Origin of the sequence: Arthrobacter sp. FW305-BF8 (assembly GCF_021789315.1) — a bacterium.
In the GTDB taxonomy this organism is placed as follows: Bacteria; Actinomycetota; Actinomycetes; order Actinomycetales; family Micrococcaceae; genus Arthrobacter.
Window position 1 is genome coordinate 794,500 of record NZ_CP084561.1, and the last position, 230,686, is coordinate 1,025,185.

Annotated in this window: 191 protein-coding genes, 6 tRNA genes, 3 rRNA genes, 5 pseudogenes and 1 riboswitch (2 of these 206 running past the window's edge); of the genes and pseudogenes, 114 read left to right on the top strand and 91 right to left on the bottom strand. The window is 63.9% G+C overall.

All coding sequences use genetic code 11. From position 1 onward, the window contains the following. A protein-coding gene (locus LFT45_RS03645; protein ID WP_236806698.1) for an SRPBCC family protein crosses the window boundary here: on the bottom strand, positions 1-330 show its 5' portion. 252 nt of this gene lie to the left of the window's left edge; the window shows 330 of its 582 coding nt (coding positions 1-330); it begins with the start codon at positions 328-330; its stop codon lies beyond the left edge, outside the window. Between the two features lie 105 nt (positions 331-435). Between LFT45_RS03645 and LFT45_RS03650 the strand changes: the two genes are divergently transcribed. Further along, positions 436-789 (top strand): hypothetical protein, encoded by a 354-nt coding sequence (locus tag LFT45_RS03650; RefSeq protein ID WP_236806700.1) that lies wholly within the window; start codon positions 436-438, stop codon positions 787-789. Positions 790-1,098: 309 nt separating this feature from the next. Continuing rightward, a complete protein-coding gene (locus LFT45_RS03655) occupies positions 1,099-1,620 on the top strand; it encodes a hypothetical protein (protein ID WP_236806703.1) in 522 nt (173 codons plus the stop codon). Positions 1,621-1,720: 100 nt separating this feature from the next. On the opposite strand, the gene LFT45_RS03660 is transcribed toward LFT45_RS03655, so the two are convergent. Both LFT45_RS03660 and LFT45_RS03665 read right to left on the bottom strand, forming a co-directional pair. Next, positions 1,721-2,326 carry a dihydrofolate reductase family protein gene (locus LFT45_RS03660; protein WP_236806705.1) on the bottom strand — a complete coding sequence of 202 codons (606 nt, stop codon included), beginning with the start codon at positions 2,324-2,326 and terminating at the stop codon, positions 1,721-1,723. A 172-nt stretch (positions 2,327-2,498) separates the two neighbouring features. Next, positions 2,499-2,588 (bottom strand) — tRNA-Ser (locus LFT45_RS03665). Between the two features lie 137 nt (positions 2,589-2,725). Here LFT45_RS03665 and LFT45_RS03670 point away from each other — a divergent pair. From LFT45_RS03670 to LFT45_RS03685, 4 genes are read left to right on the top strand one after another with little or no spacing between them, the layout of a single operon-like run. Then, entirely contained in the window at positions 2,726-3,778 is a 1,053-nt protein-coding gene (locus LFT45_RS03670) for a zinc-dependent alcohol dehydrogenase (RefSeq protein WP_236806707.1), read from the top strand. Between the two features lie 3 nt (positions 3,779-3,781). Then, a complete protein-coding gene (locus LFT45_RS03675; RefSeq protein WP_236806708.1) occupies positions 3,782-4,180 on the top strand; it encodes a 6-pyruvoyl trahydropterin synthase family protein in 399 nt (132 codons plus the stop codon). Between the two features lie 7 nt (positions 4,181-4,187). Next, complete coding sequence (locus tag LFT45_RS03680; RefSeq protein ID WP_236806709.1) at positions 4,188-5,357, top strand: glycosyltransferase family 4 protein; 1,170 nt, start codon at positions 4,188-4,190, stop codon at positions 5,355-5,357. 3 nt (positions 5,358-5,360) lie between these two features. After that, complete coding sequence (locus tag LFT45_RS03685; RefSeq protein WP_236806710.1) at positions 5,361-6,584, top strand: DNA glycosylase AlkZ-like family protein; 1,224 nt, start codon at positions 5,361-5,363, stop codon at positions 6,582-6,584. Between the two features lie 27 nt (positions 6,585-6,611). Here LFT45_RS03685 and LFT45_RS03690 read toward each other — a convergent pair whose 3' ends face one another. Continuing rightward, entirely contained in the window at positions 6,612-7,118 is a 507-nt protein-coding gene (locus LFT45_RS03690) for a nucleoside deaminase (RefSeq protein WP_236806711.1), read from the bottom strand. Between the two features lie 60 nt (positions 7,119-7,178). Between LFT45_RS03690 and LFT45_RS03695 the strand changes: the two genes are divergently transcribed. The 4 genes from LFT45_RS03695 (at position 7,179) to LFT45_RS03710 (ending at position 9,854) form a co-directional block, all read left to right on the top strand. Continuing rightward, on the top strand, positions 7,179-8,012 hold the full coding sequence (locus tag LFT45_RS03695) for a phosphatase PAP2 family protein (RefSeq protein WP_236806713.1): 834 nt from the start codon (positions 7,179-7,181) through the stop codon (positions 8,010-8,012). 12 nt (positions 8,013-8,024) lie between these two features. Then, positions 8,025-8,660: a uracil phosphoribosyltransferase gene (gene upp, locus LFT45_RS03700; RefSeq protein WP_236806715.1), complete on the top strand. Its 636-nt coding sequence runs from the start codon at positions 8,025-8,027 to the stop codon at positions 8,658-8,660. Between the two features lie 89 nt (positions 8,661-8,749). Beyond that, positions 8,750-9,127, top strand: coding sequence for a VOC family protein (locus tag LFT45_RS03705; RefSeq protein ID WP_236806717.1), 378 nt, complete (start codon positions 8,750-8,752; stop codon positions 9,125-9,127). A gap of 46 nt (positions 9,128-9,173) precedes the next feature. Next, the gene (locus tag LFT45_RS03710) at positions 9,174-9,854 is read left to right on the top strand and encodes an HAD-IA family hydrolase (RefSeq protein ID WP_236806719.1); all 681 of its coding nucleotides are present in this window, start codon (positions 9,174-9,176) and stop codon (positions 9,852-9,854) included. A 69-nt stretch (positions 9,855-9,923) separates the two neighbouring features. Here LFT45_RS03710 and LFT45_RS23240 read toward each other — a convergent pair whose 3' ends face one another. The 5 genes from LFT45_RS23240 to LFT45_RS03735 form a co-directional block, all read right to left on the bottom strand. Beyond that, positions 9,924-11,978 (bottom strand): ArnT family glycosyltransferase, encoded by a 2,055-nt coding sequence (locus LFT45_RS23240; protein WP_272912740.1) that lies wholly within the window; start codon positions 11,976-11,978, stop codon positions 9,924-9,926. Continuing rightward, positions 11,975-13,438 (bottom strand): glycosyltransferase, encoded by a 1,464-nt coding sequence (locus LFT45_RS03720; protein ID WP_236806721.1) that lies wholly within the window; start codon positions 13,436-13,438, stop codon positions 11,975-11,977. The genes LFT45_RS23240 and LFT45_RS03720 overlap by 4 nt, the downstream gene beginning before the upstream one ends. A gap of 274 nt (positions 13,439-13,712) precedes the next feature. Then, the gene (locus LFT45_RS03725) at positions 13,713-14,582 is read right to left on the bottom strand and encodes a hypothetical protein (protein ID WP_236806724.1); all 870 of its coding nucleotides are present in this window, start codon (positions 14,580-14,582) and stop codon (positions 13,713-13,715) included. A 3-nt stretch (positions 14,583-14,585) separates the two neighbouring features. After that, a riboswitch (cyclic di-AMP (ydaO/yuaA leader) is annotated at positions 14,586-14,741 on the bottom strand. 104 nt (positions 14,742-14,845) lie between these two features. Beyond that, positions 14,846-16,459, bottom strand: coding sequence for a HAMP domain-containing sensor histidine kinase (locus LFT45_RS03730; RefSeq protein WP_236806726.1), 1,614 nt, complete (start codon positions 16,457-16,459; stop codon positions 14,846-14,848). Positions 16,460-16,462: 3 nt separating this feature from the next. Further along, complete coding sequence (locus tag LFT45_RS03735) at positions 16,463-17,203, bottom strand: response regulator transcription factor (RefSeq protein WP_102972689.1); 741 nt, start codon at positions 17,201-17,203, stop codon at positions 16,463-16,465. 312 nt (positions 17,204-17,515) lie between these two features. On the opposite strand from LFT45_RS03735, the gene LFT45_RS03740 reads away from it, so the two are divergent. From LFT45_RS03740 to LFT45_RS03750, 3 genes are all read left to right on the top strand, one after another. After that, positions 17,516-18,250 carry a hypothetical protein gene (locus LFT45_RS03740; protein ID WP_236806728.1) on the top strand — a complete coding sequence of 245 codons (735 nt, stop codon included), beginning with the start codon at positions 17,516-17,518 and terminating at the stop codon, positions 18,248-18,250. A 598-nt stretch (positions 18,251-18,848) separates the two neighbouring features. Next, positions 18,849-19,724, top strand: coding sequence for a winged helix-turn-helix domain-containing protein (locus LFT45_RS03745; RefSeq protein WP_236806730.1), 876 nt, complete (start codon positions 18,849-18,851; stop codon positions 19,722-19,724). 41 nt (positions 19,725-19,765) lie between these two features. Further along, the gene (locus tag LFT45_RS03750) at positions 19,766-20,293 is read left to right on the top strand and encodes a SixA phosphatase family protein (protein ID WP_236806732.1); all 528 of its coding nucleotides are present in this window, start codon (positions 19,766-19,768) and stop codon (positions 20,291-20,293) included. Positions 20,294-20,357: 64 nt separating this feature from the next. Here LFT45_RS03750 and LFT45_RS03755 read toward each other — a convergent pair whose 3' ends face one another. The 5 genes from LFT45_RS03755 to LFT45_RS03775 form a co-directional block, all read right to left on the bottom strand. Next, positions 20,358-21,020, bottom strand: coding sequence for a hypothetical protein (locus tag LFT45_RS03755; RefSeq protein WP_236806740.1), 663 nt, complete (start codon positions 21,018-21,020; stop codon positions 20,358-20,360). An 8-nt stretch (positions 21,021-21,028) separates the two neighbouring features. Further along, positions 21,029-21,679 (bottom strand): TetR/AcrR family transcriptional regulator, encoded by a 651-nt coding sequence (locus LFT45_RS03760; RefSeq protein ID WP_236806742.1) that lies wholly within the window; start codon positions 21,677-21,679, stop codon positions 21,029-21,031. Next, positions 21,676-23,712, bottom strand: a complete 2,037-nt coding sequence (locus tag LFT45_RS03765) for a YhgE/Pip family protein (RefSeq protein WP_236806744.1) — start codon at positions 23,710-23,712, stop codon at positions 21,676-21,678. Before LFT45_RS03765 ends, LFT45_RS03760 begins: the two co-directional genes overlap by 4 nt. Beyond that, positions 23,709-24,455, bottom strand: a complete 747-nt coding sequence (locus tag LFT45_RS03770; RefSeq protein WP_236806746.1) for an ABC transporter ATP-binding protein — start codon at positions 24,453-24,455, stop codon at positions 23,709-23,711. The genes LFT45_RS03765 and LFT45_RS03770 overlap by 4 nt, the downstream gene beginning before the upstream one ends. Positions 24,456-24,522: 67 nt before the next feature. Then, entirely contained in the window at positions 24,523-25,980 is a 1,458-nt protein-coding gene (locus LFT45_RS03775) for a dihydrolipoyl dehydrogenase family protein (RefSeq protein ID WP_236806748.1), read from the bottom strand. Positions 25,981-26,110: 130 nt separating this feature from the next. On the opposite strand from LFT45_RS03775, the gene LFT45_RS03780 reads away from it, so the two are divergent. Continuing rightward, the gene (locus tag LFT45_RS03780) at positions 26,111-26,839 is read left to right on the top strand and encodes a FadR/GntR family transcriptional regulator (RefSeq protein WP_236806750.1); all 729 of its coding nucleotides are present in this window, start codon (positions 26,111-26,113) and stop codon (positions 26,837-26,839) included. Positions 26,840-26,914: 75 nt separating this feature from the next. Here the strand turns inward: LFT45_RS03780 and LFT45_RS03785 are convergent. Further along, positions 26,915-26,988, bottom strand: a tRNA-Arg gene (locus tag LFT45_RS03785). Positions 26,989-27,266: 278 nt separating this feature from the next. Between LFT45_RS03785 and LFT45_RS03790 the strand changes: the two genes are divergently transcribed. Continuing rightward, entirely contained in the window at positions 27,267-29,093 is a 1,827-nt protein-coding gene (locus tag LFT45_RS03790) for a phosphoenolpyruvate carboxykinase (GTP) (RefSeq protein ID WP_236806752.1), read from the top strand. Positions 29,094-29,232: 139 nt separating this feature from the next. Here LFT45_RS03790 and LFT45_RS03795 read toward each other — a convergent pair whose 3' ends face one another. The 4 genes from LFT45_RS03795 to LFT45_RS03810 all read right to left on the bottom strand — a co-directional run bounded on the left by LFT45_RS03795 (position 29,233) and on the right by LFT45_RS03810 (position 33,025). Beyond that, positions 29,233-30,393, bottom strand: coding sequence for a globin domain-containing protein (locus tag LFT45_RS03795; protein ID WP_236806754.1), 1,161 nt, complete (start codon positions 30,391-30,393; stop codon positions 29,233-29,235). A gap of 174 nt (positions 30,394-30,567) precedes the next feature. After that, entirely contained in the window at positions 30,568-31,017 is a 450-nt protein-coding gene (locus tag LFT45_RS03800) for an RrF2 family transcriptional regulator (protein WP_236806756.1), read from the bottom strand. Positions 31,018-31,118: 101 nt separating this feature from the next. Further along, positions 31,119-31,598 (bottom strand): hypothetical protein, encoded by a 480-nt coding sequence (locus LFT45_RS03805; RefSeq protein ID WP_236806758.1) that lies wholly within the window; start codon positions 31,596-31,598, stop codon positions 31,119-31,121. Positions 31,599-31,606: 8 nt separating this feature from the next. Beyond that, entirely contained in the window at positions 31,607-33,025 is a 1,419-nt protein-coding gene (locus LFT45_RS03810) for a phosphomannomutase/phosphoglucomutase (protein WP_236806760.1), read from the bottom strand. A 128-nt stretch (positions 33,026-33,153) separates the two neighbouring features. Here LFT45_RS03810 and LFT45_RS03815 point away from each other — a divergent pair, with 128 nt between their 5' ends. Next, on the top strand, positions 33,154-35,367 hold the full coding sequence (locus LFT45_RS03815) for a RecQ family ATP-dependent DNA helicase (protein ID WP_236806762.1): 2,214 nt from the start codon (positions 33,154-33,156) through the stop codon (positions 35,365-35,367). Here LFT45_RS03815 and LFT45_RS03820 read toward each other — a convergent pair. Next, positions 35,312-36,787: an MFS transporter gene (locus LFT45_RS03820; protein WP_236806764.1), complete on the bottom strand. Its 1,476-nt coding sequence runs from the start codon at positions 36,785-36,787 to the stop codon at positions 35,312-35,314. The genes LFT45_RS03815 and LFT45_RS03820 overlap by 56 nt on opposite strands. A gap of 264 nt (positions 36,788-37,051) precedes the next feature. On the opposite strand from LFT45_RS03820, the gene LFT45_RS03825 reads away from it, so the two are divergent. Continuing rightward, a complete protein-coding gene (locus LFT45_RS03825; RefSeq protein ID WP_236804357.1) occupies positions 37,052-38,230 on the top strand; it encodes an IS481 family transposase in 1,179 nt (392 codons plus the stop codon). Between the two features lie 61 nt (positions 38,231-38,291). Here the strand turns inward: LFT45_RS03825 and LFT45_RS03830 are convergent. Both LFT45_RS03830 and LFT45_RS03835 read right to left on the bottom strand, forming a co-directional pair. Beyond that, positions 38,292-38,379, bottom strand: a tRNA-Ser gene (locus LFT45_RS03830). Between the two features lie 222 nt (positions 38,380-38,601). Beyond that, on the bottom strand, positions 38,602-40,866 hold the full coding sequence (locus LFT45_RS03835) for a prolyl oligopeptidase family serine peptidase (protein ID WP_236806766.1): 2,265 nt from the start codon (positions 40,864-40,866) through the stop codon (positions 38,602-38,604). A 61-nt stretch (positions 40,867-40,927) separates the two neighbouring features. Here LFT45_RS03835 and LFT45_RS03840 point away from each other — a divergent pair, with 61 nt between their 5' ends. After that, on the top strand, positions 40,928-42,919 hold the full coding sequence (locus tag LFT45_RS03840) for an FAD/NAD(P)-binding protein (protein ID WP_236806769.1): 1,992 nt from the start codon (positions 40,928-40,930) through the stop codon (positions 42,917-42,919). A gap of 175 nt (positions 42,920-43,094) precedes the next feature. Here the strand turns inward: LFT45_RS03840 and LFT45_RS03845 are convergent, their stop codons facing one another. From LFT45_RS03845 to LFT45_RS03850, 3 genes are all read right to left on the bottom strand, one after another. After that, entirely contained in the window at positions 43,095-43,916 is an 822-nt protein-coding gene (locus tag LFT45_RS03845; RefSeq protein WP_236806771.1) for a VOC family protein, read from the bottom strand. Positions 43,917-44,031: 115 nt separating this feature from the next. Further along, positions 44,032-44,163: a hypothetical protein gene (locus LFT45_RS23245; protein WP_272912741.1), complete on the bottom strand. Its 132-nt coding sequence runs from the start codon at positions 44,161-44,163 to the stop codon at positions 44,032-44,034. Between the two features lie 303 nt (positions 44,164-44,466). After that, positions 44,467-44,554, bottom strand: a tRNA-Ser gene (locus tag LFT45_RS03850). A 113-nt stretch (positions 44,555-44,667) separates the two neighbouring features. Here LFT45_RS03850 and LFT45_RS03855 point away from each other — a divergent pair. From LFT45_RS03855 to LFT45_RS03900, 10 genes are all read left to right on the top strand, one after another. Next, positions 44,668-45,651: an NAD(P)H-quinone oxidoreductase gene (locus LFT45_RS03855; protein ID WP_236806773.1), complete on the top strand. Its 984-nt coding sequence runs from the start codon at positions 44,668-44,670 to the stop codon at positions 45,649-45,651. 128 nt (positions 45,652-45,779) lie between these two features. After that, entirely contained in the window at positions 45,780-46,394 is a 615-nt protein-coding gene (locus LFT45_RS03860; protein WP_236806775.1) for a PadR family transcriptional regulator, read from the top strand. Further along, entirely contained in the window at positions 46,391-47,125 is a 735-nt protein-coding gene (locus tag LFT45_RS03865; RefSeq protein WP_236806777.1) for an ABC transporter ATP-binding protein, read from the top strand. Before LFT45_RS03860 ends, LFT45_RS03865 begins: the two co-directional genes overlap by 4 nt. 64 nt (positions 47,126-47,189) lie before the next feature. Continuing rightward, entirely contained in the window at positions 47,190-49,994 is a 2,805-nt protein-coding gene (locus LFT45_RS03870; protein WP_236806779.1) for an FtsX-like permease family protein, read from the top strand. A 228-nt stretch (positions 49,995-50,222) separates the two neighbouring features. Beyond that, a complete protein-coding gene (locus tag LFT45_RS03875) occupies positions 50,223-52,523 on the top strand; it encodes a carbon starvation CstA family protein (protein WP_236806782.1) in 2,301 nt (766 codons plus the stop codon). Then, complete coding sequence (locus LFT45_RS03880; protein ID WP_236806783.1) at positions 52,523-52,744, top strand: YbdD/YjiX family protein; 222 nt, start codon at positions 52,523-52,525, stop codon at positions 52,742-52,744. Before LFT45_RS03875 ends, LFT45_RS03880 begins: the two co-directional genes overlap by 1 nt. 2 nt (positions 52,745-52,746) lie before the next feature. Then, entirely contained in the window at positions 52,747-52,938 is a 192-nt protein-coding gene (locus tag LFT45_RS03885) for a hypothetical protein (protein ID WP_236806785.1), read from the top strand. A 38-nt stretch (positions 52,939-52,976) separates the two neighbouring features. After that, positions 52,977-53,627, top strand: a complete 651-nt coding sequence (locus LFT45_RS03890; RefSeq protein ID WP_236806787.1) for a bacterial proteasome activator family protein — start codon at positions 52,977-52,979, stop codon at positions 53,625-53,627. 6 nt (positions 53,628-53,633) lie between these two features. Next, positions 53,634-54,077, top strand: a complete 444-nt coding sequence (locus LFT45_RS03895) for a hypothetical protein (protein WP_236806789.1) — start codon at positions 53,634-53,636, stop codon at positions 54,075-54,077. 133 nt (positions 54,078-54,210) lie between these two features. Then, positions 54,211-55,056 carry an aldo/keto reductase gene (locus tag LFT45_RS03900; RefSeq protein ID WP_236806795.1) on the top strand — a complete coding sequence of 282 codons (846 nt, stop codon included), beginning with the start codon at positions 54,211-54,213 and terminating at the stop codon, positions 55,054-55,056. Between the two features lie 129 nt (positions 55,057-55,185). Here LFT45_RS03900 and LFT45_RS03905 read toward each other — a convergent pair whose 3' ends face one another. From LFT45_RS03905 to LFT45_RS03915, 3 genes are all read right to left on the bottom strand, one after another. Further along, a complete protein-coding gene (locus tag LFT45_RS03905; protein ID WP_236806796.1) occupies positions 55,186-55,365 on the bottom strand; it encodes a hypothetical protein in 180 nt (59 codons plus the stop codon). Between the two features lie 39 nt (positions 55,366-55,404). Then, positions 55,405-56,451, bottom strand: coding sequence for a hypothetical protein (locus LFT45_RS03910; RefSeq protein WP_236806798.1), 1,047 nt, complete (start codon positions 56,449-56,451; stop codon positions 55,405-55,407). A 90-nt stretch (positions 56,452-56,541) separates the two neighbouring features. Then, positions 56,542-56,787: a hypothetical protein gene (locus tag LFT45_RS03915; RefSeq protein WP_236806800.1), complete on the bottom strand. Its 246-nt coding sequence runs from the start codon at positions 56,785-56,787 to the stop codon at positions 56,542-56,544. Positions 56,788-57,221: 434 nt separating this feature from the next. Here LFT45_RS03915 and LFT45_RS03920 point away from each other — a divergent pair, with 434 nt between their 5' ends. Together LFT45_RS03920 and LFT45_RS03925 are read left to right on the top strand one after the other, a co-directional pair. Then, positions 57,222-57,485: a GlsB/YeaQ/YmgE family stress response membrane protein gene (locus LFT45_RS03920; protein WP_003801204.1), complete on the top strand. Its 264-nt coding sequence runs from the start codon at positions 57,222-57,224 to the stop codon at positions 57,483-57,485. 178 nt (positions 57,486-57,663) lie between these two features. Next, complete coding sequence (locus LFT45_RS03925) at positions 57,664-57,858, top strand: hypothetical protein (RefSeq protein ID WP_236806802.1); 195 nt, start codon at positions 57,664-57,666, stop codon at positions 57,856-57,858. A gap of 43 nt (positions 57,859-57,901) precedes the next feature. On the opposite strand, the gene LFT45_RS03930 is transcribed toward LFT45_RS03925, so the two are convergent. Together LFT45_RS03930 and LFT45_RS03935 are read right to left on the bottom strand one after the other, a co-directional pair. After that, positions 57,902-58,222: a hypothetical protein gene (locus LFT45_RS03930; RefSeq protein ID WP_236806804.1), complete on the bottom strand. Its 321-nt coding sequence runs from the start codon at positions 58,220-58,222 to the stop codon at positions 57,902-57,904. A 16-nt stretch (positions 58,223-58,238) separates the two neighbouring features. Further along, complete coding sequence (locus LFT45_RS03935) at positions 58,239-58,631, bottom strand: nuclear transport factor 2 family protein (protein ID WP_236806806.1); 393 nt, start codon at positions 58,629-58,631, stop codon at positions 58,239-58,241. A gap of 248 nt (positions 58,632-58,879) precedes the next feature. Between LFT45_RS03935 and LFT45_RS03940 the strand changes: the two genes are divergently transcribed. The 7 genes from LFT45_RS03940 to LFT45_RS23330 all read left to right on the top strand — a co-directional run bounded on the left by LFT45_RS03940 (position 58,880) and on the right by LFT45_RS23330 (position 63,261). Next, positions 58,880-59,473, top strand: coding sequence for a hypothetical protein (locus tag LFT45_RS03940; protein ID WP_236808942.1), 594 nt, complete (start codon positions 58,880-58,882; stop codon positions 59,471-59,473). Beyond that, positions 59,473-59,712 (top strand): helix-turn-helix domain-containing protein, encoded by a 240-nt coding sequence (locus LFT45_RS03945; protein ID WP_236806808.1) that lies wholly within the window; start codon positions 59,473-59,475, stop codon positions 59,710-59,712. The genes LFT45_RS03940 and LFT45_RS03945 overlap by 1 nt, the downstream gene beginning before the upstream one ends. A gap of 131 nt (positions 59,713-59,843) precedes the next feature. Continuing rightward, positions 59,844-60,317, top strand: coding sequence for an SRPBCC family protein (locus LFT45_RS03950; protein ID WP_236806810.1), 474 nt, complete (start codon positions 59,844-59,846; stop codon positions 60,315-60,317). Between the two features lie 14 nt (positions 60,318-60,331). Beyond that, complete coding sequence (locus LFT45_RS03955; protein WP_236806812.1) at positions 60,332-61,330, top strand: hypothetical protein; 999 nt, start codon at positions 60,332-60,334, stop codon at positions 61,328-61,330. A gap of 417 nt (positions 61,331-61,747) precedes the next feature. Next, positions 61,748-62,167, top strand: coding sequence for a hypothetical protein (locus tag LFT45_RS03960; RefSeq protein WP_236806814.1), 420 nt, complete (start codon positions 61,748-61,750; stop codon positions 62,165-62,167). A gap of 110 nt (positions 62,168-62,277) precedes the next feature. Further along, a complete protein-coding gene (locus LFT45_RS03965; RefSeq protein WP_236806816.1) occupies positions 62,278-62,718 on the top strand; it encodes a hypothetical protein in 441 nt (146 codons plus the stop codon). A 354-nt stretch (positions 62,719-63,072) separates the two neighbouring features. Next, a complete protein-coding gene (locus tag LFT45_RS23330; protein WP_336885601.1) occupies positions 63,073-63,261 on the top strand; it encodes a hypothetical protein in 189 nt (62 codons plus the stop codon). A 230-nt stretch (positions 63,262-63,491) separates the two neighbouring features. Here LFT45_RS23330 and LFT45_RS03975 read toward each other — a convergent pair. After that, a tRNA-Thr gene (locus tag LFT45_RS03975) sits at positions 63,492-63,564 on the bottom strand. A 224-nt stretch (positions 63,565-63,788) separates the two neighbouring features. Between LFT45_RS03975 and LFT45_RS03980 the strand changes: the two genes are divergently transcribed. Continuing rightward, the gene (locus tag LFT45_RS03980) at positions 63,789-64,568 is read left to right on the top strand and encodes an HAD family hydrolase (RefSeq protein ID WP_236806818.1); all 780 of its coding nucleotides are present in this window, start codon (positions 63,789-63,791) and stop codon (positions 64,566-64,568) included. Between the two features lie 8 nt (positions 64,569-64,576). On the opposite strand, the gene LFT45_RS03985 is transcribed toward LFT45_RS03980, so the two are convergent. The 3 genes from LFT45_RS03985 to tmk all read right to left on the bottom strand — a co-directional run bounded on the left by LFT45_RS03985 (position 64,577) and on the right by tmk (position 68,019). After that, positions 64,577-66,151, bottom strand: a complete 1,575-nt coding sequence (locus tag LFT45_RS03985) for an alpha/beta hydrolase (RefSeq protein WP_236808949.1) — start codon at positions 66,149-66,151, stop codon at positions 64,577-64,579. A gap of 63 nt (positions 66,152-66,214) precedes the next feature. Continuing rightward, positions 66,215-67,357, bottom strand: coding sequence for a DNA polymerase III subunit delta' (locus LFT45_RS03990; RefSeq protein ID WP_236806820.1), 1,143 nt, complete (start codon positions 67,355-67,357; stop codon positions 66,215-66,217). Next, complete coding sequence (tmk, locus tag LFT45_RS03995; RefSeq protein WP_236806826.1) at positions 67,354-68,019, bottom strand: dTMP kinase; 666 nt, start codon at positions 68,017-68,019, stop codon at positions 67,354-67,356. The genes LFT45_RS03990 and tmk overlap by 4 nt, the downstream gene beginning before the upstream one ends. Positions 68,020-68,127: 108 nt before the next feature. On the opposite strand from tmk, the gene LFT45_RS04000 reads away from it, so the two are divergent. Continuing rightward, positions 68,128-69,312, top strand: coding sequence for a trans-sulfuration enzyme family protein (locus LFT45_RS04000; RefSeq protein ID WP_236806828.1), 1,185 nt, complete (start codon positions 68,128-68,130; stop codon positions 69,310-69,312). Between the two features lie 9 nt (positions 69,313-69,321). Next, complete coding sequence (locus LFT45_RS04005) at positions 69,322-69,678, top strand: DUF2516 family protein (RefSeq protein ID WP_102972649.1); 357 nt, start codon at positions 69,322-69,324, stop codon at positions 69,676-69,678. 21 nt (positions 69,679-69,699) lie between these two features. On the opposite strand, the gene LFT45_RS04010 is transcribed toward LFT45_RS04005, so the two are convergent. Continuing rightward, on the bottom strand, positions 69,700-70,521 hold the full coding sequence (locus LFT45_RS04010; RefSeq protein WP_236806830.1) for a class I SAM-dependent methyltransferase: 822 nt from the start codon (positions 70,519-70,521) through the stop codon (positions 69,700-69,702). 102 nt (positions 70,522-70,623) lie between these two features. On the opposite strand from LFT45_RS04010, the gene LFT45_RS04015 reads away from it, so the two are divergent. Beyond that, positions 70,624-71,370, top strand: a complete 747-nt coding sequence (locus LFT45_RS04015) for a phosphoglyceromutase (RefSeq protein ID WP_236806831.1) — start codon at positions 70,624-70,626, stop codon at positions 71,368-71,370. 101 nt (positions 71,371-71,471) lie between these two features. Here the strand turns inward: LFT45_RS04015 and phoU are convergent, their stop codons facing one another. Beyond that, positions 71,472-72,134, bottom strand: coding sequence for a phosphate signaling complex protein PhoU (gene phoU, locus LFT45_RS04020; RefSeq protein ID WP_236806833.1), 663 nt, complete (start codon positions 72,132-72,134; stop codon positions 71,472-71,474). 203 nt (positions 72,135-72,337) lie between these two features. On the opposite strand from phoU, the gene LFT45_RS04025 reads away from it, so the two are divergent. Next, the gene (locus LFT45_RS04025; RefSeq protein ID WP_236808951.1) at positions 72,338-73,609 is read left to right on the top strand and encodes an ATP-binding protein; all 1,272 of its coding nucleotides are present in this window, start codon (positions 72,338-72,340) and stop codon (positions 73,607-73,609) included. Then, positions 73,606-74,286: a response regulator transcription factor gene (locus LFT45_RS04030; protein WP_111901965.1), complete on the top strand. Its 681-nt coding sequence runs from the start codon at positions 73,606-73,608 to the stop codon at positions 74,284-74,286. The genes LFT45_RS04025 and LFT45_RS04030 overlap by 4 nt, the downstream gene beginning before the upstream one ends. Positions 74,287-74,459: 173 nt before the next feature. Here LFT45_RS04030 and LFT45_RS04035 read toward each other — a convergent pair whose 3' ends face one another. After that, positions 74,460-75,104, bottom strand: coding sequence for a hypothetical protein (locus LFT45_RS04035; protein WP_440158143.1), 645 nt, complete (start codon positions 75,102-75,104; stop codon positions 74,460-74,462). A gap of 324 nt (positions 75,105-75,428) precedes the next feature. On the opposite strand from LFT45_RS04035, the gene LFT45_RS04040 reads away from it, so the two are divergent. The 6 genes from LFT45_RS04040 to rlmB all read left to right on the top strand — a co-directional run bounded on the left by LFT45_RS04040 (position 75,429) and on the right by rlmB (position 80,408). Further along, positions 75,429-75,911 carry a CarD family transcriptional regulator gene (locus LFT45_RS04040; protein WP_003801164.1) on the top strand — a complete coding sequence of 161 codons (483 nt, stop codon included), beginning with the start codon at positions 75,429-75,431 and terminating at the stop codon, positions 75,909-75,911. 171 nt (positions 75,912-76,082) lie between these two features. Then, positions 76,083-76,865 carry a 2-C-methyl-D-erythritol 4-phosphate cytidylyltransferase gene (ispD, locus tag LFT45_RS04045; RefSeq protein ID WP_236806835.1) on the top strand — a complete coding sequence of 261 codons (783 nt, stop codon included), beginning with the start codon at positions 76,083-76,085 and terminating at the stop codon, positions 76,863-76,865. 23 nt (positions 76,866-76,888) lie between these two features. Then, complete coding sequence (gene ispF / locus LFT45_RS04050; protein WP_236806845.1) at positions 76,889-77,401, top strand: 2-C-methyl-D-erythritol 2,4-cyclodiphosphate synthase; 513 nt, start codon at positions 76,889-76,891, stop codon at positions 77,399-77,401. A 100-nt stretch (positions 77,402-77,501) separates the two neighbouring features. Continuing rightward, positions 77,502-77,828, top strand: a complete 327-nt coding sequence (locus LFT45_RS04055) for a hypothetical protein (protein WP_111901962.1) — start codon at positions 77,502-77,504, stop codon at positions 77,826-77,828. A 32-nt stretch (positions 77,829-77,860) separates the two neighbouring features. After that, entirely contained in the window at positions 77,861-79,315 is a 1,455-nt protein-coding gene (cysS, locus tag LFT45_RS04060; RefSeq protein ID WP_236806847.1) for a cysteine--tRNA ligase, read from the top strand. A 91-nt stretch (positions 79,316-79,406) separates the two neighbouring features. After that, positions 79,407-80,408 carry a 23S rRNA (guanosine(2251)-2'-O)-methyltransferase RlmB gene (rlmB, locus tag LFT45_RS04065; RefSeq protein WP_236806849.1) on the top strand — a complete coding sequence of 334 codons (1,002 nt, stop codon included), beginning with the start codon at positions 79,407-79,409 and terminating at the stop codon, positions 80,406-80,408. Between the two features lie 232 nt (positions 80,409-80,640). Here the strand turns inward: rlmB and LFT45_RS04070 are convergent, their stop codons facing one another. Further along, a complete protein-coding gene (locus LFT45_RS04070; protein WP_236806851.1) occupies positions 80,641-81,450 on the bottom strand; it encodes a carbon-nitrogen hydrolase family protein in 810 nt (269 codons plus the stop codon). Between the two features lie 115 nt (positions 81,451-81,565). Here LFT45_RS04070 and glgX point away from each other — a divergent pair, with 115 nt between their 5' ends. The 3 genes from glgX to LFT45_RS04085 are packed head-to-tail and all read left to right on the top strand — an operon-like array spanning position 81,566 to position 84,582. After that, positions 81,566-83,683, top strand: coding sequence for a glycogen debranching protein GlgX (gene glgX / locus LFT45_RS04075; RefSeq protein WP_236806853.1), 2,118 nt, complete (start codon positions 81,566-81,568; stop codon positions 83,681-83,683). Positions 83,684-83,699: 16 nt separating this feature from the next. After that, the gene (locus LFT45_RS04080; protein WP_236806855.1) at positions 83,700-84,221 is read left to right on the top strand and encodes a ribonuclease domain-containing protein; all 522 of its coding nucleotides are present in this window, start codon (positions 83,700-83,702) and stop codon (positions 84,219-84,221) included. Positions 84,222-84,225: 4 nt separating this feature from the next. Next, the gene (locus LFT45_RS04085; RefSeq protein WP_236806856.1) at positions 84,226-84,582 is read left to right on the top strand and encodes a barstar family protein; all 357 of its coding nucleotides are present in this window, start codon (positions 84,226-84,228) and stop codon (positions 84,580-84,582) included. A gap of 65 nt (positions 84,583-84,647) precedes the next feature. Here LFT45_RS04085 and glgP read toward each other — a convergent pair whose 3' ends face one another. Continuing rightward, positions 84,648-87,266, bottom strand: a complete 2,619-nt coding sequence (gene glgP / locus LFT45_RS04090; RefSeq protein ID WP_236806857.1) for an alpha-glucan family phosphorylase — start codon at positions 87,264-87,266, stop codon at positions 84,648-84,650. A gap of 131 nt (positions 87,267-87,397) precedes the next feature. Here glgP and LFT45_RS04095 point away from each other — a divergent pair, with 131 nt between their 5' ends. From LFT45_RS04095 to LFT45_RS04135, 9 genes are all read left to right on the top strand, one after another. Further along, the gene (locus tag LFT45_RS04095; protein ID WP_272912742.1) at positions 87,398-89,470 is read left to right on the top strand and encodes an alpha-1,4-glucan--maltose-1-phosphate maltosyltransferase; all 2,073 of its coding nucleotides are present in this window, start codon (positions 87,398-87,400) and stop codon (positions 89,468-89,470) included. Positions 89,471-89,476: 6 nt separating this feature from the next. Further along, on the top strand, positions 89,477-91,273 hold the full coding sequence (gene treS, locus LFT45_RS04100; RefSeq protein WP_236806861.1) for a maltose alpha-D-glucosyltransferase: 1,797 nt from the start codon (positions 89,477-89,479) through the stop codon (positions 91,271-91,273). Position 91,274: 1 nt separating this feature from the next. Next, entirely contained in the window at positions 91,275-95,144 is a 3,870-nt protein-coding gene (locus tag LFT45_RS04105) for a 1,4-alpha-glucan branching enzyme (RefSeq protein WP_236806862.1), read from the top strand. 539 nt (positions 95,145-95,683) lie between these two features. After that, positions 95,684-97,208 (top strand): 16S ribosomal RNA (locus LFT45_RS04110). Between the two features lie 550 nt (positions 97,209-97,758). Then, positions 97,759-100,884 (top strand): 23S ribosomal RNA (locus tag LFT45_RS04115). 211 nt (positions 100,885-101,095) lie between these two features. Then, positions 101,096-101,212 (top strand): 5S ribosomal RNA (gene rrf / locus LFT45_RS04120). Together the 16S, 23S and 5S rRNA genes form the textbook arrangement of a ribosomal RNA operon. A 287-nt stretch (positions 101,213-101,499) precedes the next feature. After that, complete coding sequence (locus LFT45_RS04125) at positions 101,500-102,141, top strand: LysE family translocator (RefSeq protein WP_236806863.1); 642 nt, start codon at positions 101,500-101,502, stop codon at positions 102,139-102,141. Between the two features lie 97 nt (positions 102,142-102,238). Beyond that, positions 102,239-103,435: an IS30 family transposase gene (locus LFT45_RS04130; protein WP_442863567.1), complete on the top strand. Its 1,197-nt coding sequence runs from the start codon at positions 102,239-102,241 to the stop codon at positions 103,433-103,435. A 91-nt stretch (positions 103,436-103,526) separates the two neighbouring features. Next, the gene (locus tag LFT45_RS04135) at positions 103,527-104,015 is read left to right on the top strand and encodes a hypothetical protein (protein WP_236806866.1); all 489 of its coding nucleotides are present in this window, start codon (positions 103,527-103,529) and stop codon (positions 104,013-104,015) included. 7 nt (positions 104,016-104,022) lie between these two features. On the opposite strand, the gene LFT45_RS04140 is transcribed toward LFT45_RS04135, so the two are convergent. Together LFT45_RS04140 and LFT45_RS04145 are read right to left on the bottom strand one after the other, a co-directional pair. After that, complete coding sequence (locus LFT45_RS04140) at positions 104,023-105,036, bottom strand: LacI family DNA-binding transcriptional regulator (protein ID WP_236806868.1); 1,014 nt, start codon at positions 105,034-105,036, stop codon at positions 104,023-104,025. 3 nt (positions 105,037-105,039) lie between these two features. Further along, complete coding sequence (locus tag LFT45_RS04145) at positions 105,040-106,791, bottom strand: glycoside hydrolase family 13 protein (protein ID WP_236806870.1); 1,752 nt, start codon at positions 106,789-106,791, stop codon at positions 105,040-105,042. Between the two features lie 222 nt (positions 106,792-107,013). On the opposite strand from LFT45_RS04145, the gene LFT45_RS04150 reads away from it, so the two are divergent. Next, positions 107,014-108,384: an FAD-binding oxidoreductase gene (locus LFT45_RS04150; protein ID WP_236806879.1), complete on the top strand. Its 1,371-nt coding sequence runs from the start codon at positions 107,014-107,016 to the stop codon at positions 108,382-108,384. 28 nt (positions 108,385-108,412) lie between these two features. Here LFT45_RS04150 and LFT45_RS04155 read toward each other — a convergent pair whose 3' ends face one another. From LFT45_RS04155 to LFT45_RS04175, 5 genes are all read right to left on the bottom strand, one after another. Then, positions 108,413-109,624 carry an amidohydrolase gene (locus LFT45_RS04155; RefSeq protein WP_236806880.1) on the bottom strand — a complete coding sequence of 404 codons (1,212 nt, stop codon included), beginning with the start codon at positions 109,622-109,624 and terminating at the stop codon, positions 108,413-108,415. Positions 109,625-109,633: 9 nt separating this feature from the next. Beyond that, positions 109,634-111,052, bottom strand: a complete 1,419-nt coding sequence (locus LFT45_RS04160) for a DUF4032 domain-containing protein (protein ID WP_102973129.1) — start codon at positions 111,050-111,052, stop codon at positions 109,634-109,636. Between the two features lie 169 nt (positions 111,053-111,221). Continuing rightward, on the bottom strand, positions 111,222-112,304 hold the full coding sequence (locus LFT45_RS04165) for an ABC transporter ATP-binding protein (RefSeq protein ID WP_236806882.1): 1,083 nt from the start codon (positions 112,302-112,304) through the stop codon (positions 111,222-111,224). 229 nt (positions 112,305-112,533) lie between these two features. Further along, entirely contained in the window at positions 112,534-113,361 is an 828-nt protein-coding gene (gene otsB, locus LFT45_RS04170; RefSeq protein ID WP_236806884.1) for a trehalose-phosphatase, read from the bottom strand. Further along, positions 113,351-114,763, bottom strand: coding sequence for an alpha,alpha-trehalose-phosphate synthase (UDP-forming) (locus tag LFT45_RS04175; protein WP_236808957.1), 1,413 nt, complete (start codon positions 114,761-114,763; stop codon positions 113,351-113,353). The genes otsB and LFT45_RS04175 overlap by 11 nt, the downstream gene beginning before the upstream one ends. A 293-nt stretch (positions 114,764-115,056) precedes the next feature. On the opposite strand from LFT45_RS04175, the gene LFT45_RS04180 reads away from it, so the two are divergent. Both LFT45_RS04180 and LFT45_RS04185 read left to right on the top strand, forming a co-directional pair. Then, a complete protein-coding gene (locus tag LFT45_RS04180; protein ID WP_236806885.1) occupies positions 115,057-115,947 on the top strand; it encodes a DsbA family protein in 891 nt (296 codons plus the stop codon). A gap of 162 nt (positions 115,948-116,109) precedes the next feature. Next, a tRNA-Thr gene (locus tag LFT45_RS04185) sits at positions 116,110-116,183 on the top strand. An 84-nt stretch (positions 116,184-116,267) separates the two neighbouring features. Here the strand turns inward: LFT45_RS04185 and LFT45_RS04190 are convergent. From LFT45_RS04190 to LFT45_RS23425, 3 genes are read right to left on the bottom strand one after another with little or no spacing between them, the layout of a single operon-like run. After that, positions 116,268-117,497, bottom strand: coding sequence for a site-specific integrase (locus LFT45_RS04190; protein ID WP_236806886.1), 1,230 nt, complete (start codon positions 117,495-117,497; stop codon positions 116,268-116,270). Between the two features lie 16 nt (positions 117,498-117,513). After that, entirely contained in the window at positions 117,514-117,729 is a 216-nt protein-coding gene (locus tag LFT45_RS04195; protein WP_236806887.1) for a helix-turn-helix domain-containing protein, read from the bottom strand. Between the two features lie 44 nt (positions 117,730-117,773). Continuing rightward, on the bottom strand, positions 117,774-118,130 hold the full coding sequence (locus tag LFT45_RS23425; RefSeq protein WP_442863592.1) for a winged helix-turn-helix domain-containing protein: 357 nt from the start codon (positions 118,128-118,130) through the stop codon (positions 117,774-117,776). An 87-nt stretch (positions 118,131-118,217) separates the two neighbouring features. Between LFT45_RS23425 and LFT45_RS04200 the strand changes: the two genes are divergently transcribed. After that, positions 118,218-118,559 carry a hypothetical protein gene (locus LFT45_RS04200; RefSeq protein ID WP_236806888.1) on the top strand — a complete coding sequence of 114 codons (342 nt, stop codon included), beginning with the start codon at positions 118,218-118,220 and terminating at the stop codon, positions 118,557-118,559. Between the two features lie 42 nt (positions 118,560-118,601). Next, complete coding sequence (locus LFT45_RS04205; RefSeq protein ID WP_236806889.1) at positions 118,602-119,105, top strand: hypothetical protein; 504 nt, start codon at positions 118,602-118,604, stop codon at positions 119,103-119,105. Here the strand turns inward: LFT45_RS04205 and LFT45_RS23430 are convergent. Further along, positions 119,059-119,382 carry an ArsR/SmtB family transcription factor gene (locus tag LFT45_RS23430; protein WP_442863593.1) on the bottom strand — a complete coding sequence of 108 codons (324 nt, stop codon included), beginning with the start codon at positions 119,380-119,382 and terminating at the stop codon, positions 119,059-119,061. The two genes, LFT45_RS04205 and LFT45_RS23430, sit on opposite strands and share 47 nt — an antisense overlap. A 1,633-nt stretch (positions 119,383-121,015) precedes the next feature. Here LFT45_RS23430 and LFT45_RS04210 point away from each other — a divergent pair. Continuing rightward, positions 121,016-121,252, top strand: a complete 237-nt coding sequence (locus tag LFT45_RS04210; protein ID WP_236806891.1) for a hypothetical protein — start codon at positions 121,016-121,018, stop codon at positions 121,250-121,252. Next, entirely contained in the window at positions 121,252-122,355 is a 1,104-nt protein-coding gene (locus LFT45_RS04215; protein ID WP_236806893.1) for a C40 family peptidase, read from the top strand. Before LFT45_RS04210 ends, LFT45_RS04215 begins: the two co-directional genes overlap by 1 nt. 318 nt (positions 122,356-122,673) lie before the next feature. On the opposite strand, the gene LFT45_RS04220 is transcribed toward LFT45_RS04215, so the two are convergent. Next, a complete protein-coding gene (locus LFT45_RS04220) occupies positions 122,674-123,000 on the bottom strand; it encodes a histone-like nucleoid-structuring protein Lsr2 (RefSeq protein ID WP_236806895.1) in 327 nt (108 codons plus the stop codon). 823 nt (positions 123,001-123,823) lie between these two features. Between LFT45_RS04220 and LFT45_RS04225 the strand changes: the two genes are divergently transcribed. From LFT45_RS04225 to LFT45_RS04285, 13 genes are all read left to right on the top strand, one after another. Then, positions 123,824-124,111, top strand: a complete 288-nt coding sequence (locus LFT45_RS04225; protein WP_236806896.1) for a hypothetical protein — start codon at positions 123,824-123,826, stop codon at positions 124,109-124,111. 12 nt (positions 124,112-124,123) lie between these two features. Further along, positions 124,124-125,521: a hypothetical protein gene (locus LFT45_RS04230; RefSeq protein WP_236806898.1), complete on the top strand. Its 1,398-nt coding sequence runs from the start codon at positions 124,124-124,126 to the stop codon at positions 125,519-125,521. Continuing rightward, positions 125,514-127,019 (top strand): SCO6880 family protein, encoded by a 1,506-nt coding sequence (locus LFT45_RS04235; RefSeq protein ID WP_236806900.1) that lies wholly within the window; start codon positions 125,514-125,516, stop codon positions 127,017-127,019. Before LFT45_RS04230 ends, LFT45_RS04235 begins: the two co-directional genes overlap by 8 nt. 239 nt (positions 127,020-127,258) lie before the next feature. After that, a complete protein-coding gene (locus tag LFT45_RS04240; RefSeq protein WP_236806902.1) occupies positions 127,259-128,473 on the top strand; it encodes an ATP-binding protein in 1,215 nt (404 codons plus the stop codon). A 9-nt stretch (positions 128,474-128,482) separates the two neighbouring features. Next, on the top strand, positions 128,483-130,291 hold the full coding sequence (locus tag LFT45_RS04245; protein ID WP_236806904.1) for a type IV secretory system conjugative DNA transfer family protein: 1,809 nt from the start codon (positions 128,483-128,485) through the stop codon (positions 130,289-130,291). Continuing rightward, positions 130,281-130,790, top strand: a complete 510-nt coding sequence (locus LFT45_RS04250; RefSeq protein ID WP_236806906.1) for a hypothetical protein — start codon at positions 130,281-130,283, stop codon at positions 130,788-130,790. Before LFT45_RS04245 ends, LFT45_RS04250 begins: the two co-directional genes overlap by 11 nt. Positions 130,791-130,956: 166 nt before the next feature. Further along, entirely contained in the window at positions 130,957-132,036 is a 1,080-nt protein-coding gene (locus LFT45_RS04255; RefSeq protein WP_236806908.1) for an ArdC-like ssDNA-binding domain-containing protein, read from the top strand. A 60-nt stretch (positions 132,037-132,096) separates the two neighbouring features. Beyond that, positions 132,097-132,606 carry a single-stranded DNA-binding protein gene (locus tag LFT45_RS04260; RefSeq protein WP_236806910.1) on the top strand — a complete coding sequence of 170 codons (510 nt, stop codon included), beginning with the start codon at positions 132,097-132,099 and terminating at the stop codon, positions 132,604-132,606. 139 nt (positions 132,607-132,745) lie between these two features. Then, positions 132,746-133,435, top strand: coding sequence for a recombinase family protein (locus LFT45_RS04265; protein WP_236806912.1), 690 nt, complete (start codon positions 132,746-132,748; stop codon positions 133,433-133,435). Positions 133,436-133,554: 119 nt separating this feature from the next. Then, entirely contained in the window at positions 133,555-134,172 is a 618-nt protein-coding gene (locus LFT45_RS04270) for a hypothetical protein (protein WP_236806913.1), read from the top strand. Positions 134,173-134,340: 168 nt separating this feature from the next. Beyond that, positions 134,341-139,104 carry a DEAD/DEAH box helicase gene (locus LFT45_RS04275; RefSeq protein WP_236808959.1) on the top strand — a complete coding sequence of 1,588 codons (4,764 nt, stop codon included), beginning with the start codon at positions 134,341-134,343 and terminating at the stop codon, positions 139,102-139,104. 388 nt (positions 139,105-139,492) lie between these two features. Next, the gene (locus tag LFT45_RS04280) at positions 139,493-139,966 is read left to right on the top strand and encodes an ImmA/IrrE family metallo-endopeptidase (protein ID WP_236806915.1); all 474 of its coding nucleotides are present in this window, start codon (positions 139,493-139,495) and stop codon (positions 139,964-139,966) included. Next, the gene (locus LFT45_RS04285) at positions 139,956-140,387 is read left to right on the top strand and encodes a hypothetical protein (RefSeq protein WP_236806917.1); all 432 of its coding nucleotides are present in this window, start codon (positions 139,956-139,958) and stop codon (positions 140,385-140,387) included. Before LFT45_RS04280 ends, LFT45_RS04285 begins: the two co-directional genes overlap by 11 nt. Positions 140,388-140,990: 603 nt before the next feature. Here the strand turns inward: LFT45_RS04285 and LFT45_RS04290 are convergent. The 17 genes from LFT45_RS04290 to LFT45_RS04360 all read right to left on the bottom strand — a co-directional run bounded on the left by LFT45_RS04290 (position 140,991) and on the right by LFT45_RS04360 (position 160,986). Next, positions 140,991-141,980, bottom strand: a complete 990-nt coding sequence (locus tag LFT45_RS04290) for a hypothetical protein (RefSeq protein ID WP_236806919.1) — start codon at positions 141,978-141,980, stop codon at positions 140,991-140,993. A 43-nt stretch (positions 141,981-142,023) separates the two neighbouring features. After that, positions 142,024-142,785 (bottom strand): hypothetical protein, encoded by a 762-nt coding sequence (locus tag LFT45_RS04295; RefSeq protein ID WP_236806921.1) that lies wholly within the window; start codon positions 142,783-142,785, stop codon positions 142,024-142,026. Between the two features lie 858 nt (positions 142,786-143,643). Beyond that, on the bottom strand, positions 143,644-144,198 hold the full coding sequence (locus LFT45_RS04300; RefSeq protein WP_236806923.1) for a hypothetical protein: 555 nt from the start codon (positions 144,196-144,198) through the stop codon (positions 143,644-143,646). 12 nt (positions 144,199-144,210) lie between these two features. After that, positions 144,211-147,780 (bottom strand): MobF family relaxase, encoded by a 3,570-nt coding sequence (gene mobF, locus LFT45_RS04305; RefSeq protein ID WP_236806925.1) that lies wholly within the window; start codon positions 147,778-147,780, stop codon positions 144,211-144,213. Between the two features lie 1,145 nt (positions 147,781-148,925). After that, positions 148,926-150,254: an RES domain-containing protein gene (locus LFT45_RS04310; protein ID WP_236806927.1), complete on the bottom strand. Its 1,329-nt coding sequence runs from the start codon at positions 150,252-150,254 to the stop codon at positions 148,926-148,928. 124 nt (positions 150,255-150,378) lie between these two features. Beyond that, complete coding sequence (locus tag LFT45_RS04315; protein ID WP_236806935.1) at positions 150,379-151,161, bottom strand: hypothetical protein; 783 nt, start codon at positions 151,159-151,161, stop codon at positions 150,379-150,381. A 177-nt stretch (positions 151,162-151,338) separates the two neighbouring features. Then, a complete protein-coding gene (locus LFT45_RS04320) occupies positions 151,339-152,367 on the bottom strand; it encodes a DUF4192 domain-containing protein (protein WP_236806937.1) in 1,029 nt (342 codons plus the stop codon). 288 nt (positions 152,368-152,655) lie between these two features. Continuing rightward, positions 152,656-153,660 (bottom strand): hypothetical protein, encoded by a 1,005-nt coding sequence (locus LFT45_RS04325; protein ID WP_236806939.1) that lies wholly within the window; start codon positions 153,658-153,660, stop codon positions 152,656-152,658. After that, a complete protein-coding gene (locus tag LFT45_RS04330) occupies positions 153,660-154,142 on the bottom strand; it encodes a hypothetical protein (protein WP_236806940.1) in 483 nt (160 codons plus the stop codon). Before LFT45_RS04330 ends, LFT45_RS04325 begins: the two co-directional genes overlap by 1 nt. Beyond that, positions 154,129-155,022 (bottom strand): oxygenase MpaB family protein, encoded by an 894-nt coding sequence (locus tag LFT45_RS04335; RefSeq protein WP_236806942.1) that lies wholly within the window; start codon positions 155,020-155,022, stop codon positions 154,129-154,131. The genes LFT45_RS04330 and LFT45_RS04335 overlap by 14 nt, the downstream gene beginning before the upstream one ends. A 128-nt stretch (positions 155,023-155,150) precedes the next feature. After that, positions 155,151-155,663: an SRPBCC family protein gene (locus tag LFT45_RS04340; protein ID WP_236806944.1), complete on the bottom strand. Its 513-nt coding sequence runs from the start codon at positions 155,661-155,663 to the stop codon at positions 155,151-155,153. Positions 155,664-155,777: 114 nt separating this feature from the next. Then, positions 155,778-156,239, bottom strand: coding sequence for an AMP-binding enzyme (locus LFT45_RS23435; RefSeq protein ID WP_442863614.1), 462 nt, complete (start codon positions 156,237-156,239; stop codon positions 155,778-155,780). Continuing rightward, the gene (locus LFT45_RS23440; RefSeq protein WP_442863594.1) at positions 156,161-156,427 is read right to left on the bottom strand and encodes an AMP-binding protein; all 267 of its coding nucleotides are present in this window, start codon (positions 156,425-156,427) and stop codon (positions 156,161-156,163) included. The genes LFT45_RS23435 and LFT45_RS23440 overlap by 79 nt, the downstream gene beginning before the upstream one ends. Before the next feature lie 340 nt (positions 156,428-156,767). Then, on the bottom strand, positions 156,768-157,034 hold the full coding sequence (locus tag LFT45_RS04345) for a hypothetical protein (protein ID WP_236806946.1): 267 nt from the start codon (positions 157,032-157,034) through the stop codon (positions 156,768-156,770). A 133-nt stretch (positions 157,035-157,167) separates the two neighbouring features. After that, the gene (pntB, locus tag LFT45_RS04350; protein WP_236806947.1) at positions 157,168-158,562 is read right to left on the bottom strand and encodes a Re/Si-specific NAD(P)(+) transhydrogenase subunit beta; all 1,395 of its coding nucleotides are present in this window, start codon (positions 158,560-158,562) and stop codon (positions 157,168-157,170) included. Beyond that, positions 158,559-160,100, bottom strand: coding sequence for a Re/Si-specific NAD(P)(+) transhydrogenase subunit alpha (locus tag LFT45_RS04355; RefSeq protein WP_236806949.1), 1,542 nt, complete (start codon positions 160,098-160,100; stop codon positions 158,559-158,561). Before LFT45_RS04355 ends, pntB begins: the two co-directional genes overlap by 4 nt. Before the next feature lie 259 nt (positions 160,101-160,359). Next, the gene (locus LFT45_RS04360; RefSeq protein WP_236806951.1) at positions 160,360-160,986 is read right to left on the bottom strand and encodes a VOC family protein; all 627 of its coding nucleotides are present in this window, start codon (positions 160,984-160,986) and stop codon (positions 160,360-160,362) included. A 704-nt stretch (positions 160,987-161,690) separates the two neighbouring features. On the opposite strand from LFT45_RS04360, the gene LFT45_RS04365 reads away from it, so the two are divergent. The 10 genes from LFT45_RS04365 (at position 161,691) to LFT45_RS04410 (ending at position 174,779) form a co-directional block, all read left to right on the top strand. Beyond that, positions 161,691-163,079: an MmgE/PrpD family protein gene (locus LFT45_RS04365; protein ID WP_236806954.1), complete on the top strand. Its 1,389-nt coding sequence runs from the start codon at positions 161,691-161,693 to the stop codon at positions 163,077-163,079. A gap of 46 nt (positions 163,080-163,125) precedes the next feature. Continuing rightward, positions 163,126-164,907, top strand: coding sequence for a thiamine pyrophosphate-binding protein (locus LFT45_RS04370; protein WP_236806956.1), 1,782 nt, complete (start codon positions 163,126-163,128; stop codon positions 164,905-164,907). 3 nt (positions 164,908-164,910) lie between these two features. Next, positions 164,911-166,371: an NAD-dependent succinate-semialdehyde dehydrogenase gene (locus LFT45_RS04375; protein WP_236806958.1), complete on the top strand. Its 1,461-nt coding sequence runs from the start codon at positions 164,911-164,913 to the stop codon at positions 166,369-166,371. A gap of 24 nt (positions 166,372-166,395) precedes the next feature. Beyond that, positions 166,396-167,538, top strand: a complete 1,143-nt coding sequence (locus tag LFT45_RS04380; RefSeq protein ID WP_236806960.1) for a thiolase family protein — start codon at positions 166,396-166,398, stop codon at positions 167,536-167,538. A gap of 20 nt (positions 167,539-167,558) precedes the next feature. After that, on the top strand, positions 167,559-168,326 hold the full coding sequence (locus tag LFT45_RS04385; protein ID WP_236806962.1) for an SDR family NAD(P)-dependent oxidoreductase: 768 nt from the start codon (positions 167,559-167,561) through the stop codon (positions 168,324-168,326). A gap of 54 nt (positions 168,327-168,380) precedes the next feature. Further along, positions 168,381-169,526 carry an acyl-CoA dehydrogenase family protein gene (locus LFT45_RS04390; protein ID WP_236806964.1) on the top strand — a complete coding sequence of 382 codons (1,146 nt, stop codon included), beginning with the start codon at positions 168,381-168,383 and terminating at the stop codon, positions 169,524-169,526. Between the two features lie 38 nt (positions 169,527-169,564). Next, a complete protein-coding gene (locus tag LFT45_RS04395; RefSeq protein WP_236806965.1) occupies positions 169,565-171,670 on the top strand; it encodes an acetate--CoA ligase family protein in 2,106 nt (701 codons plus the stop codon). Positions 171,671-171,715: 45 nt separating this feature from the next. Further along, positions 171,716-172,528 carry an enoyl-CoA hydratase-related protein gene (locus LFT45_RS04400; protein WP_236806967.1) on the top strand — a complete coding sequence of 271 codons (813 nt, stop codon included), beginning with the start codon at positions 171,716-171,718 and terminating at the stop codon, positions 172,526-172,528. 180 nt (positions 172,529-172,708) lie between these two features. After that, the gene (locus LFT45_RS04405) at positions 172,709-173,497 is read left to right on the top strand and encodes a carboxymuconolactone decarboxylase family protein (protein ID WP_236806969.1); all 789 of its coding nucleotides are present in this window, start codon (positions 172,709-172,711) and stop codon (positions 173,495-173,497) included. A gap of 85 nt (positions 173,498-173,582) precedes the next feature. After that, complete coding sequence (locus LFT45_RS04410) at positions 173,583-174,779, top strand: bifunctional 2-methylcitrate synthase/citrate synthase (RefSeq protein ID WP_236806971.1); 1,197 nt, start codon at positions 173,583-173,585, stop codon at positions 174,777-174,779. 710 nt (positions 174,780-175,489) lie between these two features. On the opposite strand, the gene LFT45_RS04415 is transcribed toward LFT45_RS04410, so the two are convergent. From LFT45_RS04415 to LFT45_RS04450, 8 genes and pseudogenes are all read right to left on the bottom strand, one after another. Continuing rightward, complete coding sequence (locus tag LFT45_RS04415; RefSeq protein WP_236806973.1) at positions 175,490-176,605, bottom strand: IS110 family transposase; 1,116 nt, start codon at positions 176,603-176,605, stop codon at positions 175,490-175,492. Positions 176,606-177,885: 1,280 nt separating this feature from the next. Beyond that, positions 177,886-178,512: an IclR family transcriptional regulator gene (locus tag LFT45_RS04420; protein WP_236806975.1), complete on the bottom strand. Its 627-nt coding sequence runs from the start codon at positions 178,510-178,512 to the stop codon at positions 177,886-177,888. 162 nt (positions 178,513-178,674) lie between these two features. Further along, a complete protein-coding gene (locus tag LFT45_RS04425; protein WP_236806977.1) occupies positions 178,675-179,007 on the bottom strand; it encodes a carboxymuconolactone decarboxylase family protein in 333 nt (110 codons plus the stop codon). Between the two features lie 40 nt (positions 179,008-179,047). Next, positions 179,048-179,836, bottom strand: a complete 789-nt coding sequence (locus tag LFT45_RS04430) for a sugar phosphate isomerase/epimerase family protein (protein WP_236806979.1) — start codon at positions 179,834-179,836, stop codon at positions 179,048-179,050. A gap of 16 nt (positions 179,837-179,852) precedes the next feature. Further along, positions 179,853-180,917, bottom strand: coding sequence for an NAD-dependent epimerase/dehydratase family protein (locus tag LFT45_RS04435; protein ID WP_236808961.1), 1,065 nt, complete (start codon positions 180,915-180,917; stop codon positions 179,853-179,855). 147 nt (positions 180,918-181,064) lie between these two features. Beyond that, positions 181,065-181,721: a zinc-binding dehydrogenase gene (locus tag LFT45_RS04440; RefSeq protein ID WP_236806981.1), complete on the bottom strand. Its 657-nt coding sequence runs from the start codon at positions 181,719-181,721 to the stop codon at positions 181,065-181,067. A 21-nt stretch (positions 181,722-181,742) separates the two neighbouring features. Further along, positions 181,743-182,078 (bottom strand): annotated as a pseudogene (locus LFT45_RS23445) (alcohol dehydrogenase catalytic domain-containing protein); the annotation flags it as partial. Positions 182,079-182,247: 169 nt separating this feature from the next. Then, positions 182,248-182,781: a hypothetical protein gene (locus LFT45_RS04450; RefSeq protein WP_236806985.1), complete on the bottom strand. Its 534-nt coding sequence runs from the start codon at positions 182,779-182,781 to the stop codon at positions 182,248-182,250. Between the two features lie 1,507 nt (positions 182,782-184,288). Between LFT45_RS04450 and LFT45_RS04455 the strand changes: the two genes are divergently transcribed. The 4 genes from LFT45_RS04455 to LFT45_RS04470 all read left to right on the top strand — a co-directional run bounded on the left by LFT45_RS04455 (position 184,289) and on the right by LFT45_RS04470 (position 190,278). Beyond that, positions 184,289-185,362 (top strand): ABC transporter permease, encoded by a 1,074-nt coding sequence (locus LFT45_RS04455; protein WP_236806987.1) that lies wholly within the window; start codon positions 184,289-184,291, stop codon positions 185,360-185,362. Between the two features lie 266 nt (positions 185,363-185,628). Continuing rightward, a complete protein-coding gene (locus LFT45_RS04460) occupies positions 185,629-186,720 on the top strand; it encodes a substrate-binding domain-containing protein (protein WP_236806989.1) in 1,092 nt (363 codons plus the stop codon). Between the two features lie 39 nt (positions 186,721-186,759). Next, positions 186,760-189,306 (top strand): ATP-binding cassette domain-containing protein, encoded by a 2,547-nt coding sequence (locus LFT45_RS04465; protein ID WP_236806992.1) that lies wholly within the window; start codon positions 186,760-186,762, stop codon positions 189,304-189,306. 33 nt (positions 189,307-189,339) lie between these two features. Further along, a complete protein-coding gene (locus tag LFT45_RS04470) occupies positions 189,340-190,278 on the top strand; it encodes a zinc-binding dehydrogenase (protein ID WP_236806994.1) in 939 nt (312 codons plus the stop codon). A 507-nt stretch (positions 190,279-190,785) separates the two neighbouring features. Here LFT45_RS04470 and LFT45_RS04475 read toward each other — a convergent pair. Continuing rightward, on the bottom strand, positions 190,786-191,133 hold the full coding sequence (locus tag LFT45_RS04475; protein ID WP_236806995.1) for a hypothetical protein: 348 nt from the start codon (positions 191,131-191,133) through the stop codon (positions 190,786-190,788). A gap of 1,297 nt (positions 191,134-192,430) precedes the next feature. On the opposite strand from LFT45_RS04475, the gene LFT45_RS04480 reads away from it, so the two are divergent. Together LFT45_RS04480 and LFT45_RS04485 are read left to right on the top strand one after the other, a co-directional pair. Then, positions 192,431-193,192, top strand: a complete 762-nt coding sequence (locus LFT45_RS04480) for an SDR family NAD(P)-dependent oxidoreductase (protein WP_236806996.1) — start codon at positions 192,431-192,433, stop codon at positions 193,190-193,192. Between the two features lie 37 nt (positions 193,193-193,229). Continuing rightward, positions 193,230-194,702: an aldehyde dehydrogenase gene (locus LFT45_RS04485; RefSeq protein ID WP_236806999.1), complete on the top strand. Its 1,473-nt coding sequence runs from the start codon at positions 193,230-193,232 to the stop codon at positions 194,700-194,702. A gap of 438 nt (positions 194,703-195,140) precedes the next feature. Here the strand turns inward: LFT45_RS04485 and LFT45_RS04490 are convergent, their stop codons facing one another. Next, positions 195,141-195,392: a hypothetical protein gene (locus LFT45_RS04490; protein WP_236807001.1), complete on the bottom strand. Its 252-nt coding sequence runs from the start codon at positions 195,390-195,392 to the stop codon at positions 195,141-195,143. Positions 195,393-195,826: 434 nt separating this feature from the next. Here LFT45_RS04490 and LFT45_RS04495 point away from each other — a divergent pair, with 434 nt between their 5' ends. The 7 genes from LFT45_RS04495 (at position 195,827) to LFT45_RS04525 (ending at position 204,213) form a co-directional block, all read left to right on the top strand. Then, complete coding sequence (locus LFT45_RS04495; RefSeq protein WP_236807003.1) at positions 195,827-197,173, top strand: MFS transporter; 1,347 nt, start codon at positions 195,827-195,829, stop codon at positions 197,171-197,173. 384 nt (positions 197,174-197,557) lie between these two features. Beyond that, complete coding sequence (locus tag LFT45_RS04500; RefSeq protein WP_236807005.1) at positions 197,558-198,298, top strand: NAD-dependent epimerase/dehydratase family protein; 741 nt, start codon at positions 197,558-197,560, stop codon at positions 198,296-198,298. Between the two features lie 141 nt (positions 198,299-198,439). Further along, the gene (locus LFT45_RS04505; RefSeq protein ID WP_236807006.1) at positions 198,440-198,778 is read left to right on the top strand and encodes a carboxymuconolactone decarboxylase family protein; all 339 of its coding nucleotides are present in this window, start codon (positions 198,440-198,442) and stop codon (positions 198,776-198,778) included. A 219-nt stretch (positions 198,779-198,997) separates the two neighbouring features. Beyond that, positions 198,998-199,669, top strand: a complete 672-nt coding sequence (locus tag LFT45_RS04510) for an IclR family transcriptional regulator (protein WP_236807009.1) — start codon at positions 198,998-199,000, stop codon at positions 199,667-199,669. Positions 199,670-200,866: 1,197 nt separating this feature from the next. Next, complete coding sequence (locus tag LFT45_RS04515; RefSeq protein WP_236807011.1) at positions 200,867-201,643, top strand: electron transfer flavoprotein subunit beta/FixA family protein; 777 nt, start codon at positions 200,867-200,869, stop codon at positions 201,641-201,643. Positions 201,644-201,654: 11 nt separating this feature from the next. Next, positions 201,655-202,644, top strand: a complete 990-nt coding sequence (locus tag LFT45_RS04520) for an electron transfer flavoprotein subunit alpha/FixB family protein (protein ID WP_236808968.1) — start codon at positions 201,655-201,657, stop codon at positions 202,642-202,644. A 3-nt stretch (positions 202,645-202,647) separates the two neighbouring features. Further along, positions 202,648-204,213: a cytochrome b/b6 domain-containing protein gene (locus LFT45_RS04525; RefSeq protein WP_236807013.1), complete on the top strand. Its 1,566-nt coding sequence runs from the start codon at positions 202,648-202,650 to the stop codon at positions 204,211-204,213. 108 nt (positions 204,214-204,321) lie between these two features. Here LFT45_RS04525 and LFT45_RS04530 read toward each other — a convergent pair whose 3' ends face one another. Further along, entirely contained in the window at positions 204,322-204,762 is a 441-nt protein-coding gene (locus LFT45_RS04530; RefSeq protein ID WP_236807015.1) for a hypothetical protein, read from the bottom strand. Positions 204,763-205,852: 1,090 nt separating this feature from the next. Here LFT45_RS04530 and LFT45_RS04535 point away from each other — a divergent pair. From LFT45_RS04535 to LFT45_RS04545, 3 genes are read left to right on the top strand one after another with little or no spacing between them, the layout of a single operon-like run. Continuing rightward, positions 205,853-206,917, top strand: coding sequence for an NAD-dependent epimerase/dehydratase family protein (locus LFT45_RS04535; RefSeq protein WP_236808961.1), 1,065 nt, complete (start codon positions 205,853-205,855; stop codon positions 206,915-206,917). Positions 206,918-206,933: 16 nt separating this feature from the next. Continuing rightward, the gene (locus tag LFT45_RS04540; protein WP_236806979.1) at positions 206,934-207,722 is read left to right on the top strand and encodes a sugar phosphate isomerase/epimerase family protein; all 789 of its coding nucleotides are present in this window, start codon (positions 206,934-206,936) and stop codon (positions 207,720-207,722) included. Between the two features lie 33 nt (positions 207,723-207,755). Beyond that, positions 207,756-208,508 (top strand): IclR family transcriptional regulator, encoded by a 753-nt coding sequence (locus LFT45_RS04545; RefSeq protein WP_236807017.1) that lies wholly within the window; start codon positions 207,756-207,758, stop codon positions 208,506-208,508. A gap of 661 nt (positions 208,509-209,169) precedes the next feature. Here LFT45_RS04545 and LFT45_RS23335 read toward each other — a convergent pair. From LFT45_RS23335 to LFT45_RS04580, 7 genes and pseudogenes are all read right to left on the bottom strand, one after another. Next, complete coding sequence (locus LFT45_RS23335) at positions 209,170-209,283, bottom strand: hypothetical protein (RefSeq protein WP_336885611.1); 114 nt, start codon at positions 209,281-209,283, stop codon at positions 209,170-209,172. A 1,337-nt stretch (positions 209,284-210,620) separates the two neighbouring features. Next, a pseudogene (locus LFT45_RS04560) lies at positions 210,621-211,448 on the bottom strand (citrate/2-methylcitrate synthase). An 82-nt stretch (positions 211,449-211,530) separates the two neighbouring features. Beyond that, a pseudogene (locus LFT45_RS23255) lies at positions 211,531-211,686 on the bottom strand (citrate/2-methylcitrate synthase); the annotation flags it as partial. 176 nt (positions 211,687-211,862) lie between these two features. Next, entirely contained in the window at positions 211,863-212,768 is a 906-nt protein-coding gene (gene prpB / locus LFT45_RS04565) for a methylisocitrate lyase (RefSeq protein ID WP_236807019.1), read from the bottom strand. After that, entirely contained in the window at positions 212,769-214,289 is a 1,521-nt protein-coding gene (locus tag LFT45_RS04570) for an MmgE/PrpD family protein (protein WP_236807020.1), read from the bottom strand. After that, positions 214,282-214,890: pseudogene (locus LFT45_RS04575) on the bottom strand (GntR family transcriptional regulator). The gene LFT45_RS04570 and the pseudogene LFT45_RS04575 overlap by 8 nt, the downstream one beginning before the upstream one ends. After that, a complete protein-coding gene (locus LFT45_RS04580; RefSeq protein ID WP_236807021.1) occupies positions 214,880-216,379 on the bottom strand; it encodes an aldehyde dehydrogenase in 1,500 nt (499 codons plus the stop codon). Before LFT45_RS04580 ends, LFT45_RS04575 begins: the two are co-directional and overlap by 11 nt. A gap of 959 nt (positions 216,380-217,338) precedes the next feature. Between LFT45_RS04580 and LFT45_RS04585 the strand changes: the two genes are divergently transcribed. The 5 genes from LFT45_RS04585 (at position 217,339) to LFT45_RS04605 (ending at position 223,242) form a co-directional block, all read left to right on the top strand. Next, on the top strand, positions 217,339-218,382 hold the full coding sequence (locus tag LFT45_RS04585) for a sugar ABC transporter substrate-binding protein (RefSeq protein WP_236807022.1): 1,044 nt from the start codon (positions 217,339-217,341) through the stop codon (positions 218,380-218,382). Between the two features lie 56 nt (positions 218,383-218,438). Then, positions 218,439-219,962 (top strand): sugar ABC transporter ATP-binding protein, encoded by a 1,524-nt coding sequence (locus LFT45_RS04590; RefSeq protein ID WP_236807023.1) that lies wholly within the window; start codon positions 218,439-218,441, stop codon positions 219,960-219,962. A gap of 14 nt (positions 219,963-219,976) precedes the next feature. Next, positions 219,977-220,993, top strand: a complete 1,017-nt coding sequence (locus LFT45_RS04595) for an ABC transporter permease (protein WP_236807024.1) — start codon at positions 219,977-219,979, stop codon at positions 220,991-220,993. A 340-nt stretch (positions 220,994-221,333) separates the two neighbouring features. Next, positions 221,334-222,167: a mycofactocin-coupled SDR family oxidoreductase gene (locus LFT45_RS04600; RefSeq protein WP_236807026.1), complete on the top strand. Its 834-nt coding sequence runs from the start codon at positions 221,334-221,336 to the stop codon at positions 222,165-222,167. Between the two features lie 49 nt (positions 222,168-222,216). After that, a complete protein-coding gene (locus LFT45_RS04605; RefSeq protein ID WP_236807028.1) occupies positions 222,217-223,242 on the top strand; it encodes an amidohydrolase family protein in 1,026 nt (341 codons plus the stop codon). Positions 223,243-223,801: 559 nt separating this feature from the next. Here the strand turns inward: LFT45_RS04605 and LFT45_RS23260 are convergent. Then, on the bottom strand, positions 223,802-223,924 hold the full coding sequence (locus tag LFT45_RS23260; RefSeq protein WP_272912745.1) for a hypothetical protein: 123 nt from the start codon (positions 223,922-223,924) through the stop codon (positions 223,802-223,804). Positions 223,925-224,306: 382 nt separating this feature from the next. On the opposite strand from LFT45_RS23260, the pseudogene LFT45_RS04610 reads away from it, so the two are divergent. Next, positions 224,307-224,754: pseudogene (locus tag LFT45_RS04610) on the top strand (IS110 family transposase); the annotation flags it as partial. Between the two features lie 897 nt (positions 224,755-225,651). Here the strand turns inward: LFT45_RS04610 and LFT45_RS04615 are convergent. From LFT45_RS04615 to LFT45_RS04620, 3 genes are all read right to left on the bottom strand, one after another. Continuing rightward, positions 225,652-226,083: a nuclear transport factor 2 family protein gene (locus tag LFT45_RS04615; RefSeq protein ID WP_236807029.1), complete on the bottom strand. Its 432-nt coding sequence runs from the start codon at positions 226,081-226,083 to the stop codon at positions 225,652-225,654. A gap of 280 nt (positions 226,084-226,363) precedes the next feature. Continuing rightward, the gene (locus LFT45_RS23450) at positions 226,364-226,522 is read right to left on the bottom strand and encodes a hypothetical protein (RefSeq protein WP_442863595.1); all 159 of its coding nucleotides are present in this window, start codon (positions 226,520-226,522) and stop codon (positions 226,364-226,366) included. Positions 226,523-226,756: 234 nt separating this feature from the next. Further along, positions 226,757-227,956, bottom strand: a complete 1,200-nt coding sequence (locus LFT45_RS04620; protein WP_236807031.1) for an IS110 family transposase — start codon at positions 227,954-227,956, stop codon at positions 226,757-226,759. A 1,143-nt stretch (positions 227,957-229,099) separates the two neighbouring features. Here LFT45_RS04620 and LFT45_RS04625 point away from each other — a divergent pair. Further along, on the top strand, positions 229,100-230,179 hold the full coding sequence (locus tag LFT45_RS04625) for an IS110 family transposase (protein ID WP_236807032.1): 1,080 nt from the start codon (positions 229,100-229,102) through the stop codon (positions 230,177-230,179). A 328-nt stretch (positions 230,180-230,507) separates the two neighbouring features. Here the strand turns inward: LFT45_RS04625 and mftR are convergent, their stop codons facing one another. Beyond that, positions 230,508-230,686: the 3' portion of a mycofactocin system transcriptional regulator gene (gene mftR / locus LFT45_RS04630; protein WP_236807033.1), read on the bottom strand. It continues 412 nt past the right edge of the window; the window shows 179 of its 591 coding nt (coding positions 413-591); its start codon lies beyond the right edge, outside the window; its stop codon occupies positions 230,508-230,510.

Here is a 230,686-nt window from a genome sequence, read left to right on the forward strand (position 1 = left end):
CGGGCCGTCCTGCTCGAACGTCCAGCGCCCGGTCCCGTCCAGGTCGCCCGTTGCGCGGATTGCGAAGCCCTTACTCGTGATGGGTTCTGTGACGGTCAGGGTCCAGCGAAGGGTATAGGGGAGCCAGCCCTTGGTGTGCAGCCTGGCCATCCGCCCCACGCCGTTCGCTTTGCCCGCATGGATGGGGTCCACACTGAGGTACACAGACGGCCACCACCGGGCCAGCCCGGCGGGGTCGCCCAGAACCGCTGCGACCTCCTCAGCCGTCCCGGCCACCCGCCACTCCGTGACGAAGGCGTAGTCCATGCTCCTGGTGCCTTTGGCGTGCATGTCTGCCTCCTGCCAGCGGAAAGACCTGGACACCATTCAAGCGCGTGTGGTCCTTCCGCCATAGACTGCTGGCGTAAGTCACCACGCCCAAATAGAGGAGTAGCGATGAACTACAGCGGAAGCCAGTATGAGAAGGCCGTGACGGCCGGGGAGCTTGACCGCAGCCACATCGGCCAGACGGTGAGCTTTCAGCCGAACGATTTCACCGTGGTGTTCGGCAAGATCGCCGGAATCGCCCGCACCGACGCCCAGGTGTATCTGACCCTGGACGGCGTCGGCGGCGGCACGCACCTGAAGGATGAGTACGACCTGCCCGTGGCGCACCAGGTGTACGTGCAGCTGGATCCGCTGAGCAGCGCCGGGAAGACCATCTCGGACGCGGAGCGGGTCATCAAGGAGAAGCTGGACGAGATCAGGAAGAACCTCCTGGACCGGGAACAGAAATCCGGAACGGAGTAACAGGCCCGGGATAACCGCACCGCTTCTGGCCTACACAGCGAAGAACCCCGCTGCACGAGTGCGGCGGGGTTCTTCTAGGCAACCGCTCCGTGTATGGGGGAACACGGAACGTTCCCGACAAAACTAATGGACAGCCTGCTTAGGTTCCAAATCGTCGCCACTTTTTTCCAACCCGGCGGCGGTAATATCCTGCTACCGTCGCCGTAACGGGTCTCCTGGATCTACGGCTTCGGTAGGCGGCCCGCTCTACGAACCGGGGAATGAGCGGGCCGCCGCCCCTGCGCACTCGGGTTGTGTAACCATCAGTCCATGGCTGAAACCGCAGATTTTCCCGTCGCCGTTCGCGCGACGGCCTTCATCAGACCCTCACGGTGGCTGCACCGCCCGGTGCGCCTGGTCCGCTATGACGCCTACTGGGCGGATGGCCGCCTGGACTTCGGCGTGAATCTTTCGAGGATGATGTACCGGGGCTACCCTGCCGATTTCGCCACGGTCGACGAGAGCGTCCACGCCCAATGCCCTGAAGTAGGAACCGGCCGATGGGTGGACGAAGCCGGCCGCGTCGTTGACGGACCCACGGAGACTGATCCGAACCCGCCAGCCGACCTCAGAGGAACGCCGCGGAAATACGGCGTTTCCAGATACCAGCCGAACCCGAAGGCGAACCGCGCATGGCGTCTCGGCTTTGGAGTAGTCGGTCTTGGCTTTGGCCTCTACCTCGTGACCGGGCCGATCAGTGATGGGTTCGGCGGTTTCGTGGGAGCGCTGTGCTCCATCTTCGGTCTGCCATCACTCGTGGGCTTGGTTCCCAAGAAATACCGATGGTGGTGAATTGTTCTTTTACGGCGACAGGCTGAACCAATGACGTGGGGATGCCCAATCCAGGGCAGAGAGCCAGAGGCCAGCACATTCGACCTCCGCGCCGACGAATCTAGCTGACGCGGCGATAGCGGATGTGGGTGGCCAGCGGTGAGTGAAGCACCTCGGCGGGTTCGAAGCCGAAGGATTCAACCCCGTCGAAGATGCGCTCGCCCGAACCGAGCAGGACCGGTGCGATGTCGAGGGTGAGCTCGTCGATCACACCGGCGATCAGTGCCTGTCGGACGGTCGAGGCCCCACCGGCGATGTCCACGCCTTTGTCCCCGGCGGCCTGGCACGCCGCCGAGTAAGCAGCGTCGAAGCCGTCGGTGACGAAGTGAAAGGTGGTCCCGCCGTCCATCTGGATCGGGTCATGCCTGTGGTGGGTCATCACGAACACCGGCGCGTGGTACGGCGGTTCGGCTCCCCACCACCCGGTCCATTCCTCATCCCAGTCCCCGCGAATCGGGCCGAACATGTTCCGGCCCATCACATACGCGCCCCGCGGGCGCATGAGCCACTCGTTCGCGGCCTTGTCGGCATCATTGGCTCGCGGGTCGCCGATATGCCAGCCGTGCAGCTCCCGCCCCCGTTTGCCCAAGGGGTCCTCGCGGCTCTGGTCCGGCCCGGCGACGAAGCCGTCAAGCGAGATCGACATGTGGCAGGTGGTGTCCGGCATCGCGAACCTCCTGAGTGATTGCGACTGGCATGCGGTCGTGAGGCGATTCTCGGGATCCTAGCACGTGACAGCGTCCTCGCCGAGCCTAGATGAAGGCCTAAAACCGGTGTGCACGGGCAAAGCAAAGGCCCCTGCTTCCCTTGTGCTCAAGGGATGCAGGGGCCTTGCTTATTGGCGGTGACGGTGGGATTTGAACCCACGTTGGCTTTTACACCAAACAACATTTCGAGTGTTGCACCTTCGGCCGCTCGGACACGTCACCAACCTCAATAGGGTACCGGAGCAAGGCCCGCATCCCCAAAACGGCATGTCTTTGCACCGCGGTTCGGGCTACACGAGCGGCCACGCCGGGACGCGTCTTCCCGGAAATCGGGACCGGGCACTAGATTCATAAGCAAGATGACTACTTTCCAGCAGCAGACCGAAGCAACCGCATATTGGACCGTAGGCCCCGGCCAGGGTGAACTCCGCACCGAGGAGCTGCCCGTCCCCGGCCCTGAGGAGGCACTGCTGCGCTCGCTGTACTCCGGCATCAGCAAGGGCACCGAACTCGTGGTCCACCAGGCCGCCGTTCCGCCCTGCGTCGCCGAGGAAATGCGTGCCCCCCACCAGGAGGGCTCCTTCCCGTCGCCGGTGAAATTCGGCTACCTGTCCGTGGGGGTGGTGGAGCAGGGCCCTGCGGACTGGGTGGGGCAAACCGTGTTCTGCCTCCACCCGCACCAGGACCGCTACGTGGTTCCGGTGTCCTCGCTCACCCGCGTTCCCGACGCAGTTCCTCCCCGCCGCGCGGTCCTCACCGGGACGGTGGAAACGGCGGTGAACGCCCTTTGGGAGGCAGGGCCACGGCTGGGCGACCGCGTCGCCGTGATCGGCGCCGGGCTGGTGGGCGGCATGGTGGCCTCGCTGCTGCGCACGTTTCCCCTCGCGCGGCTCCAGCTCGTGGACCTCGACCCCTCCCGCAAGGACCTCGCCGACGCGCTGGGCGTGGACTTCGCCCTTCCGGATGATGCCCTGGCGGACTGCGACATTGTGTTCCACTGCTCCGCTTCCGAAGGCGGGCTGGAACGCAGCCTGAAGCTGGTGGGGGACGAGGGCGACATCATCGAAATGTCCTGGTACGCCGACCGGAAAATCACGCTCCCGCTCGGCGAGGACTTCCACGCCCGCAGGCTGTCCATCCGGGCCAGCCAGGTGGGCGCCGTGGCTCGGGCCCGCCGGCACCGCCGCACCAACGCCGACAGGCTGGAGCTGGCTGTGTCCCTGCTGGTGGACCCGGTGTTCGATGCCTTCCTTACCGGCACCTCGGACTTCACCGGGCTGCCCGGCGTAGTCCAGGACCTGGCCGAGGGCCGGCTCGAAGCGCTGTGCCACGTCATTGCATACCCGACCACTGAAGCGCCCGGCGCCGAAGACCCAGTCCGTAAGACCGCCACCACAGAAAGCGCGAGGTAACCATTGTTCAGCCTGACCGTACGCCGCCACTTCATGATCGCCCACAGCCTTCCCCGGGAGGCGTTCGGGCCTGCCCAGGGCCTGCACGGGGCGACCTTCGTCGCGGAGGTGACCTTCCGCCGTCGTGCCCTCAACGACGACGCCATCGTCCTGGACATCGGCGCGGCCGGCACCATGATCGAGGAGGTGCTGGCCGGGCTCAACTACCGCAACCTGGACGATCACCCGGACTTCGTCGGCAAACTGAGCACCACTGAGGCACTGGCACAGTACATTGCCGAGGCCGTCGCGGCGCGTCTGCGGAAGGACACGGACGGCCGGGAACTCGCAGGCCTGGACGTCACCCTGCGGGAAAACCCCGACGCCTGGGCGAGCTACGCCCTCGAGCTCGGGGGGAGCTGACCCGGCCATGCCGTCCCCGCCGCAAGCCATCCGGCTCCTGGTTCCCGGGAACATCCGCCACAACTCCGGCGGCAACGTCTATAACGCGGCGCTGGCGCAGGGCCTCGAGCAGCTGGGAGCCAAGGTGACCATCCAGCCGGTCGGCGGCGACTGGCCGGTGGGCAGCAAGGAAGAACGACGGCGGCTGGCCGGCTTGCTCATGGCTGGAACCGGTGAGGGGGCACGGGCAGGCGCCCCGGCGGGGGTGCCTGCCAACACCGTCACGATGGTTGACGGCCTGGTGGCCTCCGGCGCCCCCGAAGCGATGGAGGCTGCCGCCGCCGCCGGCCACGCGCCGTGGGTCCTGCTGCACATGCCCCTGGACGAGCACCCGGACCTGGAAGCCCGGGCACTCCGGGCGGCTGCCGGCGTGATCTGCACCAGTGGCTCCGCCGCCGCCGAAATTACCCGGCGGCATGGACTGGTGGGCGTCCGCGCGGCGCTGCCCGGAACAGGGCGCGCCCGGGTGGCGCGCGGATCCGAGCCGCCGCGGCTGCTGGCCGTGGCGGCACTGCTGCCCAACAAGGACCAGCTGACCCTCCTCGGCGCGCTGGCGCGGCTGCAGGATCTGGAGTGGACGGCTGCCCTCGTCGGTTCTGCCACGGCGGACCCCGACTACGCCCGCCAGGTCACGGCGGCAGTAGACCGCTACGGCCTCGGCGGCCGGGTGGAGCTTGCGGGCGAACTGACCGGCGAGACGCTGGAGCAGCAGTGGGACGCCGCCGACCTGAGCCTGCTGGTCTCCAAGGTGGAGGCCTTCGGCATGGCGGTCACCGAGTCCGTCGCCCGCGGGGTGCCGGTCATCGTCCGGGCCGGCACCGGGGCCGTCGAGGCGCTGGGGCTGGGTGCGGAAACTGCCCCAGGGTACCCGGACGGTGCTGGACCCGCGCTGCCCGGCGCCGCCGTCGAACTGGGCAGTGACGGTGATCCTGCCGAGGCGGACCCCGGGCCGCTGGCGGCCCTGGTGCGCAGCTGGCTCACAGACCCCGGGCTGCGCGCCGAATGGCGCCGGCGGGCCCTCGCCGGCAGGGAACTCCTGCCGGGCTGGGACGCCACTGCGCGCCAGGTGCTCGGCTACGTGGCGCCGAAAGCATCGCCGGGCCGCCATTCCTCGCAACCGCCTGCTGATGGAGAATGAGGCATGACCAGCCACGTCCCGTCCGCCGCCACCCTGCCAGCCGTTGAAGCCCTCACCCCGGAGTTGCTCCGCGCCTGGGCCTGGCACCGGCAGGGGCTGGACGGCACACTCGAAGGCCGCACGCCGCAGGAGGTGCTCGCCGCGGCGGGATGGGCGAGGTCCGTGGGCGGTGCCAACCCATACCTGACCCTCTTCGCCCGCGCCGGAATCCGGCGTGAGCAGGTGGACACGGACGTCCGCGAGCTCAGGATCCACGAACTGCCCACCGCCCGCGGCTGCACCTACGTGCTGGGCCGGGAGGACTTCGACTGGGCACTGAGCCTGGGCAAAAGCGCTGAGGAGGCCTTCCGGGTGCTGGCGCGGCTCGGCGTCGACCGCGGCGAAATCACGCTGCTGGAGGAACAGATCGTGCATGTCCTCGGCGAAGCCGGCGGTCCCCTGGACCCCAGGCAGCTCAAGGAGGAGCTGGGGGAGTCGGTGCGGAGCCTGGGCGAGGAAGGCAAGAAAAAGGGCGCCGCCACCACGCTGCCCACGGCGCTGGGGCTGCTGCAGGCAGACGGCCGGATCCGCCGCGTTCCGGTCAACGGCCGCCTGGACCAGCAGCGCTATGCCTACACGCTGTGGGGCCTGCCGCCCAGCCGGCTCGGCCCCGAAGGCGCCCGGGAGGAACTGATCCGCCGCTACCTCGGCTGGACTGGCGGCGCCACCATTAAGCAGTCCCAGTGGTTCTCCGGCTTCACCCTCACCGACAGCAAGGCGGCGCTTGCCGCCGTCGGGGCCGTGGAGGTGCCCACCGCCGCCGGCGACGTGCTCTGGATGCTGCCGGCCGACGTCGAACGCCTCGCGGACTTCAGCCCGCCTGACGGGGAACAGATCCAGCTGCTGGCCGGCACCGATTCGCTGGTGCTGCACCGGCGGAACGCGGCGGACCTGTTTGCGGACGAGGACCGGGGCCGGAAGCTGCTGAACGCCACCCTGGCGCTGCAGGCGGACCTCCCGGACCACCCCATCTTTGACCGCGGCAGGATCATCGGGCTCTGGCAGTACGATCCCGGCAGGGAAAGGATCGCGGCCTGGCTCTTTGCCGGCCGGACGCCCGCTGTGGAGCAGCGCATCGCCGAGGTTGAGGCGTGGATCCGGGAGGACCTGGGCGACTTCCGCTCCTTCAGCCTGGATTCGCCTGCGTCCCGGCAGGAGCGGATTGACGCGCTGGACGCCGCCAGTTAGCCAACCTGTTAACTGGCGGTGCGGTGCTTAACTGGCGGTGCGGTGCGTCGCGAAAAACTCGCGCAGCAGCATGCCGCATTCCTCCTCCTGCACGCCGGCGTAAACCTCCACCCAGTGGTTCAGTCGGCGCTCGCGCAGAATGTCGAACACCGAGCCCGCCGCCCCGGCCTTCTCATCCCAGGCCCCGAACACCACGCGGTGGATCCGGGCCAGGACGATCGCGCCGGCACACATGGCGCACGGTTCCAGGGTCACCACCAGTGTGCAGTCCTCCAGCCGCCAGCCGTCGCCGCTGCCGCCGTCGAGAGCCGCACGTTCCCGCAGCCGCGCTGCGGCCTTCCGGATGGCCACCACCTCGGCGTGCGCAGTGGGGTCCCCGAGTGCCTCGCGCTCGTTGCGCCCGGTCCCCAGCACCGTTCCGTCCGGACCGATCACGACGGCGCCGATGGGCACATCCTCCGTAGCCAGGGCCCGCCGGGCTTCTTCGAGGGCAAGGCCCATCCATTCCAGGTGTTGCAGATCTGCCGGGGCCATGGGTCAATGATAGTTTCGAAGGATACTTAGCATCGGACAACGCAAGCGCCGGGAGTAACCATGAAGTCCCTGACTGAGAGGTACGGCAGGTGGCTCGGGCCTTACGCAGCCCTGTGGATCACCCTGGTCGTCGGCGGCTTCCTGGTGGTGGTCCTGACCCTCCTCAGCGCTGAGGTGTACAACAGCGTCGTGGACCAGGACGGCGTCTCGGGTCTGGACAAACCCGCCCTCCAGCTGGCCAAGGAGTACAGGAGCCCCGGGCTCGACTCGGCCGTTACGGCCTTCACGAACATCGGCGGCGGCATCGGCATGCCCATCCTGGCAAGCATCCTCGTGGCCTGGCTGATCTATGTCAGCCGCAGCTGGCGGCCGCTCATCCTGGTGGGCGGTGCGGCTGCAGTCTCCGTCACCGCCACCAGCGTGGGCAAGACCCTGCTGGGCCGCACCCGTCCCGACCATCTCGACGCCGTTCCGCCGTTCGAGTTCTCGCCGTCGTTTCCGAGCGGGCACACGCTGAACACCACCGTAGTGATCAGCATCGTGGTGTACCTGGTGTGCCTGCAGTTCCGGAAGACCTCGGCACGGACGTGGGTGATCATCGCGGGAGCGGCGTTCATCATCGCCATGGGACTGAGCCGGGTGTTCCTCGGCCACCACTGGCTGACGGATGTGATGGCCGCCTGGCTGATCGGGGCGGCCTGGGTTGCCGTGGTCATCCTGGCCCACCGGCTGTTCCATGTAATCCGCCGGCGGGAGCATGCGGGCCCCGCCCCCACATTCGAGCACCCGGCCCACCTCAAGGACAGCAAAGCCGAGCGGGCCGAGCGCCTCCAGGGGACCCCCGATGCCGGGGAAGCAGCCGGAAACCGGGGCGGGGAGCCAGGCCCCGGGTGATAGTTTTGACCCATGCGCACACTCCTCGTGGACCATCCGCTGGTCGCCCACAAGCTCACCGTCCTGCGGGATAAGAACACCCCCTCGCCGGTCTTCCGCCAGCTCACGGAGGAGCTGGTCACGCTCCTCGCCTACGAGGCAACACGCGACGTCCGCACCCAGCCGGTCACCATCGAAACCCCGGTCGCCACCACGGTTGGCACGGCGTTCACCAAGCCCACTCCGCTGGTGGTTCCCATCCTGCGCGCCGGGCTGGGCATGCTCGAGGGCATGACCAAGCTCGTCCCCACCGCCGAAGTGGGATTCCTGGGCATGGCCCGCGACGAGGAAACCCTGGACATCATCACCTACGCGGAGCGGCTGCCGGATGACCTTTCCGGCCGCCAGATCTTCGTCCTCGACCCCATGCTCGCCACCGGCGGCACCCTGCGCGAGGCCATCAAGTTCCTGTTCAAGCGCGGCGCCGCCGACGTCACCTGCATCTGCCTGCTCGCCGCTCCCGAAGGCCTCGCAAAGCTGGAGGAGGAACTCAAGGACGCCAACGTCACCATCGTCCTCGCCTCCATCGACGAGAAGCTGAACGAGAAGGCCTACATCGTGCCGGGCCTGGGCGACGCCGGCGACCGGCTCTACGGCATCGCCGGGTAAACCCGCCCGCGTGAACCGGCCGGCCCCGAACCCCAGTCCACCGCCGGAGGTCTTCCGGAGCGCAGGGCGCCCCGGCTAGCCTGTGCACCATGGACTGGAAACTTGAACTCGTCTTCGTACCCGTGTCCGATGTCGACCGCGCCAAGGACTTCTACGTACACAAGGTCGGCTTCAACGCGGATTATGACGAACGGCCCATGGACGGGCTCCGCTTCGTCCAGCTGACCCCACCCGGTTCGGGCTGCTCCATTGCCATCGGGGAGGGGCTGAACGATGCTCCTCCGGGCACGGCGCCCAGCCTTCAGCTGGTGGTCAGCGACATCAATGAAGCGCACAGCCAGCTCAAGGCCAACGGCGTGGACGTCAGCGACGTGGACGTCCAGGACTGGGGGCACTTCGTTTACTTCGCCGACCCGGACGGCAACAAATGGGCGGTGCAGTACCTTCCGAACCGGCCGAACGGCTGAGCTTCGAAGGGCGCGTCATCGCACCGGATGAGGCAGGATGGAAGCCATGAGCCTTCCTGCCGAGTCCGCCACCACCACGCTGTCAGCCCGCGCCGTCCTGTTCGACATGGACGGCACCCTGGTAGATTCCACGGCCATCGTGGAGCGGGTGTGGACCGAGTTCGCCGGACGCTACGGCCTTGATATTGCGGAAATCCTCCGCACGTCCCACGGAGTCCAGGCGCTGGATACTGTCCGCCGCTTCGCTCCGGAGGGGTCCGACGTCCATGCCCTGGCGGCCGAGCTGGGACGCATGGAACTGACCGAGACAGCCGGCATCGTCGCCGTGCCGGGTGCGCTGCAGCTGCTCGAGTCCCTGCCGGCCGACGCCGTGGCCCTGGTGACGTCTGCGTCGCGCGACCTCGCCACCGTCCGGATGGCGGCGGCAGGGGTGGAGATGCCGGCAGCGGTTGTCACGTCCGAGGACGTGTCCCGCGGCAAACCGCACCCCGAAGGCTACCTGCTCGGCGCGTCCCTGCTCGGGGCAGACCCCACGGAGGCGGTGGTGTTCGAGGACGCTCCCGCTGGCATCGCGGCGGGAGTCGCCGCCGGTATCCGGACCGTCGCGGTGGGCCCGAACACCGGCGTCCTTCCCGACGGCGTGCTGCACATCCCGGACTACAGCGCCGTTTCCGCCTCGGTGGAAACCGGCCAGGACGGGCGCCCGGCGATCTCCCTGCGGCTGTAGCCTTCGCTTGTCAGGACAGATCATAGACCGTGGCACCGCAGATGTTTCGGGCTGGAAGTTCATGATTGCCTAGTCGGTCAGCTTGTAGACAGTGGAGTTGCCCACGGTCTGGGCCTCAAAGTTGGCGGCAACCCAAGTGGCCACCTCGGAGCTTCCGCCGCGTCCGCCGCCTCCGCCCATTCCGCCGCCGGAGATGAAGTAGCCAATCTCGCCGTTGGCCACCATCTCCTGGAACTGCACAAGCGTGGGGTAGGGGTCGCCGCCGTTCCAGCCGCCCAGGGCAATCACGCTGGTGCCCGTGGCGAGTTCCAGGCTGGCCGCCTGGCTGGCGCCGGAAACAATTCCGGACCATTTGGCGGTGCTGGCCTTGAGCAGCGCGGTGAGTTCGGAGTTCGCCGTGCCGGAACCGTCTGCCAGCCCCGAGCCGTCTGCCAGGCCCGAGCCGGAGCCACCCGGTCCGGCAAAGCCGGCGCGTCCGCCCTGCCCGCCCGGTGCGCCCATCGCAGAGGCGGTGGGACCCGACGTCGGAATTGATCCGGAATGGGGCTGCGCCGTCGTGGCGAAGGTCCACGCAGTACTGCCGAGCCCGCCGGCCAGCAGCGAAACCGCCACGACGGTAGCCGTTGCCGCCTTGCGGAACCGGGCGGGAACAGCCCGGAGCGAATCGAGCCGGAGCAGCAGTGCGACAGCGGCCAGCACGCCGAGGATCACCACGGCCACCCTGATCCAGGGCAGCCAGGTGGCGTCGCGTCCCAGCAGCACCGCGGACCAGACCGACGACGCCAGGACCGTGCCGGCCAGCGTGATCCGTGCCGGCACGTAAGCGCGGCCGCGCCACAGTTCCACGGAGCCGATGCCCACCAGTGTGGCGATCGCCGGGGCCAGCGCAACGGCGTAGTACGGGTGGACAGTTCCGCTCATGAAGCTCAGGATGCCGGCGGTGACCAGCAGCCAGCCGCCCCAGAGGACCAGGGCCGCGCGGGTACGGGATGTGCGTGCTTCACGGCGGGTGAACCACAGGCCCGCAACCAGCAGGATCAGGGCCGAGGGAAGCAGCCAGGACACCTCGCCGCCGAAGCTGGCCCCGAACATCCGGGCGATCCCGGCGGCACCGCCGAAACCGACATTCCCGCCCATGCCGCCGCCACCGCCGACGGGCATGCCGCCACCGCCGCCTTCGACGCCGGTGATGCGGCCCAGGCCGTTGTAGCCGAAGGTCAGTTCCAGGAAGCTGTTGGCTTCGGATCCGGCCATGTAGGGCCTGCCCGTGACCGGCGTCAGCTGGAACAGGGAGATGTAGCTGCCGGCCACCAGCAGGATGCCGCTTGCAGCGGCGAGGAGGTGCAGGAATCGCTTGCCGAGGTTCGTCGGGGCGGCCCAGAGGTAGGCCAGTGCGAGGCCGGGAACGATCAGGAAGCCCTGGAGCATCTTGGTCAGGAACGCCAGGCCGATCACGGCGCCGGCTGCGGCCAGCCACTTCCAGCCTGCCTTTTCAATGGCACGGGTGGTCAGGTAGGCGGCCAGCACCAGGCACAAGGTGAGCATCGCGTCAGGGTTGTTGAACCGGAACATCAGCGCTGCCACCGGAGTCAGCGCCAGCACGCCGCCGGCGAGCAGTCCCGTCGCGGGTCCGGAGATGCGCTTGACCGTCAGGTAAAGGAGCCCGACGGCCGCCACCCCCATGAGTGCCTGCGGCACCAGCATGCTCAGGGGCGAAAAACCAAAGACCCGGCCTACGAGGGCGGGAATCCACAGGGCCGCCGGGGGCTTGTCCACGGTGATCGCATTGCCGGCGTCGAGGGAGCCGAACAGCAGCGCTGTCCAGTCTTTGGTACCAGCCTGGATGGCTGCGGCATAGAAGGAGTTGGCGTATCCCGTGGCTTCGAGGTTCCACAGGTAGAGCACGGCGGTGAATGCCAGCAGCGCTGCCGCGGAGGGCCGGATCCAGCGCGGCTGGTTTCCTACGAGCAGCCGGGATGCCCTGCCGGTCCGGCGGGTTCGTTCCGGGTTGGAACCTGTGCTGGCACGGGGCGGCGCGGGGTCCGCCGTGCTTGCCGATGGATCTGTTGTCGGGTCGATCGTCTGATCTGTCGTCCGATCTGGGGGAGTGACGGTGGTGCTCATGAGTGCGTCATTTCTGTGGTCGGGGCGGATGACTGCGGGAGGGATGGCTCGGAGGCGGCAGGATCTGCTGGAGCGTTGGTGGAAGATGCGGCGAAATCTGCGGGAGCGTTGGTGGGGGCGGGCCGCCGTCGGAAGACCCACCGCCGGAACAGCAGGAACTTCACGGCGGTGGCGGCGAGGTTCGCGGCGGTGACGGTCACCAGCTCAACCCAGCGGTCCGGCGTCGTGCCTCCTGGAAGCGCGCCGCTGTGGACCAGGGCAAGCGCCCCGGCGGTGAGGGCGAGCCCGATCCCAAAAACGAGCAACCCTTCAAAGTGGTGGCGGGCAACATCACTGTTGCCGGCGATGCCGAACGTGAAGCGCCGGTTTGCGGCGGTGTTGGCCACGGCCGTGGTGAGCAAGGCCAGCAGATTGGCCAGCTGCGGGTCCATCAGGTTGCGGCAGAGGTAGAAGAGGACCAGGTAGGCCAGAGTGGAGGCCACGCCGATGGTGCCGAACCGGACCAGCTGGCCGAACAGGCTGCCGCCCGGGCTCTGTTCCTGACCGCGTGAAGCGGCGGGGAGGGGGCCGCGGGCCAGGGCCGCCCGGAGTTCGGTGACGGGGATGCGGCCGGTCACCATGTCCTTGCTGAGCCGGGCCATGCCGCGGACATCCGCGAGCGCAGTCTGGACGATGTCCACGCTGGAGCTGGGGTCGTCGGTCCAGTCCACCGGCACCTCGTGGACCCTGAGGCCGCACCGTTCGGCGAGGACCAGGAGTTCAGTGTCGAAAAACCAGGCGGTGTCCACGGTATGCGGCAGGATCTGCTGGGCGATGTCGGCCCGGATGGCCTTGAAGCCGCACTGCGCATCGCTGAAGTGGGCGCCCATCAGGGACTGCAGCATGAAGTTGTAGCTGCGGGAGATGAATTCACGCTTCTGCCCGCGGACCACCCGGGAGTTGCGGGCCAGCCGCGTGCCGATGGCCAGGTCCGAGTGGCCAGAGAGCAGCGGGGCCAGCAGTGGGCCGAGCGCAGCCAGGTCGGTGGAGAGGTCCACGTCCATGTAAGCCAGAACGGGCGAGGGCGAAGCCAACCAGACTTTCCGCAGGGCGTTGCCGCGGCCCTTTTCCTCAAGGTGCACCACGGTCACCTCCCGGAGTTCCCGGGCCACCCGTTCGGCCGCCTTGAGCGTTCCGTCGGTGCTGGCGTTGTCCGCGACGGTGATGCGGAACGAGTGCGGGAACGTGCCACGCAGGTAGGCGTGGAGCCGGCGCAGGCACTCCTCCAGGTCGCGTTCCTCGTTGTAGACCGGGATGGTCACGTCCAGAACCGGTACCGCGGTGGCGGTGTCGATGGGCGACCGCCGGCTGTGCCCGCCGAGGGAATGCGCGGGCTCGTGCCCCGCGGTGCGGGCATGAGGGTGCGCGGTGCGCAGCGGAGAGTGCGGCGGGGTTCCGGAGGCCTGGTCTGTGATGGTCATGCCTCAACAGTGGCCGCTAGGGTTATGAGGGTTTTAGGGCCGAGCTGTGCGGGGGCTGTGGACGTGACATCGGCGCTCGCCGGCTGCCAGCATCGGCTGTGGTTGCCGCGTTCGCTGCACCGCGCTGCATTTGTGCACCACTTTGCCTGCGGCAGGAAGAGGGGGGACGCAGAAGGGCCCCGAATCCTTGCGGATCCGGGGCCCTTCGCACTCAGGCGTTCAGCCTAAAGCGGTGCAAAAGTGCTCGTCATCGGCTGGCTTGGCCGGGGAACTCTCAGTACCAGTTGTGGGCGAGGTGCCAGTTCAGCGCACCGCACGGGGAGCCGTAGCGCTCCTGGATGTAGTCCAGGCCCCAGTTGATCTGGGTGCGGTAGTTGGTGCGGTAGTCCGCCCCGGCGGTCGCCATCTTCTCGGCGGGCAGGGACTGGACGATGCCGTAGGCGCCGCTGCTCGCGTTGGTGGCCGTCGTGCGCCATTCCGATTCCTTGGTCCAGAGCCGTTTCAGGCACTGCATCTGGTCTGCGGCCCAGCCGTATGACCCCAGCTTGGTGGCCGCGTAGGCCTGTGCGCCGGCCGGATCATTCAGGGCAACAGGCGCAGCGGCCTTCGCCTTGGCAACGGCGGCAGCCTTCGCGGCGGCAGCCTTGGCAGCGGCCGCCTGGGCAGCGTTGGCCTTGGCAACCGCGGCGGCGTTGGCAGCGGCGGCGGTCTTGGCAGCCGCTGCGTTGGCGGCGGCAGTCTTTGCGGCGGCCGCCTTGGCAGCGGCAGCCTTCGCAGTGGCGGCCTTGGCGGCGGCAGCCTGGGACGAGGACTGCGGAGCGATGGACGCCGCGGACGGGGCAGGAAGCGCGGAGATTAGCGTCTTGTCGAAGTTCAGGGTCTGCCCGGCGTCGGCGGTGGCCGCTGCCGTTGGGGCGGCGGAAGGCGCAGCCTGGTCGGCCGCCTGGCCTGCGGCGCCGACGCCAACGAGCACGGCTGCGGCAGTGGTAAGGACGGCTGCCCGGCGCCCGAAGGACGGAAGGCTTCCGGTCAGGCGGCCCCAAGCCGTCGCAGGCCGAACCGGCTCTGCACGGTGACGGGAAATATTGCGGTCGGACTGCTGGGAGGCGCGATCAGGGCGCGCCTGTGCCTTGAATTCAGACATGGTTGATTGCCTCTCAACACCTGCGGAGTTAGCTGTCGGGTTCGGATGAGGTCATCCGGCCGCACGGAAAATTCACGTGTCGGCTTCACCCCAAGGGCTGATGCGGAAAGCCCGGGACTCTGGTTCCCCCGCCTCTGCCTGAACTAGCGGAATCCGGGAAGCGGCAGAGCTGGGCGTCAATCCGGAGATGCGGCTCTAGTGGCGGCCGCACTCTATCGACCGTACAGGAGGCTTCTGATTAAGTCACATTTAGGTAACGGACATCACGACGACGGCGCGGCGCCTTGCATGGGCAGCCGGACGGCAAATTCCGTCCGGCCAGGCCGGGATGTGACCTCCACTGTCCCGCCGTGTGCCTCCACGATGGACTGCACGATGGACAGGCCAAGGCCGCTGGTTCCCTCGGCCGACAGAACCCCGGCTTCCCCCCGCGATTCGGGGGTGCGGAGGGTTGTTTGGGCGCTAGCGGCACCGGCAATGGAACCCGTCGCCGTTGCGGATGCAGGTGCCGGGGGCGCCTGCGCCGGGGTCACACGTGACGCGTCTGCGCGGGCAAAGCGAGCGAAGACCTTGTCCACGAATTCAGGCGGGATGCCGGCGCCGTCGTCCGTGACCGTAATCACAGCGCTGCCGTCAGCCGACCGCATCACGCCGGTGGTCACCGTGGTGCCGGGCGGCGTGTGCTTGCGGGCATTCGAGAGCAGGTTGACCAGCACCTGGTGCAGCTGCGATGCATCGCCCCGAACGGACACAGGTTCTTCGGGAAGGTCGAGGTGCCACGCCCGGTCCGGTGCCATGACCTTTTCGTCGCTGACGGTCTCGATCACGAGCTGTGTGAGGTCCACGTCGCTGAGCTTGAGCGGCTGCCCGTCGTCGAGCCGCGCCAGCAGCAGAAGATCCTCCACCAGGGCGGTCATGCGTTCTGACTGGCTCTGCACGCGTGCCAGGGACCGCTGGCCGTCCGGAGTGAATTTTTCGGTCATGCGCATCAGCTCGGTGTAGCCGCGGATGGCCGTGAGCGGCGTCCGGAGCTCATGGGAGGCGTCTGCCACGAATTGCCGCACCTTCATTTCGCTTTCCTGCCGCGCCTCCAAAGCATTGGACACGTTGTCCAGCATCTGGTTCAGGGCGTGGCCCACGCTGCCCACTTCAGTTCCGGGATGGGCGTTCGACGGCGGGACGCGGACAGCGAGTGCCACCTCACCGGCGTCCAGCGGCAGGCGCGAGACCTGGGTGGCCACCTCGGAGAGCTGCTCCAGCGGTTTCATGGTGCGGCGGATGAGGACCGTCCCGGCCAGGCCGATCAGCACGAGGCCGCCCAGCGAGACGATGGTAATCGTCCACACGAGGGACGTCAGGGTGTTCTGCTTTTCCGCGAGGGGGAGCCCGGTGACGATGACGTCCCCGTACGGCGCCTGCGCGGCGACCAGGCGGTAGGTGCCTGAGGACAGTGTGCGCTCGACGGGCACGCCGTTGCGGCGGAGCTCCAGGAGGACCTGGTTGTCTGAAGGTGACAGCGAGGCGCGGGTGGAGTCGGCGGCTATGAGACCGGCACTGATGACGGCGCCGTTCTCGATTCGCGCCGTGACCGTGCCGACCCTCTGGCCGCGGGCATCCAATGGATCGGGCCTGGTCCCTTGATTGCCGAGCGGCGGACGGCCGAAGTCGCTGGAGCGGTGGGCCGCATCCGAGAGCTGCTTGTCCAATTGCTGGGTCAGATAGGAGTCCATCGAGGCGTAGCTGAACAGGCCGATCGCGCCGCAGATGGCCACGAGGAGAGCCATCGCGACGAGGACCAGGCGTGTGCGGAGGTGCCAGGTGTCCGCCTTTAGCCAGCGTCGGCGCTGAGTGCGCGCGGCTCCGGAAAGTTTTGCCACGGCCTACTCTGCCGGTTTGATGACGTAGCCCGCGCCGCGGACCGTGTGGATCATGGGCGGGTGCACGGCATCCACCTTCTTGCGCAGGTAGGAGATGTACAGTTCGACGATGTTGGCCTGGCCGCCAAAATCGTAGTTCCATACCCGGTCCAGGATCTGGGCCTTGCTGACCACGCGCTTGGGGTTCTCCATGAGGTAGCGCAGCAGCTCGAACTGGGTGGCTGTCAGCTGCAGCTCGTCGCCGGCGCGGGTGACTTCGCGCGTGTCGAGGTTCAGGACGAGGTCGCCCACCACCAGCTCGGCGGAGTCCATGGCGGCGACGCCGGAGCGCTGGACCAGCCGGTGCAGGCGCAGCAGGACTTCCTCCATGCTGAACGGCTTGGTTACATAGTCGTCGCCGCCCGCGGCGAGGCCCACGATCCGGTCCTGTACCGCGTCCTTGGCGGTGAGGAACAGCGCCGGGACCTCCGGCGCGAAGGCGCGGATCCTGCCCAGGAGCTCAACGCCGTCGAATCCGGGAAGCATCACATCAAGCACCAGCACATCCGGGCGGAACTCCTTGGCGAGCTTCACGGCCTCGGGGCCGTCGGCAGCGATGGCCACCGACCAGCCGGCCATGCGCAGGCCCATGCTCATTAGTTCTGAGAGGCTCGGCTCGTCGTCGACCACGAGCGCACGGATGGGGGATCCGTCAGGGTGGGTCAGCTGGGGAAGGTTGTTGGTCATGGAGTGCGAAGTGGCCATGTGACAACTCTCCGTTCTGGTGTTTAGCCGCCGCTTTGGCAATCCTGTGCGCCAGCTGTGAATCCCAGCGTAGCGAGCTGAAAGGCGCCGCGTACGGATTTTTCAGGTCACAGGCATGGCTCTTGCGCCGCACAGGCCAAACACAGGAAGGCTTTCCAGTCTGGAACGGACACTTCCGCAACCCCTAAGGAGATCGCAATGAGCGGACAGCAGCCTGTACCTGTTCCAGAAACCACACCCCTGCCTCCGGCGCCGCAGCCGGATGGGTACCCATACCGGCCAGGCTGGGGAGGGCCGCCGTCGGCAGGAAAAGTGGGAGGTTGGGCGGCCGGCGGCAAGCACTGGACCATGAAGCGCGGGCTGGTCGTGGCCGGTGCGGCCACGGTTCTGGCCGCTGGCGCAGGAGGCGCCGCTTACGGTTTGGGCAGCAACGCTGCCGCTGCCAGTGGAACGGCCGCAGGGGCCCAGGGCGGGTTGGCGCAAGGTGGAACGCAGGGCGGTTTGAGCCAGGGCGGCACGCAGGGAGGGGTGCCGCAGGATGGCGGGTCTTTGGGCGGTCCGGGCATGCAGGCGCCGGGAGGCGGAACGGTGCCGGGCCAGGGAGACGACTTCGCGCCCAACGGCCTGGGCGGCATGGGCAGCGGCGTTTCGGCGGCCGTCCATTCGGAGTACGTCGTCGAGGAGAACGGGGCGTACGTCACCAAGGTGGCGCAGCTCGGCAGCGTTTCCACCGTAGCCTCCGGTTCGGTCACGGTGAAGAGCGCCGACGGGTTCACCCGCACGTACACGCTCAGCGACGACACGGTGGTGAGCAACATGCTGCAGCGGCGCCAGGAGTCGGCAACCGGCGACCTGACAGTGGCCGACATCGTTGCCGGAGCCGCTGTGCGGATTGTGGCCGGCAAAGACGGCTCGGCGTTTCCGGCGGAGAGCGTGCAACTGAGCGGCACCACAGAGTCTGGCGGGAGCACACTGTCTGGCGGGAGCACCGGATCAGGCGGAGCCACGCAGCTAGGAGGAACCAGCGGCACCGGCCAGTCCAGCTGATGCAAGGACGACGGCGCGGCGCCCCGGGCGAACCGGGCGCTGCCGCCGTCGGTATGAGGAACTTGACTACAGCCCCAACCGCACCCGGAGGAAAAATTTTCCTCCGGAGCGCGTCATAGCTGGACAACCGGCTAACGGCGGCTGCGGGTTTTCGGTAACTGAAATGTCATTGAATATTCAGCGACTTCGACTGCAAAAATCGAAGAAGATTCTGTAGACCTGGCTTTCCGACCGTCCGGTCAAGAAAATAAATCGAAAAATCGGTCAACGGCAAAACTGTGAGTTATCACACAATCAGGCGGTTCGTCTCAGCATCCGGACACTTCCGTCCATTGTTACTTGCAAGTTTTCATTGTTACGTTGCACACTTTCAAATGTGAACAAGAACTCAACAGCACCTGCAGCCGCAGAACATTGGCCCAGCACACCAGCTGCTGCCGACATGCGCTGTTGTCGAATGCACGCCTAACTTTCACCACCCCACGAAGTTTTTAGGCATTCGCCCCCAGCCCAGCGTAGGGCGCCCCTCCCCAGAACCATTGCGGGGACCCAAGCATTCGAGCCGCGATGACGGCCATTCACATTGAGGTAAGCAAACATGTCAGTTGCATCCGGATACGTCCACATCTCAGTCCGTAACGCCAACAAGGCAGGCCAGCCATCTGGCCTGCGGCAGGGATTCGGCGCCCGCCCCGCCTTCGCCCCGGGTGGCCAGGCAAACAGTGTTCCCGCCGCTCCGGGTTACGCACCCCAGGGCTATAATCCGAACTCCTACGGCCAGTTGCGCGCCGTCCAGGCAGACGAAGCCGCGCCAATCACCGCGCCCACGCCGCTTGTGGCCCCGGCCGCCGCCGCACCGGTCCGCGCCGTACCCAATGAAAACGTTGCCCGCGGGTTCGTCCTGTACATGGGCATTGACGAGGAAACCGCGGCTGCCGCCGGCACCTCGATCGCCAAGCTTGCCCAGGAGATCCGGGCCTATGCCCAGTCGCTGGTTACCGGAGCCGAGAGCTACGCGGCCGTCGCTGTGGCGCCGTCCAGCGCCCCCGGTTCGGCGCTCGACGTCGTCCGTTCCACCTTCGGCGACCCCACCGTCAACGCCCGGCAGCGCACCGAGACCGCCCGCGTGCAGCCGGCCCAGGATCCCCGCCCGTCGGGTGTCCTGATCGACCTCGCCCGCCGCGAAGTGCACCTCGACGGTGAGTCCCTGAACCTGACGTTCAAGGAATTCGAACTGCTCAACTACCTCGTGGAGAACGGCACCCGCACCGTGGGCCGCGACGAACTGCTCGAGGGCCTGTGGCGGAACGCCGAAGAGGTGCCGAACGAGCGCACCATCGACGTCCACATCCGCCGCCTGCGCTCCAAGCTCGGCCGCCTTGCCAACACGGTGCGTACCGTCCGTGGCCAGGGCTACCGCTTCTACGAGCACCCGGAGGTCGTTGTCTGGGCCGCTCCGGAGTACTCGATCTAGTACCTCCGCCCACCGGCCTCCGCGGCTAGTAGGGTGAGTCCATGAGTGCTCACCACAAGAAGCGGCTGGTCCTTATGCGCCACGCCAAAGCCGACTGGCCGGGCGGGGTGGCGGACCACGAGCGTCCCCTGGAGGAGCGTGGCCACCGCGAGGCCCCCCTCGCGGGCAAATGGCTGCTCAAGCACAACATCGTCCCGGATTTCATCCTGTGCTCCAGCGCTCTGCGAACTCGGCAGACGTGCACGTGGGTGTGCAGCGAACTCGGTGAGAAGGCTCCGACGCCGAAACTTGAGGACGGCCTCTACGGCGCCTCCGCACTGCGCATGCTTGCGGTCATCAACCACGTGCCGGACACGGTGACCACTCTGATGGTGATCTCCCACATGCCCGGCGTGCAGGATCTGGCCATGCACCTCGCCTCGCGGGATTCCAACCACGATGCCTACATGGATGCCGCAACGCGGTTTCCCACGAGCGGGCTGACCGTGCTGGAGACCGAGAAGCCCTGGGCGGAGCTTGATGGCCAGGATGCCAAGATCACGCACTTCAAGGTCCCGCGCGCACACTAGCCTCACGCCCCGGCGCCCGGAACGGGCTTGGATGTGCCGGTCCGGCCCCATGGTTGCCGCTGAATTATCGGCCGGGCGTCCGTCCGCCGGACCGCTGGGCGGGCGTTCTCTGGCCCGGCGTTCGCTGGGCAGGTTTCCGCGGGGCTGCCTGCTGGACAGGTTGAACAGATTTTTGCTGAACCGGTCGCTGCGCGGGCTGCCGGGCACCCGCCGGAAGCCTCGCCGCAGGACGGGCCGGTGCTCCGGCAGCCCGGGCAGAACCCACACCCCGGGCGGGACCCGCACCCCGGGGCCTGGCTGGACCGGTGGGTCGCGTGGGTTCTTTCCGCTGGGGCCGCCTCCGGGGCGGCCAGACCGCCGCGCAGAACAGCACCAGCAGCGTCAGGCATCCCGAGGCTGCCGCCAGATAGAAATAGATGTCCGAATCCCGGGTGGTTACCGCCCGGCCCAGAGCGGCAGCATCCTGGTTGAAGGCGAGTCCCCACGTGCGCATGAAGGCGATGCTGCACCCGATGAACAGGCTGGTTCCCACCCCGCCCGCCAGGAGGGCAAGGTAACGGTGGCGGGCAAAGGCTTCCGCCACGGACGCCACGTACCCCACGGCCACCGCGCCGAGGAATGCAACCAGCGCCGCCTCTTCGAGCGTGATGGACGTCAGCACCAGCAGGCCTGCCGCTGCGGCAAACGCACCGATCGCTGTCTTTCCGCTGTTACCCATGTGACGCATGGGACTAATCATCCCTGAGGATCGGGCCCCTTCAGCACGTAGCCGCGCATGATTGTCATGATGGCTGCAACGCTTTGGTCACGGCTCCGTTCGGGGTTGTATGTCTGGCGGTCCAGCCCCACCACAAAGCAGGCGCCAAACACGGCCGCTTCCAGGCTTCCCCGGGAAATGGTGGCGTCCACCGGGTACTGCGCAGCAACGTTTTCGATTGCCGTGCCGATCACGCGCAGGAGCCTGGTCCGGAGCTCGGCGAAAGTGTCCTGCCATTCGCTCGGAGTGCGCCACTGTTCGCCCACCCACAGCCTCGCGAAGGACGGATACTCGGCCATGAAATCCATGGCCTGGCCGATCATCGCCTCCATGCCGGCCAGGGGGTCCGCCGTTCCGCCGTTGACGCTGAGCAGCCTGGCCTCGAGGATGTCGACGCCGTGCCGCAGGAGCTGGGCGATCAGGTCGGACTTGCTGCCGAAGTTGTAGTAGACGGTCCCCTTGGACACCCCGGCCGCAGCGGCGATCTCATCCACCGTCACACCTGCTGCGCCGCGTTCCCCAATCAGGTCCATGGATGCCTCGAACAGCTTCTGCTTCGTGGCGTTGGTCCGGCCGGGGCGGAGCTTCCTCGGTGCAGCGGGTTCCTGGTCCGCCTCCAGCGTGCTCATACAGCGATCTCCGGTTTCAGGGTCTTAAGGGTCCACAACTTGTTCTTTCTGACGGCCAGTGTCGAAAGTGCCATCCCCAGCAAAGTGTAGCCAAACAGCCCCGCCACCGTGGCCGGGATCAGGGACAGGTCCGCCCCGTAGACCAGGTGCCGCATGCCATCCACCACGTAACCCATGGGCAGGACCCGGTGGACGGCGTGCAGTGGTTCCGGTGTTGTCTGCCACGGGAAAGTGCCACCGGAGGAGACCAGCTGCAGCACGAGCAGGATCAGCACCACCAGCTTTCCCGGCGAACCGAGCAGCGCCACCACGCCCTGGATGATGGCGCTGAACGCCATGGCGGCGGCAAGCAGGAAGAGCCACATCAGCCACGGATGGGCAGGATGCAGCCCAAGGCCGACGTTCACGACGACGGTGAGCAGGCTCGCCTGCACGGCGGACACCGCCAGGAACGGTAGCCAGCCCCCGACGGCGATCTTCCAGGCCGGCGCGTTGGAAGCCAGGGCGCGCTGGGTGATGGGCCGCATGGCCTGGACCAGCATGAAGATGCCGATCCACAGGGCCAGGGTCATGAAGAAGGGAGCCAGGCCAGCACCATAGGAGCCGGCCTTTGCCTGCGAGACGTTGCTGACCGCAACGGGATCGGACATCACGGCCGAGAGGCTGCTCTTCTGCGAGTCATCGGGGTGGGGGACCTTGCCGGCTCCCCGGGACAAACCGTCAGCCAATTTCCCGGCACCGGCCGCGGCGGTGCCCGCTCCGCTTTCCAGTTGCGCCGCACCGTCGTCGAGCTTCCGGGCGCCCGCCGAGAGGGCGGCGGAACCGTCCACGGCCATCTGCTCTCCGGTTGCCAGCGTTGCGGCCCCGGCTGCCAGCCGCTCTGCCCCGTCAGACGCCGTCGAGATGCCGCCGGTCAGCGCTGGGGCGGCGGCGGCCAGGCGCGCCGCGCCGGCACTGACCGCAGCTGATCCCTCGGAAAGCTGCTGGATCTGCGCGGCGTCTGCCTGGATCTTCGCTTTGGCGTCGCTGACCGGGCCGGAGGCAGCTGCGGAATCAACTTCCGCGAGCACCTTTTCTGCCTGTTCCTGGGTCAGGACGCCGGCGGCCACCAGCTTGCTGCTGGACTCCTGCAGCCGGCCGCGGAGGTCATTTTCTGCTGCCCCGAGCTGCCCGACGGCGTCCTGCACCTTGCTGTTGAGCGCTGCGTTTCCTGCCGCAACTTGCGCGGCACCGTCAGCGAGGCGCTGCGCGTCCGCCGGAAGCCCGGCCGTCTTGTCGCGCAGCTCCGCCAGCCCTCCGCTCAGCTGTCCGGCACCGGCCGAGAGTTCGTTGGCCCCGTCACGCAGCCTGACCTGGCCGTTGTAAAGGTCGGCGGCCCCGGTTTCCAGCTTCCCGGTTCCCTCATGCAGAGTCACGGTGCCCTTGTGCACCCGGGTGGCGCCGTCGGCCAGTTGGGTGGCGCCGTCGGCCGCCTTCACCATCTGAGTGTGGATGGTGCCGAACCCTGTGAGGAGCTGGTTGGCTGTCTCCGCGCCGACTTCCTTGGCCACCGACGCATGGACGGCAGTGGTCAGCTTGTCCACGATGGTGCTCAGCAGGTAATTGTTGGCGTCGTTGGTGGTGACGTTGAGCATGGCCTGGGCCGCCGAATCGAAGCTGCCGGGCGAGGCCAGGTTGGCGGAGAAGTCCTTCGGGATCCTGAGGGCGAAGGCGTACTTTCCGTCGCTGACGCCTTGGTCCGCCTCTGCCGCGGACGGGACCGTCTGCCAGTTGAACACGTGCCCGTCGAGGAGGCTGTCCGCCACCTTCCGCCCGGCCTCCAGCCGGGTTCCACTGCCGGTGGCCGCCCCGGTGTCCTCAACCACGAGCGCGGCGTCGATCCGGTCGAGGTTGCCGTACGGATTCCAGTTGGCGTAGAGGTACACCGCGCCGTAGAGCAGCGGCACCAGGGCCAGGGCCAAGATGGTCAGCTTGGGCAGCAGCCCGCCGGTCATGCGCTTGAGTTCGGAGCGCGCCAGCCGCAAGACAGTCACTTGACCGCCCCACCGCTCACGCTGGAGGCGCCGGTCACGCTGGAGTTTTTGTCCACATATTCGGACTTCGGGGGCGTTTTGGGGCCATTATCTGGACAAAAACTCCCTGCGGAAGGATTGGTGGCGGCGTTGCCGATTTCCGCAGTCGGACCGGTCCAGCCGTCCGGGAGGGACATGACGGTTGCGACGACTGCGAGGGGCCGGCCGCCGTCGTACGCCAACTCCGTAAGACGCGGCAGCCAGTGGGCAGAATCGGAACCGTGCCGGTCAGGGGAGTCCACCACCAGGAGGTCCGTCCCGGGGTTGGCGAGGGCCAGCGCCGTGAGGAGCTCGGTGTGGCGCGCCGGCGGCAGCTGCTCCGTCCACAGGCCGGCGACGTCCTCGAAGCGGTTGACCTTCAGCCACGGCTTGCTGAGCAGGGCGCCGCGGTAGCGCCGGGGGATCAGGGCCAGATCCTCCGTCACCAGGTCCGCGACGCTCAGGTGCTGTTCGGGTTCGTTGACGCCGGGGGAGTCCACCAGTGCGCTGGCGCGGCGCAGCGGCCGGACCCCTGCCGAGCCGTCCCAACTGGCGGTGCCGCCGTCGGGCTTCATCCTGCCGCTGAGCACCAGGGCGAGGGCCGTGCGCCGGTCCTGGCGGTCACCGGCAACCAGCAGCAGTTCGCCGCGGGCCACCTGCAGGGACGTCGGCGGCAGGAGGTCGAGCCGCCGGCCTTTGACGGTGAGCTGTCGTGCGCAGAGCAAAGCGAGCCTTTCGCAGAAGTTGTCTGCTTCAAGCCTAACTGAACTGACTAGTCAGTTCAAATAGGAATCAGAGGCCGTACTTTTCCAGCAGCCGCAGCCAGACCTCGCTGATGGTGGGGTAGGCGGGAACCGCGTGCCAGAGTCGGTCCAGCGGAACTTCGCCGACGACGGCGATGGTCGCCGCGTGCAAGAGTTCGGCAACGTCGGGCCCCGCGAACGTTGCGCCGAGGAGCACCTTGCGGTCCTCGTCCACCACCAGCTGCGCCCAGCCCTTGTAGTTCCGGGCGTGCAGGGAGGAGCCGGCGACTTCGATGGGCAACTCCACCGATGATGCGTTGTAGCCGTCCTTGCGGGCCTGCTCCAGCGACCTGCCGACGTTGGCCAGCTCAGGGTCGGTGAACACCACGTTGGGAATGGCATGTTCGTCGGCTGTCTGCGCGTACCGGCTCCACGGCCCAGGCTCCCCGCGCAGCTCGCCCTTGGCCCTGGCGGCAATGGCTGCGCCGGTGGCCCGGGCCTCGTACTTGCCCTGGTGGGTCAGCAGCACCTTGCCTGCTGCATCGCCCACCGCGTACAGCCAGGGAGCATCGTCATTGCCCGATGCTTCCGCTACGAGGCCGGTCGAATCGGTGCTGACGGTCAGCGGCTTGCCGTCGGCGGCGGTCAGCCCCACACTGTCCAGCCCCAGCCCTTCAAGCGCGGGCCGCCGGCCGGTCGACACCAGCAGCCTGTCCACCGAAACGGTGTCGCCGCCGTCGAGCGTGAGCGTCAGGGAACCGTCCGAGTTCCTGCGGACGCTGCGGGTCTTGGTGTCGAGCCGGAGCTCCACGCCGTCGGCCCGCAGGCCGGCGGCCACCAGTTCCGCGGCCTCATTGGGAAAATTGCGCAGCAGCCCGCTGCGCGCCACCAGCGTGACCGTGGACCCGAGGCGGGCAAACGCCTGGGCAAGCTCGGTTCCGGCGACGCCCCCGCCCAACACGCCAAGCCGTCCGGGGACTTCCTTTGCCGAAGTTGCCTCCCGCGTGCCCCAGTACTCAACGTCGGACAGCCCGTCGACGGGCGGCCGGTTGGGCGTGGAGCCGTTGGCAAGCACGACGGCGTGACGCGCCGTGAGTGCGTAATCGTCGCCGTCCAGCCCGGCTACCCCCACTGTCCGCTCGCCGGTGATGCGTGCCCGGCCGCGGATCAGCTCGATGCCTGCGCCCTCCACCCATTCCACCTGGCTGGCATCCTGCCAGTGGGACGTGAAGGAGTCGCGCCGCTTGAGGACCGCGGCCGCGTCAAGGGTTCGTGTCACGGCCTCGCTGGCGCCTGGAACTGACTGGGCCCCGTGCAGTGCGGTGCCCGGGCGCAGCAGTGCCTTGGACGGCATGCACGCCCAGTAGGAGCATTCGCCACCCACCAGCTCGGCTTCCACCAGGACCGCCGTGAGGCCGCCCTGCACCACCCGGTCCGCGGCATTTTCCCCTGCCGCGCCTGCGCCGATCACAATGACATCGAATTCCCGTTCAACAAGACGTGGCATGGCAAAAGCCTACGCCCAGGCCTGCCGCGGACTTCGGCACGCGCTGCCGTAACAATGAACCCCGCCGTTCTGGGGACATGGGACATCCGCTACGGTGAGGAAAAGTACGGACAGTGCAAAGGAGCCTTCCATGCAGCCCTCCAACGTGGTTCCGCCGGCCCGCTTCGGTGCCCAGGCCCGCCTGCGCGCCCTGCAGTCGGACATTATGGAGCTGATCCTCGACCGTGGACTGGAGCCCGGCGACGCCCTTCCCACCGAAAACGAGCTGTGCCTCGCCCTCGGCGTGGGCCGGAACACCCTGCGGGAGTCACTGAAGGTCCTGCAGGCGCTGGGGGTCATCGAGATCCGGCACGGCTTCGGCATGTTCGTTGCACCCAGCAATTTCGAATCCCTCGCCGACGGTCTGATTTTCCGCGGGCGGCTCTCGCTGCGCCACCATGGCCTGGAAGCGCGGCAGCTCGTGGACGTCCGGCACGCGCTGGAGGCGGGGCTCATTGGAAGTGCAATGGATGAGATGACGGCCGAACAGCTGGCCGCCATCGAGGAGTCCGTGATCCGGATGGAGGAGAGCGCGGAAGCGGGGGATGCCTTTGTGGAAGCCGATGCCGAGTTCCACCGCAGGCTCTTTGAACCCCTTAACAATGAACTCCTGCTGAACCTGCTCGGCGTCTTCTGGAAGGTTTACCGCAAGATCTATGCCGAAGTCGGACCCGGAGTGCAGGATCTGCCGGCACTGGCTGCAGTGCACCGGAACATCTATTCGGCAGTGGCTGCCGGGGACAGGGCCCGGGCAGCCCGCGAGCTGACGCACCACTTCGAGGGGTTCCGCCAGCGGATACGTGAGGCGGTTGCCGAATAGGAAGCCCGGTTGCGGACTAACCCATGCTTAAAGCAGAAGGTCCGCACCGGTTTCCCGGTGCGGACCTTCTCTTTGTGCGCCCAAAGGGATTCGAACCCCTGACCTTCTGTTCCGTAGACAGACGCTCTATCCAGCTGAGCTATGGGCGCATCTCCGGTTCCCGGCGAGTTTTTCGCTCGCCCCGAACCTCGAATAACTTTACGCGAGGACGGCCGCAGTTCCAAATCGAGAACCGTGTAATTTACACGACTAGACCGGTCTATGTGACCTTCGTCACTAATTTCGACTTTTCTAAATCGAAATTCCCTGAATTTCCGCGGAAGTTGAGTCGCGGCGGGCAGGACATCCGATGTCTGACCGCTAATTGGTCCAGATCATCAGAAATAGCATTTAGCACACACCACTGAACCCGAGGAAGGGAACTGCAATGGCCCACTTGGCGCGACTGCCGCTGCTTGAGAAAGCACCCACCACCCATGCCGGTCTGCTGGCATGGGTTGAAGAGGTCGCTGGGCTCACCCAGCCTGACCGGATTCACTGGGTCGACGGATCCGAGGAAGAAAACACCCGCCTCACCGGCGAACTCGTCGCGGCCGGCACCCTGAAGCGGCTGAACCAGGACCTGTTCCCCAACTCCTTCGCTGCCTTCTCGGACCCCGCTGACGTGGCCCGCGTCGAAGAGCAGACGTTCATCTGCTCGGAAAAGGAGCACGACGCAGGCTTCACCAACAACTGGATGGCCCCGGCAGAGATGAAGGAGAAGTTGCGCGGGCTGTTCTCCGGCTCCATGCGCGGCCGCACCATGTACGTCATCCCGTTCGTCATGGGCCACCTCGACGCCGAGGACCCCAAGTTCGGCGTCGAGATCACCGACTCCGCCTACGTTGTCGCCTCCATGCGCATCATGGCCCGCATCGGCACGGACGTCCTGAACCGGATCACCGAAACCAACGCCTTCTTCGTTCCGGCCCTGCACTCCCTGGGTGCTCCGCTGGAGGCCGGCCAGGCAGACGTCCCGTGGCCCTGCAACCCTGACAAGTGGATTGTGCACTTCCCCGAAGAGCGCTCCATCTGGTCCTTCGGCTCCGGCTACGGCGGAAACGCGCTGCTCGGCAAGAAGTGCTACGCCCTGCGCATCGCTTCGGTCATGGCCCACGACGAGGGCTGGCTCGCCGAGCACATGCTCATCCTCAAGCTCACCTCGCCGGAACAGAAGACCTACTACGTCTCGGCTGCCTTCCCGTCCGCCTGCGGCAAGACGAACCTTGCTCTCCTGGACCCCACCATCAAGGGCTGGAAGGTCGAGACCCTGGGTGACGACATCACCTGGATGCGGTTCGGCAAGGAAGGCGAGCTCCGGGCCGTTAACCCCGAGGCCGGCCTCTTTGGTGTGGCTCCCGGCACCGGCTGGGGCACAAACCCCAACGCCATGCGCGCCATCGCCAAGGGCAACAGCATCTTCACCAACGTTGCGCTGACCGACGACGGCGGCGTCTGGTGGGAGGGCATGACCGAGGAAACCCCGGCGCACCTTACCGACTGGCAGGGCAACTCCTGGACGCCCGAGTCCGGCAAGCCGGCAGCCCACCCGAACTCGCGCTTCTGCACCCCGATCGACCAGATCGACATGCTGGCCGAGGAGTACCACAGCCCCAACGGTGTGGAACTGTCCGCCATCCTGTTCGGCGGCCGCCGCAAGACCACCATCCCGCTGGTCACCGAGGCCCGCGACTGGACCAACGGCATCTTCATGGGCTCCACCCTGTCGTCCGAAACCACCGCTGCTGCGGCCGGTGCCGTGGGCGTGGTCCGCCGTGACCCCATGGCCATGCTCCCGTTCATCGGCTACGACGCCGGCGACTACCTGAACCACTGGGTCAACCTGTCCGCCAAGGCCAACCCGGAGCGCCTGCCCAAGATCTTCCTGGTCAACTGGTTCCGCCGCACGGCAGACGGTGGCTTCGCCTGGCCCGGCTTCGGGGACAACGCCCGCGTCCTGAAGTGGGCCATCGAGCGGCTCGAAGGCAAGGCCGACGCCGTGGAGACCCCCATCGGCTTCGTCCCGACCGGCGACGCTATCGACCTCGACGGACTCGACATGACCCCCGCCCAGGTGGAGGACGCCGTCCGCGTCGACGCCGACGAATGGAAGACCGAGCTCGCCTCGATCGAGGAGTGGTTCGCCAACTTCGGCGATTCGCTGCCCGCCGCGCTCCAGCAGGAGCTGGAAGGCCTGAAGGCCCGCCTGGCCTAGACCAGTACGACGGCGGCCCCGCACCTTTTTCTTCAAAGGTGCGGGGCCGCCGTCGTCCGTTCTGGAGTTTTTGTCCAGGTATTGGGCGCTACACGCACCTAAAGTCGTCAAGTGGACAAAAACTCCCCGGCCGGAGGGGCTAGGCGGCCAGCCAGATGTCCGGGCCGAAGACCTCGTAGTGGATCCGTGTTGCGGGAATGCCTGCCTCGATGGCCTCGTTGCGGATGTTCTTCATGAACGGCAGCGGGCCGCACAGGTACAGGGAGGCGTTGGCGGGCAGGTCCACCTCGCGCAGGGACATGAAGCCGGACTTCGTGCCCGCCTGCGGTTCCTCCAGCCAGAGCTGGAGGTCGGCGCCGCCGAGCCGCTCGACGTCGTGCGTCATTTGGGAGCGCAGTGCCCAGCTGTCCAGGGTGCTCTCGGCGTGCAGGACCAGCACCTGGCGGTCGGAGCCGGTTTCGGCGAGGGAACGCAGGATCGAGGCGGTGGGCGTGCAGCCAATACCGGCGGAGGCGAGAACCACAGGGCCATCACCGTCCTTCAGGGTGATTTCGCCGTAAGGGTTGGAGATTTCGATGACGTCCCCGACCTCCACGCTGTTGTGGAGCACGGGGGAGACCTCCCCGCCGTCGTCGATCTTGGTGGTGAAGCTGCGGCTGGTGCCGGCATCGCCGGAGAGCGAGTACTGGCGGACCTGGCGGAGACCGTCGGGCAGGGTGACTTTGACGCTGATGTACTGGCCCGGAAGCGCGGCGGTGACCGCTGTGTCATCCGCAGGTGCCAGGGTGAATGTCATCGATCCCGTGCCGGCGGGGGTCTTTTCGACGACGGTCCAGGGCATCCACATCTTCGTGTTCGCCTGGGCCGCGTAGAGGCCCTTCTCCAGCTTGATCAGGGCATCGGCCATGAGCCAATACACCTCGGTCCAGGCTTCGGCGATTTCCGGGGTGATGACCTCGGCCAGGTCCTCGGCGATGGCTGCGAACAGGTGCTCATAGACCACCTGGTACTGCGGCTCGGTGATGCCCAAGGAGGCGTGGCGGTGCGCGATGCGGGACAGCACGGTTTCCGGCACGGTATCCGGGTTGTTGACGAGGTGGGTCGCGAACGCGGCGATGCTTCCGGCCAGGGCCTGCTGCTGGTTGCCGTTGCGCTGGTTGGAGCGGCTGAACAGCCCGTCCAGGAGTTCCGGGTGCGCGGCGAACAGGCGGCTATAGAACTTGGGGGTGATTTCGCCGATTCGCGAGCCCACCAGCGGCAGTGTGGCCTCAATAACGGGACGGGACTTGTCCGAGAGCATCGATACTCCTGAGCTAGTGGTCCGGGGTCTTTGGCCGGACCGGAAACTGTAGATATTGGTATTTGAAATACGAGTTTCTACATGTCTATTTCTACACCCCGTAGAAGTGATTTTCCAAAACGAAGCAGGGAACGCCAGCGAGGCGGGGGCGGGGGGCCTGAAGCGGTGGGGCGGCTAGGCGCCGGGGCGCAGTCCGATGGCCTCGAAGACGGGTGTCATCTGCCGTGAGGTGGGCAGTTCGGCCACCACGACGTCGTCGAGCTCGCGGTAAAAGGCCTCGCGGGCGCGGGCCATGGCGCCGCGGAGACGGCATTCGTTGATGAGCGGGCAGCTGCCGGCCGGGCCAATGCACTCGGCGGCGTCCTCGCGGGTGTCCAGCTGCCGCAGGACCTGGCCCACGGTGACGCGGCGGCCGGCCGCGCTGAGTCGCGAGCCTCCGTTCCGGCCACGCTCCACGTCAATGAGCCCGAGCATGCGCAGCTTCGCCACGGCCTTGCTGACGTGGTTGTAAGGGGTTCCGACGGCGTCCGCGACGTTCTGGGTGGTGAGCAGGCCGCCCTCGGGCGCTGCAGCGAGCACCATGAGGGCGCGCAGGCTGACGTCCGCGAAGGCGTTGATTTTCATGCTTCTAGCCTAAATGACCTGGGCAAATCGACGTTCCGACCGGCGCCTAGCGGGTGGCTGTGCGCACCCGGTGACCGGCGGAATTCGCCGTTGCGCCCGGTCTAGTCCGCCCAAATGACAGGCTCGTTGGAGTCGGCGGCAAGGTCGCCGAACTCCCACTCGCTGCCCTCGGTGGGGGAGTACGGCAGGACGGCCGCGAACACCGCGCCGTCCCGGTGCTCGGTGGCCACGTGGATGGCGTCCGAGTCCTCCTCGACCAGGGTGATGTCGCAGACGATGGCGGCGGCGCGGAATTCGTCCCGGTGCTGGCGCAAAAGTTCCGTGATGTCGCGGATCATCGCGTCGGCGTCGAACTCGCTGTCCCCGTCGGCATCCGGATCTTCCGGTGAAACGGCGACGAGGCGGACGTCGCCGTCGTTCTCCACCACGAGGGCGAACGGCAGGAACCCGCCGCTGCGCTCAAGCTGCTCCTGGGCCGCCGCCATTCCGGTGCCCAGAAGGTTTTCCAGATCCGTGGCCGTGGCCTCCGGCACGGATGCGCGCCACGATGGCTGGGCCGGGGTCGGGTCGGGTGATGCCACGAGGACCCCTAGCTGCGGACCAGGGCCAGCACGCGGTCGCGCACCCGCTCCATCGTGGCCCGGTCCGTGGCTTCGGCGTTCAGCCGCAGGTACGGTTCGGTGTTGGAGGGGCGCAGGTTGAACCAGAAGCTGCCGTCTGCGGCGGTGAAGGTGCTGCCGTCCAGGTGGTCCACGGCCACGTCCTCGGCCTCGAAATCTACCCGGACACGCTCCACGGCGCCGGCCTTGTCCTCGATTTCCGAGTTGATTTCCCCGGAGGACACGTAGGGTTCGTACTCGCGGCCGAGCTCCGACAGCGGGCCGTCCTGTTCGCCGAGGGCGGCCAGCACGTGCATGGCGGCAAGCATGCCGGTGTCCGCGTTCCAGAAGTCACGGAAGTAGAAGTGGGCGGAGTGCTCCCCGCCGAAGATGGCGCCTTCCTCTGCCATGACGGCCTTGATGAAGGAGTGGCCCACCCGGGTGCGAACCGCCCGGCCGCCGTCTTCGGTGACGAGTTCCGGCACCGCGCGGGAGGTCAGGAGGTTGTGGATGATGGTGGGATTGGTCTCGCCCTGCGCCTTGGCGCGGGCGATTTCGCGGCGGGCCACCATGCCGGTGATGGCCGACGGCGAGACCGGCTCACCCTTTTCGTCGATGACGAAGCAGCGGTCGGCGTCGCCGTCGAACGCCAGGCCGATGTCCGCGCCGTGTTCGACGACGGCGGCCTGCAGGTCGCGCAGGTTTTCCGGCTCCAGGGGGTTGGCCGGGTGGTTCGGGAAGGAGCCGTCCAGTTCGAAGTAGAGCGGAACAATGTCGAAGGGCAGCTTCGGCAGCAGAGTGTCCCCCAGGACGGCGGGCGTAGTGAGTCCGGCCATGCCGTTGCCGGCGTCCACCACCACCTTGAGGGGGCGCGAGCCGGAGAGGTCAACCAGCGTGCGCAGGTACTCGGCGTAGTCCTTCAGCACGTCCCGGACACCGATCTGGCCCTGCGTTTCGGCAGCGGGGATGGAACCGGTGTTCAGGTACTGCTCGGCGAGTGCCTGGATCTCCTTGAGGCCGGTTTCGGAGGAGATGGGGACGGCGCCCGCCTTGGCCATCTTGATGCCGTTGTATGCGGCGGGGTTGTGGCTAGCGGTGAACGTGGCGCCTGCGGCGTTCAGGGCTCCGCACGCGTAGTACAGCTCGTCCGTGGAGATCAGGTCCAGCAGCTGGACGTTGGCTCCGCGGGTGGCGGCGCCGCTGGCGAACGCCTTGCTGAACTCGGGGGAGGAGGGGCGCATGTCACCGCCGACCAGGACCGTCTGTCCCTCAAGGCCAAGCACGTCAACGAACGCTGCGCCTACGGCTTCGACGATTTCAGCGGTGATGGATTCGCCCACGATGCCGCGGACGTCATACGCCTTGAACGAGGCCGAAAGGTCAAAAGTACGGGTCTGGTCGCTAGTCACGGCACTTATCTTACGGGCACGCGCGCGGCGGCCCGTGAAGTGGATGTCACAGAAGCGCGGGCCGGCTGTTGTCCACATGGCGGGTGCGCTGGGTTTGGCGTGTCAGAGGCGGCTGGGATACTGAATCAATGGCAAATAACCAGCACGCTCCTGTCCTTGCTTCTGCCCCCGGCCCCTCCGGTACCGGCGCCGGACGGGACCAGGAAGCGGTCACTGGGACCCGGGGCCAGGCCCTGTCCGTGCTGCGCGAGCTGGTCGGCCGGCCGGATGCCGACTTCCACGACGGCCAGTTCGAGGCCATCGAGGCGCTGGTTGACGGCGGCCGCCGGACGCTCGTGGTGCAGCGGACGGGATGGGGAAAGTCCGCCGTTTACTTCGTGGCGTCCCTGCTGCTCCGGCGGCGCGGGGCGGGGCCCACCCTGATCGTCTCGCCGCTGCTGGCCCTGATGCGGGACCAGGTGGCTGCCGCCGCGCGGGCAGGTGTCCGGGCCGTGGCCATCAACTCCGCCAACCAGCTGGAGTGGGATACGGTGCGGGAGCAGCTTGCTGCCGACCAGGTGGATGTCCTGCTGGTGTCCCCCGAGCGGCTCACCAACCCTTCGTTCCGCGAAAACCAGCTGCCCGAACTCATCCGGCGCACGGGGCTGCTGGTTATTGACGAGGCCCACTGCATCTCAGACTGGGGCCACGACTTCCGGCCTGACTATCGTCGCATTGCCGACCTCATCGCCGAGCTGCCGGACACCGTGCCCGTACTGGCCACCACAGCCACCGCCAACTCCAGGGTGGTCCACGACATCGAGGAACAGCTGGGCGACGGCGTGCTGACCATCCGTGGCGCACTGGGCAGGGAGTCGCTGCGGCTCGGGGTCCTGGCCCTGCCCGACTCGCGCGAGCGTCTGGGCTGGCTGCTGACGCACCTGGCCGATCTGCAGGGCAGCGGGATCATTTACACCCTGACGGTTTCCGCCGCCGAGGACACCGCCAGGCTGCTCGCGGAGGCAGGCCACGAGGTGCTGGCCTATACAGGCCGCACCGACCCTGCAGACCGGGAGAGGGCGGAGCAGCTCCTCAAAGACAACCAGGTCAAGGCACTGGTGGCCACCTCCGCGCTGGGGATGGGCTTCGACAAGCCGGACCTCGGTTTCGTGGTGCACCTCGGCGCACCGTCGTCCCCGGTCGCCTACTACCAGCAGGTGGGCAGGGCAGGCCGTGGCGCCGCCAATGCAGACGTCCTGCTCCTGCCAGGGTCCGAGGACCGCGAAATCTGGCAGTACTTTGCCACCGCCTCCATGCCCTCCGAGGAGAAGGCCACGGCTGTGCTGACCGCGCTGGCGGAGGCGGGCTCGGCCGTGTCCACCGTGGCTCTGGAAGCCAGGGTGGACCTGCGCCGCACGCCGCTGGAACTCCTGCTGAAGGTCCTCGCCGTGGACGGTGCCGTGGAACGGGTGGGCGGCGGCTGGCGCTCCACCGGAATGCCCTGGATGTACGACGCCGAGCGGTACCGCCGCATCGCGGAGGCCCGGGTGGACGAGCAGGACTCCATGGTCATCTACCAGGACACCGCCGGCTGCCGGATGGAGTACATCACCTCCGTCCTGGATGACGAGACCGCTGCCGCCTGCGGCCGCTGCGACAACTGCGCAGGGAGGTGGTTCCCCTCGGAGGTGGCGTCCACCGCCACGGAGGCTGCCGGGCAGACCCTCAGCCGTGCGGGCATCGTGCTCGAGTCCCGGCTCCAGTGGCCCAGCGGAATGGACCGCCTCGGGGTTCCGGTGAAGGGGAAGATCAAACCTGACGAGAACGTCGCGGACGGCCGGGTCCTTGCCAGGCTGACGGACCTCGGCTGGGGCGGGGCGCTGCGGGAACTTTTCGCGGCCGGGGCTCCGGACCGCGCCGTCGATCCCGGCATGCTGCAGGCCTGTGTCCAGGTGCTCCGCGAATGGGGCACCGGTGATTCCCGGATCCCGGGCTGGAGCGGCGCAGGCAGGCCCGCGGCGATCGTCAGCATCCCCTCGCGCAGCAGGCCCGAACTCGTGGATTCCCTGGCCCGTGGCATCTCCCAGATTGGCCGCATCCCGTACATCGGCCAGCTGCAGCTCGAGCACGGCGGGCCCACCGGCGGACGCGGCGGCAACAGCGCCTACCGGCTGGCCGGTGTGTGGGACCGCCTCGTGGTGGGGGAGTCGCTGGCGGCAGAGCTCGCTGGCCTCGGCGGCGGCAGCGTGATGCTCGTCGACGACCTCGTGGACAGCCGGTGGACCGTCACCGTCGCGGGACGCGCACTCAGGCGGGCCGGTGCGGGCGCGGTGCTTCCGCTGGCACTGGCCCAGGCCGGCTGACCTCGGCCCCCGCGTGCCGGTGCAGCATAAGGCTGTCGGCGGTGCTGAGGAGCATCAGCACCGCAATCGACAGGAACGCGCCACGGTATGCGGCCACGCCGCTGCCGTCCGGTCCGGCTGACAAGATGGCGCCAAGCCCGGACGAGACCAGGGAGTCCGGCTCGAAGAGGCGCAGCAGCAGGGCGCCTACCGCGATGCCGGCCCCCGTGGCCAGCTGCACAAGCGTCGCCGAGACAGCATTGGCCGACGTCAGCTGCCCCGGCACGATGTCTGCGTACTGGACAGATGCGTACGCGGAGAAGCCGATGGACCGGAACGCCCCGCTAAACACCAGGAGCGCGAACACCAGTGGTTCCGGTGTGGCCGGGGTCAGCAGCGCGCAAAGGGCGAAGGTGGCAGCCGACGCCAGGGAAGCGAACACCAGAACCGGCTTGAACCCGAAGCGCCTGATGAGCGGCGTCGTGGCGGGTTTGATGCCGATGTTCCCGATGAACACGGCGGCCACCATGATGCCCGCGTGCAGGGGGCTCCATCCGAATCCGTTCTGGAACATCAGCGGCAAGAGGAACGGCACGGCACTGATGGTCAGCCGGTAGATGAAGCCGCCCGAGTTGGTGGCCCGGAAGGTGCGGGTGGCGAACACCGTCAGATCAAACAACGGGTGGGCCGCGCGTCGCATCCAGAAGACCGCCGCTGCCAGCGCGAGAACCCCGGCCAGAATGCTGGGCCAGGTCCAAAAGCCGCCGGGGTGGCCGCTGGCCAGTTCAAGGCCCGCCACCAGCGCGCCCACGCCGGCCGTGGTGAGGGCAAGCCCAAGCCAGTCCAGCCGGCGGGTCCGGTCGCCGGCAACGGCGGGAACCAGGCGCAGGGCGGCGAGGAAGGCCGCGGCGCCGAGCGGCAGGTTGATCAGGAAGATCCAGTGCCAGGACAGGTAGGTGGTCAGGGCGCCGCCCACGAGTGGTGCGAGGACCGGCGCCAGCAGCCCCGGCCAGACGAGGTAGGCGGTGGCGCGCAGCAGATCAGATTTCGGCGTTCCGCGAAGCACCAGCAGCGTACCCACCGGCACCATCATCGCCCCGCCCAGGCCCTGCAGGACGCGGCTGACGGTCAGCATCGTAAGGTCCTGGCTGGCGGCGCACAGCAGCGACGCCAGGGTAAAGACAGCGATGGCCAGGCAAAAAATCCGCCGGGCCCCGAGGCGCTCCGCCAACCAGCCGCTCAGCGGGATGCCCATGGCCACCGTCATCAGGTAGGCGGTCATGGTGATGTTCACGCTGGCCGACGGCACCCCGAAGTCCCCGGCGATGCTTGGGATGGCGGTGGTCAGGACCGTCCCGTCGAGGAACTCCATGAAGAACGTGGCCGCCACCAGCAGGGCCAGCCTGGGGCTCCAGGCCTCGCTGGCAGAAAGCTTGTTCATGCAATCATCCTGACACCGGCATGCGGTTTTGTGCCTTGCTGGTCCGGCACTCGGACGGCCGCGGCCGCAGGTCTGGCGGCCACGCGGCAGGGAAGGGGCCCGGAAACGCAAACGGCCCCGGTCCAAGGACCGGGGCCAAACGCGGAGACGGGGGTGTGTAGTTTCACGACATAGTTCTCACATGAGTCGGGACATTGTTCCCAGCTGACGCTTCGCCGGTGAGTCGGGACATAGTTCATACCCGGTACAGGCTGAGCATGATTCATGTCGAAGCAAAAAGTCATCGTCCTCGCCGTCCGGAACCAAGGGCTGAGCGTCGCTGACGCAGCCCGCCGATATGGTGTCAGCCGCCGCTGGGTGCACGAGCTCCTGCGGCGTGAAGCAACAGGAGGCATCGCGGCCGTCGAACCCCGATCAAAACGGCCTCTCAGCAATCCCCGCCGCACTGACGACGTAGTCACAGCACGTATCCTGGCCCTGCGCCAGGAACTGCAGACAGCCGGACTCGACGCCGGTCCAGTCACGATCGCCTGGCACCTCGAACGCGAAAACCTCCCCGCGCCCTCAACGTCCACGATCCGCCGGATCCTCCACGCGGCCCACCTGATCACTCCCGAGCCAAAGAAACGCCCGAGGACCTCCCTGCACCGTTTCGAAGCGCACCAGCCCAACGAGACCTGGCAGTCCGACTTCACCCACTGGCCCCTGGCCGACGGGACCGACACAGAGATCTTGAACTTCCTCGATGACCATTCCCGCTACCTGCTCGCATGCACCGCCTACCGGCCCGTCACCGTCATCGCCGTGGTGACCACGTTCCTCACAGCTGCCGCCGAATACGGCCTTCCGGCCTCGACCCTGACAGACAACGGCATGGTCTACACGACCCGGCTCGCCGGCGGCAAAGGAGGCCGGAACGCTTTTGAACACCAACTCCACACGCTGGGCATCACGCAGAAGAACGGCTCCCCAAGCCACCCGCAGACCCAGGGCAAAATCGAACGGTTCCACCAGACGCTGAAGAAATGGCTTGACGGACAGCCGCGCGCCCACACCCTCGAGGACCTCAACGAACAGCTCGGCAAATTCCGGCACATCTACAACCATGAACGCCCGCACCGCGCCCTGGACCGACGCACGCCGGCCACCGCCTACACCGCCACCCCCAAAGCAGAACCCGTAGGAGCGAGGCAAGGGGACCACTGGCGCCAGCGCATCGACCGCGTGGACCGGTTCGGGAAACTAACCCTCCGCCACGCAGGACGCCTGCACCACATCGGCATCGGCCGCGCCCACGCCGGGAAACACATCCTGATGCTCATCCACGACACCGACGTCATCATCAGCGACACCGCCACCGCCACCGGAGAGATCATCCGGGAACTCACCATCGACCCCGACCGGGATTACCAATCCAGACAAAGAAAAACACCCCGGTCCTAAGACCGGGGTGTTACCGATGACTCGACTCATCCGTGAAGGATGTCCCGACTCACCACAAACGCGGAGACGGGGGGATTTGAACCCCCGGTGGAGTTGTGCCCCACACTTCATTAGCAGTGAAGCCCATTCGGCCGCTCTGGCACGTCTCCAATTGCTATTCCTAGCCCACCAAGGATACGCAGAACCGGCCATCCAGTGCAAAACGGCCGGGGTGGCCCGCCGAAAACGCGCCCGCCCCGGCAAACCACCGGAGTTTTTGTCCAGATAATGCGGGCTGAAGGGCCCCTAACTCGCGATATCTGGACAAAAAATCCAGAAGGTTGGGCGGGAAACTTCAGGTGGGTTGCTGCAAAGTCCCGAAGGAGCCGCGGTCAGGCGGTGCCTTCTGCCAGCGCCTTCCACAGGAAGTGCTGGCTGCGGCCCTGGAGCGCGGCAGCCTGCCGGTTGTCCGAAGCGCCGGCATGCCCGCCCTCCAGCGCTTCGTGGAACCAGACGTTGGGGATGCCCATGGCCAGCATGCGCGCGGCCATCTTCCTGGCCTGCACCGGACCCACCCTGTCGTCGGATGTTGCGGTCCAGATGAAGGTTTCCGGGTACTCCACACCGTCCTTCAGCTGGTGGTACGGGGAGAAGGTCCTGATGAATTCCCAGTGCTCGGGCAGGTCGGGGTCGCCGTACTCGGCAATCCATGAGTGACCCGCCGACAGCTTGGTGTACCGGCGCATGTCCAGCAGCGGCACCCCGCAGGACACTGCGCCGAACAGTTCGGGATACCGTGTCAGCATGTTGCCCACGAGCAGGCCGCCGTTGGAGCCGCCGACGCAGCCGAGACGCTCGCGGCTGGTGACGCCCCGGGAGACCAGGTCCCTGGCTACCGCCGCAAAGTCCTCGTAGGCGCGGTGCCGGTTTTCCTGCAGTGCCGCCCGGTGCCAGGAGGGGCCGTATTCCCCGCCGCCGCGGATGTTGGCCACAACGTACACACCGCCCCGGCTGTGCCCCTCCGCAAGGCCGTCACCCGGAACTGCTGCCGTGCGCCGCTCCAGCCACGCCCGGCCGATGGTGCCGCTGTACGCCGGCGTACGTGAGACCTCGAAGCCGCCGTAGCCGGAGAGCTGGGTGGGGTTCTGCCCGTCCAGGACCAGGCCGCGGGCCGCCACCTGGAAGTACGGTACCTTCGTGCCGTCCGCGGAGACGGCGAAGTGCTGCTCTACCTCGTAGTCGGCTTCGTTGAAGAACGACGGCGACGCCTTCACCTCCGCATGGCTGCTCACCACAACTGCCGCTGGCGTTTCGCCGGAAGTCCTGCCGGGAGCCCCGCCGGCGGCGCTGGTGGGTGTGCCGCGGGTCAGGGTGCCGCGGGTCAGGGTGCTGGGCGTCGTGAAGCCGGTGGCCACGAGCCAGAAGTCGTCCCCGCACCCTGCTCCGTCGGATCCGCCGTCAGCCTCGTCCTCGTCATCCACGGCGAAGGCGTTGACATCGTGCAGCGGCGGGCAGGCGTCGAGCTGCGAGGACCGCCACGAGTCGGCAGGATCGAGAACACGGATTTCCGAGGATACGTCCTTCAGCAGGTTCAGCAGCAGGAAGTTCCGGGTCCAGCTCCAGGACTGCAGGGACGTGTGCGCGTCCGGGGCGAAGAGAACCGTCAGCTCGCGCTCGCCGGCGAGGTACGCCTGGAAATCGGCGGCGATCAGGGAACCGGCCGGGTAGGTGGTGCCGTTCACCGTCCAGTCACGCTGCGGCCTGAACAGCAGCCACTCCCGGTGCACGCCCGTGTTCACGTCGGTGGGCACGTCCACCTGCACCCAGCCACCGTCCTGCAGCACCGAAGTGCGGCGGTTGAAGAAGTCGATCCAGTCCACCGCGAACGTCCGCTCAAAGCCGGGTGTGGAGTCGTGGGCCACGATCGCCATCATGTGGTCCTCGGGGATCTCGAAGATGCGCGGCGCATCGCTCAGGGACTGGCCCCGGCGCAAGCGCACGGCGGTGCGGGCGTACGAGGACGCCGTGCGGGGGAGATCCTCTGCGGTGCTGGCGACCAGCAGCGTGTCCGCATCGAGCCACGAGACGTTCCCCTTCGCCGTCGGGACATCAAAACCGCCGGCGGCGGGATCAACGAAGGCGCGGGTCTCGACGTCGAACTCACGGTAGCGGTTGGCGTCGCCGCCGTCGGGGGAGAGCGCCACCAGGGCACGCCGGTAGGGCTGCCCCGGTTCCGGCCGGAGCAGGTTTGCGCCATGGAAGACCCACTCCACGCCGTCGGCAGCCGCCAAGGCATCCACGTCGAGGAGGACGTCCCACTCCGGCGCGTCGCTGCAGTAGCTGTCCCAGCTGGTCCGGCGCCATAGGCCCTTGGGGTTCTGCCGGTCCTTCCAGAAGTTGTAGTACCACTCGCCGTGCTTGCTCACCATGGCGATCTTGTCCGTCGAATCCAGCACCTCGAGGATCTCGCCCTCGAGCCGGGCGTAGTCGGCATCCTCGAGCAGGTCCTCCGTGCGGGCATTCTGCTCGCGCACCCAGGCCAGCTGTTCCTCGCCGTAGATGTCCTCCAGCCAGATGTTCTCGTCGGTGGGCGCGGGGGCGGTCCCGGTGGGAGCGGCGCCGGACGCGGGGGCAGAATCAGCTGCAGTGGTGGTCATGCGCCCATCCAAACAACATCCCCGCTCAGCTAGCAAGTCACATGCCGATACTCTGGAAGGCGTGGTTATTTCGCAGAGCATCCGGACCGCGCTCATCGGCGCCGGTCCGAGGGGTACCAGCGTGCTGGAGCGGCTGCTCGCCAACTGGTCCGCCGGCCGCCCTGCCGGCGCCCGCCTGCACATCGACGTCATCGATCCGTTTCCGGCCGGCCCGGGGCACGTCTGGCAGCCCGGCCAGTCCCGCCTTTACCTGATGAACACGCAGTCCTTTTACCCCACGCTGGTCCCCGAGGACACGGGGCTGGCCGCGCCCGTGGCCGGCACCACCTTCGACCGCTGGCGGACAGCCCAGCAGCGCAGCCCCCTGCCGGAGCTCACCGACGACGAGCGGGCGGAACTCGCCGTCTTGGGATCCGGCGACTTCCCCAGCCGCGCCATCTACGGCCGCTACCTGCGGTCCACGGTCGAGGAGTTGCTCGCCGCGCTGCCCGACGGCGTCACCATCGAGATGCACCAGGCGACGGCTACCGCTGTGCGCCGGCAGCCGGACGGAAGGTTCGAGGTCGACCTGGACGCCGTTGAAACGAACGACGGCGGACTGGACGGGGGCGCGACGCTGACCGTCGATTCGGTGGTGCTTGCGCTGGGCCACCTCCCGTCCCGCCTCAGCCCCGAACAGCGCGAGCTGCAGTCGGCCGCCGGGCAGTTTGGCCTGCGCTACCTCCCGCCGGCGGTTCCGGCCGACATCGACTGGAGCGTGGTTCCGGCCCAGGAGCCGGTGCTGGTCCGCGGGATGGGCCTGAACTTCTTCGACGTGATGGGCCAGCTCACGGAGGGGCGGGGCGGGAAGTTCGTGGAGGCAGGGGACGCCCTCGAGTACCTGCCCTCGGGCCAGGAGCCGATCATCTTCGCCGCGTCCCGCCGCGGCACGCCGTACCGGACCAAGGCCACCCTCTCGGGCTACTACCCGGCGTCGGTCACGCTCCGCTACTTCACCGGGAAAGCGCTGCAGAGGTTCGCCGCCGCCGGAATTGTTCCGGCATTCGACCACGACCTCTGGCCGCTGCTGCACCGGGACGCGCTCTGGGCCTACTACACAACCCTCGTGCGCTCGCAGCCGGACGCCGTGCAGGACCACGACGCGTTCCTCAAGGAGCTGGACGAGGCCCTGCACCCGCATGCCCACAGCACCGGCCGGTGGGAAGAGGACTTCAACGCCGTCATCGGCCGCCATGTCCATCCGGGCAGCAGGCTGGACCTGCGCGGCCTGGCCGCCCCGCTGTCCGGGCGGAGCTTTGCTTCGCGTGCCGAGCTGGACGCCGCGGTGGTCGAGTACCTCGACGACGATGCCCGGCGCTCAGCGCTCGGCGAGGATGATCCTGTCAAGATGGCCATCGGCGCGCTGCACCACGGACGCGCCGTGCTGAAATCGGTGGTGGCCGACGGCGGCATCACCGATGAGTCGTGGGTCGCCGGCCTGCGGGGCTGGTTTGAGTCGCTGGTGGAAGGGCTGGCCAGCGGTCCTCCGGCGCTGCGCGCCGAGCAGTTGGCGGCTCTGGCGCGCGCCGGAATTGTTAGCTTCGTGGGCCCGGACCCCAAGTTCGGCGTGGCCCGCGGGAAGCGCGCCTTCACCGCTGCCTCGCCGTGGGTGCGAGGTGGTGCCGCCGAAGCACACACGCTGGTGGAGGCACTGGCGCCGGCCAACCGCGTGGCACTCAACGAGTCCCCGCTGCTGGAACAGCTCCTTGCCGACGGGCTGGTCCGGCCGCGAACCATGATGACGGTGGAGGGAATCCCGGTGCAGTCCTCCGGGCTCGACGTCCGCCCGCACCCGTACCGGCCGGTTGCCGCGAACGGCGAGGTTACGGACCGGATGTACGTGCTGGGGCTGCAGCTCTCGGCCACGCAGTGGGGAACCGCCATTGCTGCCGAAGCGGCGCAGCAGGCCGGTCCTGTGTACCCCAGCGGGCAGCGCACGCTCCGCGACGCCGATGAGATCGCCCGTGCCATCCTCGGCCTGGCCCCACACGCTTCCTCAGCTCCTGCCGTTTGACCCCACACGCTTCCTCACCTCCTGCCGCTTGAGCGCGGATGCTTCCTCACCTCCTGCCGTTTGACCCCACACGCTTCCTCAGTGACCGGCGGAGCACCACCCCGGGCGAGCACAAAGAATGCCGGCTGGCAGCTTCCTTCGAAACTGCCAGCCGGCATCCCTTCAACGAACGTGGCTACAGGGCGCCCTGTCCGCCCGTTTCGGCGTCGCCCGCGTTCCCCTGGCCGGTGTCGGCCACGAGCTTGAACCGCGCCCCGGTGGGGTCTGTCAGCGTGGCCAGCCGGCCGTGGGGCGTGTCATCCGGTCCGTCAAGAACTGTCGCACCCAAGCTGACGGCCTTGTCGATCGAAGCGTCAGCGTCCGCCACCGCGAAATAGACGACCCAGTTGGAGGGGACTTCGGCGGGAAGGTCGGCCGACGCGTCATATATCCCTGCTTTTGCCTCCCGGCCGGCGCCCAGGGTTGTGTACCGGAACTCCGGGGTGTCGCTCATGACGTCGGTGTCCCAGCCGAACACGTCCTGATAGAACTTCACCGCGGCGGAGTAGTCCTTGGTGTGAAGCTCGTGCCAGGCCGGGGCGCCCGGCTCGCCAACAAGCTCGTAACCGCGCATCTCCCGCGGCTGCCACACACCTATCGTGGCACCGGAGGCGTCACCAAAGAACGCCATGTGGCCCTGTTCCGGGACGTCCATGGGTTCCATGAACACCTGGCCACCGTTTGCGGCAACCGCCGCGGCTGTGGCGGCGGCGTCGTCGGACCACAGGTAGGTGGACCACATGTCCGGCATGCCCTCCTGGCCCTCCTGCTTCTGCATGATGCCGGCGACGGTCTTGCCGTCCTTCTGGGCTGTGATGTAGCCGCCGTACTTTTCCTGGTCTCCGGTCTGGAAGTCCCAGCCGAACAGTTCGCCATAGAACTGTTTCGCCTGGTTCGCGTCGGTGGTCATGAGGTCGACCCAGCAGGGGGCGCCGGGCGTGGGTTCGGACGTAGGCATGGTCTGCTCCTGGTGTGGTCAGCGAGATGTTCCCGCAGGTCATGGAGGTGCTACGGACAGAACCGAGACTATGCCGGGGGTATCACAGTTTCAATGGGGGTCAGGCGGGGTGCGCTCAGCGCTGGTCCGAGTATGACGTGCCCGGCTCCTGGTCGTCGTCGGCCTCTACCCACTCGGTGAAGTCCTTCAGGGACATGCACCAGTAGTAATCGGAGTAGTGCAGGCTCTGTTTTTCAGCCTTGCCCATGACCTCGACCCCCACATGCAACGGTGGATGCGGAATCCCCTCCCGCGGTCGCGGGATAGAGCGGTGCTGTTACAAGTGAACGCCTTCCGGCGGGGGGCGCGCACCAGTGGCGCGTACTCGAATTCTGCCGGGCAGGTACTCGGACTACCTGTTTTCCTGGCCCCCGTCCGCACCCCTACTTGCTGGTGGAAAGAACCACTACTTGCCCACGCAAAAGGCCGGCCAAACCAACCTCTCGATTGGCCCGGCCGGCCTTCAAAATGGCCGTCATCGCGTGCTTCTTGCACGGTGCCGGCCCCTGCGCGGAAGGTAAGAGATTCGAACTCTTGGTACGGGGTTACCGCACACTGGTTTTCAAGACCAGCTCCTTCGGCCGCTCGGACAACCTTCCCTAACTAGTAGTGTTTCATAGGCAGTTGGCTGCAACAAAAACCGCCGCGTGGCAGTTGTCGCCGCCGCACAGTATTTTTGGGGCAGGAATCAGCTAGAAATCGGGAGTTCGCCATGAAAGCCGTCTTTATCTCGGAGCCCGGCGGGCCGGAAGTGCTGGAAGTCCGCGAGGTGCCGGCTCCCCAGCCGGGCCACGGTGAGGTGCTGATCGATGTTGTGGCGGCCGGCCTGAACCGCGCCGACGTCCAGCAGCGGAGGGGCTACTACCCGCCCCCGCCGGGTGCTTCGGAGATCCCCGGGCTGGAGGTGTCAGGCAGGATTGCGGGCTTCGGACCCGGCGTCACCAAGCCGTTTTCCGTCGGGGACAAGGTAGTGGCGCTGCTGTCCGGCGGGGGCTACGCGCAGCAGGTCGCGGTGCCCTCGGAACAGGTGCTGAGGGTTCCCGACGGTGTGGACCTGGTTACCGCTGCCGCCCTGCCTGAGGTTGCCGCCACCGTCTACTCAAACCTGGTGATGACCGCACAGCTGCAGCCGGGTGAGACGGTCCTGATCCATGGCGCCACGGGGGGGATTGGCACCATGGCCATCCAGCTGGCCAAGGCCCTGGGAGCCACGGTGGCCGCCACCGCGGGAACCGACGAAAAAGTCAGCACCGCAAAGGCGTTCCTTGGCGCCGACATCGCCATCAACTATGCGGAGGAAGACTTCGCCGAGAGCCTGCGTTCCCAAAACGGGGGCAAGGGCGCCGACGTGATCCTGGACGTCGTGGGCGCCAAGTATCTGCAGAAGAACATTGACGCCCTGGCCGATTACGGCCGACTCGTCGTCATTGGGCTGCAGGGAGGTGCCAAGGGGGAACTGGACCTGGGGCAGCTGCTGCGTAAGCGCGCGGCCATCGTGGCCACGGCGCTGCGTCCCCGTCCGACAGCCGAGAAAGGGGTCATCATGACGGCCGTCAGGGACTCCGTGTGGCCCCTCGTCTCTGACGGGCGGATCCACCCGCTGGTGGCAAAGACCTTCCCGCTGGACCAGGCCAGTGCGGCGCACAAATACTTCGACTCGGGCGAGCACGTGGGCAAGGTCCTGCTGGTCATGTAGCGGCAATTCCGGCGCGGTAGATACTCAGTATTGCCATGCTGAAGAACAAAGGCTAGGCTCGGGGAATACGCAGTATGCACGCGTCTTGGGGGCGCGTGCATACTGCCGACTTCCAGCCAAGGAGCCAGATGTCCATCCGCCATAGCCTCCTCGCCCTCTTGCAAGACCAGCCGCGTTACGGCTACCAGCTCAGGGTCGAATTCGAAGACCGCACGGGCTCCACCTGGCCACTGAACATCGGGCAGGTCTACACCACCCTCGACCGGCTGGAACGTGACGGCCTCGTCAGCAACGACGGCGGCGACGGCGAGGGCCACGTCGTGTACAGCATCACCGAAGCCGGCAAGGCGGAGGTCCAGGGCTGGTTTGCGACACCGGTGGAACGCAGCAACCCGCCGCGGAACGAGCTCGCCATCAAGCTGGCACTGGCCGTCACCCTGCCCGGGGTGGACGTCGCGGCGATCATCCAGTCCCAGCGAACCGCTTCCATGCGTGCCCTGCAGGACTATACGAAGTCGCGGCGGGACACCGCGGCCAACCAGCGGGCGGCGGACACGGCCTGGCTGCTGGTGCTGGATTCACTGATCTTCCAGACCGAGGCCGAGATCCGCTGGCTGGATCTGTGCGAGGCCCGGATGCTGCAGCTCGCGCAGGCCTCCGGGTCGCGCAGCCACGCACGCAAACCGTCCAACGGGCGCACTGTGGAAGAGGCTGCCCCGCTCACAGCGGACAACCGCCGGTGAGCGTGCAGGGACCGCAACAGGTCCTCGAACTCGCGAAGGTCAGCAGGACGTTCGGGCAGGGGGCCACGGCCGTTGCCGCGCTCCGGGATGTAGACCTCACCGTCAATGCCGGGGAATTCGTTGCGGTGATGGGGCCGTCCGGCTCCGGAAAATCATCCCTGCTGGCGCTGGCCGGCGGACTGGACCGGCCGACGTCGGGCGGTGTCTTTGTGGAGTCAACACCCCTGGCGGGGCTGGGACTGAACGCGCTGGCGCGGCTCCGGCGCCGTGCGGTGGGCTATGTCTTCCAGGACTTCAACCTGGTCCCGACGCTGTCGGCGGCGGAAAATGTTGCCCTGCCGCTCGAGCTCGACGGCGTGCCGGCCAGGAAAGCGCACCGGCAGGCAGTGGACGCCCTGCGGCAGGTGGGGATCCCGGAGCTGGCGCACCGGTTCATGGATGAAATGTCCGGCGGGCAGCAGCAGCGCGTGGCCATCGCCCGCGCCATCGTGGGAAACCGCCGGCTGATCCTTGCGGACGAACCCACCGGCGCCCTTGACTCCACCACGGGCCACGGGGTGATGGAGGTGCTCCGGTCCCGGGCTGATGCCGGCGCCGCCGTCATGCTGGTCACGCACGAGGCGCGCCATGCCGCGTGGGCGGACCGCGTGGTGTTTATCCGTGACGGCCGGATTGTGGATGAGGCAACGGCCATGCGCGATCCCGCAGTTCTCCTGGCACCGGCCGGCTGAGATGGCCCTGGACGTAGCGCCCGCGCCCCATGGCCGCTGGCACAGTTTTCGTCTTGCCCTCCGGATGGCACGCCGGGACATCAGCAGGCACCGCGACCGCTCCCTGCTGATCATCCTGCTGATCCTGCTGCCGGTGGCCGGCATGACCGGCGCCGCGGCCCTGGCGCAAAGCATGCAGGAAACACCGGCGGAACGGGTGCAGTACCAGCTGGGCAGTACGCAGGCACGGTTCCGCGGCATGCCCGCTTCCAACGCCGAGACCGTGCAGGATCCTGTGTTTGAGACAGCAACCATGACGCGGAATTTCACTGTCGATCCGGACTTCGAACCGCGGAATCCGCGGGACGCGGTCCCCGCCGGCTACGAAGTCCTGACCGAAACGCAGCTGACGCTCACGGTCAGGGCCGGCGCGTCCGACGCCGGTGCGTCCGACGCCGCCGGGTACGACGTCCCCGTGATGGCCAAGGCCGTCGACGTACTGAATCCCGCCTTCACCGGAAAATACACGCTTCTGGAGGGGCGGCCCGCCGCTGCCCCTGACGAAATCCTCGCCTCGCCCGGAGCGCTGAAGCGCTTCGGCATCCGCCTCGGAGACAGGCTGACGACGGCGGACGGCACCTTCGCCGTCGTCGGCACCTTACGGGATGCTACCTCCTCGGACGGCAACCCCATCCTGTTCCTCAAACCGGGCCAGGCAGCCATGGATGGCCCGCCCGCCCGGGGCAACCCGCTCGGCGAAACGATGTACTACCTCGTCGGTTCAAACCCCGTGACGTGGGACCAGATCCGTGACCTGAACAGGTCCGGCATCGCCGTGCTTTCCCGTGCCGTAGCACTTGACCCGCCGGTCCCGTCAGGCGCTGCCGGAGGCCCCGGGACCATGCCCGCCGCTGGCTACGTTGCCGCTGTGCTGATCGCGGCACTTGCCCTGCTCGAAGTGGGACTCCTGGCCGGGGCGGCGTTTGCGGTGGGCGCTAAGCGCCAGGTCCGCGAACTAGCCCTGCTCGCCGCAAGCGGAGCGGAAGCACCTACGGTCCGGGCGGTGGTAACCGCCGCCGGGCTGTGGCTTGGGTCCATCGCAGTGGTTGCGGGTGCCGTGCTGGGGGCAGGCGGGGCTGCCGTGGCGGTGGCGGTTGCCAGGCACTTGGGCTCTGTCCGCTTTCCCGGCTTCCATCTGGACATCCTGCCCACTGTGGCGGCCATGGCCATGGGCCTGCTGGCGTGTTTCCTGGCCGCGGTGGTTCCTGCCCGTCAGGTTGCGCGGCAGGCGGTGCTCGGCGCCTTGAAGTCCGGCCGCGCACCGGCAGTCTCTGGGCCGTGGCCGGCGCGGGCGGGGGGCCTCCTGCTGGTTCTGGCCATCAGCTGCCTCGCGGCGGGGCAAACCCTGGGCCTGACCGGTGACCTGGACGTCGTCGCTGCGCGGACCCCGCTGGTCGCGGCGCTGGTCACCGGCGGCGCAGTCCTGGCGGTGACCGCCCTTGTCCTGCTCACCGGGACGTTCGTGAAAGTCCTGACTGCAGGCACCGCCTGGATGCCGCTCCCGCTGCGCATGGCCGCCCGTGACTCGGCCAGGAACCGAAGCCGTACGGTGCCTGCCGTGGCGGCAATCCTCGCCGCCGCGACGCTGGCCAGTGCCGTGATGGTCCTTTCCGCGAGCCAGATGGAGGAGGCGAAGCGCACCCACATGTGGGGCGCGCAGGAAAACCAGGTTTCGCTGCCGCTGGAAACCGCGCCGGTCCAGGCCCAGGGAACGGCCTCCGGCAGGACTATCGACCCGGCTGCAGTGGCTGCGGCACTGCGGCGGGAACTCAGTACCGTGCAGTGGACGCAGGTCCTCAGGGGTCCGGTGACGAGCAAATGCCACGTGCGGGCGTCAGCCGATGGATCCCTTCCTGCCACTGGTGACGCTGTGGACTGCCGGCAATATAAGCTCGCCGTGCCGGCCGGCCACGAATGCCCTGTCTCGCCGCAGGGCCGGGTCCTCGACGGGAGCGACTGGCGGTGCGGCGGATCGATGTTCCCCGTCGGCGTCAGCAGCCAGCTTCCACCTCTGGTAGTCGGCGGCGTCGATGAGCTGCGGGCGCTCCTCGGCCGGGAACCCAGCCCTGCGGCGGTGCACGCACTCAGGAGCGGCGGAATGGTGGTCAGCAACCCTGTCTTCGAAAAGGACGGGAAGGCCACGCTCCAGTCCTACGACGTTCGCGAGCCGGTTGCGGGTCCCGGTTCCGCCGTTGGCTACAAGCCCCTGAGCAACACAGGGCTGCCGGCGGCCGTGGACGCTCCGGACGTTCCGATACCGTTCTACGGCGTGATCACCCCGGACACCGCCGTCAGGCTAGGCATCCAATTCGACAACTCCGTGCTGCTGGCCCAGCTGTCCGCATACCCGGAGGCCGCCGAACAGGACCGGGCATGGGCGGCACTGGCGAATGTCTACCGGATCCAAGCCATGGGCTTCTACGTTGAGCCCGGGGCGGACCGTACCGGATCCGAACTGCTGTGGCTGATCGTCGGCATCAGTGCCTTCATTACCCTTAGCGCAGCCGGCATCACCACGGGCTTGGCGCTCGCGGATGCCCGGGCGGACCACATGACGCTGGCTGGCGTCGGGGCGCCGCCGCGGCTGCGGAAAGCCCTGGCAGGCGCCCAGTCGCTCATGACCGCGTCCCTCGGAACCTCGCTGGGAGTGGCGGCCGGGATGGTGCCCGCAGTCCTGCTCATCGGGGGCACCCGGATGTTCGCAGAGTCGGTGGTGCCGTGGATGCCCTTGCTGGCCCTGCTCGTTGCCGTGCCGCTGACCGGAAGTGCACTGGCCTGGGTCTTCGCGCGTGCCCGCCTGCCGGTGTCCCGGCGAAGCGCCGGCACCTGAAAGCCGCTCCTGCCAGCGGCGCTGGACCCTGGCAGCCGCACCGGACCCCTGAAGTGGACGACTGGAGCGGACGACGGCGGTAAGCCGGGGCCGTCCGCTCGCCGCGGCGCTGCGACCGCTCGGCGATTCCTCCGGCAGCGCTCCGCAAATGGCCTCGGTTGCAGCCCTACCCGTTGGTAGGGTGCCGGTGGCACACTCCGTGCCAACTGGGAATCTCAAGGAGGAGACATGGGCACCATGCCTGAGGATGTGACCCGAACGGCGGACGGGGAACTCAATCCCGCGGCCACCGGGTCGCTGCCGCCGACGTCGGTGGAGGACGCGGTCCGCGACGCCGAGGAGCGCAGATGGACCCCTGCGAAGATCGCCACGTGGGTAGCCATCGCGCTCCTGGGCGGCGTGGCCTGGTTCATGCTGGCCGTCGTCAGGGGCGAAACGGTCAACGCCATCTGGTTCGTGTTCGCCTCGGTGTGCACGTACCTGATCGGCTACCGCTTTTATTCGAAGGTCATCGAGCGCTATCTGCTCAAGCCGGACGACCGCCGCGCCACGCCGGCAGAGTACAAGGCTGACGGCAAGGACTACGTCCGCACGGACCGCAATGTCCTCTTCGGGCACCACTTCGCCGCCATCGCCGGAGCCGGCCCGCTCGTGGGGCCCGTCATCGCGGCCCAGATGGGTTACCTCCCGGGCACTATCTGGATCATTCTCGGCGTCGTCCTCGCAGGCGCCGTGCAGGACTACCTGGTGATGTTCTTCTCCATGCGCCGCGGCGGCCGTTCCCTCGGCCAGATGGCGCGTGAGGAGTTGGGCGTCATCGGCGGCACCGCCGCCCTCGTGGCCACGCTGCTGATCATGGTGATCATCGTCGCGATCCTGGCGCTCGTCGTCGTCAATGCTTTGGGGGAGAGCCCCTGGGGCGTCTTCTCGGTGGGCATGACCATCCCAATCGCGCTCTTCATGGGCGTGTACCTGAGGTATCTGCGTCCGGGCAAGGTCATGGAGGTTTCCATCATCGGCTTCGTGCTGCTCATGGCCGCCATCATCGGCGGCGGCGGCGTGGCCGGCACCGAGTGGGGCGCGGCGTTCTTCCACCTGGACAAGGTCACCATCGCGTGGGGCCTCATCATCTACGGCTTCATCGCGGCCATTCTGCCGGTGTGGCTCCTGCTCGCACCGCGGGACTACCTCTCGACCTTCATGAAGATCGGCGTGATCGCGATGCTCGCCGTGGCCATTATCGTGGTGCGACCCGAAATTACTGTTCCCGCCTTCAGCGAGTTCGCGGGCCGCGAGAACGGGCCGGTCTTCTCCGGCGCCCTGTTCCCGTTCCTGTTCGTCACCATCGCGTGCGGCGCGCTGTCCGGCTTCCACGCCCTGATTTCCTCCGGCACCACGCCAAAGCTCATCGAGAAGGAACGTCAGACCCGGTTCATCGGCTATGGCGGCATGCTGATGGAGTCCTTCGTCGCCATCATGGCGCTGGTCGCGGCCATCTCGATCGACCGCGGGATCTACTTCGCCATGAACGCCCCCGCGGCGCTGACCGGCGGAACGGTGGAGACGGCGGCCCAGTGGGTCAACAGCCTTGGCCTGGCCGGCGTCAACATCACCCCTGACGTCCTGGCCCAGACTGCGTCCAACGTGGGCGAGGAAAGCATCGTCTCGCGCTCAGGCGGCGCGCCAACGCTCGCCGTGGGCCTGGCCCACATCATGCAGCAGTTCATCGGCGGCACCGGCATGATGGCCTTCTGGTACCACTTCGCCATCATGTTCGAGGCCCTGTTCATCCTCACCGCAGTCGACGCCGGAACGCGCGTTGCGCGGTTCATGCTGCAGGATTCGATCGGGAACTTTGCCTCGAAGTTCAAGGAGGCGTCCTGGCGTCCCGGCGCGTGGCTCTGCACGGCCATCATGGTGGGCGCCTGGGGCGCCGTGCTGCTGATGGGCGTCACCGACCCGCTGGGCGGCATCAACACCCTCTTCCCGCTGTTCGGCATCGCCAACCAGCTGCTGGCTGCGATCGCCCTGGCGGTGTGCATGGCCATCGCGGCGAAGCGCGGCTCGTTCAGGTACCTGTGGATCGTCGCCGTGCCGCTGGCCTTCACCGCGGTCGTCACCATCACGGCAAGCATCCACAAGATCTTCTCTTCCGTCCCGGCCGTGGGGTACTTCGCCAACAACGCCGCGTTCAGCAAGGCGCTGGCCGACGGGAAGACCTCGTTCGGCACGGCCAAGACGACGGCGGCCATGGAGGCCGTGGTCCGCAACACCATGATCCAGGGCTGGCTGTCCGTCATCTTCGTGGTCCTGAGCATCATCGTTATCATCACCGCGGTGCTTGCCACGGTGAAGGCCTTCCGGAACACCGCGGCCGGCGTCCCCAACGTCAACAACGAGGACCGGCCACATCCCTCACGCGTCTACGCGCCCGCCGGGCTGATCCCCACGCCCGCCGAACGCGAGCTCATGGCCGAATGGAACAAGCTGCCCGCCGACATGCGTGTTGAGCGGGCGGGGCACCACTGATGAGTGCTGCACCCGGACCGGCCGGCCTGCTTCATCCGGTGGCGGGAGCCTTCCGCGGCTTCGCACGGTACGTGCAGGGTGTCATGGGCGCCGACGCGTACCGGAAGTACCTGGAGCACCACGCGGCGGCCGGCCACGGCACGCCGCCCCTGGACGAACGGGCGTTCTGGCGGGACCGGACTGACCGCCAGGACACCAACCCGCAGGGAAGGTGCTGCTGACCATGCCAGTTCCGCCGGCCCGATTCGCTGTTCGCAGGATCGGGCCGGCGGATGCCGGCGAGATGGGGGCCTGGATGAGGGGCCGTGGAGTGGCGGAAGGGTGGGTTCCGGCCAACACCTACGCCGTCGGCTTCTACCGCAAATGCGGTTTCGCTACGGACGAAGGCGAAATCCTGGTCAAGGAGCTTCATTGACTGGACTCCGCGTTCCGGGCCCGTGAGAGTATGAACGCATGAGCGATCCCGAAGACACTCAACCCACCCGGACTGCAGAGGACGAGGAACCGGTGGAGGGCACCACCCTGGATGATGAGGGCACCCCCCTGGATGTGGGGGCCGCTGGGCGCCCCGCCGAGGCGGAAAAGCCGAAGGCCGCCAACCTGCAGGACCTCGTGGATGAGCCCGCGAAGGTGATGCGGATCGGGACCATGATCCGGCAGCTGCTGGAAGAAGTGAAGTCTGCGCCTTTGGACGACGCCGCTCGGGGCCGCCTGGCGGAGATCCACGAGCGCTCCATCAAGGAGCTTGAGGACGGTCTGGCACCGGAACTGGTGCAGGAGCTGGAACGGATCAGCCTGCCATTCCCGGACGACGCCACTCCCTCTGACGCCGAGCTGCGGATCGCCCAGGCCCAGCTGGTGGGCTGGCTGGAAGGCCTGTTCCACGGGATCCAGACGGCGATAGCCGCCCAGCACGCCGCACGGGAACACACCCTGGCCCAGATGCAGCTAAAGCAGCTGCCGCCAGGCACAGTCATCGCGCCCGGTGTGATCATCGGTGAGAACGGTGAGCCGCAGCGTGCCAAGGCGCCCCAGCCCGGTTCAGATCCGCTGCACCCGGGCCGGAAGGAAGACCCCGACCACGGCCCCGGCCAGTATTTGTAGGCCTCTTTGGGATTTTTCACGGCCGCCCGGCAAGGGCGGAAAGACGACGCCGAACTTGGCAAGGGCCTGTGGCGCCGTGCCCATGACCGGTTCCACCGTGGCCTCGACCGCTACCACCAGGTGCTCGAGGGTGTGGAGGACGAGCAGCTCTATGGAGAGCTGGTGGAGATTGGCAATCGGCTGGCGGGCCTCTCCAGCCGCGTCCGGGAGATTTGCGTTGAGGCGCAGCGGCGGTCGCCCAGCGACGGGCTGGATATTCCGCATGCACTGTCCGGTGTTCACCGCTCGCTCTCCAAGGCGGGCAACTCGCTCGCGGCCACCGCCGAGGCGGCGGCGATGCTGCGGCTTGCCGTGGGACCCGTGCCGGTTGGCGCGGCCTCCGTATGGCGCCGGGCGGAGACTGTTTTTGAGCAGGTGGCCGACGCCGAGCGGCTCCTGTTGGAGTCCTGACAGAGTCCTGGGAGAGTCCGGACGGCGGTACCCGCCGGCCGTCGAAATATTCCCGATGACGGGCCGTTACGCGGCTAGCTTAGCTTCGTTATATTCCGTGTCCTCCCGGTTTGTTTGTTGGCAGGATGGACAAATGACTTCTTCACCAACACTGACATTCAATGACGGCAACACCATTCCGCAGCTTGGCTACGGGGTTTGGCAGGTTGAAGACGACGTAGCCGAGAAGGTTGTCTTCCAGGCGTTCCAGGCCGGGTTCCGCCACATCGACACCGCCAAGATCTACGGCAACGAGTCCGGCGTCGGCCGGGCGATCGCCAGCTCCGGGCTGTCGCCGGAGGAAATCTTCATCACCACCAAGCTGTGGAACGCCGACCAGGGGTACGAATCAACGCTTGCCGCGTTCGAGGAGTCCCTGGAGCGGCTGGGCCTTGAAACACTGGATCTGTACCTGATCCACTGGCTCCAGCCCAAGCAGGACAAGTACGTGGACACCTGGAAGGCGCTGATCGAACTCCAGAAGCGCGGCAAGGTCAAGTCCATCGGGGTGTCCAACTTCACCGTCGAAGGTCTGCAGCGGATCATCGACGAGACGGGCGTGGTTCCGGCCATCAACCAGGTGGAACTGCACCCGTATTTCAGCCAGTCGGAACTGCGGGAGTTCAACGCCTCCCAGGGCATCCTGACCCAGGCCTGGTCGCCGCTGGGCCAGGGTGGCGAACTCCTGGAGGACCCGGTCATTGCGGGCATCGCACAGAAGCACAACGCCACCCCGGCGCAGGTGGTCATCGCATGGCACCTCGCGGTCGGAAACGTCGTCATCCCCAAGTCCGTCACCGAATCCAGGATCCGTGAGAACTTCGACGCGCTGAACGTCACGCTGGACGCCGAGGACGTTGCAGCCATCAACGGGCTGGACCGCACCGCGGAAGGAAGCGGCAGGATCGGTCCGGACCCGGCCGTCTCTGACTTCGCCTAATTCCTAGGCTGCCCACGGACAGGCCCCGCCACGTTCGCTTACGCGGGCGGGGCGGGGCCTGTCCGCGTTGATCGGCCTCGGCTGTTCAGGCCTGGCTGGTCAGGCCTGGCTGGTCAGGCTTAAGCGCGGTCAGGCGGCGAGCTGTTCCTGGTGGACGGCAACGGCGTCGACGACGGCCCAGCTGTCCTCGCCGGTGATGCTGCGGCTCGCGAAAAGCTCTGCCGCCTTCACGGTGTCGAAGACCTCGGTGCGGATCCGGCCGCAGTCGGCGTCGAAGTAAGTTACGTGGAACTCCTGATTATTTTCCATGGCTCCATCGTGCAACCGGGGTCTGACATTTTTGGCAGTTCAGTCCGGCGTGTTGCGGAGACGGAGCACACGTTCCTTGGCCAGCACGGCCGACCGCTCGCTTTTCTCCGCTGCCCGAGCGTACTGCTTCGCCTCGGCGGCAGCGGTATCGCGCTGCTTGCGCGCGGCATCGAGTGAGAGTTCCAGGGCCCGGAGCCGCTGCCGCGCCTCGTTGACGTCCGCTGTGAGCTGGACAAAGGCTGCCGCGGCGTCCTCCTGGGCCTGGGCGCGTCGTGCGGCCTCGCCGGCGGCATCGGCGGCAGCCTCCTCCGCTTCCGCCAGTGCCGCCTGCGCCTTCTCCAGCAGGGACGGCGGAACAGGGCGGGGAGCGCTGCGGACGGCCCGCAGCCGCGGCTTTTGCTGCTCTTCAGCGTCGGTCTTGTCCGCGGCCTTCGGCGGCTGTGTTCGTGCGCGCCTGCCTGCCGGAGCCGCTGTGGCGGAGGGTTCCTCCGGACGGCTTTTCGGCCCCCCACCGATCGGGCGCCGTGCTCCACCGGGCCGCTGCGGCGGGAGCGGCCGAGGCGGCAGCTTGCCAAGGGCGGACGGAACCGCCACGGCGTCGGTGACATCAACCTGGTCAACGCCGTCGGCGGACAGCCCGCGGAGCAGCAGCCCGCTTTCGACGGCGGCGGCAGCCGCCAGGTCCGCGGTGGCGGCCCGCAGCGTTTCTTCCACTTCGGTGGCCACGGGACCGCTGATCTTCCGCCCTTGTTCCTCAGCGGCGAGCCGTGCCTCACCCACAGCGGTGCCGAGGAGCTTCCGGCGTTCCTTGGCGAGTTCCCTCAGTGCTGCGGCGTCGAGGGAAGCCTGTGCCTCCTGCATGGCCTGTCCGAGGACCCTGAGCTGCTGAACGGCCTCGGGGCGATGGTGCGCCAGCATGTTGACGGTCCAAGCGGCCACGGATGGTTTCGGCAAGGTCCGGATCGCCTGGGCAAGGGGCTTGTCGGATGTGGCGGCTTCCTTGGAAGCCGCAGTGCGGGCCGCAATGAAGTCGTCGAAGGGAAGCGCGTACAGGGCCTGGGCGGCGCGCTGCAGTTCCTCCTCCATGACAGCATCATATGTTTTGGCACGCAGGTTTCAGCATGCCGCATGTGGGCAGAGTTCCGGCCGGACCACCTCGGCCGGGCGCGGTCCGCTCTAGTGGGCGGCCAATCTGCCGCCGTGGCCGCTCTGCCATCTGTCCAGCAGGCGGTGATACAACCTGAGGGCAGCTCTGTAGAGGCCAACCGCCAGTGCATTGATGAGTAGAAGGAGGACTTGCACGGCGCCGACCCCGAGCAGAAGCAGGCCGAAAACAGCGAGCGCCGGCAGGAACATAAGAAAAACGGCTATAGCGACGCCGATATAGCCGAGGGCATAGCTGACGATTGTCGCCTGGTCCACTGGAATCCCACCACAGCCAGCTCAGTAATTCCGGATGCTGCGTTCCCCTCTGCAGCTAGGGTGATGTGGTCCCCGGCTGCTACTGCAGCCGGGGACCACTTAGCGGGAATAGGATCCGCACGCTGATGATGCTGCACCTGCACACTTTGCGCTGTGGCGTTCTCTATTAGCTCGCCGCCCAATTAGCAGCTTTTGCGTGTACCGGTATCCCGTCCCGGTCTATGAGGCGTTGACTTGCTGCCGGGGACCCCCTCCTTGACCTCAGTTTCCGATGGTGGCTGATACCGATTTTTATAGCACCGCTCCAACGGGCCTGACAAGAGAATTTTCGGGGCACGGGCAACGGATGCTTGCCAGCTACTAAGCATGCTGATTAACTCTTTATAGCTGGTGCCACACCCGCGGTACCTGTCTGGTGGAAAGGAAAGTGCGTCATGGGAATTCTTGGATTTCTCCTGCTCGGTCTGATTGCGGGGGCCATTGCAAAAGCCATTCTTCCCGGGAGGCAGGGCGGCGGTTGGATAGTCACCCTCGTCTTGGGCGTTGTCGGGGCTATCCTCGGCGGCTGGATCGGTTCGCTGATCTTCGGCGGTGGCCTGGGTGACTTCTTCGACCTCAGGACTTGGCTGTTGTCCATCCTCGGGGCCGTCATTGTGTTGCTGATCTACGGCGCCGTCACTCGCAGAAGCCGGGTCTGACCTGATTTCATAGCACCACGATCTGCAAGTGGGGTCGGCCCAAGCGAGGGCCGGCCCCACTGGTGCAATGGTCCCCTCGCCAAGCGGGGACCATGGAAGCGGCGATACCGCTCGAGCGAGAAGTATCGGCCGAAAGAACAGTCGGCGGAAAGGGCTCGCGGCCGGACGGGAGGTGGGCATGACGTACGCTTCGGAGGATTGGACGATGCGCCGTCAGGTCATGGACGTCATTATCGATGTTCTTTCGGCTGTTGCCACAGGCCCTGAGGTTCGCGTCAGCCTGTTGCGCCACCTGGAAGAGAACCCTGGCAATCCGGAAAAGGCCCTGCTGGCTCACCTGTCGGACCGGAACATCCCCGACGACGTTGCGTAGCGGCTTCCTGTCGCGCCTAACTTTCGCTGGGAAATTGGGGAGGCTAGCGCCGCGCCCGGAGTGCGCCGCGTAGCGCTAAGCCGACAGCACACACGAGCGGTACCAGGCACGCGGTCAGCGACAGGGGATTTGGACGGAAATTTAGCCTGCCGCCGTCATCGTGCGCGTAAACCCCCAGCGGGAAGACGAACCCGCCTCCTCCGCCGCCGGAGCCCGCTGCGTCAGGATCGCCGCCTTCCGTGCCGCCGCCAAAGCCGAAGGAGACCAGCGCGACGGGAACGAGTTCTTTCCCGTCGAGCCGGATAGGCTCCCCATAAGCTTTGGACACACCCACGTTCTTGAAGGTTTCAGTGAGGGACTTCATCGCATCTGCCATGGCATCAGGACCAGAATTCGGCGGCCTCGGCGGTGTCTTCGGGGAATTCATAAGCCTCGCTGACTTTCCCGTCCTTGAGCGCGAAGACGATGACGGTCCGTTGGTCGATGGCCGCCCCGTTGCGTTGTGCGTGCACCCTCTGGAAGCCAACGGTGTGATTTTCTCCGCCGATCAGATCGTCCAGCTCAACTCTGATGGTGCCGTCGGACCGCGTGAACAGTTCGCCGAAGTAGGCGAGGACGGCGTCCAGGCCCTGCTTGTCACCGGACAGCCCGCCGCTGCCTCCCAGATGCCAGACGGCGTCCTCCGCGAACAGGCTTCGAAGAGTTTCCATGTCACCTGCACCGAACGCTTCGTAGCCCCGTCGCACCACACCGGCATCTTCCTGGGTTCCCATTTCGCCACCTCACTGTCGTCGTTGTCGGATCCCAGCGAGGAAAGGTTAAGCCCCCGCGAGGACCGTGTCGATGATCAGTTTTCTTGCTGGGGTCGAAGGCGCTGTTGAGGGCAGCCGGCTGGCACGAGGGGCAATTGACTTCGGCCTCATCAAGCCATAACTTATCGACTGTCGTTATTAATGAGTTTCGATAACTGGGGGATTGAATGAAAGTTACCAAGGGTGCCGTTCCCGCTTCAGGCCGGAAAATGATCGTGTCCAGAACAGATGCGCTTCTTCTGATGATTGCCTCGTCAGCGGCAGCAGTCACGACGACGGCGCTTACGGTGTGGGGCATCGTCGATTCCGCTGCAGGTCCGGTGACACTCACGCTGCCTGTGGCTACGACCCGCCAAGCGGCATCCGGACTGTCACTTGGGGCTACCGGACACTACACGGCACTCGATGCGACCATCCCGGTGCTTCCTTCCGGCCCGGCCTACCAGCTGGGGTGGGCCGGGGCCCTGAACCAGCTCGGCATTCTTGCCGTTCTGGCGCTGATCTTCCTGCTGGCCTACCGGCTCCGGAGTGAAATTCTTTTCACACGTGGTTCTGCGTTGCTCGTTGGCGCCGGGGGAATTGTCCTGGCACTTTCCGGGACGGTGGGGCAGATCCTCGATTCCATCGCGCGGAGCCGGTTGGCGGACCTGATCGGAGCGCACGGGCGCGCGCCGGGGGAGTATTACCTCTTCTCTGTGGACTTCAACGTCGGTCCTCTGGTGCTGGGCATCGCCTTGCTTCTTGTCGCCGGGGTCTTCGAGTTTGGCCGAAGGCTGCAGAAGGACACCGAGGGTCTGGTCTGATGCCGGCGGACGAAACCACAGGAATCCATTGCCGGCTTGACGAGCTGCTGGCAGACCGCGGGATGACCCTGACCGAACTGAGCAAGCGGGTCGGCGTCAGCTTGGTGAACCTGTCGGTGCTGAAAAACGACAGGGCAAAGGCGATCAGGTTCTCCACCCTGACGGCCATCTGCGGCGCCCTGGAGTGCCAGGTCGGGGACCTCCTGGTCACCGCGGGCAGCACAGCCGGCAGTCCCTGATCCCGATCACCTGCGGGGGTCTGGACACCAGAAGGTGCCGGACCTACGGTTCAGGTGGCGGTTGCAGTGAAGGACGACGACGGCTGCCGAGGGCCCGAAATCGGGTCACCCGTTATGACAGGAGGAAGCAGATGGAAACTGTTGAAGAGACCGTTGATGTCGCAGTTCCGGTCCGTACGGCCTACAACCAGTGGACGCAGTTCGAATCATTTCCGCAGTTCATGTCCGGCGTGGAATCCGTAACCCAGCTGAGTAACACCACCAATCATTGGGTCACGAAGGTCGGCGGTGTGAAGCGGGAATTTGATACGGAGATAGTTGATCAGGAGCCGGATGACCGGATCGCCTGGCGCAGCACCGACGGCAAGTCCCATGCCGGCATCATCAGGTTCACGCCCCTGGATGCCAATCACACCAAGGTGAAGGTCCACTTCGAATGGGCGCCGGAAACCGTCACGGAGAAAGCGGGCGCGGCCCTGAAGATTGACGAAATGCAGGTCAAGGCCGACATGCGGAAATTCAAGGACTTCATCGAGTCACGCGGCGCGGAAACCGGCGGCTGGCGCGGAGAGGTCGAAGACAGCGGCCCCACCGGGCAGTTCTAGAAAAACCCGGGGCCGTGGGCCTGTTGGATGAACAACAGGTCCTCGGCCCGTGCCCTGCCGCGCACGGGTCCCCTCCGCGGAAGTCGCCTGCGCACGGGTCCCGGGCGCACGCCCGCCGCCGGCTGACTGTTCTGGCGGCGGTTGCCATGGCGACGGCGGTCCCCGCGCTGGCCGCCTGCACGGTGCCGGAGCCACAGGAGTCTGCTGGACCGCTGCCGATAACGGTGGAGGTCAACCAGTCACGCGACCAGTACGGCAAACAGGCCATCCAGCTCCTGCTCACCAACGTATCCGGCAGGCCCCTGACAGTAGCCGCGGCGCAACTGGCGTCGCCGCTGTTTCAGCGGGACATCCTGTGGGAGCCGGCGGGCGGAAGCCTCGAGCTGCCTCCCGGCCAGCCCAAGACCCTTCCCGCCCGGCTGCCGGCCCCGGTCTGCGGCCGGGACCGATCAACCGCGCAGCAATCAACCATTCAGCAGCCGGTCGCCACCATCAGGTATTCGGAGCCCGGGCGGCCCGGTCTGCGGCAGGTGGCGCCGGGCGCTCGCGACCCCTTCCGGGTCCTGGAACGGAACAACAGGGAGCTGTGCCTGGCGGCGGAGGCGGCCGCCGTGGCGGACATCGTCCTGGACCGCAGGCTTGAGGTTGCGCCGGACTCCCGCACCGCCGTCGTCCGGCTGGTCATCACCCCGAAAAAAGCGGTAGGCGCTGGCACGGACATAAGGTCGGTGACCATTGCCAGCATCGATGGGACCACCCTGATTGCCGAGCCGGCGGACGAGCCGTGGCCGCGGAACATCCGCATCGCGCAGGGCGCCCCACGCTCTGAACTGCGCCTGCGGATCCGTCCTGCCCGATGCGATCCGCATGCCATCGCCGAGGACAAAGTGGGCACGCTGCTGCCCCTGCATGTGACTGTGGGAGGCCGCGAGGGGCAGCTGAAGATCGCCGCCGGCACGGCACTGCGTGGGCAGATCTACGAGTTTGTGACGGCGGCGTGCGGCCCCACCTAGTCGTCGAGCTTGCCCGCGTTGCTGCCGCTGTCATGTGCTGCCTTACGGGTGGGCCCCCTCCGCCGCGGTTCTGGGGCCAGACGACGGAGGGGACGTGTGTGGGTTATTTTTTTTGCCCGTGAAGTGGCGCCTGCGGGCTTCGTATGGCCGGTCTTCCGTGCCGGTAACGAACACTCTGCCTTCGCTGACTCAAGGTCTCCCCGGATGCCCATCAATACTGGCTCAAGAAACTTGGCCCAGGCTGGCTTTGCCGGGTTGGCTCATGGTCGGCGTAGGGTTGGGAATGTTCAAGCAGATCAGCGCCCAGCTGGAGCAGCGCTCCTACCTGGCGCTGATGGGCTGACTATGTCGAAAGGTCCGGCGGCCGACGTTAATGCCCGGCCTTCACGCCGCCGATCAACGTTCGAAAGGACATCATTGTTCATCCCCGCCCGCTGCACCGCCCTGGCACTGACGGCCGCAGCAACCATCCTCACCGGCTGCGCCGCGACTCCTGAAAGGGACCTGATCCCGGTACCACCGACCCGGACCGAAGCAGCGGCCGGCCTCAAAGGTGCCGCAGCCCGCTGCGGCCTCGACGGCACCGAGGGCGTACAACTGGATGCCGCGGGAACGTCCCTCACCATCGACACCAAAGGTCCGGATGAGGCCTCCGGAGCCTCGACCGCCGACGTCAAGTGCGTGCTTGACGCTTTGGAAGTCCCGAGCGGAATCCAGTCCAAGATGACACTCACCACTTCCACGGCTGAATCCCGGGAAGCCGCCTGGGAGGGCCGTAACTACTCCTGGAGCTACGACCCCAGCTCGTGGTTCCGGCTCACCGTCACCCAGGGCTGATAGGCCGGAGTGATGGACGCGCATCGGCCAGCGCAGACCTGCACGCGAAGGGCGGCCACCGGTCCATCGACGTCCGCGAAACAAGACCTGAAGGGGCGGGAAGACTGACCATGGTCTATGACCGGGAGCGTGAGCGGCGCGATGATGCCGTGTACGCCGAACATAAGAAGGCCGTCGCAGCGGGCCAGAAGCGGCATCTCCGCAGGACCAGCGTGGGCGAGTTGCACAGTTACCCCGATGACGAGATCGGGTTCACGCCCGGCCGCGGCCAGGCGCAGGTCAGCACCTGGTGGGGCATGGCGATCCTGACAGCTTTCTCGGGCATCATGTTCATCGGGGGTTGCTGGTTGCTCCTGCGCCCGCTGTGGGATGGCCAGGGGCCCTCCTGGGGCGCCCTGTGGGTCATCGGTCTTGCGGGGTTCTTCTGCTGGTACGGGTATACCCTCTCCCGCGACGAGTACCGGGCCACCCGGCTCCGCAAGAAGCGCGGGTCTCCCAAGCCGGGAACCGGGAACGTCGATATTGACCTTCTGGAGTTGGGGCAGAAGTGACCACTCGGACCGCCACCACATATCGCTTGCCTGGCCTGACCATCACAAAGTCACTGGGGAACCATGAAACGCTTGGCCGCAATGTTTCAAGGTTCGAAAGCCGCCCGCCTGAACATGTCCTGGGGCAGTTGACCAGGGAAAGCTTTGGGCTGGAGCACGGCACGAGCCAGGCCCCGCTGTAAGAATCAGCGACGGCACAATGGCCTCGGACATCGAATGGCCCACCGGAACGGTTAGCGCCCGGACCGACCGGCTGCGGCTGAACGGAAGGGCACCCGGCCCAACTTCCGCGAGGTCACGTACTTCCTCACAGCCGACAGTAGTGCCGAACTCTTCGCACTGATCCGCGATGGGGTGGACCGCTACGGCATCGACACAGACTCGGCCGAGGGCTGGATCGAATCCATATCCAGGAAACCCGAGGACAAAAGCAACTTCGCAGTAAGTCCTGGCACGTCCACCGGGCTCTTGGTCACCTATGACCTCCGCTACGACGGATCGAAGGACGTCCAGGTCATCATCGTGCACGTCAACCCGGCCTGACCCGGGTGCCAGGTGGTGCATCGGCTGCCGGGTGTGGTTCCCCCGACCCGGCAAGCCGCACACAGCAGATAGTCTGGGCCTTTTCGGAAAGCGGCCGGACGGATCGGCTGAAACGGATGCGTCCGCCCAAGGGCGCTGAAGATGTGCCCCAGGCGGATGGCGCCTTCGGGCGAAACCAGCAAAAAACCCCGTACCGCCGCCGAACCAGCGACAATACGGGGTTCTTCCCGAGCTTCCTATCAGAATCGAACTGATGACCTTTTCATTACGAGTGAAACGCTCTACCGACTGAGCTAAGGAAGCACCGCACCAATCAACCGGGAAACCGGCCGGTTCATGCAAGAGTCAACTGTAATAGAGTCCCCGTGTCCGGGTCAAAATGAGCGGCCCGCAGGCTGCGATTGACGTTGGCAGGACGTTCATTCCTCCGTTGTATCCGGTTCAGGCCACCAACAGCAGCGGCGGGAATGCTGGATCCGACAGTGTGTCGCAGCATGCCTGCGCACCAGCGGCAAAGGAGCTCAACCATGACACTCAACAGCACGATTTCAACGGGCAGCACAGGACGCACTGCCCTCTCGGCCGATGCAGATGCGGATGCGGAGGCGGCAGAGCATGGACTGCCGGTCCGGCTCGCGGTGCTGGCCATGGTGGGGACAACCGTGTACGACGGCGGCCTCATGGACCGCGCGATGTCCCGCACGCTGGTGGAACAGGGAGTCGCGGCCGGCTCGGCGCGCTTCGAAGGCATGCTGCGCTACGCTCGGGAGCGTTCCGGCATCTCCCGGATGACGGTTTTCGCCGAACTGTTTGACGATCCCCAGGCGGCGGCCAGCGCCAACAAGAGGTTCGAGCTGAACTGCGACGAACTCATCGCCGACGGCGGAGTCCGGGCCGTGCCGGGGGCCGAGGACGCCATCGGCTGGCTCCGGGACGCCGGCATCAAGGTCTGCCTGGCTACCGGCTTCGGGCGCCACACGCAGAACATGGTGCTCGAATCGCTGGGTTGGATGGGCCTGGCGGACCTCAGCCTGTGCCCGGCGGACGCCGGCAGGGGCAGGCCGTTCCCGGACATGGTGCTGACAGCGGTCCTGGCCCTCGACATCGACGACGTCCGGAAGGTGGCCGTGGTGGGGGACTCCGCCTCGGACATCCATTCCGGCCTGCGCGCCGGGGCTTCCGTGGCTGCCGGGGTGCTGACCGGGTCGCACTCCGAGGCGGCGCTTCGCGGCGCCGGTGCCACCGACGTCGTGCCCTCGATCAAGGATTTCCCGGCACTACTGGAGCGGCGCGCTGCCCGGCTTTGAGGCTCGGGTCAGCAGACGGTGTTGTCCGCCGGCTCCTTGCCTTCCACGAGGTACTTGTCCACAGCGCTGGTGATGCAGGTGTTGGACCGGCCGTAGGCGGTGTGGCCCTCACCCTTGAAGGTCAGCAGAGACGCGTTGCCCAGCTGCTTCCGCAGTTCGCTCGCCCACTCCACCGGCGTGGCCGGGTCGCCGGTGGTACCGACGACGACGATCGGCGCTGAGCCGCTGTACTTGACGGCGGCGGGGGTCCGGACGTTCTTGTACGGCCAGTCCGCGCAGTTCGCCCCGCCGTAGGCGAAGAAGTAGCCCAGCGTGGGGGAGGCTTCACGAAGCCGCTGCTCCTCGGCGCGCATGACCGCGGGATCGCTGCTCGTGGGGTAGTCCAGGCAGTTGATGGCGCTGAAGGCCAGAGCCGTGTTGGACGTGTATTTGCCGTTGGGGGACCGGTTCGCGCCCAGGTCGGCCAGGCGAAGCATGGGGCTGACGTCGCCCTTCATGGCCGCGTCCAGTGCCTGCGTCAGAGCCGGCCAGCTTTCGTTGGCGTACAGCGGAACGACGATGCCGCTGACGAAGGTATTGCCGGCCACCAGCCGGCTGTCCTTGGCCGTACGCGGAGTCTGGATCACGGAGTTGATGAGGTCGCGGATCTGCTGGAGGCCGTCGTCGGCCGTTCCGGTCAGGGGGCACCCCTCCTCCCCGAGGCAATGTTCCACGTAGGCACGCAGCGCCTTCTCGAAGGCCCGGGCCTGGCCCAGAGTCAGCTCCTCAGCGCTGAGGGACGGATCGATGGCGCCATCAAGGACCATGCGCCCCACATTGTCCGGGAAGAGCGACGCGTAGGTGGAGCCCAGGAAAGTGCCGTACGAAAAACCCATGTAGTTGAGTTTGGAGTCGTTGAGCACGGCGCGCAGGACGTCCAGGTCCTTGGCCGCGCTGACCGTGTCAATGTGGCCCAGCACCGCGCCCGTTTGCTCGGCGCACTTGGCGGCGATGGCCTTGTTATCGGCGCGGAGAACTGCCAGCCCGGCGTCGGTTTCCGGCGTGTAGACCTTTGCCCTCGCCTCGTCCCGTTCCTTGTCGGTGAGGCAGGTGACGGGTGCGGAGCGCTTGACGCCGCGGGGATCGAAACCGATGAGGTCGTAGTTCGCGCGCACCGCCTCGGAGAAGTTGCTGTTGCCGGCGTCCCTGACGAAGTCATAGCCGGATGCGCCCGGTCCGCCGGGGTTGACCAGCAGGCTGCCCTGCTTCTTGTTCCCGGTGCTGGCGATCTTCACGGCAGCGAGTTCAATCGTGTCGCCGTCCGGTTTCGCGTAGTCCACCGGCACCTTGACCTTGGCGCACTGCAGCTTGTCCTCGCAGGGCTTCCAGACAATCGTCTGGGAGTAGAAGTCCTTCAGCCCTTCGGGCGCGGCCGCCGCTATTGCGGGGTCGGCCTGCCCGGTGGAGCCGCCCTGGGAGGACTCGTCCTTGGAGAGGCCAAGGGCACTGCATGATGCCAGCAGCAGGGCCAGCGCCATGGTGCCGGCGGCCCGCATCCCGCCCGCAAGGATCCGGGGTCGCGAGGACAGGGGCGGTGCAGACATCATGCGGTGTTCTCCTTGTAGGCGGCGTCAGCTTGGTCAGTCAGAGGGCGGGCGGTGCGTGGCTTAGATCAGGCTCGCGGCCATTGACTCCACGGCCAACAGGGGTGCGACGTTGGTAGTGGTGATGCGCTTGCGTGCGTTGTTGATGGCGTCCATCCGGGCGAGTGTCACCTCGGGCCCGGACCGTTGGGCAAACTCCTCCAGCTCGCTCCTGAGTTCAACGTTCACGAGTTCGACGGCGTTCCCCAGCTGGATGACCAGAACGTCCCGGTAGAACGAGAGAAGGTCCGTCAGCGTCCGGTCGAGTGAATCGGTGATGGAACGCTTTGCCCGCCTCTTTTGATCGTCTTCGAGCTGCTTCACCTGGCTGCGCATGGCAGGCGGCAGGGTCCCGGTCTCGGGGGCGCCCAGCGTAGCCAGCAGGGCGGCCTTCTCAGCGGCGTCGCGCTCCTCATTGGAGCTGGTGGCCTCCTCGGTGGCGATCTTCACGAGTTTATCAGCCATCATCACGGCGGCCGTAATGCCGCGCAGGCCCAGCGGGAACCGGACGGTCTCCAGGCGCCGTTCCCGGGCCTCGCTATCCCGGGCCAAACGCCGGGCGATGCCCACATGGCTCTGGGCGGCCCGCGCCGCCCGCTCAGCGAGGGCCGGGTCCACACCGTCGCGCTTCACCAGCAGGGCCGCCACGTCTGCCGCGGGCGGAAGCCGCAGCGCCACTGCCCGGCACCTCGAACGGATGGTCACCAGGACGTCCGCGGGGGAGGGCGCGCACAGCATCCAGATGGTGCGGGGGGTGGGCTCCTCGATGGCCTTGAGCAGCACGTTGGTGGTGCGCTCGGCCATGCGGTCGGCGTCCTCCACCACGATGATCCGCCAGCGGGCCGAGGACGGCCGGTTGCCCGCGGTGGCCACGAGTTCGCGGGCCTCGTCGATGGTGATGGTCACCTTCTCGGTGCGCACAAAGGAGACGTCGGCATGGGTTTCACCCAGGATGGTCAGGCACGCCGGGCAGGTGCCGCAGCCGCGCATGGTGACGTCGTCCTGGTCGCAGTTCAGTGCCGCGGCGAAGGCCTTGGCGGCATTGGAACGGCCGGAACCCGGAGGTCCGGTGAACAGCCAGGCGTGCGTTAGCCCCTCACCCATGGCGGCCTGCCGCAGCTGTGCGACGACGGCTGGCTGGCCCTGCAGGTCGTCCCAGACGGTCATGGCCGTCCCTGCCGCTCAGCGCCGGTCCGGGCGAGGAGCTGCTCGACGCGGGCCAGGATCCGTCCCGCGATGTCCTCGACGGGCCGCCCTGCCTCCAGCACCAGGTAGCTATCCGGCCTGGCCGCGGCGAGGTCCAGGAACGCCTGACGGATCCGGGCGTGGAACTCGTCGGCTTCCGATTCCAGCCGGTCCTCGGCAGCATCCCCGGCGGTGCGGCGGCTGCGGCCCTCGGCCGGGTGGACGTCCAGGAGCACCGTCAGGTCCGGCTGCAGCCCGGACGTGGCCCACTCATTGACGCTCCGCACGGCATCCGTGCCGAGCGCGCGGCCGGCGCCCTGGTATGCCACCGAGGAGTCGATGTAGCGGTCCGTGAGCACCACCTCGCCGCGGGCCAGGGCCGGCCTGATGATCTGGCTGGCGTGCGCGGCCCGGGAGGCGGCGAAGATCAGGGCTTCGGTGTGGGCGTCGATGTGGCCGTGGCCGTGGTCCAGCACCAGGGAACGGAGCTTCTCGCCGATGGGCGTCCCGCCGGGTTCCCGGGTGCGCAGGACGGTGAGGCCGCGCGATTCCAGTGAGCCGGCCAGCCGGGCCGCCTGGGTTGACTTGCCGGCACCGTCACCGCCCTCGAAGGCGATGAAAAGTCCGGAGCTCTGCGTATTCACCTATCCAGCCTACCGATCCACCGACGAAAAATGCCCGGCGCCCGCTTCCGCATCCGGCCGGAAGCAGCCGCTTTCGCAGCGGGCAGGCACCCAACGTACCCTTTGACCATGAGTCTTTCCGATCAGCATGCCGCATCCCTGTCTGCCGAAACGGTGGTCGTGGCCGCCGGCCGTCCGCCCCGTGAACACGATGCGCCCGTCAACCCGCCCATCGTGCTCTCCTCCACCTATTTCGGCACCGGCGCGCTCGACGACGGCGACCGGGGCTACGGCCGCTACTCCAACCCCACGTGGGACCCCTTTGAAGAGGCCCTCGGCCAGCTCGAAGGCGCCTCGCTGCCGGGCCTGCTGTACTCCTCGGGCCTGGCCGCGGTCAGTTCGGCACTCTCGCTGATCCCCAACGGGGGCGTCCTGGTGATGCCGTCCCACAGCTATTCCGGTTCGCTGGTCATGGCCGCCGAACTGGCCGAAAAAGGCCTTCTCGAGCTCCGCACCGTGGACATCGCGGACACCGAAGCGGTCCGGGCCCAGATAGCACCGCAGGGCGGCAAGCCGGCAGACATGCTGTGGCTCGAAAGCCCCACCAACCCGATGCTCGGCATCGCGGACATCCGTGCCCTGACCCAGGCCGCCCACGAGGCCGGCGCCGTCGTCGTCACGGACAACACCTTCTCCACCCCTCTGGAGCAGCAGCCGCTCAGCCTGGGGTCCGACGTCGTGCTGCACTCGGTGACCAAGTACCTGGCCGGCCACTCCGACGTGGTGCTGGGCGCCCTGGTGACCTCGGACGCGGACCTGCGCGAAACACTTCTTCACCACCGCATCATCCACGGCGGAATCGCCGGTCCCTTCGAAGCATGGCTGGCGCTGCGCGGCCTGCGGACGCTGGCCCTGCGCATTGAGCGTTCCCAGGCATCGGCGGCGGTGCTGGCCGAACGTCTCAGCGCACACCCGGCCTTGGAAAATGTGCGCTACCCGGGCCTGGTGTCGGATCCTGGCCACGATCTGGCCAAGTCCCAGATGACAGGCTTTGGCTCCATCCTCTGCGTCCAGGTGGCCGCCGCCGGCGGACTCAGCGCTTCCGAAACCGCGGACAAGCTGGTGCGTGCCCTGAACCTGTGGCTGCCGGCCACCTCCCTTGGCGGCGTTGAGTCGCTCATAGAGCGGCGGCGGCGGCACGCCGCGGAACCGGCCAGCGTCCCCGAGAACCTGGTGCGCCTGAGCGTCGGCATCGAAAACGTCGAGGACCTCTGGGCCGATTTGAAGCAGGCGCTCGACGCCCTGGACCGATAGGCTGGGCTGGTGGACGGACGACTACTGATTTTCTACGTTGAGAGCACGGTCTACTACATCCTGGGGCTGATAGCACTGGCCCTCGAGGTGTGGGCCTTCTTTGACTGCGTCCGCCACCGGCCAAACGCCTTTGAAGCTGTTGGCAAGCGCACCAAAACGTTCTGGCTGGCATTGACCGGCGGCAGCCTGGCCGTCGGCGCACTGTCTGTGCTCGGCGGCGGATCTGGCGGTCTCCTCGGCCCGCTTGGCCTGTTTGGCCTCGGAGCCGTGGTTGCGGCCTCCGTCTACCTGGCTGACGTCCGCCCGGCCGTAAAGGACGCCGGCCGTGGCGGCAGCCGGAACATGGGCCCTTACGGCCCCTGGTGACCCCAATTTTCGCCCGCGGCGTCAGCCCGGCGCCACAGCTTCCCAGCCCACGGTAAGTTCCCCCAGCCGCCAGCGCGAGGGGCCATCCTGCACCGGCCACCCGCCGTCGAGCAGCGCCCGACACATGGCCGTCCACCGTTGCCTGTTTCCAAAGGGCGCCAAGGGCGCCGCCTCGAGCCAGGCCCGGTCCATCGCCTGCAGCAGCGTGTGGATGCGTTCGCCGGGGACATTGCGGTGGATGAGCGCCTTGGGCAAGCGTTCCGCGATCTCGGACGGCAGCCCGAAACTCCCGAACCGCACTGACATTGTGAGACTCAGCGGACGCTCAACATCAAGGGCAATCCAGGCGGAGCGGCGGCCTATCTCGTCGCACGTCCCGTCGATGAACAGGCCATCCGGAGCCAGCCGGCCCTGCACCAGTTCCCAGATGCCGCGGACATCCGCTTCCTCGTACTGCCGCAGGACGTTGAACGCGCGCACGAACACCGGATTCCCGGGCACCGGAAGCTCGAATCCGCCGTTGTGGAAACTCAGGCCGGGGCGCTCCAGGGCCTTGGCTGCGCGCACCCGCTCCGGTTCAATCTCGATCCCGCAGACCCGCACGTCCGGCCGTACCGCCCGGAGCCGTTCAAAGAGTTCGACGGCGGTGGCCGGCGAAGCGCCGTAGCCGAGGTCCACCACGAGCGGGTCGGCTGCCCTCCGAAGCCGCCAGGCCTGCGGCCCGGCCAGCCACCTGTCCAGCCGGCGCATGCGGTTCGGGTTGGTGGTGCCGCGGGTCACGTTGCCCACCGGCCTGCCGCGGCTGTTCCGGTTGGTCACCACGCGCTCTGCTTTCTGCACCACGGCACCAGCTTAACGGGGAGGCCTGCCTACGGGTTGCGGGCAATCCTGCCGCGTGATGTAACTCTCGGCACCCGTGGGCCGCGCTCGGCTAGGATGAAAATCATGACTTACAAGCTGATTCTGCTGCGCCACGGCCACAGCGAATGGAACGCCAAGAACCTGTTCACCGGCTGGGTGGATGTAGACCTGAACGACCAGGGCCGCGAGGAAGCAGCACGCGGTGGGGAACTGCTGGTTGAGAACAACATTCTCCCGGACATCCTCTACACCTCGCTCCTGAAGCGGGCCATCAACACGGCCAACATCTCCCTGGACAAGGCCGACCGTGGCTGGATCCCCGTCAAGCGCGACTGGCGCCTCAACGAGCGCCACTACGGTGCCCTGCAGGGCAAGGACAAGGCCCAGACGCTGGCCGAATTCGGCGAGGACCAGTTCATGCTGTGGCGCCGTTCCTACGACACCCCGCCGCCCGTACTGGACGACAGCAGCGAGTTCTCCCAGTCCCGCGATCCCCGCTACGCGGACCTCGGCGACGAAATGCCGCGCACCGAGTGCCTCAAGGACGTCCTCATCCGCCTGCTCCCGTACTGGGAATCGGACATCAAGGAAGACCTGAAGGCCGGCAAGACCGTCCTGGTCACCGCCCACGGCAACTCCCTGCGCGCCCTGGTCAAGCACCTGGACGGCATCAGCGACGACGCCATCGCCAGCGTGAACATCCCCACCGGTATTCCGCTGGTCTACGACCTGGACGAGAACTTCCAGCCGATCACCCCGGGCGGCACCTACCTCGACCCCGAGGCAGCCGAGCAGGCCATCCTCGCGGTCGCGAACCAGGGCAAGAAGTAAACTTCGCAGGTTGAGCCTGGCGAAACCACAACGGACGACGCCGGCCGGTCACCTCAGGTGACCAGCCGGCGTCGTCCGTTTTATTTACTGCAGTTTTTGGGTTAGCCGTGCTCGATGCTGTTCGGGTGCCAGGCGCCCGTCACGAGGTAGGTGACCTTCTGCGCCACGGATACGCCGTGATCCGCGAACCGCTCGAAGTAGCGGCTGGCCAGTGCAACGTCCACGGTGGTGGCCGGGGATTCCTGCCAGTCGGGGCGGGCGATCGCCTTGAAGACACTGAGGTGGAGATCGTTCACCGCTGAGTTGGCCTTGAGGATGTCGCGGGCCACCTCGAGGTCGCGGGTTTCCAGCAACTGGGTGAGCTTGTTCGCGATCTCGATGTCCTGCTCGGCAAAGCTCTTGAACGTTCCGGTCAGGGACTCCGGGATCACCATGGAGGGGAAGCGCAGCCGGGCCAGTTGGGCAATGTGGCGGGCAAGATCGCCCATCCGCTCCAGGGATGCGCTCATCCGGAGCGACCCGACGATCATGCGCAGGTCGCTGGCCACGGGGCCCTGCAGGGCCAGGATGTCGATGGCGCGCTCGTCGAGGCTGTTCTGCAGGAAGTCGATCCTGGCGTCCGCGGCGATGACGTCCTGCGCCAGATCGACGTCGGCACTCTCGAACGACGTCGTTGCCTTGCCGATCGCTTCACTGACCAGCTTTGAAATCTCGATGAGGTCCTCGCCCACATGGGCCAGCTCCTCCTGAAAAACCTTGCGCACGTAGGCGTCCTTTCCTTGGAAACTCCGCCCCGCCGCGGCGGTCAGAATTTCGTGTCACCGTTCCGGCAGTCCAACCGCACACTCTTCCAGTGTTCGGTGAACTGTTACACACCTCAAGATGAACGTTAGCTGAATCCCCACCGCGTGGGCCGTTTATCGGATGTCCGGGGTTCCCGGAAGCATAAGCTGGAGGCGTGGATCCAATGCTGTTAGGTGTCATCGCCGGCCTGCTGGGCCTGTCGTTCGGCGTCTTTGGCGTGCTCGCCTTCCGGGCCAGCGAGAAGCAGCGAGAACTCGTGGACATTGAGTACGACGAACCGGCGCTGCCCCAGGGGTCCGCGGAAGTCCTCGCCGTCGTCGGGCAGGCGTTCGTGGTGGTGGACGCGATCGACGGCGTCGTCCGGGCCAGCCCCGCGGCCTACGCCTACGGCCTGGTGCGCGGCCACACGGTGGTGCACCGCGAGCTGCTGGACATGACGGCGAACGTCCGGCGGGACGGCGTGATCCTGGAGCGGCAGCTTGAACTGCCCCGTGGACCGCTCGGCCAGGGAACCATCATCGTGCAGGTGCGGGCAGCAATGCTTGGTGAGGAATATATTGTCTTGCTGGCCGATGACCGCACCGAGATCACCCGGACCGAGGAGATCCGCAACGACTTCGTGGCCAACGTGTCGCACGAACTGAAGACGCCGGTGGGTGCCATCTCGCTGCTGGCTGAAGCGCTGGAATCGTCGGCGGACGACGAGGACGCCGTCCGCCGCTTCGCCAAACGCATGCACAAGGAGTCGGCCCGCCTCGCCGCGCTGGTGCAGGACATCATCGAGCTGTCACGGCTGCAGGGCGCGAACGTGGCGCAGCAGGGGCACCCCGTGGACATCAACGACGTCATCTCCGAAGCCGTCGACCGGTCGCAGCTGCCCGCCGAGAGCAAGAACATCCAGATCGTTATTGGCGGCCGCGCGGAGGCGAAGGTCTACGGCGACCGGGACCTGCTGGTCACGGCGCTGCGCAACCTCATTGACAACGCCATCCGGTATTCGCCGGAGAACACCCGCGTAGGCATCGGAGTTCGGTCCAGGGAAGGACTGGTTTCTGTCTCCGTCACGGACCAGGGCGAGGGCCTGTCACCCGAGGACCAGGAACGCGTGTTCGAGCGTTTCTACCGGGTGGATGCGGCCCGGTCCCGCCACACCGGCGGAACCGGCCTGGGCCTGAGCATTGTCAAGCACGTTGTTTCCAACCACGGCGGGGAAGTCACGCTCTGGTCCCAGCCCGGCCAGGGCTCCACCTTCACCCTCCGGCTGCCGGAGATGGAAGGGCAGGAAGACTCGTCCGCGCCGGAACCGCGCGCCCGTACTGCCCAGCAAGCCAACACCCCGGCCCCCGGCTCACCGCAGGGCCAGCCCGACCGGCCGCCACAGGCCACCGAACCACACGACGCCGCCGGCGTCCACGAACGAGGAGCTAACGCTTGAGCAGGATTCTTATTGTCGAGGATGAGGAGTCGTTCAGCGATCCCCTGTCCTATCTACTGGGCAAGGAAGGATTCGAGGTGGAGGTCGTGGACAACGGCCTCGATGCCATCACGGAATTCGACCGCAACGGGGCAGACCTCGTGCTGCTCGACCTGCAGCTGCCGGGACAGTCCGGCACGGAGGTCTGCCGGCAGCTGCGCCAGCGCTCCACCGTCCCGGTCATCATGTTGACCGCCAAAGACACCGAGATCGACAAGGTGGTAGGGCTGGAGCTGGGCGCGGACGACTACGTCACCAAGCCCTACTCCTCCCGCGAGCTGGTGGCCCGCGTCCGCGCGGTGCTGCGGCGCCAGGGCGAGCCGGAGGAACTCATCGCCTCCACCGTGCACGCCGGTCCGGTGCGGATGGACATCGAGCGGCACGTGGTGAGTGTCGGCGGCGAGCAGGTGTCGCTGCCGCTGAAGGAGTTCGAACTGCTGGAGATGCTCCTGCGCAACTCCGGCCGCGTGCTGACGCGGGGCCAGCTGATCGACAGGGTCTGGGGCTCCGACTACGTGGGCGACACGAAAACGCTTGATGTCCACGTGAAGCGCCTGCGCAGCAAGATCGAGCCTGACCCGTCCCTGCCGCGGTATCTGGTCACCGTGCGCGGGCTCGGCTACAAGTTCGAGCCGTAGGAATTGGTGCCGGCCCCGGCGAAGGTGCCCGGGTTAGGTGCCGGGGCACGATTCCGGCGCGGGGCCGGCACCACAAAGCACCGATAATACGAAGAAAGGAGGGGTTCCCGGCCGGGAACCCCTCCTTTGTTCGTATTGCTGCCCTAGTATGCGGCCGTCAGCGGCCAGCGCTGCTAGTGGCTTTCTGTGGGCGCGGCCGAGGCAGTGTCGCTCGGCGCTGCAGTCTCGCCCGGCGCTGCAGTCTGGCCAGGCGTTGCGGTTCCGCCCGGCGCCGCAGTCTGGCTAGGCGTTGCAGACCCGCCCGGCGTGGCAGTTCCGCTGGGCGTGCCGCCCGGAAGGTAGGCGGCGTATTCCTTCAGCGTGCCGTCCACCACCGGAATCTTCACGGTCTTGTTGACGTTGGTGCCATCCTCGGTGACCTGGACGTCCACGAGGGATCCGGGCTTGCCGCCGGTGGTGCTGAGGATGGCTTCGTCCGCGGATTCGTTCAGCAGGGTGTAGGCGTTCTGCTTGACGGAAACTTCAGTCTGCGCACCTTCGGCTCCCTTGAGGGTGACCTTGACGTCCTTCGAAGAGGAGTTGTAGACGGCACCGATGACGCGGCCCGGCTGGTTCTCGCCCGCGGAAACGATCAGCATGTTGCGCAGCTGCACCGGTCCGACCTCGGCGCGGGTTCCGTCGGAGGCGGCGTACTGGTGAGAGGTCTGCTGGGCGTTGACGTAGCCGCAGCCCGTCAGGGCCAGCAGGCCGACGCTCAGGGCGGCTGCCGCCATTGCCATTTTGCCGCTCTGGCCCCGGTTCATCGCAGTGAAACGCACGTCACGCACTCCTTGAAAAGTCTTGAAACAGTTTTCAGGCCTAGCCTATCGGCAAAGAGGGCCAAACACGGATTCGGCCCCTCCACATGACCGGCCCCTCCGACGCGACTCAAGGCACCCTTGGGACCGTCGAGGGGACCCGCAACTACCCGCGCGTAACGCTTGTGGGCCCGCATACGATGCACTATTGTTCGCATCCGTCAAGGGGTCTGAGCGGCTGATTTCGGCTATTTTCCGCGGATTGACGGGGTTCCGGGGCCGTATCCATGCCAGTCATATGCCTTAATCGTGATAAACTGGTCTGCGGGAAAGGGGAAAGTCCACATGGTTTTTGAGGTCGGCGAGACAGTAGTTTACCCTCACCACGGTGCAGCAAAAATTGAAGAAATCAAGATGCGCACTGTCAAGGGCGAAGAGAAGATGTATCTCAAGCTCAAGGTGGCTCAGGGTGATCTGACCATTGAAGTTCCAGCAGAGAACGTTGACCTTGTTGGGGTTCGCGACGTAGTGGGCAAAGACGGTTTGGAGCACGTGTTTGACGTGCTCCGTGCCGAGTTCACTGAGGAGCCCACCAACTGGTCGCGTCGTTACAAGGCAAATCTGGAGAAGCTTGCTTCCGGTGACGTCATCAAGGTTGCAGAGGTCGTCCGAGACCTGTGGCGCCGGGATCACGATCGGGGCCTTTCCGCAGGCGAGAAGCGAATGCTGGCCAAGGCCCGGCAGATTCTGATCTCAGAATTGGCCCTGGCTGAAAAGACCGACGAAGAGAAGGCTGCAAGCGTTCTCGACGAGGTCTTGGCTTCCTAAAAAGAATTGAACCCCGGTGGCAAAGTGCCGCCGGGGTTTCTTCTTGCCCAAAAACACCCATCCAGGTAGCAGCTGAGGGCGTTCCCAGCGGTGAGAAGGCCCTCAGCTGCGACTCAGTTCTCATCCGGCGGTTCATGGAGGGGAGTGCGGCTGGGACGTAGGCTAGAGCGCATGAACACTGCACCCAAGCGCCCCGTGACCGCCGTGATCCTCGTCGCCGCCGGTTCCGGGCAGAGGCTGGGGTATGGCATGCCGAAGGCCGCCGTGCCCTTGGGCGGTGAACCGATCCTGATGCACGCGCTCCGCGGGATCGTCGCGGCAGGCATTGCCAGCCAGGTCTGCATCGCGCTGCCGGCCGGTGATGAGGAACTCCGCCGGCTCTGCGAAGACTTCCGGGTGGAGCTGGTCGACGGCGGCCCGCTCCTCACAATGGTCGACGGCGGGGCGTCCCGGGCGGATTCCGTCCGTTCCGCTCTGGCCGCCGTCGAGGACGGCACCGAAGCGGTGCTGGTCCATGACGCCGCCCGCGCCCTGGCGCCGGAGCAGGTTTTCCACCGGGTGGCCCAGGCACTGGCTGCCGGCGCCGATGCGGTAATTCCGGTGATTCCGGTGGTGGATACGGTCAAGACGGTCGCCGCCACCGAGGGGCCGGCCACGGACATTGCACCTGAACTCGTCACCGGCACCGCCCCCCGCGAGGAGCTGCGGGCAGTCCAGACCCCGCAGGGCTTCAAGACATCCGTGCTGCGGCAGGCACACGAAGCGGCCTCGGGCTTCGATGACCACCAGGCCGCCGCGGTGACCGACGACGCCATGCTGGTGGAGCTTCTCGGCGTGCCGGTGCACGCCGTCCGGGGAGCCAGCCAGTCCCTGAAAATCACCACACCGCTGGACCTCATCATCGCCGAGGGCCTGCTCGAGGGACCCCTCGGCGCCCGCTGGGTGGAGGGCTGACCAAGCACATGACGGAAGGCACCATGACCCACAACGCTTCGCGGACCCCGGTACTCCTGCCCCGGACAGGCATCGGCATCGACGTGCACGCCTTTGCCCCGGACAGCGACCCGCAGCCGCTCTGGCTGGGCGGGCTTTTCTGGGAGGGGGAGCGGGGCCTCGCCGGCCATTCCGACGGCGATCCCGTGGCGCACGCCGCCGCCGATGCACTGTTCTCCGCCTGCGGGATCGGCGATCTGGGCACTCACTTCGGCACAGACCGGCCCGAATTCGCAGGGGCCTCCGGAGTCACGCTCCTGGCCGAAGCAGCCCGGATCGTTAGGGCAGCAGGATTCGAGATCGGCAATATTGCGGTGCAGTTCGTGGGCAACCGGCCCAAGTTCGGCCCGCGCCGGGAAGAGTCCCAGCGCGTCCTCACCGAGGCGGCAGGCGCCCCGGTCAGCGTTACCGCCACCACCAGTGACGGCCTCGGCTTCACCGGCCGCGGCGAAGGCATTTCCGCTGTGGCGACGGCCCTGGTCTACCCCGCGGCGTAGCGGTCCCGCGGTAACCGGCCCGCAGGGCGGCTGTCCGCACCTGCAGCCAAATCACCTACGCTGGAATAAGCACCAGTACCGCAATCCCAGGAGACCCGCCGTGAAAAAGCTGCTTCCCGCCGTCGTGATCGCAGGGATGCTTCTGGCCGGCTGTGCCGGCAGCCCCCGCATGAGCGTGGAGGAGAGCTGCAAGTTCCTACAGGGCGACACTTTCAAGCCCACGGGCAACCAGCAGCAGCAAGCCGACCAGATCGCCAAGCACTACCAGGAAGTCGCCGACAAGGTGGCCCAGAACGTCGCCGACCCCATCCAGAAGATGGCCGACATCATGAAGCAGGTGGCCGGCACTTCCCTGGGAAACAAGAGTTCGGAGCAGACGGCTGAACTCGCCAGGCAGAACAACCGGATCGGCGAGGTCTGCAAGTAAGCGGGGACAAAGGCATCGGCTAATCTGGAGCGGTGACCCTGCGCTTTTACGACACTGCATCCGCCGAAGTCCGCGACTTCGTTCCCCTGGTACCGGGCAAGGTAAGCCTTTATTACTGCGGCGCCACGGTGCAGGGCATGCCGCATGTGGGGCACATCCGCTCCGCCATCGCCTTCGACCAGCTCACCCGCTGGCTTGAATACCGCGGCTTCCGCGTCACAGTGGTCCGGAACGTCACCGACATCGACGACAAGATCCTTGCCAAGTCCGAGGCCTCCTTCCATCCTGACTTCGAGCAGGAGCCCGGCGCTGTGCCGGAGGAAGAATGGTGGGCGCTGGCCTACCGCTACGAGCAGGAGTTCCTCAAGGCCTACGACACCCTCGGCGTGTCGCGGCCGACGTACGAGCCGCGGGCAACTGGCCACATCCCGGAGATGCATGCACTGATCCAGCAGCTGATCGACCGCGGTCACGCGTACCCCGCCCTCGATGGCTCCGGGGACGTCTACTTCGACGTGCGCTCCTGGAACAAGTACGGCGCGCTGACGCGGCAGAGGATCGATGACATGCAGGGTGCCGCGGACGCGGACCCGCGCGGCAAGAAGGACCCCCGCGACTTTGCCCTCTGGAAGGGCTACAAGGAGGGGGAGCCGACGACGGCGAGCTGGGTTTCGCCGTGGGGCACGGGCCGTCCGGGCTGGCACCTGGAATGCTCGGCGATGGTCACTAAATATCTCGGCACCGAATTCGACATCCACGGCGGCGGCCTCGACCTGCGCTTCCCGCACCACGAAAACGAGATGGCCCAGTCCCAGGCGGCCGGCCACGGCTTTGCCAACTTCTGGATGCACAACGGCATGGTCACGTACCAGGGCGAGAAGATGTCGAAGTCGGTCGGCAACACCGTCAGTCCGGCCGAGATGCTGGAGCTCGCGCCGCCGCGCGTGGTCCGTTACTACTTGGGCCAGGCACAGTACCGCTCGGTGCTGGATTACCAGCCGACGTCGCTGCAGGAGGCCGCGGCCGCCGTCGAACGCATTGACGGGTTCATCAGCCGCGCCGTCCGCGCGCTGTCCTCGGACGGCGCCCTGCTGTTTGGCAGCCACGGAACCGTTCCGGAGGCGTTCGCCGCTGCCATGGACGACGACCTCAACGTCCCGCAGGCCCTCGCGGTTCTGCACGACACGGTCCGCGCCGGAAACTCAGCCCTCACCGATGGCGACCTGGCGGCGACGCGGCAGGCCCTGGCCAGCGTGACCGACATGCTCAGGGTCCTGGGCATCAGCGAAGCCGCGCAGCCCGCCGTCGACGACCAGGCCACCAGTGCGCTCGGGACGCTCATTGAAGCGCAGCTCGCCGCCCGCGCCGAAGCCCGTTCCAAGAAGGACTGGGCCGCCTCCGACGCCATCCGGGACACCTTGGCCGCAGCCGGGGTCCTGGTCGAAGACAACGCCGACGGCGCCACCTGGAGCCTGCAGCGCGGCTAGCCTCCGGGGCTGAGCGCCCGCCGGTCAACGATTTGAGGGCAGTCAGTAGACTGGAGTCCAGACTTACTCAATACAACCAAGGGTGGAATTCATGGCCAACAAAGGTCGCCCGGGCGCAGTCCGCAAGCTCAAGAAGGGCCCCACCACCGGAACCGGTGGCCACGGCCGCAAGGCCCTCGAAGGCAAGGGGCCAACCCCCAAGGCCGAGGACCGCCCCTACCACAAGGCACACAAGAACAAGCAGCTCGCGGAACGCTCCGCAGCAAAGCGACCTGCTGGTGCCGGTGGTGCCCGCAGTGCCGGTGCCAGGTCGGGCCCGAAGGGGCGTGCTACCGAAGAGGTCGTCACCGGCCGCAACTCCGTCGTCGAGGCCCTGCGCGCCGGCATCCCGGCCAAGGCGCTGCACGTGGCCATCCGCATCGAGATGGACGACCGCGTCAAGGAGTCGTTGAAGATCGCCGCCGAACGGGGCATCCCGCTGCTGGAGACCGGCAAGCCCGAGCTGGACCGGATGACCGACGACGCCGTGCACCAGGGGCTCGTCCTGCAGATCCCGCCGTACGAGTACCAGGATGCCTACGACCTGGCCGAAGAGACGGTTGAAGGCTGGAAGAAGGGGCACATCGCGAACGCACCCCTCTTCGTCGCCCTGGACGGCATCACAGACCCCCGCAACCTTGGCGCGATCATCCGCTCGGTCTCGGCGTTCAGCGGCCACGGTGTCATCGTCCCTGAGCGCCGCTCTGTAGGCGTCACCGCCGCCGCGTGGAAGACCAGCGCCGGCGCGGCTGTCCGCGTTCCCGTGGCCCGCGCCTCCAACCTGAACAACGCCATCAAGCAGTTCAAGGACATGGGAGTCTTCGTGCTGGGGCTCGACGGCGACGGCGACGTCTCGCTGCCGGACCTCACCGTTGCCACCGAGCCCGTCTGCATCGTGGTCGGCTCCGAGGGCAAGGGCCTTAGCCGCCTCGTCAGGGAGAACTGCGACCAGATCGTTTCCATCCCGATCGACTCCGCGATGGAATCCCTGAACGCCTCCATGGCCGTCGGCATCTCCCTCTACGAAGTCTCCCGCCAGCGCTCCGCCAAGTAACCCCGGCCAAACGCTCCCTCAGCTTCCGCAAGGAAACGGCCAACGCGTCCTCAGCTTGCGCAGCGAATTGACTAACGCTCTATCAGTTCCTGCGGGAGAACGACGAACGCGTCCTCAGCTTTCGCAGGGAAACGGGAAACCCTCCCGCACTAGGTGCTGGAGGGTTTCCTCATTTCCTGCAGGATCTGATCGAGCGTTCCGTTTTGAGCGGCAGGAGCTGCGAGAGCGTTTTTTAGAACTCGCGGCGGTTGGCCAGGACCGGGAGCTTGGCGCGGGCTTCCTTGACCAGATCGGGGTCCAAGTCGGCGAAGATCAGGCCAGGGGCGCCGTCGAGCTCTTCGAGGACCTGCCCGAAAGGCGAGACGACTGCGCTGTGCCCGACGCCAGTAGGCGCCGCGCCCCGGGGTTCGACGCCCTGGGTGGCGGGATCGCCCTGGCCGCAGGCGAGGACGTAGGTGGTGGTGTCCACGGCGCGTGCACGGGCGAGGAGCTGCCACTGGTCGACCTTGCCGGGGCCGGAACCCCAGGACGCGCAGACGATGTTGGCCACGGCTCCGCGGTCAGCGTTGGCCGTGAAGAGGGCCGGGAAACGGATGTCGTAGCAGGTGGCCAAGCCAAAGGTGAGGCCGCCGACGTCGAACGTTACGGGGCCGGTCCCGGCGTCCACGGTGTCCGATTCCAGGAACCCGAAGGCGTCGAAGAGGTGCACCTTGTCGTAGCTGGCGTCGACGCCCGGCCCGGCCACCAGCAGCGTATTGCGCACTTTCGTCTGGCCTTCGGACGGCGATGAACCTGGGGTGAACATGCCGGCAACGATTACTATCCCCAGGTCGTCAGCGATCGAGCGGACGCGGCTGGCCCAGGGGCCGTCCAGGGGCTCGGCGATGTCCAGCAGGGAATTGCCGAAGGCCCGCATCGTGGCCTCGGGGAAAACGACGATTTCGGCGCCGCCGTCCTTGGCGCGGCGGGCATATTCCTCGACCACGGTGAGGTTACCGGCCACATCCCTGCCGGTGATGATTTGAGCCAATGCAATCTTCACGAAAACCTCCACGTCGGTGCGTCATTACAGCCTTAAGCGTGCCGCCACGTCCCCAAGCATGCGTAACATGCCGGAATAGATCAGCTATTTCGATGTGACAGCTAAGCTTTAATTGATGGTAATGCCCCTCTTAGACACAACCTCGATGGTGGACGACCCCCAGGCCTTTCCCCTCGGGGTCAGCGAACCGCGCCAAGTTCCCGGCGCGGACGGGGTATCAGGCGGGCGCGCCCGCGTTGCGGTTTATGCGCCCGGCATCACCAAGCTGGAGGTGGCTTACCAGGCGCCCGGCCAAAGCTGGCGCCTTCAGACCCTCTCCGGCCTTCCGAACGGCGTCCACCAAGGTGTGGTGGACGGATTCCCCGTTGGCTCGCGGTACGGCTTCCGCGCCGTCCCCCAAGGCGAAGAGCTCCTGCCGCTTGCGGTTCCCACGGTTGATTTTGACGACGACGGCAGCCGGCAGCCGCTGTTGCTGGACCCCTACGGCCGGGCCGTCGACGAACGCGACGGATTCCTGACCAGCGTCAGGATGTCTTCCGGCTTCGACTGGGCCGCTGACGAGAAGCCGAATACACCGTGGCGCAACACCATCATCTACGAGGCACACGTCCGCGGACAGAGCATGCTCCATCCGGACATCCCGGAGGCCCTGCGGGGTACGTACGCCGGAATGGCCCACCCCGCCATGATCGAGCACCTCACCGGTCTCGGCATCACAGCCCTGCAGCTGCTGCCGGTGCATTTCCACCTGGACGAGCCTCACCTCCAGAACCTCGGCCTCACCAACTACTGGGGTTACAACACGGCAGCGTTTTTTGCACCGTCCCCCGGGTACGCCACCAAATCGGCCCAGGAGGCCGGGCCGCAGGCCGTCCAGGACGAGTTCAAGGGAATGGTCAAGCTGCTGCATGCGGCCGGCATCGAGGTCATCCTTGACGTCGTCTACAACCACACAGCCGAAGGCGGGCCGGACGGCCACACCCTGAGCTTCCGGGGCCTCGGCGAGCAGAAGTACTACCGCACGGACGGCAACGGAAAATACGTTGACACCACAGGCTGCGGCAACAGCCTGAACTTCGGCGAACCCCGCGTGATCCAGATGGTGCTGGACTCCCTGCGGTACTGGGTGGACGAGTTCCACATCGACGGCTTCCGCTTCGACCTGGCCGTCACGCTCTGCAGGAACGGAGCCAACGAGTTCGATCCCCACCACCCCTTCCTTGTAGCCGTCGCCGCGGATCCGGTGCTCTCCCGCGTTAAACTGATCGCCGAACCGTGGGACGTGGGCTACGGCGGCTGGCAGACCGGCCGGTTCCCCATCGGCTGGGCGGACTGGAACGACCACTACCGCGACGCCGTCCGCTCCTTCTGGGTGGCGGACCGTGCGGCCCTCGACAACGGAGGCCGGGGTGCGTCCGTGGCCCGGCTGGCTGATGCCCTGTCCGGCTCGGCGAGCCTGTTCGAACCGTCGGGCCGTTCGCGGCTGGCCTCGCTGAACTACATCACCTCCCACGACGGCTTCACCATGACCGACCTCGTGTCCTACGACCGCAAGCACAACGAGGCGAACGGTGAACAGAACCGGGACGGGCATGGCGACAACCGAAGCTACAACCACGGCTTCGAAGGACGCACGGAGGACGAGGGCATCCTGGCGCGCCGCGACCAGAGCAAGCGCAACCTTATGGCCTCGCTCATGATCTCCCTCGGCGTTCCCATGATCACGGCGGGCGACGAGCTCGGCCGCACCCAGCAGGGCAACAACAACGCGTACTGCCAGGACAATCCCCTCACATGGGTCGACTGGACCAGCACGCCGGAGTCCCATGCCATGTTGCGGAGCACCAAGCGCGTCATCCGGCTCCGCCGGGAGTTCCTGACCTCGCAGCCGCCCGACTACCCCGTCCGCGACGCCCGCTCGTACCTCTACTGGTACGACCAGGGCGGGCAGCCCATGACCATGGAGCGGTGGAACGATTCCGGGAACCGCGTGGTTCAGCTGCTGCTCGGCTCGGACGACGGGCACGTGGCCGGGCTCATCGTGGTCAACGGCGGTCCCGAGGACATCGAGGTGACCCTTCCGCAGGTGACCAATGACGACGGCACCGGCAGGCGGGTCTTCGATCTGCGCCTCACCACGTCCGAGCTGCACGACCGGCGCCAGGGCACACTGGTCACTTCCGGCGAGCCTGACGAGGTGCAGGCCTACACCATCAACATCTACCGGACATAACTTAGAGGGAATGGGCATGCGCAGGCGTTGGACTGTCGGAACGCTGCTGCTGGGGCTTGCCGTGGCTGCCCTCGCGGTCTTCAACCTTTTCATCGCGCCGGGCGGCACGCCGCCCGCTGGGGTCCAGTCAAGTGGGGTCCAGCCCAGTGGGGTCCAGGGAACGACGACGTCGGCACCCACTTTTGCGACGTCGGCACCCGCCGCAGCGCCGCCGTCGTCGGCCGGCAAGGTCTCCGGCGTCCCGAACGTGTCCGGGCTCCCCGCCATCCGGGAATCCCAGCTGCCGGCGGAAGGACGGCGGACGCTGACGCTGATCCGGCAGGGCGGACCCTACCCGTACACCCGCGACGGCGTAACGTTCGGAAACTTTGAACGCATCCTGCCGCGCAAGGCCGGCGGGTACTACAAGGAGTACACGGTGCCAACGCCCGGCGAGTCGGACCGGGGCGCCCGCAGGATCGTGGCAGGACAGGCCGGCGACAAGTACTACACGGGGGACCACTACGAATCGTTCAAGTTCATAGCAGAAGGCAAATAGCACCATGAAGATCTATTCCGGGGACACCTGGACCCTCGAGGAGCTCCGGGAGCAGGTGGCTGACGCCGGCCGCCGGAGCCTGCTGGTCCCTGCTGCCGACTCCAGGAAGTCCGTGCTCGCAGCGTTCGGCGAGGCCCTGGACTTCCCGGAGCACTTCGGCGTGAACCTCGATGCGCTCAACGACTCACTGCATGACTTCGCCGACGCCATTTCCGACGACGGCGCGAAGCCCCTGACGGTGATCTGGCAGGTGCCCGCAGCCTTCCGAGGCGACCGCTCCTTCGGCGTCATCTGTGAGATCCTTCAGGACGCCGAGAGCTACGCCGGCAAGGACCTCGCGGTCATAGCAGTGCTGATTTAGCGGGACGGCGGGGAGGAACGAGCTAGCACGCGGAGGACGGCGGAGTTGCGGCGCAACCCGGCTGGCTACGCGTTGACGATCAGCCCCAGCTCGGCCTTGGAAGCGAGGGCGTCGTGCGTGGGGAGGACCCGTACGGTGTAGCCGAAGGATCCGGAGCGGTCGATGACGATAGACCCAGCGAAGAGGTAGCGGCCGTTGCCGAGCTCCTCCTTGGCCTCCAGTTCCACCATGGTCACGTTGGCCAGTTCATCGCTTTCGGCTGCCTGCCCGTACGCCACCTCCACGGCAACATCCTTCGGGGACAGGTTGTGCAGTCCCACGTAGGCGTGGACCTGGAGGGTGTCACCGATCTGCGGGTCCTCGGACACGCCGAGCGAGTCGACGTGCTCCACGTGCAGCTGGGGCCAGGCCGCGCGGACCTTGGCGACCCATGCCGCTAGCGCCTTGGCCTGCGCGTAGGAGCCTGCCACCGCCTCGCGTCCCGCAACCGCCGCGGGCCGGTACAGGACGTTGACGTAGTCCTGCAGCATCCGCTCGGCCGAGACCGCCGGGCCGAGGTGGGCCAGCGTGTGTTTGATCATAGAGACCCAGTGCGTGGGGATCTTCTCGTGGCCGGACTCGGACGGCCCTGCGGCACCGGCCGCCTCGGAGACGGTGTTGCCGTAGAACCGCGGCGCCACCTGCGTCTCGAGCAGCTCGTACAGCGCCGCGGCCTCGATGTCGTCACGCTCATCGGCGGACGCGCCGTTGTTGGCGGTGGGGATCGCCCAGCCGTTTTCGCCGTCGTACATCTCGTCCCACCAGCCGTCCAGGACGGACAGGTTCAGGGACCCGTTGATGGCGGCCTTCATGCCGGAGGTGCCGCAGGCTTCGAGCGGCCGCAGCGGGTTGTTCAGCCAGACGTCGCAGCCCGGGAACAGCGTGCGGGCCATGGCGATGTCGTAGTTCGGCAGGAAGACGATGCGGTGCCGGACGGCGGGATCGTCCGTGAAGCGGACCAGGTCCTGGATCATCTTCTTGCCGGCGTCGTCCGCGGGGTGGGACTTGCCGGCGATGACCAGCTGGATGGGGTGTTCCTTGTGCAGCAGCAGCGCCTTCAAACGCTCCGGGTCCCGCAGCATGAGGGTCAGCCTCTTGTACGTGGGCACGCGCCGGGCGAATCCGATGGTCAGGACGTCCGGGTCCAGCACCGAGTCGGTCCACGCCAGCTCGGCGTCGGCAGCGCCGCGCTTCTTCCACGCCGCCCGCAGCCGGCGCCGCACATCCTCCACGAGGGACACGCGCATCTCGCGCCGGAGCGCCCAGACCTCGGCGTCGGAGACGTTGTACGCGAGGTCCCAGCGGCCCATCACCTCAGCTTCGGGTCCGAACCGCTCCCGGGCGAGTTTCGCGATGCGGGGATCAACCCAGGTTGGCACGTGCACGCCGTTGGTCACGGAGGTGATGGGCACCTCCGAGTGGTCAAATCCAGGCCACAGCGCGGAGAACATGCCACGCGAAACTTCGCCGTGGAGCTTGGCAACACCGTTGGCGCGCTGTGCGAGGCGCAGGCCCATCACGGCCATGTTGAATACGAAGGGGTTGCCCTCGCTGAAGTTTTCCCGGCCCAGATCGAGGATCCGCGACGTGGGAACGTCCGGCGCAAGCCCGGCTTCGAAGAAATGCTGGATCTGTGCGGCTTCGAAGCGGTCGATGCCGGCCGGAACCGGTGTGTGCGTTGTAAACACCGTGGACGAGCGCCCGGCGGCGAGGGCCTCGTCGAAGGTGAGGGCCTGCTCGCCGGCCATCAGCTCCTGGATCCGTTCGATGCCGAGGAAACCGGCGTGGCCCTCATTCGTGTGGAACACCTCGGGCGCGGGCGTGCCGGTGAGCTTCTGGTAGGCGCGCAGCGCCTTGACCCCGCCCATGCCGAGCAGCAGTTCCTGCTGCAGCCGGTGGTCCCCGCCGCCGCCGTACAGGCGGTCGGTGATGCCGCGGGCGGCGTCATCGTTTCCGGGAACGTTGGAATCCAGCAGCAGGAGAGGGACGCGTCCGACGTCGGCACGCCAGATGTGTGCCAGAAGGCACCGTCCGTTGGGCAAAGGCAGTGAGATCTCCAGCGGCTTGCCGTTCCCGTCCGGGGCGGGCTCCCGCAGCAGCGTCAGGGGCAGGCCGTCGGGATCAATGACCGGGTAGGTCTCCTGCTGCCAGGCGTCCCGGGAGAGTGACTGCTTGAAGTAGCCGGCCTGGTAGAGCAGACCGACGCCGATCAGCGGCACGCCGAGGTCGGAGGCGGCCTTGAGGTGGTCGCCAGCGAGGATGCCGAGGCCGCCGGAATACTGCGGCAGGACTTCGGTGATGCCGAATTCGGGGGAGAAGTAGGCGATTGAGGCGGGGGCGTCGCTGCCCAGGCCCTGGTACCAGCGGGGTTCCGTCAGGTACCGGTCCAGGTCCGCTGCTGCCGCTTGGACGCGGGCCACCACGTCCTGGTCGATCGCGAGCCGGTGCATCTCCTCACGGCCCACCAGGCCCAGGAAGCTGACCGGGTCGTTCCCGCACTGGGCCCAGACGCGCGGGTTCAAGCTTTCGAACAGCTCCCGGGTGGGCCGGTGCCAGGACCAGCGGAGGTTGGTCGCCAACCGGGCCAGTGGCCGGATCGGCTCGGGAAGAACGGTACGGACGGTAAATCTGCGGATTGCCTTCACCTGCGCCACACTAACCGACTGGGTGAACGGCAGGAACCGCTTTTGATTACTTTCCGGTAAATGACGAATCGCTTCATTAATTAAGTTCGCAGGCTTAGCAATTCGCCCCATTTCTCGCTAACGTCGAGCCTGTGACGACTAACACGCGAACCAGTGCCCCAGCAAAGCAAACGCCGAAAGTTTCGATCACGGAAGGCCTGCGGTTTGGCCGTTTCCCTATCACGGACGTTCAGCCTGTTGTCGAAGGGGGGAAGTTCCCGGCCAAGGCGCTGCCCGGTGAAGGAATCGTGGTCAGCGCCAGGTCCTTCCGCGAAGGCCACGACCAATTGGGCGTCAGCGCGGTCCTCCTGGATCCCCAGGGCAACGAGCGCCAGCGGGTCCGGCTCCAGCCGCCGTCCGGGGACCGCGGCAAGGGAACCGACCTTTGGGAAGGCCTGCTCACCCCGGAATCCACCGGGAACTGGTCGTTCGTCATCGAGGCCTGGCACGACCGCTACGGCACGTGGCACCACAATGCCGAGGTCAAGGTGGACGCGGGCATCGACGTCGAGCTGATGCTTGCGGAGGGCGCCGCCCTGCTGTCCGAGGCGGCCGAGGAACCCGCCCGCAACGATGCGGACCGGCAGACGCTGCGCTCGGCAGCCACCCTCCTTTCGGACACTTCCCTTTCCGCTGAGGACCGCCTGGCCGCAGGTTTCAGCCGGGACGTCGCCGGCGTAGTGGAGCGCGAGCCGATCCGCGAGCTTGTCACCGTCTCCGAGCAGTTCCCCCTGCTCGTTGAGCGGGACCGCGCCGGCCGCGGATCCTGGTACGAATTCTTCCCGCGCTCCGAGGGCGCCGTGCGCAACCACGACACGGGCGAGTGGACGTCGGGCAACTTCCGGACCGCCGCCAACCGGCTGGACGCCGTGGCCGGCATGGGCTTCGACGTCATCTACATGCCGCCGATCCACCCGATCGGCGTGCAGCACCGCAAGGGCCCCAACAACACGCTGATCGCCGGCCCGAACGATCCCGGATCGCCCTGGGCCATTGGCGCCAAGGAAGGCGGGCACGACGCCATCCACCCCGACCTCGGAACCTTTGAGGACTTCGACGCCTTCGTGGCGCGGGCCAAGGAGCTCAACCTGGAAGTGGCGCTGGACCTGGCACTCCAGGCCGCCCCGGACCACCCCTGGGTCACCGAGCACCCGGAATGGTTCACTACCCGCGTGGACGGCAGCATCGCCTATGCCGAGAATCCGCCGAAGAAGTACCAGGACATCTTCCCGCTCAACTTCGACAACGACCCCGAGGGCCTCTCCAAGGAAATCCTGCGGATCGTCGAGCTGTGGGTCAGCCACGGCGTGAAGATCTTCCGGGTGGACAACCCGCACACCAAGCCGGTGTGGTTCTGGGAGTGGCTCATCGGCAAGGTGAACAAGAAGGACGCCGACGTCGTCTTCCTGGCCGAGGCCTTCACCCGTCCCGCCATGATGCACGCGCTGGGCAGGGCCGGCTTCCAGCAGTCCTACACCTACTTCACGTGGCGCAACACGAAGAAGGAACTGGAGGAGTACTTCCACCACGTGAGCCGCGAGTCGGCTGCCTTCTTCCGGCCCAACTTCTTCGTCAACACCCCGGACATCCTTACCGAGTACCTGCAGTACGGCGGACCGGCGGCGTTCAAGATCCGTGCTGCCCTGGCAGCAACCGCGAGCCCGCTGTGGGGCGTGTACGCCGGCTACGAACTGTACGAGCACGTGGCCCGGCCCGGTGCCGAGGAGTACATCGACAACGAGAAGTTCGAGTACAAGGCCCGCGACTGGGAAGCTGCCTCCGCCTCCGGCCGGACCCTCGCGCCGTACCTGACCAGGCTCAACGAAATCCGCAAGGCCCACCCCGCGCTGGGCGACCTGCAGAACCTCACCGTGCACCAGTGCACGGACGACGCCACGGTGGTCTACTCCAAGCACAAAACCCTCCCGGACGGCACGAGGGACACCATCATTGTGGTGGCCAACGTGGACCCGCACAGTGCGAGGGAAGGCATGGTCTCGCTGGATCTGTCCGCGCTGGGGCTCGACCCGGCAGACCTCACCCCGAACGGCGGATTCTGGGTGGATGACCTCATCTCCGGTGAGTCTTGGGAATGGGGCGAGTACAACTACGTGCGGCTGGATGCACATGTTGAACCTGCACACATCCTGAGCATCCGGAGGTAGCCGCCCGTGAGTTTCAGTCCGCAGGGCTCCACCCAACACTTCACCCCCAAGAGCACATTTGAGCTCAATGCACCGGGTTTGCAGCATGATCCGCTGTGGTACCGGAAAGCGGTGTTCTATGAAGTGCTGGTCCGGGGCTTTGCGGACGCCAACGGCGACGGTTCCGGTGACTTCCACGGGCTGATCGAGAAGCTGGACTACCTGCAGTGGCTGGGCGTGGACTGCCTGTGGCTGCCACCGTTCTTCCAGTCACCCCTGCGGGACGGCGGGTATGACATCTCGGACTACAACTCCGTCCTGGACGAGTTCGGCACCATCAGCGACTTCAAGCGGCTGGTTGCCGAGGCGCATGCACGAGGCGTCCGGGTCATCATCGATCTCCCGCTGAACCACACCTCGGACCAGCACCCCTGGTTCCAGGAGTCCAGGAAGGACCCCGAAGGTCCCTTCGGCGACTTCTACGTGTGGAGCGACACGGACGAGAAATACCAGGACGCGCGCATCATCTTCGTGGACACGGAGGAATCCAACTGGACCTTCGACCCCATCCGGCGGCAGTTCTTCTGGCACCGGTTCTTCAGCCACCAGCCCGACCTGAACTTCGAGAACCCGAAGGTCATCGACGCCGTGTTCGACGTCGTGCGGTTCTGGCTGGACCAGGGGATCGACGGGTTCCGGGCGGACGCCATCCCGTACCTGTTCGAAGAGGAGGGGACGAACTGCGAAAACCTGCCGGCCACGCACGAGTTCCTGCGCAAGCTGCGGAAGATGGTGGACGAGAGCTACCCCGGCCGGGTCATCATCGCCGAGGCCAACCAGCCGCCCAACGAGGTTGTGGAGTACTTCGGAACCGAGGAGGAACCGGAATGCCACATGGCCTTCCATTTCCCGATCATGCCGCGGCTCTACTACGCGCTGCGTGACCAGAAGGCCGCCCCCATCATCGAGACGATGCACGACACCCCGGCCATCCCGGAAGGTGCGCAGTGGGGAACATTCCTGCGCAACCACGACGAACTGACGCTGGAAATGGTCACCGCCGATGAGCGGGCAGCCATGCTCGGCTGGTACGCGCCGGATCCGCGCATGCGGGCCAACATCGGCATCCGGCGCAGGCTGGCGCCGCTGCTGGACAACTCCAGGGCGGAAATCGAGCTCATCAACGCCCTGTTGCTGTCCCTGCCGGGCAGCCCGTTCCTGTACTACGGGGACGAGATCGGGATGGGCGACAACATCTGGCTCGAGGACCGTGACGCCGTCCGCACCCCCATGCAGTGGAACCCCGACCGCAACGCCGGGTTCTCCAACGCCGATCCCGGCAAGCTGTACCTCCCCGTGATCCAGTCGCTGGTCTACAACTACGCCATGGCGAACGTGGAGGCCGAGGCCGCCCATTCCGGATCGCTGCTGCGATGGACCCGGCAGATCCTCAGCGTCCGGAAGAACCACCCGGCGTTCGGGCTCGGGGCGTTCAAGCATGTGGAGGCCGACCACGAGGTGGTGCTGGCCTACCTCCGCGAACTGCCCGAGGGCAACGCAGCGGGAGAGCCGGCCGAATCCATCCTGTGCGTCTTCAACCTTTCCCAGCACCCGGTGTCCTCCACCCTGAGGCTTCCGGACTTTTCCGGCCGGGGCCTGCGGGACGTCTTCGGAGGCCAGCCGTTCCCCGGCATCAGCGACGACGGCCAGCTGACGCTGACGCTGGGCAGCCATGACTTCTTCTGGCTGCGCGTGCGGGCCACTGCTTCCAACCCCGCTTCACCCTTTACGCAAGCGATGCCGATACTGTCGATTGAGGGATGAGATGATCCAAACAACACTGACACCCACACTCGAACACCTGCTCCGCGACTGGCTTCCGGCCCAGAGGTGGTTCCCCGTGAAGTCCCCGGACTTCACCCTGGCGCCGGTGGGCGGCCTGGTCCTGGACGACCCCACCGGCCAGGCCGGCCTGGAGGTGTTCCTCGCCTCCGTCGAGTCCAAAACGTCCGACGGCGTCTCCCGCACCGACGTCGTCCAGATCCCGCTCAGCTACCGCAGCCAGCCGCTGCCGGGCGCCGAACGGGCCCTGATCGGCGAAAGCGACGACCCCGAGCTGGGGCACCGCTGGGTCTACGACGCCGTCCACGACCCCGCCTTCATTGCCGCATGGCTGGATCTGATCCGGACGGAGGAAGCCGCCGGCACCGCCAGCGGCCACCTTTCCGGGGGCGGCCAGCCGCTGCCGCAGGCTTCCGGGACGGTCCGTGTCCTGTCCGGCGAACAGTCCAACACCTCGGTGATAGTGGACGACGGCGACTCCGCCGCCATCGTGAAGTTCTTCCGCGTGCTTTCGGCCGGGCGGAACCCGGAGGTGGAGGTCGGCGCCGCACTGTCCGCGGCCCGCACCCCGGAGGTCCCCGCCACGCTGGGCTGGGTCACCGGCGAATGGTACCCGCAGGGCCTACTTCGCCAGGATGAGACCGCTTCGGGCGGCCCTGCCCAGGGCGAACTCGCAGTGGCCCACGAATTCCTGGCCGGCGGCCGGGACGCGTGGCGCCTCGCCGTTGACGCGGCGGCCGGGGGAGTGGACTTTACGGCCGAGGCGTATGCCCTTGGCCATGCAACCGCCACTGTCCACCGCCGGCTGGCCGAAACACTGGGTGTTTCGGCCGAAACGGTTCCGGGCGGGGAAATAGCCCCCGGAGTAGCCCAGCGCGTGCGTCAGATGTGGGCGGAGGCGGGACCCGCCGTCGGGCCTTACGAAGAAGGGCTGGAAAGCCTGCTCAGCCGGCTGGAAGGAACCCCCGCGGGAGCGCTTCAGCGCATCCACGGCGATTTGCACCTGGGCCAGATCCTCCAGGTTCCCGGCGGCGAAGGCGGCCATGACCGGTGGGCCATCCTCGACTTCGAAGGGGAGCCGCTCCGGCCAATCTCCGAGCGTAACTTCCCCGACGCCCCGCTCCGGGACGTGACGGGCATGCTGCGCTCCTTCGACTACGCGGCGGGCGCCGCCGAACGGGAACAGCCGGGCGTCCGTGTCCCGGACTCCTGGGTGGACGACTGCACCGAGGCCTTCCTGGCAGGCTACGCGGAAGTAACTCCCGGAACGGTGGACCGCAATTCGCCGCTCTTTGTGGCATTGTGGCTGGACAAGGCGCTCTACGAAGTCGTGTACGAGTTGCGCAACCGGCCGGGCTGGCTGGCCATTCCGGTGAATGCGGCCAGGCGGCTCCTCAGCACTAAAAGCTCCGGCGAACCGGCCGGAGCAGCAGCGGAAGGTAATAACATGACAGGCTCTGCACACACCGACAGCCCCCACGCACCGTTGCACGTGGACGCGCACACGCTCTCACGCGTCGCGGCCGGTGAACACCACGCCCCGCACTCGGTGCTTGGTGCCCATTTGGACGACTACGGTCACGTGACCATCCGCACCGTCAAGCACCTCGCGGAGGCGGTCAACGTGGTGACCCAGGCCGGAACAGTGCCCATGACCCACGAGGCCGAGGGCGTCTGGGTGGCGGTGCTCGAGCCGCTGCAGCACGGCCACGTGCCGGACTACCGCCTTGAAGTGACGTACGAGGGCGCCCAGCCGGTGACCACGGACGATCCGTACCGCTACCTTCCCACCGTGGGCGAAGTGGACCTGCACCTGATCGGCGAAGGACGCCACGAAAAGCTCTGGACCGTGCTGGGCGCGCACGTGCAGCACTACAAGTCCTCGATGGGCGACATCAACGGCGTGTCCTTTGCCGTGTGGGCCCCCAACGCCGAAGCGGTCCGGGTCAAGGGCGATTTCAACGCCTGGGACGGGCGGGAAAACTCGCTGCGCTCCCTCGGCTCCTCGGGCGTCTGGGAACTGTTCATCCCGGGTGTCCCGGCCGGCGCCTGCTACAAGTACGAAATCAAAACCAAGGGCGGCTACTGGGTAGAGAAGGCCGACCCGCTGGCCTTCGGCACCGAGGTTCCGCCGCTCACGGCGTCGAGGGTTGTCGAGTCCCACTACCGGTTCCAGGACGCGGATTGGATGAAGGAACGGGCCGCCCGGGATCCGCACAACTCGCCCATGAGCGTCTACGAGGTCCACCTCGGATCCTGGCGCCTGGGCCTGAACTACCGTGAGCTGGCCAAGGAACTCGTCGAGTACGTCAAGTGGCTTGGCTTCAGCCATGTGGAGTTCATGCCCGTGGCGGAGCACCCCTTCGGCGGCTCCTGGGGCTACCAGGTCACCTCCTACTACGCGCCCACGTCGCGTTTCGGTCATCCTGATGAGTTCCGGTTCCTCGTGGACTCGCTCCACCAGGCAGGCATTGGCGTGATCCTGGACTGGGTGCCGGCGCACTTCCCGAAGGACAACTGGGCCCTGGCGCAGTTTGACGGGCAGCCGCTCTACGAACACGCTGACCCGAACCTTGGCGAGCACCCGGACTGGGGCACCCTCATCTTCGACTTCGGCCGTACCGAGGTCCGGAACTTCCTCGTGGCCAACGCGCTGTACTGGCTCGAGGAGTTCCACATTGACGGCCTGCGCGTGGACGCGGTCGCGTCCATGCTGTACCTGGACTACTCGCGGGAAGACGGCCAGTGGCAGCCCAACCGGTTCGGCGGCCGCGAAAACCTGGAGGCCATCTCGTTCCTCCAGGAGACCAATGCCACGGTGTACAAGACCCACCCCGGCGCCGTGATGATCGCGGAGGAATCCACTGCCTTCCCGGGCGTCACCGCGCCCACCAGCCAGGGGGGCCTCGGCTTCGGCCTCAAGTGGAACATGGGCTGGATGCACGACTCACTCAAGTACACCTCTGAAGATCCGGTCAACCGGAAGTGGCACCACGGGACGGTCACGTTCTCCCTGGTATACGCCTTCACCGAGAACTTCCTGCTGCCCATCAGCCACGATGAGGTAGTCCACGGCAAGGGGTCCATGCTCCGCAAGATGCCGGGCGACCGCTGGCAGCAGCTGGCCAACCTCCGCGCCTTCCTCGGCTACCAGTGGGCACACCCGGGCAAGCAGCTGATCTTCATGGGCACGGAATTCGGCCAGGAAGCCGAGTGGTCCGAACAGCACGGCCTTGACTGGTGGCTCGCCGACATCCCGGCCCATAAGGGCATTCAGCTGCTGCTCAAGGAGCTGAACGAGCTCTACAGGTCCACGCCGGCACTGTACTCCCGGGACAACGAGCCCGGCGGGTTCCAGTGGATCAACGGGGCTGACGCCGACCGCAACGTCCTGACCTTCGTCCGGTGGGACACCGAGGGCAACCCGCTGGTGTGTGCCGTCAACTTCTCCGGCGGCCCGCACAAGGAGTTCGCCCTGGGCGTGCCCTCGACCGGAGCTTGGACCGAGGTCCTGAACACAGACTCCGAGGACTACGGCGGATCGGGTGTCCTCAACGGCGGAACGCTGACCGCTGAGGACGAGGGCATCGACGGCCAGCCGGCGACTCTAACGGTTACGTTGCCGCCGCTGGGCGCCGCGTACTTCAAGCCGGCTGAGTCCAGCGTGATCACCACGGCGGCCGCGGCCAAGGCCAAAGTTACCGACGCTGACTCCGTCTTTGCCGGGCCCACGGCAGCTGAAATTCGGGCTGCTGAGACTCGGTCTGCTGAACCGAACAGTGCTGCGCCGAAGGGTGCTGCACCGAAGGGCGGCACGGGAAAGGCGGCTCTGCCCGGCGGGCCCCGCGCCTGAGTCGCGCCGTACCGCCAGGAACGCCCCGGTAAGTCCTGGCGGACCGCCGGTCTAAGACCCGGCGGCGGCCGGCCACCCGGGTAGTTGTTTCCCAGTGGTTGTTTCTCTGGGAGGAGGGTCCGGAATCCCGCGGGATTCCGGGCCCTCCTCCGCGTTGCCCCGGTGCAGTTGGCATTCCGCCAAGGTAGTGGTAGAGTTTATTTCCGCGCCGCTCCCCGGAGCGAGTCGGCAAGGTGATCCGGAAGCCAACAGGCTGGGCCGGATGGAAACCGCCGATTTGACTCGGATGAAGCGAGCGGGTAAGTTTGAAAAGTTGCTCCGGAGCGATCCTGAACGTTGGTTTGGGTGGTGCCGGGTGTGTCTGTTGTTTGAGAACTCAATAGTGTGCCAAGTTTGTTGATACCGATTTTTTATGAATTGGTTGATTGTGCCGGACTGCCCACCCCCGTGGTGTGGTCTGGTGTTTTTAGCTGGTTTCAAATTTTGTGCAGCCTGGTTTCCGCGTTATTTCCGTGGTTCCTGGTTGTGTCTGTTTTACTTCAACGGAGAGTTTGATCCTGGCTCAGGATGAACGCTGGCGGCGTGCTTAACACATGCAAGTCGAACGATGATCCGGTGCTTGCACCGGGGATTAGTGGCGAACGGGTGAGTAACACGTGAGTAACCTGCCCTTGACTCTGGGATAAGCCTGGGAAACTGGGTCTAATACCGGATATGACTCCTCATCGCATGGTGGGGGGTGGAAAGCTTTTGCGGTTTTGGATGGACTCGCGGCCTATCAGCTTGTTGGTGAGGTAATGGCTCACCAAGGCGACGACGGGTAGCCGGCCTGAGAGGGTGACCGGCCACACTGGGACTGAGACACGGCCCAGACTCCTACGGGAGGCAGCAGTGGGGAATATTGCACAATGGGCGAAAGCCTGATGCAGCGACGCCGCGTGAGGGATGACGGCCTTCGGGTTGTAAACCTCTTTCAGTAGGGAAGAAGCGAAAGTGACGGTACCTGCAGAAGAAGCGCCGGCTAACTACGTGCCAGCAGCCGCGGTAATACGTAGGGCGCAAGCGTTATCCGGAATTATTGGGCGTAAAGAGCTCGTAGGCGGTTTGTCGCGTCTGCCGTGAAAGTCCGGGGCTCAACTCCGGATCTGCGGTGGGTACGGGCAGACTAGAGTGATGTAGGGGAGACTGGAATTCCTGGTGTAGCGGTGAAATGCGCAGATATCAGGAGGAACACCGATGGCGAAGGCAGGTCTCTGGGCATTAACTGACGCTGAGGAGCGAAAGCATGGGGAGCGAACAGGATTAGATACCCTGGTAGTCCATGCCGTAAACGTTGGGCACTAGGTGTGGGGGACATTCCACGTTTTCCGCGCCGTAGCTAACGCATTAAGTGCCCCGCCTGGGGAGTACGGCCGCAAGGCTAAAACTCAAAGGAATTGACGGGGGCCCGCACAAGCGGCGGAGCATGCGGATTAATTCGATGCAACGCGAAGAACCTTACCAAGGCTTGACATGGACCGGATCGCCGCAGAAATGTGGTTTCTCCTTTGGGGCCGGTTCACAGGTGGTGCATGGTTGTCGTCAGCTCGTGTCGTGAGATGTTGGGTTAAGTCCCGCAACGAGCGCAACCCTCGTTCCATGTTGCCAGCACGTAGTGGTGGGGACTCATGGGAGACTGCCGGGGTCAACTCGGAGGAAGGTGGGGACGACGTCAAATCATCATGCCCCTTATGTCTTGGGCTTCACGCATGCTACAATGGCCGGTACAAAGGGTTGCGATACTGTGAGGTGGAGCTAATCCCAAAAAGCCGGTCTCAGTTCGGATTGGGGTCTGCAACTCGACCCCATGAAGTCGGAGTCGCTAGTAATCGCAGATCAGCAACGCTGCGGTGAATACGTTCCCGGGCCTTGTACACACCGCCCGTCAAGTCACGAAAGTTGGTAACACCCGAAGCCGGTGGCCTAACCCCTTGTGGGAGGGAGCCGTCGAAGGTGGGACTGGCGATTGGGACTAAGTCGTAACAAGGTAGCCGTACCGGAAGGTGCGGCTGGATCACCTCCTTTCTAAGGAGCACCTACAGGCCCACGGCCGCGTGTATGCGGGGTGTGTGTGGTTTGTCAGGAGTAAAGGCCCGCTGCGCAGGCGATCGTTCTGCGGCGGGTGCTCATGGGTGGAATATCAACAAATAGCGGCCGCGTGGTTTTGTCCTGTGTCTAGTACGGACGGGTTCCCTTTCGGGGGTGGCTGTCCTGGAACGGTGCGGGGCGGGGTTCATGCGGTTTAGTGTTTGGCACACTGTTGGGTCCTGAGGCAACAGGACCGGGGAGGGTGCGGCTTTTGGCCGTGGCTTTGTCCGGGTTGTTTGTTTCTGGTTTCCTGGCTGCACCGATCACACGGTTGCTGCGTCTGTTGGCGCGGGTGTGTGTGGGGTGTGTGGTACGGGGTTGTTGTTTGAGAACTACATAGTGGACGCGAGCATCTTTTATAAGAAGCAATTTCCAAGAATATGAACCTGGATCTGGCTGCGCGTGATGATGGCACCCTTACGGGGTGTGGTTGTTGGGTGTGGTTGGTTTTCATGGTTCTCTCGTAAATTACTCCTTGATCTTTTGTGGTCAAGTTTTTAAGAGCACACGGTGGATGCCTTGGCATTAGGAGCCGAAGAAGGACGTAGGAATCTGCGATAAGCCTGGGGGAGTCGATAACCGGACTGTGATCCCAGGGTGTCCGAATGGGGAAACCCCGCCAGACGCGCGAGTGATCTGGTGACCCGCATCTGAACACATAGGGTGCGTGGAGGGAACGCGGGGAAGTGAAACATCTCAGTACCCGCAGGAAGAGAAAACAACAGTGATTCCGTTAGTAGTGGCGAGCGAACGCGGATCAGGCTAAACCGACCCATGTGTGATAGCCGGCGGGCGTTGCATGGGCGGGGTTGTGGGACTTGTTGTCCTGGTTCTGCCGGACCGGGGAGGTGTGAGTGCTGGTATAGGTGAACGGTCTTGAAAGGCCGGCCGTAGAGGGTGTGAGCCCCGTAACCGTAATGCTGAGCGCCGCCTTTGATGAGTATCCCAAGTAGCACGGGGCCCGAGAAATCCCGTGTGAATCTGTCAGGACCACCTGATAAGCCTAAATACTCCCTAATGACCGATAGCGGACCAGTACCGTGAGGGAAAGGTGAAAAGTACCCCGGGAGGGGAGTGAAACAGTACCTGAAACCGTGTGCTTACAATCCGTCGGAGCAGCCTTGTAGCTGTGACGGCGTGCCTTTTGAAGAATGAGCCTGCGAGTTAGTGTTACGTCGCGAGGTTAACCCGTGTGGGGAAGCCGTAGCGAAAGCGAGTCTGAACAGGGCGTTGCAGTGGCGTGATCTAGACCCGAAGCGAAGTGATCTACCCATGGCCAGGTTGAAGCGACGGTAAGACGTCGTGGAGGACCGAACCCACTTCAGTTGAAAATGGAGGGGATGAGCTGTGGGTAGGGGTGAAAGGCCAATCAAACTTCGTGATAGCTGGTTCTCCCCGAAATGCATTTAGGTGCAGCGTTGCGTGTTTCTTACCGGAGGTAGAGCTACTGGATGGCTAATGGGCCCTACAAGGTTACTGACGTCAGCCAAACTCCGAATGCCGGTAAGTGAGAGCGCAGCAGTGAGACTGTGGGGGATAAGCTTCATAGTCGAGAGGGAAACAGCCCAGACCACCAACTAAGGCCCCTAAGCGTGTGCTAAGTGGGAAAGGATGTGGAGTTGCGAAGACAACCAGGAGGTTGGCTTAGAAGCAGCCATCCTTAAAAGAGTGCGTAATAGCTCACTGGTCAAGTGATTCCGCGCCGACAATGTAGCGGGGCTCAAGTACACCGCCGAAGTTGTGGCATTCACATATTTTCCAAGCCTTCGTGGTTCAGGAGTGTGGATGGGTAGGGGAGCGTCGTGTGGGCGGTGAAGTCGCGGTGTAAACCAGCGGTGGAGCCTACACGAGTGAGAATGCAGGCATGAGTAGCGAAAGACGGGTGAGAAACCCGTCCGCCGGATGATCAAGGGTTCCAGGGTCAAGCTAATCTGCCCTGGGTAAGTCGGGACCTAAGGCGAGGCCGACAGGCGTAGTCGATGGACAACGGGTTGATATTCCCGTACCGGCGAAAAACCGCCCATGTTGAACAGGGGATACTAACCGCCCGAGACCTGCCCGACACCCCTTGTGGGTGAAGGGTTTTGGTGGAGCGCGGGACCTGATCCTGGGAGGCAAGCGTATTAACAGGTGTGACGCAGGAAGGTAGCCGAGCCGGGCGATGGTTGTCCCGGTCCAAGGATGTAGGGCGAACGGTAGGCAAATCCGCTGTTCATGTGCCTGAGATCTGACGGGACTCCCGTAAAGGGGGGATTCGGTGATCCTATGCTGCCTAGAAAAGCATCGGCGCGAGGTTTTAGCCGCCCGTACCCCAAACCGACACAGGTGATCAGGTAGAGAATACTAAGGCGATCGAGAGAATTATGGTTAAGGAACTCGGCAAAATGCCCCCGTAACTTCGGGAGAAGGGGGGCCCCAACCTTGAACGGTACTAGCGACCGGGAGGGGATCGGGGCCGCAGAGACCAGGGGGAAGCGACTGTTTACTAAAAACACAGGTCCGTGCGAAGTCGCAAGACGATGTATACGGACTGACTCCTGCCCGGTGCTGGAAGGTTAAGAGGACCGGTTAGCCGCAAGGCGAAGCTGAGAATTTAAGCCCCAGTAAACGGCGGTGGTAACTATAACCATCCTAAGGTAGCGAAATTCCTTGTCGGGTAAGTTCCGACCTGCACGAATGGAGTAACGACTTCCCCGCTGTCTCAACCATAAACTCGGCGAAATTGCAGTACGAGTAAAGATGCTCGTTACGCGCAGCAGGACGGAAAGACCCCGAGACCTTTACTATAGTTTGGTATTGGTGTTCGGAGTGGCTTGTGTAGGATAGGTGGGAGACGTTGAAGCCCGGACGCCAGTTCGGGTGGAGTCATCGTTGAAATACCACTCTGGTCACTTTGGACATCTAACTTCGGCCCGTAATCCGGGTCAGGGACAGTGCCTGATGGGTAGTTTAACTGGGGCGGTTGCCTCCTAAAAAGTAACGGAGGCGCCCAAAGGTTCCCTCAGCCTGGTTGGCAATCAGGTGTCGAGTGTAAGTGCACAAGGGAGCTTGACTGTGAGAGAGACATCTCGAGCAGGGACGAAAGTCGGGACTAGTGATCCGGCGGTACATTGTGGAATGGCCGTCGCTCAACGGATAAAAGGTACCTCGGGGATAACAGGCTGATCTTGCCCAAGAGTCCATATCGACGGCATGGTTTGGCACCTCGATGTCGGCTCGTCGCATCCTGGGGCTGGAGTAGGTCCCAAGGGTTGGGCTGTTCGCCCATTAAAGCGGTACGCGAGCTGGGTTTAGAACGTCGTGAGACAGTTCGGTCCCTATCCGCTGCGCGCGCAGGAAATTTGAGAAGGGCTGTCCTTAGTACGAGAGGACCGGGACGGACGAACCTCTGGTGTGTCAGTTGTACTGCCAAGTGCACCGCTGATTAGCTACGTTCGGATGGGATAACCGCTGAAAGCATCTAAGCGGGAAGCTCGCTTCGAGATGAGATTTCCATACACCTTGTGTGTGAGAGGCCCCCAGCCAGACCACTGGGTTGATAGGCCGGATGTGGAAGCGAGGACTAACGACTCGTGAAGCTGACCGGTACTAATAGGCCGATAACTTACACCACACACCACCCCCGCAAACGGATTCAAAAGCGTTTGCACCCATGGGGGCGGTACAAAGAAACAAGACTGCTTGCGTCCACTATGTGGTTCCCAACCAACAAACCCGCCACCGGGCTTTGGTTCAGGAACCAACCAATAACTGAATACAACACCACAGTTGTAACACCACAAGATTTCCCACCCCCAGGAACACCGGGGGACGGGACACAGGGTTACGGCGGTCATAGCGTGGGGGAAACGCCCGGTCCCATTCCGAACCCGGAAGCTAAGACCCACAGCGCCGATGGTACTGCACCCGGGAGGGTGTGGGAGAGTAGGTCACCGCCGGACACTATTTACGGCTCAGGCCCCGACAACGAAACGTCGGGGCCTGAGCCTTTTAACCCACATGTAATCCAACCCGGGGCCACCCACAAACCCGGGCCCTGGTTTCGACAGGCCCACCCGACGCCCCTCCCCAAACCCTCCCTCACCTCCTGCAGGGTTTTCCCGGACGCGGCTTCACCTCCTGCAGGGTTTTCACCGACGCGTCCTCACCTCCTGCAGGGTTTTCGCCGACGCGGCCTCACCTCCCGCCGCTTTTCCCGGACGCTCGAGCATCAGGGATAATCGTCACCATGACCTTTGCTTCCCTCGCTGCCTTCGCTGGACTGTGCCTCATTCTGTCCCTTACGCCCGGTCCCGACACGTTCTTGGTGCTGCGTATCGCGTTAAACCGGCCCAGCGCAGGGATTGCGGCCGCGGCGGGTTCGGCAGTTGCCGCTATCGCGTGGGCGGCCCTCGTCGGCTTGGGACTCGCAGCGATCCTGGCGCAGTCCGCCGAGGTGTTCCGCTGGCTCAAGATCGCGGGGGGCCTCTATCTGCTTTACCTCGGCATTTCCTCGTTCCTGAAGACGCGGAAGGCTGCTAGGGACGGCATGGAGAGCGGTAAAGAAGGAGGCGCGCTCCGGTACAGCAACCTGGCCGGCCTCGGCGCGGGGGCGCTGTCCACTCTGCTCAACCCCAAAGTTGGCCTCTTCTACCTGGCCGTCGTCCCGCAGTTCATCCCTCAGGGCGGCGACACCATGGGCACCGCGATGATCCTGGGCTCAGTGGAGGCGGTCATCGCATTCGCCTACCTGGCCGTCGTCGCGCTTATCGCTTACAAAGCGATGGGCTGGTTGCGACGCCCAAAGGTGAGCACCGGCGTCGAACGCGTCAGCAGCGGCATCATCGCCGCGTTGGGCGCCGGTGTTATCGCGTCCGGCGCGAGCAGCTAGCCCCGCTACAGTAACGCGGTCCTCGAGCAGTCCGGCTTAGGCGACAGGATGTGAGGAAGGGTCCACGGCAGGTTCTAGGTGTCGTTGCAACACCTGAGTGATTGGTGGTGTTGTGGGACGTTTTGGTCGGCCTGAGGTGTTGCGTGAGGTTGTGCGGGTGTTCTGGGAGGCGAGGTCTTCCGGGTTGTCCGATGAGGTGGCCGCGGAGGTTGCCGGGCTTTCCGCTACGGCGGCGCGAGGGATCGTCCGTCAGCATGGTGGGGTGGATCCTTCGATTGCGCCCCCGTGTGGGCGGTACCTGTCCTTTGATGAGCGTGAGTTGATCGCTGTGTGGCGCGCGGAAGGGTGCAGTGCGCGCGAGATCGGCCGTCGTCTGGGCCGGAGCCCGTCCACCATTAGCCGGGAGCTGGCCCGGAACGTCCGCAACGGGGGCCACCGCCCCTACCTGGCGTCCGCGGCCCAGAACCGGGCCCAGAAGCTGGCACGGCGGCCCAAGGCCCGGAAGCTGGCATCCAACGAGGCCCTGGCGCTCTACGTTGCCGGGATGCTGACGGCCCGTGAGCGGTTGTCTCCGGAGCAGATCAGTGTCCGGCTGCGGATCGATTTCCCTGATGATGAGAGCATGCGCATCAGCCCGGAGACGATCTATCAGTGCATTTACATCCAGGGCCGCGGAGGGCTGAGAGCCGAGCTCTCCGCGGCCCTGCGGACCGGGCGTGCGGTGCGCCAACCAAACCGGCGGGCCGGGATGCGGAAGCCACGGGTCCCGAAGGAGCTGCTGATCAGTGAGCGCCCGGCGGAGGCCGATGATCGGGCCGTTCCCGGACACTGGGAGGGCGACCTGGTCATCGGCACCCCCGGCACCGGGGCGATCGGAACGCTAGTGGAACGCAGCAGCCGCTTCGTGATGCTCCTGCACCTGCCCAACGGCCACACCGGCGAGCAGGTTCTGGCCGCCATCCAGGAAACCCTGCCCATGCTGCCCGCCCACTTGCGCCGGTCCCTGACCTGGGACCAGGGCGCGGAGATGGTCGGAATCCATGACCGCGTCAAGGTCGCCACCGGAGCGGATGTGTACTTTTGCGACCCTCACTCGCCCTGGCAGCGCGGCACGAACGAGAACACCAACGGGCTCTTGCGCCAGTACTTCCCCAAAGGGATGGACCTGACCACCGTCACGCGTGAGGACCTCGACTACGCCGCCGCCGGGCTCAACGGCCGCCTACGCAAAACACTCGGCTGGAAAACCCCCGCACAAGCCCTCGAGCAAATTCTGGAAGAATCAGCAGCTTAGGACGCGTGTTGCAACGACCGCTGGAATCCGCCCACGTTGAAGCGACGGGATGTGAGGAAGCGTCGGGGGAGGGCCGGTAGAGTTGGTAGCCATGGAAAATCTCTTCAGCCACGCCGCCGGCAACGAAGCGCCCGAGCCCGTAGATAACCTGGACCCGGTCATCTGCACCGTGGTGGTCCCCGGGCCTGTGTCCCGCGCCTTTATGGGGTTCACCGACCACACTCATCTCTGGTGGCCGATGGAGACCAACAGTGTGTATGGTCCGGGCTCGTACGTGGAGTTCGAGGAGAACCTGATTCTCGAAAGCTCCGATGACGGCCGGGGCGCCACCTGGGGAACCATTGACGATTGGCAGCCTCCGCTGTCCTTCCACGCATCCTGGTATCCCGGCAGTACCGCGCTGTGGTCAACCGAGCTGCGCGTCGTGTTCCGCGGCGTTGAGGAAGGCGCCGAGGTGCGCGTAGTCCATGACGGTTGGGAAGGGGCCGAGGATCCGGCCGGCACCCGTGCCGTTTGGGAGAAGGACTGGCCGGAAGTTTTGAACCGCTTCGCAAGGTTCATGGGCAGCGCTGCACAGTAGCGGCAACCTACGCCGGGGGCACTGCCGTGCTCCGGCGAACCACAAACCGCGTCGGGTATTCGGTGTCTAGGACGGCCCGGTCCGTTCCGCCGTCGAACCCTTCCAGCAGCAAGCGCACAGCCAAGGCTCCCTGGCCGCGCGGATCCTGATCGATCGTGGTCAGGCCGAATAGTTCCCCCAGTTCGTGCCCGTCCATGCCGAGCACCGACAGGTCCTCCGGCACCCTGAGCCCAAAATCCCTGGCCGCCAGTATGGTCCCGATCGCCATCTCATCTGAGGCTGCAAAGACGGCGGTGGGCCGTTCCGAGGTTCCCCCCAGCAGGTCCCGTGCCACGGCGTAGGCACCCTCGACGGTGAAGTCAGCCCGGACTACCCACGACGGCCGCACGGGAAGTCCTGCAGCCGTCATCGCCTTCTCATAGCCTGCACGCCGGGTGCGCGGGATCTTGAAGTCCTGCTCGTACACCGAATCGCCCGTAATGTGTGCGATCCGGCTGTGGCCGAGCCGGATCAGGTGGTTGACGGCAGTTTCCGCCAGGCCGTGGTCGTCTATTCGGACGGTGGAGGCTCCCGGCAACGCTCCGCCGATGACCACGAGGGGCCGCTGGATGGCCAGCATCTGGCCGATCTCGTCCTCCGTCAGCGCCAGTGCCACCGCGATGACCGCATCCACGCGTTTCCGCAGCAGGAAGTCCTGGAGAATGCTCCGGCGCCGGACGGTCCCCTCCGTGATGTTGTAGAGCGTCAGGTCATAGCCGGCGTCGAGGAGAGCTGCTGAGACGCCCTCCACCACCGAGGCGAAGTACCAGCGGCGGACGGTGGGGACCACAAGGCCGATATTCCGGGTGCGGCCGGAGGCGAGGCTGGATGCCTGGTAGGAGGGCACGAAGCCGAGCTCGGCCGCAGCTGCCCGGGCACGCTCGCGGCTCGCCGGCGACACGTGCCCCCTGCCGCTCAAGGCTCGGGAAACGGTGGCTATGGAAAGCCCGGCCCGTTCCGCAACGTCCTTGATGCCGGCCATGTCTCAGCCCTTCATGCCCTCTGCAGAGATCCGCAGCCAGACGGCTTCCCCCGGGCCCAGGCCAAACCGCTGATCTTCGTCGCCAGGGCCCAAGTGCGACGAGCTGCGGAGCACAACCTCGCCGGCGGGCAGTTCCAGGGGATCTGGACCGATGTTCATGACCACCAGAATGTCCCCGTTGAGGAATGCCAGGGACGACGCGGTGCACCATTCCTCCGCCCAGGCGAGCGAACCCCGCCCAAGGTCCAGTTCCCGCCGGACATTGAGCATGCGCCGGTACAGGTTCAAGTGCGACGACGGGTCCCCGGCTTGGGCGTCCCGCGCCAGTTTCGCGAAGCTCTCCGGCTGCGGGAGCCAGGGCGCGTCGCCATCGCCGAAGCCGCTGTGGCGTTCGGATGCCTTCCACGGCAGCGGGACCCGGCATCCATCGCGTCCCAGCCGGGCGCCGCCGGTGCGCGCAAATGTTGGGTCCTGCCGCTGGCGGTCCGGGATGTCGATGCCGTCGGGCAGGCCAAGCTCTTCGCCCTGGTACAGGTAGGCGCCGCCGGGGAGGCCCAGCATGAACAGCGACGCCGCCGCGGCCCGGGTCCGGCCCAGCTCCTCGTCCGGCTGGGGGTCCTTGGGGCCGATGCCGTCGCCGTCCCGCGGCCCAGACCAGTCGTACCCGAAGCGGGTGGCGTGCCGGACGACGTCGTGATTGGACAGCACCCAGGTGCTGGGGGCACCGACGGCATCCAGGGACGTCAGGGACTCGGTAACGATGTGGCGCAGGCGGGGGAGGTCCAGCCCTGCGTGGAGGTAGGGGAAGTTGAAGGCCTGGTGCATTTCGTCGGGCCGTACCCAGTGGGCCAGCCGCGGCAGGGGGTCCACGTTGGCTTCCGCGCAGAGAATGCGGTCGGGACCATACTCCTCGAGAATCCTGCGCCACGCACGGTAGATGTCGTGCAGTGCCGGCTGGCCGAACATCGGCGCCTCGTGTCCGGGGAACCCGTCGGAGCTGCTGCCGTCCGCGCGCCCGCCCCAGGCGGGAAGGCCCGGGGCCTTGACCAGGGCGTGCGCGACGTCCACGCGGAACCCGGAGACGCCCCGGTCCAGCCAGAAGCGCAGGATGCGCTCGAACTCGTCATGCACGGCCTGGTTGTCCCAGTTGAAGTCCGGCTGCGATGAATCGAAGAGGTGCAGGTACCACTGGCCGGGCGTGCCGTCAGGTTCGGTGATGCGGGTCCAGGCGGAGCCGCCGAAGTGCGATTCCCAGTTATTGGGTGGTTCGTTTTCCTCGGTGCCCCGGCCGTCCCGGAAGATGAACATGTCCCGTTCGGGGCTGCCCGGGCCGGCGGCCAGTGCGGCTTGGAAATCGCGGTGCTGGTTTGAGCAGTGGTTAGGAACCAAGTCCACGATGACGCGCAGGCCCAGGCGGTTCGCCTCAGCCACCATGCCGTCGAAGTCGCCGAGCGTGCCGAAGATCGGGTCGACGTCGCAGTAGTCGCTGACGTCGTATCCGGCGTCGCGCTGCGGCGAGCGGTAGAAGGGTGAGAGCCAGACGGCGTCCACGTTGAGCTCGGCAAGCTGCGGCATCTCGGCGGTGATCCCCGCGAGGTCACCGATGCCGTCGCCGTTCATGTCCCGGAAGGAGCGTGGGTACACCTGGTAAATGACGGCTGATCGCCACCAGCCGTGGGCGTTGTCCGGGGCGTGGATGGGCGTCAGGGCGCCGGCCAGAGGCGACGCCGAGTGCAGAAACGAGTCAACAGACATTGGCCAATCCTAAGGGTGGGAGGGCCTTTAATGAAAGCGCTTACACCACTCGAACGATTGACAATTGAGTCACAGCACGCGGCAACGTGGTCACGTCAAGAGACTGAATTGGAAACGCTTCCAGCTGTTGGTGCGACAGCACAGGCTTCGATCGAGCCAAGGGGCGAGGGGTGTGGTCCACGTGACATCTAGACTGGAGCAAAGTGATTGGACGGGAGACCCATGGGCAGCATCGCCGACGAACTGACATCAATCCTGGGGCCGCAGAAGGTCCTCCGGGACGGCGCCGCACTCGCGGTTTACGCGGTGGACCAGGCCCCCGTGCTGGACTACCGGCTGCCCGCCGCCGTGGTTCTGGCGGAGTCCGTCGACGACGTCCAGGCCACCGTCAAGGCTTGTGCTGCCCGGAATGTGCCGCTGGTGGCCCGCGGTGCCGGGACCGGAGTCTCGGGCGGCGCCCATGCCAGCGAGGGGTGCGTTGTCCTTGGCCTGGAACGGATGAACCGCGTTCTGGAGCTCAACGCGGACGACGAGACCGCCGTCGTCGAACCCGGCGTCATCAACGCCGACCTGAACGACGCCGCCGCGGCACACGGGCTTATGTTCGCTCCGGACCCCGCGAGTTTCAGGATTTCCACCATCGGCGGGAACGTGGCCACCAACGCCGGCGGCCTGCGGTGTGCCAAATACGGCGTGACCCGGGATTCGGTGCTGGCCCTGGACGTGGTCCTCGCGGACGGCTCGCTGCTGCACACCGGGCACCAGACCTTCAAGGGCGTGGCTGGCTACGACCTGACCGGGCTGTTCGTGGGATCGGAGGGCACGCTGGGAATCGTGGTGGGTGCGACCGTCCGGCTCAAGTACCTGCCCCGGGAGGTACACACCATCGCCGCGTTTTACCCCGACTTCCGGCAGGCGGCGGCCGGCGTGCTCGCTGTCGGCAAGGCCCGCGTGCAGCCGGCCATCATGGAACTGCTCGACGGCGGATCGCTGGCCCAGCTGGACGAGCTGCACGGCTCCGATCTCGCGGCCCGGGGAGCTTCGCTGCTCCTGGTCCAGACGGACGGCTTCGGGGCGGCGGCTGAGGCCGACGTCGTGCGTGAAGTGCTGGCGGCCGGCGGCGCGGTGGTGACCACCGAGGCCAGCGCCGAGGCGGAACAGCTGGTGGAACTGCGGCGCAACAGCAGGGGCGTCGAGGTGGATGACGAGTACCGCGTGGGTGAGGACGTTGCCGTGCCGCGTTCCCGGCTGGTGGACTACGTGGCGGCGCTTGAGGCGCTCGCCGAGGCCCACGATGTCAGGCTGAAGGTGGTGGCCCACGCGGGGGACGGGAACCTGCACCCCACGTTCTGGATTGACCGCGTGAACGACGAGGTGGACGCCGGCGCCATGCTTCGCCTGAACACGGCACTCGACGCGTCCATTGTTGCGGCCCTGGAAATGGGCGGGACTATCACCGGCGAGCACGGCGTGGGGCAGTACAAGCTGCGCTGGCTGGGCCTCGAGCAGCCGGAGCCGCTCCGTGAGCTGCAGCGCCGTATCAAGAACCTCTTCGATCCCGCCGGCATCCTGAACCCGGGCAAGGCGATCTAACGGAGGGCGGCCAAGGCCCCCGGCAGACCTAGACCAGTTCCAGGCCGTCGGCCACAACCCTGCCGCGGTGGATCACGGTGCGGTCGGTGCCCCGGTCCATGACCGCGGAGGCCACCGTTTCGCCGTCGAGCAGCAGCAGCTCGGCCGGATCGCCAGCCTCAAGGCCTGGGCGGTGCGCCGTGCCATTGAGCCGAGTTGCCGAGGGATCCAGGACGCTGGCGCCGCCGACCGTGGCGATGGCAAGGCAGTGCCCGATCAGTTCGTCCCGGCGGAAGCCGTGCGTGAAGGCCAGCTGCCAGGTGCGGTCCAGCATGTCCGTGTTTCCGTACGGGGACCAGTAGTCGCGCTGGCCGTCCTCGCCAAGGCCCACCCGGACACCCGCCTCCGCCAGCAACGGGAGGGGGAGCTGGCCGGATGCTGCCGGTGCAACCGAGGCCATGGAGATGTCCAGTTCGGCGAACTCATCGATCAGCCGGCGGGTGGTGGCCTCGGAGACGCTGCCCAGCTGGTAGGCGTGGGAGATGGTCACCTTGCCCTGCATGCCCAGCGCGCGGGTGCGTTCAAGCACCAGGTCAGTGCTGAAAACACCCAGTTCGCCGGGCTCGTGCAGGTGGATGTCGATGGGGACCTGGTACTTCTCGGCCAACCCGAAAACGATGTCGAGGTGCCGGGCGGGGTCGCGGTCCAGACTGCAGGGATCGATGCCGCCCATGACGTTTGCGCCGGCCTTCAGCGCCTCTTCCATCAGCGGGACGGTGCCCTCCTCCCGCAGAAGGCCGGCCTGCGGGAAGGCGATGATTTCGACGTCGGCCCGGTCCCTGAACTGGTCCCTGGCGGCGGCGACGGCGTCGAAACGCTCCAGCCGGCAGTCCACATCGACCTGGGCGTAGGAACGGACCCGGGTGGTGCCCCGCGCGATCATTCGGCCGAGGGTGTTGTTGACGCGCTCCTGCAGCGGGACTTCGGCGTTGCGCCAGTTCAGCCGGTCGTTCATCATCATGGTCCACACGCCCGGCCCGCCCGTGTGTTCGCGGAACGGCAGCCCGATCCGGGTGGAGTCCAGATGGACGTGGACGTCGGAGAAGGACGGCACCAGCAGCCGGCCGCGGCCTTCGACGACGGTAGCCGCCGCCGGTTTCGCCGGGCGGTGCGGTTCGACGGCCGAGATCCTGCCGTCTGCAATGAGGACATCGCTCAACGGCTGTCCCCACGGCCGGACGGCGCGGATCAGGGTGGTCAACGCAGCACCTCAGTCGTCGGCGTCGGGATAGTCGTCCTCGGTCTCATCGGCGCCGTACCGGGATTCCTCCGTTTCCACGGCGAGGATCTTCAGCAGCTCCGTGTCCGGGTTCAGCATGATGGCGGCCTCGTCGCGGCGGTGGCGCAGGATGGAGTCGATGTAGGACTGGACGGCCTCGGCCAGCGGGATGTGCCGTTCCTGCTTTTCGGACATGTACCAGCGGTGCTCCAGCACCTCGTGCACGGCTTCGGCGGGTTCGAGCTTTCCGGAGAGGTCGCGGGGGATGGACCGGACGATCGGCTCGAAGATCTGGCTGACCCACAGGTGGGCGCTGTATTCCTCATCCATCTCCGGATTGTTGTCCGCCCGGAAGGTGTCCATGTCGTTCAGCAGGCGGCGGGCCTGGTTCTCCTGGGCGTCGAGTCCGGTCAGGCGCAGCAGGCGGCGCATGTGGTGGCCGGCGTCGACCACCTTCGGCTGCAGCTGGATGGTGGAGCCGTTCTGGGTGGTCTTGATCGCGTACTCTTCGACATCGAAGCCGAGCTCGTTGAGCCGGCGGATGCGGGCGCCGACGCGCCAGCGCTCGCCCAGTTCGAAGGATTCCTTGGCCGTCAGCTCGGTCCAGAGGCGACGGTAGCTTTCCATGATGAGTTCACTGGTGGCCACCGGGTCCACCTTCTCCTCGATCAGGCCGCCGTCGAGGAGGTCCATGAGTTCGCCGGCGATGTTGACGCGGGCGATCTCCAGGTCGTACTCGCGCTGGCCGGTGGAGAGGTCCGGGTACAGTTCGCCGGTTTCGGCGTCCACCAGGTAGGCGGCGAAGGCTCCTGCGTCCCGGCGGAACAGGGTGTTGGAGAGCGAGACGTCGCCCCAGTAGAAGCCAATGAGGTGCAGCCGGACCATGAGCAGCGCCTGGGCGTCGATGAGCCGGGTGAGCGTGTCCTTGCGCAGCATCTGCGAGAAGAGCGCGCGGTACGGCATGGAGAACTTGAGGTGCCGGGTCACGAGGACCGGGTTCAGGGGACGGCCGTCGGGGGTAGTGCGGCCGGTGATGACGGCGACGGGTTCCACGCAGGGTACGTCGAGGCGCGCGAGCTTGCGGAGCATGTGGTACTCGTGGCGGGCCACGTGCTCGGACGTTTCCTTGATGGCGATGACTGAGCCGCCGAGGTGGGCGAACCGCACGATGTGCCGCGAGATACCGCGGGGGAGCGCGGCGAGGTTTTCCGCCGGCCAGTCCTCGAGCGCTATGTGCCACGGCAGGTCCAGGAGCTCGGGGTCGGCGGCGGCCGCCGTGATGTTGAGGTTGCTGGCGACCGAGGCTGCCTTGTCGTCGTTGGCGCTGGCCGCTTCGAACCGCGGCAGTTTGCCGATCTGCCCGTAGTCGGTGGGTTCATCGTGCCACTGCGCGTTGTGTTCCTCGGTCATGGCTCAATTCTTCCGTATTTTGCAGGGGGTGCCTAAAAGGGGACAGCGGTTAAAGCCCGACGGCGGCCCTCCGGTTTAGGGGAGGACCGCCGTCGTTTGCGCTGGGCCCACGCCGGCAGGGTTCCCTGGCCGAAGCGGAGCGAGGTTAGGGTGCCGGTGGGGAGGACTGTTAGTCGCCCAGGCGCTCGCCGGTCTTGGTGTCGAACAGGTGCACGTGGCCGGACTGCGGACGGACCCAGAGGGACTCGCCCTTCATCGGCGGGCGGCGGCCGTCGACGCGGGCCACGATGTCGTGGGTCTTGCCGTCCAGCGTGGTGTGGCCGTAGACGTAGGCGTCGGCACCGAGTTCTTCGACGACGTCGACCTCTACCTGGATGCCTTCGCCCTGTGCTGCGGTCTCGAGGTCCTCGGGCCGGCTGCCCAGGGTAACCGTCTGGCCGTGAGCCTCTTCAAGGACGTTGCGCGGCACGGGGTAGACGGTGCCGCCGAACTGGACGCCGCCGTCTACCACGGGAAGTTCCAGCAGGTTCATGGCGGGGGAGCCGATGAAGCCTGCTACGAAGACGTTCTTGGGGCGGTCGTACAGGTTGCGCGGGGTGTCCACCTGCATCAGCAGGCCGTCCTTGAGCACCGCAACGCGGTCGCCCATGGTCATGGCCTCGACCTGGTCGTGGGTCACGTAAACGGTGGTGACGCCCAGGCGACGGGTGAGGGAAGCGATCTGGGTGCGCGTCTGGACGCGGAGCTTGGCGTCCAGGTTGGAGAGCGGCTCGTCCATGAGGAAGACCTGCGGGTTACGCACAATGGCGCGGCCCATGGCGACACGCTGGCGCTGACCGCCGGAGAGTGCCTTCGGCTTGCGGTCGAGGTACTGCTCAAGGTCCAGGAGCTTGGCGGCTTCACGGACGCGCTCGGCGCGCTCTTCCTTGCTGACACCGGCGATCTTGAGGGCGAAGCCCATGTTGTCCGCCACGGTCATGTGCGGGTACAGCGCGTAGTTCTGGAAAACCATCGCGATGTCGCGGTCCTTCGGCGGAACGTCGGTGACGTCGCGGTCGCCAATGAGAATCCGGCCGGCGTTGACGTCCTCGAGGCCTGCGAGCATGCGCAGGGAGGTGGACTTACCGCAACCGGAGGGTCCAACGAGGACCAGGAATTCGCCGTCGGCGATTTCGATGTTGAGCTTGTCAACAGCGGGCTTTTCGGTGCCCGGGTACAGACGCGTAGCGTTGTCAAAAGTAACTGTTGCCACAGTTATCAATCCCTTCACCGGCAGGTACGTGCCGGACGATCCGTAGTGAATGGTTCATGTAATTCAGTTATGCCCTACATGGTGACTCCCCGGCCCAGGCCGAGGAGCATCGAGTGACGCCGCACGGTTCTGTGCGCCACATCACAAAGAAGAGTATGTCAGATTTATCGTGAATCGGACAAAATGTTACGGACGTCACAGATGGGATGCGTCACAGGACTCCTGCACGCTACGCGGGAGCGACGGCTTTGCGGCGTTCCCGCAGCAGCGCTTCGAGGAGCTCGGCGATGTGCACCGGCGCCTCCACCCGGAACTGCGCCTGGGTGAAGTCGAGGCCCACCTTCACGCCGACGTCGTGCTGCCCGAGGCGGGCCAGGGCATCCTCGTCGGTGGTGTCGTCGCCAGCGAAGAGCACGCCCGTGGCGCCGGTGGCCTGGCGCAGGAAGTCAACGCCCTCACCCTTGGACGCGTGCACCACGGATGTCTCAAGGACGCGCTTGCCGTTCTTGAGGTAGACGCCCGTCCGGTCCTGGAGCGCGGCGCGGGCCGCTGCCACGGCGTCCTCCCCGACGTCGTCCGCGGCCAGCCGGGTGTGCAGCACAACGCCGGCCGGCTTTTCCTCCAGGACGGTCCCGGGGGCCAGTTGCACGATTTCGGTCAGGATGCCCCGGACTTCGTCCAGGAGCGACAGTTGCTCCGGGTCGAGGGTCAGCGGCACCGACCCCGGACCCAGCCACGCCTCGGCGCCGTGGCTGCCGATCAGCAGGGTCTCCTCCGGCGGGGAGGCGACCGCGCGCAGACTGTCCAGTGCCCTCCCGGAGATGAGTGCCGTCGTCGTACGCGGTAAAGCGGTTAATTCGGCGAAGGCGGCAGCCGAGCGGGGAAGCGGACGCGCGTCCCCGGCGTGGTCCACGATGGGGGAGATGGTGCCGTCGAAGTCCATGGCGACCAGCAGGTGGTCCGTGCCGGCGATGCGCCGCACCGCCTCCAGCAGTTCGGGGGACAGTGCCAGCCGGGTGCGGCCGGCCTCGCCGGTGTGATCAGCCTCAGGAGTCATCGCGGACCACCTTCTCGTTGAGGGCCTTCAGGAAGTCGGCGGACCAGTGGTCGACGTCGTGGTCGAGGATCTGCTTGCGCATGGAGCGCATGCGGCGGGCCGCTTCCTTGGGGGGCATGTTGACGGCCCGCATTACGGCGTCCTTGAGGCCGTCGATATCGTGCGGGTTCATCAGCAGTGCCTGCTTTAGCTGGTCCGCGGCGCCGGCGAATTCGCTGAGCACCAGGGCGCCGTCGTTGCTGGTGCGTGCCGTGACGTACTCCTTGGCCACGAGGTTCATGCCGTCGCGCAGTGCCGTGACCAGCATGACGTCCGCCGCCAGGTAGAGCGCCACCATCTCCTCCACCGGGTAGCTGTGGTGCAGGTAGCGGACGGCCGTGTTTTCGATGGTGTCGTAGGTGCCGTTGATGTGGCCCACGGTACCCTCGACCTCTTCGCGCAGGAGCCGGTACTGCTCCACGCGCTCCCGGCTGGGGCTGGCAACCTGGATCAGCGTCGCGTCGCCCACGTTGAGCTTGCCCTCGTTCAGGAGCTCCTCGTAGGCCTTGAGCCGGTGGCCGATGCCCTTCGTGTAGTCCAGCCGGTCCACGCCCAGCAGGATGGTCTTCGGGTTGCCGAGGTCCTGCCGGATCTGGCGGGAGCGTTCAATGATCTCGGGCTTCTGCGCCAGTTCGGTGATGTGCTGGACGTCGATGGAAATGGGGAAGGCCTGGGCGCGGGCGATATGGGTGTGCGCGCCGTCGGCGTCTTTCACGTGGACCTGCTGCTGCTTGACGCTGGCGCCCAGGAAGCGGCGGGCTGACCGCATGAAGTTGCCGGCGTCGCTGCTGCGCTGGAAGCCCACCAGGTCGGCTCCCAACAGGCCGTCGATGATGGCCTGGCGCCAGGGGAGCTGCGCGAAGATCTCCGGCGGAGGGAACGGGATGTGGTTGAAGAATCCGATCCTCAGGTCCGGCCGCGCTTGGCGCAGCATCCGCGGCACCAGCTGGAGCTGGTAGTCCTGCACCCATACAGTTGCGCCCTCATCGGCGGTACGGACGACGGCGTCGGCGAACCTTTTGTTCACCGTGCGGTAGGCGTCCCACCAGGTTCTGTGGAACTCCGGCGGCGCGATGACATCGTGGTACAGGGGCCACAGCGTCGCGTTGGAAAAGCCTTCGTAATACAGCTCAACGTCATCGCTGCTGAGCTGGACCGGGACAAGGTCCATGCCCCCGTGGCTGAACGGCTCGACTGTCTCGTCCGCGGCACCGTGCCAGCCCACCCAGGCTCCGTCCGTCCTGGTCATCATCGGAGCAAGGGCGGTGACCAGGCCGCCGGGAGAGCGCCGCCAGCCGGAGCCGTCATCTCCCGGCTCGCCGGGGGCGCAGCGGTCCACCGGCAGGCGGTTGGAGACCACCATGAAGTCGTACTTGGTGGCATCCTTCGGACCGTCCTTGGCGGGGTCCGAGCTGCTGCCGGGCACGGCCGCGCTTTCCGTTTTTGTGTCGGATATGTCGCTTACAGCTCCGTGCATTGGGGCTCCCTGAGGTTGCTTGTGGCTCTCATTAACCCTATCGGGCCGGAATCTTCCGGGCCATTCGTCCGTTGGTCAGGCTGAACGAAATACTTGAAAGCGCAAGCTCCGGGTTCTCCCCTAAACTGGGGGAGTTGGCCCCGGGTGGTCCGCATCTGTCCGTACGACACGAGGAACTAATGAGCCCCGCAAACGAACCCCGCCAGTCCAAAGCACAACGCACGGCTGACGCCCGCGAGAAAGCCCGCGAAATCCGCGAGGCGCAGCTTAAGAAGGACAAGCGGAACAAACTGCTCATTGGCTGGGGCATCGTGGTCGCCGTCGTGGCCATCCTTGCCGTCGTCGCGCTTGTGGTGACCAGCAGCCTCAAGAACAACGCCCCGGTGGCGGACCAGGGCCCCACCCCGGCCAACGGAAACGTCCATGGCGGTGTCACGCTGCTCAAGGGCACCGAAGTGGCTAAGTCGGACGCCGCGACCGTGAACGTGGCAGACATTCCGTCGCCTGCGGCCTCGGCACCCGCCACCGTTACGGCGCCGGGTGCGGAGGCCGAAAAGGGCAAGCCCGTGAAGGTTGTCCTCTACATCGACTTCATTTGCCCCGTCTGCAAGAACTTCGAAGCGACGTACAACGAGACCCTGACGAAGCTCCGCGACGAAGGCAAGATCACCGTGGAGTACCGGGCCCTGGGCTTCCTGGACACCCGCTCCACCACCAACTACTCCTCCCGTGCAGCCAACGCCGCCGCCTGCGTGGTGAACGAATCCCCGGAGAAGTACTCGGCATTTGTGGACACACTGTTCGCCAACCAGCCGGCCGAAGGCGGCGCCGGGCTCTCCGACGACGAACTGAAGAAGCTGGCCACGGACGTCGGCGCCAAGAGCATCGACTCCTGCGTCGAGAACAAGACGTACCGTCCGTGGGTCAAGTACACCACGCAGGAGGCCGCGGCCATTGGCGTGAGCGGTACACCGACGGTCCTCGTGGACGGCAAGCAGTGGGGCAAGGGCGACAGTGCCCAGACTGAATTCCCCGCTTTCGTCGAGGCGGCCATTAAGGCCAAGGCCTAGAGGTTCTTCATAGGCAGTGGCCCGGCGTTCGGATTTTCCGGACGCCGGGCCACTGTTCTGTTTAACTGGGTGTCTGTTGTTGCCGGGCGTCCGTTTTTACGGGCGGGCGGTCCTTGGGCTAACCTTATCTAGCGCCGTCTCGGCGCCTGCCCTTACGGGTGCGCCTCCTTAGCTCAGTTGGCCAGAGCACCGCTCTTGTAAAGCGGGGGTCGTCGGTTCGAATCCGACAGGGGGCTCTTGGAGGGTCCTGACCTGCGGTTTTACTACTTCAGGCCGGGCCCTTTTTGACTTTTCGGGAGCGAACTCACCCTTTACTCACCCTAATCAAAATCTGACTTGGGCGCCGGCTTCTCACGTGCGAGCGCTTTGAATCCGGGGTTGGCTGCATCGAAGGCGCTTAACACCGCCCTCGTATCGATCGCCTCCTTGTACTCCTCGACGTAGTGCTTGCGTGTCATCGACACCTTGGAGTGCCCGGCTTGGTACGCCGCCGTTTCGGCGCCCATGGTTCGAGCAATGAGGGTGGCATTGGCCTTTCGGAACGTTTTCAGCGTCACCCATGAGTACCCAATGGCATCTGCCGCTTTACGCCACGTCTTGCCCACATTGTTGGGGTCGCAGACCGTACCAGTGGACGAGGGAAAAACCAGGTCCAAGGGGTTCGAAGTATCACTGCTGTCTTGCCTTGCGCGTCGGTCGCGAAGAGCCGTCACGAGGTTTGGCGGGATGGTCACGTAGCGGATTCCATGCTCGGACTTTGGGTGATCCTGAATAGTCACTCCGCCCGTTGACGTGCGGATGACAGTGGCGTGGACGTGGGCGGTCGGCGGGTCAGCGTCCAGGTCGATGTCTGTCCACATCAAAGCGAATAGCTCACCTGCCCGGAGACCGGTATTGACAAGGAAATCCGCGATTTCGTGAAGCTCTTGGGTCCTGCTGCGTCCAAGTGCCGGTTCCCTCTCCCAAGCAAGGAGTTTTGTTCTCATGTCCGTAAACTGCTCAGGATCCAAAGCTTGGGGCTTGGCGGCCCGGCTCTTCGGAATGGAAAGACCGAGAACGGGATTGATGCTCACAGCGTCGTGGCGAAGTGCGATTTTGAACATCCAAGACAAGACGGCCGCACACGTGCGAGCGGTTGCGGGGCCAACCGCCTCAACAACATTGCGGATGAAGTGGTCAACAACTCCGGACGTGGTCTCTCCGACGCGAACGGAGCCGATTTGGGGTGAGATGTACTTCGTCACGGTGTGGGCGTATTTGTCTTTGGTCCGGGAGGCCTTGTCAGAGCTTTCTAGTTCGGCCAGGAAGACGTCGGCCAGGCTGCTGATCTTGGTTGAAGAGGTAACCAACGCACTGCGTGGAGTTTGCCGGCTCTGAAGCTTTATCTGGAGATTTCGCCTCGCTGCCGCGGCGGAGGGACCCCAAGCTTCGACCTTGCGGGTCTTGCCGTCAAGATCCCGGTATTTTGCGCGCGCGCGCCAGCTCTTGTCGGTTGCCTTGGCAGTGTGAATGACGCCCCAAGTTCCTAGCGGCAGGGGATTCCTGCTCATCGCCCAGTGCTGACGGCTACTGCTCAGCGTGTAAGGCGAGCCAGGCGACGAAGTCGGTGCGATTGATTCGAAGATGCCGGCCAATCCGGTATGCCCGCGGCCCAACATGCTTGGCGCGCCACTGGTAGAAGGTCTGCTCAGGAATCTGCAGTTGCGCACAGATCTCCTTTGGAGTCAGCCAAGTTTCATCCGGGCTTTCACTGCTGCGGCTGCGTTCTGGAAGTGAGGTCATCAGGGTCTCCGTCGTACTTGCCGGCATGAGGGCCAGCTCGGTTCCTAGTTCATGGATGAGGAATCGACCGGCGACATGACGGTGCCGATGAGGCTTTCTGCGAGGGCTTCAGCCTGCCGCTGAACGCACTCTGCGGAGGTATCGAATTGAATGGACGAGCGGTGAACCAGACCTGCGCGTCCGAGGAGCGTGAGCTGCCGGCGAATCGTGGATGGCGACGCGCGGAGTCCAGTCCCGATTTGACCGCAAGTTGATGGGCCGTTCCGCAGGAGGAAACGGATGATTTGGCTTCGCGTTCGGTTCATCAGGATGTTTGACATGGAGAGACCACAACCCAAGAATATGCGGAAACTGCTGCTGTAGACGGGTCTACAGCAGCAGAGTACTCCCGTCCCGATCATGTTGGAAGGGATGCGGCGTGGAAATGATCTTCAACAGAATGGGACAGCCAAGTAACTGCACACCCACTGACGTGCGAGGAGACTTTCATGCAGGACCATCCCCAGATCAAGGCCTTCGCGGAGGCGGCAACGACACTCGGTGCTGAGCGCTACTGGCACTACGACTCCAGGGAAGAGCAAGCAGCACTCCTGCGTGCTCTGAGGGACGTCCTGATGGAGGTTTGCTTCCATTTGGATTTCCACGCCGTGTTGCCACAGGCCGTCTTAAAGATTTGCCAAGAGTTGGCTGCACCGGGAGTGCGGGATGCACCTGGCCGGCCATCGGTTGGACTCGTATTGATGTCATACCTGGATGCGCGCATAGAGCAGCTGATTGCCGACTCGGACGACTACAGGAATACTGGGGCGCAGGGGAGTCGAAGGCTCTGACGGGCTCTGCCGCTCCCCGCGCTACTGACCAAGGGGTGGACGATGCGGGGTGCCGAGTCTGGGCGCGGTGACGCATTGTCCCAGCAGGCGCAGCTTGCCCGCCGGCTGAATCTGCTGCTCGATGCAGCGGTTGCTGAGCGGGGCAAGCCCGTGACGTTTAGGGAAGTCCAGGCTGAACTCGCGGAGAGGGGCATCAAGTTGTCCCGGGCGCGGTGGTTCTATATGAAAGAGGGAACCGGCCGGTTGGTCAGCGACCCGGTGCTGCTCGCGGGACTGTGCAGCATTTTCAAGGTCGACCCCTCCTACTTGATCGGCGACGACACTGAGCTGCCTGAGCGCATCGATTCGCAGCTTGAATTCGTCAAGTCTCTCCGGGCGGCCCGTGTAAAGTCCTTCGCCGCTCGAACTCTGGGGGACGTTTCACCAGAGACGTTGAGGGCTATCTCTGAATACCTGAATAAGGACATTGGGCGGCATCCCGAAGTCGAGCATGCCGCTGCTAGTCCTCCAGAAGATACTCAAGATGGGCAGCCAGAAGTTCCCTGATCCGCGCGGGGTTGGTTGAATATCGGGGTGACCTGCCGTGCCGCCTACCGGGTTCTACGTCGACTACAACGGCGCCAGCATCCTCAAGCGCAAGCAGGTGCTTCGCGACGCTTGGCTCACCAGCGCTGACCGCCGCCACGATATCCCCTCTGGTTGCCGGGCCATGCGCTGAAAGATAGCGCAGGATCTCATTCCGGGCTCTGTTGCCGAACGTGGCCACAGCAGCCTCGACTTCGGCAGACCATGCGTCGTCGTGAGGCTGGGTAATCCTGGGCATAAGACCATTCTTATCGAACCCAGAAAGAAAAGTAAGACTCGCACTCTTGACGATACTTTAGTTATCTTTGACAATAGTTTCCGTAGTCTCTTTGTAGTCGTGGTTGGCCTCGATCATTTGCCACCACACCGGAGGCGCCGGACTCGCTGGGCGCCGGAACTTATTGGATCGTCTACTCAAAGCGGTGAAGGCCATGCGAGTCGAAACCAAGGCTGATCAAGCCCAACAAGATCAAACAATCAAGACTGTCGTTGATATCTCCTTGCGCAGGGCTCCAGAAGCCGCTGCAGTTTCGGTCCCGGTGGATCAGATTATGGTCGCCGTTGAAAGCGTGCGTGGATATGTCGTTTCGCACCTGTCTCGCATAGGCCGTGCCTCCGACGCGGACGACGTACTGCAAGACATTAGAGTCGCCGTGTGGGATGGACTAACGCGGGGCCGTTATCGCGAGCTTCCCGGCGTTCCCTTCGGCGCCTGGGTCCAAGGAGTCTGCGCAAATATCTGTGCCGCGCACATCCGCAGGGAACTGAGCCATCAAACGTTCCCCCTACTCATGGAGCCGGAGGGCGGAGACGTCTCGGCGTCTGTCGATGCTACGACGTTGCTTGGTATGGGCCGGGCCGGGGGCCGAAGTGCTGAGAATGTCATCGATCAGGACTGGGCCCGGACGATCATTGAACTGACGCGTTCGAGTGTGCCCGGGGGAGTTTGGGAACTTGCCATGGGAAGTCTCACCGGGCCTCGCCAGTACGGTCCACCGTCGCCACAAGACCGCCGCCGGTGGCATGCGGTGACCGTCGTGCGCCAAACGGCGAGGACTGTTGAAAAAGCCCTAGAGGTTGAACCGGTGGCCGTCTGCAACATCAGCGACCTGTGCGAGGAGGCAGCGGACTGCCTGCCCACAGCAGTACTTCGCCGAACTGCCGCCGTTATTGTCCGGCCGGGAGTGCGGGGTCCAGAGCGAACCAGGGCGTTGGCGGCGCTGGCCGCGGAGCTTGGCGTGACTGAGCGATATGTGGCCGTACAGATTGGTTTCGCGCGGCGTTTGTATCAAACGGCGTGGAGGATCATCCGTGCCGGGATGCAACCTGTTCGTTGATCATGTCTGAGGCTCGTCATCTTGCAATGAATGGATGAGGAGGCTGAAATGTGGTTACTGCAGAGAAATTCGCGCCGTGGTCAAAGCAGGCGTAGGTGGTGGTTTGCAGGCATCGTCCTAGTGGCTGCCGCCATGGTCATGTTCGCTCTCATGCGACCTGTGGAGGTGCCTGCAGCCGAGTCGGCTCAGCCGCGGCCGGTGGAGACGATACCCCAGGCCTCCGCGAGCCCCTCGAATGGGTCGCAGGGAGAGATACCGACGACGGCTCCCGCTGTTACCGGTCACGATATTTTGGAAGCACCTCGAACTGTCGACTATCGAAAGCTCGCTGCTGCGGCCGCGAAGGCGATTTATACGTGGGACACGCGGACGACGTCGTACTCTGAGGTTTACTCCAGGCTTCGCAACTGGTGGAACGTGCTGCCGGACGGATCCAATCCCCTTACGGTATTTGTGCAGGAGTTCGAAGCGACTGGCATCAACGCTGGAAGCTATGCCTCCTTGGCTGGGCAGCAGGCCCATCGTAGTGCCGTGGTGCAGTCTCTTCGTTGCGACATCGAGCTGGCCAAGGTGCGAGAGCGACCGGCGCCCTGGGCGGGACTGCACGTGTGCACCGTTTCCCTACGGGTCCTGGACCAGACGAGCTCCTCCCGCAACATGTACACAGCGCCAGTCAGCGTCATGATGAACTGTCCTCCGGCTGATACAGCTCCCGCTGATCACTGCGTTGTGGTCGGCTTCTACGCTGCTGCGGTCAGGATCGTCTACTGATGCCGGCACCGGCCACGCTTGCGGCCCTGGCCAAGCGCCGCATGGTTCTACGGGCATCGGTGTCGGCAGCCGTAGTCCTGGTCATGGTGGGAGCATTTGCGTTTTCCGCGTGCGTGGTGGTGCTCGCCATTAACCCTGTGAGTGCCGGGTCCATTTGCCGTCTAGAAGGCCTGATCACCGAAGATGCCAACCCTGTGAACGTCGTCCCTGACAGTCAGGCTCCAGCGGGTCTGTCCGCTCGGCAAGCTGCCGTTGCACGAGGGTACATATCCGTCGGAAAACAGTTGCGAGTGCCTCGAGATGGTCAGATCATTGCGATCATGATGGCACTGCAGGAATCAAGTCTTAGAGTCATGGCGAACTCTAACGTTCCTGCATCGCTTCGCTTCCCGCATGACGGCGTCGGCAGCGACCACGATTCCCTTGGCACCGCCCAACAGCGTCCGGCGGCCGGCTGGGGGACTATCGAGCAGCTCATGGATCCCACATACAACGTGCGGGCGTTCTATGGCGGCCCGACCGGACCCAATCACGGTAGCCCTCCCGGGTTGCTGGACATCCCGGGCTGGCAATTTATGAGCAAAGGCCAGGCCGCGCAGGCCGTCCAAGTTTCGGCATTTCCCGAACTGTATGCCCGGTGGGAGCGCGAGGCTTCTGCCATCGCCGATGCACTCGACGGCGCCGTGGCCGCGGGACGTTGCTTAGACTCGTCAAGAGTCTCGAAGCCGGTGCTCCAGCCGGCAAATCTTAGCCAACTTCGAAAAGACATCCTGCGGTTTACCAAGGAAGGCCTCGGGGGCAAATACGTTTGGGGCGGGGCGGCGTTCAAAGCATGGGACTGCTCGGGCTATGTCCAATGGATCTACCGGCAGGCAGGAATCAATCTGCCGCGCGTGGAGCAGTGGAGGGTGGGTGTACGGACACTTACTCCGAAGCCGGGAGACCTAGTGGTTCAAAACGCTCAGGGACCGAACAACTGGGGGCACGTGGGCATCTACGCAGGCAACGGCATGGTGTACAGCGCACTCAATCCCGCTGTGGGCACACTTTTGCATCCAATAGGGTGGAACACGGATACTGCGTACTTTGATCTGCTGACGTGAAATGGGTAGCAGGACGTGTTATGCCGTCCGCTGCAACTGCCTGAATCGAGCGGCATTTCCTACGCCCGCGCCCATGCCTGAAACTTTGCCCTCCTGCTCACGCGGCCAATGACCCCTCAAAACCCTCATTCTGTCCATGAGTAGTTTCTTCATACTCCGAGCATTCCACTCCACTGGTCAAGCAACAAATAAAGCAATCGGGCCTGAAACGCTTTTGTGTCCAGACTGAATTGTTTTTGTGGATATGCATTTTTAGTTCCAGCGCACTCAATCTGCTGATGCCGCTCGGATATTCACTAGCCTCTAGGCCGGCAATGATCATTGGTGCGCGGCCTGGTACTTCTCGACGATGTCCGCCTGGATGCGCCCCCGAGTATTAACCTGAAGCCCGTTGTCAATCGCCCACAAACGCACAGTCTTAGCATCAATTACGGATGCGGGGGTCCTGCGCGCAATAGGCCGTCCGCGCCCACCAGAAGTCTTACGGGCTGCGTCGGCAAAACGGCTGAAAGCCTGGCGGAGTTCAGTGGCGTGCGCTTCATTGAGGTCGATCTCATATTCAGTGCCGTCGACGGCGAATCGAACTGTCTCGGTGGCTTCGGAGCCGTCGAGGTCATCTTCCAGAATTACTACAGTCTTCCTCATGACATAAGCCTACTTCTCGGAAGATCGAATACCCTAACTGTTGATTGCTGCGAATACCTCGATGCTTACCGACGACTGCGCGGAACCGGTGATTGCGGCGGCTAGGGCTGAGCGGTCCTTCCGTGGTATTCGAAGGGATATCGCCGGGGACAATCATTCCGTTTATTGCGAGGACAAATTCTGTTACATGCGTCCAGGCGGGAACGCTGCCTTGTCGCCGTAGATTGTGGATGAGCATGTAAAGGAATGCGCCTGCGATGCCATGTCCAAGATAAGGAAAGCGAGCACCTGGCTCCCTCTCTTTCATCGTCTAAAGCCCGCTGCTGCCCTTCCACTCTTCCGGCGACACTCTCTTGATGCTTGACGAGTGCGCCAACCCAAGTGGTACTTGCCCGAAGGATCTAGCCATTCGACCAGGCCGTAGGTGTGGGTCCAAGCCACGGCCTTCCCATAGATGCCACTCACGTACACGAGGGGGCGACCGTACTTCGGGAAGTCTCTGACGGAAGCTGGGTCATCAATCGGCCGGCTCTTGTCGGCGTCCATACGAGCCATCATTCGCTCAATGTCGTCCGGGGAACCATGCTTGATCACCCGACAATTATAGAACATATGTTCGAATCTAATTCTCGAACACGACGGAGCAGGACGGCTACATAAGAGCCGTCCTGCTGCAGGGCTGGCCCACTACCTTCGGCACCTCGACAGAGCCAAGGACAAGTTGGGCAGGATTGCGACCAGTCATGTCGCCCCGCCTCACCGCTTCCATGAAGTCGTGAGCCAATCTGCTCATCCCCCTTGGAATCGACAGACGGAGCACGCAATGTTTCTCGCAGCGGTGGATCCTGGCATCACCCCAAACGCTAATTTTCCCTTCCTTGAATCGCTAAAACAGATCGGCGGCGGCATCCTCGTCGGAGCCTTCGTTATCATCGCCATCGTGGCGATCATCGGAGCCGCGATGCTCCTGGCCGGCAAGCTGAGCCAGTCCTCGCGATTGGCCTCAGGCGGCGGAATGATCTTGCTCTGGACCGGACCGGTGGCTGCCATTCTGGGCGGCATCAACGGCTACATCCTCTGGTCCCAGACTGCGTTCCCGCTCGGATTTTAGGTCCGCTTGGTCATGCCGGTTGAGTGCGATCTGAACGGATGGTGGCCGCCTGGCTGCGGTCTCGTCTCGCAGGCCAACGACGGCGTCCAGAGTTCCATCACGGCGTTCTTCGCCGAGATTCTCGAGAACGTCGCTTCTTGGATCTGGTCCTTCATCACAGGTGCGTTTGGCGCCTCTGACATTGATGACTCCCAGTGGGATTCCGTCAAGGGTCTGACGAATTGGTGGGTGGTTGTCATGATGACCCCGCTCGTCATTGCCATGATCCTTCAGCTGTTGTCCGGACTGATCAGCCAACAGCCCCGCCGTCTGGTGAGGGCCTTGGTTGGCGGCGCCGCTGCGGTTCCCATGGTGGCCGGCGCTGTTTACCTGGTCCGGGAGCTCACGAAAGTCGGGGATTCGGCCGCAACGGCGCTTTTGGACTCCTTAGCGACGGACCCCTACGTCTTGTTCATGCGGCTCTTCGGCTTCGAGAAAGCGCCGGCCGACTTGGGCAGAGAGTGGAACGTTGTCTCTTTGGCCCCCGGGACAAGCGGGGGTGCAGGGGGTGCCGTCGTCGTCACCGCCATGGCAGTTATCGTTGTCTGGATCCTGGCGTTCATCCTGATGTGTTCGATGATCTTTCGGTCCTTCGCCCTCATCCTACTCGCGGCCGTCGCCCCCGTGGCTCTCATGCTGATGCCCTGGGAGAAGACGCAATCGTGGGCCAGGCGGTGGGGCGAGGTTGTGGTGGCGTTGCTCATCGCCAAGCCGCTCGCCGCGACGGTGCTTGCTGTGGCCATCAAGCTTTTCGCCGAGTCCAAGTCATTCGCCGGACTCGCAGCAGGCGTCGTGGGAATGGCGCTGGCCTGCGGCGCACCGCTGATGGCTTTGCGCCTCGTCAGCTTCGCTGGTGGCGAGCTGGCGGCTGCTGCACAAACCGCCGGCGGCGGGCACGTTCTTTCCCGGAGCTCTGGTTTTGCTGCCAGGCAGATCAGCCGACAGACAGGCGGCCGCTTCACCCTGGCTGCATTGGCTAGCCGCTCGGCCATAAACCGCCCAATCCAGTCGAGCCGGCAACAATTTCCTACTCGGGCGCTGCCGCCAAGAGTGCCGCTGCCGGACCAACTGACGGGCACCACGCCATCCCACATTTCCGAGCGGAACACCGCGGCTCTAATGCTCGACGGCGGTACCCCGGTACACGATGCATCGTTTCCGCGGGCTCGAAGCGGTGTGAGCGAACCTGACAGGAGTTCAGGCTCACCAGGGAAAGGAACCCCTGCAAGTGCCACGGCAGGGCCTCCGCAACACAGGGCATCGACGGCACCTGGCGCCCCCGCAGCCTCCCAGTCAGCGACTACGCCGCCTTCTCCCGTCCGACCTCAAACCACCGTCAAGCCTCCGATTGACAGTGATTCCCATGTCTGAAAACTCACGAACCCTTGAGCCCGTCAAATTCCCACGTTACGAGCGACGCGGCTTGTTCATGGGCCTGAAATGGTACCAACTGCTCCTGCTCGCGGCCGGTGTTCTCGTGGGCAGTGTGGCTTCGGCAGTACGCGGACCCGTGGGCATCTTTACCTCCGGGCCGTTGTGGCTGGTTCTGATACTTCTCGGATTACTGCAGTACTCCAGGATTCCCTACCCCGTGTGGATCAGCCACGCCGCGCTCTTCTTCTACAGGTTGGCCGTCAAACAGACCCGCTTCCTACTGCGGCCGGAGCGGCCCGTCCTTGCTGGGCGGCTGGCGCTTCCTGGCGGGTTAGGAAATCTAGAGCTGCGACGCACTTCCCGCGGTGAGTCGTTCATCGTGGACTCCCGCGGCAGGGAGGCGATAGCCGTCCTGCGCTGCAGCACCAAGTCATTCGCACTCATGGACGTCGACGATAAAGCCTGGGCCGTGCAGGCATGGTCCAGGGTACAGGCAGGGCTGGCGCAGAGAGGCTGCGTAGCGAGAATCGCGGTGCAGGACTACACAGTCCCATACCCCTCGACGGCGCTGCGCGACTTTTATGAACACGCCGTCCATTGGCAATCCGGCAAAGCCGACGAACTCTCTTGGGGTGAGCGCTCTTACGAGGATCTGATCGCTGCGGCTGGATCCGCGATGAGTCATGAGCTGTTGCTAACTCTTGTTGTGGACACCGCCAAGGCCCGACGTCGGATACGGGAGGCAGGCGGGGGAGTTCTCGGCGTCGAACGGGTACTGCGGCTGGAGGTAGAGGCTATGACCACAGCCTTGGGAACACACAGCGTCAGCGTCGAAGAGTGGCTGCCGGATGCAGGCCTTCTCAACATCGTTCGTGCTGCCTTTGATCCAGCATCCGCATCACCCACGGACAGGCAACCCGCTGATGCTCCAACGCAATCGGAGCGTCAGAACGAGGCGGCGCCGACGGCTTGCAGCGTTCTTGCCGCACCCATGGCGGTCGAGGAGCATTGGACGTTTGTGAGGACGGACACTGGCTTCCACCAAACGTTCTGGATAGCTGAATGGCCGCGACAGAAAGTCTTTCCGGGCTTTCTTCATCCGCTCATCTATGTGGGTGAATTCCGGCATACGGTGACAGAGGTGATCCGGGCTGTACCGACAACTGAAGCGCTGCGCGACATTCGGTCTGCCCAGGAAGCCCATGAAACCCGGAGACGGATCAACACGCGCTTCGATCGGCCCCTTACCCGCGAGCAGAGGGCAGAGGAAGAAGAAGTCGCGCAGCGGGAGGAAGAGATCGTCGCGGGCCACGGCGATGTGCGGCCCGCTGCATACGTAACCATCACGGGAGCGACAATTGAAGATCTCGCACGGTACAGGCAAGAACTGGAGTCGGCCGCCGCGGGCGCCTTCGTTGAATTGCGGCTGCTGGCTGGGCAGCAATGGGCAGCGTTCGTGGCCGGGGCACTGCCGTTCGGGCGGGGGCTACGATGAAGCGCTCAACCCCAGCCGTTCAGTACGTGCCATACGGCACGAAGCGCCGGGAGCAGAAGCAACGACGGTCGCGGGATGCCAACGCAAGCCAAGTCTCCGGATCCCTGATTCAGAACCTGCGAGAGAAGCTCGACGCCCGGCTGGACAGCAAGGAGCGCGGCGGCGACTGGGGGAGCCGAGAGCCAAACTCTCTTCGCGGTCCTCACCGGCTGCGCCCCGCACCACACCGCGCCTCCACCATGACTTTCGCAGCCGCGTACCCGTTCATCACTGAATCGGGACTCGGTCACGAGGGGACCTACATAGGCACGGACGTCTTTGGCTCGGGCGCGTTCTCCTACGATCCCTGGATTCTCTACGACAAAGGGGTCATCAGTGGCCCATCGATCGTCGTTATAGGCACCGTCGGGACCGGGAAGTCCATGTGCGGTAAGTCTTTGGTGGCGAGGTCAATAACGCTTGGACGGAAGGCCGCCGTTGCTTCCGATCCCAAGGGCGAATGGGTTGCAGTCGCCAATGCGGTTGGCGGCAAGGTCATTTCTGTGGGCCCAGGCCGGCCAGCCCGCGTTAACCCCCTTGATGCCGGTCCGCGGTCCAGCGCCCTGAGTGAGGCACAGTGGCAGGCAGTGGTTCGTCAACGCCGTCGTTACCTTCTGGTGGCGCTGGTTTCGCTGATGCGGCAGGGTATGCCACTGCGCCCTGTGGAGCATACCGCCTTGGACATGGCGCTGACCGAGACGGTCGCAGAGAACTCGAATCCCACGTTGCCGATGGTGCTCGATCACCTCCTGAACCCGTCCAAGGAAACGATCGGGCTGGTTGGCAAGGACGGCGGACTTGCGGTCAGCCACTCTCTGCGGCGGACTGTGTCCGGCGACTTGGAAGGGATGTTTGATGCTCCCTCCACCGTTGCCTTCGACGCCGACGCCCCCATGATGGTCATGGACACCTCCGCACTCATCGGTGCCTCCGAACAAGCGCTGGCGCTCGCTGCCGCGTGCGGAGCTACCTGGTTGGAGGCAGCCGTCACCAATCCCGACGGCGGCAAACGGCTCGTGGTCTACGACGAAGGCTGGCGCATGCTGGCCGACCCGTACATGCTCGCCAAAATGAGCGAACAGTGGCGGCTGGCCCGCACTTACGGGATCGCGAACCTGCTCATCATGCACAAAGTGGCTGACTTGAACGAAATCGGCGACAGCACCAGCGGCCATCGACAAAAAGCCCTCGGCCTGCTCACCGAAGCCGATACCAGGATCATCTACCGGCAGAAGCACGACGCCATGCGCCTGACCAAGGAAGCGCTCGGTCTGTCGGAAGCCGAATGCGAGCACGTAGAAAACCTCCCCAAGGGCGTTGGACTCTGGAAAGTTGGAAACCGGTCCTTCATCGTGGCCAACCGCGTGACGACCGATGAGCTGGAAGTCTTCGGCACCGACGCCCGGATGATCTGAGGCAACCCCATGACTTCCCGTCGAGGTACCGAAAACCCCTTGGTCACTGCCGGCCTCATAGCGGCTGCCGGCTATATTTCCCTGTGCTTTCTGGTTCAGGCAGTTGCAAATCTCCTGCTGACTTGGCGCTGCGGCAGCAGTAAACCGTCGCCATTCAACCCCGCAGCCGCCGTCGGGCTATTTGTCGGCCGGATCGATTGGATTATCCGTGAGCCGAAGCAATGCGACGTCGGGACCGGCGCCATCTGGTGGATCGTTGGGCCAGTGCTTCTCACCTTGGCCGCGCTCGCCGTTGGGTCCGTTGTGCTGTGGCGGAGGTGGAAGCAATCAGGCGCGTGGCTACGCCTGGACATCCTGAACCGCGAAGGAATCGCCCGGCGTGCGGAAATTCAACACGACTTCGGAAGCCGGGCTGTTCGAAGACGGGGAAAGATAACAAGGCCAGGATTAGCCAAGCCTCGGATTCAGGACGTGGCATGGACGCTGGGCCGTTCCCGCGGTGTCACGATCCATGTCTCCACGGAAGAATCAATGGTCATCCAGGGTGCTCCTCGCTCAGGCAAGGGCCTCTACGTGATTATCAATGCGATCCTCGATGCGCCCGGCGCTGTGGTGACGACCTCCACACGCGCGGACAATCTGGCCGTCACCATGAAAGCCCGATCTACCGCCGGCCGGCCGGTTACCGTGTTCGACCCACAAGGCATGTCCGGCCTACCGTCAACCCTCCGTTGGTCACCTGTCCGCGGATGCGAAAACCCGGACATCGCCACCCGCCGCGCCCTCGTCATCACTGCGGACACAGAGATGAAAGGCGAGAATGCCGCGTGGCAGAAGCGCTCGCTGATCATCCTGCAGTGCCTTCTCCACGCCGCCGCTTTGTCCGGGGAAGGGGTCCGCGCCTTTCGCCGCTGGTCGTCCAGCCCTGTCTTGGCACGGGAGGCGCTCGAAATTCTCAGCCGTAAGGAAGCAGCCCTTGGCTGGCAGGCCGACCTGATGGGCATTCTCGAGGATGACCCGAGGAACACCTCCAACTCGTGGATTGGTGTCTCGGCTGCAGTTGCGCCCCTGTCGTCGCCTAAAGTGCTTGCCGCCCTGCATCCCCAGGACGAGTCTGAGGAATTCGAACCCAAGAGGTTCATTCGGGACTGCGGCACCCTCTATCTGATCGGCACCCGAGCGGGTGCTGCAGCGGCAGGGCCGTACCTCTCGGCCTTGATTGACGACATCGACAACGCTGCCCGGGAGATGGCCTTTGTGGCCCCGGGAGGCAGGCTGGACCCGCCGTTGTCGCTCATCTTGGACGAGATCGCAAACCTGGCTCCGTGGCCGGGCCTGCCCATTGTTCTCTCTGATGGGGGCGGCATTGGGATCTCCACTCTTGTTGTCCTGCAGTCCCTTTCCCAGGCGCGCACCGGCTGGTCCGTCGATGAGGCAGCCACCATCTGGGATTCAGCCATTATCAAGGTGATTTTCGGCGGCGGCTCCGATGAACGTGACTTGCGCTCTCTCGCTGGACTGCTGGGAGACCGAAGCGTCACCCTCAACACCCGGTCATGGTCCTCACAAGGCCGTCAGGACGGCGAACAAATTCGAGAAAGCCCAGTTCTACCGCTCCATGAGATCCGTCGCCTTCCAGCGGGCACCGCGCTCATGCTCGGGCGACGAAGCCGCCCGATCCTCTTGGATCTGCGCGAATGGCACAAGCGCAAAGACGCTGCCGAACTTGGCCGCTCCAAGCGGGAAGTCGAACAGGCCTTGGCAGATGGTCATGTTTTGCGACAGCAAGCAACAGGTGAGGTGAGCGATGATCAATAGCGACGACGTCGAACGCTTTGAGATCCCGTCAGTTGGAGCTGAAGACGACGAGCTGACCGCGGAGCTCTTCCGCTCTGCGTTCCGGCCACCGGGCCGGACAGCCGGTGTAACGTATCGCTGGCGTGAGCTGACCGCTGAGCAAGCCCGAAGCGCGTGGACCGCTCTGGCGGTATGGGTCCGATGGCTCGTAGCCACCTATCAGCTGCCGACCTCCGTGGTTCCGGATTGCTGGTGGCGTCACTCCGAGATCGTTGCCGAACTCTATGCCCTGCAACGAGCGGAACTTGCCTCATACGGCAGCGACGATCCTGGGTTCGGACCCCTGGCTTTTCACGAAAGGCTGCCCCACGCCGTCGAACGTCTGCGGACCCATACCAGGACTGCCGGTTGTGTCGGACTGCAGGCACACAAGGACCCAACCCCGAGAACGCTCCCGACGGACACGCCGGAGTTCACCGAGTGGCAGGCCGCCTCACACCAGTTCGAGCACGAATTCTAAAGTCATGCTGCTGGCGCAGCTGAGGACATGAATTGATATCCGCAAAGAGGTTCCGGCGGATTCCTAAGAAGCAAGGAAGGCGGCTGTCGTGGCCCCTAAACCTGAAGAAGCATGGAGCGCTATGCCGGCGGATGCGCCGCCAAGCGCGAATGAATCCGGTACGCGCATGACACCAGAAGAGCGCATCTCCACATTGACCGATGGTCTCCACAAGATCCTGGAGAAGGCTGTGGAGTCCCCGTCGCACTGGCAGGTCCTGCTCGACGCCTCATCAACGCTATGGCGATACTCGGGCGGCAATGTTGCCCTGCTCATGATGCAGATGGCCCAACGCGGCACTGAGGAACCCACTCTCGTGGCCGGGTACAAAGAATGGGCCCGCCACGGCCGTACGGTGTCACGGGGTGAACACGCACTCTGGGTAATCGCTCCCCGCACGGCCCGAGTCCAACAGGTGACGCTTCCCGACGGCGGCCGGCATCGCATCCCTGTGGGCGGGCAGTTGCCACACGGCGCCGTCGACGACGGAAAAAAGACCGTAATCACTGGTTGGCGCGGTCAAGCAGTCTTCGATGTCTCCCAGACAGAGGGGACTCCACTGTTGGTACCGCGCGGCGGTACCAACTCCGTGGTCGGCGCCGCCGAATTATGGGGCTCTCTTGAAGCTGTGGCGAGAAGCCACGGGTTCAATGTCGACGTCACGGATGCACAGTATGGCCTGACCAGTGGCTTTACGGATTTCGCTGACCGCCGGGTCCAGGTTGGTGCGTGGCTCAGCCGTGAAGAGCGGACAGCGGTCCTGGCGCACGAGCTTGGGCATGTGCTGCTTCACGGGCCGGATGACGAGCTGGGACGGCTCTATGGGAGCAGCGCAGACCATCGTGGACTGGCTGAGGTGGAGGCCGAATCCGTGGCCTATACGGTGCTTCGAGCTCACGGCATTGATCGTGGACCTCAGTCCGCGACGTACCTGGCCGGCTGGGCTGACGCCGTCCTCGATGCGGAGAACGATGCGCTGCTCCAGGATGCCGGCAGCAAGCTACCAAGGTCCCGTGTAGACATCGCGAAGTCGGTACTTGGCCGCGTCACCGCTGCCAGCAAGGGAATTCTCGAAATCACGCACCCGCCGGGATACGGCGGAAAGATCACGGCCGTCGAGGCGGACCCACGGCTGGATCCGACAGCGAGGTACGTCGGGATGAGGCAGCCAGCGTCGACCGACGGCCCGGTAATGGCTGGCCCCTGACATCGAGTGCGTTTATCTCTCCGGCGGGAGAGTCCCGCTGGTTCCTGAAAGGAGAAGTAAATGGGCACCAAGATCCCGATCAATATCGCGGGCAACTTAGTTGCCGACCCCGAGCTCACCGTTGGTGAAAGCGGGGTAACCCACGCCAAGCTGAGGGTCGCTGTCAATCAGCGAATCCAGGGGGCGGACGGCACCTGGCAGGACGGAGAACCTGTCTTCCACAACGTCTCGGCGTTTCGAGCGCTGGCAGAGAACGTAGCGACTTCACTGAAGAAAGGCGATCCGGTCACTGTCGCGGGTGAGCTGGAGTTCCGCTCCTACGAGAAGGATGGAGAACGTCGCGAAGCCCGCCGCATCGTCGCCGATACCATCGGACCGGACCTGCGGTTCGGCACGGCGGCTTACCAGCGTATGTCGCATGCCTCAGCTGCGGTCTCGCCTCCGGAAGTACAAGCGAGCACCGAAGCGCCCGCGGTTGAACCTGCGGCGCCAGCGTACAACGTCTCACTCAAGGGTCCTGTGTTCTTGCCCCCTTTAGGAGCAAAGCCGGGAAATGAGATCAGCTTCTAGGCGCTGCCGGTGAATCGGCCCCTGGCAATTGCGGCCTGAAAGGATGAGTCGGAAGGCAAACTCGGCTGCCTTCCGACGCATCATTTAACAGGCGTGACAAGCGAGTCCTCACGAAGTTTCCAGACCTCCCGCGGCAGAAGTGATTCAGACGCGGACTGATCGCGCCACGTCAAGAAAGAGCTTCGAAGCCGGAAGGGGCAGCCCTTCTGGGGGTTCTTGGAGCTTTCCGACAGCCGGACAAGCTGATCACGGCGCCAGCCTCGCGGCTCAGAAGGCCACACTGGCCGCAGAGGCCGGACGGCGCGGATGGGACTTCGAGGTCGTCGCCGACGAAGGCCTGAGCGCCAAGAACCTGAATCGTGCCGGCTTGCAGTCCGCCCTTGAACGACTCGACAGGGGACAGGCCGATTTCCTCCTTGCCATCCGTTTGGACCGCATCTCCCGTTCCGTCGCCGACTTCGCCGGCCTCCTCGACCGTGGGACCAAACGCAGATGGGGTCTAGTTTTACTGTCGCCCAACATCGACACCTCCGATCCCGCGGAGAGGTTCACCAGCAACGTGTTGGCCAGCGCTGCGCAGTACGAACGGGAGCTAATCGGAGCCCGAACGCGTGAAGGCATGGCCCAGCGTAAGGCGGAGGGCCAGAAGATGGGCAGGCCCCGAACCATGGACTCGACCGTGGTGGCACGAATTGTCGGGGAGAAGAAGAGTGGACGCAGTCTGCTGGCCATCGCCGACGCGCTTACAGCAGAGGGAGTGCCCACTGCTCGCGGCGGCAGGCGCTGGTACGCGTCCACTGTGAAAGCGGTTCTCCAGGGGGGGGGCTGAGGACTCCAAATGACCGGGACGGCTCCCTGAGCGGGGTGGGCGAGTTCAGGCCGCGTCGTCGGAAGGGCGTTAGTGGTTGAATTGACCGGTCTTGAACGGTTGAGCAGGGAGCTTGAAGTATGGTATCCAGAGATTCCTTCCTATCTGGGGTTCGCGCTTGGTGGTCGAAGCCCCATCAGGCGAACACTGTTACAGCTATTTCGACGGTTTTAGTCGCTGGACTAACATTTGCTTCAGGTTACGTGGGGGCCCAGGTTGGCGCGGACACGGCCCTGCAGGTCTCGCGTAACGAGACTGAGGCAGAGAATCTGAGGAGATCCCAGGAGAAGCGCCAGACGGTCTATCAGGGGTACCTGGACGCCGCCAACGAGTTCTCAGGGGCAACCCACGGTCTTTCCAGGGTCTACAACGACTCAGTGAAGAAGCTGGCTGACGGCACGATCAAGGCCAACCAAAATATGCCGCATCTGGTCGATGCTCAGAACAGGTTCAACACGGCCCGCTCTGCCTACCAGGACGCCATCAACGATGTATATATCTTCGGGAGCGATGAAGCTTGGAAGGCGCACAAGGAGCTGGCGGCGTTACTACCAGATTCTCTGCACTCCACCGAAGTCTCCTTTCCACCGCCAGCGGTCCCAGATTCAGAGGCTTTTATCGGCGCCTACCGGGGCTTCAATGAAGTCGTCTGCGTGGAGGTGGCTCCAGTTCCTAGAAGCGGATGTGACCGGCATTGAGAGCGGCGATCCGCTGGTTTTGTCATTGCGATCATCCGCTCAACATATGATCTAAGGGCTGGCTGCAGGCCGGCCTCGCGCGATTTTTCTTTGTCTGGGGGAGCTTCCTTGGTTACTTCTTTTGATTCACTGCTCGACTCCTACCGCACTCTCGCTGATTCCGAGCGGATGAAGGGCAGTTACTTCGAGCAGCTGATCGAGCAGTACCTGGAGCGTGACGGTGTCCAAGCCCCCCAATACAACAACGTCTGGTTGTGGCGTGACTGGCCGGGCCGGAACGGGAAGCCGGACACCGGAATCGACCTGGTTGCCGAGCGCGCTGACGGCGGAATCACGGCGATCCAATGCAAGTTCTACGGCGAGACCCACACCATGCAGAAGCATGACATCGACTCGTTCATCTCCGCCTCGGGCAAGGAGCCGTTTACTCACCGGCTCATCGTTTCCACCACATCGAAATGGACTCAGAACGCCGAGGAAATGCTGGACAGCCAGCACATCCCGGTTCAGCGGATCGGTTTGTCTGACTTCAGGCATTCAAATATCGATTGGTCCACCTACGAGCTGACGGACCCGTCCAAGGCGCCAAAGCTGCACGAGAAAAAGCAGCTTCGCCCGCATCAGCACGAGGCCGTGACGGCCACTATTAAGGGCTTCATCGACAACAACCGCGGCAAGCTAATCATGGCCTGCGGCACGGGCAAGACCTTCACGGCGCTTAAGGTCGCCGAGCGTTTCGCCGAGATGGAAGGCCACGCCCGCATCCTCTTCCTGGTCCCGTCCCTTGCCCTCATGTCCCAGTCATTAAAGGAATGGTCGGACGAGACCGAGCAGCCGATGCATGCCTACGCGGTCTGCTCGGACGTGAAGGTGGGACGGCAGAAGAACTCGGACCTGACCGACGTCGCAATACACGACCTCCAAATCCCGGCCACCACAGACGGCAAAACGCTCGTAGAGGCGATGGGCAAGAAAGGACTCGACGAGGGCATGACCGTCGTTTTCTCTACCTACCAGTCCATCGATGCCGTAGCCCAGGCGCAGCAAGCCGGGCTCCCAGACTTCGACCTCATAATTTGCGATGAGGCCCACCGCACCACCGGTGCGACCCTCGCTGGCACCGAAGAATCGCACTTCGTAAAAGTTCACCGCAACGATGTCATTGCCGGCGGCAAGCGCCTCTACATGACGGCTACCCCAAGGCTGTTCAATGACGAGACCAAGAACGCCGCGGCGGAGAGGGACGCGATCCTGTGCTCCATGGATGACGAGACCATGTACGGTCCAGTCTTCTACCGGATCGGCTTCGGTGAAGCCGTCACCAAGAAACTCCTAGCAGACTATAAAGTCCTGGTCCTCGGCGTCGAGGAAACCCAGGTCGTTTCCTCTTTCCAGGACCAACTAGCGGACTCCAACATGGAACTGAACATCGACGATGTTGCCAAACTGATCGGCTGCTGGAACGGGCTGGCTAAGCGCCGCTCCGGCTCCCACGAAGCTTCCTTCGGCAACGACCTCGCTCCGATGAAACGCGCTGTCGCCTTCAACCGCGACATCAAGTCCTCCAAGCTGGTCGAAGCCGAGTTCGAAGACCTCGTCCGCGTCCATCTCACCAACTTGGACAACGACGACCGTACCGACGATCTAAAAGTTCAGGTGAAGCACATCGACGGCGGCTTCAACGCCGTCGCCCGTGCCGACCGCCTGGACTGGCTCAAGGAAGACATCGACCACGACGGTGGCGAGCCCACCTGCCGAATCCTCACCAACGCCCGTTGCCTCACCGAGGGGGTGGACGTCCCGTCCTTGGATGCTGTCTTGTTCTTGAACCCCAGGAACTCCATGGTGGACGTGATCCAGGCCGTCGGTCGGGTCATGCGCATCGCCAAGGGCAAGCAGTTCGGCTACATCGTGCTGCCCATCGCCATACCAGAGGGCATGTCCACATCCGAAGCACTTAAGGACAACACGCGCTACAAAGTCGTCTGGCAAGTTCTGCAGGCCCTCCGCGCGCACGACGAGCGCATGGACGCTGCCATCAACCAGATCGAGCTGAACCACAACGCGCCGGAGTCTATTGTGATCGACACTGTGAATCTAGCACCCAAGAAGAAGCCGCTCCTCGACCCGCGACCGTCGCCCGCAGACGAACCCGACGATGATCCTGAATACATCCAGCCCACTCTGCAGTTCCCTGCGGCTGACTGGAAGGACGCCGTCTACGCAAAGATCGTGGACAAGTGCGGCAACCGCATGTACTGGGCTGACTGGTCCAAAGACATCGCGGACATCGCCAGCAAACACATTGCACTGATCAACAACCTCCTCGCCCAAGCAGATACAGACCACCGGGCAGCGTTCGACGACTTCATCCACGGACTGCAGGAGAACCTGAATCCGGACATCGACGAAGCCCAAGCAGTGGAGATGCTCGCCCAGCATCTGGTTACCAAGCCGGTGTTCGACGCCATGTTCACAGACTCGAACTTCACAGAGCACAACCCGGTGTCTCTCGCAATGCAGAACATCCTCAATCAGTTGGACGACCATTCCGCATTCGAGAAGGAACGCGCCGGACTAGAAAAGTTCTATGACTCGGTTCGCGCCAGGGTGAAGTCGATCGACAACGCCGCTGCGAAGCAGAAAATCATTCTTGAGCTGTACGACAACTTCTTCCGCAATGCCTTCCCGCGGGTCGCGGACCGCCTCGGCATCGTGTTCACCCCGGTACCGGTGGTGGACTATATCCTCCGGTCAGCCGACGCTGCCCTGCGGCTGGAATTTGGTAAGTCCTTGTCCGACGAGGGAGTCTCGATCCTTGAGCCGTTCGTCGGCACCGGTACATTTGTAACCCGACTGATCCAGTCAGGGCTGATCAAGCCCGAGGACCTGCACCGGAAGTATACGCAGGAGTTGTTCGCCAACGAGATCGTTCTGCTCAGCTACTACATTGCCGCCATCAACATCGAGACAGTGTTCGCAGAGGAATCCAGGAAGGCCGGCCTCGATCATGGCTACATCCCTTTCGACGGTATCGCGCTCACTGACACCTTCCAGCTCAATGAATCCGACGGCCAGGTCGAATCGAGTGAATTCTTCCCGGAGAACTCTGAGCGCGTGAAGAGGCAGAAAAATGCCGATATCAAGGTCATCGTCATGAACCCGCCCTACTCGGCAGGGCAGACCAGCGCTAACGACAACAACCAGAACCAGAGCTACCCCGTCCTAGATGCGTCAATTGCCAGCAGCTATGCGAGGCTCTCCACGGGCACCAATAAGAACAGCCTCTACGATTCTTACATCCGCGGCATCCGATGGGCGTCTAACAGGATCAAGGACGATGGAGTTATCGCCTTCGTATCCAACGGCAGCTTCATTGACGGCAACACGGCGGACGGCATCCGAAAGACCTTTGCCACAGAATTCAGCCGCATCTTTGTGTACAACCTTCGAGGAAACGCGCGAACGTCAGGCGAGCAACGTCGCAAGGAAGCGGGCAACGTGTTCAAGGAAGGATCGCGCACGCAGGTTGCCATAGCCATTTTGATCAAGAACTCAGCACGTTCGGGGCCCGCCGACATCCAGTATCGGGATATCGGGGACTACCTAACACGAGAAGAAAAACTGGACATCCTCGACGGCGAGCAGTCTCTTGAAGGAACAAATTGGGAAGCGGTCACATCGAACGACGCTGGCGACTGGGTCAACCATCGCGACGAACGCTACGACTCCTTCCAGCCCATGGGTGACAAGGTAACCAAGGGGATGCCAAACACCACTGGCATATTTGAGAACTATTCCCGCGGGCTCGAAACAGGTAGGGACGCTTGGGTCTACAATTTTTCAGCGAGCCAACTGGAATCTAACCTGCGGAAGACGATCAGCGCCTACAACGCTTCCGTCAGCAGTGGCGCCAGGAACCTCGACCCTTCTGAAATCAGTTGGACGTCGACTTTGGCTGCGTCGTTCGCTCGCGGGGCCCAGTTGGCCTTCGACAGGAGTGCCATTGTCAAAGGCGTCTATCGTCCGTTCTGCCATCAGTTCAGCTACTTCAACGGGGACCTGATTCACCGTACGGCGCAGCTGCCTAAGTTCTTTCCCACGCCGGAGCACGCTAACATCGCCATCGCATTCCCTGGGCCCGGTTCGAACCTAGGACCGGCGGTCGCTCCTTTGATGGTCGACCAACTAATGGACAAGACAGCTCAAGCTGTACAGCTATTCAGCCTATATTCCTATGAGCCCGTTTCGGATGAATCACAGGGCGACTTGTTTGCAGAGGTGGAGGGCACCGCAGTTGGCGGATACCGGCGGAAGGACAACATCACCGACGGTACCCTGTCCACGTACCGCGGATACTACGAAGACCCGAAGATTGGCAAGGAAGACATCTTCTACTACGTCTACGGTTTGCTCCACAGCCCCACGTACAAGGAGCAGTACAAGGCCGACCTGATGAAGATGCTGCCGCGTATCCCAAGGGTCAAAGACTTCTGGGGCTTCAGCAAGGCTGGCCGTTTGCTCGCCGACCTGCACCTCAAGTACGAAACCATTGAGCCCTTTGCCCTGGATGAAATCGTTCAAGGCGAACCGTCCGACGACTTGTATGACTTCTACCGCGTCAACAAATTATCGTTCGGTGCCCGCAAGGACCGCTCACGGATCATCTACAACCCGCGAATCACGCTCTCCGGCATTCCGGATGAGGCCTTTGGCTACCAGGTCAACGGCAAATCGCCATTGGAGTGGATCATCGATCGGTACCAGGTGACGACGCACAAGGATGCGCAGATCGTCAACGATCCGAATGAGTACTGCCGAGAGGTCGGCGACCCCCGCTACATCCTCGATTTGATCAAGAGGGTGGTGACTGTGTCTTTGAAGACTCAAGAGATAGTGGCCAGTCTGCCGCACCTGGAGATATTGGACTGAGGCCCCACGACCCCCACAATGACCCAATAGCTGGTGGGTGAAGCATGACAGTGATACTTTGGGTGTGGTCACGACTTCTTGCCCTGTTTTCAGAAGCGTTGAGGTCTTGCCGGAAGAGCCCCGCTATTGCCTTCACACGCACGCGGGGCTCTTTGCTGATGCCGGCCGTGCCGGACTCCAGTCTCGTTTGCTGTTGCGTTCAGGCTAATGCAGTTGCACAGGAGGCGCGTTGCGATCCCCAACCGCGCGCGTGGCCACCGATTTCGATGGGATATATTCATTACACGTCTCCGACTGTCTTGTCGTAGAGAGTGCATTTGGTTGAGAGAACGGGGTGGCACGGATGGCTAACCTTCAACGTATACAAAAGAAGGCGACGGAAGACGCCATGAGGGTGCTGAACGAATACTGGGTAGACGAGAACGGTGAAGTTCCCCTCCCCGTGGATGCGACGGCGCTCGCTGAGAAGCTTGGAGCGGAGGTCTTCGCTGCCGACCTCAACGACGACTTGGCCGGCTTCATCTACAAGGCTCCAGGGCAAGCGGCCCAGATAACGGTCAATCAGAATCACCACCTTCACCGCCGGCGGTTTACCTGCGCTCATGAGCTCGGACATTTCATTGAACGCCGAGGCACCCCTGAGATCGGCTACATCGACAATCGGGACACGCTCTCCGCACATGGCACCAACCCGCACGAGGTTTACGCCAATACGTTCGCCGCAGCCCTGCTCATGCCTGAAGACGAGCTGGAGTACTACGCCCAGGATCATGACCTTTATTCGCTGGCCAGGCTTTTCCGCGTTTCAACAGAATCTATGGAGTATCGTTTGAGGACCCTGAGGATCAAGGTTGCAGTCTGAGGCAACAGCAGTAGCCGGATCGGCAGAAGACGAGCAAGAGGTTCCCGCTGGCGGCGCTGACATAGACGCCGCACGACGCCTGGCTGAAAAAACGCCTAAGACTCCCGTTGATCACGACGATCCCGAGGGCTCCCGGCCAGCGCCGAGCTACGGCTCCCACTTGCCAGGCGTTGGTGCACTGGGAATGATCCAGCACCTGACGCCGTTCCTCTTTTTCTACCGGATTTACGCGAACGCGCTATATCCGCGGTATCGGACGCCTGAAGCACGGATGGTTCAGTTCAAGAAGGATCACAAGGCCATATTCTGGATTCACTGGGGCCTGGACTTTCTGTTGCAGCTCGTCCTGGTGGCGGCTGTTGTGCTCGGGGTTTCCCTTATCGCGTTCAACGGCATCGTTCACACGTTCAAGCTCGGCTGAGGGCACTGGCCCTGGTCGGGTGCGGTGGCACCTGTCCGGCGACACGTAGTTGATGCAGGAGGCCCTTTGGACAACTCTCCAAAAGATGCTTCCACTTCGGCCCTCTAGTGGTCATCCCTTTATGTAGTTAATTTGTGTACATAAATTGCGGCCGTATTAGTCGGATATCGGCAGAGCAGGACTGCCGGTATGTGGATAACGGACGAGAGAGTGGGTCCAGTGATTAGGCTTCCACACCTCGGGGAACCGTGGACGCCACCGCCGTCGTGAACCAGGTGCCACTGCTCGCCGTCACGCGCACTGGATCCGCACCCGAGACAGGACTGACCTGGTCGGAACACCGATGGGCTGGGCCGGACAGACAGCATCGCAGCCAGCGCCGGTCGTGAGGTCTTGACCAGTACGTCGATGCCACCGTCGCCGATGGACGGAGTGATTCGTTCCGCTTCCGGATACTCTGCGCTGATGAACATGGCAACCACAGCCTCAATGTCTTCGCCGCTATATCGCGTCCACTCAACTCGTGATATGTAGATTCCTTTTCTCGATCGTTCCTAGCTGCTCCAAATATTGGCCTCGGTGGCGCCGCCCCCGGCTCCCGCACTATTCCGGCCAGGGCGCCGGCTCGTAGTCCTCGTCCACGTAGTCGATCTCTGTCGGGAGACCCGCCGCACTGACTTCCAACTCATCTGTGAGCTCGAGATTGCAAACGCTGCACTCAAAATGCGTGACACCCATCCGGCTGTAGTAGGTGACGCCCCCGTCGTAATGATCCGCGTCGACCCCGTACTCGAGGATCACCCCAATGGCCTTTCCGGTGTATCCGCAGGCCGGGCAGTCTTGATCTTCGTCGTGCTCGACGCTCGTGTGCGAACGCCCAGACATCGATTTCAGGATCGTCTCCGTAGAGAATGCAGGAAGGCTTTGCTGAAGTTCCTTCAGGCGCAGTTTCGCAGCGGCGATCTTGGCCTGAACAATCTCATCCCACTGCGTTGCTTCAGCTTGGGCGATGCCACGGGCCAGTTCATCCAGTTCTGGACCCCACCATCGGTCGGACGGGTGATCGTAGTGCTCCCGGACGAACTCAGCGAAGCGAACCATGGGACGCATCGCGGACCGCAGGGTGTTCTGGTCCACGACTCCCATGTGGGCTGAGCCATTGCGCAGCCAGAAGACTGCTTTGTCGGTGGCGAGCCAGGGTGGGGACATCTTGAGCTGCTTCAGTCGATCGATGCACTTGCCGGCGTCTATGGATTTCACGGTGACGGCATCGGGCCGGCCGAATCCGGGAGCCTTCGCCCCGGAGAACTTTAGGATCGATCCGACGTCGAGGGGTTCGGACAACAGCAGCGTGGGCGAGACGGAAGCGAGCAGCGATTTGGCGAGAAGCTCCACCGCTGACCCGACGCTGAAGGCTGCGTCCAGCATCTCGAACTGATCCGTTGACGTGTACAGCTTCAGCGCGCGCCGGGCGTGCCGCTGGCCAACTTGGTGGAGGTGTGCCGCCAGGTCGTCGTGGCTCCGAAAGCTGTCGCCGAATGGCCACCCGGCATGCTCGGACCCTTCTCCATAACCACGGCTGGGAGTTTTCATTCGTCCAGCCTAAGTGCTGCCGGTTCGGCTCCGGTCCCCGCTCCTAACGCCACTCCGGCACCTGTCTCATGTCCTCGGCCCAGAGCCGGTACCGCCTCCGCTCCCCGGGCCATGGCGTCGCATCATCACCGTCGATGTGCGAATCCATCATGCCCGGCACGCGCACGCCTTCCGCGCGCAGCGCCTGCTCCAAGCACTGCCTGACCTCGATGAGCCAAACCCGGATCCGCGTGAGCGGGATGCCGGAGAGCCACACCTCATCGTTGTCCGGGAAGGGCAGTTCGAACACCGCCCATAGGTCTTCCTCTGCCAGCCTCCGAAACCGCGCCAGATCCTCAGGCCCAGCCATGGCGGCGAGCTTCTCCTGAATCTCGAAGAACTTCCTGGCATGCTCAGTCTCCATGATGTTTTTCGCCGACCTCCCGTACTCGTCCCAGTGCTCGGAAATGTTCCGGAGGTCTTTCAACACTGACTCCTCCTCCATAGCAGTCTTCGGCCTCTCAGGGAGCCTGTCCTGCGAACGGAACACGTTGTTGATCGCCGAAAGCAGGAACGTCCGCTCAATCCTCTGCTGCATGTGCATCCCCACAGTCGGGACGAGCACCGGCGGATTCGGGCCGTGGCGCATCTCGGGCCTAAGCGCAGCCAGCGACCTATGGCCCGCCTCCGTCCGCGCAATCGTGTTGAAAGCTGAGACGCGGCGGAACCGTGCGCACTGCATCTCTGCCGCCTCAACCCACATGAGCCCCAAAGACCAGACCTCGACCTCGGACCGCGGAGCGCGCTCCTGCTTCTCCTTTGCCATACGACCCATGCTCGCACCCGGATGGAACGCCCGCAGCCACACTACCGAACCGCCATGTCCGTCGCCCCGGCCAGAAGCGATGAACGGCGTCATCGCTACCACCCATAGTCTCGCTGGTAGTTTTCTGCAACTTCACCAACTACACAGTCTCCGAAACCTAGTCCGCGGCAAACAACCACTATGGGGCGAACCAATCCGACCCCTGTGCAGATGCCCGAAAGCCCATTTAAGGCCGTCTTCCTGGCCAATCAGAAATAGAAACGATGCGTGTTGGTGGTGCCGATCGTCTTCGGAGTGCTGCCTATGACAGTGGTGTACGCCGTGTTGCGCAAATAGCGGTGCTGAGCCTGAATTTTTGACGACGCTGCTCCGGCACCGCCGGCAGTGGCCATGCCCGACAACAAAAAACTCGCAGAAAGGGAAAGCAGATGACATTCATGGCCAGACGGGCACTCGCGCTTGTCGCCGCAGTGGCGGCACTTGCCGGCCAATCCCTGGCTTCGACCCGCGCTCTGGAAGATCGCGACCTGTGTGGTTCATCATGAGCGGCGATGTGCCCGAAAGACCCCTCCGCTTAGGAATGGGTCTTGGTTAGTGCGTTTCGGTGGGGCCTTTTGCCGCCCCTCGCTTCCGCGCGCCTCATCGTTCAGCCGGCCAATCAGCTGAAGGCGACGGTCAAGCTTCTTGTCGAAGTTGTCGTGCCCCAAATCCGCCTGCATAAGCTGATGGAACGTGGCTGCTTCAAGCTGTGTTCTCCCTTCCGCTAGAGCGGGATTCAACCCGTGTAGCTCCGTGGACATGTCCGATACGCCTGTAGTGACCCACGATGTGCAACGAGAAAAAACTCAGCCTTCAGCTTCAGTACCACAGCAAATGCGGCGTTGAAGGCTTGCTGACCGCCGCGGGAGCCCATGCAAGGCAATCTGAAGCAGGTAAATAGTACGTTGTGGGCCACGGCGCACCCGGCCTGACTTGAGCAGGGTCCGGTGAAATAAGTAGCACGGAGCCGGGCCAGATTGGTTCGTGCAGGGCCTCGAGCCAAGCGCTCTGCACGTGGTCAAAGCGGTTCCACCTGATGGTGATCCAAGAGCCCGTGGGTTCAAGGGCATCAACGCTCAGAATGGTGACCTCTGCCGTCGTGCCGTGTACGCGCTTCGCCTCATCGAAGTTCTTCCACTGTTCCCTTGCCACCGCCGTCCAAGTACGCAGCCGACGTACCCGGGACAGCCAGATTGCACCAACAGTGGTCGTGGCGAGAAGGAATGCAAGAGCCGCCATCACGGAGAGCCACTGCGACGGCCAAGTTGCTGCAACAGATGCTAGAAGAGAAATGGCGCAGACCATCATGACCACACTGACGACGATCAATGCAGGTGTCGCAAGCTTCGGCTTCAGGACTGGGTTCGCATCCACTTCGCGCCCAGTTTAGAGCTGCCAGCCGACATTGATAAGGCTTTCCGCTTGAGTAACCCGTTCTCCAATCCCAACCTGACGCTGAGGCTGCACGGCTGGCGGGCGAGCCACTGGACCAATGACGTGGTCAATGCCCGCACGCTGCTCCCGTTGCTCCCACTCGTACGCAGCGGGAACCGGTCCCAGGGGAAGTGGAGAATCGTCGACGCCCCACCTGTCCCTGTAGATCGCGACGCGGCGTACGACGTCGTGTGATTCCTCTGGTTGCACATCGGACCCCAGACTCTCGACAAGGTTCCGTTTCCATTCGGTGTCACACGTCAGGGCGGCCCTGACGACGTGATGCATCCTGTTTCGTATCCGCTCCTGGACCTGGTTGACCATATGCGTCAGGTCAGGACGTGCGGAGTGCAGTGGGGCTAATGGATCGTCCTCAATGCTGGGCATCTCGGACAGGAAGTGCCGGAGTCGGGAATGAACGACGGCTGCCATGTCTTTGGCCGATCCGCTGGTTCCCAAAGCGGCGATCACCACGCGCTGGGCGCTTGGACGGCTGACTTGAGCAGAACGGCGCCAGGCAGCGACAGTTGCGCCCCAGGATGGAGACTGCTGCAGCTCAGCCGCTGATCCAGGGGAGTGCTGCGCGAGGAACGTCGCCAAGTCCTCGGCGGCTGCGATTTGCGCGAGATAGTCGTACTCAGCACTGAGACGCTGCAAGCTGTCCGCTTTCGACCTCTCCGCATCGCGGACTTCGTGGGCCGTTCGTTCGGCGCCCTCGGCAGCAAGGACTTCGCCAAGGATCTGTTGCCAGGTGGCTTGCAGGGCGGGATCCAAGGGCTCGTCGTCCAAAGGATCGCTCTCGCTGACATACGCATGGTTCCCCGTGCGCCCACGGGTCATGCTTACATATAACAGCTCGCGCGTGAGACGCCCCTGCGTAACCACGGTGTGTCCGGTGTCCACTGTCAGCCCCTGTGAACGGTGGGCAGTTGTCGCGTATCCCAGCTCAACTGCGCTTTCAACATAGGCGCGGGTCAAGGAAACGGTTGCACCGGTATCCCGGCGAACGGCGGTGAGGGACCCGTCGCGCTTTACTGCGCGGACGACGTCGAGCATGGTTCCGTTCCGGATGAAGTCTCCGTTACTGTCCACGATGGTGCGGTCATTTTGGCGAGCGATGACTGCGTCACCGCGGCCTGCATGAGATCCGTCGCTGATGGGTACCGCGTGTTCTGCGTCTACGTCACCTTGGATAACCCGGTCGGCCTGAGCGCGCTGATTGAGCATGCTCACCGTGTCATTCTCGGCTGCAATGAGAATGGAGGACTTGCCCGCCTTAATGTCGGCCTGCCAACTGAGATAGGCGTGATCGACCATGTCCAGGTACGAGCCGTGTCGCAGGCGTCCGTGACGGTTGTATTCGGCAACTGCGGAGAAATCACCCGAGCGGAGCATCAAGGATGCCCCTTGCTCCCAGGCTTGTTCGAACCGCCAAATAGTGCTCAGCCGGGACGTCTTGCCTTGACGGTCTAGCCAGCCAAGGATGCCGCCGGCGTCGATGGCGTCCAATTGTCCCGGGTCGCCCACGAGAAGAACCTTCGCCCCGGCGTCCCGAGCCTGCTGGGCAAGGGCAGCCAGTTGAAGGGTGGACACCATGGAGGCCTCGTCGACGACGACCAGCTGGTTCTGCTGAAAACGCCACCTGTCCTGTTCGGCAGCGAGCCATGCCGCCTTCTGTGCCAGCCGGACGGCGTTGGGGTGCTGGTCGCCGGAGTGACTGATAAGGCGTTGCTCCGCGTCGAAGAACTGGCCCGCGCGGTTGGCCGCTCCCTGGCCGGCGGACTCGTAGAGCCATTTGGCGACATTCTCAGTTGTCAGCGCTAGCTCTCGCCCCAGAACCTCGGCGCTCGCAGCTGCCGGCGCCAAACCAACCACGGTGCCGGTGCCGAATGCTGCTTCCCAAGCTGCCTTGACCGCACCGAGTGTGGTGGTCTTGCCGGTACCGGCGGGACCGACGATGGCGTCGAGTCGGTTGCCGCTGAGCAAAACGGTGGCCGCAGCCGCCCGCTGATCCATGTGCAATTCAAGACGCCCGTGGTGCTTGTAGCTGGCGAGCAATTCCATGGTGACGTCCGCGCTCACGGCCGGGCCGCCGTCGTCGTTCCTTGCGTCCATAACGGCATCCTCAGCGGCCAGAGTTCCTGCATCCGTGAACAGGCGGGAGCCCTGGAAATCGAAGACCGAATGTCCCGCGAAATGAGTATCAGAATGCGCATTGACCGGGATTGTGTAACGACGCTCGTTGAGCGCCACGGACTGGTTTTCCGCGGCCGTAGCTACGGCATCGATCATGGCGTTACGGTCCTCCGCTGTCTTGCAGCGAATTTCCGCGCAGACACGTTCGGCTTCCGCGAGGAGGTTCCACCGGTTCCAGGTGGCGCGTTTCCTGGCCACACGCTCCCGTGCCAGTGACCCGACGGCGTCGACCCAGGACGGTGCGAAGTCGCAGGAGCGGAATGGGGTTCTGTGAGAGCGCCGAACGGTTGCGGCGAGAACATGGTTTGGGCTGAAGCCTTTGTCGATTGCCCGTTTCTGCCACTGCATTGAAAGTTCGTGGAGCGGCACGACCGCTTCCGATTTGGCCGTACGGGTTGAAAGGGTGGCCTGCTGTCGGAGCTTGATGATGGTCGTCGCGGATGGGGGAGTGCCGTGGCCGGCAGCCCATTCGGCAACGAGCCGGTCGGTTTCGAGATCTATGAGGCGGGAGCGGTTGGAAAATTCGCGAATTAGGGCATCGTCGACGCCAAAGAGTTGCTGGCTGGGATTGTGCGTGTTCGCGGCCGGCTTGCGGAAGTCGGTGTCGGTGCCGAGGTTGCCGTGCAGGGCGTCGAAGAGGAGGCCGTTGTAGTGCTCGCTGGCCGCGACTGCAGCCTTATAGAGGGTCCGCGAGTCTAGCGTCACCCAAGCACCGTCGGTGATGCGCTGGACACGGTTGGCGATGACCGTGTGAGTGTGCAGCTGAGGATCACCGGCGCGCGATTCCCAGTGGTCGAAGGCGGCGGCGATCACCCCGCGGGTGCCAATGTGGGCAACGCCATTGCGCCCCGCCCTTGTGTGGATGACGGACTCTTCAAGCCATTGCAGGGTGGCGTTGACAGCTTGGTGGTGGGTCTCGAGGATTTGGGTCTGGATGCTCCGTGGGCTGAGAGCCCAGAGGACGGAAACGGATTTGGGGACACTAAACGTCAGGTCGAAGCCGACGACGGCGTGACGCGCTTCGGTTCGTCCTCCGCTCTTCTGGACTAGCGTCGGCTGGCCGTGTGGACGGCCTAGGGGAGTCCCGGTGTCCGGATGAGCGGCATGGTCGAAGACGGCTTTGGCGTCCGTTTCGGTAACGACGTCCCCGGCAGACCGGCCTATTCCTTGTATGCCGGAACCTATCCAGCGGCCAGGCGGCGTTCCCGATTTCATGTAGTAGTTAGTGGCATCCACGGGATCGACCTTTAGGTCGTCCATCATAGTGGTTTTGAACAGGTACTTCAGGCCCGACTGTGCCGAAAGACGGGCGATGGACATGGTCATGGCTGTTGTCCTCGGCGGGCAGAGCTGCTCCATCCTCTGCGGCGGAACAACTCCTTGGTGCTGAGCTCTAGTTCGACGCCGGCCGCCCGACTGAGTGCCAGTAGCCTGCCGGCTAGGTGAACCAAGTCCTGGGCATCAGATTTCTGAATGGCTTGGAGCCGGTCTAGCTCTAGGAGAAGGTTCTGGGCGGTGGCTCGTTGCTCCCCGGCCTCGGCTTCGAGGCGGTCGATGTCAACGGCTTGAAGCCGGAGCTGAGCGTGAAGCGAATCCACGACTCTGCTGCTGGGGCCTTTGGCGCGAGTCAGTCCGGCGGTTGTTCTGTCATGACGCCTAGGCGGGGCTGGTTCGGAGCCGTTTCGTGATGCCACGGAGCGTATCGGTGTTGACCCCAAGAGGCGCTGCCGACGTCGACGATCGCGCTGTCTGTTGGCGCAGCGAGTAGAGCAGAAGCGTTGAGAAGAGCGGCTCGGTTCAAAGCCCTCCCGACATTCGGCACAAATTCTTTTGCCCACGTTGATTCATCAGCCAGGGTCCATCTTGCGACATGATCGCCGTGAGTCTTGCACACGGCGACTGCCTTGGATGCCAGAGGTGTGAGGCGGCAGTGGTCGCAAGTAGAGCCGACGCTGGGAGCCAGCGCAGCACTCGACCGGAGCCAGGCTGGTGGGGCCGTTGGCGCGGCCATTGGAGAGCTGCTCGCTGCGCCCTCGGGACTAGATGGCAACGCTCCAATGTGAAAGAAGCAAGGAGCCACTTGCTTGTCTGCCGGTGACCCAGCTAGCTGCTCATGTGGGCGTTCGTTAGGCTTTCTCGGACGGCCGTCATTCACCCGAGACCGTGGCGAGCCTGGCCGATCAAGTCAGGAGGCTGCCGCGTTTGGACCCGGTTATGAGCCCCTTAGTTCGGGCCACCCCTGCCATCTCCTCCGCCATCCGGTCCGAGATCCCGCACTCATGGTGCCGGCTGTCGCCGGCAGCGTACTGCCGGCGCTTAAACTGCAATCGTCGCCGCCTGCCCGCCGCTTAAAGTTGCGTCCGACATTTGCCTGATGCTGAGGTCCATGACCACCCATGCCTATGACCGTTCGTCCATCATCCCGCAAGCAAGTCCTCGATCAAGAATTGCGGTAGGTACTTCCGCGTTTCCTACGGCGTCGTCAGCGTCGAGTGACTCCTCTTACTGTCTGACGATGGCTCCACCAACGTGGCTGTGACTTTGCGGTTGAGCTTGTAGGTCTTTACATCTTTCGGGTCCAACGTCAGCACAGGCGGGATCGGGTCGATGCCAAACCATCCGAGGGTATTGGGGCCCGGGGACGCGGATGCTGTTCCACGAGCATCGGGAGCATCCTCCACGCTTTCTGCATCTAGGAACAGGACGAAGGTATCCTCGCCGTTTTGAGCGCTTCTGAGTTTTATACCGTCGATCGGTGTCTTCGGCACCCATCTGAAGAACTCTGTGATCACTTGCGTGGGCACGTACGTCAGGTTCGGGTTATCGTCGGGGCCCATCGGGGCGGTGACGTTGGCAGCGAACTTGCGGAAGAACTGAAGCACTCCGAATTGATCGAGGGCGTCTGGGGCGAATAGCGATGGCATGTTCAAGTCCCTGGTCAGGTCCAGGACTCTGAGATCTTTTTGGCTCTTGAAGGCACCGATACGCGCGTAGTTCCTAGTTCCATGGGTAGCGATTTCTTCGATGGCCGTCTCCGGCGTTGCGGAGCCGTAGAACATCGGAATTCCCTCAGGGCTCATTCGGTTCACGGCGGCCAGTTTCGCTGGAGCTGGGCCGAGGTCAGCAGCGGACACAAGTGTGCTTCGGTCATCGCTGACTAACCGCCCTCTATAAAAGAGAGTACCGGCCGGCACGATGGAAACGAGGCCCAACTCCTCTTTTTCGACGTAGGGCAGAAGGCCTTGCAGGAAGCTTTCGCTTCTCTGCCCGGGGGCAGCAAATTCCGAGGATACATCGCTGGAGGGAAATATGAAGCGCGATCGTGTTCGTACATCTTCTTCAAATTGGTCCCAGCCCCAGTAGGCGGCATCCAGAGAGGAGGGATGCCTATTCTCCGTCCAGTCCTGCTCCAGGACAGCCTCCTCCAGCACTCCCACGAAAGAGTCAAAGACCTGATCGTCGATTGCTTTTTCGCAGACCTCATACAGGATCTCGGCCGGGTCGGAGATTCCGGCTCCCTGCCATCCGTCGTCCCAAGGAACGCCTGCCTTCTCAGCTGGCTCATACACCGACGTGAATACAGCCATGACGTGCCGCTGAAGTTCTGTGAGGGGGACAAGATCGACGATTGCCAAGCCGGCGGAGCAGAGCACGCACAGGGCAGCTCCGTCATCTTCGACCGCGGCTGACAGCTTTTCTTTGAGGTGGTTATCAGTAATGTGGGCACGGCACACCGCGCCGTCTAATGTGGCGTAACCACGTTCGGTGTCCGCCAGCCAACTCTCAGATGCTCCACTCATGAGGATGAGTGTTGCACGTCAGGTACCTTGCTCTAGATTTGGGTTGCAATTTTTACGGCATAACTAGTGGGAGCTCATGCTACTCAACGGGCCGTACGGAATTGCCGGATGGATAGGTGGGCTTTCAGCCTCGTCTGTTGCTCTGCCGCTGCAAACGTGCCAGTTTCTGTTGGAGCACTCGGATGCGCAACTCATTTAGAAGTCGTTCCGGTACGGCCACCAAAAGGCCGACGACGGCGTACCGTGCGCTTATGAAGTGGTTTATTTCCTTGAGTATGGGGGTGCCAGTATCCGGTCGGAGCAGGAGCCTCTGTAGCTGCCACGACCGCCTGAAGTTCATTCGCACCGGTTCCACGAATGGGGAGAGCCTGAGCTTTTCGGCGTAGCCTCGCACGTCAGTTTCTGCATTCCTAGCCTGAATGTGAAGTTGATAAGGAATGTGGAAGTCTGTGCTCTTGAGCTCGCCATGATGCCAGGCCAAAAGATGTTCACCGGTGTCGGTGAGCATGGCGTCTAGGGCGGCGCGGGTACCGGGCCCTGAAGCGGGGTTCTTGGCTACCTGCATCCGGCGGGTGATCACGGCTACGGCCATCTCGTGCATCCACCAGGCAAGGTATCGGTTTTTTCTCGTGAGGCTCAACTCCAATACTTGCCTGTTCGTCAGTTCGTGGTAGTTGTAATCAGGTTCGGTTGACGGCGATCCGAAAGCATCCACCCACTTCGACAGCGTGCGGAACCAGTCCTCAATCACTTGGCGCTGCCGCTCCTTGCGGGCGGCGTTGCGGGTCAGCACCTGACCTAGCCAAAAAATAAACACAGAGACCACTGCGGCTATCGCCGCTGATAAAGGAAAGTCTGTTCCGGCGGCTGGCGCCTGCTCGGCCGCTGTTACCAAAGGGAGCATCACGTCCCCGATTTAACCATGGGGAGCGACACAAAAGTCTCGATTATGACCCGCGCGACCCCGTATCTTATTTACGGCCGACGGGGATAGGGGACCGCAAGTAGCTGGAGTATGTCATTGAACTCAGGCGGTCGATACGTACGCGATGCCGGTCATGAGTCGGAGCTGGACGAGGACATTTCACGCTTCCAGCCCAGGATCCCGATACGCCGTTCCCTTGTTCATATTCCAGCCGGCGACCATTCCCGAGCCGATCATTATGTCGCTGACCCGGGCCAAGTGGTAGGCGGGGTCGGCGTCGAGAGCAAGTTGCAGGAACTGGTGCGCCTTGCTGCCACGGCCTTCCCACCAGTTGATGAAGGCTACTGCCGTGAGGATCGGGGCGGAGTGCTTAGTGCTGCTGTGCGTGTAAGCATGGAGCAGCAGCTGCTGCGCCCATTCGACTCTAGACCACTCCGGCTTGTCGTGGGTTTGAGCGAGGAGGATCCGGTCCATGCGTTCCTCAATTCCTGGGATGTCGGCCATCAGCCTGTCTCGGATCACGGGGAATTGGAGATCCGCAATCAGGTTCACGATTTCCTCCCGGTCCGGGTAGCTGTTCGAGTCAAGCATTTCCGTCCAGCGCGCTCTGGCCTGCTCGAGCGCTTCCCCTACTTTCAGGCCTCCGAGTGCCTTTACACGGTCACGGACAGCATCCGTGGTTTCGGTCTCCTTGGTTGACGCTGGCAGGATGATCCGATTTGTCGGTTCGATGGTGCTGCCGCGGTAGACGAATTCCGCGTTGATTTGGCTGGACTGTGTTGCGGCCAACGGGAGAGACCGACCGTCCTCAGGGCTTCCATCGTATTGGGAGACTCTTTCGTCCCCTACCAAGAGTCCATCACGGATGGACATCCCGCGTTCGGCGAGGGCGCCAGTCAACGCGGCGATGGTTGCCGCATGGGGCTTGACCGGACCGGCGTGCTCTTCTTGGGATGTGTACACGGCAAAGAGCACACTTTCCGCATTGGTGTCGTGGGCCAGGTAACCCGCGACCGTCTGCGCGTAGCTGATTTCAGTACCTGGCTTCGGCAGATCAACGCGGAGTGTCGCGCCAACGTGCTTATCCGACAAGGTGATGCAGACCAGGCTTTCGCGAGGCCAAAATCCCAGAGTGTGGCCGACGAAACTGAGAACGTCGGCAGGAGTGCGGATGGTGAGCTCTTCCATTTCTTCTCCTTCATCGCCCGGCGGACCGCGGATGCGCCCGTCAGATTTTGGCGTCGTTCTGATAGGAGCCATCGCTGGGCATTAGGATCCGGAGTGCAACTTGGTTGACTGGGAACTAACAAAGAGTCCGCGAGTCATAAGCGACGGAGGAGTGCCCTGGTTGCCCGAAGGACCTGCCCAGCGATGAACGCGATCAGAATGACAAACAGCAAAGTTGCTTTTGCTCATTCATGGGCAGTTCTTGGCACCGCGGCATGACCCGAGCGACCGTTGATTATTTGGGCGAGGCTATTGGGTAAGCCCTGCGCCGGAACGCCTTTCCAATGCCAGTTCGGCGCGTTCGACGACGGATCGGTCGTGCACGTCCAGACGCGCGGAAGTTTCGGGGCTGGCCATTTCACAGTCGCGGATCTCGACGAGACGCCGATGCAACTGGGTTTCAGCGTGCCGGCAGAAGAATAGGAGGCGGCTGGCGCGTCGGTCCTCCAATATCAACTCATATTGGCGCGAGGCTACACGGTTCCATATGGGTCGAATCTCCAAGAGCAGAAGTCTGACGCGCAGTCCGAAAGCGCCATTCTTGAGGTGGCCCGCCAGCCGGGGGAGAAGAAGCCCGAGGCTGACCAGAAGAACGGCGCACGTTTCGCCGACCCAATAGAAGCTGGTCAGAACAGCAGCGGTCGGGCTGGCAGTGCCCTCCACCTTAATGACCGCTCCATAGAGCAGCCGGTCGAGTAGGACCAGAGCGAACAAGATGCAGCCGATGGCGATGAGAGTGAACGCCGATCGAAACGCAGGCGCATGCATATGTGGAACGTTGCTTCTGCATACCCGGGCTATGTCGAGGCAGACCCACATGATGAAGGCCGAGCCGGTCCAGAGGAAAAGAACCATTCCGGGCTGATCACCGTATGTCAGTGGCAGGTTGGGGTCGGTCGCATCTACGTGGCTGGTGAGAAAACCTGCAGTTACTGCTGTGCAAGCGGCGACCGTAACCCATCGGCCGAAGGTGAGTTGCCGCCGTCGTACTTCTATATCCGTGACCGCAGCGAGCAGGATCGCAGTTCGGAACTGCCAAAACCCGAGGAGGAGAGACAAGAGGGTGGCCAGCCCGACCCGATTCTGGCCACCGAGCAGCGGATCGATGCCGTGGTAGATGGCGGGGACATAAAGTGTGCAGGCAATCGCGGCCAGGATGGTCGCTCGGAACACGCTGCCGCGGTCACGATCGAACGCGATGGGCAGCCGAAGAAGAGTCAGTACCCAAAGGCCGGCTGCAGGGACGAGTTCCATCAGCCGAAAACTCGGCGAAAGGCCAGAGGCTCGGGCAGGCTGCCGACGGCGCTGTTGATGATGCGCGTTGCGAGCTGGTCGGCGAGGGCCTCGGCTGTGACTTCGGAATCGTCGGTATAGCTGCTGCGGCCGAGGGCGCGGAGTACGTCGACACCGAGGTCTGGCAGGAAAGCGGTGACCAACTCTTCACTCGATACCTCGAGATCGTGGCGAAGGATCATGTGGCTGAACTCGTGAAGGATGATCTGTTGCCGGTGCCAGCTGGATTTCGCTGGCGCGTGCAGGACTATGTCGCGGTCGGCACAGATGAGCCAGACACCGCACAACTCTGATCCGGACAAGCCGGGGAGTTCGTCGACAGTTATGGGCCTGCCTCGTTGCATTTCCAGCTTGTCCTGAATGAAACGAAGCGTCGCATCACCAGGCAAGCCGAAACTGTGCTCGGCCCGTCGGGCTATTTTCCGGGCTTCACGGTAGTTCATTGTTTCGTGCCGCGGGGGAGTGGGGGACATTGATCGGGCCGATCTGGCCCAGGGAGTACCCGTTTGGGTACAAAGACGAGACGGCCTTGCCGGGCGTGAAATGAGGCTTCTGTTCCAGTGGCCGACGGCGGCGGGTAGCGTTGCGAATCGCAAGCCCGCCTTTGAGGGTGGTACGGGAGAGCCAGGTGGCGCGAGGGAGGCCGAGCGCTGATACAAGTCGGCCGTCGTCGAGCATCACGCTGATGATCTGTCCGGCGAAAGCGCGCAGAGGGCGCGGGAGCCGGCTTTGGAAGACCTGGATGGTGGCGTCCATCAAGTGCTGGCCTTCAATCGACGGAGCGACATGCGCTGCTTCGTAGCGGTCGAAGAATTGTTCGGCGTCGGCATAGGTCTCCGGCATCCCGTCGATATTCATCCGGGACCCAAGCTCAGTGAAGAAGCGCGAGGCGGCGGCGAGTTCCGCCGGTGTTGGCTGGCGCCAGGCATGTCGCCGGCTCCATCGGATCGGAACTACCAGGAGCGTGAGGAGGACGTAGAGGAAATCGTCCTTGCTGCCGGGGACGTTGCGGTGCACGCGATTGAGCAACGCGATCATGTCACGGCCACGGTCACTGTCCAGGCCATTAGCGATCAGTTCGTAGATGACGATCGCGGTGTCGTAGGAGCGTTTCATCGGGCGCTGCTGGATTTCGCCGTTCGCGTGGAGAGTGGAGGCTATGCTCGGGATGGCGAAATTGCGGTAGTACGAGAGGAAGAAGCCCAGCTCCATGTCTGCCGCAAGGTCGAAGAGAACCATACTGCGGAAGGTGGCTTCCCAGTCATCCGGGGAGGCGGATAACTGTCGGCGGAGGCTGGCGGCGAGGCTCGTATGGATGCTCAACGTGCCCCCCATTCCCCCTGGCTGAAAGAGTGTGCTCGAAGGTGGGGGTGCGGCGGCTCCCCAGCTCGGCTGACCTGATTCCATGTTAGGACTGTTGTATTCGCGTGGCTAGTCGTATGTAGACGGGTCTACTTGGCGCTTGTGGGTGTCTGTTTCGCCAGCGCTTCGATCAGGCCTTTTTCGCCCTGACGCATCATCAGGGCATGTGCGGCAGTGAACGCAGGGGCTGCGATCGGCGTCAGGAAATTCATCCAGTGTTGCGTTGGCCGGACCCGCCATTCGATGTCCATGCGCGTTGCTTCGCCCTCTTTCTCAGGGATGAGGGTTACCCGCCCGATGCCCTGCAGGTGGCCGCCGGCGTCGAAGTCGATTTCCCGCGGCGCCACGACCTCTGTTGGGTGGATGCTGATGGTGAGGGTGTAACCCAAAGACGCCTTGAAGTTGAGGTAGGCGGTGGTTGCCTTGAGGATGTCCTCCTGTGAGCTGCTCTTGGCCTTTGTCCGGGTAAGTGGTGCAGCGAAGCTGCAGTGCGGCCACCATTGGGGCCAACTCATGTCGATGTCTGCGATTATCGTCCACACTTCCTCCGGTGGGGCGGGGAGGTGCCAGGTGGAACTGAGGTCGAAGAGCCGCGAGGTCATGTAGTTATTCTGGCACTCGGGCGCATTTGGGGAGCGTCCTTGCAGTGCAGCCGCGCGGATTTAGAAGGCCTAGGGTTGCTTGCTCGGACGGCTCGGTTTCGTGGGTGGCGGCGGTCATGCTGTGTCCTTCTGCATTCCGAGTCGACTTGAGGCTAGTTGTGGTCCGGGGGAGGATGTGCAGTTCGCGCCGCAGTAGTTTTGCGACCGGGCTGCGGGGCAGTTCTTCGCTCCGTTGAATCTGGCGGGGCAGCTTAAACCTGGCCAGATGAGGACGGAGGTATTCCTGGCTCTCTTTGACTTCCACGTCGGACTCGGACACGACCACGGCGTGATGACTTCACCCCACAGGGGATCGGGCCGGCCGACGACGGCGGCGTCCAGGATTCCGGGGTAGCTGGCGATCAGGTGTTCGATTTCTGCGGGATCGACGTTCTCTCCGCCGGTAATGATGATTTCCTTTGAGCGGCCGGTGATGCCGCGATCACCGTCGGCATCGATCAGGCCCCTGTCGCCGGTAATAAGCCAACCATCGACGAAGGCTGCGTCAGCTGTTTTGGCGCCCGGCAGTAAGACGATGCGGTGTGGGGTCCCCGGACGAGGATTTCGCCGGTTTCCCCTGGCGGGAGCTCAGTTCCGTCAGCGGAGACAACGCGGACATCCGTCAGCAGGGCCGGCGTTCCGGATGATTCTGCTTTGCCAGTGGCGTCGGTCCGTCGCCTGAAGCTGATGGAGGCTCCGGCTTCGGTCATTCCGTAGGAGGCCATGACGGGGACGTTCCGTTCTGATCAGAGGCCTACGAGTCCTGGCGGCATGGGTGCACGCTGCCCGGGATCCGGCGAAGACTGGAGGTATCCGCTTCGGCGAAGCCCGGAGTTTGAGCCATCAGCGTGAGCATGGAGGGGACGGCGAATAAGGTGGTGAACCCGTATTTGCGGATCTGTTCCAGGCAGCCAGCCGTGTCGAACTTACTCGCAACGGCGGTCCAAGCCTGTGGCGCGGTCTGGGGTGTGGTGGGGCGCTGGGTGGTGGTTCTTCAGCGCCCTGTCGGCCCGGCTCACAATTTACGGCCGGGGCCTTACCTGCCGGCCGCGTAGGTTTCACTGATCATCGGCCTATTCCCTGGAGCGGGTAGAGAAGAGGTCCATGCTGTGCGTCGGTCCATGCCTCGTATGTCTGCGATTTCTCATAGAGCCTCCTCTCCCCGCCGGCGGGATGGACCCAGAGAATGTTGCCGTCTTCTGTTACTGCGTCGACGAGTCCACAGCATATAGCTCTGCCGCCAAGTCGGATCACCACCTCCAGGCCGGGCAACGCAGTCCAATCCTCAATGAGACGCTGGTTCATTGTCCCGACTTCCGAGATTCTGGTCATTTTTCCTCCTATCTTTAGGATTGCCTCCTTGGGATTGCCCGACAGATCTTCGGCCGGCCAAGCGATGGATCTGCCCGCGATATTCGCTCTGAGCGGTGGCCGAAACCCGACAGGCTGACCCAGCGCCGCTGGGTCAGAGCGCACGCAGGATGTCGTCAACACGCTCACGCGCGTCGCCGAACAGCATATGCGCGTTCTCGCTGAAGAAGAGCGGGTTTTGCACTCCGGCGTAGCCGGACGCGAGCGAGCGCTTGAACACGACAATGTTCTGCGCCTCCCACACGCGCAGCACGGGCATCCCGGCGATGGGACTGCTGGGGTCGTCCGCTGCAGATGGGTTGACGGTGTCGTTTGCGCCGATGACAAGCACGACGTCGGTGCTGGTGAAATCGTCGTTTATCTCGTCCATCTCGAGCACGATGTCGTATGGCACCCTGGCCTCCGCCAGGAGCACGTTCATATGCCCGGGAAGGCGCCCGGCTACGGGGTGGATGCCGAAGCGCACCTCGACCCCTCGCTCGCGTAGCGTGTGCACGAGCTCGGCTACCGGGTGCTGTGCCTGGGCGACGGCCATGCCGTAGCCAGGAGTGATGACGACACTGGACGCGTTCCCGAGCATGTCGGCCACCGACTGGGCGTCCACCTCGCGATGTTCGCCCTGCTGCTCCTCTTCGCCCCTAGGCGCCTCGATGCCGAAACCTCCCGCAATCACGGAAAGAAAGGAGCGGTTCATCGCCTTGCACATTACGTAGGATAAGTATGCGCCTGAGGAGCCGACGAGCGCGCCGGTGACGATCAGCAGGTCATTGTTCAGCAGGAAGCCTGCGGCGGCGGCGGCCCAGCCGGAGTAGCTGTTCAACATTGAGACCACGACGGGCATGTCACCGCCGCCGATGGAGGCAACCAGATGCCAGCCAAGCGCGAGGGCAAGCGCCGTCACCGCAACGAGCAGCCACAGCTGCGGTGTGATCACGTACCAGACCGTGAGGCCGACGAAGGTGACGAGCGCGCCGACGTTGAGGGCGTTCTTGCCCCGCAGTACGAGTGGCTTCGAAGGCATCCGCCCGGATAGCTTGAGGAATGCCACGATCGATCCGGTAAAGGTCACCGCGCCGATGAAGACGCCGATGAAGATCTCAGCGTGGTGGATGTCGCGCAGAACCCCGTCCAGGCCGGGGTCGTGTAGCTGACCGTTCCATCCGACGAGCACGGCGGCGACGCCGACGAAGCTGTGCAGCAGCGCGATAAGCTCCGGCATGCCTGTCATTTCGACAACGTGGGCGCGCCAGAGGCCGATTACCGCGCCTATCAGCATTGCGACGACGAGCAGGATCACTCCGAGTGCCGCGCCGGGCTGGTTCCACGCGCTCTGCACCGTGAGCCAGGCGGCCGAGGCGAGGGCGATCACCATGCCAACGATGCCGTAGACGACGCCGGCCTTGGCGGTCTCGTGTTTGCTGAGTCCGGCGAGGCTCAGGATGAATAGCAGGGCGGCGACAATGTAGGCGGCGCCGGCGAGGTCGGTCATGCGTTCTCTCCCTTCGAGAACATGGAGAGCATGCGTCGCGTGACCGCGAAGCCGCCGAAGATGTTGATGCTCGCCAGCAGTACTGCGACCGCCCCGAGAACCTGGACGAGGGGATCCCCGGTCGCCAGCTGCAGCAGCGCGCCGACGACGATAATGCCCGAGATCCCGTTGGTGACGCTCATGAGGGGTGTGTGTAGAGCGTGCGCGACCTTCCCGATGACATAGAAGCCGATCACGATGGACAACATGAACACAGTCAGGTGCTGGGGAAGTGGCGCCGGCGCGACCGCCAGCAGCGCAAATAGAGCGGCGACGCCGATCGCAGTGAGGGCTAGGCGCCCGCCCTTGCCGAGGCTGCGCCTCGGCTTTGCGGGCTCGGCTGCGGGCGTTTCAGTCTTCTGTGGCACAGCGGACACTTCGACTGGAGGCGGCGGCCAGGTGATCTGCCCCTCGTGCGCGACAGTAATGGAGCGCTGCACCACGTCGTCGAAATCGAGGCACAGCAGGCCGTCTTTGGCGGGTGTAAGCAGAGTGAGCAGGTTCAGCAGGTTCGTGCCGTAGAGCTGTGAGGACTGTGCGGGCAGGCGGCCCGGGAGGTCGGTGTAGCCGAGGATGACCACGCCGTTGCCGGTGACGATGCGCTTGCCCGCAACGGAGCCTTCGACGTTACCGCCCTGAGCCGCGGCCATGTCCACGATGACGCTGCCCGGCTTCATCAAGGCGACGTCGGAGGCGGTGATCAGACGGGGCGCGGGCCGGCCAGGGATGAGCGCGGTGGTGATGATGATGTCGACCTCCGCGGCCTGCTCGGTGTAGATCTCGGCTGCGCGCCGTCCGTACTCCTCGCTCGTGGTCTTGGCGTACCCGTCCGAGGAGTCCATCCGCTCCTCGACTTCGACCGCGAGGTACTGCCCGCCGACAGAGCTCACCTGGTCGGCAACCTCCGGACGGGGATCAGTCGCCCGGACGATCGCGCCGAGTCTCGACGCCGCCCCGATTGCGGCCAGGCCTGCGACACCGGCGCCAGCGACGAGCACCTTCGCCGGCGGCACCTTGCCCGCAGCGGTGACCTGGCCGGTGAAGAAACGACCGAACTCGTATGCCGACTCCACGACGGCGCGGTAGCCTGCGATGTTCGCCATCGAACTGAGCACGTCCATCGACTGCGCCCGAGAGATGCGGGGCACAGCGTCCATTGACAGTGCCGTGACGCCGCGCTGCGCGAGCGAGGAGAGTAACTCGGGACGCAGCGCCGGGCTTAGCAGGCCCACGATCGTCGTCCCGGCCGGGAGCAGTTCGATCTCCTCGGCCGTCGGGGCGTTGACCTTCAGTACGATCCCGGCGGCCAAGGCCTCGCCCCTCGACGAGATCCTCGCGCCGACCTGCTCATAGGAGGCGTCGGGGAAGGAAGCCAGCGCTCCGGCACCCTCCTCCACGAGGACCTCGTAGCCGAGAGCACGCAACTTTCCTACGATGGCCGGGGGGGCGGCGACGCGCGACTCCCCCGGCTCCTCGCGGACGATACCGATACGGGTCACAGCAAGACTCCTTTCAATTCTGGATAGTTACTGCATGCGAGCGGGTTCCTGCGTCCGGAGCGCGTCCGGCGACGGTCGCGACCCGGCTCGCGAAGATTTATAGAGGTGCCGTCGAGAATCTCCGGCCAGCGCGGCCTGCGGAATGGGTGTTACGCACGCCAGATCAAGGCAGAATACTCACTGCGAAGATCGCCTGCAGGGAGTGGCTAAACGCACAGTAGCGCGCGCGACGATCCCCCGTGCGGGCCGAGCTCCGGCGTCATGGACTCTGGGTGACGGGCGGAGTTGTGGCTTGTGCGAAGTCGTCGGATGCAATGAAGTCCGCGCGCGTGGGGAACTTACGCAGCGGCCGGCTTCCGTCCCACGTGGCGGCCAAGTTCTCGATCGCCTTCATGTAGGTCTGGCGGAACGGTGTCATCGGCACGACTGCCACGACCACACCCACGAAACCGGGGCTCTCAAAATAGCTAGCATTCTTTGTTCCGTCGGGCAGGTGGATGGAGCTGATCTCGACGAAACCGGCCGCTTCGAGCGCCGCGCACGATCGTTCGTAGTCATCGGGCCAGAATTCCAGGTGCTGCACGCCCTCCCGGCCCGTTTGGAGGAACTCCAGATAGGGCGAAGGTGCATCGTTGCGCTGGGAGATCAACTCGAACTGTGTTTCCCCCGCATAGGTGAGCGCCAGCGACATGTCGACGGGCGAGTCGCGACCCCGGTGTACGAAGGGGCGGCCCTCGAGCGCGTCCTCGATCATGATCCACGGTCCGACGCCCAGCTGCTCAGACCAGAAGAGCGCGGCACTCTCGATGTCTTTCACGACCATGCTGACCTGAATGCGTCGGCCGAGAATGTCCGGGAACGGAGCGCCGTCACGGTTTACGATCATGGAAGCCTGCCTTTTTGACATTAATTGCGGTTGTTTTGACGATGCGGCCCTGACGCGACGTTCGGTACAGGAGGCCTAGGCGGCTCTAGCACGAAGCGGCCATCGTCGCCCTGTTGTTCAACATATCGTACCGTCGTTCATAATCACAAGCCGCAATCATATTTCCTCTCAGGCATCTGGTGCGCCCTCGGTGGCAGCGTCGCGGTGAACGCAAATCATCGCATCAACGGAGGCGAGTCCCGCGGAGCCGTGACGCGACGTGGCATGCTGTGGCCCTCCGGAGTGTTCCCGCGCGGCTGATTAGGAAGGGGACCTCCGCCTTGCGTCGCTACCCGCTCATTGGGTGGGTCCGCGGAGCGGCAGCTCGCACCAATGGCGGCCGGTCCTCGACGAAGGGCTGGCTCTTTGGCAGCACCTGTGCAATCTCGCTTCGGTCCGCGGCGTGGGATTCGCCGGGGTGCGTCCAGCCCTAGGGCTCGCATTCGGGTCCGTCTTCGAATATGCCTCCACTGCGGAGGCGCCGTCCGAGCGGGCTTGGCTCTCGATAAATTACTTGACGGCAATGGCGGGGCTGGGTAAATTGGCGTTTGTAATTACGAATGCTTGTACAATATTCGGAACACCTGGTGCTGGCGAAGCGTACTTCAGACACGGTCGGCCAGTTGCAAGGGTGGGTTCCGCTACTACACGATCAAAGGAGAACCGTGAGCTCATTGACTGCTGACGTCGGCCAGTTTCTGGCGAATGTGAAATACGAGGACCTGCCTCCGGAGGTTCTGCCCATGGTCCGCGATGCCTTCACCGACACGGTGGCGGTCGTGATGGTCGGTCTCGATCAGCCGGTCGCAGAAATAGTTCGTAGGACCCTCGTTGAGCCGTCAGGGATCGCGGAGGCCCGTGCATGTCTGTCGGATCGGCGCGTGTCCGCGCCGGACGCGGCACTGCTGGCTGGCGCGATTGCGCATTCCCTGGACTATGACGATCAATCCATGTCGGGCCACCCGAGTGCGGTTCTAGTTCCCGCGATCCTTGCTGAAGCAGAGGTCCTCGGTTCCACCGGTAAGGACATGACGACCGCTTACGTCGCTGGCTATGAGGTGTGGTGTGAGCTGTGGCGGCGCGACCGCAACTATCACGCGAAAGGCTGGCATCCCACGTCGGTGTTCGGTGTCATGGCCGTAGCTGCGGCCGGCGCTGTGTTGCGTCGGCTTTCTGCTGAACAGGCGGCTACCGCCGTCGCCATCGCCGGAAGCCATGCCGGGGGACTCTTCTCCAACTTCGGGTCAATGATGAAGGGCTATCACGCGGGAATGGCGGCCCGGTTCGGCCTGGAAGCGGCGCGCCTGGCAGCCGCCGGGATGACGGCCGGACCGGACGCGATCGAGAATGTGCAGGGCTTCCTGATGGCGTTCTCAACTGATCGGACGCCCGATCTAATCTCTGAGTCGAAGCTGGGCAAAGAGTGGTACCTGCCCAAGCACAAGCTCCTGATCAAGCTGCATCCCACCTGCTACTTCCTTCACCGGTCCTTCAACGGGACCGTGCAGATGCTGGCCGAACGCCGGATTAACCCGGAAGATGTCGAGTCTGTCGAGGTCCGCATGGGAAGGGGACAGGTGACCTGTCTCGTCTACGAGAGGCCGCAGACCCGGTGGGAAGCGGAATTCAGCGGCCAGTACGGAATAGCGGCAGCCGTGATTCTGGGAAAGATGGGAGTACCTGAGCTGGCCGACGAGGTGGTCCAACGGCCCGACCTGCAGGCTTTCTATCCAAAGGTGAAACTCATCCCGGTCGATGAAGTCGACGAGCGGGATCCGGTTTTTTCGCCCACAGAGTCCGTCAAGATGACCCTCCGCAGCGGCGAGGTGATCGAGAGCGGTCCAATTGCCAGCGTTCCTGGCCACGCAGACGACCCGCTGACCGCGGAGCAACTCTGGGGGAAATTCCGCGAGTGCACTGAAAAGACGCATTCGGACGAAGAGGCCCGGGAGCTCTTTGATGCACTGCAGCGGATTGATTCGCTGCCGTCGGCGGATGCCCTGCCAACGCGTGTAGGACTCTTCGAGAGCCGACTTGTAGGCAATGTCCAGTGACCAGCCCCGTTGGGGTCGGCTAAAGAACTGATTGAGGAAAAATTTCATGGGACAAATCACTGTCGCACAGGCAATCGCTCGCCTGTTGGAACAAATGGAGACCGAGGTGGTCTTCGGTCTGAACGGTCACGGCAACTGGGCGTTGCTTGACGCCCTGGTGCATGAGACCAATATCCGCAGCGTCGCAGTGCGCAGCGAGGACCACGCCATCGAGCTGGCTGACGGCTATTGGCGCCGCAAGCGGAAGCCGCCGCTGCCGATCGTGACCACCAGCGTCGGACCAGGGAACATGAACACGGTCCCGCCGATCGCCACTGCATACTACGAGTCGATCGGCATGCTGATCCTAGCCGGCGTGGGGGCGACGCACTGGTTCGACCGAGGGGGTATTGAGGAGTTTTACCGCGACAGCCCCGAGGACTGGGCCGGCGTTATGCGGCCGATCAGCAAGAAGTCACTGATGGCGACACGCCCGGACACAGTGATCGACATGTTCCTGAAGGCTTATCAGACCGCTCACTCCGGACGCCCGGGCCCGGTCGTCATGGCCATTCCCTTCGACATCCAGAACACGCTCATCCCGGATGACCTTCCGGATCCGCGACCCTACATGGTCTGCCACCGCCCCTCGGCAGACCCCCAGGGCGTCGCCAGGGCCGTGGAGCTGCTCAAGTCCGCAGAACGGCCCTCCATTGTCGTGGGAAGCGGAATTGCAAACTCCGGAGCATACGACGCGTTGTTCGAATTCGCGGAAGCCACTGGTATCCCGGTAGCGATGACTCCGACCGGCAAGGCCGCCTTCCCCGAAGACCACAGGCTCTCCCTCGGTTGCATTGGCCGCGCCGGCACAGGCCAAGGAAACTACGGTGCTCGACACAGCGACGTCGTGGTCGGAATTGGCACGCACTTTACGGACATCGACACCGGCGGCTGGACACTGTTCGATATTCCGACCAACACCAAACTCATCCACATCGATATCGACACCAGCGAACTTGGACGTGCTTACCCGACTGAAGTCGCCATCACCTCGGATGCCCGCCTGGCTCTGGAAGCGTTGACTGCCCGTGCCCGTGAAGCCGGGGTCACCGAACAGACCGAGTGGACCGCGCTGCTGGATTCCAAGCGCAACGAATGGCTGGCCGAAACCGAGCATATGCGCACTTCGGACATCGCCCCGCTGCATTACGCCAGGGTCACTTGGGATACATCTTCGGTGGTTGCCGAAAATTGTCCTGACGCTTCCATTCACTTTGACACCGGTAACCTGCTTAGCTTCGGCCCGTCGTTCATGCCGGCGTCTTCCCGCAATGTCGTCCACTCCGGGTTCATGCACAGGATGGGCTGGAGCGCGGCGTCGGTGCTGGGCGCCAGCATCGCAAGCAACAACGGGCCCGCCATCGCACTTCTCGGCGACGGCGCGTTCCTGATGCGCGCCACCGTCGTCCCCACTGCCGTCGAACTCAACCTTCCCATCGTCTGGGTCGTCATGGACAACCGGTCCTTCCAGATCGAGCGCGAAACGATGCTCAAGGTCTATGGCCGGGAGTCGATGTGTGACTACCGCAAGGTGGGCGAGGAAGAACTCTGGGGACCTGATTACGCTGCGATGGCCGAGGCAATGGGCGCCGAGGCGATCAGGGTCAACAAGGCGGAGGACTACAAGCCCGCGCTCGAAAAGGCCCTCGCCTCGGGCCGTCCGACCCTCATCAGCGTAGACACCGAGCTCTCGACACCCCAGTGGCGGGCGATCTGGTACCCGTACCCGGCAAACTTCAACGAGACCTGGAAGCCAGGCCCCGTAGAAACCGCTAATACAGGAGAGTAAATCGTGGCTGAACTGCGCCTCAATGATCCGACTCTTCTCCGGCAACTTTGCCTGGTCGGAGGAGAATGGGTCACATCCGACTCCGGCGAAAGCGTCGCGGTCCTTAACCCGGCTACGGGCGAGGAACTCGGCTCGGTGCCATTCTTTAGGGCCGAGGAAACACGTCGTGCTGTCGAAGCGGCCGAGAAGGCCCTGCCGGCGTGGCGGGGACTTCTGGCCAAGGAACGCGGCCGGCTCCTTCGTCGCTGGTTCGATCTGGTTATCGAAAACCGCGAGGACCTTGCACGCATTCTGACTGCAGAGCAGGGCAAACCTTACAAGGAGGCACTTTCCGAGGTTGTAAATGGGGCGCAGTTCATCGAATGGTTCGCTGAAGAGGCCCGGAGGGCTTACGGAGAGACCATTCCGGCGCCGGCGCAGGACCGCCGCGTCGTCGTCATCAAGCAGCCGATTGGGGTTTGTGCCGCCATCACCCCCTGGAACTTCCCAAACACAATCGTGACCCGCAAAGCAGCCGCGGCTCTTGCGGCCGGGTGCACGATGATCGTCCGCCCGGCCACGGAGACTCCCTACTCGGCACTAGTCCTGGCGGAGCTCGCAAGCCGGGCGGGAATTCCAGAAGGTGTTCTCAACGTCATCACGGGTCACTCCAAGGACATGGGGCTGGAGCTGACGACGAATCCGGTCGTCCGGAAGCTGTCTTTTACAGGGTCCACCGGGGTGGGACGGATTCTCATGGGTCAGAGTTCGGGCACGATCAAAAAGCTCGCACTCGAGCTGGGAGGGAATGCGCCGTTCATCGTCTTCGAGGATGCCGACATCGAACAGGCGGTCGAGGGCGCTCTGGCTTCGAAGTTCCGTAACTCCGGTCAGGCCTGTGTGGGAACGAACCGTTTCTATGTCCATGACGCCGTGTACGAAGAGTTTTCGACGCGTTTGGCGGATCGGGTCAGTTCGCTGGTCGTGGGGGACGGGACTGACCCGGAAGTGACGATGGGGCCACTGATCGGCACGGACGCGGTCGAAAAGGTCGAATCCCACATTGCCGATGCTGTCGAGAAGGGTGCACGGGTTATCGCGGGTGGTAAGAGGCACCCGCTGGGCCGTTCCTTCTTTGAGCCCACCGTGATGGTGGATGTCAGCCATGATGCCAAGGTATCCCGCGAGGAAACGTTTGGACCGCTGGCCTCGATCTTCCGCTTCACGGACGAAGGCGAGGTTCTCACTGCGGCCAATGACACGGAGTTGGGCCTCGCGGCCTACGTTTACACCCGCGACATCGGCAGGGTCTGGCGTTTGGCCGAAGCAATTGAGACCGGCATGGTCGGTATCAACGTAGGGCTGATGGCGAACGAAGCAGTCCCGTTCGGAGGTATCAAAGAATCCGGATTCGGGCGGGAAGGGTCGCACTACGGACTCGAAGACTACCTGGAAGTTAAGTACATCTGCATGGGCGGGCTCTGACATGATCCGGATTAGGAGGACGAAATGCGCGAAGCCGTAATTGTTGAGGCGGTTCGCACGCCGATCGGGCGGCGGAAAGGGTTGTTGGCGCATGTGCATCCGGTGGACCTTTCTGCTCACGTTTTGAACAGTCTGCTGGAACGCACAGGCTTAGACCCTGAGACGGTCGATGATGTGGTGTGGGGCTGTGTGACGCAGTTGGGCGATCAGTCGGGAAACGTGGGGAGGTTCGCACTTCTGGCCGCCGGTTGGCCCGAATCCATTCCCGGTGTCACGATCAATCGCGCTTGCGGATCCAGCCATCAGGCGATCGAATTTGCAGCGATGGGAGTCATGTCGGGCCGGTATGATCTGGCGATCGCGGGTGGTGTCGAGACGATGACACGTGTGCCACTGGGCGCCACCCGTGCGGTTGGGGAACCTTACGGGCCGGCCATGAACGCCCGCTATCACCACGCCGGTTTCGAGCAGGGGGTCGGAGCGGAGATGATGGCTGATCGCTGGCATCTGAGTCGGGAACACCTGGACGAATTCTCCCTGGCGTCCCACACCAAGGCCGCCGCGGCCACTGATTCCGGGGCTTTCGAAAAGCAGCTCGTCCCGGTCCCCGCGGCACCGGAACTGCGAACTGACGAAGGCATCCGGCGTAACTCCTCGCTCGAGGCCTTGGCCGGCCTAAACCCTGCCTTCCGTGAAGACGGCGTGGTGACGGCGGGCAACGCTTCACAAATCTCCGATGGAGCGGCCGGGGTAATTATCACTACCCCGGAACGGGCTGCCGAGCTGGGACTTACCCCGATCGTACGGATCCACAGTGGGGTAGTCGCCGGCGACGATCCGACACTTGTGCTCTCCGCTCCGATCCCAGCGACCGCAAAGCTCCTCGCTAGGAGCGGGGTCCGCTTGGACGAAATCGGCGCCTACGAGGTCAACGAAGCATTTGCGGCCGTGCCCTTGGCCTGGTTGGCAGAAACCGGGGCCGACCCGGACAAGCTAAATCCTCTCGGGGGTGCAATTGCCGTTGGGCACCCGCTTGGCGCGTCAGGTGCGATCCTCATGACCCGGCTCGTCCACCATATGCGTGACAACGGTATCCGCTACGGACTCCAAACCATCTGCGAGGCCGGCGGTACCGCCAACGCCACCCTTGTCGAACTTGCAAGCTGAATCCTGGAAGGAACAATCCTTTGCAACTTGAGGGAACATCAACCCTGATTACCGGCGGCGCATCCGGTCTCGGTTTTGCGACAGCCTCACGGCTCGTAGGCAAAGGCGCGAGCGTAGTGCTGCTGGACTTGCCGGACTCGCCCGGCACAGAAGCAGCCGAAAAGCTGGGGGAGAGGGCCACATTCGTTGGCGCCGACATCCTCGACGAGAATCAGGTATCAGCGGCGTTGGATGTCGCAGAGCAAAATGGTTCCCTACGAGGGGTCGTGCATTGTGCGGGCCGTGGCGGTGATCGGCTGCGCATCGTGGACAAAGAGGGCAACCCCGGCGACTTCGACAGCTTCCAGAACGTCGTCAGGATCAACCTTTTCGGTACTTACAACATCCTTCGCCTGGCTGCCGCACGAATGGCCGCCAATGAGGTAGTCGACGGCGACCGGGGTGCGATCGTGCTGACCGCGTCCGTCGCGGCATTTGATGGGCAGATCGGGCAGGCATCGTACACTTCGTCCAAAGCCGCTGTTCACGGGCTCACCTTGGTTGCGGCCCGTGATTTGGCCAGCCGGGGGATCCGGGTCAACACCATCGCTCCTGGGACATTTGACACTCCCATGTTGGCCAAACTTCGCAGCGACATCCGTGAAGGACTTGCCGCCGCCGTCCCGCACCCGTCGCGCTTAGGGAATCCCGAGGACTATGCCCACCTCGCCGTCTCACTCCTTGAGAACAAATACATCAACGGAGAGACGGTCCGACTCGATGGCGCCATCAGGATGCCCCCGCGATGACGCACCCTTATCGACATATTGACAACCCTCACCACCTGAAAAGGACGAAAACGCATGGACTTTGAACTCAGCACAGAGCAGAAGGACTTTCGCGATTCGGTTCACGCCTTCGCGCAACGCGAACTCGCGTCCGGCGCGGTGGAGCGCGCCCACAGCAGCGACTACCCATGGGATGTTGCGAAGAAGATGGCTGATAACGGCCTGATCGGCATCACCGTCGATGAGGAAGACGGCGGCGGCGGCGGATCTCTGATGGACGCTGTCATCGCCATCGAGCAGATCGCCGCGGTGTGCCCCCGCAGTGCCGACGTTGTCCAGGCAGGCAACTTTGGTGCGCTCCGCGTACTCGCGAACTTTGCGACCCCCGGGCAGAAAGAGCGCTTTCTGGCACCGCTGCTCGACGGCACGGGCTTGATCTGCGTCGCGATGACTGAACCAGATGCCGGCTCGGCGGTGACCGAACTTACGACGACGGCCACTCCCGATGGCGCCGGGTTCAGGATCAACGGGACAAAGATCTTCACCACTCACGGACTGCACTCGTCCCTGTTTCTCGTCTACGTCAGGTTCGGCCCCGGTGCTGACGGCATCGGGTCGGTCCTCATCGAGCGGGACACAGAGGGCTTGAGCTTCGGTGCTGCGGCGAGCTTCATGGGCGGTGAAGACTGGAACCCCCTCTACTTCGACAACGTTTACGTTCCCGCCGAAAACGTGCTCTTGGGTGAAGGAGGCTTCAAGCAGCAGATCAGCGGCTTCAATGTTGAGCGGATCGGCAACAGCGCCCGGGCTCTTGCCCTCGGTCGCTACTCCTACGAGCTTGCCCGAGAACACGCACTGGTACGGAATCAGTTCGGTCGTCCGCTGTGCGAGTTCCAGGGCCTGCAGTGGAAATTCTCCGACATGAAGATCAAGCTGGACGCTGCCCAGCTCCTGCTGTACCGCGCCGCGATCAACGCGGACACCGGTTTCCCGTCGGCGGAGGAGACAGCCATCGCTAAAGTCATGTGCAACCGCACCGGCTTCGAGGTCGCCAACGAGTCGTTGCAGGTACTGGGCGGCATGGGGTATAGCGACGAAATGCTCGTCGAATACTGCCTGCGCCGTACCCGCGGCTGGATGATCGCAGGTGGCACGATCGAGATGCTGCTGAACCGTATCGCCGAATCCGTGTTCGGCCGACGATTCTCCCAGAGGCGCTGATGAGCAGGCAATTGCAGGGAAGCCTGGAAGGAACAGGATTGAACGAGCAGGACCGGCGGGTTTTCGAGGGGCTGTTCTCGCCGCGGGTGATCGCGCTCGTCGGTGCCTCAAGCGACGAGAAGAAACACACGTCCCGGCCTCAGCGGTCCCTACGACGCCACGGCTATGACGGCAAGATCGTGCCGATCAACCCAAAGCGAGACGAGATCTTTGGTGACCGTGCCTACCCGAGCCTCCTCGACGTACCCGAAACCGTCGACCATGCATTCATCATGGTTCCGGCAGCGGCAGTAACTGAGTCAATCGAGCAATGCATCGAGCGGCAGATCCCAGTCGCCACGATCTACGCCGATGGCTTCGCTGAAGCGGGGCCTGAGGGTCTGCGGAGGCAGGAGGAACTTGTGGCCCGCGCACGCGAGGGCGGCGTCCGCATTCTCGGTCCAAACTGCAGCGGAGTTCTCAGCACCCGACCTTCGAGCGCCCTTTCGGTGAACGCGGCCATCGAGCAGCTGGAAATCCGGCCCGGCCCTCTCGCCGTGATATCCCAGTCCGGGAGCATGACAGGCGGGCTGCTCTCTCGGGGGCTTGGCCGCGGAGTCGGGTTCTCTAAAGTCGTCTCCATTGGGAACGAGAGCGACCTTACCGTGGGCGAGCTTACTGACTGGCTGGTGGATGATCCCGAGACCGAGACGATTCTGCTTTTCCTCGAAACCATCCGGGACGCTCCGCGGCTGGCGTCAGCTGCACGCCGAGCCGTTGAGGCGGGCAAGCAGGTTATCGCATACAAGCTCGGCCGTTCGGACGTCGGACGCCGCCTGGCCGCATCCCATACGGGGGCGATGGCAGGATCCGCGGAAGTGGGGGACGCGTTTTTCCGGGCCCACGGGATCCTGCGTGTGGACAACCTCGAGACGATGTTCGAATTGCCCTCGTTGTTGGCGGGCAAGCGCCCTGCCAAGCAGCACCGAGTCGCCGTGATGTCGACGACAGGCGGAGGCGCGGCAACCGTTGTCGACCGGCTTGGCTCCATGGACGTCGAAGTGGTGACTCCAAGCACGGCTGTCGTTGACATCTTGGCCGAGAAGGGGATTGACATTCCACGTGGACCACTCACCGACCTGACGCATGCGGGGACGCGCGCAGACGTGTATGGTGCGGTTCTGGATGAGCTCGTGGCGTCCGATCACTGTGACCTGGTCCTCGCCATTGCGGGAAGCTCGGCGCAATTCCAGCCGCAGATTTCCGTCGGTCCGCTGCTCCGAGCAAGCCATGGGAAAGCCCTGGCGGCGTTCTTCGCCCCGCATGCTCCTGAAGCCCTCGAGCAGCTCAGTGGAACACACGTTGCGGGGTTTCGCACGCCGGAATCATGCGCGGATGCCATCAGGGCCTGGAGTCAATGGCGGCAACCTGCAGAGGCACCAAGCCCGAATTCGGCCGCTCTTGCCATGGTCGCGGACACGATCTCCGGTTTGAACGGTCGACGTCCCAATGAGCGCGATTCCGCTGCGATCTTCGCTGCTCTGGATATCCCCACGGCTGCCTCCGTCGTCGTGCGCGAAACTGACGACGCCCCGATATCGGCAATGGAAATTGAGTTTCCGGTTGTAGCGAAAATCCTTTCTGCCGATATTCCGCACAAAACTGACGCGGGCGGCGTCGTCCTGGGCATTCGCGACGCCGCAGAGCTTGCGGAAGCAGTCAAGAGCATTCGCGAGAATGTAGCCAAGCGGCACCCCGAAGCGAAGATCGACGGAGTGCTTGTCCAGAAGATGGAGTCCGGGCTGGCAGAAGTCATCCTCGGCTTCAGGTGCGATCCTGAAGTCGGTCCCGTGGTCGTCCTGGGAGTAGGCGGGGTCCTGGCGGAAATTTACAAGGACATCGCCGTTCGCGTTGCCCCGGTCGGGCTCGACGAGGCCCGCTCGATGATTGACGAGGTCAAAGGACTCGCTGTGGTGCGCGGTTACCGGGGACTTCCGCTCGGCGACACTGAGGCCCTTGCCCAAGCCGTCGTCGCTATCTCGCAGCTAGCCAACGACCGGGAAGCACTGATTTCCGAAGCCGAGATCAACCCCTTGCTTGTCCTACCCGAGGGAGCGGGCGTTGTCGCCGTTGACGGGCTCGTTATCGGCTCGCCAGAACAATGACGACTCAGGTTTTTCTAACAATGACTCACTTAAGGACGTGAATCGATGACAAATGCCCAGACCGAGGACGTCGTGGAAGACCTCACGAGCGACAGCCTGATCGTCTCCTGGGCTGCGCCCGGCGTTGCGCAGCTGACGATTAACCGGCCCGAGCGCCGCAATGCCCTCAACATTGAAGTCAAGGAACTCGTGGCCCGGGCAGTAGAGGAGCTAGGCGCCAACGCGTCCGTGCGTGTCATCGTCATAACCGGCGCGTCTGGTGCTTTCGTCGCCGGCACAGACGTTGCCGAAATGGAGCACCTAACCCCAGTCGAACACACGCTGCGGGTTACTGACCGGATGTTCTCCACACTCCGGGCGTGCCCCAAACCGCTCATCGCCGCCGTCGAAGGATTTGCGCTGGGGGGCGGGTGCGAGCTGGCGCTGTGCTGCGACATCATCATTGCCTCCGAACGCGCGAGGTTCGGGCAGCCGGAGATCCTGCTCGGTGTGATACCGGGGGCAGGCGGAACTCAGCGGTTATTGCGGGCCGTGGGCCGGTACCAAGCCATGCGCCTGCTCCTGACTGGCAAGCACGTATTCGCAGAAGAGGCCCATGCGATGGGTCTTGTTTCCGAAGTCGCACCCGAAGGCAAGGCGCTCGAACAAGCTGCAGAGATGGCATCGCTCATCGCAACGATGCCTGCGCTTGCGGTATCGGCAATCAAGGAAGTCGTCCGAGCGGGGGCAGATGTCCCTCTCGACACCGCGCTCCTTCTCGAGCGCAAGGCTTTCCAGATCCTGTTCGACTCCCAGGACCAGAAAGAAGGCATGCGCGCGTTTCTAGAGAAGCGCCCGCCTGAATACCACGGCCGCTAAGTACGAGGTTCGCCGAACCCACAGGAAGCTGCGGAACCAGTCGGAGTTCAATCGTCCTTGCAGGGACGGTTCGGCCATGGATTTTGGTGGACACCATGCACACCCGGAAGGCTTACAGCATCAAAGCCAGTGCTTAGAGCAGCACCAGCACCGATCTGTACCGGCGGGGAGGGGGGAAGAATGACGAAGCTGAAACAGAAAGAGAAAAGTGGAGGTTCAGTGACATATCCCAATGAGTCGACTACGACCGTCGCCGACTTCGCATCCCTGGCAGATGTCATATCAGGAGTCGCCGACCTTGACGCCTTCCGCCAAGCGGCATGGACTTCGTGGGGGGTGGCGTCCAATTACTGGCGCGCTCCAATGGAAAGCCGCCACCTTCCGGCCCGCATGAAGGAACTCGTGCTCCTTGCGATGCACGCCTCGGTTACGAGCCTGAATGCCGAGGCTGTTGAACGCCACATCAAACGTGCACGAGCAGCCGGTGCCACCGCGGGCGAAATCATCGACGTGCTTATCACAATAGTCGCCGTTGCGAATCATGCGCTCTACTTCTCCATACCCGTTCTTCAAGACGAGCTCGGAAAGCGCGGCGACCAAGCAGAGAGGCTGGCCGAGCTCGACCCAACTCTTGAAGCGGCAAAGCGGGCGTTTATCAAATCACGCGGCTTCTGGAATGCCGACCGCGAAGCGATCGCCCGGCTGATGCCGGAGTACTACGACGCTTTAGACGCAGTCTCCACCGAATCGTGGGACAACGGCCCGCTCAGCACCAAGGAACGGGCGTTTATCTGCATCGGCATCGACTGCACCGTTACTCACAAATACGAGCCAGGACTCCGTCGCCACATCCGGAATGCGCTTGACTTGGGAGCGACTGGCGACGAGATTCTCGAAATTTTCCAGCTCTCAGGTCTTCTCGGGCTTGAAAGCTACATCCTTGGGGCAAAGATCCTATCTGGCCGGTAACTGCGGGAGGCAGCATCGGGCCGATCTGCACGCCCGTAAGAGCACGACGTCCACACGAACGGCTTAGCATCACGAAGGAGTAAGCATGACCGACATTAAGAAGGGTCTCGCGGGAGTCACGGTGGACTACACCGCCGTGAGCAAAGTCAACCCCGAGACCAATTCCCTGCTGTACCGCGGGTATCCGGTTCAAGAGCTCGCCGCGACGCAGCCATTCGAGGCGGTCGCCTACCTGCTGTGGAATGGGGAGCTCCCTACGGACGAGCAGCTGGGCACTCTCCGCGCAGAGGAGCGACTCTACCGTGACCTCGCCCCGGACGTCCGGGCAGCCATCGAGCTCGTACCGCTCGACGCCCACCCGATGGACGAGGTACGAACCGCCGTGAGTCTGCTCGGCTCCCGGGATCTCGCCGGCTCCGGGTCCGTGCTCGACGCCAGCGGCAGCCGTGGGGAGAATCTGGCCCGCAGCATCCGCCTATTCGCCGCGCTCCCTGCGATTGTGGCATACGGTCAGCGCCGCCGTCGAGGGCAGGAGCCGGTGGAGCCCAGAGACGATCTCGACTACGCCGCGAACTTCTTATGGATGACGTTCGGCGAGGAGGCGGACGACGTTGTCATCGACGCGTTCAACCGCTCAATGATCCTGTATGCAGAGCATTCCTTCAACGCTTCGACGTTTACCGCTCGCGTCGTGACCAGCACGCTTAGCGACTTGTACTCGGCGGTCGTCGGCGCGATCGGCGCCCTCAAGGGGCCGTTACACGGCGGTGCGAATGAGGCCGTGCTACACATCTTCAACGAGATCGGGGACGCGTCTAACGCCGGCCCTTGGCTCGACCAGGCACTCGCCTCTAAGCGCAAGATCATGGGCTTCGGTCATCGGGTTTATAAGCGCGGCGACTCGCGCGTGCCCACGATGAAGGCCGCGCTCGACAGGCTCGTCGAACATTACCACCGCCCGGACGTCGCTGCCCTTTACAACGCCGTTGAAACGGAGTTCGTTAGCCGCAAGGGCATCTACCCCAATCTCGACTTTCCATCGGGGCCTGCGTACAACCTCATTGGATTCGACACACTCACCTTCACGCCGGTCTTTATTGCATCACGAGTGACAGGCTGGACCGCTCACATACTGGAGCAGGCGGAGTCCAATGCGCTCATTCGCCCGCTGTCGGAGTACAACGGTCCCGCTGAGCGCCACGTCGAACGCTATGTTCCAGACGCCGCGGCCGCCGCGGCTGAAGCGGCCGTTACGCAGCGCGCGGAGGAGTCTGCGGAATAACATGCCTGACGATTCGCTCAGCCGTGCTACATAAGCAGCCTGTCAGTTCATGGACCACTCTCTGGGCTCCTTACCCCAGAGATTGCGCATAATAAAACATCGGGACTTCCAAGCGCCTCATTGGCCGCCTATGAATCAGGCGGACGAAAAGCGCGCCGACGTGGGTTGGAAATCGGCTGGCCCCTTCCAGCGGTGAGGTGTGGCTCGATTAGCCGGATCATCAAACTAATCGCAACGACACCTCACCGCCGGTTCAGCGAACACTCTGCTGCCACGCCGAACCTGGGTCACCGACTTGAAGGAGCAAAAGGATCGATCTTCACCTGCAACCCGATAGGCAACGCGCCGTCAGGCGACGTGTAGAGATCTGATATGTAGGCAAGATTGTCAATAGTGCGTGGGGAAGCGGTCCCGGCCGGGTTGGCTGGGGCCGCTTCCTTTGATGAGGGCCGGGGGGCTGGTTTGTCCTCGTTCTCATCTTTTGTGGGGGCCGGCATGTCCTGCTTGGAAGGGGTCCAGCGTGTCGTTGGCGACGGCGCGGTCACTCTGATATGCGCGGGTTGGTTACCGCAGGACGATGTGTTCGGCTGGAGGTTACCGCTTGTCTAGAGTCGAGCGTGGCCGGTGGTTGGCTGCTCATAGATCTTCCGCGGGTTTACTCCATGCGCTGCAAAGATCACTTCCTTCGGAGGGAGCGTGTCGGTCACGTGTCATCCAGCCGGGATCGTGTGGTTCTGGCCGGTAGCAGGGGGCATGGTCGCCAGTGACCAGCACCATCCTGCGAGTTCTCTGGCGATTGCAACGTTTGCAATCACGGGGCGTTTCCGGTGTTCGAGATAGACGACCCATCGTTCATGAAGGCGGCGGTTTCCGGCGTCTCCGCGGGATTGGGCCGCGGTGGAGGCCTGTGCCCATCGTTGTCGCATGAGGCTGGAGGGGTGTGGGTAGGGTTGACGGTGGTGCCAGGCGGCTTCGACCAGCAGCCTGCGGGCGTGGCCGTTGCCTGTTTTGGTGATGGGACCTTGCGACCGTGACTGGCCGGAGGAATGCTCGGAGGGGACCAGACCAAGGTAGGCGCCGATGGTGCGGCCCGTAAAGCGGTCCCAATCGCCGATTTCCACGGCCAGGCCGAACGCTGTCAGCGTGGAGATCCCGCGCAGGCACTCCAGGTTCCTGACGATCGGGGTGTACCGGCTGTGATAGGCCAGTTCAGTGATCGCGTGGTCGAGGCGGTCCCGCCGGTCCAGGACCGCTGTCATCGCGTCCAGCGATGAATCATAGGCCAGCTGCAGCGGTGCGGAATCGAACTTCTGCCGCTCCAGCCAGGCCCCGTGCTGCAGGGTCCAGGTTTTGCCACCGGTGTAGATGATGCCTTGGCGCAGGAGCAGTTTGGAGATACGGTGACGGGCGCTCATCAGGTCACCGCGGGCATCCTCCCGCGCACGGACCAAGTCCCGGGCGGCTTCCTGCTCCACCGTGGGAATGAGAACAGCGGTGACCTCTCCCAGACGCAGCAGGCGGGCCAGATGCAGGGCGTCGTTAGTATCGGTCTTGACCCGGTCGCCGGAGGGCCGCTGCAGCTTCGACGGGGCCGCGACGACACACTCAACACCGGCAGCCAGCAGAAAGCGGGCCAGGTCAAAGCCGGTGGGGCCGGCCTCGTAGACGGATTTCACGGGTCCGGGCAGTGACTGGATCCAGGCCAGGATTTCACCGAAGTCCGGCGTGAGCCGGCGCCTGAATACTTCCCCTGTTTCCCCGTCGATTGCACACGCGACGACAGAGCGGGCGTGCACGTCCAAACCGATGCTTGTTCTCTCAAACATGACAGGACCCTTTGGAGCTCACGGCGGCTCCCCCCTTCGCCACCGACCGATGGTGGATAAACCCAGTGTGGCCCAGACAGGCGCTGCCCCGCAGACCATCCTGCCCTGCCCGATAAAGGCCATCAGCGCCGGGCAAGAGGGGCGGGGTGCCGCCTCCGCCATCTGCCGCGGCCACGCCACTGCTGGCCGGCGCCCCGACACGGGCCCGGCGACAATGGCCAGCCGTTGGCAGGGCAGAAACCATGACCACAAAAAGCGCGGCCATAGCCACGCGAACCTTGTATCCTCGGTCTTAGCCGGAACCTCCACACCTTCAAATGTGGCTCTACCGCGCACCTACGGTCCGCACGGCAACCCACGAATCAATTTGAATCGGGGGGTTCCGGCCCGAGGCCTGGGCTGAGCCCCTTCATATTGTCTAGGACGAGGGAACATTGGTCCGAGGGGGACGGTAGAGGCGGTAACGCGGGACGGTTCGATCCTCTGCTCTCGGCCCCGGATCCCTGCTTGCGGCAGCCGTTTGCGCGAATTAGGGGAGTCGGGCGGATCTTCATCACAGGGAGGCCGGGACGTAAGCACTGTTGAATGGCTCGAGCCCACCCTTGAGATCCATCGGTGCGAGTCCCAGTTGCGTGTTCGTCGCCTTCCCACCCGTCCATCGCATTCTGGCAAAGAGTATTTCCGGAAAGAATAAAGCTCCGAGCTACATCCTGCCGGTGACCTCGTCGAGCCCACGCAATGCGGCGATGCCCAAGAATAGCTAGTCGACAGTACGGCCGAAGCCTCCCACAGCGCTGGCAAGACGCTGCTCGTACCGCAGATGCTCCAAGCTGAGGCCGCTCAACCCTTTACGACGTGGAGTACATACTCGACATAGTTCTCGTCCGGGTGGTTCATGGCCCTGATGCACAGGCCGCCCCTGGTCCAAATACGGGAGAACATTCCGCAGGTCGGTCGCCAGTTGCCTCATGCCATGGCTCCCCAGCCGTGGCTGTCTGGGGGCAAGGTGTCCTTGCCGGCGACCAGCAGTGCCTGATAAGCAGTGAGTTGACCGTCTGTTGCCTTTGCACCTTGGCATCCGAGACGGTGGGTATTCAAGGCCTCAAGCACGTCCGCGTAGTCTGTCGGCACGTTAATTTCTGGAAGACGTCGTTCTACGACCTAACTATCAAAGAATGTGCCACAGTCCGCGGCCACGTCTGAGCCACTCCGTGACACACTTCGCTGACATGGGTGGCCACGGTCCACCCGAACGGTCTGCAGACGCCCCAGGAATAATGTCAAGAGGCGGCTGGGGACGAGGGGGACGCCGCCGTCTGACGAACGCTCTTGGCGATCTGGTCCATGTTTTCTTCCATGCGGGACTTGGGCCCGACGAGGGCTATGGCGAGTGTTGCGGGCGCCGTCCCGTTCACGATTGGGCTGGCGATGCTGATGTGATCGGCGATCGACTCCCCGATGTTGAAGCCGGTGTTCGTCTCGCGCACCTTCGACAGTTCATCGAGTATCTGCTCCCGGCCTACAGGAAGCGTCTTGTTTCGGCGAAGGTAGGTTTCGAGACGTTCGGGCGACATGGCTGCCAGGAAGCACTTGCCGCTGCTCCTGGGCCAGAGCGGCAATCTCTCATTCAGGGTCGGAGAAGCCCGGATAATGCTTGGCGACTCCACAGTGTCGATATAGACGACCGAGTCCCCGACAAGGGTCGCCAGCATCGAGGTTTCACCCCATGTTTGAGTCAATTCCTCGAGTGCATGGTGGTAGACGGCGGGAAGGGCGCTCGGGCCGGCGGCCAGGAGCGTCGAAACCGCGGGGCCCACGACGTACCGGCCCTTATCCTCACGAAAGTAGCCCGTTGCAACCAGTCCCTTTGCCAGGCCATGCACCGAGGACTTGGGCGCCCCGATCATCGAAGCCAGCTCACCGAGCTTATGCCCTGCCTGTCACTCGCCAGAGCGAGCTCGAGTAGCGAAATTACCCGAGTAACGGTCTCTTGCTCGGCAGTTGCAAATGCGCCGCCACCACCAGTCTTTTGAATACCACGGGCTCCTATCGTATGCCCGACCGCGGGATCAAGCGTCTCCCTCTAGCTCGTCGAGCCACTCGAGGGCGCGGGCGACCTGGTAGATCCCGGACGTTGCTCCGAGCGTGACGACCACGGCATGCCGCAGCGAATCGATGTCGGCTCCCGTTTCCAGTACGCGAGCAGAGTGAGTCTTGAAAGAATCCTCGAAGCCAGCGATCCCGAGCGCTGAAATGACGATGAGCTCGCAAGTCATCGTGTCGAGGGGGCCGCTTTCTAGAAGCGCTGTCCGGAGCGCTTTGAAGCTATCGTCGGCCGCGACTGACTCACCTCGCAGGTACTCTGAAGGCCGCCGGCTTAGCGACCTCTTCACCACACCCATTTCCCCTCCATCGCAAATTCGGCTCGATTGATGTCCACGATTACAGGCTGGGTGCCGGAATCATGGGTCGGGCGGAGCGTGCGGCATGTGTCGCGCGCTCATGGGCTGAAAGATGCGCCCGGGATCGGGAAGGTATCTCGACGCTGACGGGGATATCTGCCGGCAGCATCCGCATCAGATCCGCCAGTGGCAGATCGCCTTCGCCTGGATACAGACGGTTTTGCCGTGCTTCCTCGATGAGGTCCGCGGGCGCGGTCTGTGGAGCATCGCACAGCTGCACGCAGGCCAGCAGCGCCGGGTCGACCGCTGCTACGGCATCGACCGTCCCACCGGACCGAAAGAGATGAAGGGCATCAATAGTGATGGCCAGGTTGGGTGAGCCGGTCGCGGTCACGATCCGCACCGCGTCTTGCAGGGTGCTGATGCCCCGAAAAGCCATGAACTCCAGCATTACCCCCATGCCGTGCCGTTCGGCGGTCTCGCAGAGCTCAGCAAGACGACCCACGAGGCCGGGCTCATCCTCCGTTCGATAGTCCTGCCGCGACTCGGAGGTCGCGGCAAGCCAGCGGGCTCCGAGTCCGCCCGCGAATTCGAGCGCCGCGTCGATGGGGACCAGGTCCATGCGAGGCGAGACCCGCACCACTTCGATGTCCAGGACCTCAAGCTGGGTGTCCTCAAGACGATGCTTGATGTCCCGCTGAAGGCTCTTATCCGCCATGACGTCAACGTCTGACGGCAGAGAGGGAAAGAGCCGAAGACCCACACTGTCGAATCCGGCCTTATGTGCGGCATCGATCTGCTCGAGCGGCGAACACGGCAGAACGGTCATGGGCGAGAGGGAGAGCTTATGCATGCGTAGTACCGAGCTCTAGGGGCTTCACAGCCGCCTCTGGCGGCTCGGGAAGCTCGGGCAACCCGGCGAAGATGCGGTTCCTGTTGATCGTGCGGTAGACGCCGGCCTCCATGCCGTGGCGGGCACGGTACCCGAACGCCTCGGCCGCCTTGCTGGAATCGGTTTTCATCTCGAAGAGCAGCGTCGCTCCGGGCGCCAGCTTGAGATCGGCGTCTTCGACTTCAATCTGCGCCTCCGGAAGAAGTTTGCGCACGAAGTCGACCGCTTCGCGGATTGGACGGTAATCACCGTCGATCAGATAGCTCGCAGCCCCGTCCGGCTCCTGGAACTCAAGTGCGGCGAGCATTCCGGCAATAAGATCCTCCACGTACAGGAGGCCGATGCTGCGGTGCCCGAACGGAACCTTGCTGGGGCCCAGCCCGAGGGCGGGCTTGTACAGCAGCTCAGCGAGCCAGGAACTGCCTCCTCCCCGACTCAGCTTGACATGCTCGCCGAAGCCATAGACCCGCATCGGACGAACGCCGGTGATGTTCAGGCCGTACTTCTCCGCGTACGACCGGGCCATCTTCTCGCCCATGAGCTTGGCGGCACCGTAACCGAAGTGCGGGTCGAAGACGCTGTCGTCGTTAACGACCCCAGAAGGGCCAACGGACCGCGAACCGAACACGCTGCTGCTGCTCGCCCACACGACCTTGTCCATGCTGAGCCGGGCCGCCGTCTCGAACACATTCGCCGTGCCCATGACGTTCACTTGGGCCCCGAGCCACGGCTGCGCCTCAGTGGCAGTCGGCAGCAGGGAAGCGAAATGCATGATCGCCCTAACCCCATGCTGCTCGGCGGCGCGCGTCATGTCATCGAGGTTTCCGACGTCACCGACGACGACCTTAACCCTGTCGCGCACCCCGCCCCCGATCAGGTAGTCCACGTACTCGAGTTCGGGCAGCTCGCCGTTGGGATCCCCCGTACCGCCCAGGTATCCGTAGATCACCACGTCCTGGCCGGCCTCCAGCAGATCACGAACCGCATATCCGCCAACAAAACCCACCCCGGTCACCATTACCGCCACATCAAACTCCTCTGTTCTCCGTCGACATTGACGGTCGCATTCAACGCGTTCATAAATAGGGATACATCAATGATATGCCGAACAAGCATCCGTCAACCAGCCCGCTCATTTGGCATTATTGCCATACGTTGCCGGGGCTCAGTCGTCGAACAGGAACACGCCCTTGCCGGCATCCTGCTGGTCGAACCATTCGTAAGCTTCGACCACTTGGTCCAAGCGCCATCGATGGCTGTAGAGGCCGTCGATGTCCAGGTTCTTAGACACGATAAACTCCGCACACTGACGCTGCGCCATGATGGACATTGAGATTGACGGCAGCACACTGATCTGCAGCCGGTGAGCGCCCAGAACCGGGAATCTCACCTCGCCGCCCAGGCCTATTAGGGCGATCTTTCCCCACGGTGCCAGCACGCCGAGGCCGTCGGCGATGGCGGGCGAGGCACCGGAAGTCTCGAGGACCAGCGGTACTCCTGAGCCGCCGGTTAGGTCGCGAACAGCCGTCGGCACATCGCACTCCGTCGGATTGAGCGTTGCTTCGGCGCCCACCCGCGCTGCATGCTCAAGTCGTGACGGCATCGGGTCGATTGCGATCACCCTGGCGCCACGCGCCGCGGCGAGCAGGGTCGCCGACAGCCCCACGGGACCTTGACCGAACACCGCGATCGTGGCTCCGCCAATATCACCCAATCGCTGGAGCCCGCCCCATGCCGTACCGGTCCCGCACCCCACCGCAGCCCCAGTCTCGAAGGACAGCGCGTCGTCAAGCGGGATGATCGTGTCGGCCGGAGCCCGCATTAGCCGTGCATGGGCTCCATGCTCATGAGTGCCGAACACTCGCATGGAGACCCGGCACATCTGCGGCCAACCGGAGCGGCACAGATCGCACATGGTGCATCCGCGGTAGTGGTGCACCATGACACGATCCCCCACCGCCGCCACAGCTGGATTGACGCCGACCCCTACGGCCTGGACTACACCCGCCGGCTCGTGGCCGGCGATACACGATCCCATGGTGTTCTCGGTCCCGGGTCGGTCACGATAGAAGTGCAGGTCACTGCCACACATTCCCGACGCGCGGATCGCTACGATGACTTCACCAGGTCCTGGTTCGGGATCCGGGAACTCGTGAAGCTCGACTGTACGGTTACCCATGAATACTGCACCTAGCACTGCTTCTCCTCTATCAACGTTTAGCTACGGGGTGGCTCCCTGGCGCGGGTGGGCAGCGACGGGAAGGTTCTCTAGACCCTGTCCTCGATGCCACCTCATTCGAAGAACTGCGACGTCGACGCCAGCGCCGACCTGAGAGTTTGGGACCGCGTCACGACGAGCGTGTCGCGCCGATCATGATGACGGCGGCCACCGCAGGAACGTCGCCGCGGTTCTGCCACGCGTGCTTGGTGCCGCGCATTACCCATGTGTCCCCAGGACGCAGCAGCGTCTCGCCGGTCTCCGAAATGGCCCATAGCTCACCGGAAATGATGGTTCCGATATCGACAGTGTCCGTCGCGTGCAGGCCGGGGATGTCGCTGTCCACAAGTGAGTCCCCGATGCCGCCGGCCGCGAGTGCATCGCGGTACCCGGCCTCGTAGTCCCACTCGCTATCGGGGGCGTAGGTAGTAACCATGAACTTGTACCCCCCGGACGGAGGCATGTTGGCGGCCTTCTCTGTGAGGGTGTTTTCGGCAAGAACGTCGGAGGGGACCGACGTTTGCTCCCACAAGTGGTTCAGCGTCCACGCTTCGGTCACGAGGCGGGTCTCGGTGTAGCCATCGCTCGCGATGGTTGACCGGTTCTGGTCGTCGAGCCCGAAGACTACACGCCGAGCCCGGGCATCTTTGGCTTTATCCGACATCATCGTCTCCTTGGTAATTTTAGGGGTGGCTGCGCAGGTCGATGCGATCGTATCGCCGCACAACGTACCCAGGGAGCGCCTACCTCAACTAACTTCCGGGAGTGGCGACGCAAGAAGTATTGTGTATCAACACCCTACGGGTCCGCTGGGTGCACTCACCTTGGAGCCGCTCCCATTCTTATATGCGTACGTTGGTACGATATACAGAAGATGGGAGTGCGTCAAGCAACTCAGTCTTCTCGATTGATGCTCGGCAGCCCCCCTCACGGACAAAGGATTTGGTCGCTTCCTGTCGTGGCCGACGACCACTGCTACGTGTGCTGAGAGACCCTGCATCCAAGGTGTCTAAGGAGACACTGCTGACAACCAACGGCAAACATCGACGCAGCGGCGACGAGCTGATGCTAGAGAGCCCCGGTGTTGCTGGCTGGGCACTTCACCTTAGATTTGACCACAGGGAAACTCGCCACGTCGCGGAGCCGGCATACGGCACACCGTCTGATAGTCTCCGTCGCTGCAATAGAAGTGCGTAAGTTCTACAGGTCCTCTTTGCGGCCAATTCTCCCCCCGCAGTGCCGCAAGAATCCCAACGCCGCATGAGGCATGATCCAGAAGGATGAACGACTCCTGTGCCAACGTCGGCGTGTTCGTGATACTGCTCGACAGGAGCACGCCCTGGGAACTCCTAGGAGCGTTCCCTTTCCACACTTAAGACTGACGCTGCCGATCGCGACGGCGTCGACTGCACCGAATCTAGAACGAAACGGGCGAAGTGGCGATCCCCCGAGCACATAGCCCAAACCTGCGCTGAGCATGTTCCGAACCTTTGCGGGAGAGCATGCGGACCCGAACCTCGATCTGCCCCGATTCCACGGACGGAGCTCGAAACCCACTTCGAGCAGACTGTCGGTCCTCAGCTTCTTGCACCGCCGGCTCACATCGCGGGCGCACCTGGGATCGCTGTTCGCCCGGGCCGGCAAGAACCTCCCGGCCAGCCCACTTACCCTCGTAATCGGCCTCCAGAAGTGGCCGCGTGGCCGAGCCTTCCGCCGCTACAGGGTGTCCGTGCCCTCCCGATATACGGACGCTGATGCGGCCGAGGTCTCTTCGGTCCGCGTGGATATCGCCGCACGGCACTTGGACAAGGGCCCGGGCCTGCGGGTGCTGAGCCTGCGCACCTGCTCAGCGAACGCATCGGCTGCAAAGGCTCGCCAGGCATCGCTATCGGAAAACGTTATGAGTATGATCCACGGTTTGTGGGACGGCTCGACGGCGCCCCAACACAAGACTTACCGGCTCTGAATCTGGGAATGCCGCAACCATAATCGGGGCTTTTTTTAGATCAGGTTATGAGAGCGGGTGATGTGGACCATGTGATTACTGACACCTTCTTGCGCGTGAGTCAAACCGGCGCTATGGTCGTAATTCCGGACAAGCGTTCGAACCCGCGAATGGAACGGCTCAAAAGCTACCACCCCCGCACCCGTGTCAGTAGAGGATAATAAAGATGCACAACGAAGTGCTGGTACCAGGCGGCGTTGATCGCGCCCCGTCGTCACAGAATCACGCTAGATCATCACCGAGGCGTACCGACTTAAAGTATCGGGTGCCGTCAAAGTACCTTGCGAGCTGGATTGCGCTGGCCGCCGTATTGATCATCGCGATCGTCGTGCAGCCCGCGACGTTTGACCGTTTCTCCGTCTTGCTCATCACGGCGCTGGCCGGATGCCTACTGCTCGCCAGCCTTGGCCAGAACCTTGTCGTGATGGTTGGAGCCATCGACCTTTCCGTGCCTGCATTGATAACCCTCGCCGCGGCCTTGAGCGCACACCTTGTGGGTGAGGTCGGAAGCCTCGAAGCCTTCCTCATTATCGTCGTGGCGAGCGCAGGGATCAGTGCAATCAGTGGTGCGCTGATCGCATACCTTCGGCTCAACGCTCTCATCGTGACATTCGCCATGAACGCAGTCGTCGCCTCCGGGCTGATCCTCTGGCTGGGTCAGAGTTACTCCAGTGCTGGACAAGCCGACAAGTGGCTGGTGGACATCGCGAGCGGCAGCTGGCTAAACGTCAGCTCCGTGTTCTGGTTGGCACTCGCGGTCGCCGGGGCAGTGGCATTCCTGCTCTCGCACACACGCCTCGGCCGTCGCGTGGCCGCAATCGGAGACAACAGGCAAGCCGCCCACATCCTGGGCGTGCGTACCGGACTGGGCATCACTACGACGTTTGCTTGCGCTGGCATTTGCTATGCGCTCGCGGGGATGGCCCTTGCGGGGGTCGTCAAGATCCCGAATGCCACAATCGGCGCCCAGTACCAGCTGACGACGATCACAGTTGTTGCTATCGCCGGAACGTCATTCGCAGGCGGCGGGTCTTCGATCGCAGCTCTCAGCGGCGCGGCCCTGCTCCTTCCCACCCTCACGCAGATACTTGCACTGCAGAACCTGAGCCCCGGTGCCCTGTACATCGTGCAGAGCGTGTTACTGGTCGGCGCGGTCTCTCTGAACATCTGGTCGCAGCTTGGCCGCAACGGCTGGCACCGCCTCCGTTCTCGATTCTCTTCCCCTGTGACGAGCCCATGAGAGGCGTCCTCCCCGCGCCCAGTTCCCCCCCGCCATCACCCGATCGGAACCAGAGTCGGTTCGCCGGTCCAATAATGAAGGGTCACATCATGAACATTTCCTCCCCACGACGTTTCCACCGGTGGAGCGCGCTCGCAGGAGCGGTGGCGCTCGCAATCCTCCTCCCCGGGTGCGCGAGCTCTACGACTACCGGTTCGGGTAGTGCTACCTCCGCTAGCTATCCGACAGCTAGCCCTGATGCAGTCAAGACCGCGATGCTACGGGCGATGAACCCCGACTTGGGCAACGAAAAGCTGGCCCCCGAGATCAGCACGGTCTTCCACTCGGCGGCGACACCGCTCACAGCGGACCAGGAGAAAATTTGGAACGAGTGCATCGGTCAAGCCATTTGCCAAACCGGACGTGGCGACAAAACGGTGGCAGTCATCGATGACGTGGCGAACCCCGTGCTCAGCCTCGCGTACGGTGAGCTCTTGGCCCAGGCGATCCAGTCCGGACAGGTAAGCAAGATCATCCATTCAAAGGCGAATGGCGACGTAAACCAGTACCTTACTGCCTTCCGTCAGGCAATCGCACAAAACGTAAGCATGATCTTCAGCGAAATGAATACGTTCGGCAAGCAGCTTGGACCCGTATTGAACGAGGCCAAAGCAGCGGGCATACCGGTAGTTAACGGAACGACCATTCTGCCCGAAGACATCGCAAAGAATCTCGGCGTCGAGATTTACGGCTCGCCCTGCGACATGTGGACCAAGGCGGCACCAATACTGACGAAGCACTTGGCCGACAAGGGCATCACCAGTCCAACGTATGCGGAGTTCAGCGGCCCTGCTGGCAACTCCTACGCTGCGTCATGGCAGCCGTGTGCGGAGCGAGAACTTGATGCTCTCGGCTGGACCAAGGTCTACACGGGTTACGACGTCTGGACTCCACAGGGGCAATCACAGGCCGTGGCCGCACTCCTTGCCTCGGGCAAAAAGCCTAACGCCGTCGTGCTCGACATCTCCCCCGTGCAGTTCCTCCAGGGTTATATCGATAGCGGGAGCCAGCTTCCGCTGATAGCCGTCTCCGGCTCAGTCGATATCAACGCGCTGAAGGACGTCCGCGCGGCACAACAAAAAGGAGCGAACCCTGATGTCTGGTCGATGTCCAGTCAGCTCGTCCTCTTCCGCCTTGCGCTAGTTGCCGGACTGGAGGTGACGGGCGGAGGTTCTGCGTCGTCGAGCCGAATGATGTATCCGCTCAGCATGGTCCCTTTTACTGACACCCTTAAGACGGCGAATCTGAATGTCAATGGCAATGCAGCCGCCGGCTCTCTTTTGACGCCCGACCAGCAGAACGAAGCAATCAAGCATTGATCGACGCCAGCAGCCACTAACAAGAAACGACATCGACACATGAACAGCGATCTCGCAACGACATACAACAGGTCGGGGGCGCCGACGACAAACACAACGTCCAAGGAGCGCAGCGACGCGAACACTCTCGAATTATCTCATGTTACTAAGCGCTTCCCTGGCGTAACAGCGCTCGACGCTGTGAGCTTCAATTGCCGTCCAGGTGAGGTGCACGCGCTGGTCGGAGAGAACGGATCGGGAAAGTCCACCCTGATCAAGGTAGCCGCCGGCGTCGTGAAGCCTGATGACGGCGAAGTGAGGGTGGGTAACGTCCCGCTGCGGTCGGCGGATCCACGTGAGGCGAGAAGACTCGGGTTGAGCACCGCGTACCAAGACACCTCGTTGGTCAACGAACTCACCGTTGCGCAGAATCTGCAACTTTCTTTCCAGGGGGTGCGCAAGTCTCCTCCCAAGGATGTCAGCAGCCTGCTCAGCGAGTACGAGTTGCCGTTCGGCCCTGGCGATCATGTCCGCTCGCTCGGGCCGGGCGCCCGGCAGATGCTGGAAGTGGTCCGGTCCCTATGTCACGAGCCGCGCGCTCTCATCCTCGATGAGCCCACAGCCGCCTTGGACATGCAATCGGCCGGGCAACTGCAAGAGTGGATCCGACGAGCCAGGGACAAGGGCATAGCGATCGTATATGTCAGTCATCGACTGGAAGAGATCCGCCAGCTCGCCGATCGCCTCACCGTGATTCGGGACGGTGTTATGCGCGGGACGTACAGTCACGGCAACTGGAGCGTTGACGAGATCGTCGAACTCATGGTCGGCGCGAAGGTCGAGCTCGAGTTCCCACGCCGCCCTCCCGTGCCGGAAAACGCGGACACTCGACTCGAGTTGACGGATCTCGTCGGCCCCGGAATCGGCCCGCTATCTCTGCGCGTCCGTAGTGGCGAGGTGATCGGTATCGCCGGTGCCGAGGGAAACGGGCAGCGCCAACTTCTCCGCGCTCTCGGTGGCAGCGTGCAAGCGAGCTCGGGCACGACCACGATCGACGGCACCACCCGGCAACTGACCAGCCCCACCACGGCTCTCAGCTCCGGCATAATGCTCCAGAGCGGCGACCGCGCAGCAGAATCAATGTTTCCCAGCCTCCCAGTGTTCGACAACGCGACGTTCCAGCTGGGAAGACAAGCGGGTCCGAGTGGCCTTGCAGTTCGATCAAAACTGCTCTCGTCATTCCGAGCGGCCGCCGCGCGGCTCGGGATCGTCGCCTCGTCACCATACCAACCGATCGGCGCACTATCCGGTGGCAACCAGCAGAAGGTTGTGCTTTCGCGGGCCTTGCTCCGAAAGCCCCGTGTGCTCGTACTTGACGAACCGACCCAGGGTGTGGACGCGAAGGCGCGCCTAGACATTTACTCCACGATCTCTGAAGCGGCGTCGGAGGGAGTCGGCGTACTGATAAACTCTTCCGACTCCGGCGAACTCGCTGGCTTGTGCGACCGTGTTTACGTGATGTCCGATGGACGGATCATCGACGAGGTGCGTTCAGAATTCACCGAAACTGACATCGTTAGACGGTTCGTGACGACGACGGGGAAGAGGGCGAACGAGGAACGCGTAACGCAAACCAAGAGCCGGAGCCGCGGCCGACTTCTCGCGGGCGCCCAGGTCCCGACAGCCGCGCTCCTAGCGATCATCCTCGCCCTCGCCATATACGTGCAGAGCCAGACTGCGTCCTTTCTGTCACCAGGCAGCATTGGCATCATGACGTTCAGCGCCATGCCGCTTCTCTTCGCCGTGCTCGGACAACAGTTCGCCCTCATTTCCGGGGGCTTCGATATCTCAATCGGGGCCTCAATGACCCTCGCTGTCGTTACGGCTTCCTACATGTTCAGCGTTTTCAGCTTCGACTCACTGTTGCTAACGCTGGCCATATCGCTCGGGCTCGCGCTCGCCGTCGGGTCATTCAACGCTGTACTGACTCTCGCGTTGAAGATCAATCCTCTCGTTGCCACGATAGGTACGACCGGCATCCTTACAGGGGCCGCGGTGCTCCTGCGTCCTGCTCCTGCTGGACAAATCGCGCCCGAGTTCGGAATGGCGTTGCGGCAGATGCTGGGCTTTGTCCCGTACTGCTTCGTAGCGGTTGTCATCCTCGCCGTGCTACTCGACGTGTGGTTGCTGCGAAGCGGCTCGGGACTGTCCATGCGCGCGGTCGGGCTTGACCCCGAGGCCAGCCGTCGCATTGGACTAACTACGACGTGGTTGAAGGCCGCCGCGTACGCTGCGACCGCCCTCGGAGCAGTTATCGGCGGACTCTTTCTGTCGGCTCAAGTGGGGATCGGTAGCAATGACGTAGGTCTCGGGTTCGCTCTGCCGGCCTTCGCTGCCTGCTTCTTGGGCGGAGCTACACTCACTGGTGGGCGGGGCACATTTAGCGGTGCCTCCCTCGGCGTGCTCCTGCTCACGATGATCAGCAGCGCGGCACTTCTTCTCGGCTACCCATACGCCGTGAGCCAAATCATTTACGGCGCGGTGCTTCTGATCGCTGTCGCCAGTTTCGCACTGATAGGCAGGCGACCAAGGTCCCGCCGCCACTGATTGGCGAAAGTTATCTATTCCGGAAGGACGAATGTGAAGGCTTGGCAGTACGAACGGGACGGAGCGCCGCTTGCGCTTAATGAGGTACCCGAGCCTGTGGCAGGTCCGGGCGAGGTGCTCATCGACGTTAAGGCTTCGGGCATCTGCCACAGCGACATCGGCTACCTGGACGGGACGATCAGCAACCTGCTTCCCGGCGGCCCGGTGACCCTCGGCCATGAAATCGCAGGGATTGTTAGTGATCGCGGTGAAGGAGTAACGACGACTGCGGTCGGGGACCGCGTGGCTATCAAGGCCGACTTGCTCGGCCCCGGCTGCGGTAGGGACGGTGGATTCGCGCCAAAAGTGGCCGTGCAGGCTGAGTTTCTCGTACCGATTCCGGAGGGAGTTTCGTGGGACCAAGCGGCCGTGTCTACAGACGGCGGGATGACGTCGTTCCATGCGGTCACGGTCCGGGGTCAGGTCACTACCGGAGATCGTGTAGGAATCATCGGCTTCGGCGGGCTCGGTTCCCTCGGGCTTCAAATAGCCCTCGGCCTCGGAGCCGAAGTGTTCGTAGCGGATACCAAAGAGTCGCTCTTCCCGCAGATCACGGAGGCTGGCGCGTCAGGTGTTGCTAACACGATAGGTGACTTCACTGATGTCGGCCTTGATGTTGTCATCGACTTCGCCGGGTACGGAACGACCACTGCAGAGGCGATCACCGCAGTGCGGCACGGCGGCCGTGTCGTCCAAGTTGGGTTGGGAGTCAGCCGAGCGACTATTGACGTCAACGACCTGACCCTCCGCGAGATTGAGTTGGTGGGTTCCCTGGGCGGGACTGTCGAGGACAATGAACAGGTCCTCGACATGATGGCACGCGGGGCGCTTGCCTCGCGGACCACTCTCATAGAGTTTGATGGTGTAGCCGAGGCTATCGAGAGATTGCGTCGTGGAGAGAACTCCGGCCGGTTCGTGATGCTCAACCACTGAGACGTACCCCGTACGACAGGCGCTGCATGCCATCGGCGGCATCGCGATCGGCCTTCGTGCGGTGGACCGTCTCCCGAGGGGGAAGCGTTTCTGAAGTCCTGAAGTAGGCCCTCGAAGGCGGACTGCGGATGACCACGTCTTTCCTTGCGTGCGCCCGGTCGGCCCTTGAGGTGAACACGACGACTGTGGAGAGCATGTCAACCCCGGAGCGTTACCGATGGGTACTAGTTCGTGCGTGGTGAGGAAGTCGGAGTATGGAAAACACCCATGTAAGCACCGTTTCCCATCGCGGCGTGAGCCGGCCAGTTGGTATTTCCCCTCCCCCCAATTTTTTCTGGCTGCTGGCAACGCTGCTTTGCTGTAACCGACGGAGCCCGTCCGTACATAAGGACAAGCAGGGATGAATTCCCGAAAGGATACAAGCGACGAAGGAGGACCGCAGAAAATCACTCCGGTACGGGCGATCGCCAGCTTGTCCGGCATGACGGCCGCCCTCGTTGGCGGACATTACTTGGCCCGTGTGTTGTGCAAGACGGCGAGGGCTCCTTGCGCAGGCGACTGCCGGCGTCGTCGACGACCTCTTTGACGGCCGGCGCAATGCTGAGCTGGACCTGGTCTGCGGGTCGACGGCCTCGACGGTGGTGGTTCCCGCGCGAAGCGGTCGGCTGACTGGAAGACGTCGAGGTCTCCGCCGGTGGCACCGAGAAATTCGGCGGGGAGGACAGGTCCGAATCCGGGCGTGCTTCCCAGCAGCTGGGTGTGCTGGTGTTCCGTGACTTTTTCGCGGATCAGCGCATCGAGTTCGGCCAGTTCCTCGCTCAGGTGAAGGATTTCCACGGCGAGTGCGGCGACCATTCCCTCCACCACGTGCTGGGCGAGAACAATTGTGTTGGGCCTTCGCGGCCTCGGCGGCCGCGGAGCGGGCACCTTACTTCTTCAGCCAGGCGTGGATCCTGTCTTCGCCGGCGCCGCGGATCCCGTCTCGAGTCCGGTGTTTAGTCAGCAGGGACAGAGCGGCCTTGAATCGGTTCTAATCGAGGGCCCGTTCCAGCGCGGGGAAGTATTCCGAGCAGCTGAGCCTGCAGCCGGTTGATCGCCCGAACCCGGTCTGCAGTTTTTTCGGCGTGCCGGGCGGTGAGAATCCGCGGCCCCGTGCTGATCTTGTCCCCTAAACCCAAGAGGTTGCAGGTCGCATCCGGACCTGGTCGGCGATGACAGCGGCGTCCTTGGCATCCGTCATGCCTCACCCCGGTAGAGCGGGGCGGCGTGATGCGCGGTCCGGCCGGGGAGATAGAGGATGCTTTGGCCATGGCCCACGAGCAAGGCGATTAGCAGCGCTGGACCGCCGTGACTTAGCAGTTAAGCGCGCCGCCGTGGCCTTATCCGGCGATGTCGCGTCGCTCAATCAGCGGTCGGGTCATTGCGGTGATGCGGGGCGGCCAATCCTTTGAAGCCGTCACACAAATGCTCCGGCACAGCAACGGAAGCCATACCCGCATCCCCTGGGTAGCCCGACCCTGCAATGGCCGGGGAAATTCGCCCGATAAGAACTCAAGGACAGCAGTCAAAAGGAAGTGGCGATGGCCTGCCTGCTTTTGCCGGAAATCTTTAAGGGCCGGTCTCATCAGCGGACGCCCTTCCCTTGATGCGAGGCGGCGAGCACCAAATCCGTGTTGTATCCCGATCCCATCGGACAAAACAACAGCAAGTCCAAATCAGGAGACGGATAACCAGTCCAGGTCCAGTCGGTCCATGGTTGGCGGGGTTCGGGTTGCCGTGGTCCGCATGCCGGGGACGCGCGGAATCACTGCAACCCCTTGCGAAGGAACATACCACTCGTTATGCTGTACGAAATGAGGAATCTTCGTTCATCTTCGTGAACCGTAGGAGCGATTTACGAGGATGGCTGTACGTGAAGACTCGACATTACGGGCGGCAGCCCCCGATCGCTCTGAACGACGGCTAGAGGCAAGCTCACATCGCGCATGACGCTCGTCTCGTTTGACGAGGTCGCCTATGGGGAGAATGTCGTACGTGTCGTGATGGTCAATAGTGCCTGACCACGCCGGCTCCGCTCCAGTTGCTCGGGAACGCTCATGCGCGGCGCCGCATGCGGCCGTTCTTCTGCTCGATTCATGAATAGAGGACCATTATGGGAAAAAATGCAGTAGTCATCGGCGGCACGTCTGGAATCGGGCTGCGTACCGTTGAACGTCTCCTCGACGCCGGATGGTCGGTGTGGGTCGCAGGCACGAGAGAGTCCCTCCCGGATGCGCTGCGCAGCGCGGAGGCAGCAGGACGCGTGCGCTACGGACAGTGCGACGTTCGCAGCGCTGAGGATATCCAGCGATTCTTCCTACGGGTAAAGGAGGGTGCGCCGTCGATCGATGCGCTCGTATACTCGGCCGGCGTCAATATTCCGGGGGAGCTGGACACCTATCCTGTAGAGGACGCGGACCTCACGATCGACGTCAACCTGAGGGGTCCCTGGCTGTCCATACGCGAGGCCGTTCCCTTCTTGCGCGCGGGAGCGCGTCCCGATGATCCTGCTCGTGTTGTCGTCATCGGCTCCATTGGCGGGATGAGGCCCAAGATCTCAGGCGGGATCTACGGCGCAACGAAAGCGGCGGCCCACATCGTGGCACAGGTGTTCGCCGTAGAGCTCGGATCATCAGGGATCACGGTCAACGTGGTGGCTCCGGGATCGACTGACACACCCATGATCGCCGCAGCCACTGCCGGCGGAACCGAGACCGGATACAAGGCATCCGGAGTCTCGCCGCTCGGCAGGATCGGTCGGCCTGACGACGTGGCGGATGCCGTCATGTTTCTTCTAGGAGACGGCGCGAAATTCATCAACGGCGCCGTCCTGCCTGTCGACGGCGGAACCCGGGCGGCTTATGTCAACCGCTGAGACCCGCCCATTCAATCAAATGAACCAGAGTTCCCCAGTGTGGGCGACAAGTACAGAGGCAGGGATTATGTGGCGGGACAGCTTTGACAAATTTTTCATTGACGGTCATTGGGTCACCCCGGACGGCACCGACTATGTCGACGTGATCTCACCGACAACCGAGGAGACAATCGCCCGCGTTTCACTCGGGTCCGAGGCCGACGTTAACCGCGCGGTGGAGGCAGCGCGCCGAGCCTTCGATGCCGGTCCATGGTCACGGACTACGGTCGACGAGCGGATGTCTCTCCTGAGGCGCGTGGCTGAGGGGCTGGCAGCCAACCAGGAAAAGATCGCGCAGCTGATCACCGAGGAGATGGGGTGCCCCATCTCCCAGTCTCCGCTGATCCAGGTGGCGAACGCGCGCGGGATGCTGGAGGCATTCCTCGATGTTGCTGAGGACTATGACTTCCAGTCGTCAAGGTCCTGGGGTGGTCGACGCGCCATGGTGGTCCGCGAACCCGTGGGAGTCGTGGCCGCGGTGATCCCGTGGAACGTGCCGCTGTGCATCGCCGTCCAGAAGCTGGCGCCTGCCCTGCTGGCCGGATGCACCTTCGTCTTGAAGCCCGCACCCGAGGCGCCCCTGAGCTCTTTCTGGCTGGCCGAGCTCCTGGAGGAGGTTGGACTCCCCCCTGGGGTGTTCAACATCGTGCCGGCGCAGAGGGAGATAAGCGAGTACCTGATCGCACATCCGGGCGTAGACAAGGTCGCCTTCACGGGTTCGACGGCTGCCGGCCGCCGGATTGCAGAGCTGTGCGGCAACGATCTGCGGCGCGTTACACTCGAGCTGGGTGGGAAGTCGGCCGCAGTAATCCTTGACGACGCGGATCTCCCCGCGGCCGTCGAGAGTCTTCGGATGGGCTCCCTAAGGAACAGCGGGCAGATCTGCAGCCTCAAAACCCGCATCATCGTTCCTCGAGAGCGAGAGGAAGAGGTGCTGGACCAGTTTGTCAAGCTCGTGAACTCCATGCCCGTTGGCGATCCTCGCAACCCGGCGACGCAAATTGGTCCGATGGTCACGCAGAGGCAACGTGAGCGGGTTGAGTCCTACATCCGACTCGGCCGTGAGGAGGGTGCAGTGCTCGTCACGGGTGGCGGTCGGCCTGAGGGACATGACCGAGGGTGGTTCGTCGAACCGACCATCTTCACCAGGGTGCAGTCGTCGATGCGCATCGCCCAGGAGGAAATCTTTGGTCCAGTCCTGTCCGTCCTGACGTACGACAATGAGGAGGAGGCGATCCGACTGGCGAACGACTCGTTGTACGGCCTAAACGGTGCGGTCTTCACCTCCGATCTTGACCGGGCTGTGAGGGTTGCACGCCGTATCCGCACGGGCACGGTCGAAGTCAATGGTAATGGTGCGGGATGGCTGGCGCCGGCCGGGGGGTTCAAGTTCAGTGGGATCGGCCGTGAGAACGGCCGGGAGGGCCTCGACGCCTACACGGAGATCAAGTCCATAGGGCTTCCCCTGTAGTGCTGGTCGTGGCTGGTTCGCCCTTGGGAAGGGATTTGTTGACCGGTCGTTTCCATTCGGCATAAGGCTGGGCCTGCCTCGGCTAACAGCGCGGTATCGCTGATCTCCTCGTCTGCTCAAAAAACCCGAGGAGGCCGGCTTCGGACAATTCCTGGAGGGAACACACTGGCTCAACGCGCGCGTAGTTGAAAGTCGAGACTGACGTATCTGCGCCATATATTCGCGGTGAATACGATGCTCCAATCCTACGAGAGTGCGCAGAATCCCCGATAGGTCCTGCCGGACCTATCGACATGGAATGGCCATGCCCTCATTGCCGACACCTACTGGTATTTGAGCTGCAACCCGGCCCGAAGGCCAGCACAACGGCTGTGCCGTGGTGACGGTCTTGCGGAACGCCGCGCTCGTGTCGATCGCGACGACCTCGATCCGGGCCCGTCACGCCGCGAAACGCTGTGCCAGCCACTCTTCCACCGAGCCGGCGTTTAGTCCGTCGACGACGCAGAAAATCTGGCCTGACTGGGTGTTGACGAAGGTCGTCATCCATGGCTCGACCCGCCGCCATCGCCCAGGGTGCTCGTGGGATAACGGCACCGACCGGTACAGGTGCTCGTTGATCCCGCGTCGACGTTTGGCCAGCAGCGCCGCGGTTGTGCTGACCCCGCCCACGCCGATGACCGCATCCAGCACCGCCTTCCCCAAGCAGGTCAGGCGCCCCGCCCGGTCTCCTGGAAATCTGCCAGGGACCAAATGCCCATCGTTGCCATGCACGAGCCGACCTCCAAGACGGCTAAGCCGAAGCGCGCCCAAGCCCCGGCGACGCCAGGCCACTGAGGAACGACGGAAGCCGAAGTATCAGGACGTTGCGGGCTTGTTCTTAGGATAAATTGACCCAACCCACGGGATCGCCATATCGTACAAGTGTATCGAATGCTGAACGTCGGTCCCCCGCAGCTTTTCCACGTGGGGGTCAAAGTGAGTCCGGGAAGGGTTGCACTACGGGCCTGAGGACTACTTCGAGTCAGTTTTGTATACATGGGCAAGATCGAAAGGGCCAGCGGGGTCGGCAGCGTCTGCCGCGACGTGAAAGCCAAAGGGGCCACTATCAAGGGAGATAAGGTTCGATGAACGAAAGCAGTGAGACCACTATCGAAACTAGATCAGCGACTGGCACTGAACCAAAAGCCAGCACAGACCTGGTCAGGAAAGTCACAATCGCCGCGTCAATCGGCACATTCATCGAGGCCTTCGATCTGGTCGCGTATGGCACCCTGGCCGCAGTCTTGTCGCAAGTGTTCTTTCCCGGCTCTGATGGCACGGCGAGCCTCTTGGCCACCTTCGCGACGTTCGCGCTGGCATTCGTCGCCCGGCCTCTCGGTGGGCTGTTCTGGGGACCGATTGGCGATCGAATCGGCCGCAAACGGACCTTAGTCATAAATATCGTCATCATGACCGGGGCTACAGCACTTATCGGAATCATCCCCAGCCACGCCACAATCGGTCTTTGGGCGCCCGGCCTGCTCATCCTTCTTCGATTCTTTCAGGGGATTTCGGCCGCCGGCGAGATACCAGGTGCCGCGATCTTTGTGGGTGAGTACTCGCCCAAACACCGGCGCGCCCGCCAGACGAGCGCCCTCAACTCTGTTATAGCCGCGGCAGAGCTTACGGCACTTCTGGTCGCCACACTCCTGCTGTCAACGCTCTCGGCGAGCGAAATGCTGAGCTGGGGGTGGCGAATTCCGTTCCTGGTAGCTGCGCCAATCGGTGCTGTGGGGCTTTACATCCGATACCGGCTCGAGGAGACGCCCGTCTTTGAGCAGGTTCAGGAAAATGGCCTCAAAACCCCTCACCCCCTCAAGGCTGTCGTCGGCACCCGTCGTGGGTGGAAGTTGATTGGGCGCGCTACTCTCTTCAATCTGCCGGTCCTCGTTCCCGGATACTTGCTTCTGACCTTTATGCCTTCGTACCTCACCGGCTCCGCCGGACTCTCCAAGGGAACCTCCGTGCTGTTGAGCTCAATTGCTGCGATCGTCATGATCATCATGGTCGTGATGGGCGGTCGGTTGTCTGACCGTATCGGGCGGCGACAGCTGCTGCTTGCAGTCGCGATTGCCGAGTTTGCAACGGCCTACCCCGCGTTTGCATTGATTCAAGCGGGTGGCTATGTCCTTCCGGCAATCGGCCTGGTCTTGATGGCCGCGCCCTTCGGACTTGCGCGAGGAGGCCAGCTGGCCGCGGTTGTAGAAACGTTCCCGACAGAGATCCGTTTTACCGGGTTCGCGCTTTCGCTCGGGTTGGCTGTCGCGCTGATCGGCGGACCTACTCCATTCATTGCGACGTGGCTCGTCAGCGTTACCGGGAGCTATTTTGCGCCGGCATGGTTTCTGATGGCAGTCGTGACACCTTCAATGATCGGTGCCTTCTTTCTCCGTGAGCCTCGCGGGCGATGTGGTGTCTCCCTGGAGCCGTAACGAGGAGAGTCTGTAGGTCGTCGACGGGCTCTCCCAGCGGCACGAAGGTCAGCTGGGGAACTTGCTCTCGGCCCTGCACGCGCCCACGGACTGAACGTATCGATGCAGGTCAGACGTCCGCGATGAGGATCCATTTGAGCACGACGTTGGGTCGGCGACCCGCGCGATCTTGTGGTCGCGCCACTCGCGACGTACCTCGTTGCAGAGGCCGGCATGTCGCGCGGCGGCCGCCCGACCAACAGTGGGGCTCAGAAAACCCGCCTGCGGTGATTGCGGCTGCGGTATTGCGCTGACCGGACATGACTACGGTCACGGTTGGGCGGCGGCCAGGAGTGTGAGGATTGCCCCGCCGTATCCGCACGGGCACAGTCGAGGTGAAGTGTAATGGCGCCCGATGGCTGGCGCCAACCGGCGCGCTTAAGTCTAGTCGAATACCTCGATGACATGATGCGCGCCGCCGAGCAGCATGGGGTTAGGGCGATCATGCATTTCGCTTCCCTGCTGCCGACTGCCACTGAGGCGCAGCCGTGGCTCGGGGCCCAAGTGAACGTCATGGGCACGGCGAATGTGTTCGAGACGGCGGCCCGGCTCAGCATGGACAAGGTCGTGTGGGCGAGCAGCAGCAGCGTGTTCGGTTCGCGGTCCGTTGGCCCTTCTGGGGTCGTTAACGACGACAGCGTCTTCGACCCGCACTTCGGTTACGGTGCCGCCAAGCTCATGGGCGAGAAGATGGCCCGGTCGTACGCGGAGAAGTACGGCCTGAACATCACCGGCGTTCGTCCGATGCGGGTCTATGGCTTCGGCGAGCATGTCAAGCTGAGTCGGGGAGGAGGCAGTTCCTGGCTCGCTGAGCTGCTGTACAAGCCCGCCCTCGGGCTGGGCCCCAGCAAGGTTCCGTTCGGGCACCGCAGCATCGGCCTCCTGTACGTGGAGGATCTTATTGCCGGAATGCTCGCCGCACTTGAGTTCCAGGAGCCGGACGGGGCTGCGAGCTATCTGATCGACGGTGATTACCGTCCAATCCGCGAAGCGGTCGACTTCGTGCGCAAACTTCTTCCGGAGGCGCAGATTGAAGTCGAGGACGCCGATCTCAACGCATGCATAAGCTCTCCCTTTCGCCCATGACCGTTCTGCGTGTTCGCCGGTCGAGCAGATCGATGCCGCACATAGGGCCGAATTCGACAGCCGCGCGCTTCGTCCGACCGATTTCGGCGCGCGCGCTGTAATCTAGGACATCAATTGAGCCGAATTTGGGATGGAGGGGAAATGGGTGTGGTGAAGAGGTCGCTAAGCCGGCGGCCTTCAGAGTACCTGCGAGGTGAGTCAGTCGCGGCCGACGATAGCTTCAAAGCGCTCCGGACAGCGCTTCTAGAAAGCGGCCCCCTCGACACGATGACTTGCGAGCTCATCGTCATTTCAGCGCTCGGGATCGCTGGCTTCGAGGATTCTTTCAAGACTCACTCTGCTCGCGTACTGGAAACGGGAGCCGACATCGATTCGCTGCGGCATGCCGTGGTCGTCACGCTCGGAGCAACGTCCGGGATCTACCAGGTCGCCCGCGCCCTCGAGTGGCTCGACGAGCTAGAGTCGGAGGCGGAGAGTTGATCGACACGTCGGTTTCGTCTACAGGTGGTTGATGCGAATGGACGACGAACCAGGGTTCGATGACAACATATGGTCGACTGGCTTGTAGTGTTCGTCGGGTAACGAATGATACCGATCTTTTTAAGGAGTTTGCTGGTGCCAGAGATTGGTGGTGGCGGTGGATCGCCGGCGGCGGAGCACCGAACCGTTGCTCGAGTAATGTCGCTACTTGAACTGGTTTTGACCAGTACCCCCCAAGGGCTGAGCCTCGCTCAGCTGGCTTCGATGATTGGCGCGCCCAAGTCCTCGGTGCATGGCCTGGCAAAGGGACTGGTTGCAACGGGCTACTTTCGTGAGGATAAGGGCCGGTACGTCGTGGGCCCCGCGGTTTCGACGCTCCTGGCCGCCGGCCCGAGCGCCCTTCCCGCCGTCTACCACCATGCACTCGAGGAATTGACTCAAACATGGGGTGAAACCTCCATGCTGGCGACCCTTGTCGGGGACTCGGTCGTCTATATCGACACTGTGGAGTCGCCAAGCATTATCCGGGCTTCTCCGACCCTGAATGAGAGATTGCCGCTCTGGCCCAGGAGCAGCGGCAAGTGCTTCCTGGCAGCCATGTCGCCCGAACGTCTCGAAACCTACCTTCGCCGAAACAAGACGCTTCCTGTAGGCCGGGAGCAGATACTCGATGAACTGTCGAAGGTGCGCGAGACGAACACCGGCTTCAACATCGGGGAGTCGATCGCCGATCACATCAGCATCGCCAGCCCAATCGTGAACGGGACGGCGCCCGCAACACTCGCCATAGCCCTCGTCGGCCCCAAGTCCCGCATGGAGGAAAACATGGACCAGATCGCCAAGAGCGTTCGTCAGACGGCGGCGTCCCTCTCGTCCCCAGCCCACGGCTGATCCCCTCCGAGATACTCCGTCGACGGGGCCCGGCACGGTCCTATAGGAACTGTTTGCAGACTCTTCCCGGGAAACAGCTCTATTGTCTCAACAGGCTTCCTGACCAGGCCCGGCACGTCTGGCATGCTCTGGACCTTCCAGCACATCGCCGCCACCTCGGCGGCTCGCTCGTGACCAACAGAGTTCCGGCTGGTCATGGTCGATGATTTTGCCTTGATAGCATCAGCCAGTGGGGGCCGGGCACTGCCCAAGTAATGCGCGGAGCGTTTTTCCAACAGCTCAAGGGTCATCCTGGCTGCGTCCCATCCCAAATTGGGACAGACTGTCACATGCATGGCGGCGCATAGCCGCTTAATCTCCCGTTCTTGGTTAACTTCTATCCTTCCCTGCTCAACTCGGGCCTTGCCGTGAAATGCAAAGGCCGCGCCAACTGTTGCAGGCTGAACCCGGATTCAAGGTCATCCGCCGGATTCGGCCGATTGCAAAAACGTCGCGGCCAGGTCACTCATCATTCTTATTCCGTGCGGTGCCCTCTCTCGGCGAGGTAGTGGCCGATCTTGTGAAAGCGCCCATAGACGGCCAACTCGCTACCGGTGCGGCCCATGGGCTTTGGCCGGTTATAGCCACGTGAGGTGCCGGCAGGGCCAGCCAAAACGTGCTCAAGGTGTGTCCTGCACCTGAATGAAGCGCTGCCCGCCGGCGCCGTCGTACGGTGGTTCCAGAGGACGCCCTATCTAAGCGCGGGACGGGTCTAGGTCCCTTCTCCCGCTCGTGAGGCGGCTTGGAGAAGCGAGTGTCATCCCTGCCGTGCGCCACAGCCGCGTGCGCGCGCCCTTGGCCCGCCGGCACCGGAGCCATATGATCCGCGGACCAAGCCACCGGCCCTTGTCCTCTGACCCTGAAGGGCCTGCCCACTGGCGGGCCAGCAGAACGATCACTTCGTGGCCGCCCGCGCGCAGTCGCGATGGCCACGCGGGCAAACGCCTGACCGCTCGTGGGCGATTCTTGGTGGCCGGTGACATAGGTACAAGTCGATCTTGGCGTCTAGGCAGTGTCATGGGCGGAGATATGGCAGGCCCTATGGCAAAAAGAAGTGGGGACTGCTGGACGACCTTTTGACCCTTCGAGTACTATACATATTTAGGAACACCGCATCGGCATGTTGAATGTTGCTCTAGTACCCGAGAGGCATAGCGAATGAAGATAGTGGTCCTTGTCAAAGAGGTGCCGGACACCTATGGGGATCCTCGGCTCTCCCTAGAGACGGGTCTCACCGAACGCAACCCAGATGAGGCTGTCTTCGATGAGATCGGAGAACGGGCGCTCGAGGTTGCCCTAACGTACTGCGACCGGAACCCAGATACTGGGGTCGTGGCGTTGTCGATGGGCCCCGCGACCTCGGGGCGTACCTTGCGTAAGTGTCTCGCGACTGGTGCGACTTCGGCAGTGCATGTCGTCGACGACGCGCTCGTGGGCGCCGACCTGGGCTTGACGGCACAAGTACTCGCCGCAGCGCTGAAACGTGAGGGATTCGACCTCGTTCTCGCGGGCGAGGCCTCGACGGACGGTTCGGCCGGTATGATCCCCGCAATGCTAGCTGAGCTGTTGGACGTGCCAAATGCGACGGCGCTCAGCTCGGTGGAGATTGACGGCGATCGCGTATCCGGTGATCGAGCTTCAGACGGGGGAAGGATGCGCGTGTCCGCGCAACTTCCCGCGATCGTGTCCGTCACTGAGGCGCTGCCAGCCGCGCGAGTCTCGACGCTAAAAGGCATCAGATCGGCGAAGAAGAAGCCGCTGGAGATACTGTCGCTGGCCGACCTTGGGGTGGACGCGGACGACCCCGGTGCGTCACGATCCATTCTGATCGCTGTGGCGCAGCGAAAGGCTCGAGAGGCGGGCGTAAAGATTGTCGACGAGGGCGACGGCGGCGAGCGGATCGCCGAGTTCCTCGTACAGAAAGGCCTAGCATGAAAGAGCAGTTCATGACCGACTACGCCGTTGATTCAATCCTGGTCCCTCTTGAGGTCACGCGCGCCGGGCAGCTGGCCTCGAGTAGCGCTGGCCTGCTCGGAGCCGCCGCTCAGATCGGTACCGCGGTCGCCCTGATCATGGCCGCGCCCGGCCGTGGCGACAAAGTGGCAGAAGCGGCCGCAGAGTTGGGCGCGGAACGGGTACTCCTCCACGAATCCGACGCCGCCACGACCTCATTGGTGGTAGCGGCAGTGGATGCGGTGCAAGCTGCCGCTGCGCTTGTTCAGCCCGACGCCGTCCTGCTGTCGCATTCGGTGGACGGTCGCGAGGTGGCGGCCAGGTTCGCGGCACGCACTCGGTCTGCACTCGCCGTCGACGCCGTCGGCGTGGATCGTGACGCGGAGGGCGTCATTGCGCTGCACTCCGTGTACGGTGGCGCCTTCAATGCGACGTCGGCAGCCACGCATGGCGCGCCTGTCATCACAGTCCGCCAGGGCGCCGTTCAAGCGCGGGCCCAGGTGCGACCGCCGGTTGTGGAGAAACTCGACGTGGCGGCATCGGGTTACGCCGCAGCGACGGTCGAGGCCTTCGACGAAGCGGCGGTCCTTGAATCGTCACGGCCGGAGTTGCGCGGCGCGGCGAAAGTCGTCTCGGGCGGACGCGGTCTGGGTTCGGCCGAAAATTTCGCCCTCGTCGAGCAGCTTGCCGACGTCTTAGGTGCTGCGGTGGCCGCGTCACGCGCAGCGGTAGACGGCGGATATGTGCCGCAGTCGCTCCAGGTGGGACAGACGGGGCATCAGGTCTCTCCGCAGCTGTATGTCGCGGTGGGGATCTCCGGGGCGATCCAGCATCGCGCCGGGATGCAGACGTCCAAAACCATCGTCGCCATCAACAAGGATTCCGATGCGCCCATCTTCGACGTCGCCGACTTTGGCGTCGTTGGCGATCTCTTCACGATCGTGCCTCAGCTCATCAAGGCCCTCGACGTGCGGAAGGGGTAGCGGATGGCGACATACGGGAAGATCCTGCGTCGTGGCTTGCCCCGCACACTGGGAGGACCGCCATGGCCCCCAGCCGACGGGGCGTCGATCCTTGACGAAGCTCCTGCAGTTGAATCGATCCGCGTCGCCGACCCGATCGCCGTCCCCGAGGCGGCGTCTGCGGCACCCGCACCTGCCGAGGGTGCAGCGGCGGCGGCCGGCACCGCCACGGGCGTCGCTCCTCGCATGCGTCGTGGCCTGCCGAGAGTCCCGGGCGGTGAGCCATGGCCGCGCGACCGCGCCGCTTCCGTTCCGGCAGCTCAAACCTCGTCCCCAGCAGCTGCGGCTGGCACCGCGGCAGGTACGGACACGGCCGCCGCCGCCTCCGTCGCCGAACGGGACGCGGCCTCATTCGATGCCATGCGGGTCGAAGCTAACCCCATCCGTAGAGGTCTGCCGCGCGTGCCGGGTGGTGCGGCATGGCCGCCCGGCCGCATGATGAACCGCACAATTCTCAACCCTGACGTGACGCCCAGCGGACCCGGCGCGGCCGAGACAACCGCTCCCGCCGCACTCGCCGACCCCGTTCGCGTCACGGCGCCAACTATCCAGAGGGCGCCGCAGCTCGCCTCAGCCCCGCAGATGCGTCCCACTGACCCAGATCCTGTGCCCGGACCGAGAAAGTACGGCCGCTTCACTGCCGGTCAGTGGATCGGCGCAGTCATCATTACTGGCGCCGGTCTGCTTTGTGCCGTAGCGGTGGCCGTCTTCCTGGCGCGGTGGTTCCTGTCGCTCGAGTTCATGCGCGACTTCCTGGTCACTTACCCAGGGGAGTACGCCCTGCCCGAGGACGCTCCTGTGGGATTCCCCGGGTGGCTGGCCTGGCAGCATTTTCTTAACGTGTTTCTGATGGTACTGATCATCCGCACAGGCATCATTATCCGCAGGGAGAAGCGTCCGACCGCGTACTGGACCCCGAAGTGGTCGAAAGACAGCAAGGAGGGCAAGGTCAGCCTGACGACATGGTTCCACCAGGCACTCGACGTCCTGTGGCTGCTCAACGGTGCTGTCTTCATTTTGCTGCTGTTCGTCACCGGTCAGTGGACACGGATCGTGCCAACGAGCTGGGCGGTCTTCCCCAACGCTCTGTCCGCGGCCCTGCAGTACATGTCGCTGCACTGGCCGACCGAGGACGGCTGGACCAACTACAACTCGCTGCAACAGTTGGCGTACTTCACGACAGTCTTCCTCGCCGCACCCCTCGCGGCGGCGACGGGCATTCGCATGAGCGCCATCTGGCCCAAGCGGGCGACAACGCTCAGCAAGATCTACTCGATCAAGGCGGCACGGGCGATTCACTTCCCAGTCATGATCTATTTCGTCGTGTTCATCATCCTGCACATCGCCCTCGTGCTCGCCACGGGCGCGTTGCGCAACCTCAACCACATTTACGGCGGGCAGGACGCCCTCAACTGGACTGGATTCTGGATTTTCTTCGCCTCGCTTGTCGTCATCGTTGCAGGCTGGATCGCTGCACGCCCGCTCTTGATCGCCCCCATCGCATCACTCATGGGAAAGGTCGGCCGGTGAGGTCTAGGGGAAACTTGTGAGCGTGTCCGACAGAGCGCTGAAGAACCATGGCCAGTGCTAACCGCCCCCAGACTCCACAGACAGTTTTGGAGGCTCAGGCAGGGAACGTTAAGGGCTACAGAGGGCGATGAACGACCGGAGGAAATGATCAGATTCATTGGCATCGGCCTTGAACTCATCGGTAGAGATCGGTCGGGGCAGACCTGGGCACAATCCTTGTCCCAGAACAGCCCTCCGTGGAACCGCACCGGAGGATCCAATCAGCTCCCCCTTCCCGGCCACCAGATCTCCGGTCATCCGTGACGGGGCCATCGGGGCCCTGATCAACCGCGGGTACTTGCCGGTCCCGACACGCACCTCCGGGAACCAGAGGTCCCACTGCGCCTGGTCGCCTGGCACGTAACTGATCCGATTGGCAGGATCAGCCGGGGCATACTCCAGACGGATCATGGCGGCGTTCTCACTAAATTGTGCCGGTGACCCCAACCAGCCCACCCGCTCGACCAACACCGTCGCCGGCATCTTCGGGTTTTCCTGCAGCACGCGCACGGATCAACGACTCTACCGCCTTTCCGGAGTGCTGTGGCGCAAGGACGTATGTTGGTGCACCGTCAGCGCTGACAGCCTTCACGACCGTGTTCCGGGAAATACGGGCCGCGCCGCTATCGGCCTCATCGATTCACCCTCGGCAAGATGCAGCCGCCGAATCAGCGCCCCAATCCTCCACTGTGATCACCCACCAAATCGGTCAGAACGCGTGACGCAGTGTTCAACCGGGCAGATTTCAGTCGTTGCAACGTAACCTGTCCGTGGTGGAGCAGGTCTAGTGAGGTCCTCGGGAGGGCGCTCCCCGCCCAGGATTCCACGTGGTCGTCCGTTGAGTTCTTAGGCTACGCGCTCAGGGGTACCGGCGACGAGGAACACGGCCGGAGGCCTGACCGACCGACTCCTCAAGCGAAGTACGGCGTGAACGCCGTGAACTTCTTCTCCCTCATCGTCCCTGCCCCCGTGGCACCGGTCCGGCGTTTGTTTCGCGGCGGGGGCCGGGCTGGTGCACGTCAGGAACCGCTTGTAAGTACCCATGTTCAAGCGCACTGGCATGCGCCTAAGCGGCCGCGAGCCTTGCTGCCGCGCAGGCCGCTCCGGTCACAGCGGGTCGCTCGGCGGCGTGGACTCCTGCAGCCCGTTACCCCGGGAGGCCCGTCAGCTGCGCCGCAACTGGGCGGTCAGCGCGGTGATGGCCGCACCCTTCTCGGCGGTGAGCCTGTCCGCATCGGCGACGAGTTCGGCCGATCTCCCCGGTGGAGGAGATCTTCCGACTGTCCCCTCGGTCCTCATATAGCCCGCCGCATCCGCACGGGCTCGGTCGAAGTGAACGGTGATGGTGCGGGATGGCTGGCGCCGACGGGTTGAAGTTCAGTGGGATCGGCCGTGAGAACGGCCCGAGGGCCTCAACGCCTACACGGAGCTCAAGGCCATAGGCCTACCGTGCGACACCGGCCGGTGATTTGAGCAGCCCGGAACGATTGGTTGACGCCTCGCGGTGTTCGGAATATCATTCAGATGTTCCTAATATTGAACGATGCGCGGAATCTATCTGCTTGGTCGACGGAGAACAGAGGAGTTTGATGTGGCGGTAATGGTGACCGGGGTGGGTTTTGTTGGCGGATATGCGGTTCGTGATCTGCTGGAGGCCGGCCAGGACGTGGTGATCTACGGATACCTGGGCGGTACGGGGGATCCCAACGGCGAGCTGCCCGAACTCGAGTACGTGGACTACCTGATCGGGGGCGGGGTGCGCGACAGGGTTAAGGTCGTCGTCGGTGACGTCGGAAACCTCGATGACATGACGCGCGCCGCCGAGCAGCATGGGGTTAGGGCGATCATGCATTTCGCTTCCCTGCTGCCGACTGCCACTGAGGCGCAGCCGTGGCTCGGGGCCCAAGTGAACGTCATGGGCACGGCGAATGTGTTCGAGACGGCGGCCCGGCTCAGCATGGACAAGGTCGTGTGGGCGAGCAGCAGCAGCGTGTTCGGTTCGCGGTCCGTTGGCCCTTCTGGGGTCGTTAACGACGACAGCGTCTTCGACCCGCACTTCGGTTACGGTGCCGCCAAGCTCATGGGCGAGAAGATGGCCCGGTCGTACGCGGAGAAGTACGGCCTGAACATCACCGGCGTTCGTCCGATGCGGGTCTATGGCTTCGGCGAGCATGTCAAGCTGAGTCGGGGAGGAGGCAGTTCCTGGCTCGCTGAGCTGCTGTACAAGCCCGCCCTCGGGCTGGGCCCCAGCAAGGTTCCGTTCGGGCACCGCAGCATCGGCCTCCTGTACGTGGAGGATCTTATTGCCGGAATGCTCGCCGCACTTGAGTTCCAGGAGCCGGACGGGGCTGCGAGCTATCTGATCGACGGTGATTACCGTCCAATCCGCGAAGCGGTCGACTTCGTGCGCAAACTTCTTCCGGAGGCGCAGATTGAAGTCGAAGACGCCGATCTCAAGCTGGCGCCCGGAGCGACGCTGCTCTTCGAGATGAAAACCGATTCCAGCAAGGCGGCCGAGGCGTTCGGGTACCGTGCCCGCCACGGCATGGAGGCCGGCGTCTACCGCACGATCAACAGGAACCGCATCTTCGCCGGGTTGCCCGAGCTTCCCGAGCCGCCAGAGGCGGCTGTGAAGCCCCTAGAGCTCGGTACTACGCATGCATAAGCTCTCCCTCTCGCCCATGACCGTTCTGCCGTGTTCGCCGCTCGAGCAGATCGATGCCGCACATAAGGCCGGATTCGACAGTGTGGGTCTTCGGCTCTTTCCCTCTCTGCCGTCAGACGTTGACGTCATGGCGGATAAGAGCCTTCAGCGGGACATCAAGCATCGTCTTGAGGACACCCAGCTTGAGGTCCTGGACATCGAAGTGGTGCGGGTCTCGCCTCGCATGGACCTGGTCCCCATCGACGCGGCGCTCGAATTCGCGGGCGGACTCGGAGCCCGCTGGCTTGCCGCGACCTCCGAGTCGCGGCAGGACTATCGAACGGAGGATGAGCCCGGCCTCGTGGGTCGTCTTGCTGAGCTCTGCGAGACCGCCGAACGGCACGGCATGGGGGTAATGCTGGAGTTCATGGCTTTTCGGGGCATCAGCACCCTGCAAGACGCGGTGCGGATCGTGACCGCGACCGGCTCACCCAACCTGGCCATCACTATTGATGCCCTTCATCTCTTTCGGTCCGGTGGGACGGTCGATGCCGTAGCAGCGGTCGACCCGGCGCTGCTGGCCTGCGTGCAGCTGTGCGATGCTCCACAGACCGCGCCCGCGGACCTCATCGAGGAAGCACGGCAAAACCGTCTGTATCCAGGCGAAGGCGATCTGCCACTGGCGGATCTGATGCGGATGCTGCCGGCAGATATCCCCGTCAGCGTCGAGATACCTTCCCGATCCCGGGCGCATCTTTCAGCCCATGAGCGCGCGACACATGCCGCACGCTCCGCCCGACCCATGATTCCGGCACCCAGCCTGTAATCGTGGACATCAATCATTCTAAGGAGGCTGCTGGTGCGGAATATTGGTGGTGGTGCACTCCCGGCCGCGGAGCACCGAACCGTTGCTCGGGTGATGTCGCTCCTCGAACTGGTTCTGGCCAGCAACTCGCAAGGGCTGACCCTCGGTGAGCTGGCTTCGATGATCGGGGCGCCCAAGTCCTCGGTGCATGGCCTGGCAAAGGGACTGGTTGCAACGGGCTACTTTCGTGAGGATAGGGGCCGGTACTTCGTGGGCTCCGCGGTTTCGATGCTCCTGGCCGCCGGCCCGAGCGCCCTTCCCGCCGTCTACCACCATGCACTGGAGGAATTGACTCAAACATGGGGTGAAACCTCCATGCTGGCGACCCTTGTCGGGGACTCGGTCGTCTATATTGACAGCGTGGAGTCGCGAACCTTCATCCGCGCTTCTCCGACCCTGAATGAGAGATTGCCGCTCTGGCCCAGGAGCAGCGGCAAGTGCTTCCTGGCAGCCATGTCGCCCGAACGTCTCGAAACCTACCTTCGTCGAAACAAGACGCTTCCCGTAGCCCGGGAGCAGGTACTCGATGAACTGTCGAAGGTGCGCGAGACGAACACCGGCTTCAACATCGGGGAGTCGATCGCCGATCACATCAGCATCGCCAGCCCAATCGTGAACGGGACGGCGCCCGCAACACTCGCCATAGCCCTCGTCGGGCCCAAGTCCCGCATGGAAGAAAACATGGACCAGATCGCCAAGAGCGTTCGTCAGACGGCGGCGTCCCTCTCGTCCCCAGCCCACGTCTGAGACGCTCCCGACATACTTCGTCGGGATCCAAACGCAGGGGACGGCGCTGTCGACCTTCCAGTCCAACAGCACCGCAGAATCGCCACTGCATGGTAAACCGGTCACGCGAAATAATTGCTCGGCCAACCGTTTCAAAGGAGAGACGATGAGTTCAGCTGTACCGATGGATCCGCGGCAGGGCGCCCAGCCAGACCTGAGACCAGTGGCCGCCAACTACCCGCAACCCAACGACAACTCAAACTTCGCCGGATTCCCGAACGGCCAAGTCACGGCAACTCCATGGCTCGGCTGGTGGGAGGCTGAACCGACCGAAGGTTTATGAACGCAGCCTGCCCCATAGAAACGGCCCGATTACAGAGTGGGGCAGGCTGCTGCCTGGCGGCGGACTTTCCTGACGGGCACGATTATGAAGTCCGGCAGCCCAACAAAAATGCCGTGATGTAGCGTTCGTGCCGGCCCAGTGAACGGTCAGTGGCCGCCGGCGGCGCCGTCGTGCTCCTAACGGGGCAGTGGTCGTGGCCGTCCCGAGCAGCCCGCTGACATTGTGGCAGCAAATTCTCGCCTACCAGGATGAGGATCAGCACGAGATCCGGACGCCGACGGACACAACCCAGACCCTCGGCAACCAGGTGCTTGCTGCGGACGGCTGGCGCGGCCGGGATCAGCTCCGATGCGCGGATCCGGGCGGCCAGCGAGACCATGACGGCGCGAAGCTGGCGGCGTTGAGTAGGAAAACGGGGTCGGTGCCCACCGGGGCAATGAGCACGCCTGCGATCGCCGGTCCTGTGAGCCTGGCGGTGTTGAAGGATGCGGAGTTAAGGGACCCGCATTGGCGATATGGTCCTGTCCCACGAGTTCGGAGACGAAGAACTGGCGTGCCGGCCCGTTAATGGCGCTGGCCAGCCCAAGACAGAAGGCGGCTTTGTACACCGGCCACAGTTGCGCCGCTCCGGTCACCACCAGGAGCCCGACGGACCAGTCCGCACAGGCCCATTGCCGTCTGCGTCCAAAGCAGGATCACGCGTTTTCGGCGCCGGTCCGCGAGGACCCCTGCGTAGGGGCCAAGCAGAAGCATGGGAAGAAACTGCAGGGCGTGGTGATGGCGACGGTGGTGCCGTGTAAGCGGCAACTTTAACTGACTGGAGACGGAAATTCTGATTGACCGTGCGGCAGTGGTTTTCGCGTCGAGGCGCTGTCGATCAAAGCTGGCACATTCCGGGCGCGAGCCCGAATCTCTAGGTGTCTGCGGTTTGCAGGTCACTCATTGTGTTGTTCCTATGTTGTTTCAAACTTGCCGTCGGTGCTGAATGGTTGAATCCGATACCGGACGCGTTGTCGTAAGAAATCGAGGATGCCCCATGGGCGGCCCGTTCCCTCCGGCTGGTGTGGGTTATGAGTGAGTAGCACCTTGGTCGCGCGCCGCTCGTCCAGGGCTTTGTAGCACTCGGGTGCCTGTTACCGGGATAGGGAGGTCGAACAACTTGCCGGGGTTGAATGTTGCAGTCCCAAGCGAGCTGGAGCGGCTCGGGCAGGAAGCGGCGCACGGGGCGGCCGGGACCGTCCTCGAGGTGTACCCGGGTGAAGAACAAGAGCATTTTTAGCTCGACTTCGTGGCCGACGTCGACGTAGCCGAAGCGCCCGGTTCCTCTACCGGGGGAGTAAATTGAGGCTGACTCCGTCATGGTTCCGGTCATACGTCTCCTTTGAGAAGAAGCGAGCTTGTCAAAAAAATTGTGGCCTCATGCCCACTCAACGCGAGTGGCCGCCCACAACCGCGGACCCGATCGCTAGTTCACTGAAGGCCGAAGCAAAATTAGGCTTCCCTTGTCTTCCCGTCAGAAAATGAACAGACGTCCATGCTAAAAGAGCGCCCTAGGTGTTAGGGCACGGCACTCGTCAAGGCCTCTCATTGAATCAACCAGCTCGACGAGGAGACCGGCTCAATGAGGAGAAGTGGAAACGACGAACTGTCGGCATGGCGGCCTCACCGTTCCTTCCCGTATTTCCCAATCCCACTCGCCTCCCAAGGCACGTCGCCAATCTGGTTGCAGATGAAGGTCCATCCTTTGCTCTTCAATGCAGGGATTCGATTAGCTGCTCAGCTCTGTCGCGTCACCCGGCGAGCCTGCCGTGAGGCGCCGTAAGCGTTGCGATTGATTGATGATCCGGGTGATCATCCGACGCCTCACCGATGGATCTTGGGCAGTCAAACTGCCGGTTGCAGGGAAGCTGCTCGTGCCCGTTATTTTCGCTGAGCGGGCGGATCAGCGAGTTGGATGCTGGCTGCTCCACGATGTGTGCAGTCCAGCCGGTGATGCGGCTGGCCACGAAGATGGGGTGTAAAAGCCGGGGTGCCGAAGCCCATGAGGTGGTAGGTGGGTCCGGAGGGGTAGTCGAGGTTGGGCCTGCCTCGTCCGGGGCCTGCTCGAGGCCGGCGTACAGGCTTAGGAGTTCGGCTCGGCGTTAGTGGGTGATCATCTTGTCCAGGGCTGCCTTCAGGGTGGTAACCCCGGAGTCGCCGTGCTTGTAGACGCGGTGGCCGAAACCCATGACCTTCCTCTTCCGTGCCAGGGCGTCTTCCGCCAAGTCCTGGCTCTGCCGCGGCTTCTTCCAGGGCTCTTCGCTGCGGATGCCGATTTCGTCGAAGATATGCATGACGGTTTCGTTGGCTCCGCAGAGCAGAGGGCCTTCGGGGGCTCCGATGGCAGACGAGTGGAGGTCGGAGAGGGGCGAGGTGACCATCCGGCCGGTGAAAGTTGAGGCGTTAGGGGAGTGCTCGGCGTAGAGGATCATCGAAACGTTGAAGGCATCCACCACTTCGTCCACGGGGTCTTCGTCCAAGGCCATCCATAGGAGGTTGGCCGAGTAGCCGAGGTCCGGGGGTCCCACGACGCCCAGGCCGCGCCGGGGGCGCTGGTCGTAGGCCACGACGGCCGACATAGCCGACCACAGGGCCGATTGCTTTCTTCAGGTTGGCGTCGGGCGAGGAATCCTCTGCCAATTCGTGCCGGGCTCCCAGCACCGAGGCCGCCGTGCGGCAGACGTCCATCGGATGGGCGTCCACGGGCAGGGCGCCGATGATGGCCTTGAGTGCAGGGTCGAGCAGCCGGCCTGCCCTTTCGCGGGCGATGAACTCGGCAAGTTGGTCCTGCGTCGGCAGTTCGCCGTTCCAGAGCAGGTAGGGACCTCCTCGAAGCTACATTTGGCAGCCAGCTCCTGGGACCGGAAACCCACCGTATAGCAGTGAACTTGTTTCTGCGTTGACCGTTGAACCGCCAGTGTAGTCCGCTACGGCGCCTGCGAGGCCTTTTTGTTCTGTGTCAGCCACGCCGAATTCCTTCGTTGCAGCTGGTATTAGTGCATATCGGAGATCTGAAAGTTGAAGATGCCGGAATCGAACTTGTTGTAGGCCTCGTAGTCAACGAGGTCATAGAGGCGGGCCCGGGTGAGCATTTCAGGCACACGTACCTGCTGGGTTCCCAGGCTCTTGAGCGTGTCCAAAACGCGCTCAGCGGCCCCCATGGCACTACGGAGTAGGGTGACGGGATAAATCACCATGTTCACGCCGACTGCCTGGAGTTGTTCTACAGTGAAGAGGTCGCTCTTGCCGAACTCGGTCATGTTGGCCAGGATCGGTACGTCCACGGCGTCCCGAATGGCACGGAACTCGTGCAGGTCACGCAGGGCCTCAGGGAAGATCGCGTCGGCTCCGGCATCGACCAGTGCCCTCGCGCGGTCTTTTACGGCTTGGAGTCCGTCCACTGCGCGGATGTCGGTGCGCGCCATGATGAGGAAGTTCGGGTCGCGCCGTGCATCCGCTGCGGCGCGGATCCGTTTGGTGGCGGTGTCCAGGTCCACGACGTTCTTGCCGTCGAGGTGGCCGCAGCGCTTGGGGTTGAACTGGTCCTCGATGTGGCAGCCGGCGAGCCCGGCGTTTTCCAGTTCCTGTACGCTGCGGGCCACGTTCATGGGTTCGCCGAAGCCGGTGTCGGCGTCGACGATGCAGGGCAGGTCGGTCATGCGGGCGATCTGCCCTGCCCGGGTGGCCACCTCGGTGAGCGTGGTCAGGCCGATGTCCGGCAGGCCAAGGTCGTTGGCCAGGACGGCGCCGGAGATGTACACCCCGGCGAAGCCCTTCTCCTCGATCAGCCGGGCGGAGAGCGGGTTGAACGCTCCGGGGAACTGCTGGATGGTTCCGGAGGCGAGGATTTTCCGCAGGTAAATGCGCTTCTGTTCGGCGGTGATTTTTGAGTACAGCATTTAGAACAGCCCCTTCGGTGCTGCCGAGAGGTCGATGACGCCGGGGGCGGCGGTGATATTGAGCTGGTCCAGCTCGCCTGCCGCGAGTTCCGGGAGGCGTTCGACGGCGGCAAGGAACCTTTCGATTTCATCGTCCGTCACCAGCCCGGCAGCCAGCGTGCGGAACTTGTTGACGTACTGCTCGCGGGTGAACGGGCGGGCGCCGAGGGGGTGGGCGTCGGCCACGGCGATCTCGTCGCGGATGACGGTGCCGTCGGTGAGGGTGATTTCCACGGAGCCGCCGAAGGCCTTCTCGGAGATGTCCAGCGAGTGGTACCGGCGGGTCCACTCCGGGTCCTCCACCGTGGACACCTTCTGCCACAGCTCCACCGTGTCCGGCTGGGTGGCACGTTCGGGGGAGTAGGAATCGACGTGGTGCCAGGCCCCGTCCTGCAAGGCGACGGTGAAGATGTACGGGATGGAGTGGTCCAGGGTCTCACGGGATGCTGTGGGGCTGTACTTCTGGGGATCGTTGGCGCCGGAGCCGATCACGTAGTGGGTATGGTGACTCGTCTTGATCAGGACAGACTTCACGTTCGCCGGATCGGTGGCCTCGGGGTGCTCCCTGTTCAGCTTGCGGGCGAGGTCGATCCACGCCTGCGCCTGGTACTCCGCCGAGTGTTCCTTGGTGTAGGTGTCCATGATGGCGCGCTTGGCCTCACCGGGCGTGGGCAGCGGGACCTCGTAGGAGGCGTCCGGGCCATCGAGCAGCCAAGCGATGACGCCGTCCTCACCTTCGTAAATCGGCACCGGGGAGGTCTGTCCGCGCGTGGACCTGTCCACCGCCTCCACGGCCATTTTCCCGGCGAAGGCCGGTGCGTGCGCCTTCCACGTGGAGATCTCGCCCTTGCGCGACTGCCGGGTGGCCGTCGTGGTGTGCAGGGCCTGGCCCACAGACTGGAAGATCGTTTCCACGTCCAGCCCCAGCAGCGTGCCGATGCCGGCCGCCGCGGCGGGACCCAGGTGGGCCACGTGGTCGATCTTGTGCTTGTGCAGGCAGATCGCCTTCACCAGATTCACCTGGATCTCATAACCTGTGGCGATGCCCCGGATCAGATCCCTGCCGCTGGAGCCCACATGCTGGGCAACAGCGAGGATCGGCGGAATGTTGTCCCCCGGGTGCGAGTAGTCCGCGGCCAGGAAGGTGTCGTGATAATCCAGCTCACGCACCGCCACACCGTTGGCCCACGCCGCCCACTCCGGGGAGACCCGCTCCCCGATGCCGAAGACCTTGGACCCTTTACCGCCGCTGGACGGGCCATGAGTGAGGGCCTGTGCGCGGGCCGCGACGATCGGGGCGCGGTTCAGCGAGGCGATGGCCACGGAGGCGTTGTCAATGATCCGGTTGATCACCATGTCCGTGACGTCGTCGGTGACCTCGACCGGGTCCGCTGCCACAACGGCGATCTTGTGGGCGAGCTGGTCCTCGCGGGCGAGGTTTTCCTCGCTCTTGTATACGCGGACGTGGTGTTCCTTAACCATGGGGCTCCTTCTTAATGTGGCGTGTGGGTGGCTTTGAGGTGGGAAAGAGTGAGGTGCAGGTGGACGGTGGTGGCCGCCTCGGCAAGCCTTGAATTGCCTTCGGCGATTGCGGCATGTTCTGCTGCGGCCGCCGTGAGCCGGGCCTGGTGGTCGTCGGCCAGCCTGCGGACCCGGACTAGATGGACGCGCAGGCTCCTCATGGCCTACGCCACGTAGGAGTCGGAGATGGCCGCGTCGATGCCTCATCTAAGCGTCTGACCAGCGCGTAGTAGTCGTGCCGGGCAGTGTCGTCGTCGAGCAGTTCGGGGCGCCGCCAACAGCTTTGCATGGAGGTCGGCGAAGAAGCCACGTTCACCTCGCTCGGCGGCCAGTGCGGCAGCCTTTACTTCCAGCGGTTCACGCAGCTCAAACAGCTCCTCGACACTGTCCAGCGAGATGTCGGTGACGAAGACGCCCAGGCCGCCTGCCGCCGTCGTCAGCCCTTCCGCCGTCAGCGGCTCAGGGGCTCCTGAACCGGCGTGCGGGACACGCCGAGGCGTTCGGATGGTTCGACTTCAGCAGGGACAGTTCCCGGGCGCAGGCGCCACTCATCAGCTTCTATAGTTGCGTGGAGCGTCGTTGAAGATCATGGTCTTTGTTTCAAGAAACGGCAGCAGGCCTTCGACCCCACCCTCGCGGCCGATGCCGGACTGCTTAAAGCCACCGAATGCGATACCAAAATCTGTTCGGAATGCATTGTGGCCCACTGTGCCCGAGCGAAGCTGGCCTGCGACCTCTCGTGCACGGTCCACATCGGGCGTGAACACGGAGGCGTTGAGACCATAGATGGTGTCATTTGCGATGTCGATGGCTGTGCGGTCATCCGGGGCAGGGATGACGCTCACGACGGGTCCGAAGATCTCCTCCTGCGCGATCCTCATGGAATTGTCCACACCGGCGAAGACGGTTGGCTCCACGTACCAGCCTGCGTTCAGGTAGCTCGGCCGTCCCCCACCCGTCGCGACCGTGGCACCCTCCTGCCGCCCAGCCGATATGTAGGACTCGACCCTGTCGCGTTGGTGCTCGGCCGCGAGCGGGCCCATTTCAGTGGTGGGGTCAAATGGATCACCCACACGGATCTTCGAGTAGGCGTCGGCCAACGCCTCGACCAGAGCGTCGTGGCGCCCTCGGCTGACGATCACCCGGGTCAATGACGAACACACCTGTCCGGTGTTGAAGCATCCTCCGGCGGCGAGGGTGGCCGCCGTAGCCTCGACGTCTGCGTCGTCGAGCACGACCGCCGCTGACTTGCCGCCGAGTTCCAGGGTGACTCGGGCCACCCGCTCGCCAGCGAGCGAGGCGATGCGACGTCCCGCCGCAGTGGACCCCGTGAATGTGATCTTGTCGACCCGTGGGTCCCGCACAAGAAGCTCGGAGACCTCACGGTCGGCCGGGACAATGTTAACCACGCCCGCGGGCAGCCCGATCTCCAGAAGGATCTGCCCGAAAATGTGGGCCTCACCGGGAGCCTCGGGAGAGGGCTTCAAGATGACGGTGCAGCCAGCCAAGAGCGCTGGAGCGACCTTGTATGTGATCTGTGCCAGCGGTCCATTCCAAGCCGTGATGGCGCCGACCACACCGACCGGCTCCCGGACCAGCAGTCCAAAGTTCCCCCCGGCCGTCGGAGTCGCCGGCCTCTCGAAGTCGAATGTGTCGGCGAGCCCGGCGTAATAGTCGAAGGTGTCGGCGTAGGCCGGCGTCAGCGCCGAAGCCTCGGCGTACAGCACTCCGGACTCACGCGGCCACATTTGGCTGAAGTCGTCTGCCCTCGCCCTGATACCGTTCGCGATGGCCCTAAGGTATTCCGCCCGCTGCGCATGGCTGAGGCGTGGCCAGGGCCCCTTGTCGAAGGCCTCACGGGCAGCCGAAATCGCACGTGACATATCGCCTGCATTCGCGACGGCAACCCGCATCAGTTCCTGTTCGGTTCCGGAGTCAATAACCGGAAACCGCTCACGGGAAGAAGGGGTGACCCATTGGCCTCCAATGAGAAACTTGTCAACCGAGGTCAACCGCTGGATGGTAGAGGGGATCGAACTGGCGACGTTCATGCGCGTCATCCTTCCGAAGATCTGATAGCGCTGGTGGACCTTGCTGCCGGTCTAGCGCAGAACGAGTGTGTGGAGTGCGTGGGAGGCTCGCGGCCGAACATTCTCGAGTCGTCGCGGCAGCCGGAGACGGGTGGCGTTCATCCCAAAGCGTCCTCGGCGGTCGGTGGTGGGTTCGAAACCAGAGCTGAGCCAAGCTTGTCAAAGCTCGCCATTGTCCGGGACATCCGGGTCCTCCGTTTTTATTTACGCACGGTGAGACGATATGTCGAAGGAATTCGTTGTGTCAAGATTCACATGGGCCTGCGATGCCACGCCTTAGCTCATTTCTGCCGTTAACCTCGCGCGCCCGACCCCCTCGGCGGAGCCCGGCGGGACCGTAACTCCGATCAGGCCGCAGGGCCTAACGAACTCTTTGCGCGAAATGGGGAAGTGCCTGTCGCGCCGAAACGGGCCTGCGCCAGCAAGCGTTCTCGGAAGCCTTTCCCAGTGGGCGTCAGCTGCTGACACACCAGGAGAAAAGCACGCTTCGTTCCTTCCTTCTTTCCTTGGGTGTCACCTTCCGCGCGTTGTTAATGTTCGTGGGAGAAGGCCCTGGAGGGCCGGACGTGCAGGATGAATGTGAGTCTTGACACAACAAGCTCCTTCGACATATCGTATGACCGTGCGTAAATAAAAACGTTCGAGTCGGATGTCCTGACTAAGAGTGAGCCTAGCAAGGGTGCTTTTCGAAGCGGCAGGGGCCCGAGCCTACGGCGCGAGTGACAGTCCCGGAGTGAAACCCGCTGGGCTGGGGCGGGCAGGGGATGAACCCTGTACGACCCGCCAGTCAGTTCAAGAATTAAAGTGCGGCCTTTAGTTAGGCCGTGCTGTCAGGTAAAGGGCGGCGTTTCGCACGCGTGCTTTAAGACAGCAACGTCTAGGTGAGCAAAGAAGCTCAAGAATGACAGAGGTGGAATCAGATGAATCGACTGAAGACGCTGCGGCGGATAGCTCTGCTGGCCAGTGGAGCGGTCTTATCCGTCACAGCCATTACTGGCTGCGGGAACAACGCCAGCGGCACGAATGACGGTGAGAAGGTCGTGGGGTACTCCCAGGTCTCACTTAGCGAACCCTTCCAGGTGACGCTGAGCAATCTCTTCCTTCAGAACGCAAAGGACATTGGGCTAAAGACCGTAGAGAACAACGCGAACCAGGACTCCCAAAAACAGTTCTCCGGCATCCAATCCATGATCCAAGCAGGAGCGAAGGGGCTGGTGATCAACGCCGTCGATGCGAAGTCAGTTGTTCCTGCAATCGGCTACGCGAACGGTCGGAACATCCCGGTCGTGGCAATCGACAGTGCTCCAGCCGGTGGCGACGTCTACATGGTCATCCAAGCCGACAACACCGATATGGCTGCCAAGGCCTGCAAGGCGTTGGGTGAAGGCATTGGGGGCCAAGGCGAGGTTCTGATGATCAACGGTAGCCTAAAGAACTCGAGCGGCATCCAGAGGCAGCAAGGTTTCCTAAACTGTATGAAGCAGAGCTTCCCCAACGTGACGCTGTATGACGAGGTGGCCAACTGGGACCCGGCCAAGGCCGCAAGCATTGCGCAGACGGTCCTGACCGCCCACCCCAAGATAAAAGCGATCTACTTAGCGACTGACACGCTCTACCTGACGCCGGTGTGGTCGGTGTTGGAGCGGCTGGGTATGGCCCATCCGGCGGGCGAGTCCGGGCACATTTTCATGGCCAGTATCGACGGGTCTCCGACTGGTCTAGCCGGCATTAGGGCCGGTCATCTCGACGTCTCTATATCCCAGCCACTGGACCGTTACGCCGAGTTTGGCGCGAAGTACATTCAGGCTGCGCTTGACGGACAGAAGCAGGAGCCCGGCGAGACTGATCACGGGCCGGTCAAAGAGGTCGATGGACTGCTCGTGAACTTCATTCCGAGCGACATCGTGACCAAGGACAACGTCGAGGAGTCCACGCTCTGGGGCAACCTCGCCGCGAAGAAGTGATCCGAACCGATGAGGCTACCTGAGACGCCCTCGGTGTGGTGAACGGAAAGGAAAGCATGCGTCTATCTGAGAATGTCGATGCCCCGGCACTCGTTGCCCGCGGCATCACGGTCCGCTTCGGACCCACCCTTGCCCTGGACCGGGCCGCTCTGACGGTTCGACAGGGGGAAGTGCACGGGCTGATGGGTCGCAATGGAGCCGGGAAGTCGACGCTGGTCGCCGTCATCAGCGGTCTCCTCCACCCTCAAGACGGCGAGGTGCAGTTCGATGGGTCGCCAGCGCCCAAGCCAGGTCATGTTGCTTCCTGGCGCCGTCATATCGGCACGGTGTACCAGAAGCCGATGATCGCGGATGAGCTGTCAGTATTGGAAAACTTGTTCCTCGGGGCGCCGGTCGTAAAGAGCGCCGGCATCGTCGACTGGCGGGCGATGCGTGAACAAGCAGCAGTCGCTCTTGAGGAATGGGGTGTCGATTTCGACCTCGACATCCCTGCCGGACGGCTGACAATCGGACAACGGCAGCTACTTGAGATCTTGCGGATCATGATGCTCGGCCCCAAGGTAATCGTTCTTGACGAGCCGACGGCCAAGGTCGGACGCGCGGAGGCCGAGCTGCTAATAGAGCATATTCACCGGTTGCGTACACGGGGTATCTCGTTTGTTTACGTTTCGCATCACCTCGATGAAGTCCTTGAGGTTTGCGACAACATTACCGTGGTGCGCAACGGTGTGAACGTCTGGACGCGTCCGGCCGCCGATACTACTGTGGCGGACCTGTCTGCAGCGATGAGCGGCGAGGAAGTTTCGCGCGCCGGCATCATCGGGCGACGTACGCTCCACCACGATCCCATGCGCGGATCCGACGAAGTCGCCCTGTCCGTGCAGAAACTGACGACCGACAGCCTGCAGGAGGTGAGCTTCGAGCTCCGTGCTGGCGAGTGCGTGGGTCTGGCAGGTTTACGGGGCAGCGGCAACCAGGAGGTCGGTAGGGTGCTTGCCGGGCTCGTTCCCGCGGTGTCGGGGCAGATCCAGGTCGCGGGGCAGCGAGCCCGGCCTTCAAAGGTTCGGACAATGCTGAAGGCAGGTGTGGGGTATGTGTCGGGGGATCGCCACTTCGACGGCTTCGTTCCAGGCATGAGCATTGCCGATAACCTAACGATGGCAGTCCTGCCCAATCTGAGCCGTTATGGACTGGTTGACGGTGCCCGGAGCGACGCCATGGTCGCTGATCTCTCGGACCGACTGGGCATCGTCGCATCCTCGCCGGCCCAAGCCGTCTCGAGTTTAAGCGGCGGCAACCAGCAGAAGGTAACGCTTGGACGGGCAGTAGCTTCCAATCCAAAGGTTCTCGTGCTGGATAACCCCACCGCCGGTGTCGACGTCGCCTCTCGCGAGTCGTTATTTGGTGCCGTCGCGCAGGCATGTGCCAGGGGCGCCGCAGCGCTGGTCATCTCTGACGACGAAGAAGAGTTAAAGCGTTGCAGCCGGATTCTGGTCATGGTTAAGGGTCGATTGACCAATGAGCTCGCTGGCGGTTATGGAGACTCCGCCATCGTGGCCGCAATGAGCGAAGGGAAATGATCGTGGAGAATGTAATGACCAAAAAACGGGACTCGAGTAAGGTTCAGGCGGAACCGCGGCCGAAGCGGGGATTGCGTGTGCAGCTACCCGCGAACCTGCTGCTCTTTCCTGCGATCCTGGTGACGTTCGTTCTAGGGGCCCTGGTGAGCCCGACCTTCCTCACCCCGGCCAATATCGTGCAGAACATTGGTAGCAGCTCGGCCCCGTTGGCGCTCCTGTCACTCGGAGTGATGCTGATCATGCTCACCGCCAATTTCGACCTGTCATTGCAATCGACGATCGGGTTCGCACCCATGGTTGCTGCGCTCCTCATGACACCGGTGAGCTTCGGAGGCACCGGTCTGGAGCTGAATCCGTACCTGGGCCTCGTATTGGCCCTAGTTATCGGGGCGGCTATCAGCGCCTTCAACGGTTTCCTGGTGGTCAAGATCGGACTGAACGGCTTCATGGTCACCTTGGCAATGCTCATTGTCGTCAGCGGTCTGACACTGGGATTCAGCAACGGCCAAACCTTGTCTCCTCTGCCAAAGCCCTTCACCTACCTAGGCAATGAGCAGTGGGCCGGGATTCCCGTCTCGGTCTGGCTGGTCGGGTTCCTCGCGCTCATCCTCGGCGGCTTCCTTCGCTTCCACCGGGCTGGTAGGGCGATATACGCGATTGGCGGAAATCTCAACGCGGCACGGGCTTCAGGTATTCGCGTTGACGCCATTCGTTTGGGCGTCTACGTCGTGGGTGGTGCGCTAGCCGCACTCGCCGGGGTCGTGACCTCAGGCATCACCAGCGCGGTAACGGCCAGCCAGGGCAACAACACAATCTTCAGCGCGTTCGCAGCGGTCGTTATCGGCGGCGTGAGCCTGAACGGTGGAAAGGGGACTGTCCTCGGGGTTCTCATGGGCGTCCTACTCTTGGGCAGCATCACGAACGTGCTGACCCTTGCACAAGTTTCGTCCTTCTGGATCGACGCCTGCTACGGCGTGGTCATTCTTCTAGCACTACTGGTGGGAAGAATCGGCGGCAAAGAGAACGCATAAACCTGCGCACTTTTGCTCCAACGACCGAAATTCAAGCGACAGGTCGTAGGAGCGTAACGAATGGTTCGACTTGCAGGACGGCGGCAAGGACGTCTTCCGTTCGGCGAGTGAGAGCGGGCGAGGTTTGTCCTAACGCCGGCTTGGACGGAAACACAACAAAAAACGTGACATATCGAGCTCGGCTCCGGAGACATCCGACGAAACAGTGCACAAGTCAATCGCACCGTGGGCTAGGACGCTTCGGCCAGTGGCGATATGTCGTTGCCGAGGAAGGCGAATGCACATGACAATACATGCAATCTCACATGCGAAGAAGCACGATTGGAAAGGGGTTTAAGTGATGGGCCGAGTTGAAGGTAAGGTCGCGTTCATTACCGGTGCAGCGCGAGGGCAGGGTCGCTCACATGCGATCCGGCTCGCCGAGGAGGGCGCCGACATCATCGCGATCGATGCGTGCGAGGACCAGCCGAACCTGCCCTATCCGGGAGCGACGGAGGCGGATCTGGAGCAGACGGTCAAGGCTGTGGACGCACTCGGTCGCCGCATCGTCGCAAGGAAGGCGGACGTACGTGACTTCGGAAGGCTCAAAGCGGCGGTTGACGAGGGGGTGGCTGAACTCGGTAGGCTCGACATCGTGGTTGGCAATGCCGGCATCGGGGCGCTGCCCAAGCGGGCAGAGGAGTTCACCGAGGATGTCTGGAACGACATGCTCGATGTCAACCTCACCGGCGTTTGGCGCACCGTCAGGGCGGCCCTACCGCACATCCGGGCCGGCGAGCGGGGTGGGTCCATCATCCTGACCAGTTCCATTGGTGGCCTCAAGGCGTTTCCCAACATGGGCCACTACGTAGCTGCGAAGCACGGTGTGGTCGGCATCGCCCGCACCTTCGCCCGGGAGCTTGCCTCCGAGTGGATCCGCGTGAACACTGTCCACCCGACAGCGGTGCCTACCGACCTCCTCCACAACGAGACGTTCTACAAGCTTTTCCGACCCGACCTGGAGAACCCAACCAGCGAGGACATGATTCCGGCCGCGCAGGCGGACAACGAGATGCCGATCCCGTGGGTCGAGCCAGAGGATATCTCCAATGCAGTGCTGTGGCTCGCATCTGACGAGGCCCGGTACGTCACCGGTGTCGCGCTGCCCATCGATGCCGGATGCATGCTCAAGTAACGGATCGAGGCGGTTTACGGCATTGGCTACGACACACAATGAGGTGGCAATGGGCACCGCGACGGAGATAGAGATTCTCGACCCAGAGCTCGAGATCATCGACCCGCACCACCATCTCTGGCCTCCCACGGGGGCCGTGGTGTCCATGGCAGCTGGGCCTGGACAGCAGACGGAGAAGGGCGCGCAACTGCCCGACTGCCCACCGTACTCTTACGCCGATCTCCGTCGCGATGCGACCTCCGGGCACCGTGTTGTCGGGTCGGTGTACGTCGAGTGCTCGTCGTTCTATCGCGATGACGGCCCAGACCATCTCAGGCCCGTCGGGGAGAGTGAGACAATCGCGGCGATGGAACTCCGCGATGGGTTGTGTCAGGGCATCGTTGGATTCGCGGACCTGATGATGGGGACATCCGTGAAGGAGGTGCTGGAGGCGCATCTGGAGGAGGCGGGTCCGCGGTTCAAAGGGATTAGGCACTCGGTTGCTTGGGACCCGGATCCGGGTGTCTACGCGACCTATCGTCGGCCGCCGGGGGGATTACTCCTTGATTCGCGCTTTCGAGCCGGCGCCGCCGAGCTCACGCGACGAGGTCTCAGCTTCGACACTTGGCTAAATTTCCACCAATTGCCCGAGCTCACAGATTTTGCGTCAGCAAATCCCGACCTCACGATCGTGCTGGACCACCTTGGTGGACCGGCGACGACCGGACGGCATGTCGGGCACCGGGACGAGGTACGCCGCGAGTGGCGCGAGCACATGATCGCGGCAAGTCAGCGGCCCAACGTCTTCCTTAAGCTGGGTGCAATCGGGATGCGCGCCTTCTCAGGACCGGAGCTGTTCGCCGGGAATCCGGTGACAGCAGAGCGGATCGAGGACTATTGGGGGTCCGACGTGCGCTTCTGCATCGATACCTTTGGCCCAGAGCGGTGCATGTTCGAGAGCAACTTCCCGGTCGACCGCGCACTCTGTGACTACGTCACTCTCTGGAATGCTTTCAAGCTGATTGCATCCTCTTACTCGCTCTCAGAGAAGGAATGGCTCTTCGCGAGGGCGGCGCGGGCCGCGTACCGCCTTTAACCAGTGCCTGAACCCCATTCACAGGTTGTCCGCAGCAGAAGTGGGAGCTGCTGTAGGAGGAAAACAGGTGCCTGGGCCGAGGGGCAAAGACACTTTTGCCGGAGATTTTCCGGCCTGCTTCATGATTGGCTGGCTGCCCGGGATGAGGGGCGGCTCCGGCCGCACTGACTCTTTCCGGACGTAAAGAGCGAAGCGGATGGACGAATGCCCATGAGAGGGATGAGTTCAAAAAGTCTCAGGACTGAGAACGAGCGGCTCAAGGAAAAGCTGGAGAAACCGGAGGCCTTGGTCGAGATCCTGGGAAAAGCTGTCGCGCTTCCGGACGCGGCCAGGAGTGCGACAGCTACAGATCCCCCACAGACGAGTGCCGGTGACGGTCGAAAAGTGAGCCACTGTGACGGCGGCGAATTTCAGTGGTCGTTGCAGGGGTTTATGAATCTATCGGTGGTGGAGCAACTCTAGCGAGGTGTTCGGCGGTGGGGGGCCCCAGGTCTGTGCCCTTCGGAAAGTACTGCCGCAGCCGCCCACTGATGCTCTCATTCGATCCGCGCTGCCACGGCTAGGCAGGATCGCAGAAGTACACGGGAGTGAGAGTGCGCTGCGTGAAGCCCTGGAAGCAGGCCATGTCGGTGCCCTGGTCCCAGGCGAGGGAACGGTGCAGATGTGCCGCTAGAATGCTCATCGTTTCTGCTAGCCGGTCGCGCAGGTTCTCACTCCGCGGGTGCCTGCCAGGTGCACGAGGATGATGTACTGCGGGGTCCGTTCGACCAACGTGGCAAGGGCCGAGCAGTTGGCCTTTCCAGCTATTAGATCACCTTCGTTACGTTCTAAGGGTGGGTGATTTTAGGGCTGGAGTAGGGTCCTGATCACTTCCCTTAGGGCAGCGGGTATGGCTGAGATCGCCCTGCCGGCGGGACGGTTCATTGGGAATGGCCGCCCACTGCTCTTTTAAACAGCTCGACCGCTCATTGAGACTCGCGCGAATGGATCGTTTGATGAGGACGTGCCGGGCATGGCTGTCAGCCAAGGGGAACACCGCGAACAACCAGGCGACTGGGCAAACGATGGCAACGATATGGGCAGCGATCGACTCAGGAAAGCGTGCTCACGACTGCGTAGTGCTGGAACCGACCGCGTGCTGCACTCGAAGCGGGTCGAGAACGACGAAATAGCACTGCTGGAACTCATTGCTGCGGTACTGGGCCTGGCTGCTGGCGGTGAGGTGGTGTGGGCTACGGATCTGAACTCCGGCGGCGCAGCTTGCTGATCGCGCTGCTAGTCGGCCACGGACAGCAGCTGCTCGATATTCCGGAACGGAGGATGCATCACGCTGCAGCAACCTACCGCGGTGACGGCAAGACCGGCACCAAAGACGCAAGAATCATCGCGGATCAGGCACGGATGCGCAGCGATCGGCAGCCCATGCGGTCCGCCGATCAGATCAGAACCGATCTGCGCCTGCTCACCGCCCGCCGCACCGTTCTGGTCACGGTCGACGGGCTCCGCTCAATCTCCTGGCAATGGCCCGTACGCTGCGCCGGGCATGCAACAGATCCAGGATCGTGATCCGTTCCGACTCGGAGAGAAACCGGGCGGAGATCACTGAGGGCCGCTGCCGCGAATTTGGTGCGTACTTCTTGACGTCTCCGGACTTTAACATGGCCGCGTGGCCGTGCCGCCAGCGAGTGCCGGAACTGCGACTGACCCCCACGATCCGGCAGGCTTCAGACGTGCCCATTCCCTGTTTCATCAGCTGATCATGAGTGAGCACGGGCAGCGTTCTTCGGAGGGGCCCCTCTGCGTTCTTTTCATACGTCCCAATTGCAACTCCCAATCACTCAGGTGTTGCAACGAGCGCTGGACGCGAGCCCACGAAATGGCTGACTTTTCGACCATCGCTGGTAGAAGAGCCGGAGTCTGACGGTCCTCAGTGGCTTACGAAACGCGGCGACGGGACGTCCGACTCGGCGTAATTGCAACCCTGCCGGCGGTCCGTTACGGGGGTCCGGCGGTACTGCCGGTTGCTCGGGCACTCGCATGAGTGGCCGCGACCGGAGAGACCAATTGTTCGTGGGCCAAGGCCAGAATGATGGCTGCTGAGGCGGCGCGATATCCTTAGTCCGGTCCAGACCTTGAACTACCCTGCAACCCCGAGGGATTCGAAGCGTTCTGGGAACTCCAGCGGGTGAAATGGTCGTTCTTCTACGACCACAACAACCACCACCTGCACCGGGTCTGAAGTGGGGTTCACGCCGGCATCCGTACACGACGGCACCGCTACTCTGATACAGGACAGCCCACCGGACCCACTACCGCCGCCACCCTAGCGCGTTCGCAAGCCACCAACAATCGACAGGCCGCCTCAGGAAGCGCGGATTTTACAGCAATCCAATCCAAGAACTGTGACAATCAGCTTGATAAATTGTCGTTGACTACCTTGGTGGGCATATAGGCCACAGGCGTCTGGTCGCGGACAGTCCTGCGTCGCAGCCGCAAGGTTCCGTCCTCGTCCCGGAACTCGTCATGGTAGCGGCCGACGGCCGCGACGACCCAGCCCGAGGGCTCGTGGACGAGGAAGAGGAAGTCGCTCACCGCGTGCAGGTGGTCGTCTTGAGCATCGACTATTGTGTTCGCGACTACGTGGCGCTGCGGCCGGGCAGGCGCGATGGTCTCCAGGACCTGACGGATTTTGTCGTGGCCGACGTAGGTGCCGGACGGGATCTCCCAGACCGCGTCGGCGGTGAACATCGCAACATAGTCCTCGGTGCGCCCGTCATCGGCGGCGTGCGCGATCGATGCCAGCCGATTGCGGACCGAGGCATCTGCCGTGATGTGTGACATGGCGGCTCCTAACCAGGACGAGGAACCGGGAGCCAATGGCTGCTCGACGATGAGCGCCGCTCCCGTATTCCGAATGTTTCCCAGCCTAAGCATGCGACATGCGAAATGCAAGTTCGTAGTTATGGACGCGTTGAGCAAACAGCCCGCCTCTGACCTAGGACACCGACACGATCAGCCTGAGCGAAAGATGCCTCGGAAGCCACTCCCAATCGTGGGGCACCGGTATGACCATCATTGATTCGTACCACGGGAGGACGCCCGAACAGTGAGGAGAGGTGCTCTAGCGATGTGAGTCCAGTTGGAAGAACAGGTCCACGACGTTTCGCTGAAACCGAATGTAGCCGACTTCATTGACGGTCATCCGACCGTTGCGTCGTAATCGGACCAGGCCCCGAGGCAACCTGCCACTTTGGTGGGCGCTTTGGAGCCGGGCGAACAAATCGATAGCGGTGGCTAACAGGACCCTGTGACCAGGGTTGGGTCGCCCATAGTCCTAGACCAGTCAAGTGGTGTTTTTGGCCGGTGCCCGGAGGCCCGTGCGGGATGATGGTGGACGCTTCAGTTGGGAACGCGCCGGTGGCCAGGTGCAGGATAGGGCCGCGTTTGAGGCCGCGTTGGTGATCGAGGTTGAAGTCCCGTAGCGACTTGCGGGGGGGTGTCCCTATGCTTTTCGTCAAGCGGCCTGGGCGGGTTTTTCCTCGTAGAGGGTTCCGTGTCTGAGCATTGAGTAGATGACGTCGCAGCGGCGCCGGGCCAGGCAGATGCCGGCGGCGTTGTGTTTCTTTCCCTGTGCTCGTTTCTTTTGGTAGTAGGCCTTGGAAGCGGGGTGGTGGCAGCTGGCGATCCAGGCGGATCTGAAGAGGGCGTTCTTGAGTTGTTTGTTTCCTGATCGTGCGGGGAATTCGCCGCGTATCGAGGTTCCGGAGCGGCGTGTGACCGGGGCGATGCCGGCGTAGGCCGCGAGGTGCCCGGGAGAGGTGAACGTGCCGGCGTCGCCGATGGTCAGGAGTATCGTCGCTGCGGTCTTGATGCCGACTCCCGGCATGGACATCAAGACCTGGGAAAGAGGGAAGTCATCTAAGAGCTTTTCGACTTCTTCGGCCACGATGGCTCGCTGGTGTTTGAGTTCCTTGATCTGGGCGGCGACGCGGGGGATGACCAGCTCTACGGCTTCGGTGCAGATCACGGTGACCGTCTGCTCGCTCAGAGCCATGAAGATCGCGTCGACCAAGTTCACCGGATCCTTCCGGCTGTGGTTCCTGGTCCAGCGCAGCACGTTGGACCGCCCGGCAGCCCGCAGGCCGGTCGGCCCCGAGTACTTGATGAACAGCTCCAGGACCAGGGACCGGGTCAGCACAGTTCCCGGGAAGACCCGCTCCAGGGCGGGGAAAATCTGCAGCAGCAGGGACCGCAGCCGGTTGATCGCCCTGGTGCATTCATGGGTCAGGTCCGCGTCGAATCCGGAGAGCACCTTCAGCGCCGCGAGCACCTCGCTGTCCCGGTCAACGGCGCGCAGCGTGTGCGGCATCGCCCGTGCCGTCTCGGCGATGATGAACGCATCCCGCGCGTCCGTCTTGGACTTTCCCGGGTACAGGTCAGCGGCTTTGCGCATCGCCAGGCCCGGCAGGTAGGCAACGGTGCAGCCGCAGTCCCGGGCCACCGCTATCGGCAGTGCGCCGATAGTGTTGGGCTGGTCCACGATCACCAGCACCCGGCCGTGCTGCTGCAGGCCGGTGAAAAGCTCGCGCAGCCGCGCCTCGTCCTGCGGCAACGGCTTGTCGAAGACCCGTTCGCCGGCCGCGTTCAACGCGGCGGCGTGATGCTCGGACTTGCCGACATCAAGCCCGCAGTAGACCTCGTATCCTTCGTCCATCCGGCGCTCCTTTGCACCACTCATGGCCGCAGTCACGACACCCGATGCTGGCACCCACGTTACAAAGAGACCTGGCCCCGCGGAAGGAGCCGGCCGTGTCCCTATCAGCAGTCAACGCGTGTCTCCGAACCTGGCGACAACACCCCCCGGATCATCAATGACAGGGCAAGAAAGTCATACCAGGTCCAGCGACCAAATCCCCGGCCTTCGGGGACGGAATAAATGTAACGGGGGGGAACTCTGCTGCCTGGTCTCTGCGACGGAGGCTTCCCTGGCGGCGACTTCCCTGGGCGGGAAAGCGGTGAGGTCTTTCCTGGCAATTTGGGACTATCTGAACAGCCTTCACCCATAGTGGCCACCTTGAATGGTCACTCCGGGGGTGGTCGCCAGTTTTACGGATGAAGAAGCCTCCCATCGCCGAGGGGACTACTACCGTCATCATGAGCCATGCGGGCGAGTAAACATTTCCGTGGCGCGGACGAGCCACTGTGGGATGTAGGGGGAGGTGGCCCGGCGATCACGGATACGATGAGTTCCATCGCCAGTGCGAAGCCCGTATACCGGATTCGGGTTGGGAAGGACTCCAGGACTGGGGCCAACTGAGTACCGCCTTCCCATCCCGTGCACGATCGCAGTGAGGACGAGGCCGAGTATGGGAAGAAGGTAGCTAGCCGCCCACCTGGATCAGGGCGAAGGCTTGATACGCTGGCACGAGGGTTCTACCGCGCAGGCGAACAGCATCGGACGCCGCATGAAGCCACACGTCTACAAAGTGAGCTGAGTTGCGCAAAGAGCACGCGAATTGTCGGCAAGCTGGCCGCTCCCTCGGCGACTCTTAAACGCCTGTGAGTCTTGATCGTGGCTGGTCCGGGACTGGCTGGCAGGATGGCTACTAGCCGCCCCGCCCCCGAAGATGTGGCTCATACAATCATTGACGTTTTTGAGTGTCTTGCTGTGGACTTGTCCATCTTTTGGGGTGGCGGCCGGTACCGTCCGGTCCACCTCGGTAGCTTGATCAGAAGATTGTCCACCCCGTGGCGGGGCGTGACCCATCACAGTGCTGTTCCGATGTGACTCCTACCCGGGCTGGTACCGGCCGTTGACGGCCCGTTGAACCATGTCCATCACTCTTGGAAAGGTGTCATGACCGCCATGTCCATCGTCGCTCATTCCCACCCATTTGTCGTGGGTGTCGATACGCACGCCCGCAACCATGTCTACGCGATCCTCGCAGCCACCACCGGTGCCCTATTGGACAGCCGGGCATTCCCTACCAATGCGGCCGGAATCAACCGGGCCATCAACTGGATAGCCCGCCGCACCGGCGCGGATGCTGACACCCTCTGGGTCATCGAAGGTGCCGCGACTTACGGGGCGATCCTGGCCGGCACAGTGGCCGCACATGGTTATCCTGTCGCCGAGGCGCCACGCATGGATGCCAAGAACCGCCGTGGCGTGGGTAAAACCGATGCCCTGGACGCCCACCGGATCGCGGCCGCAACGCTGCCGCTGCCCGTCGAGAAGCTGCGCCGTCCCCGGCTCAATGACGGGATCCGCCAAGCAGTGCGGATCTTGACCACCGCCCGCGGGGCCATGAGCGCCGACCGCACACGGTCGGTCAACGCGCTCAACGCCCTGGTACGCAGCAACAACCTGGGCGTCGATGCCCGCAAGTCCCTTACCGCCTCCCAGATTTCGGACATCTCTCGGTGGCGGCCCCGCGAGGAAGAACTGTCCCTGTCCGTCGCCCGGACCGAGGCCATTCGCTTGGCTAAACACATCCTCGAACTGGACGAGCAGCTCATGGCCAATGAGAAACAGCTGGACGAGCTGGTCAAGGTCAGCGAGGCCGCGCCCCTGCTGGAAGAGAAAGGGTTCGGGGCGATCAGCGCCGCGAAGTGTCTCACCGCATGGTCACACGAAGGCAGGGTTCGTAACGAGGCGGCTTTCGCCTCACTGGCCGGGGTGAACCCCATACCGGCCTCTTCCGGGAACACCGTCCGGCATCGGCTAAACCGGGGTGGCGATAGGGCGCTGAACAGCGCACTGCACATGGTCGCGGTGACCAGGATGACCTATGACGCCCAAACGCGTGAGTACGTGGAAAAGCGACGCGCTGAAGGTCGTACGGACAAGGAAATCCGCCGCTGCATCAAGCGCTACATGGCCCGCCGCATCTATCGGACGCTCAATGCCTCATCTGCAACAAAGAACGCGGCTTGACAGACATAGAAGAGTCGATAAGTGGGCTTTCGTCAAGGGGGCGTCCATGGCGGGGGAGATGTCGCGGCCACTTCCGGACCCGGCAGCCGCGCCTTCTGACCACCCACGAACAGGATGGGTGTTTCTCATCCCTCAACCGGGAAAGTGGAACCAGCCCAGTAGAAAAAACAGCAAATCGGGCAACCGAACATGGCGAGCACCCTAGCGTTCCCCTTGCCCTTTCACCCTGATACGTGCCGGACGCGTCGGACCGTCCTGCATCCCGCTGCCGATGATGCCTCCGCCGTACAGAGTCCTCCCCCTCACCGTCCCCGCGTTCTGCAGTCAGTTACTGAAGGTATGAACGCAAGGCATCCATTTCCATCTGAAGGATGACGGTCAGGTCACTGCCTGGTTCTAGGAGCCATTGCTCATAAGATGAGACTGCCAGGGCAAGGCTCACGTGCCCGGCCAAGCGTGGGACAAGCGCATCGGAACTCGTGCCGAGCCGGTCCGCCACATAGTCCT

Bases quoted from the DNA above. Each gene is read 5' to 3' on its own strand.
- LFT45_RS03650 (WP_236806700.1), top strand. From the start codon at position 436: ATGAACTACAGCGGAAGCCAGTATGAGAAGGCCGTGACGGCCGGGGAG.
- LFT45_RS03655 (WP_236806703.1), top strand. From the start codon at position 1,099: ATGGCTGAAACCGCAGATTTTCCCGTCGCCGTTCGCGCGACGGCCTTC.
- LFT45_RS03660 (WP_236806705.1), bottom strand. From the start codon at position 2,326: ATGCCGGACACCACCTGCCACATGTCGATCTCGCTTGACGGCTTCGTC.
- LFT45_RS03670 (WP_236806707.1), top strand. From the start codon at position 2,726: ATGACTACTTTCCAGCAGCAGACCGAAGCAACCGCATATTGGACCGTA.
- LFT45_RS03680 (WP_236806709.1), top strand. From the start codon at position 4,188: ATGCCGTCCCCGCCGCAAGCCATCCGGCTCCTGGTTCCCGGGAACATC.
- LFT45_RS03685 (WP_236806710.1), top strand. From the start codon at position 5,361: ATGACCAGCCACGTCCCGTCCGCCGCCACCCTGCCAGCCGTTGAAGCC.
- LFT45_RS03690 (WP_236806711.1), bottom strand. From the start codon at position 7,118: ATGGCCCCGGCAGATCTGCAACACCTGGAATGGATGGGCCTTGCCCTC.
- LFT45_RS03695 (WP_236806713.1), top strand. From the start codon at position 7,179: ATGAAGTCCCTGACTGAGAGGTACGGCAGGTGGCTCGGGCCTTACGCA.
- upp (WP_236806715.1), top strand. From the start codon at position 8,025: ATGCGCACACTCCTCGTGGACCATCCGCTGGTCGCCCACAAGCTCACC.
- LFT45_RS03705 (WP_236806717.1), top strand. From the start codon at position 8,750: ATGGACTGGAAACTTGAACTCGTCTTCGTACCCGTGTCCGATGTCGAC.
- LFT45_RS03710 (WP_236806719.1), top strand. From the start codon at position 9,174: ATGAGCCTTCCTGCCGAGTCCGCCACCACCACGCTGTCAGCCCGCGCC.
- LFT45_RS23240 (WP_272912740.1), bottom strand. From the start codon at position 11,978: ATGAGCACCACCGTCACTCCCCCAGATCGGACGACAGATCAGACGATC.
- LFT45_RS03720 (WP_236806721.1), bottom strand. From the start codon at position 13,438: ATGACCATCACAGACCAGGCCTCCGGAACCCCGCCGCACTCTCCGCTG.
- LFT45_RS03725 (WP_236806724.1), bottom strand. From the start codon at position 14,582: ATGTCTGAATTCAAGGCACAGGCGCGCCCTGATCGCGCCTCCCAGCAG.
- LFT45_RS03735 (WP_102972689.1), bottom strand. From the start codon at position 17,203: ATGGCCACTTCGCACTCCATGACCAACAACCTTCCCCAGCTGACCCAC.
- LFT45_RS03745 (WP_236806730.1), top strand. From the start codon at position 18,849: ATGTCAGTTGCATCCGGATACGTCCACATCTCAGTCCGTAACGCCAAC.
- LFT45_RS03750 (WP_236806732.1), top strand. From the start codon at position 19,766: ATGAGTGCTCACCACAAGAAGCGGCTGGTCCTTATGCGCCACGCCAAA.
- LFT45_RS03755 (WP_236806740.1), bottom strand. From the start codon at position 21,020: ATGCGTCACATGGGTAACAGCGGAAAGACAGCGATCGGTGCGTTTGCC.
- LFT45_RS03760 (WP_236806742.1), bottom strand. From the start codon at position 21,679: ATGAGCACGCTGGAGGCGGACCAGGAACCCGCTGCACCGAGGAAGCTC.
- LFT45_RS03775 (WP_236806748.1), bottom strand. From the start codon at position 25,980: ATGCCACGTCTTGTTGAACGGGAATTCGATGTCATTGTGATCGGCGCA.
- LFT45_RS03780 (WP_236806750.1), top strand. From the start codon at position 26,111: ATGCAGCCCTCCAACGTGGTTCCGCCGGCCCGCTTCGGTGCCCAGGCC.
- LFT45_RS03790 (WP_236806752.1), top strand. From the start codon at position 27,267: ATGGCCCACTTGGCGCGACTGCCGCTGCTTGAGAAAGCACCCACCACC.
- LFT45_RS03795 (WP_236806754.1), bottom strand. From the start codon at position 30,393: ATGCTCTCGGACAAGTCCCGTCCCGTTATTGAGGCCACACTGCCGCTG.
- LFT45_RS03800 (WP_236806756.1), bottom strand. From the start codon at position 31,017: ATGAAAATCAACGCCTTCGCGGACGTCAGCCTGCGCGCCCTCATGGTG.
- LFT45_RS03815 (WP_236806762.1), top strand. From the start codon at position 33,154: ATGGCAAATAACCAGCACGCTCCTGTCCTTGCTTCTGCCCCCGGCCCC.
- LFT45_RS03820 (WP_236806764.1), bottom strand. From the start codon at position 36,787: ATGAACAAGCTTTCTGCCAGCGAGGCCTGGAGCCCCAGGCTGGCCCTG.
- LFT45_RS03825 (WP_236804357.1), top strand. From the start codon at position 37,052: ATGTCGAAGCAAAAAGTCATCGTCCTCGCCGTCCGGAACCAAGGGCTG.
- LFT45_RS03835 (WP_236806766.1), bottom strand. From the start codon at position 40,866: ATGACCACCACTGCAGCTGATTCTGCCCCCGCGTCCGGCGCCGCTCCC.
- LFT45_RS03845 (WP_236806771.1), bottom strand. From the start codon at position 43,916: ATGCCTACGTCCGAACCCACGCCCGGCGCCCCCTGCTGGGTCGACCTC.
- LFT45_RS23245 (WP_272912741.1), bottom strand. From the start codon at position 44,163: ATGGGCAAGGCTGAAAAACAGAGCCTGCACTACTCCGATTACTACTGG.
- LFT45_RS03855 (WP_236806773.1), top strand. From the start codon at position 44,668: ATGAAAGCCGTCTTTATCTCGGAGCCCGGCGGGCCGGAAGTGCTGGAA.
- LFT45_RS03860 (WP_236806775.1), top strand. From the start codon at position 45,780: ATGTCCATCCGCCATAGCCTCCTCGCCCTCTTGCAAGACCAGCCGCGT.
- LFT45_RS03870 (WP_236806779.1), top strand. From the start codon at position 47,190: ATGGCACGCCGGGACATCAGCAGGCACCGCGACCGCTCCCTGCTGATC.
- LFT45_RS03875 (WP_236806782.1), top strand. From the start codon at position 50,223: ATGGGCACCATGCCTGAGGATGTGACCCGAACGGCGGACGGGGAACTC.
- LFT45_RS03880 (WP_236806783.1), top strand. From the start codon at position 52,523: ATGAGTGCTGCACCCGGACCGGCCGGCCTGCTTCATCCGGTGGCGGGA.
- LFT45_RS03885 (WP_236806785.1), top strand. From the start codon at position 52,747: ATGCCAGTTCCGCCGGCCCGATTCGCTGTTCGCAGGATCGGGCCGGCG.
- LFT45_RS03890 (WP_236806787.1), top strand. From the start codon at position 52,977: ATGAGCGATCCCGAAGACACTCAACCCACCCGGACTGCAGAGGACGAG.
- LFT45_RS03900 (WP_236806795.1), top strand. From the start codon at position 54,211: ATGACTTCTTCACCAACACTGACATTCAATGACGGCAACACCATTCCG.
- LFT45_RS03905 (WP_236806796.1), bottom strand. From the start codon at position 55,365: ATGGAAAATAATCAGGAGTTCCACGTAACTTACTTCGACGCCGACTGC.
- LFT45_RS03910 (WP_236806798.1), bottom strand. From the start codon at position 56,451: ATGGAGGAGGAACTGCAGCGCGCCGCCCAGGCCCTGTACGCGCTTCCC.
- LFT45_RS03920 (WP_003801204.1), top strand. From the start codon at position 57,222: ATGGGAATTCTTGGATTTCTCCTGCTCGGTCTGATTGCGGGGGCCATT.
- LFT45_RS03925 (WP_236806802.1), top strand. From the start codon at position 57,664: ATGACGTACGCTTCGGAGGATTGGACGATGCGCCGTCAGGTCATGGAC.
- LFT45_RS03930 (WP_236806804.1), bottom strand. From the start codon at position 58,222: ATGAAGTCCCTCACTGAAACCTTCAAGAACGTGGGTGTGTCCAAAGCT.
- LFT45_RS03935 (WP_236806806.1), bottom strand. From the start codon at position 58,631: ATGGGAACCCAGGAAGATGCCGGTGTGGTGCGACGGGGCTACGAAGCG.
- LFT45_RS03940 (WP_236808942.1), top strand. From the start codon at position 58,880: ATGATCGTGTCCAGAACAGATGCGCTTCTTCTGATGATTGCCTCGTCA.
- LFT45_RS03945 (WP_236806808.1), top strand. From the start codon at position 59,473: ATGCCGGCGGACGAAACCACAGGAATCCATTGCCGGCTTGACGAGCTG.
- LFT45_RS03950 (WP_236806810.1), top strand. From the start codon at position 59,844: ATGGAAACTGTTGAAGAGACCGTTGATGTCGCAGTTCCGGTCCGTACG.
- LFT45_RS03965 (WP_236806816.1), top strand. From the start codon at position 62,278: ATGGTCTATGACCGGGAGCGTGAGCGGCGCGATGATGCCGTGTACGCC.
- LFT45_RS03980 (WP_236806818.1), top strand. From the start codon at position 63,789: ATGACACTCAACAGCACGATTTCAACGGGCAGCACAGGACGCACTGCC.
- LFT45_RS03985 (WP_236808949.1), bottom strand. From the start codon at position 66,151: ATGTCTGCACCGCCCCTGTCCTCGCGACCCCGGATCCTTGCGGGCGGG.
- LFT45_RS03990 (WP_236806820.1), bottom strand. From the start codon at position 67,357: ATGACCGTCTGGGACGACCTGCAGGGCCAGCCAGCCGTCGTCGCACAG.
- LFT45_RS04000 (WP_236806828.1), top strand. From the start codon at position 68,128: ATGAGTCTTTCCGATCAGCATGCCGCATCCCTGTCTGCCGAAACGGTG.
- LFT45_RS04015 (WP_236806831.1), top strand. From the start codon at position 70,624: ATGACTTACAAGCTGATTCTGCTGCGCCACGGCCACAGCGAATGGAAC.
- LFT45_RS04025 (WP_236808951.1), top strand. From the start codon at position 72,338: ATGCTGTTAGGTGTCATCGCCGGCCTGCTGGGCCTGTCGTTCGGCGTC.
- LFT45_RS04040 (WP_003801164.1), top strand. From the start codon at position 75,429: ATGGTTTTTGAGGTCGGCGAGACAGTAGTTTACCCTCACCACGGTGCA.
- ispD (WP_236806835.1), top strand. From the start codon at position 76,083: ATGAACACTGCACCCAAGCGCCCCGTGACCGCCGTGATCCTCGTCGCC.
- ispF (WP_236806845.1), top strand. From the start codon at position 76,889: ATGACCCACAACGCTTCGCGGACCCCGGTACTCCTGCCCCGGACAGGC.
- rlmB (WP_236806849.1), top strand. From the start codon at position 79,407: ATGGCCAACAAAGGTCGCCCGGGCGCAGTCCGCAAGCTCAAGAAGGGC.
- glgX (WP_236806853.1), top strand. From the start codon at position 81,566: ATGGTAATGCCCCTCTTAGACACAACCTCGATGGTGGACGACCCCCAG.
- LFT45_RS04080 (WP_236806855.1), top strand. From the start codon at position 83,700: ATGCGCAGGCGTTGGACTGTCGGAACGCTGCTGCTGGGGCTTGCCGTG.
- LFT45_RS04085 (WP_236806856.1), top strand. From the start codon at position 84,226: ATGAAGATCTATTCCGGGGACACCTGGACCCTCGAGGAGCTCCGGGAG.
- LFT45_RS04105 (WP_236806862.1), top strand. From the start codon at position 91,275: ATGATCCAAACAACACTGACACCCACACTCGAACACCTGCTCCGCGAC.
- LFT45_RS04125 (WP_236806863.1), top strand. From the start codon at position 101,500: ATGACCTTTGCTTCCCTCGCTGCCTTCGCTGGACTGTGCCTCATTCTG.
- LFT45_RS04135 (WP_236806866.1), top strand. From the start codon at position 103,527: ATGGAAAATCTCTTCAGCCACGCCGCCGGCAACGAAGCGCCCGAGCCC.
- LFT45_RS04140 (WP_236806868.1), bottom strand. From the start codon at position 105,036: ATGGCCGGCATCAAGGACGTTGCGGAACGGGCCGGGCTTTCCATAGCC.
- LFT45_RS04145 (WP_236806870.1), bottom strand. From the start codon at position 106,791: ATGTCTGTTGACTCGTTTCTGCACTCGGCGTCGCCTCTGGCCGGCGCC.
- LFT45_RS04150 (WP_236806879.1), top strand. From the start codon at position 107,014: ATGGGCAGCATCGCCGACGAACTGACATCAATCCTGGGGCCGCAGAAG.
- LFT45_RS04160 (WP_102973129.1), bottom strand. From the start codon at position 111,052: ATGACCGAGGAACACAACGCGCAGTGGCACGATGAACCCACCGACTAC.
- otsB (WP_236806884.1), bottom strand. From the start codon at position 113,361: ATGACTCCTGAGGCTGATCACACCGGCGAGGCCGGCCGCACCCGGCTG.
- LFT45_RS04175 (WP_236808957.1), bottom strand. From the start codon at position 114,763: ATGGTGGTCTCCAACCGCCTGCCGGTGGACCGCTGCGCCCCCGGCGAG.
- LFT45_RS04180 (WP_236806885.1), top strand. From the start codon at position 115,057: ATGAGCCCCGCAAACGAACCCCGCCAGTCCAAAGCACAACGCACGGCT.
- LFT45_RS04190 (WP_236806886.1), bottom strand. From the start codon at position 117,497: ATGAGCAGGAATCCCCTGCCGCTAGGAACTTGGGGCGTCATTCACACT.
- LFT45_RS04195 (WP_236806887.1), bottom strand. From the start codon at position 117,729: ATGACCTCACTTCCAGAACGCAGCCGCAGCAGTGAAAGCCCGGATGAA.
- LFT45_RS23425 (WP_442863592.1), bottom strand. From the start codon at position 118,130: ATGATCGGGACGGGAGTACTCTGCTGCTGTAGACCCGTCTACAGCAGC.
- LFT45_RS04200 (WP_236806888.1), top strand. From the start codon at position 118,218: ATGCAGGACCATCCCCAGATCAAGGCCTTCGCGGAGGCGGCAACGACA.
- LFT45_RS04205 (WP_236806889.1), top strand. From the start codon at position 118,602: ATGCGGGGTGCCGAGTCTGGGCGCGGTGACGCATTGTCCCAGCAGGCG.
- LFT45_RS23430 (WP_442863593.1), bottom strand. From the start codon at position 119,382: ATGCCCAGGATTACCCAGCCTCACGACGACGCATGGTCTGCCGAAGTC.
- LFT45_RS04215 (WP_236806893.1), top strand. From the start codon at position 121,252: ATGCCGGCACCGGCCACGCTTGCGGCCCTGGCCAAGCGCCGCATGGTT.
- LFT45_RS04220 (WP_236806895.1), bottom strand. From the start codon at position 123,000: ATGAGGAAGACTGTAGTAATTCTGGAAGATGACCTCGACGGCTCCGAA.
- LFT45_RS04225 (WP_236806896.1), top strand. From the start codon at position 123,824: ATGTTTCTCGCAGCGGTGGATCCTGGCATCACCCCAAACGCTAATTTT.
- LFT45_RS04230 (WP_236806898.1), top strand. From the start codon at position 124,124: ATGCCGGTTGAGTGCGATCTGAACGGATGGTGGCCGCCTGGCTGCGGT.
- LFT45_RS04235 (WP_236806900.1), top strand. From the start codon at position 125,514: ATGTCTGAAAACTCACGAACCCTTGAGCCCGTCAAATTCCCACGTTAC.
- LFT45_RS04240 (WP_236806902.1), top strand. From the start codon at position 127,259: ATGACTTTCGCAGCCGCGTACCCGTTCATCACTGAATCGGGACTCGGT.
- LFT45_RS04245 (WP_236806904.1), top strand. From the start codon at position 128,483: ATGACTTCCCGTCGAGGTACCGAAAACCCCTTGGTCACTGCCGGCCTC.
- LFT45_RS04250 (WP_236806906.1), top strand. From the start codon at position 130,281: ATGATCAATAGCGACGACGTCGAACGCTTTGAGATCCCGTCAGTTGGA.
- LFT45_RS04255 (WP_236806908.1), top strand. From the start codon at position 130,957: ATGACACCAGAAGAGCGCATCTCCACATTGACCGATGGTCTCCACAAG.
- LFT45_RS04260 (WP_236806910.1), top strand. From the start codon at position 132,097: ATGGGCACCAAGATCCCGATCAATATCGCGGGCAACTTAGTTGCCGAC.
- LFT45_RS04270 (WP_236806913.1), top strand. From the start codon at position 133,555: ATGGTATCCAGAGATTCCTTCCTATCTGGGGTTCGCGCTTGGTGGTCG.
- LFT45_RS04275 (WP_236808959.1), top strand. From the start codon at position 134,341: ATGAAGGGCAGTTACTTCGAGCAGCTGATCGAGCAGTACCTGGAGCGT.
- LFT45_RS04280 (WP_236806915.1), top strand. From the start codon at position 139,493: ATGAGGGTGCTGAACGAATACTGGGTAGACGAGAACGGTGAAGTTCCC.
- LFT45_RS04290 (WP_236806919.1), bottom strand. From the start codon at position 141,980: ATGAAAACTCCCAGCCGTGGTTATGGAGAAGGGTCCGAGCATGCCGGG.
- LFT45_RS04295 (WP_236806921.1), bottom strand. From the start codon at position 142,785: ATGGCAAAGGAGAAGCAGGAGCGCGCTCCGCGGTCCGAGGTCGAGGTC.
- mobF (WP_236806925.1), bottom strand. From the start codon at position 147,780: ATGACCATGTCCATCGCCCGTCTTTCGGCACAGTCGGGCCTGAAGTAC.
- LFT45_RS04310 (WP_236806927.1), bottom strand. From the start codon at position 150,254: ATGAGTGGAGCATCTGAGAGTTGGCTGGCGGACACCGAACGTGGTTAC.
- LFT45_RS04320 (WP_236806937.1), bottom strand. From the start codon at position 152,367: ATGGAAGAGCTCACCATCCGCACTCCTGCCGACGTTCTCAGTTTCGTC.
- LFT45_RS04325 (WP_236806939.1), bottom strand. From the start codon at position 153,660: ATGGAACTCGTCCCTGCAGCCGGCCTTTGGGTACTGACTCTTCTTCGG.
- LFT45_RS04330 (WP_236806940.1), bottom strand. From the start codon at position 154,142: ATGAACTACCGTGAAGCCCGGAAAATAGCCCGACGGGCCGAGCACAGT.
- LFT45_RS04340 (WP_236806944.1), bottom strand. From the start codon at position 155,663: ATGACCTCGCGGCTCTTCGACCTCAGTTCCACCTGGCACCTCCCCGCC.
- LFT45_RS23440 (WP_442863594.1), bottom strand. From the start codon at position 156,427: ATGGCCTCCTACGGAATGACCGAAGCCGGAGCCTCCATCAGCTTCAGG.
- LFT45_RS04345 (WP_236806946.1), bottom strand. From the start codon at position 157,034: ATGACCAGAATCTCGGAAGTCGGGACAATGAACCAGCGTCTCATTGAG.
- pntB (WP_236806947.1), bottom strand. From the start codon at position 158,562: ATGACCGACCTCGCCGGCGCCGCCTACATTGTCGCCGCCCTGCTATTC.
- LFT45_RS04360 (WP_236806951.1), bottom strand. From the start codon at position 160,986: ATGATCGTAAACCGTGACGGCGCTCCGTTCCCGGACATTCTCGGCCGA.
- LFT45_RS04370 (WP_236806956.1), top strand. From the start codon at position 163,126: ATGGGACAAATCACTGTCGCACAGGCAATCGCTCGCCTGTTGGAACAA.
- LFT45_RS04380 (WP_236806960.1), top strand. From the start codon at position 166,396: ATGCGCGAAGCCGTAATTGTTGAGGCGGTTCGCACGCCGATCGGGCGG.
- LFT45_RS04390 (WP_236806964.1), top strand. From the start codon at position 168,381: ATGGACTTTGAACTCAGCACAGAGCAGAAGGACTTTCGCGATTCGGTT.
- LFT45_RS04400 (WP_236806967.1), top strand. From the start codon at position 171,716: ATGACAAATGCCCAGACCGAGGACGTCGTGGAAGACCTCACGAGCGAC.
- LFT45_RS04405 (WP_236806969.1), top strand. From the start codon at position 172,709: ATGACGAAGCTGAAACAGAAAGAGAAAAGTGGAGGTTCAGTGACATAT.
- LFT45_RS04410 (WP_236806971.1), top strand. From the start codon at position 173,583: ATGACCGACATTAAGAAGGGTCTCGCGGGAGTCACGGTGGACTACACC.
- LFT45_RS04415 (WP_236806973.1), bottom strand. From the start codon at position 176,605: ATGTTTGAGAGAACAAGCATCGGTTTGGACGTGCACGCCCGCTCTGTC.
- LFT45_RS04420 (WP_236806975.1), bottom strand. From the start codon at position 178,512: ATGATCGGGGCGCCCAAGTCCTCGGTGCATGGCCTGGCAAAGGGACTG.
- LFT45_RS04425 (WP_236806977.1), bottom strand. From the start codon at position 179,007: ATGGGTGTGGTGAAGAGGTCGCTAAGCCGGCGGCCTTCAGAGTACCTG.
- LFT45_RS04430 (WP_236806979.1), bottom strand. From the start codon at position 179,836: ATGACCGTTCTGCCGTGTTCGCCGCTCGAGCAGATCGATGCCGCACAT.
- LFT45_RS04435 (WP_236808961.1), bottom strand. From the start codon at position 180,917: ATGGTGACCGGGGTGGGTTTTGTTGGCGGATATGCGGTTCGTGATCTG.
- LFT45_RS04440 (WP_236806981.1), bottom strand. From the start codon at position 181,721: ATGCGGGCTCCGGCCGACACGATCATCCCGCTTGACGACGCGCTGTCC.
- LFT45_RS04450 (WP_236806985.1), bottom strand. From the start codon at position 182,781: ATGTCGGATAAAGCCAAAGATGCCCGGGCTCGGCGTGTAGTCTTCGGG.
- LFT45_RS04455 (WP_236806987.1), top strand. From the start codon at position 184,289: ATGCACAACGAAGTGCTGGTACCAGGCGGCGTTGATCGCGCCCCGTCG.
- LFT45_RS04460 (WP_236806989.1), top strand. From the start codon at position 185,629: ATGAACCCCGACTTGGGCAACGAAAAGCTGGCCCCCGAGATCAGCACG.
- LFT45_RS04465 (WP_236806992.1), top strand. From the start codon at position 186,760: ATGAACAGCGATCTCGCAACGACATACAACAGGTCGGGGGCGCCGACG.
- LFT45_RS04475 (WP_236806995.1), bottom strand. From the start codon at position 191,133: ATGGTCGCCGCACTCGCCGTGGAAATCCTTCACCTGAGCGAGGAACTG.
- LFT45_RS04480 (WP_236806996.1), top strand. From the start codon at position 192,431: ATGGGAAAAAATGCAGTAGTCATCGGCGGCACGTCTGGAATCGGGCTG.
- LFT45_RS04495 (WP_236807003.1), top strand. From the start codon at position 195,827: ATGAACGAAAGCAGTGAGACCACTATCGAAACTAGATCAGCGACTGGC.
- LFT45_RS04500 (WP_236807005.1), top strand. From the start codon at position 197,558: ATGGCGCCCGATGGCTGGCGCCAACCGGCGCGCTTAAGTCTAGTCGAA.
- LFT45_RS04505 (WP_236807006.1), top strand. From the start codon at position 198,440: ATGGGTGTGGTGAAGAGGTCGCTAAGCCGGCGGCCTTCAGAGTACCTG.
- LFT45_RS04515 (WP_236807011.1), top strand. From the start codon at position 200,867: ATGAAGATAGTGGTCCTTGTCAAAGAGGTGCCGGACACCTATGGGGAT.
- LFT45_RS04520 (WP_236808968.1), top strand. From the start codon at position 201,655: ATGACCGACTACGCCGTTGATTCAATCCTGGTCCCTCTTGAGGTCACG.
- LFT45_RS04525 (WP_236807013.1), top strand. From the start codon at position 202,648: ATGGCGACATACGGGAAGATCCTGCGTCGTGGCTTGCCCCGCACACTG.
- LFT45_RS04535 (WP_236808961.1), top strand. From the start codon at position 205,853: ATGGTGACCGGGGTGGGTTTTGTTGGCGGATATGCGGTTCGTGATCTG.
- LFT45_RS04540 (WP_236806979.1), top strand. From the start codon at position 206,934: ATGACCGTTCTGCCGTGTTCGCCGCTCGAGCAGATCGATGCCGCACAT.
- prpB (WP_236807019.1), bottom strand. From the start codon at position 212,768: ATGCTGTACTCAAAAATCACCGCCGAACAGAAGCGCATTTACCTGCGG.
- LFT45_RS04570 (WP_236807020.1), bottom strand. From the start codon at position 214,289: ATGGTTAAGGAACACCACGTCCGCGTATACAAGAGCGAGGAAAACCTC.
- LFT45_RS04580 (WP_236807021.1), bottom strand. From the start codon at position 216,379: ATGAACGTCGCCAGTTCGATCCCCTCTACCATCCAGCGGTTGACCTCG.
- LFT45_RS04585 (WP_236807022.1), top strand. From the start codon at position 217,339: ATGAATCGACTGAAGACGCTGCGGCGGATAGCTCTGCTGGCCAGTGGA.
- LFT45_RS04590 (WP_236807023.1), top strand. From the start codon at position 218,439: ATGCGTCTATCTGAGAATGTCGATGCCCCGGCACTCGTTGCCCGCGGC.
- LFT45_RS04595 (WP_236807024.1), top strand. From the start codon at position 219,977: ATGACCAAAAAACGGGACTCGAGTAAGGTTCAGGCGGAACCGCGGCCG.
- LFT45_RS04600 (WP_236807026.1), top strand. From the start codon at position 221,334: ATGGGCCGAGTTGAAGGTAAGGTCGCGTTCATTACCGGTGCAGCGCGA.
- LFT45_RS04605 (WP_236807028.1), top strand. From the start codon at position 222,217: ATGGGCACCGCGACGGAGATAGAGATTCTCGACCCAGAGCTCGAGATC.
- LFT45_RS23260 (WP_272912745.1), bottom strand. From the start codon at position 223,924: ATGAGCATTCTAGCGGCACATCTGCACCGTTCCCTCGCCTGGGACCAG.
- LFT45_RS04615 (WP_236807029.1), bottom strand. From the start codon at position 226,083: ATGTCACACATCACGGCAGATGCCTCGGTCCGCAATCGGCTGGCATCG.
- LFT45_RS04620 (WP_236807031.1), bottom strand. From the start codon at position 227,956: ATGGACGAAGGATACGAGGTCTACTGCGGGCTTGATGTCGGCAAGTCC.
- LFT45_RS04625 (WP_236807032.1), top strand. From the start codon at position 229,100: ATGACCGCCATGTCCATCGTCGCTCATTCCCACCCATTTGTCGTGGGT.